Origin of the sequence: Mucilaginibacter myungsuensis (assembly GCF_015222005.1) — a bacterium.
Lineage (GTDB): Bacteria > Bacteroidota > Bacteroidia > Sphingobacteriales > Sphingobacteriaceae > Mucilaginibacter > Mucilaginibacter myungsuensis.
Map to the genome: position 1 here is coordinate 461,372 of NZ_JADFFL010000001.1, position 230,686 is coordinate 692,057.

180 protein-coding genes and 3 tRNA genes (2 of these 183 cut by a window edge) are annotated in these 230,686 nt (G+C 46.2%); 97 read left to right on the top strand and 86 right to left on the bottom strand.

What is annotated here, in order from left to right; genetic code table 11:
• Positions 1-1,546, bottom strand: partial view of a redoxin domain-containing protein gene (locus IRJ16_RS01985; protein ID WP_194109835.1) — the 5' portion only. Its footprint begins 764 nt before the window's first position; 1,546 of the gene's 2,310 nt are visible here — the first part of the coding sequence; it begins with the start codon at positions 1,544-1,546; its stop codon lies beyond the left edge, outside the window.
• A gap of 153 nt (positions 1,547-1,699) precedes the next feature.
• Between IRJ16_RS01985 and IRJ16_RS01990 the strand changes: the two genes are divergently transcribed.
• The 5 genes from IRJ16_RS01990 to IRJ16_RS02010 all read left to right on the top strand — a co-directional run bounded on the left by IRJ16_RS01990 (position 1,700) and on the right by IRJ16_RS02010 (position 11,336).
• Entirely contained in the window at positions 1,700-4,195 is a 2,496-nt protein-coding gene (locus IRJ16_RS01990; RefSeq protein WP_194109836.1) for a mechanosensitive ion channel family protein, read from the top strand.
• Between the two features lie 50 nt (positions 4,196-4,245).
• Positions 4,246-5,199, top strand: coding sequence for a hypothetical protein (locus IRJ16_RS01995; RefSeq protein WP_194109837.1), 954 nt, complete (start codon positions 4,246-4,248; stop codon positions 5,197-5,199).
• Between the two features lie 125 nt (positions 5,200-5,324).
• Entirely contained in the window at positions 5,325-8,054 is a 2,730-nt protein-coding gene (locus IRJ16_RS02000) for a carboxypeptidase regulatory-like domain-containing protein (protein ID WP_194109838.1), read from the top strand.
• An 83-nt stretch (positions 8,055-8,137) separates the two neighbouring features.
• A complete protein-coding gene (locus tag IRJ16_RS02005) occupies positions 8,138-8,743 on the top strand; it encodes a TetR/AcrR family transcriptional regulator (protein ID WP_194109839.1) in 606 nt (201 codons plus the stop codon).
• Positions 8,744-9,050: 307 nt separating this feature from the next.
• On the top strand, positions 9,051-11,336 hold the full coding sequence (locus IRJ16_RS02010; RefSeq protein WP_194109840.1) for a PAS domain-containing sensor histidine kinase: 2,286 nt from the start codon (positions 9,051-9,053) through the stop codon (positions 11,334-11,336).
• 51 nt (positions 11,337-11,387) lie between these two features.
• On the opposite strand, the gene IRJ16_RS02015 is transcribed toward IRJ16_RS02010, so the two are convergent.
• From IRJ16_RS02015 to IRJ16_RS02055, 9 genes are all read right to left on the bottom strand, one after another.
• Positions 11,388-12,698 carry a TolC family protein gene (locus IRJ16_RS02015; protein ID WP_194109841.1) on the bottom strand — a complete coding sequence of 437 codons (1,311 nt, stop codon included), beginning with the start codon at positions 12,696-12,698 and terminating at the stop codon, positions 11,388-11,390.
• A gap of 7 nt (positions 12,699-12,705) precedes the next feature.
• Positions 12,706-13,383, bottom strand: a complete 678-nt coding sequence (locus tag IRJ16_RS02020) for an ABC transporter ATP-binding protein (protein WP_194109842.1) — start codon at positions 13,381-13,383, stop codon at positions 12,706-12,708.
• Between the two features lie 315 nt (positions 13,384-13,698).
• Positions 13,699-16,110 carry an ABC transporter permease gene (locus IRJ16_RS02025; RefSeq protein ID WP_194109843.1) on the bottom strand — a complete coding sequence of 804 codons (2,412 nt, stop codon included), beginning with the start codon at positions 16,108-16,110 and terminating at the stop codon, positions 13,699-13,701.
• A gap of 56 nt (positions 16,111-16,166) precedes the next feature.
• Positions 16,167-18,578 (bottom strand): ABC transporter permease, encoded by a 2,412-nt coding sequence (locus tag IRJ16_RS02030; RefSeq protein ID WP_194109844.1) that lies wholly within the window; start codon positions 18,576-18,578, stop codon positions 16,167-16,169.
• Positions 18,579-18,666: 88 nt separating this feature from the next.
• A complete protein-coding gene (locus IRJ16_RS02035; protein ID WP_194109845.1) occupies positions 18,667-21,048 on the bottom strand; it encodes an ABC transporter permease in 2,382 nt (793 codons plus the stop codon).
• A gap of 98 nt (positions 21,049-21,146) precedes the next feature.
• The gene (locus tag IRJ16_RS02040; RefSeq protein ID WP_194109846.1) at positions 21,147-23,555 is read right to left on the bottom strand and encodes an ABC transporter permease; all 2,409 of its coding nucleotides are present in this window, start codon (positions 23,553-23,555) and stop codon (positions 21,147-21,149) included.
• A gap of 93 nt (positions 23,556-23,648) precedes the next feature.
• Positions 23,649-26,069: an ABC transporter permease gene (locus tag IRJ16_RS02045; RefSeq protein WP_194109847.1), complete on the bottom strand. Its 2,421-nt coding sequence runs from the start codon at positions 26,067-26,069 to the stop codon at positions 23,649-23,651.
• A 121-nt stretch (positions 26,070-26,190) separates the two neighbouring features.
• Positions 26,191-28,578 (bottom strand): ABC transporter permease, encoded by a 2,388-nt coding sequence (locus tag IRJ16_RS02050; RefSeq protein ID WP_194109848.1) that lies wholly within the window; start codon positions 28,576-28,578, stop codon positions 26,191-26,193.
• Between the two features lie 99 nt (positions 28,579-28,677).
• A complete protein-coding gene (locus IRJ16_RS02055; RefSeq protein WP_194109849.1) occupies positions 28,678-31,047 on the bottom strand; it encodes an ABC transporter permease in 2,370 nt (789 codons plus the stop codon).
• Positions 31,048-31,411: 364 nt separating this feature from the next.
• Between IRJ16_RS02055 and IRJ16_RS02060 the strand changes: the two genes are divergently transcribed.
• The gene (locus tag IRJ16_RS02060) at positions 31,412-31,816 is read left to right on the top strand and encodes a DUF1761 domain-containing protein (protein ID WP_194109850.1); all 405 of its coding nucleotides are present in this window, start codon (positions 31,412-31,414) and stop codon (positions 31,814-31,816) included.
• A gap of 67 nt (positions 31,817-31,883) precedes the next feature.
• Here the strand turns inward: IRJ16_RS02060 and IRJ16_RS02065 are convergent, their stop codons facing one another.
• From IRJ16_RS02065 to IRJ16_RS02075, 3 genes are all read right to left on the bottom strand, one after another.
• Entirely contained in the window at positions 31,884-32,600 is a 717-nt protein-coding gene (locus IRJ16_RS02065) for a head GIN domain-containing protein (RefSeq protein WP_194109851.1), read from the bottom strand.
• 144 nt (positions 32,601-32,744) lie between these two features.
• Positions 32,745-32,930 carry a hypothetical protein gene (locus IRJ16_RS02070; RefSeq protein ID WP_194109852.1) on the bottom strand — a complete coding sequence of 62 codons (186 nt, stop codon included), beginning with the start codon at positions 32,928-32,930 and terminating at the stop codon, positions 32,745-32,747.
• A 99-nt stretch (positions 32,931-33,029) separates the two neighbouring features.
• Positions 33,030-33,398: a DoxX family protein gene (locus IRJ16_RS02075; protein ID WP_194109853.1), complete on the bottom strand. Its 369-nt coding sequence runs from the start codon at positions 33,396-33,398 to the stop codon at positions 33,030-33,032.
• A 131-nt stretch (positions 33,399-33,529) separates the two neighbouring features.
• On the opposite strand from IRJ16_RS02075, the gene IRJ16_RS02080 reads away from it, so the two are divergent.
• Together IRJ16_RS02080 and IRJ16_RS02085 are read left to right on the top strand one after the other, a co-directional pair.
• Entirely contained in the window at positions 33,530-33,919 is a 390-nt protein-coding gene (locus tag IRJ16_RS02080) for a winged helix-turn-helix transcriptional regulator (RefSeq protein WP_194109854.1), read from the top strand.
• Between the two features lie 100 nt (positions 33,920-34,019).
• Positions 34,020-34,093, top strand: a tRNA-His gene (locus IRJ16_RS02085).
• Between the two features lie 41 nt (positions 34,094-34,134).
• Here IRJ16_RS02085 and bla read toward each other — a convergent pair.
• Complete coding sequence (gene bla / locus IRJ16_RS02090) at positions 34,135-35,016, bottom strand: subclass B3 metallo-beta-lactamase (protein ID WP_194109855.1); 882 nt, start codon at positions 35,014-35,016, stop codon at positions 34,135-34,137.
• A gap of 55 nt (positions 35,017-35,071) precedes the next feature.
• Complete coding sequence (locus IRJ16_RS02095) at positions 35,072-35,872, bottom strand: carbon-nitrogen hydrolase family protein (protein ID WP_194109856.1); 801 nt, start codon at positions 35,870-35,872, stop codon at positions 35,072-35,074.
• 111 nt (positions 35,873-35,983) lie between these two features.
• Between IRJ16_RS02095 and IRJ16_RS02100 the strand changes: the two genes are divergently transcribed.
• From IRJ16_RS02100 to IRJ16_RS02110, 3 genes are all read left to right on the top strand, one after another.
• Positions 35,984-37,453: a TlpA family protein disulfide reductase gene (locus tag IRJ16_RS02100; protein WP_194109857.1), complete on the top strand. Its 1,470-nt coding sequence runs from the start codon at positions 35,984-35,986 to the stop codon at positions 37,451-37,453.
• 85 nt (positions 37,454-37,538) lie between these two features.
• Positions 37,539-38,654, top strand: coding sequence for a serine hydrolase domain-containing protein (locus IRJ16_RS02105; RefSeq protein WP_228079746.1), 1,116 nt, complete (start codon positions 37,539-37,541; stop codon positions 38,652-38,654).
• On the top strand, positions 38,632-39,270 hold the full coding sequence (locus tag IRJ16_RS02110) for a class I SAM-dependent methyltransferase (RefSeq protein WP_194109859.1): 639 nt from the start codon (positions 38,632-38,634) through the stop codon (positions 39,268-39,270). The genes IRJ16_RS02105 and IRJ16_RS02110 overlap by 23 nt, the downstream gene beginning before the upstream one ends.
• Here IRJ16_RS02110 and IRJ16_RS02115 read toward each other — a convergent pair.
• The 13 genes from IRJ16_RS02115 to IRJ16_RS02175 form a co-directional block, all read right to left on the bottom strand.
• Positions 39,264-40,133: an SDR family oxidoreductase gene (locus tag IRJ16_RS02115; RefSeq protein ID WP_228079748.1), complete on the bottom strand. Its 870-nt coding sequence runs from the start codon at positions 40,131-40,133 to the stop codon at positions 39,264-39,266. The two genes, IRJ16_RS02110 and IRJ16_RS02115, sit on opposite strands and share 7 nt — an antisense overlap.
• Before the next feature lie 4 nt (positions 40,134-40,137).
• Positions 40,138-40,902 carry an enoyl-CoA hydratase/isomerase family protein gene (locus tag IRJ16_RS02120; RefSeq protein ID WP_194109860.1) on the bottom strand — a complete coding sequence of 255 codons (765 nt, stop codon included), beginning with the start codon at positions 40,900-40,902 and terminating at the stop codon, positions 40,138-40,140.
• On the bottom strand, positions 40,899-42,725 hold the full coding sequence (locus tag IRJ16_RS02125; protein ID WP_194109861.1) for an AMP-dependent synthetase/ligase: 1,827 nt from the start codon (positions 42,723-42,725) through the stop codon (positions 40,899-40,901). Before IRJ16_RS02125 ends, IRJ16_RS02120 begins: the two co-directional genes overlap by 4 nt.
• A gap of 97 nt (positions 42,726-42,822) precedes the next feature.
• Positions 42,823-43,998, bottom strand: coding sequence for an acetyl-CoA C-acyltransferase (locus IRJ16_RS02130; protein WP_194109862.1), 1,176 nt, complete (start codon positions 43,996-43,998; stop codon positions 42,823-42,825).
• Between the two features lie 206 nt (positions 43,999-44,204).
• Positions 44,205-46,583, bottom strand: a complete 2,379-nt coding sequence (locus IRJ16_RS02135; protein ID WP_194109863.1) for a 3-hydroxyacyl-CoA dehydrogenase/enoyl-CoA hydratase family protein — start codon at positions 46,581-46,583, stop codon at positions 44,205-44,207.
• Positions 46,584-46,705: 122 nt separating this feature from the next.
• Positions 46,706-47,155: a DUF2147 domain-containing protein gene (locus IRJ16_RS02140; protein ID WP_194109864.1), complete on the bottom strand. Its 450-nt coding sequence runs from the start codon at positions 47,153-47,155 to the stop codon at positions 46,706-46,708.
• A 217-nt stretch (positions 47,156-47,372) separates the two neighbouring features.
• Positions 47,373-47,642 (bottom strand): acyl-CoA-binding protein, encoded by a 270-nt coding sequence (locus tag IRJ16_RS02145; RefSeq protein ID WP_194109865.1) that lies wholly within the window; start codon positions 47,640-47,642, stop codon positions 47,373-47,375.
• Between the two features lie 24 nt (positions 47,643-47,666).
• A complete protein-coding gene (locus tag IRJ16_RS02150) occupies positions 47,667-48,119 on the bottom strand; it encodes an acyl-CoA thioesterase (RefSeq protein ID WP_194109866.1) in 453 nt (150 codons plus the stop codon).
• Between the two features lie 10 nt (positions 48,120-48,129).
• On the bottom strand, positions 48,130-49,107 hold the full coding sequence (locus tag IRJ16_RS02155) for an electron transfer flavoprotein subunit alpha/FixB family protein (RefSeq protein ID WP_194109867.1): 978 nt from the start codon (positions 49,105-49,107) through the stop codon (positions 48,130-48,132).
• A gap of 108 nt (positions 49,108-49,215) precedes the next feature.
• The gene (locus IRJ16_RS02160) at positions 49,216-49,959 is read right to left on the bottom strand and encodes an electron transfer flavoprotein subunit beta/FixA family protein (RefSeq protein WP_194109868.1); all 744 of its coding nucleotides are present in this window, start codon (positions 49,957-49,959) and stop codon (positions 49,216-49,218) included.
• A gap of 104 nt (positions 49,960-50,063) precedes the next feature.
• Entirely contained in the window at positions 50,064-51,860 is a 1,797-nt protein-coding gene (locus tag IRJ16_RS02165; protein ID WP_194109869.1) for an acyl-CoA dehydrogenase family protein, read from the bottom strand.
• Between the two features lie 305 nt (positions 51,861-52,165).
• Positions 52,166-52,729, bottom strand: coding sequence for a metallophosphoesterase (locus tag IRJ16_RS02170; protein WP_194109870.1), 564 nt, complete (start codon positions 52,727-52,729; stop codon positions 52,166-52,168).
• 13 nt (positions 52,730-52,742) lie between these two features.
• Positions 52,743-53,630 carry a helix-turn-helix domain-containing protein gene (locus IRJ16_RS02175; protein ID WP_194109871.1) on the bottom strand — a complete coding sequence of 296 codons (888 nt, stop codon included), beginning with the start codon at positions 53,628-53,630 and terminating at the stop codon, positions 52,743-52,745.
• 226 nt (positions 53,631-53,856) lie between these two features.
• Here IRJ16_RS02175 and IRJ16_RS02180 point away from each other — a divergent pair, with 226 nt between their 5' ends.
• The 4 genes from IRJ16_RS02180 to IRJ16_RS02195 all read left to right on the top strand — a co-directional run bounded on the left by IRJ16_RS02180 (position 53,857) and on the right by IRJ16_RS02195 (position 57,523).
• On the top strand, positions 53,857-55,080 hold the full coding sequence (locus IRJ16_RS02180; RefSeq protein WP_194109872.1) for an OmpP1/FadL family transporter: 1,224 nt from the start codon (positions 53,857-53,859) through the stop codon (positions 55,078-55,080).
• A gap of 20 nt (positions 55,081-55,100) precedes the next feature.
• Complete coding sequence (locus IRJ16_RS02185) at positions 55,101-56,435, top strand: SGNH/GDSL hydrolase family protein (protein ID WP_194109873.1); 1,335 nt, start codon at positions 55,101-55,103, stop codon at positions 56,433-56,435.
• A 363-nt stretch (positions 56,436-56,798) separates the two neighbouring features.
• A complete protein-coding gene (locus tag IRJ16_RS02190) occupies positions 56,799-57,206 on the top strand; it encodes a DUF5684 domain-containing protein (protein WP_194109874.1) in 408 nt (135 codons plus the stop codon).
• 8 nt (positions 57,207-57,214) lie between these two features.
• On the top strand, positions 57,215-57,523 hold the full coding sequence (locus IRJ16_RS02195) for a DUF2752 domain-containing protein (RefSeq protein ID WP_194109875.1): 309 nt from the start codon (positions 57,215-57,217) through the stop codon (positions 57,521-57,523).
• A gap of 1 nt (position 57,524) precedes the next feature.
• Here the strand turns inward: IRJ16_RS02195 and IRJ16_RS02200 are convergent, their stop codons facing one another.
• Positions 57,525-58,265, bottom strand: a complete 741-nt coding sequence (locus IRJ16_RS02200) for an RDD family protein (RefSeq protein WP_194109876.1) — start codon at positions 58,263-58,265, stop codon at positions 57,525-57,527.
• A gap of 91 nt (positions 58,266-58,356) precedes the next feature.
• Between IRJ16_RS02200 and IRJ16_RS02205 the strand changes: the two genes are divergently transcribed.
• Genes IRJ16_RS02205 through IRJ16_RS02230 form a run of 6 tightly spaced genes read left to right on the top strand, consistent with a single transcriptional unit; the run spans position 58,357 to position 64,456 of the window.
• A complete protein-coding gene (locus IRJ16_RS02205) occupies positions 58,357-59,328 on the top strand; it encodes a stage II sporulation protein M (RefSeq protein ID WP_194109877.1) in 972 nt (323 codons plus the stop codon).
• Positions 59,312-60,172 carry a hypothetical protein gene (locus IRJ16_RS02210; protein WP_194109878.1) on the top strand — a complete coding sequence of 287 codons (861 nt, stop codon included), beginning with the start codon at positions 59,312-59,314 and terminating at the stop codon, positions 60,170-60,172. The genes IRJ16_RS02205 and IRJ16_RS02210 overlap by 17 nt, the downstream gene beginning before the upstream one ends.
• 4 nt (positions 60,173-60,176) lie before the next feature.
• Positions 60,177-60,959 (top strand): DUF4129 domain-containing protein, encoded by a 783-nt coding sequence (locus IRJ16_RS02215; RefSeq protein ID WP_194109879.1) that lies wholly within the window; start codon positions 60,177-60,179, stop codon positions 60,957-60,959.
• Positions 60,956-62,128, top strand: coding sequence for a DUF4350 domain-containing protein (locus IRJ16_RS02220; protein ID WP_194109880.1), 1,173 nt, complete (start codon positions 60,956-60,958; stop codon positions 62,126-62,128). Before IRJ16_RS02215 ends, IRJ16_RS02220 begins: the two co-directional genes overlap by 4 nt.
• Positions 62,129-62,130: 2 nt before the next feature.
• Positions 62,131-63,108, top strand: a complete 978-nt coding sequence (locus IRJ16_RS02225; RefSeq protein WP_194109881.1) for an AAA family ATPase — start codon at positions 62,131-62,133, stop codon at positions 63,106-63,108.
• A 1-nt stretch (position 63,109) separates the two neighbouring features.
• A complete protein-coding gene (locus IRJ16_RS02230; RefSeq protein ID WP_194109882.1) occupies positions 63,110-64,456 on the top strand; it encodes a DUF58 domain-containing protein in 1,347 nt (448 codons plus the stop codon).
• Here the strand turns inward: IRJ16_RS02230 and pbpC are convergent.
• Positions 64,453-66,867, bottom strand: a complete 2,415-nt coding sequence (pbpC, locus tag IRJ16_RS02235; protein ID WP_194109883.1) for a penicillin-binding protein 1C — start codon at positions 66,865-66,867, stop codon at positions 64,453-64,455. The genes IRJ16_RS02230 and pbpC overlap by 4 nt on opposite strands.
• Before the next feature lie 149 nt (positions 66,868-67,016).
• A complete protein-coding gene (locus IRJ16_RS02240; protein ID WP_194109884.1) occupies positions 67,017-72,617 on the bottom strand; it encodes an alpha-2-macroglobulin family protein in 5,601 nt (1,866 codons plus the stop codon).
• A 300-nt stretch (positions 72,618-72,917) separates the two neighbouring features.
• Here IRJ16_RS02240 and IRJ16_RS02245 point away from each other — a divergent pair, with 300 nt between their 5' ends.
• The 3 genes from IRJ16_RS02245 (at position 72,918) to IRJ16_RS23100 (ending at position 78,248) form a co-directional block, all read left to right on the top strand.
• The gene (locus IRJ16_RS02245; protein ID WP_194109885.1) at positions 72,918-73,829 is read left to right on the top strand and encodes a helix-turn-helix domain-containing protein; all 912 of its coding nucleotides are present in this window, start codon (positions 72,918-72,920) and stop codon (positions 73,827-73,829) included.
• A 305-nt stretch (positions 73,830-74,134) separates the two neighbouring features.
• Entirely contained in the window at positions 74,135-75,292 is a 1,158-nt protein-coding gene (locus IRJ16_RS02250) for a 6-bladed beta-propeller (protein ID WP_194109886.1), read from the top strand.
• A gap of 46 nt (positions 75,293-75,338) precedes the next feature.
• On the top strand, positions 75,339-78,248 hold the full coding sequence (locus IRJ16_RS23100; protein WP_194109887.1) for an outer membrane beta-barrel protein: 2,910 nt from the start codon (positions 75,339-75,341) through the stop codon (positions 78,246-78,248).
• A gap of 84 nt (positions 78,249-78,332) precedes the next feature.
• On the opposite strand, the gene IRJ16_RS02260 is transcribed toward IRJ16_RS23100, so the two are convergent.
• On the bottom strand, positions 78,333-80,195 hold the full coding sequence (locus tag IRJ16_RS02260; RefSeq protein ID WP_194109888.1) for an MGH1-like glycoside hydrolase domain-containing protein: 1,863 nt from the start codon (positions 80,193-80,195) through the stop codon (positions 78,333-78,335).
• A gap of 281 nt (positions 80,196-80,476) precedes the next feature.
• On the opposite strand from IRJ16_RS02260, the gene IRJ16_RS02265 reads away from it, so the two are divergent.
• Positions 80,477-82,909: a penicillin acylase family protein gene (locus IRJ16_RS02265; protein WP_194109889.1), complete on the top strand. Its 2,433-nt coding sequence runs from the start codon at positions 80,477-80,479 to the stop codon at positions 82,907-82,909.
• A 1-nt stretch (position 82,910) separates the two neighbouring features.
• A complete protein-coding gene (locus IRJ16_RS02270) occupies positions 82,911-83,252 on the top strand; it encodes a hypothetical protein (RefSeq protein WP_194109890.1) in 342 nt (113 codons plus the stop codon).
• An 87-nt stretch (positions 83,253-83,339) separates the two neighbouring features.
• Here the strand turns inward: IRJ16_RS02270 and IRJ16_RS02275 are convergent, their stop codons facing one another.
• From IRJ16_RS02275 to IRJ16_RS02310, 8 genes are all read right to left on the bottom strand, one after another.
• Entirely contained in the window at positions 83,340-85,997 is a 2,658-nt protein-coding gene (locus tag IRJ16_RS02275) for a TonB-dependent receptor (RefSeq protein ID WP_194109891.1), read from the bottom strand.
• The gene (locus IRJ16_RS02280) at positions 85,994-87,010 is read right to left on the bottom strand and encodes a GLPGLI family protein (RefSeq protein WP_194109892.1); all 1,017 of its coding nucleotides are present in this window, start codon (positions 87,008-87,010) and stop codon (positions 85,994-85,996) included. The genes IRJ16_RS02275 and IRJ16_RS02280 overlap by 4 nt, the downstream gene beginning before the upstream one ends.
• 189 nt (positions 87,011-87,199) lie before the next feature.
• Positions 87,200-87,808, bottom strand: a complete 609-nt coding sequence (locus IRJ16_RS02285) for an RDD family protein (RefSeq protein WP_194109893.1) — start codon at positions 87,806-87,808, stop codon at positions 87,200-87,202.
• Between the two features lie 99 nt (positions 87,809-87,907).
• Positions 87,908-88,888 carry a LiaI-LiaF-like domain-containing protein gene (locus tag IRJ16_RS02290; protein ID WP_194109894.1) on the bottom strand — a complete coding sequence of 327 codons (981 nt, stop codon included), beginning with the start codon at positions 88,886-88,888 and terminating at the stop codon, positions 87,908-87,910.
• Between the two features lie 21 nt (positions 88,889-88,909).
• Positions 88,910-89,449 carry a PspC domain-containing protein gene (locus IRJ16_RS02295; protein WP_194109895.1) on the bottom strand — a complete coding sequence of 180 codons (540 nt, stop codon included), beginning with the start codon at positions 89,447-89,449 and terminating at the stop codon, positions 88,910-88,912.
• Between the two features lie 39 nt (positions 89,450-89,488).
• The gene (locus IRJ16_RS02300) at positions 89,489-90,193 is read right to left on the bottom strand and encodes an SDR family oxidoreductase (protein WP_194109896.1); all 705 of its coding nucleotides are present in this window, start codon (positions 90,191-90,193) and stop codon (positions 89,489-89,491) included.
• 31 nt (positions 90,194-90,224) lie between these two features.
• Positions 90,225-90,554, bottom strand: a complete 330-nt coding sequence (locus IRJ16_RS02305) for a type II toxin-antitoxin system PemK/MazF family toxin (protein WP_194109897.1) — start codon at positions 90,552-90,554, stop codon at positions 90,225-90,227.
• A complete protein-coding gene (locus tag IRJ16_RS02310; protein ID WP_194109898.1) occupies positions 90,539-90,757 on the bottom strand; it encodes a DUF2281 domain-containing protein in 219 nt (72 codons plus the stop codon). The genes IRJ16_RS02305 and IRJ16_RS02310 overlap by 16 nt, the downstream gene beginning before the upstream one ends.
• 194 nt (positions 90,758-90,951) lie before the next feature.
• On the opposite strand from IRJ16_RS02310, the gene IRJ16_RS02315 reads away from it, so the two are divergent.
• Positions 90,952-91,683, top strand: a complete 732-nt coding sequence (locus tag IRJ16_RS02315; protein WP_194109899.1) for an MlaE family ABC transporter permease — start codon at positions 90,952-90,954, stop codon at positions 91,681-91,683.
• Positions 91,680-92,432: an ABC transporter ATP-binding protein gene (locus IRJ16_RS02320; RefSeq protein ID WP_194109900.1), complete on the top strand. Its 753-nt coding sequence runs from the start codon at positions 91,680-91,682 to the stop codon at positions 92,430-92,432. The genes IRJ16_RS02315 and IRJ16_RS02320 overlap by 4 nt, the downstream gene beginning before the upstream one ends.
• A 51-nt stretch (positions 92,433-92,483) precedes the next feature.
• Here the strand turns inward: IRJ16_RS02320 and IRJ16_RS02325 are convergent, their stop codons facing one another.
• The gene (locus IRJ16_RS02325) at positions 92,484-93,314 is read right to left on the bottom strand and encodes a DOMON domain-containing protein (protein WP_194109901.1); all 831 of its coding nucleotides are present in this window, start codon (positions 93,312-93,314) and stop codon (positions 92,484-92,486) included.
• Positions 93,315-93,656: 342 nt separating this feature from the next.
• On the opposite strand from IRJ16_RS02325, the gene IRJ16_RS02330 reads away from it, so the two are divergent.
• Positions 93,657-94,541, top strand: a complete 885-nt coding sequence (locus IRJ16_RS02330; RefSeq protein ID WP_194109902.1) for a class I SAM-dependent methyltransferase — start codon at positions 93,657-93,659, stop codon at positions 94,539-94,541.
• A gap of 186 nt (positions 94,542-94,727) precedes the next feature.
• A complete protein-coding gene (locus IRJ16_RS02335) occupies positions 94,728-95,765 on the top strand; it encodes a hypothetical protein (protein WP_228079750.1) in 1,038 nt (345 codons plus the stop codon).
• Positions 95,766-95,858: 93 nt separating this feature from the next.
• Here the strand turns inward: IRJ16_RS02335 and IRJ16_RS02340 are convergent, their stop codons facing one another.
• Positions 95,859-97,997: a sensor histidine kinase gene (locus IRJ16_RS02340; protein ID WP_194109904.1), complete on the bottom strand. Its 2,139-nt coding sequence runs from the start codon at positions 97,995-97,997 to the stop codon at positions 95,859-95,861.
• Between the two features lie 120 nt (positions 97,998-98,117).
• Between IRJ16_RS02340 and IRJ16_RS02345 the strand changes: the two genes are divergently transcribed.
• From IRJ16_RS02345 to IRJ16_RS02360, 4 genes are all read left to right on the top strand, one after another.
• Positions 98,118-98,561, top strand: coding sequence for a response regulator (locus tag IRJ16_RS02345; protein ID WP_194109905.1), 444 nt, complete (start codon positions 98,118-98,120; stop codon positions 98,559-98,561).
• A gap of 95 nt (positions 98,562-98,656) precedes the next feature.
• Entirely contained in the window at positions 98,657-102,280 is a 3,624-nt protein-coding gene (locus tag IRJ16_RS02350) for a PKD domain-containing protein (protein ID WP_194109906.1), read from the top strand.
• Between the two features lie 235 nt (positions 102,281-102,515).
• Complete coding sequence (locus tag IRJ16_RS02355) at positions 102,516-103,532, top strand: PorP/SprF family type IX secretion system membrane protein (RefSeq protein WP_194109907.1); 1,017 nt, start codon at positions 102,516-102,518, stop codon at positions 103,530-103,532.
• 64 nt (positions 103,533-103,596) lie between these two features.
• A complete protein-coding gene (locus IRJ16_RS02360; protein WP_194109908.1) occupies positions 103,597-104,397 on the top strand; it encodes an endonuclease/exonuclease/phosphatase family protein in 801 nt (266 codons plus the stop codon).
• A gap of 48 nt (positions 104,398-104,445) precedes the next feature.
• On the opposite strand, the gene rpoN is transcribed toward IRJ16_RS02360, so the two are convergent.
• The gene (gene rpoN / locus IRJ16_RS02365; RefSeq protein ID WP_194109909.1) at positions 104,446-105,915 is read right to left on the bottom strand and encodes an RNA polymerase factor sigma-54; all 1,470 of its coding nucleotides are present in this window, start codon (positions 105,913-105,915) and stop codon (positions 104,446-104,448) included.
• Positions 105,916-106,078: 163 nt separating this feature from the next.
• Here rpoN and mscL point away from each other — a divergent pair, with 163 nt between their 5' ends.
• Positions 106,079-106,480, top strand: coding sequence for a large-conductance mechanosensitive channel protein MscL (gene mscL, locus IRJ16_RS02370; protein ID WP_228079752.1), 402 nt, complete (start codon positions 106,079-106,081; stop codon positions 106,478-106,480).
• Positions 106,481-106,602: 122 nt separating this feature from the next.
• Here the strand turns inward: mscL and IRJ16_RS02375 are convergent, their stop codons facing one another.
• Together IRJ16_RS02375 and IRJ16_RS02380 are read right to left on the bottom strand one after the other, a co-directional pair.
• Positions 106,603-107,385, bottom strand: coding sequence for a DUF4249 family protein (locus IRJ16_RS02375; RefSeq protein WP_194109910.1), 783 nt, complete (start codon positions 107,383-107,385; stop codon positions 106,603-106,605).
• Positions 107,386-107,387: 2 nt separating this feature from the next.
• Positions 107,388-109,745, bottom strand: coding sequence for a TonB-dependent receptor (locus IRJ16_RS02380; RefSeq protein WP_194109911.1), 2,358 nt, complete (start codon positions 109,743-109,745; stop codon positions 107,388-107,390).
• A 320-nt stretch (positions 109,746-110,065) separates the two neighbouring features.
• On the opposite strand from IRJ16_RS02380, the gene IRJ16_RS02385 reads away from it, so the two are divergent.
• From IRJ16_RS02385 to IRJ16_RS02405, 5 genes are all read left to right on the top strand, one after another.
• A complete protein-coding gene (locus IRJ16_RS02385) occupies positions 110,066-110,704 on the top strand; it encodes an NAD(P)-dependent oxidoreductase (protein WP_194109912.1) in 639 nt (212 codons plus the stop codon).
• A gap of 130 nt (positions 110,705-110,834) precedes the next feature.
• Positions 110,835-111,065: a hypothetical protein gene (locus tag IRJ16_RS02390; RefSeq protein WP_194109913.1), complete on the top strand. Its 231-nt coding sequence runs from the start codon at positions 110,835-110,837 to the stop codon at positions 111,063-111,065.
• A gap of 127 nt (positions 111,066-111,192) precedes the next feature.
• Entirely contained in the window at positions 111,193-111,597 is a 405-nt protein-coding gene (locus IRJ16_RS02395) for a VOC family protein (protein WP_194109914.1), read from the top strand.
• 129 nt (positions 111,598-111,726) lie between these two features.
• Positions 111,727-112,209, top strand: a complete 483-nt coding sequence (locus tag IRJ16_RS02400; protein ID WP_194109915.1) for a group II truncated hemoglobin — start codon at positions 111,727-111,729, stop codon at positions 112,207-112,209.
• Between the two features lie 124 nt (positions 112,210-112,333).
• Positions 112,334-113,191, top strand: coding sequence for a sigma-70 family RNA polymerase sigma factor (locus IRJ16_RS02405; RefSeq protein ID WP_194109916.1), 858 nt, complete (start codon positions 112,334-112,336; stop codon positions 113,189-113,191).
• Positions 113,192-113,555: 364 nt separating this feature from the next.
• On the opposite strand, the gene IRJ16_RS02410 is transcribed toward IRJ16_RS02405, so the two are convergent.
• On the bottom strand, positions 113,556-114,017 hold the full coding sequence (locus IRJ16_RS02410) for a PA2169 family four-helix-bundle protein (protein ID WP_194109917.1): 462 nt from the start codon (positions 114,015-114,017) through the stop codon (positions 113,556-113,558).
• 188 nt (positions 114,018-114,205) lie between these two features.
• Between IRJ16_RS02410 and IRJ16_RS02415 the strand changes: the two genes are divergently transcribed.
• From IRJ16_RS02415 to IRJ16_RS02445, 7 genes are all read left to right on the top strand, one after another.
• Positions 114,206-114,556 carry a hypothetical protein gene (locus tag IRJ16_RS02415; protein ID WP_194109918.1) on the top strand — a complete coding sequence of 117 codons (351 nt, stop codon included), beginning with the start codon at positions 114,206-114,208 and terminating at the stop codon, positions 114,554-114,556.
• A gap of 70 nt (positions 114,557-114,626) precedes the next feature.
• The gene (locus IRJ16_RS02420; protein WP_194109919.1) at positions 114,627-114,788 is read left to right on the top strand and encodes a DUF3606 domain-containing protein; all 162 of its coding nucleotides are present in this window, start codon (positions 114,627-114,629) and stop codon (positions 114,786-114,788) included.
• 47 nt (positions 114,789-114,835) lie between these two features.
• Positions 114,836-115,279: a hypothetical protein gene (locus IRJ16_RS02425; RefSeq protein WP_194109920.1), complete on the top strand. Its 444-nt coding sequence runs from the start codon at positions 114,836-114,838 to the stop codon at positions 115,277-115,279.
• 22 nt (positions 115,280-115,301) lie between these two features.
• Positions 115,302-115,493 (top strand): DUF2188 domain-containing protein, encoded by a 192-nt coding sequence (locus IRJ16_RS02430; RefSeq protein ID WP_194109921.1) that lies wholly within the window; start codon positions 115,302-115,304, stop codon positions 115,491-115,493.
• Positions 115,494-115,776: 283 nt separating this feature from the next.
• Positions 115,777-116,070 (top strand): hypothetical protein, encoded by a 294-nt coding sequence (locus tag IRJ16_RS02435; protein WP_194109922.1) that lies wholly within the window; start codon positions 115,777-115,779, stop codon positions 116,068-116,070.
• Between the two features lie 188 nt (positions 116,071-116,258).
• Positions 116,259-117,296 (top strand): DUF262 domain-containing protein, encoded by a 1,038-nt coding sequence (locus IRJ16_RS02440; protein ID WP_194109923.1) that lies wholly within the window; start codon positions 116,259-116,261, stop codon positions 117,294-117,296.
• A complete protein-coding gene (locus IRJ16_RS02445; RefSeq protein ID WP_194109924.1) occupies positions 117,296-117,922 on the top strand; it encodes a hypothetical protein in 627 nt (208 codons plus the stop codon). The genes IRJ16_RS02440 and IRJ16_RS02445 overlap by 1 nt, the downstream gene beginning before the upstream one ends.
• 5 nt (positions 117,923-117,927) lie before the next feature.
• On the opposite strand, the gene mce is transcribed toward IRJ16_RS02445, so the two are convergent.
• The gene (gene mce, locus IRJ16_RS02450) at positions 117,928-118,329 is read right to left on the bottom strand and encodes a methylmalonyl-CoA epimerase (RefSeq protein ID WP_194109925.1); all 402 of its coding nucleotides are present in this window, start codon (positions 118,327-118,329) and stop codon (positions 117,928-117,930) included.
• 91 nt (positions 118,330-118,420) lie between these two features.
• Between mce and IRJ16_RS02455 the strand changes: the two genes are divergently transcribed.
• The 3 genes from IRJ16_RS02455 (at position 118,421) to IRJ16_RS02465 (ending at position 120,620) form a co-directional block, all read left to right on the top strand.
• Positions 118,421-119,632 (top strand): IscS subfamily cysteine desulfurase, encoded by a 1,212-nt coding sequence (locus tag IRJ16_RS02455; protein ID WP_194109926.1) that lies wholly within the window; start codon positions 118,421-118,423, stop codon positions 119,630-119,632.
• A gap of 112 nt (positions 119,633-119,744) precedes the next feature.
• Positions 119,745-120,158 carry a Fe-S cluster assembly scaffold IscU gene (iscU, locus tag IRJ16_RS02460; RefSeq protein ID WP_194109927.1) on the top strand — a complete coding sequence of 138 codons (414 nt, stop codon included), beginning with the start codon at positions 119,745-119,747 and terminating at the stop codon, positions 120,156-120,158.
• Positions 120,159-120,293: 135 nt separating this feature from the next.
• Positions 120,294-120,620 carry a HesB/IscA family protein gene (locus IRJ16_RS02465; protein WP_194110200.1) on the top strand — a complete coding sequence of 109 codons (327 nt, stop codon included), beginning with the start codon at positions 120,294-120,296 and terminating at the stop codon, positions 120,618-120,620.
• 180 nt (positions 120,621-120,800) lie between these two features.
• On the opposite strand, the gene IRJ16_RS02470 is transcribed toward IRJ16_RS02465, so the two are convergent.
• On the bottom strand, positions 120,801-121,280 hold the full coding sequence (locus tag IRJ16_RS02470; RefSeq protein ID WP_194109928.1) for a Dps family protein: 480 nt from the start codon (positions 121,278-121,280) through the stop codon (positions 120,801-120,803).
• 113 nt (positions 121,281-121,393) lie between these two features.
• Here IRJ16_RS02470 and IRJ16_RS02475 point away from each other — a divergent pair, with 113 nt between their 5' ends.
• The 7 genes from IRJ16_RS02475 (at position 121,394) to IRJ16_RS02505 (ending at position 127,593) form a co-directional block, all read left to right on the top strand.
• Complete coding sequence (locus IRJ16_RS02475) at positions 121,394-122,158, top strand: DUF4905 domain-containing protein (protein WP_194109929.1); 765 nt, start codon at positions 121,394-121,396, stop codon at positions 122,156-122,158.
• A gap of 13 nt (positions 122,159-122,171) precedes the next feature.
• Positions 122,172-123,443: a LysM peptidoglycan-binding domain-containing protein gene (locus IRJ16_RS02480; RefSeq protein WP_194109930.1), complete on the top strand. Its 1,272-nt coding sequence runs from the start codon at positions 122,172-122,174 to the stop codon at positions 123,441-123,443.
• Positions 123,427-124,071: a uridine kinase family protein gene (locus IRJ16_RS02485; protein WP_194109931.1), complete on the top strand. Its 645-nt coding sequence runs from the start codon at positions 123,427-123,429 to the stop codon at positions 124,069-124,071. Before IRJ16_RS02480 ends, IRJ16_RS02485 begins: the two co-directional genes overlap by 17 nt.
• A 319-nt stretch (positions 124,072-124,390) precedes the next feature.
• A complete protein-coding gene (sucC, locus tag IRJ16_RS02490) occupies positions 124,391-125,584 on the top strand; it encodes an ADP-forming succinate--CoA ligase subunit beta (RefSeq protein ID WP_194109932.1) in 1,194 nt (397 codons plus the stop codon).
• Between the two features lie 301 nt (positions 125,585-125,885).
• The gene (locus IRJ16_RS02495) at positions 125,886-126,422 is read left to right on the top strand and encodes a YceI family protein (RefSeq protein ID WP_194109933.1); all 537 of its coding nucleotides are present in this window, start codon (positions 125,886-125,888) and stop codon (positions 126,420-126,422) included.
• A gap of 182 nt (positions 126,423-126,604) precedes the next feature.
• Positions 126,605-127,225, top strand: a complete 621-nt coding sequence (locus IRJ16_RS02500; RefSeq protein ID WP_194109934.1) for an L-threonylcarbamoyladenylate synthase — start codon at positions 126,605-126,607, stop codon at positions 127,223-127,225.
• A gap of 80 nt (positions 127,226-127,305) precedes the next feature.
• A complete protein-coding gene (locus IRJ16_RS02505) occupies positions 127,306-127,593 on the top strand; it encodes a DUF4342 domain-containing protein (protein WP_194109935.1) in 288 nt (95 codons plus the stop codon).
• 66 nt (positions 127,594-127,659) lie between these two features.
• Here the strand turns inward: IRJ16_RS02505 and trpA are convergent, their stop codons facing one another.
• From trpA to trpD, 4 genes are all read right to left on the bottom strand, one after another.
• Positions 127,660-128,433 (bottom strand): tryptophan synthase subunit alpha, encoded by a 774-nt coding sequence (gene trpA, locus IRJ16_RS02510; RefSeq protein WP_194109936.1) that lies wholly within the window; start codon positions 128,431-128,433, stop codon positions 127,660-127,662.
• Positions 128,434-128,526: 93 nt separating this feature from the next.
• Positions 128,527-129,708, bottom strand: coding sequence for a tryptophan synthase subunit beta (trpB, locus tag IRJ16_RS02515; protein ID WP_194109937.1), 1,182 nt, complete (start codon positions 129,706-129,708; stop codon positions 128,527-128,529).
• Between the two features lie 2 nt (positions 129,709-129,710).
• Complete coding sequence (locus IRJ16_RS02520; RefSeq protein WP_194109938.1) at positions 129,711-130,331, bottom strand: phosphoribosylanthranilate isomerase; 621 nt, start codon at positions 130,329-130,331, stop codon at positions 129,711-129,713.
• A complete protein-coding gene (trpD, locus tag IRJ16_RS02525) occupies positions 130,331-131,323 on the bottom strand; it encodes an anthranilate phosphoribosyltransferase (RefSeq protein ID WP_194109939.1) in 993 nt (330 codons plus the stop codon). Before trpD ends, IRJ16_RS02520 begins: the two co-directional genes overlap by 1 nt.
• A gap of 265 nt (positions 131,324-131,588) precedes the next feature.
• Between trpD and IRJ16_RS02530 the strand changes: the two genes are divergently transcribed.
• Positions 131,589-132,533, top strand: coding sequence for an ion channel (locus tag IRJ16_RS02530; protein WP_194109940.1), 945 nt, complete (start codon positions 131,589-131,591; stop codon positions 132,531-132,533).
• 25 nt (positions 132,534-132,558) lie between these two features.
• On the opposite strand, the gene IRJ16_RS02535 is transcribed toward IRJ16_RS02530, so the two are convergent.
• The 3 genes from IRJ16_RS02535 to recR form a co-directional block, all read right to left on the bottom strand.
• Positions 132,559-133,374 carry an SDR family oxidoreductase gene (locus IRJ16_RS02535; RefSeq protein WP_194109941.1) on the bottom strand — a complete coding sequence of 272 codons (816 nt, stop codon included), beginning with the start codon at positions 133,372-133,374 and terminating at the stop codon, positions 132,559-132,561.
• A complete protein-coding gene (locus IRJ16_RS02540; RefSeq protein ID WP_194109942.1) occupies positions 133,358-134,197 on the bottom strand; it encodes a glycosyltransferase in 840 nt (279 codons plus the stop codon). The genes IRJ16_RS02535 and IRJ16_RS02540 overlap by 17 nt, the downstream gene beginning before the upstream one ends.
• A gap of 212 nt (positions 134,198-134,409) precedes the next feature.
• Positions 134,410-135,027, bottom strand: coding sequence for a recombination mediator RecR (recR, locus tag IRJ16_RS02545; RefSeq protein ID WP_194109943.1), 618 nt, complete (start codon positions 135,025-135,027; stop codon positions 134,410-134,412).
• Between the two features lie 133 nt (positions 135,028-135,160).
• Between recR and IRJ16_RS02550 the strand changes: the two genes are divergently transcribed.
• The 4 genes from IRJ16_RS02550 to IRJ16_RS02565 all read left to right on the top strand — a co-directional run bounded on the left by IRJ16_RS02550 (position 135,161) and on the right by IRJ16_RS02565 (position 140,015).
• Positions 135,161-136,645, top strand: coding sequence for a sodium:solute symporter (locus IRJ16_RS02550; protein ID WP_194109944.1), 1,485 nt, complete (start codon positions 135,161-135,163; stop codon positions 136,643-136,645).
• A 39-nt stretch (positions 136,646-136,684) separates the two neighbouring features.
• The gene (locus IRJ16_RS02555) at positions 136,685-137,392 is read left to right on the top strand and encodes an LOG family protein (RefSeq protein ID WP_194109945.1); all 708 of its coding nucleotides are present in this window, start codon (positions 136,685-136,687) and stop codon (positions 137,390-137,392) included.
• Between the two features lie 139 nt (positions 137,393-137,531).
• Positions 137,532-138,770 carry a TCR/Tet family MFS transporter gene (locus IRJ16_RS02560; protein ID WP_194109946.1) on the top strand — a complete coding sequence of 413 codons (1,239 nt, stop codon included), beginning with the start codon at positions 137,532-137,534 and terminating at the stop codon, positions 138,768-138,770.
• A 9-nt stretch (positions 138,771-138,779) separates the two neighbouring features.
• Positions 138,780-140,015 carry a TCR/Tet family MFS transporter gene (locus IRJ16_RS02565; RefSeq protein ID WP_194109947.1) on the top strand — a complete coding sequence of 412 codons (1,236 nt, stop codon included), beginning with the start codon at positions 138,780-138,782 and terminating at the stop codon, positions 140,013-140,015.
• A 79-nt stretch (positions 140,016-140,094) separates the two neighbouring features.
• Here IRJ16_RS02565 and IRJ16_RS02570 read toward each other — a convergent pair whose 3' ends face one another.
• Together IRJ16_RS02570 and IRJ16_RS02575 are read right to left on the bottom strand one after the other, a co-directional pair.
• Positions 140,095-140,691 carry a DUF502 domain-containing protein gene (locus IRJ16_RS02570; RefSeq protein ID WP_194109948.1) on the bottom strand — a complete coding sequence of 199 codons (597 nt, stop codon included), beginning with the start codon at positions 140,689-140,691 and terminating at the stop codon, positions 140,095-140,097.
• 18 nt (positions 140,692-140,709) lie between these two features.
• Positions 140,710-143,169, bottom strand: coding sequence for a bifunctional UDP-N-acetylmuramoyl-tripeptide:D-alanyl-D-alanine ligase/alanine racemase (locus IRJ16_RS02575; protein ID WP_194109949.1), 2,460 nt, complete (start codon positions 143,167-143,169; stop codon positions 140,710-140,712).
• A gap of 58 nt (positions 143,170-143,227) precedes the next feature.
• Between IRJ16_RS02575 and IRJ16_RS02580 the strand changes: the two genes are divergently transcribed.
• The 7 genes from IRJ16_RS02580 to IRJ16_RS02610 all read left to right on the top strand — a co-directional run bounded on the left by IRJ16_RS02580 (position 143,228) and on the right by IRJ16_RS02610 (position 147,222).
• Positions 143,228-143,710 (top strand): regulatory protein RecX, encoded by a 483-nt coding sequence (locus IRJ16_RS02580; protein WP_194109950.1) that lies wholly within the window; start codon positions 143,228-143,230, stop codon positions 143,708-143,710.
• Between the two features lie 118 nt (positions 143,711-143,828).
• A tRNA-Gly gene (locus IRJ16_RS02585) sits at positions 143,829-143,904 on the top strand.
• 54 nt (positions 143,905-143,958) lie between these two features.
• Positions 143,959-144,043 (top strand) — tRNA-Leu (locus tag IRJ16_RS02590).
• 167 nt (positions 144,044-144,210) lie between these two features.
• Positions 144,211-144,948: a DUF72 domain-containing protein gene (locus tag IRJ16_RS02595; protein WP_194109951.1), complete on the top strand. Its 738-nt coding sequence runs from the start codon at positions 144,211-144,213 to the stop codon at positions 144,946-144,948.
• Positions 144,949-144,979: 31 nt separating this feature from the next.
• Positions 144,980-145,351 (top strand): response regulator transcription factor, encoded by a 372-nt coding sequence (locus IRJ16_RS02600; protein ID WP_194109952.1) that lies wholly within the window; start codon positions 144,980-144,982, stop codon positions 145,349-145,351.
• A gap of 61 nt (positions 145,352-145,412) precedes the next feature.
• Entirely contained in the window at positions 145,413-145,775 is a 363-nt protein-coding gene (locus IRJ16_RS02605; RefSeq protein ID WP_194109953.1) for a response regulator, read from the top strand.
• Positions 145,776-145,839: 64 nt separating this feature from the next.
• On the top strand, positions 145,840-147,222 hold the full coding sequence (locus IRJ16_RS02610) for a serine hydrolase (RefSeq protein WP_194109954.1): 1,383 nt from the start codon (positions 145,840-145,842) through the stop codon (positions 147,220-147,222).
• A gap of 382 nt (positions 147,223-147,604) precedes the next feature.
• On the opposite strand, the gene IRJ16_RS02615 is transcribed toward IRJ16_RS02610, so the two are convergent.
• Positions 147,605-148,783, bottom strand: a complete 1,179-nt coding sequence (locus IRJ16_RS02615) for a winged helix-turn-helix domain-containing protein (RefSeq protein ID WP_194109955.1) — start codon at positions 148,781-148,783, stop codon at positions 147,605-147,607.
• Positions 148,784-148,937: 154 nt separating this feature from the next.
• On the opposite strand from IRJ16_RS02615, the gene IRJ16_RS02620 reads away from it, so the two are divergent.
• Positions 148,938-150,785 (top strand): glycoside hydrolase family 2 protein, encoded by a 1,848-nt coding sequence (locus tag IRJ16_RS02620; protein WP_194109956.1) that lies wholly within the window; start codon positions 148,938-148,940, stop codon positions 150,783-150,785.
• A 264-nt stretch (positions 150,786-151,049) separates the two neighbouring features.
• On the opposite strand, the gene IRJ16_RS02625 is transcribed toward IRJ16_RS02620, so the two are convergent.
• The 8 genes from IRJ16_RS02625 to IRJ16_RS02660 form a co-directional block, all read right to left on the bottom strand.
• Positions 151,050-153,632 (bottom strand): glycoside hydrolase family 2 protein, encoded by a 2,583-nt coding sequence (locus IRJ16_RS02625; RefSeq protein WP_194109957.1) that lies wholly within the window; start codon positions 153,630-153,632, stop codon positions 151,050-151,052.
• Between the two features lie 191 nt (positions 153,633-153,823).
• Positions 153,824-155,179, bottom strand: coding sequence for an alkaline phosphatase family protein (locus IRJ16_RS02630; RefSeq protein ID WP_194109958.1), 1,356 nt, complete (start codon positions 155,177-155,179; stop codon positions 153,824-153,826).
• Positions 155,180-155,191: 12 nt separating this feature from the next.
• Positions 155,192-156,373: a metabolite traffic protein EboE gene (eboE, locus tag IRJ16_RS02635; protein ID WP_194109959.1), complete on the bottom strand. Its 1,182-nt coding sequence runs from the start codon at positions 156,371-156,373 to the stop codon at positions 155,192-155,194.
• A gap of 3 nt (positions 156,374-156,376) precedes the next feature.
• Positions 156,377-157,537, bottom strand: coding sequence for a 3-dehydroquinate synthase (locus IRJ16_RS02640; protein WP_194109960.1), 1,161 nt, complete (start codon positions 157,535-157,537; stop codon positions 156,377-156,379).
• Between the two features lie 25 nt (positions 157,538-157,562).
• Positions 157,563-158,459 (bottom strand): UbiA-like protein EboC, encoded by an 897-nt coding sequence (gene eboC / locus IRJ16_RS02645; protein ID WP_228079754.1) that lies wholly within the window; start codon positions 158,457-158,459, stop codon positions 157,563-157,565.
• Positions 158,460-158,462: 3 nt separating this feature from the next.
• On the bottom strand, positions 158,463-159,446 hold the full coding sequence (locus IRJ16_RS02650) for a TatD family hydrolase (RefSeq protein WP_194109961.1): 984 nt from the start codon (positions 159,444-159,446) through the stop codon (positions 158,463-158,465).
• Positions 159,447-159,475: 29 nt separating this feature from the next.
• Entirely contained in the window at positions 159,476-160,201 is a 726-nt protein-coding gene (locus IRJ16_RS02655) for an EboA domain-containing protein (RefSeq protein WP_194109962.1), read from the bottom strand.
• Positions 160,202-160,405: 204 nt separating this feature from the next.
• Complete coding sequence (locus IRJ16_RS02660; RefSeq protein ID WP_228079757.1) at positions 160,406-161,002, bottom strand: RNA polymerase sigma factor; 597 nt, start codon at positions 161,000-161,002, stop codon at positions 160,406-160,408.
• A 208-nt stretch (positions 161,003-161,210) separates the two neighbouring features.
• On the opposite strand from IRJ16_RS02660, the gene IRJ16_RS02665 reads away from it, so the two are divergent.
• From IRJ16_RS02665 to IRJ16_RS02685, 5 genes are all read left to right on the top strand, one after another.
• On the top strand, positions 161,211-162,374 hold the full coding sequence (locus tag IRJ16_RS02665; RefSeq protein ID WP_194109963.1) for a FecR family protein: 1,164 nt from the start codon (positions 161,211-161,213) through the stop codon (positions 162,372-162,374).
• A 232-nt stretch (positions 162,375-162,606) separates the two neighbouring features.
• Positions 162,607-166,044, top strand: coding sequence for a SusC/RagA family TonB-linked outer membrane protein (locus IRJ16_RS02670; RefSeq protein ID WP_394355211.1), 3,438 nt, complete (start codon positions 162,607-162,609; stop codon positions 166,042-166,044).
• A gap of 21 nt (positions 166,045-166,065) precedes the next feature.
• The gene (locus tag IRJ16_RS02675) at positions 166,066-167,499 is read left to right on the top strand and encodes a RagB/SusD family nutrient uptake outer membrane protein (protein WP_194109965.1); all 1,434 of its coding nucleotides are present in this window, start codon (positions 166,066-166,068) and stop codon (positions 167,497-167,499) included.
• Between the two features lie 139 nt (positions 167,500-167,638).
• Complete coding sequence (locus IRJ16_RS02680; protein WP_194109966.1) at positions 167,639-169,930, top strand: GH92 family glycosyl hydrolase; 2,292 nt, start codon at positions 167,639-167,641, stop codon at positions 169,928-169,930.
• 17 nt (positions 169,931-169,947) lie between these two features.
• Positions 169,948-173,154, top strand: coding sequence for a glycoside hydrolase family 2 TIM barrel-domain containing protein (locus IRJ16_RS02685; RefSeq protein WP_194109967.1), 3,207 nt, complete (start codon positions 169,948-169,950; stop codon positions 173,152-173,154).
• Between the two features lie 88 nt (positions 173,155-173,242).
• Here IRJ16_RS02685 and surE read toward each other — a convergent pair whose 3' ends face one another.
• Positions 173,243-173,989 carry a 5'/3'-nucleotidase SurE gene (surE, locus tag IRJ16_RS02690; RefSeq protein WP_194109968.1) on the bottom strand — a complete coding sequence of 249 codons (747 nt, stop codon included), beginning with the start codon at positions 173,987-173,989 and terminating at the stop codon, positions 173,243-173,245.
• A 70-nt stretch (positions 173,990-174,059) separates the two neighbouring features.
• Here surE and IRJ16_RS02695 point away from each other — a divergent pair, with 70 nt between their 5' ends.
• On the top strand, positions 174,060-174,950 hold the full coding sequence (locus tag IRJ16_RS02695) for a diacylglycerol/lipid kinase family protein (protein ID WP_194109969.1): 891 nt from the start codon (positions 174,060-174,062) through the stop codon (positions 174,948-174,950).
• A 9-nt stretch (positions 174,951-174,959) separates the two neighbouring features.
• Here the strand turns inward: IRJ16_RS02695 and IRJ16_RS02700 are convergent, their stop codons facing one another.
• Positions 174,960-176,330, bottom strand: coding sequence for a YeiH family protein (locus IRJ16_RS02700; protein ID WP_194109970.1), 1,371 nt, complete (start codon positions 176,328-176,330; stop codon positions 174,960-174,962).
• A 195-nt stretch (positions 176,331-176,525) separates the two neighbouring features.
• Positions 176,526-179,084 (bottom strand): TonB-dependent receptor, encoded by a 2,559-nt coding sequence (locus tag IRJ16_RS02705; RefSeq protein ID WP_194109971.1) that lies wholly within the window; start codon positions 179,082-179,084, stop codon positions 176,526-176,528.
• A gap of 512 nt (positions 179,085-179,596) precedes the next feature.
• On the opposite strand from IRJ16_RS02705, the gene IRJ16_RS02710 reads away from it, so the two are divergent.
• A complete protein-coding gene (locus tag IRJ16_RS02710) occupies positions 179,597-180,715 on the top strand; it encodes a Gfo/Idh/MocA family protein (RefSeq protein WP_194109972.1) in 1,119 nt (372 codons plus the stop codon).
• On the opposite strand, the gene IRJ16_RS02715 is transcribed toward IRJ16_RS02710, so the two are convergent.
• Both IRJ16_RS02715 and IRJ16_RS22815 read right to left on the bottom strand, forming a co-directional pair.
• On the bottom strand, positions 180,712-181,467 hold the full coding sequence (locus tag IRJ16_RS02715) for a hypothetical protein (protein WP_194109973.1): 756 nt from the start codon (positions 181,465-181,467) through the stop codon (positions 180,712-180,714). The genes IRJ16_RS02710 and IRJ16_RS02715 overlap by 4 nt on opposite strands.
• A 264-nt stretch (positions 181,468-181,731) precedes the next feature.
• Positions 181,732-182,025: an RNA polymerase sigma factor gene (locus IRJ16_RS22815; RefSeq protein WP_228079759.1), complete on the bottom strand. Its 294-nt coding sequence runs from the start codon at positions 182,023-182,025 to the stop codon at positions 181,732-181,734.
• 731 nt (positions 182,026-182,756) lie between these two features.
• Between IRJ16_RS22815 and IRJ16_RS02725 the strand changes: the two genes are divergently transcribed.
• The 4 genes from IRJ16_RS02725 (at position 182,757) to IRJ16_RS02740 (ending at position 189,343) form a co-directional block, all read left to right on the top strand.
• Positions 182,757-183,758: a hypothetical protein gene (locus IRJ16_RS02725; protein ID WP_194109974.1), complete on the top strand. Its 1,002-nt coding sequence runs from the start codon at positions 182,757-182,759 to the stop codon at positions 183,756-183,758.
• A 102-nt stretch (positions 183,759-183,860) separates the two neighbouring features.
• Positions 183,861-185,879, top strand: coding sequence for a DUF7849 domain-containing protein (locus tag IRJ16_RS02730; RefSeq protein ID WP_194109975.1), 2,019 nt, complete (start codon positions 183,861-183,863; stop codon positions 185,877-185,879).
• Positions 185,880-185,918: 39 nt separating this feature from the next.
• Positions 185,919-188,582 carry a CHAT domain-containing protein gene (locus IRJ16_RS02735; protein WP_194109976.1) on the top strand — a complete coding sequence of 888 codons (2,664 nt, stop codon included), beginning with the start codon at positions 185,919-185,921 and terminating at the stop codon, positions 188,580-188,582.
• A 44-nt stretch (positions 188,583-188,626) separates the two neighbouring features.
• Positions 188,627-189,343 (top strand): GntR family transcriptional regulator, encoded by a 717-nt coding sequence (locus IRJ16_RS02740; RefSeq protein ID WP_194109977.1) that lies wholly within the window; start codon positions 188,627-188,629, stop codon positions 189,341-189,343.
• 345 nt (positions 189,344-189,688) lie between these two features.
• Here the strand turns inward: IRJ16_RS02740 and IRJ16_RS02745 are convergent, their stop codons facing one another.
• From IRJ16_RS02745 to IRJ16_RS02760, 4 genes are read right to left on the bottom strand one after another with little or no spacing between them, the layout of a single operon-like run.
• Complete coding sequence (locus tag IRJ16_RS02745; protein ID WP_194109978.1) at positions 189,689-190,714, bottom strand: carbohydrate kinase family protein; 1,026 nt, start codon at positions 190,712-190,714, stop codon at positions 189,689-189,691.
• Position 190,715: 1 nt separating this feature from the next.
• The gene (locus IRJ16_RS02750; RefSeq protein ID WP_194109979.1) at positions 190,716-191,288 is read right to left on the bottom strand and encodes a D-lyxose/D-mannose family sugar isomerase; all 573 of its coding nucleotides are present in this window, start codon (positions 191,286-191,288) and stop codon (positions 190,716-190,718) included.
• A 40-nt stretch (positions 191,289-191,328) separates the two neighbouring features.
• Complete coding sequence (locus tag IRJ16_RS02755; RefSeq protein ID WP_194109980.1) at positions 191,329-192,459, bottom strand: Gfo/Idh/MocA family protein; 1,131 nt, start codon at positions 192,457-192,459, stop codon at positions 191,329-191,331.
• A 21-nt stretch (positions 192,460-192,480) separates the two neighbouring features.
• Positions 192,481-193,314, bottom strand: coding sequence for a class I fructose-bisphosphate aldolase (locus tag IRJ16_RS02760; protein WP_194109981.1), 834 nt, complete (start codon positions 193,312-193,314; stop codon positions 192,481-192,483).
• A 132-nt stretch (positions 193,315-193,446) separates the two neighbouring features.
• Here IRJ16_RS02760 and IRJ16_RS02765 point away from each other — a divergent pair, with 132 nt between their 5' ends.
• The 3 genes from IRJ16_RS02765 to IRJ16_RS02775 all read left to right on the top strand — a co-directional run bounded on the left by IRJ16_RS02765 (position 193,447) and on the right by IRJ16_RS02775 (position 198,466).
• Positions 193,447-195,648, top strand: coding sequence for a GH92 family glycosyl hydrolase (locus IRJ16_RS02765; protein ID WP_194109982.1), 2,202 nt, complete (start codon positions 193,447-193,449; stop codon positions 195,646-195,648).
• 7 nt (positions 195,649-195,655) lie between these two features.
• The gene (locus tag IRJ16_RS02770; RefSeq protein WP_194109983.1) at positions 195,656-197,896 is read left to right on the top strand and encodes a GH92 family glycosyl hydrolase; all 2,241 of its coding nucleotides are present in this window, start codon (positions 195,656-195,658) and stop codon (positions 197,894-197,896) included.
• Positions 197,897-198,043: 147 nt separating this feature from the next.
• Complete coding sequence (locus IRJ16_RS02775; protein ID WP_194109984.1) at positions 198,044-198,466, top strand: hypothetical protein; 423 nt, start codon at positions 198,044-198,046, stop codon at positions 198,464-198,466.
• Positions 198,467-198,480: 14 nt separating this feature from the next.
• On the opposite strand, the gene IRJ16_RS02780 is transcribed toward IRJ16_RS02775, so the two are convergent.
• The 4 genes from IRJ16_RS02780 to IRJ16_RS02795 form a co-directional block, all read right to left on the bottom strand.
• Positions 198,481-199,251 carry a L,D-transpeptidase family protein gene (locus IRJ16_RS02780; RefSeq protein ID WP_194109985.1) on the bottom strand — a complete coding sequence of 257 codons (771 nt, stop codon included), beginning with the start codon at positions 199,249-199,251 and terminating at the stop codon, positions 198,481-198,483.
• 11 nt (positions 199,252-199,262) lie between these two features.
• Complete coding sequence (locus tag IRJ16_RS02785; protein WP_194109986.1) at positions 199,263-200,984, bottom strand: trypsin-like peptidase domain-containing protein; 1,722 nt, start codon at positions 200,982-200,984, stop codon at positions 199,263-199,265.
• 65 nt (positions 200,985-201,049) lie between these two features.
• Positions 201,050-201,910 carry an O-fucosyltransferase family protein gene (locus IRJ16_RS02790; RefSeq protein WP_194109987.1) on the bottom strand — a complete coding sequence of 287 codons (861 nt, stop codon included), beginning with the start codon at positions 201,908-201,910 and terminating at the stop codon, positions 201,050-201,052.
• A gap of 363 nt (positions 201,911-202,273) precedes the next feature.
• Entirely contained in the window at positions 202,274-203,413 is a 1,140-nt protein-coding gene (locus tag IRJ16_RS02795) for a TlpA disulfide reductase family protein (RefSeq protein ID WP_194109988.1), read from the bottom strand.
• A 277-nt stretch (positions 203,414-203,690) separates the two neighbouring features.
• Between IRJ16_RS02795 and IRJ16_RS02800 the strand changes: the two genes are divergently transcribed.
• Positions 203,691-204,980: a glucosidase family protein gene (locus IRJ16_RS02800; RefSeq protein WP_194109989.1), complete on the top strand. Its 1,290-nt coding sequence runs from the start codon at positions 203,691-203,693 to the stop codon at positions 204,978-204,980.
• A gap of 86 nt (positions 204,981-205,066) precedes the next feature.
• Positions 205,067-208,243, top strand: coding sequence for a GH92 family glycosyl hydrolase (locus IRJ16_RS02805; RefSeq protein ID WP_194109990.1), 3,177 nt, complete (start codon positions 205,067-205,069; stop codon positions 208,241-208,243).
• An 18-nt stretch (positions 208,244-208,261) separates the two neighbouring features.
• On the opposite strand, the gene IRJ16_RS02810 is transcribed toward IRJ16_RS02805, so the two are convergent.
• From IRJ16_RS02810 to pxpB, 5 genes are read right to left on the bottom strand one after another with little or no spacing between them, the layout of a single operon-like run.
• The gene (locus IRJ16_RS02810; protein WP_194109991.1) at positions 208,262-210,811 is read right to left on the bottom strand and encodes a M1 family metallopeptidase; all 2,550 of its coding nucleotides are present in this window, start codon (positions 210,809-210,811) and stop codon (positions 208,262-208,264) included.
• A complete protein-coding gene (locus IRJ16_RS02815; protein WP_194109992.1) occupies positions 210,808-211,995 on the bottom strand; it encodes an NRAMP family divalent metal transporter in 1,188 nt (395 codons plus the stop codon). Before IRJ16_RS02815 ends, IRJ16_RS02810 begins: the two co-directional genes overlap by 4 nt.
• Entirely contained in the window at positions 211,992-212,756 is a 765-nt protein-coding gene (locus tag IRJ16_RS02820) for a LamB/YcsF family protein (RefSeq protein WP_194109993.1), read from the bottom strand. The genes IRJ16_RS02815 and IRJ16_RS02820 overlap by 4 nt, the downstream gene beginning before the upstream one ends.
• A gap of 6 nt (positions 212,757-212,762) precedes the next feature.
• The gene (locus IRJ16_RS02825; RefSeq protein ID WP_194109994.1) at positions 212,763-213,752 is read right to left on the bottom strand and encodes a 5-oxoprolinase subunit C family protein; all 990 of its coding nucleotides are present in this window, start codon (positions 213,750-213,752) and stop codon (positions 212,763-212,765) included.
• Positions 213,752-214,468: a 5-oxoprolinase subunit PxpB gene (gene pxpB / locus IRJ16_RS02830; RefSeq protein ID WP_194109995.1), complete on the bottom strand. Its 717-nt coding sequence runs from the start codon at positions 214,466-214,468 to the stop codon at positions 213,752-213,754. The genes IRJ16_RS02825 and pxpB overlap by 1 nt, the downstream gene beginning before the upstream one ends.
• Positions 214,469-214,710: 242 nt before the next feature.
• On the opposite strand from pxpB, the gene IRJ16_RS02835 reads away from it, so the two are divergent.
• The 7 genes from IRJ16_RS02835 (at position 214,711) to IRJ16_RS02865 (ending at position 223,327) form a co-directional block, all read left to right on the top strand.
• Positions 214,711-215,958 carry an efflux RND transporter periplasmic adaptor subunit gene (locus IRJ16_RS02835; protein ID WP_194109996.1) on the top strand — a complete coding sequence of 416 codons (1,248 nt, stop codon included), beginning with the start codon at positions 214,711-214,713 and terminating at the stop codon, positions 215,956-215,958.
• A 65-nt stretch (positions 215,959-216,023) separates the two neighbouring features.
• The gene (locus IRJ16_RS02840; RefSeq protein WP_194109997.1) at positions 216,024-217,436 is read left to right on the top strand and encodes a TolC family protein; all 1,413 of its coding nucleotides are present in this window, start codon (positions 216,024-216,026) and stop codon (positions 217,434-217,436) included.
• Between the two features lie 66 nt (positions 217,437-217,502).
• Positions 217,503-218,168 (top strand): ABC transporter ATP-binding protein, encoded by a 666-nt coding sequence (locus IRJ16_RS02845; protein ID WP_194109998.1) that lies wholly within the window; start codon positions 217,503-217,505, stop codon positions 218,166-218,168.
• A gap of 24 nt (positions 218,169-218,192) precedes the next feature.
• On the top strand, positions 218,193-219,425 hold the full coding sequence (locus tag IRJ16_RS02850) for an ABC transporter permease (RefSeq protein WP_194109999.1): 1,233 nt from the start codon (positions 218,193-218,195) through the stop codon (positions 219,423-219,425).
• Positions 219,426-219,459: 34 nt separating this feature from the next.
• A complete protein-coding gene (locus IRJ16_RS02855) occupies positions 219,460-220,644 on the top strand; it encodes an ABC transporter permease (RefSeq protein ID WP_194110000.1) in 1,185 nt (394 codons plus the stop codon).
• A 24-nt stretch (positions 220,645-220,668) separates the two neighbouring features.
• Positions 220,669-222,042, top strand: coding sequence for a sigma-54-dependent transcriptional regulator (locus IRJ16_RS02860; protein ID WP_194110001.1), 1,374 nt, complete (start codon positions 220,669-220,671; stop codon positions 222,040-222,042).
• Complete coding sequence (locus IRJ16_RS02865) at positions 222,026-223,327, top strand: sensor histidine kinase (protein WP_194110002.1); 1,302 nt, start codon at positions 222,026-222,028, stop codon at positions 223,325-223,327. Before IRJ16_RS02860 ends, IRJ16_RS02865 begins: the two co-directional genes overlap by 17 nt.
• 31 nt (positions 223,328-223,358) lie before the next feature.
• On the opposite strand, the gene IRJ16_RS02870 is transcribed toward IRJ16_RS02865, so the two are convergent.
• A complete protein-coding gene (locus IRJ16_RS02870; protein WP_194110003.1) occupies positions 223,359-224,462 on the bottom strand; it encodes an MraY family glycosyltransferase in 1,104 nt (367 codons plus the stop codon).
• A gap of 58 nt (positions 224,463-224,520) precedes the next feature.
• Positions 224,521-225,267, bottom strand: a complete 747-nt coding sequence (locus IRJ16_RS02875; protein ID WP_194110004.1) for a glycosyltransferase family 2 protein — start codon at positions 225,265-225,267, stop codon at positions 224,521-224,523.
• A 169-nt stretch (positions 225,268-225,436) separates the two neighbouring features.
• Here IRJ16_RS02875 and IRJ16_RS02880 point away from each other — a divergent pair, with 169 nt between their 5' ends.
• The 4 genes from IRJ16_RS02880 to asnB all read left to right on the top strand — a co-directional run.
• Positions 225,437-226,114, top strand: a complete 678-nt coding sequence (locus tag IRJ16_RS02880; RefSeq protein ID WP_194110005.1) for a polysaccharide biosynthesis/export family protein — start codon at positions 225,437-225,439, stop codon at positions 226,112-226,114.
• Positions 226,115-226,118: 4 nt separating this feature from the next.
• On the top strand, positions 226,119-228,542 hold the full coding sequence (locus IRJ16_RS02885) for a polysaccharide biosynthesis tyrosine autokinase (RefSeq protein WP_194110006.1): 2,424 nt from the start codon (positions 226,119-226,121) through the stop codon (positions 228,540-228,542).
• A gap of 6 nt (positions 228,543-228,548) precedes the next feature.
• Positions 228,549-229,064, top strand: coding sequence for a UpxY family transcription antiterminator (locus IRJ16_RS02890; RefSeq protein WP_194110007.1), 516 nt, complete (start codon positions 228,549-228,551; stop codon positions 229,062-229,064).
• Positions 229,065-229,173: 109 nt separating this feature from the next.
• Positions 229,174-230,686: the 5' portion of an asparagine synthase (glutamine-hydrolyzing) gene (gene asnB, locus IRJ16_RS02895; protein WP_194110008.1), read on the top strand. 1,418 nt of this gene lie beyond the right edge of the window; 1,513 of the gene's 2,931 nt are visible here — the first part of the coding sequence; its start codon is at positions 229,174-229,176; its stop codon lies off the right edge, out of view.

Below are 230,686 nucleotides of genomic sequence, written 5' to 3' on the forward strand. Positions count from 1 at the left end.
CATAGCGGCGGGTGTTGGTGGTGTCGTCGGCATAGCGTTGTAAGCGGGCTATCGTGTTGGCGAGATAGGCGTTAGATTTAGCGGTATCCGTTGTTTTTGCAAGCAATTGGTAAACCAACAAAGCGTACCGGCTACCATTACCTGCAAGTATCTCTTTGTCGGTCATCTTGGCAAACTCGTCGGCGGTCCTACTTAACAGAGCAGCGTCGTTACTTTGCTTTTTAGCCGTAGCCCATAACGATAATGGTCGGATCACTTCAGTATATTTTGGATCTTTGGTCGCCATACCTAAACGTAATAGCTCGTAATGGTCTTTTTTGCGTCGGTCATAAGCTACGCGGTCGTCGATATCTTCAGCATCCCAGTCGGTAAAACCTTGCGAAAAAGAATGATCCACCCAACTTTCAAAAGCTTCGGTCTTAGAAGCATGTAAAGTAGTTTGATAGGCATATTGCGGCCCTTTTTTTTCTAAAGCGCTACTTAATTTATTGTGCAGATGTATCCTGTCGCCTTCTATGAACTTATCCGGCGTATTTACCAGCAGGCTATCATAAACTTTATAACCGTGATTGCCCCTGATGCTTTGGACAGCCGACAGCACGGCCTTTACGTAATACGGATCATTAGCCAAACGCTGATCCATATTTTTGGCCATTTTATAAATCTTGGCAGAATCAGGTGCGGTGCCTTTCTTTAATGAATTACTCCACGAACTCATCCTGACCGCCATATTCATCCAGGCGGTATCGATCGGCCTACGTACTTTCGGCGCGCTAAGGGTTTGCGTGTTTTCCACCTGTATATCCATCACGTTACCTTTTACATTAGCTTCGGGGCCTACTTTGTATTTGGTGTCTTGCTTTTTAAGGGCGCTTTGCACCAGGCCGGTCTTTGCGTCAAGCACATAACGTTTAACAAATTTGGTGCTATCATTCTTTATGGTCGACTGCATGGTGACCGTATTAGCCGTGGTACTGATCTGCTTGAAAGGTGCATCAGTCGTTTTCGCTTCCGGACCTCGCTTTGGCGTAGCGGTCTTTGCATCCGACGAGCCGGTATAGAACATATCAGCTATCGTTTGCCTTAGGCCACTTTCCTGGTTGGCCAATTGTTGTTTAGTGATATCATCTTCCACATCCCAAGCCTTTAATCCGGCTTGTAAAGCTTCCTTAGCGCCGGTGATGCTAACCACCTCGCCTTTCGGGCTCATTGTCACGGTAAACGGTTTGTTCAGCATAGCTAAGGGACCAATAACGGCAGTGGTATAAAATCCGGTATTCTTGATAGAGTCAGTATTTAACAGGGTTTTCTTAGCATAAAAGTCGTAGATGCTTATGTTCACTAATTTCGCTTCAAGGATATTGTTTCCGGCTTTGTCTTTCCCTAAAGACTTAAAGGCGTAGGTGAATTTTTGGTCGTCTTTAAAGGTGCCACCTTGCTTGTTGTGCGTGGCTATTTCAAAAGTATGTCCGTTAGGGATATTCAGCTTTTGAGCTTTAGCGGCAAAAGGCAGGCAAAATAGTGTCAGGTAAATATAAGGTTTCATTGTGCGGTTTATTATTAAGATAAACATCGGTAAAAATTGTTACAGCAGGCATGTTTGTTAACAAACATTAACATAATTGATGAGGCGTTATAGTTAAAGAAATAGATTTTTTAAAACGATCTGCTATGTTTTCACGTTAAGCGGTTGACTATCATGATAAAGCTGCGCAGACCGATCTTTTACCTATTCCTCACGGCATTTTCGCTCATTACTTTTCATTATGATGCTAATGCGCAGGTCCGGTCAAAAAAAGCGACTTCGGTACGTGATTCATTACGAAAAAGTATCCTTAAGCGGGATTCTTTAATGCGTACACTAAAGCGTTCGGATACTTCGGTAAATAGTTTTTTACAAAAGGTAGAGTATTACAATACCAATTTTAGTAGGATAAAGAACGGGCTTACACGCGGCATAGATACCGCCGAGATAAGCCAGCTGCTCCCCCGCTTTGAGAAAAGACTGGTCACCATCAAGAAACTGATCGATAACGATAACTCCAGTAATTTACGTTACCTCTACACCATTCGCGATCTGCTTACCCGCAGCGATGATCAGCTGGACGAATGGCAGGACAAACTTTCGGAGATGAGCGCCAAGCTTATCCAATCCGAAAAAGAGTTACAGTTGATGCACAAAGATTCGTTGTTATCCGGTATACCTGCCGATAGTACATTATTGATCACACTACTGGCTCAAAAAGCTGCTATTGAGAGAAAATGGGAACAGTTAGATATACTGAACAAAAAATTGCTGATCAGAATTGGCTTACTGCAAAATAGGGTAGCCGTAGTTTATATCACCATACTGGACCATAAAGACCAGGTCAACACCAACATCCATAATTTTGGTATCAGGGCATTATCCCGCGAGGTTAGCTACATCTGGAACATGGGACCGGCACCGGGCATCACTTTCGCATCTGCAATGAATGCATCCATAGCAATGAACACCAAATTGCTCAACTTTATGGTTAACCGGGATACCCTGATACACCTTTGCAGCGTATTGTTGTTCGTTATCTTCTTTATCTGGATATATTTTAATCGCCGAAAGGTGATGTTGGTGCGGGGCTCCCCACGCGAAATATTGGCTCAGACAACCTATGCATCGCGTTATCCCCTTATGGCATCATTGCTGATAGCAACTGTTATCGCTCCGAATTTTTATGATCATCCGCCGGTGGTCTTTTTGGAGAGTATTTTTCTGGTAATGATGATGGCTACCCTTTTTCTGGTGAAAAAGACAGATCGTACGAGCATATTCAGTTTTTTGCACCCATTGTTTTGGATCACGGTGGCATTCAGTATAAGTAATTTATTTATACAAGTATCTAATACTGATAGGCTGGGTATTTTACTATTGTCCATTGGAGCTGTTTTAGTAGCGTTACGTTTTTTAAACATCGTAAAACAAACACCCGAGCAATACTTGCCATACACGCGCAATATCCTGCGAATTTTTATCGGCTTGCAGATAGCATCCATTATCTGTAACATTTTAGGCCGGTTCAGTCTGGCTAAGATCATCGGGATCGTATCGGTATACAATCTTTGGTTGGCCCTGGGGCTTTATTTGATGGTACAGATAATTATGGAAAGCCTTTTTCTGCAACTAGAGGCCAACAAAAAAAATAACGGCATCAGTTCGTATCTCGATTTTAAAATTCTACAAAAAAAACTGCGCAGTATCCTCAACCTCATTGCCGTGGTGCTTTGGGTGATCATGCTTACGCAAAATTTAAGCATCGAGGATCTGGCATTCGATTATATCAAAGATGTGCTTAATCGCTCGCACCAGATCGGGGGAACCGCGCTCACTATCGGAAGTATCATCATGTTCATTGCTGTACTTTGGCTGTCGTCGATAATAGCTAAAGTGATAACCTACCTCTACGATTTTGCCGGGCAACATCGCGAGGAAGGGGTATCTAAACGCAAAGCCCGTACATCTATGCTGCTTATTAAGATCGGTATATTTACCGCCGGTTTTGTGATCGCGGTTGCAGCATCTGGTGTGCCTATGGATAAGGTGACCATTATTATAAGTGCCCTTGGTGTGGGTATCGGTTTTGGTTTGCAGAACATCGTAAATAATTTGGTTTCGGGCTTGATACTCGCTTTTGAGAAACCGGTACAAGTAGGCGACCTCATCGAAGTGGATAAGCAGTCAGGCCGCATAACCGATATTGGGATAAGATCCAGCCGCATTGCCACCAGCGACGGCGCCGAAGTGATCATTCCTAACGGCGACCTCATATCCCGCCATGTTACTAACTGGACGCTTAGCAACGATAACCGCCGGGTAGAACTGATCATTGGTGTAGCCTATGGGTCGGACATTGCGAAAGTGAAGGAAATACTGACGGGATTGATCAGCAACCGCGATGATATCATGAAAGATCCGCCACCGCTGGTTTTTGTCCATAACCTTAACGAGAACTCGGTCGACTTTAGGATGCTGTTCTGGGCATCCGACATTGGTTTTTGGCTGCAATTAAAAAGCAGTGTACTTACCGATATTTATAATTCGCTTCACGAGGCCGGCATTGACATACCTTTCCCCCAGAAAGAGGTTTACTTACATCTCGCAGATAACGAACGGTTGAAAGTAGTGCAAGCCAAACCAACAGAAAAACCATCCGAAACTTAGAAACAGGAATTAAAAAAATGGGCGGTGTTTGCTATCTTCGGCCCAACACCATGAATTTTCAGCTGAATAGATATACATCCGTCATTTTACTGCTCACCTGCTTGCTGTTGGCCGCTTGCGACCAGCCAAAACCACCGCAGGAGCCGGTAGAAAAAAAGAAACCACAAGCATCACTTAAAAAGTATCAGAACATCCGCTACACCGAAGTTAGGCGATACTTCAATACCGGTTACTCGCTTACCGAGAAAGGCTATATGCTGGAACCCAACTGGCGACTATCTTTCGTGTCCGAAGATTCAGCCAATATCTATAACCCAAGGCGAAAGATGTTCGTGAATACCCCGCTTATTCATGATCATGATTCGGTCTTTAATATCGCCTGGGCTTATCTACGCTTAAAATATGCCAGTAAGGATAGCATAATTTTTCAGGTATTACGTACTGAGGGTAAGGTGGTACATAACGAAACATCTAATGTTTATATGATGCTTTACGCTGATGACTATATCCGGAATGTGTTGCATAAGGATCCGTTAAGCATGCAAGTGGCTACCCCGCGTGATTCGGCATTGGTGCGCAGGCTTACCGCCGAAGCAAGTAAAGATCCGTCGAAGGCGTTTGCCGCACGAAAGATGGTCAGCATTACCAGCAGATCGCCTATGGTGAAGGTGAAGCGCGTGTTAAACGATGACAGATCGACCGAAGAGAAGATGGTGAACGATTCGCCGCCGATAGATTATCTATCGCCGGAGTATGAGATAACGGTCAACAAAGCTTACGCTGATTTTTCTTATTACTTTACCATTTATGTGGATGCGAACGGAAAGATGATCTACGCCAAGTATATGGTACCGTTAGATCCGCCTTTCTCTGAAGATTATCCTTACATCATTAAAAAATTGATGGAAGGCTATATGAAGGCCTATCTTAACATTACGCCGGGCAGCACTTACGGCATTGCGCATACCAGCGAGGTGATCATCAGGTTATCGGGCAAAAAGTAGTATTAACCATATAAGGCCTACCCTTTAGGGATTTTTGTAAAAATTTGTTAAATAAACCCGCTTAATTTACGTTGTAGAACATATAACGCTATATTGAGCGACCCATATTCTGTTTTTATTGACCGATGACTTATAAAAGACTTTTACTTTCCATTTTCCTGACGCTGGTTACCGCCGTTTCAGCCTTAGCGCAACGCGATACCGTTTCATTAAATACCATCCTCACTAAATCGGTAAAGTTCTCTAACGATTACCCTTTAGAGAAAGTCCACGTTCATTTTGATAAGCCCTGCTATGTAGCTGGAGATACCGTTTGGCTAAAAGTTTACACCACGGTAGATATCCACATGCCCACCTTACTTAGCAAGGTGGTTTATGTAGATGTTTATAACGACAGGGATTCGTTAGTGAGCAACCTTAAATTGCCCTTGGTAAACAGTAGTGCTTCCGGCATGATCCCCTTAGACCCGAAAGTGCATAAGCAAGGCAATTATCGACTTAGAGCTTACACCAACTGGATGCTGAATTTTGATGCGGCGTATCTTTTCACCAAGGTACTTACCATAGGTAACCCCATCAATAACGATGTACTTACGTCAATAAAATTCAACACTGCTGCTACAGGTACACAACCGCCAATAGTTACAGCTAACATACTATTTAAAGACGCGTCTGGCGCTCCTTATATCAACAAAAAGGTTAACTGGCGCATGGAATTTAATCATGATGAGATAGCTAAAGGCAAAGGCACTACCGATGCCAAAGGCTACCTTACCGTTACCTTACCTCCTACTCCCTCCATTACATTAAGCGGGGCCACATTGTTTACCTCGTTAGATGTGCCTGAATTAAAAAACCCCAACGCTGCGTTCCCTTTAAAAAGTACAGCGCCAAATAAGGATGTACAGTTTTTTGCCGAAGGCGGTCAGTTACTTGCCGGCGTTGCCTGCAAGGTGGCTTTTAAAGCGATCAAGTCGGATGGTTTGGGTATCGACTTGAAAGGTACAATTACCGATAATGCGGGCCAAACCGTAGCCTCATTAGCTTCGCAGCACTTAGGCATGGGTGTGGTTGCTTTTACTCCTGAATTGGGCAAAACCTACAAAGCGGCTGTTACTTTTGCCGATGGTACTACAGGCAGTTACGATCTGCCGCGTGTACAAGGTAGCGGCATCGCATTAACAGTTTCGGCTAATAACGATGAGAACTTGAGCATCCGCGTTTTGTCGACGGATGCCTACTTAAAGGCTAATTCGGGCAAGACCTTTTATCTGGTGGCACAGGCAGGTGGCTTTGTGCGCTTTGCTGCGCAGACCGTTATTGATAAACCTGTTTACATTGCCAATATCCCTAAAAACAAATTTCAATCGGGCACGGTGCAACTGACCTTGTTCGGCCCTAACGGTTACCCGATCAGCGAGCGTATGGCTTTTGTTAAAGCTAAGGATATGATGGTCATTACCATGACCTCAGATAAACTTTTGTACAATCGTCGCCAGCCCGTAAAACTTACGCTTACCGCTAAGAGTGGCGGTGTGCCTACTGAAGCTAACCTATCTGTATCGGTAATAGATGAGAAGAAAGTACCTGTGGAAGATGACGCCGAGAACGGGATCCTTAGCAACCTGCTGTTAACATCAGATATTAAAGGCTACATAGAAAAACCCGGCTATTACATGGCCAAAAATGATGAGCCAACCAATGCCGACCTGGACGTGTTGATGATGACGCAAGGTTATCGCAAGTTCTCGTTCCGCGATGTTTTGGCTAACCGTAACCCTAAAGTGACCGTAATGCCAGAGGACGGTATTTCCGTTACAGGCACTTTGCGTAACCGTACCGGCCTGCCGGTGTTTAAAGGTAACGTACGCCTGCTTGTGCCCGAACGTAACATAGCGATGCAGGCGCTTACCAATTCCGACGGTCAATTCAGGTTCAGCAATATTATGGTAGGCGACTCTTTAAAAGCTACCGTTACCGCTAAGGATAACCCTAACCCAAATACGCTGATGGTGATGGTTGATCAGGTGATGTCGCCGGCGATTACGCGTATCAATACGCTGCCTGATGAAAAAATGAACATAGATAGCGCCATGCGCCCTTATCTGGACAACAATAAGCGTATATATGCCAATTCCCGCCAGTTGAGCGAGGTAACCATTAAAGCGTCCAATACGCCAAAGCAATTGGGGCACTTTAGCCATCCATCACTTACGGGCTTAAATCCGGTGCCTAATCATATTGTTGATGGCTCGCGTTTTCAAAAGTGCCCCAGCTTTATTAGCTGCCTGCAAAGCATGGCCTTGGGATTGACCTGGGTAGATCAAACCCTTTATCTTACCCGCGCTTTCAGTACCGGTAATAAACGACCTATGGACGCTTACGTTGACGGCTTGCAGATAGATATGAGCTACCTGGCCACTATGAGCGGCGATGACGTGGAGAACGTTGAGGTATTCTTTAATGACGGTACCAGCGGTATCAATCAACGTAACGGAACTCTTGGTATCATTGTGATTAACAAAAAGAAAAAACCGAAAGGACAAAAGATATCCCTGGCCGAACTTCAAAAGATGTTCCCGCAGCCTTACCAAACACTGATCGATCCGCACGGCTATTCAGAGAACAAAGAATTTTACTCGCCAAAGTATGATGTAACCAAACCCGCAACCGGCGGTGCAGATCTGCGTACTACTATTTACTGGAATCCTAAGGTAACCACCGATAAAGCGACCGGAGCAACTACACTTAATTTCTTTAACTCTGACGGTGTAGGATCTTACAGGGCAATTGTTGAAGGTATTGATAAGGACGGCAATATTGGCCGGTACATCTATCGGTACAAGGTTCAATAAACCAACGATATTATAGAAAAGGGAGCCGCTGGTTCCCTTTTTTGTTTCTGCAATATTTATATACTAAATGGTATATTTACATTATGGACAAGAAACTTTCTAAAGCCCAGCGTACCCGTCAATTCATTATCGAAACAACCGCGCCTATCTTTAATGTAAAGGGGTACGAAGGTACGTCCATGTCGGATATTACCGAAGCTACCGGATTGACCAAGGGGAGCATCTACGGAAATTTCGAGAACAAGGAGGAAGTTGCCCTTGCGGCCTTTGATCATAACTACGGCATCATTAAAAAAGCCATTACCGAAGAGATAGCCCGTTGCCGCAGTTATCAGGAAAAGCTGATGGTTTACGCTAACGTTTACCATAGTTTTAATGGCCACTCCGAATTTATTAAAGGTGGCTGCCCTATCCTGAACACCGCCGTTGAGGCCGACGATACTAACCCTCCCCTTCGCGGCAAAGCCGCAAGCGCCATACAAAGCTGGCGCAACGCGATCATGAACCTGATCAAAGCCGGGGCAGCTTCAGGAGAATTTAAAAGTGACATAGATCTTGAGCGGACCGCGCTATCGGTGATCGCCCTAATAGAAGGCGGCGTGATGCTGTCCAAAGTAACACACAACCATGCTAACCTGGATCAGGTATTAAAAACGGTAGCCATTATTATAAACGAGTTAAAAGCATAGCGGCCTTCGGCAAACTTCATCCTATATTCTTCGTTCATTTTGTTCATTATTGAAATATCGGCAATCGTAAGTGGTTAAGTAACGGCCAGATATCTACGCTAATTGTACTTTATTAAATGCAAACAACTATCTCGTAATCAACAATTTGACGAACCATTGTTTCTGTGCGTTTACCCTTACTCTCCATCCAAAACAAAAACCAATACGATCAGTTGTCCACTGTACTTAACTATTGAGCAATAGTAATTTGCAGGCCAATTTAAAATATTCTAATTTGGAATATTAACGACTTAAACAAGAGATCACGGTGACTTTAGGATCAGAGCTATATAACTTCTCTAACAACCATCTAAACGAAAAGATATCGCAACTGATCATCAATAGTATAGAGGACCATGCCATATTTGTACTGGACCCCAATGGCTTTATTATGACCTGGAACCCGGGAGCCGAGAACATTACCGGCTTTACCGCCGGCGAGGCCCTCGGTAAGCATTTTTCTGTTTTTTATACCGACGAGGATAAACACCACAACGTAGCAAATACTGACCTCACCCTGGCCCTGCGCAACAATAAATATGAGACCGAAGGTTGGCGTGTAAAAAAAGATGGCACCCGTTTTTGGGCCGATAACACCATTACTACCCTTTACAGCGAGAATGGCCGCTTATTGGGTTTCACAAAGGTTACCTGCGATGCCACGTACCGAAAATTGAGCGATGATCACAAATCGCGCATGTCGGCCGAGTTAGAGCGGCGCATTGTTAGTAAAGATAAAGCCGCTATATCCGAGCAGAGGAGGTTCCGTAAACTGATAGAGAATAGTTACGACGGGATATCTCTTTTTGATAAGGACCTGCAAGTATTTTACCGCAGCCGCTCGGCCGAGCGGATAGTGGGCTGGAATAATATGGAGCGCACCGAGCGCGAAATAGAAGACCTAATCCATCCTGAAGATATCGATATCGTTAACCAAACCTTTGCCGATGTTTTCGCGCATCCGGATAGGCCGGTCATCTCTCAATACCGTACTAAACACAAGCAAGGCCATTACATTTGGGTAGAATCGCTCATCAGCAATAAACTACAGGACGCGGACATTAATGCGATCGTTTGCAATTTCAGGGACGTGACCGAACGTGTACAAGCTGAAGCCCGCATTAGGGAGCGCAACCACCGCATAGACGAGATATTGGAGAGTATGACCGATGGCTTTATATCATTGGATAAAGACTTTAGATACACCTATGTTAACAGACAGATAGGCGAAATGATCGGCTACGACCAGCGTACACTTATCGGCAAAAACATTTGGAACGTATTTCCCGAGGCCGTCGGATCGGCCACCTTTGATGCTTTCCGGCAGGCCATGCTTACGCAACGATACACCTGGAACGAGGACTATTATGCTCCCCTGCAACTTTGGCAAGAGAACCATATCTATCCGTCTAAACATGGTCTATCAATATTTATACGCGACATAACCGAGCGTAAATTGGCCGAGGCATCCATGCTTCGGTCCGAATCTAATTTGAGATCGATATTTGAGAATACCGACCTGGCTATGATACTGTTCGATGCCGGTGCCAATGTGGTATCGTTCAATAACAACGCGGCCATATTATCTGAACGGCATTTTCACAAGACGCTTAAAGCTGGGATGCCCGCTATGCATTATGCATCGATCACGCGCAGGCAAAGTGTCGAAAATATATTTGATGAAATACGCACGCGGTCGCCTATCGTTTACGAGGTATCCTATCCCCTGCCTGATAATGTCACGGCTTGGTTTGAGGTGCGTTGGGTGAATGTAACTAACGAGGAGAACGCATCCATCGGCGTTTTACTATCCTTAAAGAACATTACCGATAAAAAACTGGCCGAGTTAGAGCGCGAACGCGTCACCAAAGACCTGATACAACGCAACAAAGACCTTGAGCAGTTCACTTACATCGTATCGCATAACCTGCGCGCGCCGGTTGCTAATATTAAGGGGCTTACTAACTTGTTAGATGGCTTACCTTGCAATGAAGAGACTGATGAGACCCTAAAACTGTTGTCGACCTCGATAACTCAACTGGATACCATTATTATGGATCTGAACAACATATTACAGGTAAGCAGCGAGGCTAATGATACGTTAGAAAAGGTGTCGCTAATATCGTTGGTAGAAAAGATAGAATCGGCAACTAGCTTGCTGATCAAAAAGAATAATGCCATTATCACCTACGATTTTAACGAGCTACCTACGCTGATGAGCATCAAAAGCTACCTATACAGCATCTTCCAAAATCTGGTGGTCAACAGCATCAAATTCCGCAAGGCGGATGTGGATCCCGTGATCAGTATCACCAGCAAGACCGACGGCACAAAGGCTATTATCTTTTTCGAGGACAATGGCAAAGGCATCGACCTGCAAAAACAACAGGCACACTTATTTGGACTTTACAAACGTTTTGACATGAGTGTTGGGGGGAAAGGCATGGGCCTGTTTATGGTAAAGATGCAGACCGAAAGGCTCGGTGGCAAGATCCATATCGAAAGCGAACCTGATAAGGGCACCACTTTTAAATTAGAGTTCCCTCTAAAATAACAACAGCCCATCGATCATTTTACAACGATCGATAGGCTGTTTAAAGATCTATCAAAAGGACATTTTACCCTGATAGTAGTCTAATATTTTGGTGCGGATAAAGTAATCGTAGCGGGCATTGATCAGATTTATTTTAGCACGGTCCATGTTTACTTTGGCATTCAGAAAATCTACCGAGTTTAATACTCCCTCGTTAAATTTCACGTCAGCTATACGGAAAGATTCGCTAAAGGCGGCCACTTGTTCGGCTGTGATCTGGTAACGCTCGTAAGCCATGGTCATTTGCACGTGGGCTTTTTCTATTTGTTGTTTTAGCGAAACTTTGGTGGCCTCGCTGGTGTACCTGGCATTTTGCAGGTCTATTTTGGCTAATGATACCTGGTTACGCTGCCTAAAATTACTTAGGATGGGAATACGCAGACCTAAACCTACACCTGTACCATAGTTATTTCGGATCTGGTTATCGTAACTACCGGCAGACCCGCTTGAATATTGGGTACTGATGCCCGCGTTAAAACCTAAACTGGGATACAGGTAACCTTTGGTAGCGGCCAACCCTTTTTCGGCACTTTTCACACGCAGGTCGGCAGCTTGGATCTGGGCAAATTGAGATATTGCGGCGTTATACACCTGGCTTGCCGTAAGATCGTAATTGCCGGGCAATTCATCAGCAGTTAAGCGTACCAGCGCTATCTCTTTATCAAAAGGCACATTCATGATCTGGAAAAGATCCAATTTGCTGGAATAAATGGCACTTCTGCTGGTCACCAGATTGATCTTACTGCCTGCGGTTTCGCCGCGCAGATCATACAGATCTTGCGGCTGCACGTTACCGTCTTTGTTCAAGATCTCGCGGCGCTCAAGCGTTTTTTGCGATACGGCCAACTGGTTTTGCGATTGCGTGTACTGATCTTGACTGTTCATTACCTGCAAATAGGTGGTAATAACATTAAGGCTGATATTATTTTTGGCCTGCTGATAATCTAATTTGCCGGCCTGGTAATCTAACGATGTTTGTTTGATGCTATTTATCAAAGCCAAACCATTAAATACAGTAACGTCGCTACCCAAGCTATAGCTACCATTAAATACCTGCCTGTTAACGTAGGTAAGATCGGCCGTTTGGCTACGCCCGCTATTGATAGAGTGGTTGGCATTGCCGCTTAAAGTAGGTAACAGGTTTTCGCGGGCTTGCTGATAATAGATCCGTCGACGCTCCATTTGCAACTCGCTTTGTCTAACATCAAGGTTATTCTTAATGGCAATATCGATGCACTGCTGTAGTGTGTAAACAGAGTCGGTCTGCGCCGTGGCCGTGGCAGAGCAAAAAATAAGTATCAGTAAAAATTTAAAGTAGCGCATTGCAAAATTAAAGTTTGGTAGACGAGTCTATCCTACCATCAAGCAGGTTGATGATACGTGACCCATAAGTAGCATTTTTTTCGGAGTGGGTTACTTGGACAATGGTAACACCATGGCTTTTATTAAGCGTTTGAAAAATCTCCATGATCTCTTCGCCTTGTTTAGAGTTCAGGTTACCTGTAGGCTCATCGGCCAATATCAGTTTAGGCTGAGCGATCAGCGCACGGGCTACGCCTACCAACTGTTGTTGACCGCCTGACAGTTGCGCCGGAAACAGGTCCTTTTTGCCTACGATCTGGAAACGGTCCAGCATATCAGCCACCAGCGCTTTACGCTCGGCACCTTTAATATCCTGGTAGATCAGCGGGGTCTCGATGTTCTCGTAAACGGTCAGTTCGTCGATCAGGTGGTACGCCTGGAACACAAAGCCGATATACTGCTTGTAAAGCGCCGACCGTTGTTTCTCTTTAAGATTATGTACCGGCTGCCCCATAAAGTAATGGAAACCCTCGTTAGGCTCATCAAGCATGCCTATGATGTTCAGCAAGGTAGACTTTCCCGAACCTGAAGGCCCCATGATGGATACAAACTCGCCTTCTTCTATATCAAGGCTAATGTCGTTCAGCACAAAGTTTTTGTTGCCGCCGTTCTGATAGAATTTAGATATGTGTTGTAGTGATAACATTAATGTGTTTGGTTTGAATTAATAATTGAACTGTTTATCGTTCTAAAATATCCCATATTCACCACTTCCCTATCATCAATAACGTACCAAACCAAATAACAACTGAATATCAACAAGTTAAAAAGGAAGTAACAGCCGTACACCGTACGCTAACGCAACAAAAGCGTTCGGTTATGATACAGGTTGGGGTGGGAAGTCCGGAGTCTGGAGTCTAAAGTCAAAAGTCTTAAGTACGAAGTCGAAAGAGTGCGAACAATTCGAACCTTAGGTTTCGGACCCTTGACTTAAGACTTCTGACTTTCGGCTTCAGACTTACTATTCGCTCCTCAAACTATTTACCGGGTTAGCCATAGCGGCTTTAACAGAACGGAAACTGAGCGTAACAAAGGCTATCAGCAAAGATATCCCCGCTGCTAATGCAAATATCCACCAGTTAATTTGAATGTGATAAGCAAAATCCTGCAACCATCTGTCCATCATGTACCATGCTATGGGCGACGCGATGACCATAGATATGATGACCAACTGCAGAAACTCGACAGACAGAAGTGCCGTTATATTAGCGACACTCGCGCCCAGCACTTTGCGGATACCGATCTCTTTAACGCGATTTTGTACGGTGAGCGATATCAGACCGAACAACCCTAAACATGCAATTACAATAGCCAGTACAGCGAACGTACCGAACATCTCTCCTACCTTTTTATCGGCTGAGTATAATTGTTGCAGCTTGTCGTCGACAAACTTAAAGTCGAAATTTTGCTCGGGATAGAACTGCGACCATTTCTTTTGAATAAAGGCAAGCGTTTGCTGCGTATTTTGGGGTGAAATGCGAATATACATTTGCCCGAATTCCTTATTGGCGCTGCAACGGATAACTACCGCAGGAATCTTTTCGTGCAGGTTCAATCCGTTAAAGTTTTGCACTTTCCCTATCACTGTGCCGTGTAGCGCGCCCTTTTTTATCTGCAAATTATCTTGATATTTAATACCCATCATGGCTAAGGCTTCCTCATTCAATATAATGGGCCGCCTAACCATAAATGCGCTATGATCAGCCTTACCGGCTGCCCTGGCTTTATCAAATAGCGAGTCGATATTAAGCACATCCGATTGTATGCTACGCGAAAAATCGCGCCCTTGCTGTACCTTAATACCCATCGTTTTGATAAAATCGGGATCCGCATCTACAAACTGGAATTTCCAGGTCTTAGTGGTATCCGTCTCGTTATTCATTGTTGCCCATGCACCAAAGTGGACACCGGTTTCCCAACTGGCAACGGTGATACCTTTAATGCCTTCATGCTGCTTCAATTCATTTTTAAAGGTAGCCACGTGGCTGTCCATCATGTAAAATGGCACAGCTATCAGGTTATCCTTATCAAACCCAAGTCTGGTATTATTCACAAATCTTAGTTGCTGATAGATCACTAATGTGCAAACGATGAGCACACCCGTGATCACAAATTGTACCGCCACCAATACCTTGCGCAAACTAACGTTGACGCCCAGCTTAACAGTGCCTTTAATTACACTGGCGGTTTTTATTTTTGACAATATGAACGACGGATACAAGCCTGATAAAAACCCGAACAGCAGAATAATGAACAACATGGCCAAAGCCGACCAACCATCAAATAAAGAGACTTCTTTTGCAGCCGGGCCAATCAATCCCGACAGCATGGGGAACGCTGCCTTAGCCAATATTGCACCCAGCAGCGAGCATACTACAAAAAACAGGAAAGACTCCGACAAAAACTGCATGATCAACTGTCGTTTAACCGCCCCTAATACTTTACGTACGCCGATCTCTCGCGCACGCTGGATAGAGCGGGCCGTGGTAAGATTGATATAGTTGATACAAGCCACAAACAGGATCAATAAAGCGATACTGGAGAAGATGTAAATGTATTTGATATCGCCGTTGGGCATCATTTCATCTTCGGTATGGGAGTACAAATGGATGGAAGTGACCGGTTGCAGGGCTATTTCAACCTCGGGCGGGAATCCATACTTTTTGTAGATGCTTTTAAACTGTTCTTGAACTACACTTGCCGTCGCCTTATTATTCAGCAATATGTATTGAGATACCGAACTATAAGCACGCCAATTTAACGGCTCGTTTAACGACCAGGAATAGATCACATCGGCTTTAAAGTGAGTATTGGCCGGGATGTCTGCTATCACACCAGATATCAGCAGATCGCGTTTACCCTGTATACTGTAAATGCTTTTACCCACCACATTTGGTACACCCGGAAAGTATTTTTCGGCTGTACTTTGGGTGATGACGACGTTGTGCCGTTCGGCCAAAGCTTTTTCCGGCGCCCCCTGTAAAAAGGTAAAATTGAAAAGTTTAAAAAAATCGGGCGATGCACTTATCTGGTCAAGTTCTACCATTTCGCCCTTGTGCTTGATCTTTAACTTGCCGTTGCTTACACTGCTATAAGCCGTAACAGCGGGGAATTCCTTTTTATAAACGTCAGCCAAACCACTCGGAAGGTCAAGGCGGGTCTCATCCTCGCCATTTTCTTTGGTCTGCATCGTCAGGCGGTAAACGTTGGGCGAATTGGAGTAACTCTTATCATACGATAGCTCGAACCTCACATAGGCCAAGATCATTAGCACGCTGGCTAAACCAACCGCCAGGCCAAGCAGGTTTATGAATGAGAAGGTCCTATCGCGCCACAGCGATCGCATCGCTATCTTAAAATAATTACGGAACATAGTGATCTGGTTAAGGATATAAATAATTAAAGTATCAAATTTTTTTTAAAATGGACTCATTCACTTCTCAAACTATCTACCGGGTTAGCCATAGCTGCCTTGATAGAGCGGAAACTTAAAGTTACAAATGCGATAAGAATAGTCACTGCACAAGCAACAGCAAATATCCACCACTCTATATTAATGCGATAGGCAAAATCCTGCAGCCACTTATCCATAAAATACCAGGCTATTGGCGATGATATAATAAACGACAACAACACCAGTTTAAGCAGGTCGGCAGAGATAAGGGCGGTAATACTTGCCACGCTGGCACCTAAAACTTTGCGGATACCGATTTCTTTTACACGGTTCTGCACGGTCAATGATATCAGACCGAACAATCCCAAACAAGCAATAACAATTGCCAATGACGAGAATATGGTGAACAGCGAACCTAGACGCACATCGGCAGTATAAAGTTCCTGCAATTTATCGTCGGCAAACTTAAGATCCAGTTTATAATCAGGATAAAACTTTTTCCATTGCGATCGGATGTAAGCTATAGTTTGATGCGTGTTTTTTGATGATATCTTTACAAATAGTGCCCCTTGAGCCAGATCCGGCCAGCTGTACAGAAAAACAGGCTCTATCTTATCGTGCATGGACATTCCGTTAAAATCATCGATCACACCAACAATGGTTCCCCTGTGCTTCGTGGTGATCACCTGTCCGATGACATCTCCTTTTAAACCCAGTAATTTTACCGCGGCTTGGTTCACAACCATAGGCATGCCGGAGCGATACAGGTCCTCTTCCTCATCGGGCATGTCTTTAGAAACGCGCCAGGCCGAATCGGGTGATATTTTATCAAGCCCGTAAGCGGGCGAGAAAAAGCGGCCGGCCACTAAGCGTATGTCTGTCGTTTTTAAAAAATCATACTCGACTTCGACGCTGCTGGTCCTGATCTGTTTAGTGGTATCAGACGGATCTTGCACCTTTTTATACCCCCCGTAGGTATGACCAATTACCCACGATGACACCGACGTGCTCAAAACATCCTTATTAAGTAACAATTGCTCTTTAAAAGCTTTCATTTTGGGCAACTGGTTGCCAACGCGTATCTCTAACAGGTTGTCCTTCTTAAATCCAAGATCGGCATTACGGATATAATTCAATTGCCGGGTAACCACTAATGTCCCGATGATGAGCACCCCTGATATTACGAACTGTACAACCACCAGACCCTTGCGTAAACTTATATTCAGCCCGAATTTGGCGATACCTTTTAAGACTTTAACAGGTTGTAACGACGACAGGAAAAATGCAGGATAGGCCCCGGCCACCAGTCCGCCAATAACCAATAGCACTAACAGCAAAATGATGCTCCCACTATCGAACAGCGGAATGGTAGTACTATACCCGGTAATACGTGCCGAGAAGGTGGGCCACAATGCATAAGCGATAACTACAGCAAGTAGCGTGCTGACCGCAAAGAACAAAAACGACTCGGTCAGGAACTGAGCGATCAGCTGCTTACGTAGTGCGCCCAATACTTTACGCAAGCCTATTTCGCGGGCACGGTGCATAGATCGGGCCGTGGTCAGGTTTACGTAATTGATACAGGCGATGCACAGGATCAGCAAAGCGATGGAAGAAAAGATATAGATATACTTAATATCGCTATTACCGGGCTGTTCGCCAAAGTAATGCGACCGCAAATGGATGTCGGTAACAGGCTGCAGGCGCACACCTGTGCCCGGCGGGAAGTTATATTTTTTGTAGACGGTGCTAAATTGAGCGTCGAGCTTTTTAGGATCGGCATTTTTGTTCAAAAGCACATATTGCACATTGGCCGAACCACCGTTAACATGGAACGCTTCGGTATCCTTCCAGTCCTGGCTAACCACAGCCTCGCCGCTGAGATGGGTATTGGCCGGTATATCTTTAATAACACCGGTAACGTGCCGTTTTTTCTTATCCTTATCAGTGATCACCTGCCCCATCGGGTCTTGCCCCGGGAAATATTTTGCGGCCAAGCTTTCGGTCAGCACAAGGCTACCAGGATCTTTTAGCGCCGATGCTGCATCGCCTTTCACAAACTCGTAATTAAACATCTTCAAGAGATCCGGGTCTCCGTCTATAGCGGTAAAACTTACAATATTACCCTTATACTTAAATTCGACCTCCGTTTTCCCTGAAGTAGAACAAGCCTCGATAGCCGGGAATTCTTTCTTCAATACTTCGGCCATGTGTACGCTAACGATGGGCGTAAGCTCATCAACAGACCCCGGCGGGTTTTCTTGCAACAAGCGATAAAGTCTGGTGTGATTACTATAAGACTTATCGTAAGACAACTCATACCGCACATACCCCAAGATCATAATCACACTGGCTAAACCTATGGCCAAGCCGAGGAGGTTAAGGATAGAAAACGACCTGTCACGCAACAGGTTTCGGAAAGCGATCTTTAAGTAATTCTTTAGCATAAGTGTTTGGGTTTGGTTAATATTTTGGTATCTCTATTCTCGAACTTTCCTTCTTTCGGTCCAGATAGTTATCGGGATCCGGACTTTTCTATTCGTTTCTCAAACTCTTCACCGGATCTGCCAATGCAGCCTTTACTGAATGATAACTGATAGCAACCAATGCCACTACAACAGCAACTAAACCAGCCGCAGCAAATACCCACCATTGTATAGTGATACGATACTGAAAGTTCTGCAGCCATTTATTCATAGCCCACCATGCTATTGGCGAGGCGATGACGATAGATAGCAGCACTAACTTTAAAAAATCGATAGAAAGCAATCCGTTGATCGATGCCAGCCCGGCACCTAAAACCTTGCGTATGCCTATCTCTTTGGTACGTTGTTCGATAGTGAATGCTGCCAACCCGAATAGACCTAAGGCTGCAAGAACGATCGTTACGACCATAAAATAGCTGAACAGATCGGACAGCCGCTCCTCGGCTTTGTACTGCTTATTATAAACATCATCCAAAAACTTGTAGTCGAACGGGCTCTCTTTATCGTATTGCTGGTAGACGTGTTTGATCTTGACCAGCATAGCCGACATATTTACATTTGGTTTCACTTTGATGTAGGCATAGCCTTCCGTATAGGCCATGTGCAAATTTTCGTCAGACATGACGATGATACACATCGGGCTGATGTCCCGAAGCAAATTCATGTTCAGGTCTTTGATCACACCCGCAATCTGGAACTTGCGGTTAGCATCCACTGTCTGCCCTATCGGGTTGCCCTTTATGTCGAGTTTGGCGGCGGCAGTTTCATTGATCACTATCCTATCCAGGGTGGAAATTGCATCCTGGTCGACTGGCGGTACTTTCCACTTGATGTTCAGTTGCGGGATGAATGCTTTATCGACCACCATAGAGAATAGTACAGTATTTCGGTTGTTATTTTTAGCGAATTGGATCCCGAACGAACTGTATAACGGGATACTGGCCGATGCCACACTACTCACACCTGCCAATGCCGACACCTCCTTTTTAAAACTTTGGTATTGAGGCGCCAAATTCTTTTTAACAGGTACTACTAACACATTTTCGCGATTAACTCCCGTATCCCTATTCTTAAAAAAGAAAAGCTGTCTATTAATAATGATCCCGCAAATGATCAAGCCGACCGAAGTAGCAAATTGTAATGTGGTGAACACCTTGCGTACCGTAATACCCTTGCTGCCTTGACCGCTGCCTTTTAAGGTGATAACGGGCTTAAATGATGATAGGACAATAGCGGGGTAGCTACCCGCTATCAATACCGTCAACGCTAAAAGAACGGCCATGATCAGGATGACCTTGGCGCTGTACAAGAATGATGTATCTATCTTAAGATCCAAAATGGCCATAAATTTATCCGCGACCAAATAGCAAAGCAGATAAGCCAACGCAAATGATATCAGGGCGTACAAAGCCGACTCGATATAGAACTGCAAAGCAATCGATGATCGCGCCGCGCCGTTAACCTTTCTTACCCCAACTTCTTTAGCCCTCACCGATGCGCGCGCCGTAGCCAAACTCATATAATTGACCAAGGCCAGCAACAGAACCAAAACCGCTACTAAAGGGAATATCTTTAAATATTTAATGTTAGCATGATCGCCGAATACCTCGTCCTGCACGTGTATGGCAGGTAGCTGCGTAAAGGTTATTTTATCATTTAACGAAGCCTGGTTTTGCTTAAGCACCGATGCCAGCGCATTCTTTACCGGAAGGGTATCGGTCGCCGCGTTCAATTGTAAATAGGTTTTAAAATCGCCGCTGCCCGGTAATACCTGCTTCAGTATATCCTTGGTCTGTACAATGTTTTTAAGCGCGGCGTTGGGAATAATTAAGCCGTAGTTAACGGTGGTGTTCGATGGCATGGTCTGCACCACGCCGGTCACCTCAAAGCGGTAGGTACTATCTAACCCAATGTTCAGCACCTTGCCGATCGGGTCGTCATCTCCAAAATACTTCCGGGCCATATCGGCCGATAGTACGATCCCGTTAGGTTTTGCCAGCACTTGCCGCGGGGCCCCGCTCAACAGTTTGAAATTAAAGAAGTCGAGAAAATTGTCATCGACCGATATCAGCCCTGCCTCGGCAAACTTATTCATTGGGTTTTGTGGTGTGGATATGATGGCCCCATCATCAAAATGATGGATCCGCATATACCCCTCTACCTTGGCACTGTTCTGCTTAGCCACTGGACCTGTACCAAAACTGGTATTGGCAAAGTTAACGTCGGCGCCGTTCCATGTACTACGGCCGGCTAACGCAAATATCCTATCACCCCCGTTATGGAAACTATCGTAACTATACTCGTGCGCTACGTAGAGCATCACCAGCATACAAACGCACAAGCCAACGGCCAGGCCGCCAATATTGATCAGGCTATAAAGCTTTTGTCTCAGTAGGCTTCGCCAGGCTATTTTAAGATAGTTTTTGAACATGGTAGTATTTTTAAGTCCGGAAGTCGGGAAGACCGAAAGTCCGAAAGATATAACTCATTTACTCCTACTTCCGGACTTTCCGTCTTCCGGACTTGTCACTATTCGTTCCTCAAATTCTTCACCGGATTTAACAGTGCCGCTTTGATGGATTGAATACCTACCGTTAAGAAGGCGATCAGTATCGCGGCAAAGCCAGCCACTACAAATACCCACCATTGGACGTTGATACGATAAGCAAAATTCTGCAACCAATTATCCATCACTATCCAAGCCAGCGGCGATGCGATCAGGACAGCGAAGAACACCAGTTTTAAAAAGTCGGACGATATCAGCTGAACGATGCTTACCACGCTCGCGCCCATCACTTTGCGGATGCTCACTTCTTTAAAACGTTGCTTAGTGGTAAATACCGCCAAACCGAACAGACCCAGGCAAGATATAAAAATGGTGACACCGGTAAACATGTTCAGGATACTTGCGGTACGGCTTTCAGCTTTGTACATGGCATCGAATTCGGCGTCAAGGAAATGATAGTCAAACGGCTTTCCGGGATAGAACTTTTTCCATTCGGTCTGTATTTCGGCAAGGGTATTGGCCGTGTTACCTGCGGATGTCTTGATCAGTATTTTGCCAAACCAGCTGTAGTCTGTAAAAACCACTATCGGACCGATCTGCTCGTGCAAGGAAACGAAGTTAAAATCCTTAGCTACGCCGGCAATGTTACCGACCCTTCCGTTCAGCGATATGCGTTTGCCTACAGCTATATCGGGTTTCCAGCCTAAGGCTTTGGCAGCGGTTTCGTTAATGATAAAGCCATGCGTTTTTTGTTTTTCATCCGCCACGGTCACCAGCTTCTCATCGGTAAGATTAAAACCACGGCCCTGAATGATCTTAATACCTACCGTTCTTGCAAAATCTTTTTCGACCGGGATAGCGGTGACCGACAGGTTAAAATTACCCGTTTTACCTTCAGCCTCGTTAATGCTGTATCCGCCGCTTACATTCACCGGAGAATCATACGATGCTGAAACACTCGCCACGCCCGATTGACCGGTTAAGGCTGCTTTAAACGGTTCGATCCGCGTGTACGGCATGCCGCCAATATCCAACACCAATACTTGCGAACGGTTAATACCCGTATCCATACTTTGGATATGATGCAACTGGCTGCCAACAACGATGGTACAGATCACAAAGAACACCGATACCGTGAATTGGAACACAACCAAACCTTTACGCAAACCACTCCCCTGCTTGTTGTTGCCTTTCCCTTTTAACGTTGACACCGGGTTAAAGGCGGATAAATACAGAGCCGGATAAGTGCCTGCTGTGAAAGTGACCACCACAAAAAGGACGGCAATAAAGCCTACCAACCACGAAGCATGCCAGGTCTCAAAACCCATTTTTTGCGCCGTGAATGTGCTGAAACTGCCAAAGCTTGCCCCCACTAATAACAAGCCAATAGCAAGCGAGAAAAAGGTGATCAGCCCAGCCTCGGTGATAAATTGAATGAACAACTGCTTACGCACCGCGCCCATCACTTTACGTACACCTATCTCGTGCGCGCGCTCAGCAGCTTTTGCGGTCACTAGGTTAAGGAAATTGATACAGGCCAAAACCAATAAAATAACCGCTACAGCACCAAGGATGTAAACATAATTGATATTGCCGGCCGCCTCCAACCCATCGCTTAATTTGGAATATAGGTGAACTGAAGTTAATCCCTCTAAAGTGAACCAAACTTTATCGTCCGATTTTGGGTCGATCTTAAGCAGGTTACTTAAATAAATGGACATTTTCTTCCCAAGCGCATCAGCATTGGCACCCGGTTTTAACAAGAAGTACGAAAAGTCGTTAGCCGAGTCCCAACGCAAATTCTTCGACCGTTCGGCAATTTGATAGTTACCCATCATATCGAACTTGATCTGCGAATAAGCCGGCACATCTTCTATTACACCGCCCACAACCATATTGATCTTGTTTACGATCAATACCTTACCCATCGGCTCATCATTGCCAAAATACTTTTTAGCGGCACTCGCGGTCAGTACAACCGAATTTGGTTCAGCCAGGGCTGTTTGCGCACGGCCTGCAATAAAATTGAAGGTGAATATCTTAAAGAAGCTATCATCTGCTAGCAGAATATTACGTTCGGACAGCACGTTCTCGCCGTATTTGATGGTCGCCGGGCTACCGCCTGAATAGTCGTAAACTCGCACACCGTCCTCAACTTCTGTAAATTCCTTTTTAAACACCGGAACTACAGCAGTAGGTGTGATGGCCATATCGTTAGATGCCGCGTCGTTAGCGTTCTGATAATGATAACCCACACGCACAATGCGATCCGCGTTAGCGTGGAACCTGTCGTATCGTAACTCGTTCAGCAAATAAGTAGCCAGTAATAAAAAGCAGCAAATGCCCACCGCTAATCCCGATACACTGATCAATGTAGTGACCTTGTTATTCAGCAAATAACGCCAGGCCGTTTTAAAGTATGTTTTGAACATGAACCCTCCTAAACTCCCCAAAGGGAGGAATTTAAATAATATTTATTTACGGTAACCTTATCGCTCCTCCCCTTCAGGGGAGGTTGGGGGGCTTTATTCCGATTTCAAACTTTTCACCGGATTGATCAACGCCGCCCTGATGGATTGGAAACTGATCGTAATGAATGCTATCGCAACGGCCATAACACCGGCGATCAGGAATACCCACCATTGGATATCGATACGATAGGCGTAACTCTCTAACCATTTATGCATCAGCCACCAGCCGATAGGGAATGATATTAAAGCCGCTAAACCTACCAGCTTCACAAAATCGGCCGATAGCAACAGCACAATATTCGTTACGCTTGATCCTAATACCTTGCGGATACCGATCTCTTTTGTGCGCTGCACCATGATCATAACGGATATGGCTACCAAGCCGATGCACGATATCAATATGGCGATTATCGCACTGGTGATAAAGATGGTCGCCAGGCGTTTTTCTTTACGGTATTGTTTCTCGGTGTTCTCGCTTAACCAACTACCCTTAAAATCGACTGTAGGGAAAGTAGCTTTCCATTTTTGGGTGATGTCATCCATTGACTGGATCAAACTGCCGGGTTTCACTTTGATCAGGATATAATTGATAGGATAGTTCTTGTCCAACACTAAAGTCAACGGTTCTATCTGCGTGCGTAACGATCGGAAGTTATAACTTTTAAACACCCCAATAACGCGGGAATGGATCTCATTCATGGGCAGCGATAGGTCAACCGCCTTTCCTGACGCGTTGATCTGACGGGCCATCTGCTCATTTATCACAACAGCATTGCTGTCGGTGGCAAATTCCCGCGAAAAGTCACGACCGTCGGTCAATTTAATATCCAGTGTTTTCAGGTAATCAAAATCAACCTTCTGTATGGTCGTGCGTACTTCGTGGCCCTTGTAAGTAAAACCCGTTACCGATGTACGCATAGAGCCATCGTTACCCATTCCAAGGTTATCGTAACAACCACTTAAGGCAATTACGTTAGGATCACCATTCAGCTGATGCCTAAACAATTGCAAAGCCTGGTTACCGTCTTGACCGCGAGCGATAGGTATACTCATCACCTCGGTCTTATTATAACCCAAAGGTTGCTTTTGCATGTAGTCGGTCTGTTGCCAGGTGATCAGTGTACAAACTATCAGCAGGGTAGATATCGAGAATTGCACTACCAGCAAAATATTCCGCACTTTGCCCGGCTTCACACTGTTCACTGTTCCTTTTAATACCTGCACCGTTTTAAACCTTTGCATCAGTAAGGCGGGGTAAAAACCTGCCACCAATGTGATCAGGATAAAGATGCCCAACATACCCGCCAACGGGCCGGGTTGCAACAGCATGCTTAGCGTAATGTTGGTTTTTAAACTGGCTTTAAAGCTTTCCAGCGTAAGTGTAGCTAAAACCAACCCCAATACCAGCGCAGCAAAACAAACCAATACGGTCTCTACCCAAAATTGGCTTACTAACTGCCATTTGCTTGCACCAAGCGTTTTGCGTACCCCTACTTCGCGGGCGCGGGTGAACGAACGGGCAACCGATAAATTAATAAAGTTGATACATGCGATCAGCAGGATAAATATACCTATCACCATCAGCGATATCACCGCCGACTTACTGGTCGATTGGCCTTCCAATCCGCCTAACTCGGTATTAAAATGCGTATCGCCAAACGGCAACAGATTCAGGCTCATGATATTGCCATCGACATCAGGGCGGGCGCCATCGCGTTTAACTTCTTTTATCTGCTCGGCGTAGTGTTTCTTTACAAATGCTTGCAAGCGTTTTTCAAAGTTGGCCCTGTCAACATTCGGGTTCAGTTTCATGTAAACCAAGTGGTTCTGGTTATTCCATTGGCTTAGCATGCCTTGGTAACCCGGCATGTTCTCCATGCGCAGCAACATATCAAATTGGATACTTGAATTTTGCGGAAAGTCTTTGGTCACGCCGGTAACCACAAATGTTTGCGGGGTGCCGGTCAGGTTCAATTCGATGGTCTTGCCAACAACATCTATCGAATTGAATATCGCCTTGGCCGAATACTCAGTGATCACCACATCGTTTAGGTTCTTTAACGGCGAAGCCTCATTGCCTTTGATGATCTGAAATGTAAATATTTTCAGGAAGTCGGGATCCACAAAATGGATACTCTGACCGATTTGCTTATCACCTACCCTCACTACCGAACCACCGTTACCCATACGGCTGATGTACTGGATGTCCTGATAGTCGGTCTTTAGTGCCGGACCAAGCGGCACAGGCATAGCGGTCCCTTTTTCGGCTTTCTCAGCACGGTTGACCGTGAAATATGTTTGATAAATGTCCGGCAAGTTCTTATGGAACCCGTCGAAAGAGAATTCAAAATAGATAGTCAAAAACAACAGCGTGCAGCAAGCAATGGCTACCGACAGGCCCACCAAATTCATCCCGTTAAATACGCGTCCTTTCCATAGGTTACGCATAGCTGTTTTTATGTAGTTCTTTATCATTTTGTAGTTTTTAGTCCGGAAGTCGGAAAGACCGAAAGTCCGGAAGCTGTTGTCTTATCTGTTTTACTTCCGGACTTTCCGTCCTGATAGCTATCGGGATGTCGGATTTCCGAACTTCTTTTTATTCACTCCTCAAACTCTTCACCGGGTTCACCACCGCCGAACGCACTGCCTCAATGCCAACGGTGATCAGCGCAATAATTAACGCTGCCGATGCTCCTACCGCGAATACCCACCAGGTGATATCGATGCGATAAGCAAAATCCTGCAACCATTTATCCATGGCCCACCAAGCTACCGGGAATGCCAGCACACTGGCAATGACCACCATCTTTACAAAATCGGTTGATAGTAAGGTGACGATATTGCTTACGCTTGCGCCCAATACTTTACGGATGCCGATCTCTTTTATCCTTTGTTGTGCCGCGAATGCCGCTAAGCCTAACAAGCCTAATGATGAAACCAAAATGGCGATGCCCGCAAACAGGGTGATCAGGGTAGATATCCGCTGGTCATCGCGATACAGGGCGTTATATTTATCATCGGTAAAACTGAAAACGAACGGTTCGTCACGCACATATTTCTCCCAAACAAGTTTTGCGGCTTCGAGCGCTTGCGGCGTGTTGCCGGCCCGGGTTTGGATGTAGAAGCTACCCTGGTTGCCTTTGTGACTGTCGATCATTACAGGTCCGATCTTATCGTGCAGGCTCAGGTAGTGAAAATCTTTTACCACACCTACCACTGTTCCGGTATCATCGCGGTTAACAAAACGCTGACCGATATATGGTTTGCGCAAGCCGAAGACCTGCGCGGCTGTTTCGTTAAGGATCACATTGTGTTGATCTGACTTGTTGAACCAACGGCCCTCTTTCATTTTCAACTTCATCATCGCGCTGAAATTCTCGTCGGCAGATAGTACTACCATCGGCGGCTCAAATTTAGGATCGCGGCCATCCCAGTCAAAACCTCCCGAGTTACCGCCGCGCATTTCTACAATGTTCTGGCTGGCTTGGGTCACATTAGCAATGCTGCTTTGCTGGTTCAACTCGTTACGCATGGCCGATAGCATGGTGGCGGTCTTTGCCCTATCAAAACCCATCACCTTCCAGGGCAGGGTAAATACAAATATGTGCGACTTGGTATATCCCAGATCGGTATTACTTAAAAAACGCATTTGCATGTAGATGACCAATGTAGATATGATGAGCACTACCGAAATAGAGAACTGGATAACCACCAAAGTTTTGCGGATACCCGCATCTTTGATATTCAGCAAACTCTTACCTCTGAACACATTCATCGGTTTGAACGACGACAGCATGAACGCCGGATACAGCCCGTTCAACGCCGTACATAAAAACAGTGCCGATGCCAAAATTATCCAAGCTATAGCACCCGCCAGCGGTTGGGTAAAATGCTTATCGGTGATCGAGTTGAAGGCAGGCATACTTAATTCTATCACAGCTACAGCGGCCACCAGGGCCAACGCCGTAACAATGAACGACTCGGCCATGAACTGGCCAAACAAATGTCCCTTACCCGCACCTACGATCTTGCGTACGCTTACTTCTTTAGATCGGATGCTTGCCCTCGCCGTGGTCAGGTTCACATAATTGATACAGGCGGTGACCATTAATAAAATGGCGAGGATAGCGAACACCTTCACCATCTTAGCGTTACCATGTTGCAACGATGAATTCTGTTGATCGCTCTCGAAATGGATATCCTTTAACCCTATCAAACTGTAGTTAGTACCAGTCGACTCTTGATTAGCTTTTTGAATACCGGTCAATTGCTTGCCCAGCTTTTTAAGATCGGTGCCCGGTTTCAGCTTCAGATAAGTTTGATAGGTATAGTTACCCCAGGACAGGTCGTTCTTTTTTTGCTTGGGGTCGGCTAACCTGGCCGCATTGGTCACCAGGATATTGAACTGGAAACTGGAGTTTGCGGGGTTATCTTTGATGATAGCTTCAACTTTGTAATTATTGCTATCTACCTTGAGTGTTTTTCCAAGCGCGTCTGCCTTACCGAAATACTTTTTGGCTGTCGATTCGGTCAAGATCATGCCGTAAGTATTCTTATTGAACGACGCAACGCTACCTTCTACAACATCATAGCTGAACATCTTGAACCACTGCTCATCCACATAAGCGCAATTCTCCTGCTTCAGTTTCTTACCGTCCATATCTATCAGCAAACCATCATAAGCGGTAGTCACCCGGGTTACCTGCTCTATCTCCGGGATCTGCTTTTTGGCAGTCTCTGACAAATTGAACGGCGAGGTTTCCCAAACCCAAGTCTCTTGCGGCGATAGTTTAAGCACGGCAGTAATACGGTGTATCCTGTCTGCATCCTTGTGGTAGCGGTCAAAACTATATTCGTTCTGCACCCACATGGCGATCAGTACCGATGCAGCAATACCAATGGTCAATCCCAGCAAATTAATGATGGTGGTCTTTGGATGTTTCCACAAACTCCGCCACGCGGTTTTAAAGTAGTTCTTTAACATCAATTTTTAATTTTAGTCCGGAAGTCGGAAAAACCGTACGTCCGGAAGATTTGTGCCATTTATTTTATACTTCCGGACTTTCCGACTTCCGGACTGTTCTTACTCACTCCTCAAACTCTTCACCGGGTTAGCCAATGCCGCCCTGATGGCCTGGAAGCTTACTGTGATCAGGGCGATCAAAGCCGTGATCGCTCCCGCTAAGGCAAGTATCCACCAGCTTAGGCTGATCCTATATTCGTATCCGTCCAGCCATTTTCCTAAAACGTAGATGGCCAACGGAACGGCCAGCACAATGGCTATTGCTACCAGTTTGATAAAATCTTTAGATAACAATGTCACTACATTGCCCACGCTGGCTCCCAACACTTTACGCACGCCTATCTCTTTAGTGCGTTGCTCGGCAGCGTAAGCCGCCAAGCCGAACAAGCCCAGGCAGGATATCACGATCGCCAGCCCACCGAAAAGGTTAGCTAAAGTCCCTAACAGTTGTTCAGCCTGGAATTTTTTGTCGAAATCGGCATCCACAAATTGTATTACCGGCGGATATGATGGGTTGATGGCTTTAAGTTCTTTCTCTATTGCCTCAAAATTTTGCTGTATGCTATTTTGGTTGTTCAACCTCAAGACTATCTCGCTGGCGGTGTACCCACTGCATGATGTGTACATTGGCCGAATTTTATCATATGGTGATCCCCAAACAAAATCCTTGTAAACACCAATGATAGTAGCATCGGCACCGCCCATCTTTATGACGGCACCTACCGGATCTTTCAGGTTCATCACTTTCACCGCAGCTTCATTTACCATCAGGTTAAAACCAGCGGTATCGGCAGGATAAGACTTAGAGAACTCGCGGCCTGCGATCAGCTTCATACCTGTAGTTTTGGTAAGGTCGAAACCACCATGAAATACGTCGAACAATATGCGCTCGTCCTCGCGTTTGCCCGGCCAGCTGATATTCCAGGTGTTGTTACCGCTGCTGGTCATGCTTTGTAATAGCGTGGTACCATGGGTGATAGCGCCTTTTGCTTTTAATTGCGCAAACAGTAACTCGGCTTTGTCTTTTAGTACACCTTCAGCCCTGATCTGTACAAGGTCTGCTTTATCATAGCCGATACTTTTATTTTGCACATACTTGATCTGACGATAGATGCAGATGGTAGCAGTTATCAAAAAAACCGCAGATACAAACTGCATCACTACCAACACCTTACGTACCGGCAAACCACTATTACCTGCTTTAAAGGTGCCTTTCAACACTTTTATCGGGTTGAATGATGACAGGTAGAATGCCGGGTAACTGCCCGCTGCCAAACCGGTCACAAGTGCTAACGTGATCAGCCCTATCCAAAACAGCGGGTCGGCATACGGAAATGATAACTTGATATTTAACAAGTTATTGAACCATGGAATGGTAGCCGATAGCAGGAACAAAGCAATGACCATAGAAAAGAGGCATAACATCACCGATTCTACTACAAATTGCCAGATAAGCATTTGCCTGCCCGAGCCGATGGCTTTACGGATGCCTACCTCTTTGGCGCGTTCCTCTGAACGGGCGGTAGATAAGTTCATAAAGTTAAAGCAGGCAATAAGCAGGATGACTAACGCCAACACCGCAAACATTTTCACCTGGTCTATCAATCCGCCAACGACTTTGCCATTTTTAAAATCGGAGTATAAGTGCAGTTTACCGTAGGGATAAAGCATGGCTACTGCTTTGTCGCCTTCATTGTTCTGAGCGATAAGTTTACGAACGACACCATCTGCCTGAGCGAAACCGGCTGCATCTTTTAATTTCACAAAAGTGCGGGCAAAATTACTGCCCCAACCCGAATTTTTTACCCAATCCTGCTCATTCTCAAATACTGCCCAAGGCAACAGATAATCGAACTTGTATGATGTATTGGGTTTTAAATTTTCGATAATGCCGGTAACGATCAGCTCGGTCTTGTCATTACGTTTGATGACTTTGGCTATCGGGTCGGCGTCACCAAAAAGTATCTTGGCCATGTCCTCCGTCAACACGATAGAATTGGGTTGGATCAGCGCTTTGCCGGCATCGCCTTTAACAAATCTGTAGTTAAAAATTTCAAAATAACTATTGTCTACAAAAGCACCATTCTTTTTAAACGCTTTGTCGTTATAAGTTATAAGCCCTTCGGCCGTGTAGCTACAAAAGCGCGCTACCGCCTCTACCCCCGGGGCCTGTGTTTTGATCGCCTGGGCCATAGGCCGAGGTGTGGAAGTAAAGGTATGTATCACGCCATCGCCGGGTTGATTATTCTGGATGATGTATATCCTGTCCAGATCGGCAAATTGCTTATCGTAATTGAGATGATAGCCGATATAAAGCAACAGCAGTAGGCAACTTGCCATCCCAAGCGACAATCCACCCGCGTTAAGCAGCGAAAACCCTTTGTGGCGTTTGATGTTCCTCCAGGCTATTTTAAAGTAGTTTTTGATCATATGTGATATGTTATTCCCGGACAGTGTCCGCTCGTTAGACTTAAGATGTACACGCGCATACTGAAAAACGTGTACCAAGTAATTATATAATTGATTTACAGATAGTTAAACAAAGTACTAATCCATTAGGATGTACGCATCTGTTACAGTAATTGTTCGGTTATGATACAGTTTGTTTTACCGAGGTTAGCTATCCATAATACGTGGAGAACGGAACGCTAAGCATTTTCCGGCGAGCTCTTTGTGACCTCTGAGGAAAATTATGTACTCCGTGGTTAAATGATCAGCTCCGCCACCAATGCTATTGCATTTAACCAACTCAACCACTTATATTTACGTCACACTCGCTAAAACAATTTAAACTATGAACCCTGAACTGATCAATTGGCCTGCCGTTGTGGTGGCCGCGCTGTCGGCCTTTATGCTTGGCGGTGTATGGTACGCACGCGGCGTATTTGGCAATGCCTGGATGGCCGCCAACAACCTTACCGACGAAGAGATCGCCAAAGGCAACAAAGGCAAGATCTTTGGTTTAACCGGCGTATTCTCGCTGCTGATGTCGGCCAACCTGGCCATCTTTTTAGCCACGCCCGCAACTACCGTTGCTTGGGGCGCACAAGCCGGTTTCCTTGCCGGGATATGGACATTTAGCGCCATAGCGATCCACAGTTTGTTTGAACTGAAGAGCTGGAAACTGATCTTTATTAATGGAGGATACAGCGTGGTATCGCTGATCATTATGGGCACCATATTGGGTGCGTGGCGGTAATACAAATATACAAAAACATCCGCTATTTTCATAGCGGACGTTCAATTTCTTATCGGTCTCGGGTAAATTAATTCACCTGCTTGATAGATGCCGCGCCTGTCTTTTTACTGTTAACGGTCGGCTGGCCTTTGTATTCTATCTCGCCTGCTCCGGTGGTGTGTACGTTCAACTCGTTCAATACATTGATCTTGCATTTGCTGGCACCGGTGGTCTCCAGATCGTAAGTGCCTACAACCAGGTCGAAGGCATCCAATTTACCTGCGCCGGTCAGTTCAACCATGTGGCGACTGGCCTGACCTATCAAAGTCAATTCGGTAGCACCCGAACCTTTAGTGGTCAATTGGGCAGCGCTGATATCGAGGTTGCCTTTGGTAGCGCCCGAGAAATTCAGGCTAAGATCTTTAACATTTAACTTACCCAGGGATGTCACCTCGATAGCGCCCGAGCTTTTTAATTCTTCAAGATCCTTCACCCCTATCACCACCTCTATCTGCTTGCGGCTGCAGATCTTGCGTGTAGTTTTTATGCGCAGTTCGTCGCCACTTACATCGGTCTTAATAAATTCCATCAAATTATCGTCTGCTGTTACGCTTACGCTAAAACTGCTGTCTTGTTTCAGGGTCACTTTATAATCGCCCGATACATTAATGTTGGTAAAAGCGGCAACTGTGCGATTGTCGGTAGCCATGTCTCCCGTGCCACGTTTGCAACGCATCCGGCAAGATTGAACGGTAGCAACAGATAGTAATGCCAGTAAAGCTATAGTAGTTTTAAGTGTCCTCATAGTATGTGTGAATGTGTTTGCGTTTTTGACGCCGCTTATGGCTGTGATGTTACATCAAAAATAATAAAATAACCGGCAAGGCCATATTAAAATAAGAACGCCCCCTTAAATAAGGAGGCGTATCTGCTTATGCATCATCAAGTTCTATTTGTCTTTTTTGTGCTGAGGCTGATGGGCACTATCTTTACTGGATGTTTGATCTGACCGCTGGCCGCCACCATTGCTGATACCTTTAGACTTCACTTCTTCGCGCTGGTTGGTAAAAGCCCTGTCGGCAGTTGATGTACCTTGCATGTTGCCGGTCTTGTTTGCATTGGGTTGATTTTTCATAACAGTTATGTTTGGTAAATGATATTGCCGGCATTACTACCGACGCTGTACATCTTGCAACAACCATACCGCAAATGCAGATCAGCACATTTTGACGGATCAACTCACCGCTGGCTTTAACTTATGGTAGGCTACGTATGAAGCGATGAGCAGGGCGAAAAATATCATTGGCATTACGCGGTTAGGCACAGGATCGCCAGATGCAATGTGCGCAATGGTAGCCGATATGAATACGATACCGAACCCTGCGTACGCCCACTCTTTAAAACGCGTAGCTACCGGGGCCAATAGTACAATGGCACCTAATATTTTAGCTACGGCCAACTCTATCCTAAAGTAGGAGGCAAAACCCATGTGTTTGAAACCGGCGTCGATGGCCGGGTCGGTAAGGTATTTGTAAGCCGAGAATACCATCATTAACGATACTATGGCGGTGGTTACCCAATAAGTGATCTTTGTTGCTTTCATTTTTTGTGTGTTTTAAATTATGAGGCAAACTTAGGACATACGAGTATCCAAAAGATACTACTATCCCAAAGGATACCGGTATCATTCAGGATAGTGCGTACATTTACGCCGTCAAAAGCGGTTATTGATATATGACATTTTCAAATCCCGATATCGACCATAACTCGGCTGCCTGTACAGCAAGCATTAACGCAGTGAAGGATGCCCTTTACGTGCTGAACGGCAAATGGAAACTCCCGCTCATCATTTCCCTGCTTAACGGACCGCGCCGTTTTAAGGAAGTACAGCGCGACCTGGGCAACATCACGCCCAAAATCCTATCCAAAGAATTGAAAGACCTCGAATTGAACGGATTTATTATCCGCCGGGTGTTCGATACTACACCGGTCACCGTCACCTATCAATTGACACCCTACAGCAAAACGCTGGACAATGTAATAGACGAACTGCGCAAATGGGGAATGCAGCACCGGGCGCATCTGGTAGCCTTAAGCAAGCAGGAATTGCTTGAAAAAGCCTAAAAACATCTTTTTTCATATTGATTTTCAGGCATTGAACGATATCTTTAAAAAAGTGTTTTGAAAATCCAACCCGTATTTCTACATTTGCACTCCCAACACGGTAGATGTAGCTCAGTTGGTTAGAGCATCGGTTTGTGGTACCGAGGGTCGTGGGTTCGAGCCCCATCATTTACCCGAAAGCCTCTCATGAAAATGGGAGGCTTTTGTTGTTTTAATTACTTTTTCTTCCCTACCATCTTATCAAATTCTGCCTGCAGATCGTTCAATGCTTTTTCATAACCAGCCTGGTCGACAAATTTAGCCGGATCATAAGCATCACCCGGTGTATGTTTTTGATGCAGACCGAACTGACTGGCGTGCGATGAAACCCAGATATCAAATTTCAAAGTCTTCATTTTTCTTAAGGTGGTAACATAGTCTTTCTCTACCGTTGGGTATGACGGCAACTGACCAAATGGCTTTTCAGTAACGATAGTAGGCATATTGGCGATCAGTACGCGGTAGGTTCTCTTTCCTTCGGATGTGGTCAGCATGTAACTGCATGAGCCTTGGGTATGGCCGGGGTGATCCAACATCGCCAATTTTGTTGCGCCTAAGGTGATCACATCTCCATCGTGCAGTAGCTTATCGGGAGTAACAGGCGTGTAGACAGGCTTTCCATTACCAAGCGCGTAATCGGATGCACCACCATCTTTCATTACTTGGGCATCCTTAGCGTTGACGTAAACTTTTGCACCTGTCAGCTTTTTAAGGGCTGCCATGGCACCCATATGATCAAAATGCGCTTGGGTGGTTAAGAGTATCTTAGTATCGGATAGTTTAAAACCAAGTGTGCGGATATTATTAGCGATGATCTTATCAGAATTTGCCAGCCCTGTATTGATAAGGATATTGCCTTTATCGGTCGTAATAAGAAAACAGCCCAGATCATATGTGCCCACGTAATAAAGGTTGCCTGCTATACGGAAAGGCTGGTACGGGCGCGACCATTCGGCAGGGTTGTTCTTAGGTTCGTTTACCGTTTGGGCAAATGAAATATTGGGCAGCGTGCAAGTACCGGTGATCAATATCGTAAATATGAAGGCTCTGAATGTCATGAAACAAAGATAACCATCAAACCCTTCAGTCCATTAATATCATTTTGAGAGAAGATCAAATCACCGCCCCGTTATACAACCGGTTTTTAAAACGCTTAGCTAAATAGCCGGTCGCTTTATCAGGGCCTATATCGGCTACGGTCACCCCGACTTCAGTGTAGGGTGCATGCGCCAAAACTTCACCATTAGGCGCTATAATAGAAGAGGCCGACTCCGGATACTTGGTGGCATAATTACAGCTGGCGAAGTAAATGGTATTTTCCAATGCGCGCATCATCATGGCTTTTTCGTAGTAAGGATTGTTCATACTCCCCCATTCGGTTGGCACTGTGCCCTCAATGTCACTACCAGCCAAATGCGGATGGAACACCAGATGTGCCCCTTGCTGTGCCGCCCAACGCACCGACTCGGGATAACGGAAACCTTCGTGGCAGATGGTCAAACCGAACTTTAACCCGTCGACCTCAAATAATTGACGCTTCGTTCCGGGCGACCAAATATCGTCTTCGGATGGGTCCAATTGATTTTTGGTTTGATAGCCTAACACCTCCCCTTCCTTACCGATCACCTGCGCCACATTATAGATCCTATCATCTTTGTAAAGATCCATCGGCATAATAATGGCGATAGAATTATCCTTAGCTATTTCGCATACCTTGTTTAAAGCATCTTGTAATTTCTCGGCCCCGGCTTCTTCGGGAACGAAACCAAGTCCGGGATAACCAGGCAAGTACGATTCGGGAAAGCAAACAATGACCGCACCTTGCAGCGCAGCGTCTTTAACAAGTTTTTCGATCCAGTATAAACCGTCAGCAATGCTCTTGGGATATGGCGGGGAAGCTAAAGCGATCTTCATGTGATAAAGTTAACACTTAGCCACTTTTTAGTGAGGAAAATTATTTCAGTATTTAAACTAAATCCTTCGTTATTGTTTTATACATTTGATAAACCCAACGTAACAACCGCCATGAAACCTTCAATAATTGCCTTTTTAACGCTCCTCGCCGGTACTGCATCAGCCCAAAATTTAAATCTATCAGGCACAATACCCGGTATCGCCGGCAAGAAACTGGAGATAAAACAACTGGACCATCTAAAAGCAGATATAAAGGTCGAAGCCGACGGTAAGTTCAGTACCAGCTTGACGTTAAAGCCCGGTTACTATGATCTTACCAATATTGATCAGCCTGTATTTCTTGAGCCGGGTATGACACTTGATATCGACAAGGGTACTGACCATACCGTATTTACCGGCAAGGGCAGTGCTGAGAACAAAGCGATACAGCAGATAACGCAACTGAAGCAAAAGTCATTCCCTCTAGCCTACAATAGATTTACCAATGAAATAAATATGGTAGAGCCGTCGGCCTTTTTTAGTTCGGTAGAGAAATTTAAAAAAACCGCAACGACGGTAGTTAATAAGACCACCGGTTCTGCCTATTTTAAAAAGTCACAAACAGATGACATCAAATTTGAGGAGCAAAAGCTTAAGATGGATTACCTGCCTAATTACGGTATAGATACAACGATGCAAAGGCAGCTTTCTATCATTCAGTTCGAATGGATAAAAAATCAACGCCTTGGTAAAGTTGATACCGCTTTGACTGCCCGCATGAAAAAGATGCAGAAGGACATGCATGTAAAAACCATGTCGGCCGCCGATAGCGCAAAATGTAACGTTTTGAACGATCTGAATTTGAACGATGCTTTTGCATATCAGAACTCGGCAAGTTACCGGGCTTTGTTTCAGCAATGCATCATCAACCTTAATAATGCCATGTGGGCTAAAGATAAGTCTGTTTCAGGAAAGGCATTTAACGACAAAATAAATGCTACCTACATTACAGACCCCATCATAAAAAAAGAGCTTGAATTTCAATATGTACTGGGCCAGTTCAGGATGAAAAGAGACATTGACAAGGCTTATCAGGAATATAGCAATTCTGACGCCGACAAAAATTACATTGCAGAAATTACGCGCATTTACAGAGGCAGTAAAACTTTAGAAGGTACTACGGCTCCTGATTTTACGTACGCAGATAAAAATGGTGATAAAATAAGCCTGAGCGACATGAAAGGCAATTACGTTTTCATTGATTTTTGGGCGACCTATTGCTTGCCATGCATTGGCCAGATACCGGCCATCAAGGATATGGAAAAAAGGTATGCAGGTAAGAATATCAAGTTTGTAAGCGTATCGGTAGACCCTAAAGAAGACGAGGCTAAGTGGAAAAAATTTATTGCCGAAAATAACATGGAAGGCATACAATTATCAGCTATTGGATCCGATGATAAATTCAAAAATTATTTCAATGTGTCGGGCATACCGCGTTTTATTTTGATCGATCCGGCCGGCAAGGTCGTGTCCGAAGATGCGCTAAAGCCTGCAGATCCGGAGTTACAAAAACAGATAGATGCGTTGGTAAGTAAAAATTAGTGCCGGCATAGCGGCGATAATGTTATCTTGATCTGTAATTTTGGTTATGCTCAAGATAACGTTAAGATCGATATTAATGCTTTTGATGACATTGATCATCTCATCTCGGATAACTTTAGCTCAAACCGCAAAGACCGAGACAGACATCGACGCCATCATCAAAAAATTCGACGCCGTAGGTTTGGCTGTAGCCGTAGTGAAGGATAATAAGCTCATATATACTCATTCGTTCGGATTGAAAGATATCGGGCAAAACGTGCCACTAAACAACACTGACATCTTCCGGATAGCTTCTATTTCCAAATCCTTTTCCGCCACAGGCATTATGCAGTTAGCCGAGGCGAAGAAACTATCCCTTGATGATGACTTTAGCAAACTGATCGGCTTTAAGATACGCAACCCTAAATATCCCGAAACCGTGATCACTTTACGAATGGTAATGTCGCATACATCGAGCATTAACGACAGCCAGGGTTATTTCAATTTAGATGTGATCAACCCCGATAAAAGCACAAACTGGGCTAAATGTTACAACGACTATGAGCCGGGCAAAGGCTATCAGTATTGTAACTTAAATTACAATATGGTAGGTACCGTGATCGAAAAAATATCCGGCGAACGTTTTGATCATTACATCAAGCACCATATTATTGAACCCCTTGGGCTATATGCAGGTTATGAGGTGAGCATGCTGGACAGCGCTCGTTTTGTTACCCTTTATGAGTATAATCGGAATACCAAAACATTCGTACCTGCCCCGTTGGCATACAACCCGCGACGCAACGAGATAGAAAACTACGTGATGGGCAGCAATACGCCGATCTTCTCGCCCACAGGGGGCATGAAGATATCAGCCACTGATCTGGCCCGTTACATGATGATGCACATGAACTACGGCAAAGCGCCGAAAGGTAAGCGCATCATATCAAAAGAGAGCGCTAAAACGATGCAGACACAAATTGCCGATAAGGACGGTTACGGACTGGCCATCCGCACGGTGACCGACCTGATCCCGGGGACAATTATGAAAGGCCATACAGGTTCAGCTTATGGGCTATACAGCGCCATGTTCTTTCAACCCGAACAAAAATTCGGTTTTGTAGTGATTACCAACGGGACCAGTTCAAATCCAAACATTGATATCACACCGATCTTACGCGAAACCATCAACAGCCTGTATGATAACCTGGTTAAAAAGTAAGATGGCGGCTAATGACTTGGTGAGGGATAGTTATGCAATTTCTTATTACCACCGGCAAATGATCAAACATTATGGCAAAGACAGCAGCTTTGCCTTAGGCTGGCGCGATGAGGAAAGCCAGTTGATCCGTTTTAAAGTTTTGGCGGGTATAGGCGATTTGAATGGCTGTACCGTATTAGATGCAGGATGTGGTTACGCGGATCTGTACCGTTACCTAACCGATCTGTATCCCGCGCTTCGATATTATTACGGCATAGAACAGATCCCCGAATTATATGACGAAGCAGTTAAACAATATAGCGATCTGAAAAATACATCTTTCATGTCGGGCAGTTTTATCAGCAAACAGCTACCTACAACCGATTATGTATTTGCGAGTGGCTCACTAAACTATGGTAGTCAAGATCCGGAATTCATTTTCAAAGCGATCACCAAACTTTATAATGACTGCACAATTGGCCTCGCCTTTAATTTTTTGCGGGAGATGCCGGTGAAAGGTCTATTGGTTGCTTACGACCGGGAAGTGATATTGAACCATTGCCGGACTTTAACCGATAAGATCACTATAACTGACGATTATGTAGATGAGGATATAACGATATACCTCTATCATTGAGCCGACCTCGTCGCTTTCTCTATGGCATCCCACATATCATCGGGCACCATTTCCAAAGCATTGAACTGACCTGCACCTTGCAGCCATTCGCCACCATCAATCGTGATCACCTCGCCATTGATATAGCCGGAAAAGTCGGATACCAAAAACGCAGATAAGTTAGCCAACTCCTGATGCTCCCCTACACGCTTTAAAGGAACACGGTTCTTAAAATCAAATTTCTCTGCCATTTCGCCAGGTAGGAGACGCTCCCATGCACCTTTGGTCGGGAACGGTCCGGGGGCTATAGCGTTGGTGCGGATACCTCTCCTGCCCCACTCGGCAGCTAATGAACGGGTCATAGCCAATACCCCGCCTTTGGCTGCTGCTGATGGAACAACATAAGCCGAACCGGTAAAAGCATAAGTAGTTACAATATTCAGGATATTACCGGGTAGTTTTTGGTTGATCCAATATTTACCTAAAGCCAACGAGCAGTTAGATGAGCCTTTAAGTACGATATCAATAACAGCCGAGAATGCATTGGCAGACAGTCGCTCCGTGGGTGATATGAAGTTACCTGCCGCATTATTGAGTAAGGCATCCACCTTACCGAATTTCTCGACCGACACTTTTAACATCTCTTCCACCTGGGCATATTCGCGAACATCGCATTTTACGGCTAAAACTTTGCCGCCTGTTTCTGCTTCCATTTCGGAGGCGGTCTTTTGCAACACGTCCAGTTTACGGCTGGTGATCACCAGGTTAGCGCCTAATTGCAAAAAATAAGTACCCATGGCTTTGCCCAAGCCCGTACCACCACCGGTAACGATGATGGTCTTACCTTTCAGCGCGTCGTCCTTTAACATTCCTGTAACTGCCATAGCTTTATTTTTTAGCGGTTAGCTGTTGTATCATCATTTCTAAACCTTTGCGGGTAGCTGGTGCCCACCATTGTTTAAGCATCACATCCAACGTGGCGCTTTGGTCGGCATTCAGTTTGTTTATCAGTTCGCGCCGTAAATTCAATTTGCTTTGGCTCCAGGTGAAATTGTTCAGTTTCATATAGGCGTGGGCTTTAGCTTCGGCCTGTGCCAATACATCCTGTGCCGGAACAACCTCATCAACCAAACCATTAGCCAAAGCATCGGCAGGAGAAAGTAATTTGCCCTCCATCAGGTATTGATAAGCCTTGTGTTGGTCCAACCAAAATGCGTATAAATTGAATACGCTATCCGGCACAATGATGCCTACAGGTATCTCGTTCAGGCCAATAATATACTGACCTTCGCCCATTACCCGATAGTCGCAACAGATAGCGATCACACATCCACCAGCGGGACTATGTCCGGTAATAGCTGCCACCAAAGGCTTAGAGAAAGATGCCAATGCGACCTGCATTTGCAAAAAGTCTACCCAAAAGGCGCGGATCTGTTCCTCATTGTAGCTATAAGCTTCTATCAGGTCGATACCCGATGAAAAAAAACCGTCTTTCCCGGTAATGACAACGGCACTAACTTCTTTATTATGCTCAAAGTCCTGGATACACGCAGTCAGGTCTTTTATTAACTGGTGGTTGATCGGGTTCGACCGTCCCCTGTCCAGCGTAACGGTAGCCAGGCCATCTACGATATTTAATTGTATAGTGCTCATACGTGCGCGGGGCTAACTTCAATACAGCCGGCAGCGATCTGTCCGTCAGCATATAAACGATTTATTTGCGTGTCGTATTTCTCTGTGATCACCTTACGTTTCATCTTTCCGGTCGGGGTTAACTCGCCACGCTCTACCGACCATTCGTCGGCCAGTAAAGCGATCTTTTTCACTTGCTCTACATGATTAAATTCGGCATTAAAACCGCCTACCGCTTTCTTGAACAGATCCAGGACCCGCGTATCTTTGATCAGCTCATGATGGTTGTCCACTGGGATATCATGCTCCTTGCACCAGGGCAACAGATTAGTATAAGACGGAACGATCAATGCCGCTACATATTTGCGGCCGGAGCCCACAACCATCATCTGCTCAATAAAATGATTCTCTTTCATTTTATTTTCGATAGGTAGCGGGGCAACGTATTTACCGCCTGATGTTTTGAAAATCTCTTTCTTTCGATCTGTGATCTTTAAAAATTTTCCGTCTTCTAATGTGCCGATATCCCCTGTATGGAACCATCCATCCTGCATTACCTCGGCGGTCATCTCCGGATTTTTGTAGTAACCGGCCATTACGTTATCGCCCTTGCAAAGGATCTCGCCATCGTCGGCTATCTTCACTTCAACATCTCCCAAAAGCGGACCTACAGTTCCAAATTTGCGCAGATGAGGATGGTATTGATTAACGGCAATAACCGGCGAGGTCTCGGTCAGGCCATAACCTTCCAAGATCACTATGTTAGCTGCCGTAAAGATCTTCTCTAATTTGATCGGCGTAGCCGAACTACCAACAACGATGGCTCTCACGTTACCGCCAATAGCCGCCCGCCATTTACTGTAAACCAATTTATCTGCGATAGCTAACTTCAATTTATACCAGGCACTGGTACCGGATATCTCGAACTGCTCAGCAACAGTTATTGACCATAAAAAGATCTTCTTTTTGATGCCGGTCAGCTTTTGCCCTTCGCCCATAATACGTTCAAAAACCTTTTCCAACAAGCGTGGAACAGCGGTAAAAATGTCCGGTTTCACCTCACGCAAGTTCGGGCCGATGGTTTCCATGCTTTCGGCATACGATATCGAGAAACCATTAAACAAGTAGATGTAGGTACACATTTTCTCAAAAATGTGATTCAACGGCAAAAAGCTCAATGCGCTTTTATTCGGTGCGGGTACCTGATCAAGAACCTTGCTCGAATCCAGCACGTTGGTCAGGATATTTTTATGCGTCAGCATTACGCCTTTGGGTCTGCCTGTAGTGCCAGAAGTATAGATGATCGTGGTGACATCCTCGGCACGCACCTTATTACTTTCCGCTTTGATCTTTTCTTCGTCGCCGCTCTTTAACGGGCCAAGTATCGTCGTCCAATGCAGACAACCCGCCACCTCGTCAAAAGCATATATCTCTCGCAACGATGGGATATGTTCCCTTACTTCGGTTATCTTACCACAAAGCTCGGCATTACTTACAAACACGTATCTGACCTCGGCCTCGTTCAGGATCTGCTCCAATTCTTTGGCGTTACTGTTAGGGTACAGCGGCACCAAAATAGCACCTATCTGCTGTACCGCAAGGTCCAGTATCACCCACTCCGGTCGACCATTACTGATCAGCGCGATCTTGTCCCTGCCCTCGGTAGTCGCGTCACCGGCCGATATACCAGCATTAAGCAAAGCCATGGACAACTGGTTGACCATGGTATGCACTTCGGCAGTACTATACGGCTTCCACTCGCCATTAACCTTAGCATTCAGCAGACCGCCCACCGGTGCTGCTGCCTGTACCGGCATACAATCAAATAATCTTGTGGCGTTCATTCTTCTCAGTAATTAGTGATCGGTTAACCGGTGATCAGTTTATTAGTTAACGGCAACCATCGACTGATCACTGATCACTAATTAACCGTTCACCGATCTATAACAACTCAAATATTCCCGCTGCTCCTTGTCCTGTGCCTACGCACATGGTCACCATGCCGTATTTTTTATCTCTTCGCCGTAATTCATTGAACAACTGTACAGACAACTTTGCCCCTGTACACCCCAACGGGTGACCCAAGGCGATAGCCCCGCCGTTAACATTCACAATATCCTGATCCAATTCCAAGCCCTTAATGATGGCCAGTGATTGCGACGCAAAAGCCTCATTCAGTTCGATAAGGTCGATATCCTGCTGTTTCATCCCGGCAGCTTTCAACACCTTAGGGATAGCCACCAGCGGACCGATACCCATTATCCTTGGCGGTACGCCGGCCACGGCATAGTTGACCATACGGGCGATCGGTGTCAGGTTATTGGCCTTTAAAAAGCGTTCTGATACTACCATCACAAATGCCGCGCCATCGCTGGTTTGCGATGAATTACCGGCGGTCACAACACCTTTGGCATCAAAAACAGGCTTCAGTTTGGCTAAAGCATCTAAAGAAGTATCGGCACGCGGGCCTTCGTCAGTATCAACGGTAAAGTCGCGTTTCTTTTTCTTGCCGCTTTCATCTACATAAACCTCGGTAATATTTACCGGGACTATCTCATCCTTAAATTTACCGTCTGAGATAGCCTTGATGGCCTTTTGATGCGAATTAAAAGCGAACTGATCCTGCTCCTCGCGACCAACATTGTACTCTTTAGCAACTGCCTCAGCCGTTAAGCCCATCCCCCAATAGTAATCGGGGTTTGTTAACGCAATATCCGTATTAGGCACGATACGCCAGCCGCCCATAGGCAGCAAACTCATGCTTTCTACGCCGCCGGCGATGATACAACCAGATATACCTGCCGATATTTTGGCTGATGCGATAGCGATCGTCTCCAATCCCGATGCGCAGTATCGGTTCACCGTCATGCCCGGCACTTTGTCGGTATCCAATGCCATCAGCGATATCAAGCGGGCAACGTTAAGGCCTTGCTCAGCCTCGGGCGTCGCATTACCTACGATCACGTCATCTATCTGATCCTTATCAACATTAGGCACCGATGCCATTAAATTTTTGATCACATCCGCCGCCAGTGTATCCGGCCTGGTGAACCTGAACCCACCTCTTGTGGCCTTACCAACTGCGCTGCGGCTTGCTGCTACTATGTATGCGTCCATGCTTATTTTTTTAGTAGAGTCAAGAATATAGAATCAAGAATTAAGACAATTACATCGTTCTTTACTTTGACCACTTTATCTTGGCTCTTGACTCTATATTCCTGATTCTTTCCTCAATTTCTATCTTGATTCTTTACTCTTGACTCCTGGCTCTCTTTTCCAGACTTCCGTCTTGTCTCTTGATTCTTTACTCTTGACTCTAATACCTAATTCCTCAGCACCTTCCCGCCCGTCACAATACTCTGTATCCGCTCTAAAGTTTTGCGCTCCATGCAGAGCTGCAAAAATGCTTCGCGCTCTAAATTGAGCAGATATTCTTCACTAACCGTGGTAGGTTGCGACAGGTCGCCACCACAGAGAACATAAGCTAACTTTTGCGATATTTTCACATCATGCTCGCTGATGTAATTGCCACTGTACATACTATTTGCACCTATGTAACCTAAGCCCAAAGCCTGCTTGCCTAATACACGAATATCTGTACGTGGTATCGGCTGCACATAACCTTCGTCTGCCATGGTCAAACATTGTTGCTTAGCTTCAGCTAACAAACGGTTACGTGATACGACCACGACATCGCGGCCTTTCTTTAAATGTCCTAATTCAAAGGCCTCATAAGCAGACGTCGAAACTTTGGCCTGGCCAATGGTCAAGAATCTGTCGCGGAAATTATTCATTTCGATATCGCCATCCTGCAGGTCATCTGATAAGCGTAAAGCGAACTCCTTGGTACCGCCGCCGCCCGGGATCAATCCTACCCCGAACTCAACCAAGCCCATATATAACTCGGCATGAGCTACTACCTTATCAGCATGCAGGCACATCTCGCATCCTCCGCCCAAGGCCATTTGATGCGGTGCGATCACTACCGGGATGGACGAATAACGTATCCGCATCATCGTATTCTGGAAGGCGCGGATAACCATACTCAGTTCATCAAACTCTTGCTCTACCGCCATCATAAAGATCATCCCAACATTGGCTCCTGCACTGAAGTTGACTCCTTCGTTAGAGATGACCAAACCTTTGTAAGATGCCTCGGCAAGGGTAATGGCTTTGTTGATACCCTCTATCACCTCGCCACCTATGGTATTCATCTTGGTATGGAATTCCAGGTTGATGATGCCGTCGCCAAGGTCGGTAATGGTGGTACCGCTATTCTTCCACAAGGTTTTGCTTGCGCGGATGTTATCCAGCAAGATGAACTGCTCGGTACCCGGGATAACTTTATACGACTTACTGGGGATATCGTAATATTTTTTATGACCGTCCTCTATTTTATAAAACGACGTCGCGCCGCTCTCCAGCATATCGTAAACCCATTGTGCAGGGTTATGGCCAATGGCCTCCATAGCTTTAACAGTATTCTCTACGCCCAAAGCATCCCACTTTTCGAATGGCCCCATATCCCAGCCGAAACCGGCGTTCATGGCAGCATCGATCTTAAATAATTCGTCGGCTATCTCCGGGATACGGTTGCTGGAATAAGCGAATAATTGATAGAACACTTCGCGGTAAAAGTCCCCGGCTTTGTCTTTAGCAGCAAAAAGGATCTTTAAACGCTCATTCATATTATCCACTGTCTTGGTGGTATCCAAAACTGGGAATTTAACTTTTTGCGATGGTTTGTATTCCAGGGTTTTCAGATCAAGCGCAAAGAATTCGCTTTTACCGTCCACCTTTTGTTTTTTATAGAACCCCTGTTCGGTTTTGCTGCCCAGCCATTTGTTCTCAGCCATTTTGCTGACAAATCCGGGAACACCGAATAGGGCATTAGCCTCATCGTCAGGCGCATTTTGTTTCAGTCCGTTGGCTACATGCACCATGGTATCCAAACCCACCACATCTGTAGTGCGGAATGTAGCCGATTTAGGGTGACCGATAACCGGACCGGTCAGTTTATCAACCTCTTCAACCGTCAAGCCTGACTTTTCTACATAATGCAAAATGCTCATGATGCTGAATACGCCGATACGGTTACCAATAAAGGCGGGGGTATCTTTTGCTAACACGGTGGTCTTACCTAAGAACTTTTCTCCAAAATGCATCAGAAAATCCACCACCTCAGGTAACGTATCTTTGGTCGGAATGACCTCTAACAGTTTCAGATAGCGCGGGGGGTTAAAGAAGTGGCTACCGCAGAAGTGTTTTTTAAAGTCCTCGCTCCTGCCTTCGGTCATCAAATGGATCGGTATACCCGAAGTATTTGAGGTGATCAGCGTACCCGGCTTGCGGAACTGCTCAACCTTTTCAAAAACCTGTTGCTTGATATCAAGGCGCTCTACCACAACCTCTATCACCCAATCGCAATCGGCAATTTTGGACATATCGTCATCAAAATTCCCGGTAGTGATCCGCTTGGCGAAAGACTTTAAATAGATAGGTGAAGGATTTGATTTTAGCGCAAAATTGAGCGCATCATCCACGATCTTATTGCGGCTCTTTTTATCAGCAGCGGCATCTTTTGGGACGATATCCAGTAGCAGCACCTGCACGCCAATGTTAGCGAAGTGGCAGGCGATCCTGCTCCCCATCACACCAGAGCCTAATACAGCTACTTTTTTAATTATACGTTTAGTGTTCATCTTGGATAGATGTAAAGTTTAACGTGCGGTATTTTAAAAGCACAAAGGGCAAAGTATAGGAAGCACAAGGGCACAAAGCCTAAATAGCTTTGCAAAACCTTTGTATTCGTCAGATCAATAGTTTAATCGGCCCTGGTAAAGGTAGTGGTGCGGCCTAATAACGAGATACCAATGTATCCGCGGATATCAAGCGAGTTACCTTTCAGGGTCATTTTGCAGGAATATGTTTTACCGTTTTGCGGATCGTAGATCGTTCCATCAACGTATTTGTTGTCACCGTCTTTAACAAACCCGTTCAGTACAGGTAATCCTAAACGCGGACGGGTGCGTAATTTCTCGTTGGTATTCATCTCGTCCAATTTTGGTTTGCCGTCTTTCAAAGGTTCTTTTAGCCAAACTACCTTACCATTAAACTTGCCTGAGGCATCTTTCTTGATCTCGACCTTGCCGGTCTTCTCGGCGTTGAACCATTGGCCCTCGATCTTGTCCTGCGCTTTAGCCGCAATGTTAACGCCAATAACCGCCAGCAAAATAAATGCGGTACGGATGAAATGTTTTTTGATCTCAGTCATCTTCTTTCAGGAATTAGGGCGACCATTCATTGGGATAGAACGACCTACCGGTTTTATAATTGGTTTGTGTAAGCAATTAACGCAATTAAGCGCGAATTGCAAAGGTTTATAAGGCGGAAAGATCTGTCAATTTTTCCACCCCTCCCAAACCCTCCCGAAGGGGAGGGCTTTAAAAGTAAAGGCTTATATTCCTCCCCTTCGGGGAGGCCGGGATGGGTCACTCCTTCGCCTTCAACCCTTTAAATATCTCGATATACTGGTTCATCGCATCTTCAGAGCTTAAACCGGCCTGACCTTTCCAGGCGGTGTATTTGGCAGCGGCGACAAAATCAAACATGCCGGGTTTTTCGGTATCGGCAGGCATATCGCCGTCAGTGGCTTGTTTGTACAGGCTGTACAGTTTTAGTAAAGTCTCGTTGTCCGGACGCTTGGTCAGTTGCTTGCTTTGGGCAACGGCATCGTCAAAAGTCGCTTTCAGATCGCTCATAGGTTGTGTTGTAGTTTAGTAAAATTATTCTTTTGCTTTCGGCACCTCTTCGGCATAGTCAGCCGACCGGGGCGCGTGTGCAAACATATCGCTTATTTGGGTTGGCAGTATAGCCAATTTGCGTTTTTCCATATCTATCCAGGATCCATCGGCAATAACCACGGCGGCCTTAACGCCATCGCCGCGATAAATCTCGTGTCTGATCGTCCACCGCGAACCATCTACACGTGAGCTAAGTACCTCGCACACAACAGTAATGGTATCACCAAGAGAAACCTCACGCAAGTATTTCAGTTCTTCACGAAACAATACCGGACCGATCTTAGCTTCCAGCAATGTCGTTGCCTTCATACCGATACTTTGGAGCATATTCAGCCTTGCCTGTGCGCAAACGTCGGCATAAGCCGAGTGGCGCATATGTTGATTAGCGTCTATCTGTGCCCAAAGCACCTGTCCCTGGTAAAACGCGTTCTCCATTTTTGGATACTTATTTATGGGTCTCTTTAAACTTTTTAACGGCGGCGGTTAGTCGAGGTAATATCTCTAAAGCATCACCTACCACGCCGTAGTTCCCTGCTTTAAAGAACGGTGCTTCGGGGTCTTTGTTTATCACCACAATGGTTTTTGACCCGTTAACACCTGCCAAATGCTGGATAGCACCGGATATACCTACCGCGATATACAAATTAGGACGGATGGTTCCCCCTGTTTGCCCCACATGCTCGTGATGAGGGCGCCAATGCGCATCTGCCACCGGGCGAGAGCAGGCTGTTGCCGCACCCAGCTCCTTAGCTAAGTCTTCGATCAGTCCCCAATTCTCAGGACCTTTCAGTCCACGACCACCGGATACTACCAATTCAGCCTCAGCCAATAGCACTTCGCCTTTCACTTTATTCACTTCTTTGACGGTGACGCCAAAGTCTTTTGGGCCAAAGCTGACTTGAAGTTGTTCTATCGTTGCTTTGCCATCGGCTTTACTTAATTGGAAAGTATTTGGCATAAGCGTAATTACCTTTACATCGCTGGTTACATTTACATAGGCGAACGCCTTGCCCGAGAATACAGCTTTTTTGATAGTAAAACCTTTTGCCTTATCCGGAAGTGATAACGCACCTGACACCAGACCGGCATTCAATTTTACAGCTACACGTGGTGCAACAGCACGACCGTTAACATCATGCATCATAATGATCACTTTGCTTCCCTCCTTTTGGGCAGCCGTTAAAATAGCGGTGGTGTAGGCACGGGCATGCAGATCATTCAACCGGGCATCACTTACCTGCAATACTTTTTGAGCGCCGTATTCGCCAAGGGCGCTTATCGCATCCTCACTAAGCGCCCCCAAGACCAAAGCAGCAACGCCCGATCCATCGGCTTTAGCTATTTCGGCAGCGTATTGCACTGCCTCGAAACTTTTCTTTTTGATATCTCCTTCGGTATGTTCTACCAATACTAATACAGACATGTTTTCTTTAGATTTGAGATGTTGAAATTAGATATGAGACGTGAGATATGAGATTTGAGACGTGTTGTACTTTTTGCCTCATATCTCACATCTCAATACTCATATCTTCTATAAAACTTTTGCCTCGCTGTGCAGTAACTCTACCAGCGCGTCCATATCGTCGGCACTTACCAATTTTATACCCGCTTTAGCAGGAGGCAATTCGTAAGATAGTATCTCGGTAACTGCCAATACCGCTGAAGGGGTAATTACCTTCAACGGTTTGGTACGTGCCGCCATGATACCGCGCATATTAGGGATACGAGCCTCTGCTACACCTTTTTGGCAGGCAATAACTACGGGTAAGTTTGCAGTATCGGTTTCTTCCCCGCCTTCTATTTCGCGGGTAACGGTCGCAGTGTTGCCATCAACCTGTACCTTGGTCGCAAAGCCGATAAAATCGGCGTCCAGCAGTTCGGCTATCATTACGCCGGTACTGCCGTTGTTGTAATCGATGGATTCTTTACCGACCAACACCAGGTCATAACCTCCGCTCTTGGCATATTCGGCAATGTATTGAGCCGTTTGCAAAGGGTCGTTGCTGTCAGCATCTATCCGAACGGCTTCTTCGCCACCTAAAGCCAAAGCTTTACGAATAACCGGCTCCACATCTGCCTTACCGACGGTCACCAAATGCACATCGCTTGCTACACCGGTCTCTTTTAATTCCAGCGCACGCACCAAGGCATACCATTCGTCATACGGATTGATCACCCAGGTCGTCCCAGCGCTGTTGATCGCTGTATCGTTATCCTTTAAAATAATTTTTGTACTCGTATCAGGCACCTGACTGATGCAGACCAATATTTTCATAGATGTTAGATTTATCGCCCCTCCAACCTCCCCAAAGGGGAGGCTTAAAAGAGTTTGTATGCTGTATATTTTTTTCTGCTCCCCTTTGGGTAGGCCGTGAGGGGTCAGAACGGATATTTATTTTCCTCAATAACTTTAGCAGCGATATTTCTTCGTGCAGCAGTCGTATTAATGTCCTCGGTCTTGGTGAAACGGCGTAGGCCCATCATCATCATCCGGCGTTCGTCGCCCTCGGCGAAGGAGTTCAAGGCCTCTTTACCGGCTTTATGGATCTTCTCGGCGGCATCATTAATGAATACGCGCATGATATCCAATTGTAAGGCACTTGCTTCCTCACCTTTCATAGCGACCAATTTCTCTACACGTAACTGCAACGACTCGGCAACGTACAATTGTATCAGCATATCAGCCAAATTCATCAGTACTTCCTGCTCTTTGCCTAATTGCATCATTAATTTTTGCACAGCCGCTCCAGCCACCATCAGGACGGCTTTTTTAAATCCGCTAATGTATTTTTTCTCTTTGCTGAATAAGGTTTCATCTTCACTTGCGCCAAAGTCAGGGATGCTCATCAACTCTTTGGCTACCTTTTCGGCAGGCCCCATCAGGTTCAGTTCACCTTTCATGGCGCGTTTCAGCATCATGTCTACGGTGAGCATGCGGTTGATCTCGTTAGTGCCTTCAAAGATCCTGTTGATACGCGAGTCACGATAAGCACGATCCATCGGCGCTTCGGCGCTGTAGCCCATACCGCCGTAGATCTGTACACCTTCGTCAACTACATAGTCTAATGTTTCAGAGGCGTCTACCTTGATAATAGCTGCCTCAATAGCATATTGCTCAGTGCCTTTCAGTTTAGCTTTGATCGGATCCATGCCTTCGGCTATCATGTGTTCGGTAGCTTCTTCCATGTTTTGGCTTGCGCGATAAATCGCCGATTCCGAGGCATAAACTTTGATCACCTGCTCGGCTAATTTGTAGCGGATAGCGCCGTATTTAGATATCGGCCTGCCAAATTGCTCGCGCTCGTTAGCGTAGTTTACCGAAAAGTTGATGATCTGTTTACCTGCTCCCAATGTAGCACCACCTAACTTGATACGACCCAGGTTAAGAATGTTAACCGCGATCTTGAAACCGTTACCACGTTCGGATAGCAAATTCTCGACCGGTACTTTGCAATCATTAAAGAATACCTGACGGGTAGAGCTACCCTTAATGCCCATTTTATGTTCTTCGGGATTAAGCGATAAGCCCTCAAAGCCTTTTTCTACGATGAACGCGCTCAGGTTCTCATCATCATCTATTTTAGCAAACACCGTAAACACATCAGCAAAACCCGCGTTAGTGATCCACATCTTTTGTCCGTTAATGATATAATGTTTGCCGTCTTCAGATAACTTGGCCCTCGACCTCCCAGAGTTAGCGTCAGAACCGGCACCGGGTTCGGTTAAACAATAGGCACCTTTCCATTCGCCGCTTGCTAATTTGGGGATGTATTTGGCTTTTTGCTCGTCGTTACCATAATATAAGATAGGTAATGTGCCGATGCCCGTATGCGCCGAAAACGCTACAGAGAACGAATTGCCAGCGCCTAACTTCTCGGCCACCAGCATGGATGTTTTAAAGTCTTTACCAAAGCCGCCATATTCCTCAGGAACTGATATCCCTAATAAACCTAACTCGCCGGCTTGTTCCATCAGGTGCTGCATCAGGCCTTCCTCCTGCTGATCAATGCGATCAAGAATTGGTGCCACGTTCTGCGCCAAAAACTCGGTACAGGTTTGCGCGATCATCAATTGTTCCTCGTTCCATTCCTCAGGAATAAAAATACTGTCGGCCGGCGTATCCCTGATCAGAAACTCACCGCCCTTAATGGCGCTTGCATTTTCGGTAGCGTTCATATCAATTGCTATTGGTTTAACAAGAAATTTACGGGACAAGCAGAACGGTCCCGTTTTGGTTTTATAATGTTTGGTAAAAGTAGACGGCAATGCCCCATCAAGAAAGGGCAAAATTGGGGGGATGTTGGTCAATATGTCGGTTAGTTTACCCTCTTTTCTTACCTGGCTTAATTCTGCGAATGAAGCTTTAGATAAAGACAAGTCTGTGACCTGTTGGCTTGAAATTACAGAATTCAACTTATCGATCAAGCTTCAGTCACAGACCGGAGCCAGCAGAAGAGAAAGGAAATAACTGACGATATTACTTAAAGATTAATACCCCTATCAGCCGTATTCCAAACCTTCCTGTTCATTATCAATTTTACTTCATCATAATCGATAGGATAAAAGTTATGGCTATCTACTCCGATATCAAAAGAGAACGAGGCCGAATCATCGGGTAACGTTCCGTGGGCGTGTCCATATAAATGATAGCTTTTGCGGAATTTATCATTCCATTGCCGCATGGCATAATGAAAGAGTACGATCTTTTGCTTTCCTGTCGGAATACTTTCATCCGGTACCTTCAGCTCATAATAATCTTTGATCCATTCAAATCTATTCTTGCATTTTAAAGCTGTATCATCATGGTTACCTTTTATTAAAAAGATATTTCCCTTTAACCTATTTAAGATCTCTTTGAGTTGATCTGGTTTATTCAGGCCTAAGTCACCTAAGTGATAAACGTTATCATGCTCCGCTACCCGTTCATTCCACTTTTGGATCAACATTTCATCCATTTCGTCCACACTGCCGAATGGGCGACCTACATGATCAATTATATTTCTGTGCCCGAAGTGATGGTCGGATGTAAACCAGATCTTATTCATGATCATAAAAATACTAATTCGCGCTCACCATCCTATAATCCGACGGTGACAACCCTGCATGTTTTTTAAAATACTTACCAAAGGTAGATTGATCCGGGAAATGTATCGCATCGGCTACTGCGGCTATGCTGATATCGTTATTGCGAAGTAGTACCTTGGCTTCTAAGATCACTGCATCGTCTATCCACTCGCCAGCTGTGCGGCCGGTAACGTCCTTTACGGTCTCGGTTAAATGCTTGGGTGATACAAATAGCGCGTCGGCATAATATTGTACGTTGCGGTGCTCTTTATAATGTTGAAATACCAGGTCCTGAAAGTTAAGGTTCAGTTCCTGCTTACGGGACTGTTTTCCTCTAATGATGACGTGTTGTTTCTCGTACACTGCTTGCAATTCGTATAACAGCGTCGCCAATATGCTGCGCGATATCTCCATTCTGTAAGGATGCTCCTGGCGGTCTATCTTTTGCTTAATCAACTGATAAACGTCCAATATCATTCGGGCATCGGCATTGTTAGGATAGATCACCGGGATAGACGTACTTTTAAAATAGCTAAAGGTCTCTAAAAAGTGGCTGTTCACACTGGTCTCGGACAGGAAAGCTTTAGAGAATACCAGGAAACGGCAAAGGAAATCGGGACTGGCGTTATATATCCTCAACACATGGAAAGGTGTAGCCAACAACATGGCATCCGGGCGGGCTTCGTACACCTGCAAGTTCACTTCTACCTCGGCTGTTCCGCGGGTGCAGATGCCGATAATGTAACCATCGGATCTGTAAGGAAACTCGCTTAAACTCAGTAGCTGCTTTTCGTCGGCTACAAAAAAATCGGTGCTTACAAAGTTATCTGCATACAGGTCGGCAAATTTGGATAGACTTAACTGCGCGATCTTTTTAGACATAGGTACAATTGGTTGAAGGATACGTGGCTAATTTAACCACATTTAGTAAACAACTATGGGTTTATATCCGTTCAACGAATAATTAAGCGGAAAGTTGTCCGACTTTTTGACTAACACATCCGCATTATAGCCCTTTTTTAGACTGTAACCTACTGTAAATTTATTTTTTTAAAAGATGTATGTTTGCACCCCAACGCAAACACGTTGTAAACCAATTATACTTATTATGAGAAAACTATTATTTACGCTTCTGGCATCGGTGCCGGCCATGGCATTTTCGCAGGGTTTCCAGGTTAACTTACACGGACAGAAGCAAATAGGCATGGGCCATACCGGCACAGGCCTGCTACAGGACGGCGCGTCGGTACTCTTCAACCCCGGAGCGGTGGCCATGTTGCCCGAAAATTATGTACAAGCAGGCGTTAGTCCGCTGTTGTTTAAATCTGCATTCAGTCCAACCGGATCTAACACTCAGTACGATGTTGCCAATAAGATAGCGACACCTTTCACGGCTTACGGCGTATGGGGTCCTAAGGGCTCAAACTTCAAATTTGGTTTAGGCGTTTACACGCCGTTCGGTGGTTTGACCGACTGGGGCAACACCTGGACCGGTAAATACACACTGACCAGCCTTGATCTTAAAGCGATCTTCTTCCAACCCACTATCAGCTATAAACTTACCGATCGTGTAAGCATCGGTGGTGGTTTTGTGTACAACCATGCCAGTGTGGTACTGAAAAGGGCTATCCCTTTGGCCAGTTCGACAGGTGCTGACGGCGAAGCTGAATTAAATGGCAAAGGCCATGGCTTTGGTTGGAATGCGGGTGTATTTGTTAAAGCGTCGGAGAAATTCACGGTGGGCGTGAACTACCGCTCGCAAGTGACCACCAAGGTTAAGAACGGCGACGCGATATTTAAAGTACCGGCATCTGTACAAGCCAATTTCCCTCAGCCAAATACATTTACGGCAAGCTTACCGTTGCCTTCCACAACATCTATCGGTATAGGTTATTATCCGCACAAGGATTGGACGATCGCGGTTGATGCCAGCTTTGTGAACTGGGCGGTTTACAAGTCGCTTGATTTTGATTATGCTAACAATACTGCCACATTGCAGGATACCCACTCGCCACGTAACTACAAAAATGGCTCGGTTTACCGTGTTGGTGCCGAATATAAAGCCAGCACTAAATGGGCATTACGCGCGGGCGGTGGCTACGCTTCTACCCCGGTTCAGGATGGTTATGTTACCCCTGAAGCTCCTGATGCTAACCGGCTGATCTTCACCGGCGGTTTAGGTTACAAGGCAACCAAAAATTTGAATATCGATGCATCGTTTATGTACGAGGATGTACTGTCGCGCACGCAAACCAACATCGAGACCAATTTGGCCGGTACTTTTAAAACCAATGTATTTATCCCGGGTATCTCTTTATCGTATCACTGGTAGTATTTTAATTGAAGCAAGACATGAAAAATTTAAAAACATACTCGTACATATTATTTGCCGGCATGGTTGGCCTGGCATCCTGCAAGCCTAATCTGGTGAGCAAGTCGGCAGTTTCGGCAGGCTCGTTAGACCTTACCCGTTACATAGCGGTAGGTAACTCGTTAACGGCAGGTTACGCGGATGGTGGTCTTTATCGCGAAGGTCAGCTGAATTCCTACCCTGCCATCATCGCTAAGCAAATGCAAAGTGTTGGTGGTGGTGCTTTCAATCAACCATTATTTACCGAGGCTCAGGCTAATGGTTCAGGCTATTTGAGGCTGACAGGCTTTAACCAAACCACAGGTGCACCTATTACCGCTCCGGTAACTACCGGCTTAGCTGTTACGGGCCAAACAACGGTCCCTACCGGGCCACTTACATCAACTACTGTTACAACTTATACCAAGTACACGGGCGATATCAATAACTTTGGTGTGCCGGGCATTAAGCTGGTACACGCTACCATAGCGTCTTACGGCAACCTGAATGGTTTTTACGAACGCTTGCTGCCGGGCGCAATACTAAGTCATAATACGGCCTATCTGGATTTTGTGACAGCTAAACCATTTACGTTTTTTACCAATTGGTTAGGTAATAACGACGCATTGAATTTTGCTACAACAGGTGGTGTTGATGCGTTGACAGATAAAGCGACCTTTACCGCTGCTTACACCAATGTTATTGCAAAACTAACCGCCACGGGCGCAAAAGGTGCTGTGGCGACTATTCCGGATGTGACCACTATCCCCTTCTTAAACACAGTAACACCGGCGGCGATACTGGCAGCGGCTAAAGCAGCTAACTCCCAAGTACAGGCTATCTATGTTAGTGGTTTGGTTAGCGGAACAAATTATCAGCCGCGTGTGGCTACTAATCAAGATCTGATCGTGCTTACTTTCCCAACCTCGCTTATCGGTTCAACTACGGCAGGTGCCGGGACTTATCCTTATGGTTTACACCCGTTAAACCCTATCGAAAACAAATACGTTTTAGATGCAGCCGAAGTATCGCTTGCCAAAGACTACGTAGTATCATACAATGCATCTATCAAAGCTGCGGCTGCTGCTAAAGGTTTAGCTGTATTTGATGCCAATACGTTCCTGACCAATCTGAAAGCGAAAGGTTTGGTGATCAATGGTGTTAGCCTGAATGCTAACTTCATCAGCGGCGGTATCTTCTCTTTAGATGGTGTGCATTTGACCCAGCGTGGTTACGCTATTGTGGCTAACGAGTTTATTAGCGCTATCAACGCGCAGTATAATTCAAGTATCCCTACTGCGGATGTGTCAAGCTTCCCGTCGGTTAAATTTCCGTGATAGATAGCTGATCACAGCAAATTATAAAGCGTTACAAGGCATCACCTAAAAGGTGGTGCCTTTTGCTTTTAGTAGGAACGCGAATTTATACGAACAACTGGATGATATAATCAGCGAGTGTTTCGGGGGCGATGAAATCCAGATCAAATTCATGATCGATCTGTGCTGTAAAGTCTGTTAATTCCTGGCTCATGACTAATTGTTTTAAACTTTGCTATGCAAACATAGCAAATCTATACCAAAAACCAAAACGGTATATGTTATTTTAACATTAAGAAATGCTGATCTTTAAAAGCCGATTTGTTTATTTAAGACATTTATTTAATTTGCGGTAAGAAAGAACAGACTTAAACATCACAAAAAATGACTTCAGTTGAAATTGCCCTAATTACCGTCGCCGTCTTTTTCACTATCTTTTTTTACCCGATAGTAGGCTGGCGTATATTTTCTAAAGCCGGGGAGCCGTGCTGGGCAGCTTTCATCCCGGTTTATAACCTCATTGTTTTTGTTAAAGTTATTGGGAAACCTGTTTGGTGGTTCATCTTACTGATCATCCCTTACGTTAGCTTAATTTTCTGGATATGGAGCGCTAACCGATTAAGCAAGAGTTTCGGTTATGGGGTTGGCTTTACATTAGGATTAATATTTCTTAACCCGATATTTTTACTTCTGCTGGCCTTCGGTAACGATCGTTACTTAGGGCCGGGTGGAGCAATACCAAATTATGGTGCGGCAGATTATGAACGTCCTTACGACATCAATCCCGCTTAATGATCGTCATGTCTACAGTGATCGGGCAATTACAAAACTATCTTCTCCCCTGCTATTTTAAACAATGGACCGGTTTTGATTGCCCCGGTTGCGGTTTCCAACGGTCCGTGATCGCGCTTGCGCGAGGAAATATTCTGCAAAGTTTCTCGCTTTATCCGGCAACCATACCAGTGTTGTTGGCAGTAGTGATCGCGGTGGTCGATACCTTTAAACCTCAACCGATCATCAAACAGATAAAAACACCATCCTATATTTTTGCAGCTTCGGTCATTATCATGAGCTACGCCATCAAGTTAGGCGGGCATTTGATATGGTAGATCAGGCCTCGTTACGGGCAGCGATCGCGTTGTAGTCGTTAACCACCAATTGTAAGAACTGATATTCGTTCACATTCAGATCGGGCGGGTACGTTATGTTCAGATGTTCTTTTATACGCACGGCCAACGTGTAGACCAACTTGCTGTTGCGGGTGTAATTAAAATTACGGATAACATCATATACCAAATTAATATCCTTATCGCTCAACTGAGTAACCTCGGGGAAAGTAGGTTTATAGTCGTCATCGGGTAAGCTATAAAACAGATCTTGATGCGGGTTAACCGGTTTGGTCTTCACTACAGTAGTGCCGGCAGAGATATCGCCAATACGTTGGCGTTTGTCTGAGAAAGCCACCGATAATACCGCTAACGAACCTAATGTAACCCCAAAATCCAATATCCTGAATAACCAGCGCATCACAAATTGGCCAACACTTGGGCGGCCGCCATCCAAACTGATCACGCGTATCTTAACGATACGTTTACCTATGCTTTGTCCGTTAAAAAACATCTCGGCCACCAGATCATAAAACAAAAAAAGCGATAGCCAAATAATACCGATAACCCATTGTGCGGTCTCTTGGATTTTAAACCCAGAAGCTGTTGTGGGGATGTAAACTACCAGTGTAGCACCTATAAAAAGCAGGTAATCTACCACCCGGGCAGCAATGCGTTCGCCAAGGCTGGCTACTGCGTAATCAATATCAACGTTTTGTGATGTGGTTATTTTAACGGTTTCCATTGGTAACAAATATAATTTTAACGTTGATATATTTTTTTATGCAGGTTGATCTTTTTTACTATTTTAACAAAAAAATCTTATCAGCTAACACATGCGTGAGGCATTATTTGTCAAACAGAACTCGGCCCGGTGGAAACGCTATGAAAATGAGCCGACTAAGGACCCGGACGAACTGGCCGAGCGTTTTATAGCCATTGCCGACGACCTGGCCTACGCAAAAACTTTTTATCCGCAATCAAAAACTACCGGCTATTTAAATACCCTGGCAAGCGGTTTCCACCAGTCTATCTATCGTAATAAAAAAGAAAAGACGGACAGGTTTGTAACCTATTGGAAGTATGAGTTGCCTATGCTATTTGCCACCTATAGGCGGCAGTTGCTATATGCTTTCGTCTTTTTTGTGACCTTCGCTTTTGTGGGGGCTATGTCGGCCAAATATGATCAGTCGTTCCTCCGTTTCTTTTTTGGTGACGACTATATCAACATGACCAATGCCAACATAGCCAAAGGCGACCCGTTCGGCGTTTACAAACAAACGGGCGAGTTAAAGATGTTTTACCATATTGCCGCTAACAACCTATATGTTACTGTGCTGCATTACCTGGCCGGTGTGATCACTACTATCGGTCCGCTGTGCTTGTTATTCAAGAACGGCGTGATGGTGGGCGCGTTCGAGTATTTCTTTTTCAGCAAGGGATTGGGCATCAATTCGATATTGGTGATATGGATACACGGTACTTTAGAGATATCGTCCATCATTATAGCGGGTGCCGCAGGATTGGTCTTCGGCAATAGTATCCTGTTCCCAAAAACCTATACCCGAATGGCCTCGTTTAAAAAGGGAGCCACGGATGGCATGAAGATCATTATCGGCATCCTTCCTATCATTGTGGTTGCCGCCTTTTTAGAAGGTTTTATTACCCGCCATACCGAAATGCCGGTTTGGCTAAGTGTGAGCATACTGGCCGTATCGGCCATTTTTATTATTTGGTACGTAATTATTTATCCCCTTATCCTAAGCAGAAAATTAACTCCTGAACCAACTCATGCAAGCCAAAGTTGAACTGAACCGCATACGCGACACCGGAAAGGTGATCGATGACAGCATACAATTTATTAAACAGAACCGCCGCGAATTGGTGCGGTCTTACTTTACCATCTGTGGCATTTTTTGGCTTACCGGGCTTATCGTATCCACCTATCAACAGTTGAATTATTTTGACAGACTGGGCCAGGGTATGAGCATGTTCGGCTGGCTTTATTTTGTTACCATCATCTTACAACTACTTGGTCAAGTGTTGATGTTTGTCTTCACTTACTCCTTTATGGCGGTTTATAAAGATAAGGGTAATGTTGCCCCCTCCGTTGTTGAAGTTTGGGGATATACAAAATATTATTTCCTTAGAGCGGCGGGCAGCTCTTTACTATTGGCTATTATGATCATGATAGGTTTCGTGCTCTGCTTTGTACCTGGTATTTACCTTACAGGGGTGTTCTCGCTGGTATTTCCGATCATGATATTTGAGAATGGTGGTTTTGGTTATTCATTTAATCGGGCATTTAAACTTATTAAAGAGCGCTGGTGGTCTACTTTTGGTGTGATATTTTTATCGACCTTGTTAATGTATGTTGCACTGATATTGGTAGGGATCCCGGCGACCATTATTTCCTATATCTACATTTTTGTTTCCGGTGCAGCATCATACAAGGCTTACATGATCACTTATAGTATTGCCACACATCTTGCTCAGATCCTTTATCTATTACCGTGTATCGCGATCGGTATCATGTATTTTAATCTGACAGAGCAAAAAGAGGATACCCACATCTTGCAACGCATAGCCAATTTAGGTAAAGACGACGAGAGCGACAGTCCTGCCGAGCCGCTGCACAAAGAAGAATATTGATAAGATGCGGTTACGGATAGCTTTTCTTTTACTGATACTCGCTTGCTGCTTTTGCGACTTGTATGCAACGCCTACATCTCAGCCCAAAAAGCCGGCGGTGAAAGCGGCGCCAGAGAAGCCGAAGAAAAAGGTTGTCCCGGCAAAAGTACGTTTGGATAGTTCGTCAGTAACCGTACACCGATTGGATCAGCAGGTACTGGATAGCCTTGCTGCCGACGAAGATTTTAAGTATTACACCAAAGACTATAAAAAAGAAGAGACCCTTTGGGATAAGTTTTGGAGATGGTTTTGGGATATGGTAGGCAAGCTGTTCCCTAACGTATCGGCAGGTTCAGCCTCCATCATTAAGTATATCTTGATAGGTGTAGCCGTCATCTGTGCCGTATTTTTGATCATTAAACTGGCGTCTTCTGACCTGAGCAATATCTTCCTTCGTACGCCTAAAGAGGCAGCCCTGCCCTACAGCGAATCGTTAGAGAACATCCACGAGATATCGTTTGACGAGGAGATAGAAGCTGCCCTTGCCGCCCGTAATTTTAAACTGGCGGTGCGCTTACTATACTTGGCCAGTCTGAAGCAATTAAGTGATGCCGGTTTGATCCATTGGGAATTAGGCAAAACTAATTCGGCGTACCTGGAAGAGTTGGGAGACACCGACCGCAGGCAAACTTTCGGAGTGCTGACCCGCCAGTTCGAATACATCTGGTACGGAAACTTCCCTGTGGATGCTACCTCGTTCAACAATATCCAAACCCTATTTGCTGACTTTAAAAAACTATTAGCATGAGAGGGTTGCGCGTATATCTGATCTTAGGGTCGCTACTACTGATCCTGTATATGGTGGCCCAATACAACCAGCCAAAACCAACGGATTGGCGCCCGGCCTATGGTAGTGAAGATAAGGTGCCGTTCGGTAGCTATATTTTGTACAACAGGTTGAACGATATTTTCCCGAAAGCTAAAGTGAGTTCGGTGCGTGCGCCGCTCTACGAGGTTATAGCCGAAGATGGCCTGAAGAATGCCAACATCCTGATCGTCTGCGATTTCCTGATCGTGGACGAATATGACCACGAGGAAATGATTGGATACATTAAAAAAGGCAATAATGTTTTTTTAGCGACTGATGGGATATGTGATCTGCTTGGTGATACATTGAACATAAACATCGGTTCAGAACTTAATGAGAATGGGCAAACCTATGTAAACTTTACCAGCAAGCATTTGGGCGATAGTACTTATCGGGTCGACCATAATTCGTCCAGCAATTATTTCAGTAAATTCGATACGCTGAAAACTGTGGTGTTGGGCCGAAATGGTTACGGCCATGCCACCCTTTTAAAAATGCCCATGGGCAAAGGTGCGCTTTATCTAAGTGCTAACCCGCAAATGTTCACTAACTACAGCCTGCTACAGCCCGAGGGAGCAAGCTATGCGGCAACTGCGTTGTCGTTCATGGACAATGGTAAAAACATCGTCTGGAACGACTATTATGCCAAAGGACAAGATGGCGACGAATCGACCATGCGGGTATTCCTAAGCCACCCTCCCCTGCGCTGGGCTTTTTATATAGTGGTAGCCAGTTTATTGCTGTTCACGATCTATCAATCCAAACGTCGCCAACGCATTATACCGATCATCCCGCCGGTCACTAATACCAGTGTAGATTTCGCGACTACCGTTGGGCAGGTTTACTACGAGCAACGGAACAATACCAATATCGCCCAAAAGAAACTGACCTACTTTTTAGAACACATCAGGCAACGCTATAACCTGCGGACCAACTTACTGAACAAAGAACTGGCTCAAGCACTGATCGACAAGACCGGTGCCGATACCGACCTGATACACGCGATATTAGGTCAGGCTGCTTTGATACAAAGCGGCATAGCTGTTAAGGACGATGAATTGCTGACCTTTAACCATAACATAGAACAATTTTATATTCAAGCCAGATAAAAATGGAGAACGAAAATTTTGAACAACGCACAGACATGACCCGGCTTAGCCAGGCCATTGAGCAAATAAAAGCCGCCATACACCACGTGGTAGTTGGCCAGCACGATACCATCGAATTGCTGATAGCCGGTATATTAGCCGATGGTCACCTACTGATAGAAGGTGTGCCGGGTGTAGCCAAAACCCTGACCGCCAAACTGATCGCGCAAAGCATTGATGCTAAGTTTTCGCGCATACAGTTTACTCCCGATCTGATGCCTTCGGATGTATTAGGCACATCCATATTCAACCCTAAGACCATCGAGTTTGAATTTAAACGCGGACCTATATTCGGCAATATCATCCTCATCGACGAGATCAACCGTGCACCGGCTAAAACGCAATCGGCCCTGTTCGAGGTGATGGAAGAACGCCAGGTAACCGCAGACGGGCAGACCTACAAAATGGAAGAGCCGTTCATCGTTATCGCCACGCAGAACCCCGTTGAACATGAAGGCACTTATCGTTTACCGGAAGCTCAATTAGATCGATTCCTATTCAAGGTCGAAGTGAAATACCCAAGTTTTGAGGACGAGATAGCGATCATCACCCAACAACATCAACACAAAACCGCCGAGCAGATCACCGAGATACACGCTGTACTTTCTGCCGATGATATCATAGCCGCACGTAAGCAGGTGCGCGAGTTTTATGTTGAACCAAAGCTGATCGAATTCGTTGCCAAGATCATTCACGAAACGCGTAATAGCAAATCTCTGTTCCTGGGCGGTTCGCCGCGTGCATCTTTAGCCATCATCAACAGCGCCAAAGCATTGGCCGCCATGAAAGGACGCGATTTTGTAACACCCGAGGACATCATTTGGGTAGCCCCTGCCGTTTTGCGTCATCGTATTATGCTTACGCCTGACAAAGAAATGGAAGGCGTAACGCCCGACGAAGTTGTAGCACAGATCATTCAAAAAATAGAGATACCAAGATAAATTGAAAGCGTTCTTCGCCAATTTTTACCGTAACCTTTTTCTCACCAACAGGTTGTTCGCAGCGCTGGGTGTGGTGGCTGTGCTGTTCCTGCTATCATTCTTTTTAAAATGGCTGGGCGATATCCCGCTCATTTGTTTTTGGGTGTTAGTAGTTGTAACGCTTGCCGATATATGGCTGCTGTATCGCTTAAAAAAAGGCGTGTACTGTAAACGCCTTGCACCCGAACGTCTAAGCAACGGCGATGATAACGAGGTCAACCTTTTTACAGAGAATCTGTACCCTTTCAATATTGATCTGGAATTGATAGACGAGATCCCTCATCAATTCCAAAAGCGCGATGTAAGCTTCGAGACCAAGCTATCATCGCGCCAACAGAAAATGATCAATTACCTTATTCGCCCTACTAAACGGGGCGAATATCATTTCGGGATGATCAGGGCTTATGTGAAGTCGCCGCTGGGATTGATCAGTCGCAGGTATAACTTCGAGCAAACCGATATCCTGCCCGTTTATCCCTCGTTTTTGCAAATGCGCAAGTACGAGTTAATGGCCATATCCAACCGCCTGAACGAGATCGGTATCAAAAAAATACGCCGCCTGGGCAACAGCATGGAGTTTGAGCAGATACGCAATTACGTAGCCGGCGATGACCTCCGTACCATGAACTGGAAAGCGACTGCCCGCCAGGGTGCGCTGATGGTGAACAATTACACCGACGAAAAGTCGCAGCATGTTTATTGCATCATCGATAAATCGCGGGTGATGAAAATGCCATTCGACGGGTTGAGTTTGCTTGACTACGCCATCAACGCCAGCCTGGTATTATCAAGCGTCGCGCTGATCAAACAGGACAAAGCCGGACTGATGACCATATCCGATAAAAAAGGTGCAACAGTAGCCGCCGACCGTCGGCCGACCCAACTGAACAAGATCTTAGAAGTACTTTACAAAGAAAAGACCAGCTACACCGAAACCAATATGGAGCTGCTGTTCAGCACTGTGCGTAAGGTGATGAACCAGCGCAGTTTGGTGATGTTCTTTACCAATTTTGAGAGCCTGAGCGCCTTACAACGCCAGCTCCCGTATCTCAAACGGATAGCCAAATACCATTTATTAGTTATCATCTTTTTTGAGAACACCGGACTGAAAGAACTAAGCGAACAAAGCGCCACCAATGTGGAGGGTGTTTATATCAAAACCATTGCCGAGAAATTTGTGTACGAGAAAAAATTGATCGTTAAGGAACTGGCCCGTCATGGTATCCAATCCATCCTGACCGCTCCGCAAAACCTGACGGTCAATACCATCAACCGTTACTTGGAACTAAAGGCTAAGCAAAAGATCTAAGGCTTGTCGCTGCCGCTTTTCTTTTCTTCTACTTTAAATCTGACCGTCAGCTCGTTACTGTTGGCGTCCACCAGTGTGATCACATGGTTGCCAGGTGCAGCCAGTATTTCCATTTGATGCCTGTCGGTAGTTTGGCCGATGTATTTTTCGTCAAGGTGCCAAAACACCTTCATACCCGCTTGCCTATGTGCCGCATTGCAGATCATACGCCCGCGCTGGCCGTCGGCTTCTAAAGGAATGTAAACACTTGCGCCATCACGGGGATAGATCAATTCCATCGTGTTACTATTACCCGGCACAGGGCAACCAGCCCTGAAAGGCGGCAAAGTTTTGTATTGATAGTTCTTAGTACGATAATAATACTCCGTAGAGGGTGGCAGCACGAACCAATTTTTAGTGACGATAGCCCCCACGTCTTCGCAATCTGCGTTCACCTGATATTTCTCCGTCCGATCCAAATGCACCAGTTGATGATACGGACAAACAGGCGACTTTAACCCAGCTTTCGGCACATACATATCGTCCGGGTTATCGCAATTCCCTCCAGCACGGAAACCGCTTTGGCGGCAAACCTTGATGTTAGCCATTGCAGAAACTGGCATCGGGAACCATTCCCGTGTTAAAGGTAATAACCTGAATATTTCGAACATGGCCGGGGCCGCCGTCTTGATACCGGTCAGATCGGGTCTCCCCTCTCCCGTTGTATTGCCTACCCAAACGCCTACCACATACTTCGGTGTGATGCCTATGGCCCATCCGTCACGAAAACCGAAACTTGTACCCGTCTTCCAGGCCACACGTTGTGTAGAAGCGAATTGCTGCCAAAGCATTTCCTCGCCCGGGCGCATCACCTCCTCCATGGCTTGCAGGGTATAATAGATGGCACTAGCGTTAAGCAAGCCATTCTTTTCCAACTGCGATTCAACTTTATCTGTCCGTTTTTGATAGACTGGCTGATGATAGTCCGCAGGATCATATTGTCCTTTGTACTTTGGGTGATGGTTAAGTACCCGGGCCATATTGGCGTAAGCACCGCTCAATTCCCAAAGCGTATTTTCGCCGCCACCTAAGATCAGAGAAAGGCCATAATGGTCGGCAGGTTTATTGAGCGTTGTCATACCCTCCTTTTTCAGAAAATCATAAAAACGCTCGTACTTAAACTTTTGCAACATTTTTACCGCAGGTACATTCAATGACCGGGACAGAGCTCTCGAAGCGGGTATCGCGCCGTCATAACCAAGATCAAAATTTTCGGGATGATAGCCTGCTATCTGGGTTGGGATATCGGGGATCAAGCTGTTCGGCAGTATCAAACCGTCGTGCATCATATTAGCATAAAGCAGAGGTTTTAGCGTGCTACCCGGGCTACGTGGTGCACCGATCACGTCTACATCACTCTCCAGCGCCGGATCTTCGGGGTGACTAATGTTACCCACATAAGCCAGCGTAGCGCCACTTTCAACATCGAGAACTACCGCTGCCATGTTGTTAATGCCGTTGGCTTTTAGCAATTGATGGTGACGCTCGACAATGTCCGACACCTGTTCCTGTAAACTTGCCTTTATGGTCGTTCGGGTCCGGGTATTATTACCCTTATCCGCCAAATGTTCTTTACGGAAACGTTGGAGTAAGTGTGGCGCCGAACGCGGTAAAGGCACGGGATTATCCGGCATAGGTTCCAGCTTGGCCAGATCAGCGGTAGTGCTATCAATAGTTCCGTTCCATACCAACCTATCCAACAACGAATTACGTTTCCTAAGTAAAGCTTTACGATTCTTTCCCGGATGCACCAAAGCCGGCGAATTCGGCAATACTGCCATGGCGGCCATCTCCCCCCAGGATAACTGATCAGGCGTGCGACCAAAATACCGCCAGCAGGCTGCTTCCAACCCTACCACATTGCTGCCGAATGGGGCATTACCCGCATACAATGTTAATATTTCTTCCTTACTATAGCCGACCTCTAATCTTACGGCCATCGCCATTTCCAACAATTTGTTCCACAGGTTGCGTTTATGTTTGGTGGCCAAACGTATGACCTGCATGGTGAGCGTACTACCTCCACTGGTTACGTGTTTAGCTTTAATATTTTGCCTAATTGCCCGCCCAAAAGCCAGCGGATCAACTCCGGGGTGGTACATAAAACGCTTATCCTCAAAAGCAATGATGCAGACTTTAAATTTCTCCGGCACTTTGCTATTGGCCGGAAAACGCCACTGCCCGTCTGTAGCGATAGTCGCGCCTAAGAGCTGGCCTTGTTCATCCTCGATAACATAAGACGTTGGGGTGTCGAACAGGGGTTTGGGTAAGCAAAACCAAAACGCGACGAGCAAACTCAATGTCACCACCGATATTACGGCGGGACGTTTGGTTTTAAAGACGTATAGGTAGCGTTTGGCAGGTGTTTTCAAATTACTAAGGGCGATCAAACTTCATGACTTATAGTTCAGACCAGGTCATGCTGAATTTGTTTCAGCACCCCACTTGCAAGGTAAACAGCATTACTTACCGTCCTTATGGGGTGCCGAAACAAGTTCGCTATGACTAAGGGTTTGGGTTCTTATTTCACCACCTCAACTTTACCCCCTTTAACAAACGCGTTAATAGACGCATCGTACATCGCCTCGCAATACGTCGACGGCAGGTTGTATTTACCCGTGTAGGCCGCGTTCAGCATCACAAAGTAGGTCACTTCTTTACCTTCGGGCAGGCTGAAGTAGGTGCTCACCCTATCGTCTTTAATATCACGATAGTCGGACGCTGATGAACGGAACGCCTCTTCGTTATTCATCATGCGGGTGTTCAATATCTCCCAACCCGATGGAAATATCTGCGTCAGCGCCAAATTATCGTATCTGCCACGCTTGCCCGGATTTTTTATATTGACCTGTGCCACAAAATCGGTGCCTTGTTTTATGCTGGCAACGTTCAGCGGCTTACCCGCTAAGGTGAAGTAGCCAACACGCATTTGCAACACATCCGGGTCTATCTTGGTCGGTAATAATTGCGTACCTGACGGCTGCCCGCGTTGGATGAGCCTGACGAACATATATGACCCACCGTTATTTTTCAAACTGAGCGAACCATTATCCGCCAACGATGCATTCTGCCATACATAAGATGCGGAATTGATATTACCATTCTGCTTACCAGCCGTGTAAGTGAACGCCATTTTATTGCCCGACTTTACCTCGCCGCAATACTTGGCTATCGCCATCAGCGAATAGGCAGTGGTTTGCGTACTATACCAATCATCACGTGATAATTTTTGGGCGATACCCCTTAACAAGCCCATTGCTTTGCCACGGTCGCCTAATAAGGTCAGCGTCTCTAAGATCATGGCCTGGTCACGTACATCCGAGCCATAAGTGCCATACATTTGGTTATACGGCTTGACGGTATATGGCAAGCCGGAGATCATCTTTTGGGCTACTTCTGTTTGTCCTGCCAATTTGTAGGCCGCAGCCAATCGCCATTTAGCGTCAGGGCTGATGTATTTAAATTCTTTCAGTCGATTCATCGCACCCAACTCCGGCGCTTTAGCCAAGGCTAACAGATATAAGCGATATGCCTGCGTCAGGTCGTCGCCATAAAAGCGGCGGCTGTCAGGTGCCCATGTCAAGGCTTTTTGCTTTTGGAATTTCTTCCATTGATCGATGAATCCGGCGGGTATGCTATAACCTTTGGCCTGGGCTTCCAAAATGAAATGCCCGGCGTAATTGCTGCCCCATTCGTCGGCATCACCTTCGCCCGGCCAGTAGCTTAGGCCGCCCCCCGGCACACGAAAACCATTCAGCCTGCTGATACCGGCTTTGATATTTCGGTCTATCTCAGCCTTTTTACGGGCATCAAGATCCATTAATCCGCTCAAATATAATTGCGGGAATACAGCCGACGTTGTTTGCTCTACACAACCATGAGGGTAGCCGATCAGATATTCTAAACGCTTTGCCAAGTTCAATGCAGGGATGGTTGACACTTCTAAAGAGGTTCTGTTGGTACCCGCCATACCTACCGCTACATAGGCGGTCTGCCAGTTCTCGCCCGGGCGCAATTCCTTCTCTATTACACGGGTGATCGGCGGGTTGGGGTTACGGATATTTAGTTTAACGTCGTATTCTGCCGTTTCGCCGCCACCACGGGCAATGATCTTCACGTCGCCGATGCCTACCATATTCTTCACATCCAGATCAAAGAACACGATCTGGTCGCCGGGCTTGCTGAATGTCACCGTTTTACGGTTATTACCGACGAGGTTACTGAAAGCATTCGACCGTATCTCCAGTTCGACAGTCTTGATATTGCTTTCCATTGCGAAGACATCAACCGGCAGCTGCACCTTCTCAGCCGGACCAAGTACACGCGGCAGCGTCGCCAGAATCATCAACGGTTTTTTAACGGCCACAGGCTTCTCGGCAAAGCCGTACTTACCATCGTAACCAGCTACCACCATAGCCCGCACCGAGCCAACGTATTGCGGCAGTTTAAAACTCTTGGTTTGCTTTTCACCTGCTCCCAAGCGGAAAGGACCAAGGAACTTCACTACAGGTTTAAAGCGGTTCACGGTAGCATTTCTATTATTCAGCCCTGTGCCATCACCGCCGATGCTGAGGATGCGCTCTAAGCCGTTGCCGAATGCACCCATTACATAGTCGTATAGATCCCAGGTCTTTACCCCTAAAGCCTCCCGAGCGTAAAATGCGGGGTGTGGGTCAGGGGTTTTAAAGTTGGTCAGATCCAGCAGGCCTTCGTCAACAATGGCAACGGTGTAAGCCATTGCTTTGCCTGATGCTTCTGATACCGTAATAGACGCGGTAGTTTCGGGCTTGATCTTATCCGGCATGCTGATTACCGGTTTCAATATCGTTTCAGGATCTTCTACCTCGATAGGTATCGCGCCGTACATTCTGATCGGCAGGTCATTTACAGTTTGATCGTGATGTTGCAGCAACGTCACCGTCATGAAAACGTTAGGTGCCATGCTTGGGTCAACCTTAAAATTGTAGCGGGTTTGGCCTTTGCGGGTGTCTATCCATTCGGTCTTCAATACCTTACTGCCATTCTCGTAACTTATCAGCGCGCGGCCATCAGCACCTGTCGGGATGGTGAGCGTACCGGTCTCTCCTACCTTATAACTTGGTTTGTTGGAAGTAAAAGACAACATGGTAGCCTCGGTAGAATTACCTTGTTGCATCCGCTCGGCCCAGTTTGGCCAATCGGCGTAGATCACTTTGCCTGCACTGTGACCGGTCATTGGGTCTTTCACACGGATGAGATAGCGGCCCCACTCATCGTTGGTCAGGCTTAAAGCCCATTTACCTTTGCCCTCAGTTAAGCGAACGGTCTCCGTACGTACTAATTTATTGTACTGATCTTGGGTAAAATTACTCAGCTCATCACCCGTGCGGTCCCACCACCAGCGCCATTGTATTTTGTATAGTTCCACTTCAACATCGCGGTCGCCTGCTTGCAACTGACCTTTGGTATCTACAGCGGCTATGTCGATATTGTGGTTGCTACCTGTGGTGAGCATGCCGCTTTGGGCGCTCCCTTTAGGCACGTTGATGCCAACGTAGCCCGGGTAAACGTTATAGGGCATGCTTTTTTGGTATACACTGAACGCCCCGCCAGGTTCAAAAACTTTCACTAAAAAGTTGGCTTTCAGCTGCCCTGGGGCTTGGTTATCGATGTTGATATTGGCATCGACAGGGGTCACGCCGTCGGCATCCAGCTTACCATCAAAAACCGTTTGCATTTGGGTATTGAAGGCTCGTGTAGGGTCATCGAACACATAGTCGGGGAAGTTTTTGAACGACGTTGTTTGCGGCGAAAAGTAAGCATCTACCTTAGCTTTAAGGTTTTGCGCCACGCCGCCGAATAACCATTGGGCGCTTAGCGTACCGCCGGTACTGCTGCCCCTGGTCAATTCGTCCTTATCTCCAAAGTTTAGGTTTATCTTTAAGCGGTTAGGCATAATGGTCTCTACCTTAACGGTTTTCTCAAACTTAGCTCCTCCTACTTTTACCTTGGCCAGCCAGTTACCTGTTGGCGATGTGGTGGTGGTGGCCGTATGGAAACTATAGATCCCGTCAACCGAACTATTACGTGTGATCCGACTCGCCAATTGACCTTGCGGGTTATAGAACTCGAACTCTACAGGATGGTCCGGCGGTAAGGTTCTCTGTTTATCCTCCAGCATAAAACTTAGGAAAACCGAATCGCCGGGGCGCCATACGCCGCGTTCGCCGTAGATGAAGCCTTTTAAACCTTTTTGCACCTGCTCGCCGCCTACGTTAAACTTGGTCAGCGGTAAAGAGTTACCGTCATCCAGTTTCAAATAGCCACGTTCTTTACCGTTCTTGGCGACCAGCAAATATGGCCTGCGTTTCAGGATAAAGTTGGCCATCCCGTCGCCATCTGACTTCGTTTTCAGGATCACTTGTTTTTGATAATCAAGCAATTCAATATCCACACCCGACATCGGCGCAGCATCAAGAATATTGGTAACGGCCACCGTCATACTGTTATCATTGCCACGTTTAGCGATCAGACCGATGTTGGACGCAATGACGTTGCGCATGGCCCATTTATCGCGGGTGTAGTACGAATCTTTGCAGGGATCATCCTTGTCCTTCCAACGGTAGCCTGATGGATAATAACTATCATAGCGCGACCAAAATTCATCGTCATCGTCGCCTACGCCGCCGTAACTGCCTTCATCATAGCCATATCCTTCGTCTTCATCATCATCCGCGCCATCGGCCGCGACACCGTTCTTAATATTCGGCGCGTTACAGTTAAAAAGCGAGTACCCCGCACGGAAGCCGATCACTACTCTATAGATCGCTCCCGGCTCGGTACGCACCAGATGGTCTATATCAAGCATAAAGCGGTTCTTTTTGGTCAGTACCAAGCTTTTATCCTCGTCTAACTGAATAGTCTTCTGCACCACCGGGATACCGACCTGCCGAAGCTGTTCGGCACCATCAAAGCCGTTATTCTGAAAATACTGCGGAACATTGTTCTCGTAAACTTTGATAATGCTCACATCCACCGCTTTAAGGTTCACAGCTTCGAAAGGCATCTTTAGCTTGCCCGAATTAGGCATGATCACGCCCTTGCCGGGGATGGTTACCGATGGCATGCGGTTCTCAAAATACAGGTTGGCGGTGTATGGCCTTAACACTTTTACCGCGTTAATGTCCTCTACCCCATCATTAACAAAAGCCATGTAATTGCCTTCTAATAAAGCATTTGCATACAGCTTTACGGTGCTGCCGTCTATGGTGTAAGCCACATCGGCCATGTTGTTGATCCCGGTCAAGCCGGCTAACTCTTGACCTACCATTATAGGGTTAGAGAAGTAGACCAACACATACTGCTCACCCTCGTTAACCACCTTCATATCCAGTACTTTAAATACGCCTTGTTTGGGCACATCAAAGGTTTGGGTGTCGCCGCCCTTAATATCTAAAGGTGTACCATTCCAGCTTAAGGTCAGCTTATTTTCCTCCTTCGTGCGCCGGATATCGGTGATGGTGAACTTATGCACCTTTCCCGTAACATCATGTGCCCAGTTAAAGGTGACCTTGCCGGGATATTGCGCGCTTACGATATTCTCTACCAAGGCATTATCCTCGGCATCAGCGGTGAGTACCGTGCCGTTCAGCTTCATTTTATCGGTAGATGTTTTGGTGGCGGAGCGCAGGGCCTCAAAGTCGATGGTATAGTCGGGCTTGATGGTCTCGAAGTCGAAATCGAACTTGGCGAACTTCTCCGGCACCTTTACCACTTTGCCCAGGTTAAATTCAACCTCGTATTTTTTGTTGGGCAATAGCTTCTCAGATGGCTTAAATTCAATGGTTTGCGCATCGACCCAATAGGCCGTCCCTTTTACTGATGGCGAGAAGTCAAACACCGAAGCATCTATCATCTCGTTCTTGGCGTGACCGGTCTGCACCTGGCTGGCCAACTTGATGCGAATGGCGCTTACTTTGGATATCACGCCGGAGGTGTACGACTCGATATAGGCACTGTAAGCGGGGTCGTAAACCTTCTTTTTGGAGCTTTTTTTTAGGTAAATACCTAAAGCTATGCAGCCTAAGATCAAGACTGCCCCGGCGGTGATCACCCACTTTTTATCGCGGAAAAGGTTGTTCATTTGGTAGTAGTTTGGGATGAAGTTAGACAGTAGTTATGATCAAAACAAGGACGGATAGGTATGTGCACATAAATTATTTTCGTCAAAAATTGCATGCGGTTTTCACGTCGTTTTTTGCCAAAAAAGATGCATTTTGTAGTGATATTTTCGGTTTTGTAAATTTTCCGCAAAAAGAGCAACCAATAGGTTGCGGGAATGTTTTATTGACCGCCATCGCCCGGCAAAATTTCCTGACATCGGGATCACCAAATTCCAATACACGATGTTGTATATTTGAATTTTGCAAATCAATATCCGATCATGGCTGCTATCACCATCGCCGATTTTTATAAAGACACTGCCGCCCTGCTGCCCGAAGGCATCAACAAAGAGATAGGTCATTTTAACGTTTTTAAGATAGCTGACATTAACGCAATCCAACGCAAACGACCAAATGCACCGATGCCGTACAACCGCCGGTCGTACTACAAGATCAGTTTGATCCGCGGCCACAACAAAGCCGAGTATGCTGACAAGGTGATCGACATTGATAAGCAGGCCCTCCTGTTCGCTACGCCTAAGATCCCTTATAACTACGTGCCACAAGATGGTGAGCAGGAAGGCTTCTTTTGCATCTTCACTGATGAGTTCCTGATCCAAAGCAAAAGCGGTGTGGTACTGGATGACCTGCCTATTTTTCAGCCGGGTGGCTACCCTATCTTTCAGCTTGGCGACGAGGACTTAATAGAGCTGGACCGCATTTTTGCAAAGATGTTCAAAGAGATATCGTCCGACTACGCTTTCAAATACGACCTGATCCGCAATTACATCCTGGAACTGATCCACTACGGGCAAAAATTGCAGCCCGCCACCGCCCTGTACCCATCGCACACGGCATCGGCAAGGGTTTCGTCATTGTTCATCGAGTTATTGGAGCGTCAGTTCCCTATCGAGTCGCCTAACCAAAAGGTGAGCTTGCGTACGGCCAAAGATTACGCCGACCGCCTGTCCGTCCACGTTAACCACCTCAATAAAGTTTTGAAGGAGAATACCGGCCGCACTACTACAGACATTATCACAAGCCGGATATTGCAAGAGGCTAAGATCCTGCTAAAACAGACCAACTGGAATGTCTCCGAGATAGCTTATTGCCTGGGTTTTGAGGAGGTGGCCCATTTCTCTAATTTCTTCCGCAAGCAGACGGAATTGACGCCGTTGGCGTTCAGATCATAAGGCCTCGAAGATAATCACGCGTGGCTCCGATGGAGCCATCTCTATGCTTTCGGGTCCCAGGCTATTAACACGTGATCACGCTGGGATCCAATGTCCGATGATATTTTAACGGCCCAATAAAAAACGCCTGATAATTTAGTTTTGGTTTGGTATTTTGAAATAGTTTCGTTATATTTACGTCAAACCAGCGATACCTTATTGTGAACCTAAAACTATTCCTACAAACCGTCTTTGCGACCTGTTTAGTTAGCTTTTTTTGTGTTTCGGCCAATGGCCAAAAGATAGTCCCCGTGGATGTTTCGCGCGTGGATACATTACGCATCGACCCGTCAAATTCTATGGGTGGCACCGTATCCGACTTTTTTACCGAGGTTGAATATATCCCGCTCGAAACCACTAAAGAAAGTCTATTCGGCAGCATCTCTAAATTAGAAATTACCGACGACCGTTACCTGGTATGGGAAAGCTCGCGCCGTTATATCCTGATATTCGACAAAAAGGGTAAATTCCTGAAAAAGATCGGGTCGGCAGGTGTCGGTATCGTGCATTTTTCGTTGAACCGGTGGACCAAGCAATTTATTGTGAACGAGCAGTATGCCCGCTATAAATACTATGATCTTGATGGAAACTTATTAAAAACCGTACCCGCTACTGCTGAAAAAGACAAGAACACATCTTTTATGCAGATGCATTTTTTAAGCGCCGACAAGGGCTTTGCTGACAATTACTATCAGGCCTCGGATACCACAGATAAATACTATAAAACCTTTAATGGATCGCTGATCACCTTTATGGGCGAGGACCACAAGGTTTACAGTAAAAGCCTGCAATTCCCTAAGAACCAGACCGGTTTAGAGACCATCTACTTTGGCAATTTTCAAAACATCACCCGGGGCGATGCCGATTCGGTATATTATTATTCTAAGGCTTTTGAATATTCGATCTATAGCATCAGCCCGGATAGGGTAAAACAAAGTTACCAAATGATGTTCCCACTGGTGAACTCGCTACCTCAGGGCTTCACCAGCGACACCACGTTAAGAAATAAACGTTGGGAGTGGTTTGATAAAAACCGAGAGGTGATCACCAACGTGACCGATTTTTACCGTATCGGGAATAATTTAATGTTTACGGCGGCGGCCTTTAGCCGTACTGATGAGGACGTATTATTTTACAACCTTAAAAGCGGCAGCCTGGTAGCCTTTAAACACATCGGCCGCGACGAGAGCAACAGCTTTTTGCCCATCTATTACTCACGTTACAACTATAGCAACACCACTATCTCAAATTGTTATCGGGGCAGCCTTTACGGCAGCATATCCTCATTAGATATGTTCAACGCCTTCGAGGAACATAAGGACCGTAAGATCACTTATCCGCCGCATTTGGCCGATTACTTTAAGAACCGCGACCGGAAAGATAACCCGGTGATCTTGAGGTTGAAACTTAAAGAGAATATATAACAACCTACCGATCTTTAACCATAATACCTACCCTACCTGCACAATTGTGAATATTAAACCCATTGTTCTGCTGATCGGCCTGTTAACGGGCTGCTCGCTTATAGCTTCGGCACAAAAAAAAGATACTACCGCCCTTAAGCAAGTAGATGTTAAGGGCGCCACAGCACCGCTACCTAAAAAACTGTCCGACAGTATTTTAGTTGGTACCGTAACGGGCACATTGAAAGACAGCCTGCACAACTATGTTCTGCGCTCGGCCACGGTAACTATTTACCGGGCGGCCGATAACGAGTTGGTAGGTTTTCAACTCACCAATAATTACGGCAAATTCACTTTTAAACAAGTACCGGTGGGTATCCCGTTAAAGATCATCGGGTCGCACGTTTCATATAAAGATTCTGAAAAGAAATTCTTGATACCTAAAAATACCAAAACTATCGAACTGGGCACGGTCACCATTGATCGTACCGACCGTGTGCTGAAAGAGGTGGCCATTAAAGCTTCAGTTCCGCCGATGCAAATGCGTGGCGATACACTGGAGTTTAACGCGGCTGCCTTTAAGTTGGATACCAATGCCGTAATAGACGACCTGTTGCGCAAACTAACAGGTGTGACCATTTGGGCCGATGGCAAGATCACCGTGAACGGCCGCCCCATAAGCCGCTTGTTGGTAGATGGTAAAGAGTTTTTTGGCGGGGCTAAGATCGCTTTACAAAACATCCCCAAAAATTCTGTTCAGAAGATACAAGTTTATCAGGTTGATAAAGAGAAAGACCCGGCCTACGCCCAGTCTGAGGTGAACGTAGTACTTAAAAAGGATAAAAAGAAAGGTACATTTGGAAAAATAGGCGTAGGCGGCGGCACAAGCAGGCATTATCAGGCTGATGGTATGATGGCCTATTTTTCGCCCCAAACGCAGGCCAGTGTGGTAGGCGCGTTCAACGATATCAATAAAACGGCTTCGTCCGTCTCCAGTATGATGGAGTTTAACTCGTTTAAAGGCGGTAGTAATATAAACGATGATAACCATAGCGATTTTAGGCGCGATGGCCGGAATATCTTCCGCGGCGGTGGCTTCACCATGTCGCACGATCTTAACCAGGAGACCGATACCCGCAAGCGTTCCAACCGGCAAAATATGTTACGGGGCGAGTTATTTTATAACAACAGCAGCAATACCATCATCAGCAACAGTAATACGCTTACATCTTTAGGCACGGCCGGCAATTTGAACCAGACCAGCAGCAACACCAGCGATAATACCAATTGGGGCTTACGCAGCAATGGATCATACAGCAAAAGCTATCTGCACGGGTCACTTTATGCCAGTTACAATTTTAGCAGCAGAGGTGCAAATTCAAAAGGCGAGCAGATGAGTAACTCTTTTAATGATGATACGCAACGGCAGACCGAGAACCGGTCCACCAATAACAATAGCAACGATGGGCGCAACTTTTCGCTTAGTTTAAGGGGCAATACCAATCGCTACTTTGAACCAAAGACCAATCGTTATAAGTCGGCCAACCTTAGTTTTGCCTACACCTTCGGGGCCGACGATAGCAACAGCGATACCCGCAGGCTTACCAGCTTTACATCTAACGTAGCATCCGAGAACCGCAACTTTGATCGTACCTATGCAAATCGATCTAACAGCACCCAACACACTTTAAATACCAATTTAGGCCAACTGCTGGATCTGCTGATACACCGCAACCGCATTAGGTGGGATATCAGCGTTGGCAACACCCTTAATGTGAGTAACCGTGCCGAGCGCAACGATGTTAACGATCTGATCACCGGCACTGTGGGCCAATATCAGCCTAACACGGGCTTGACCAATAACAGCACATTGACCACGGTGAACGAGCGCCCAAGCATCACATTTAGCCGTTCGTTCAGTAAGTCGTTCGAGAATAGGTTCTATAAGTCGTTAAGTTTTTACATCAATGCGCAGGCCGAAGCCTTTAGTCAGCGCAATACCGCGTTGCAGTCCGTACAAAACATCCAACGCTCGTATTTTAATTTTGTCCCTTCGGCAACGGTTAGGCACAGCAATGATCAGTATGGTAATTACCGGGCCGAATACAGCCTTAACTACAGTACCTCGGTAAATTATCCAAGCATCTTTCAAATAGCGCCGCTGGCAGATAACTCTGATCTGAATTCGATCCCGCTGGTCAACTTAAAACTTAAGCCAACTTACAGGCACGGTTTAAATTTTAGTTACGACTACAACAGCCAGGTACCCAAAAACGACTTTAACGCCGAATTAAGATTATCGGCAGCGCAGATCGAACGTAATATAACCGACAGCGTTTTTTACGATGCGCTTAACCGTACCGTACGCAAATATGTGAACGGAAAGACCAACCGCAACTTCAGGTATGAGGGCAACCTGAACAGGACCATCAAAATAAAGAACCACCAGTTTGAGGGCTCGTTCGAGTCGGGTGCCGGGTACGATCTTTTTAACAGCTTTGTGAACGGGCAGGACTATGATACCCGGCAGGCATCATGGAATACGGCCGCCCGGGTGATCTATTATCTCAGCTCTACGTGGTCGGGCGGTGTGGGTGAATATTACTCGGGCAACAAAACCTTCCAGGGCGATCTGAGCCAATTGACCTCTTACACATGGACAACCAATTTCGGTTTCGCCTTCGCGTTCCCGGGTAGTTTTTTTTGCAATACCAAGGTCAACTTTAATAACACCAAATCATCGGCACAGGCAGATAATATTTACTACACCATTTGGAACGCCGACTTTGGTTACCGCTTTTTTAAAAATGCCAGCGGCGAGATCAAACTATCTGCCCTCGATATCCTGCACCAAAATCGTGGCCTGCAAAACTACGTAAGCAATAACACTATCACCCAACGCACCAGCAACGTTTTGACCCAGTACTTTATGCTGACCTTTGCCTATTACCCAAGAGGCTTTGGGCCGAGGAAGTAGTTGGGAGGAGAAGGAAGTAAAAATTAAAAACCCATGTTATCCTATTACAAACATAGGATAACATGGGTTTTGATTTCCTTCACTCTACTTCTTCAACAACACTCGCAACGCCTTATTCAACTCGGCTTGTTGGGCTACCAGTTTGCCATCTACCCAAACACATAGCCTGCTTTGTTTACCAGCTACATTGGGTTGCCAGTCGGCTTTGTAAACGATGTCAACATCGTGGCCGTGGTAGCGCAGGTTGCCCAGGTAAAAATGGTCCCAAGTGTTTTCGGGTAGCAGCGGGTTGATGGTGAATTCATCATCAAGCGATGACTTAAAACCTAAAAGGTCCTCGATGATGATATCCGGGAAGGTAGAGTGGAAATAGTCCTGCTCGCCGCCAAAGGTTTTGCCATCGCTTGGGATATACCATTCGCCAATGTTCAGTTCTTTTTGGCCGTGCAGGTTAGCCAGTTTTTGGATATAATCATACAGCAATTGCTTTTCGGCAAGGGTGCTGGTCTTTTTATAATTACGCAGGTAATTGGCGTAACCCTTAAACACCACCGAATTCTCGAAAGGCCAACCGCGACCATTCCAGGCATAAGCGCGTTCGTTGTAGTATGGATGTTGTTGCTCGGCGGTGGTCATGCCCGATATATTATAGAAACCCTTGCGTGATTTGAACATATCCCAGGCCTTGCCGTATTCGGCGTATTTATCGGCAGGTATGGCATTAAAATACCAGGGTGTGTAACCAACGGATTCACGCACGCGGGCTTCATAGTCGCGAACGCCAAATTCGTTATCACCTGCGGTGTACGAGTTAAAGAATTGGTCTTCTTTATTCCATAGTACGTTCAGCATTTTTTCTTGCAGGACAGCTGCCCTCCTACCGTATTGGGCAGAGCGGCTGTATTTGTAAATGGCCTTCTTCCCTGCCTCATCGATCCTTAACAGATCGGACAGGGCCCTTAAATTGCCGTACATATAACTATTTAAAGACGGCCGGGCCAGGTAAAGATCAGGGTACCCACCACGGAAAGCCTTAGGATACTCCTTAGCCTGTGCCGAATTAGCGGCAACGCCGGTAGTATTCCAGCCCAAATAATATTGGCGCCAGTTATCGGCCGTATAGAGTGAATAAGCGCCTTCGCTTTTGATCAGCCCCAGAACTGCTGATAGGCTGAACTCCATGCCATCGTACAGATCCAGTACCCTGTACATGCCCTGCGTTTTGCTGTTCGGCGTTTTAATGGCGAACAAGCTATCCCAGATCTGCTGATGTTTTTCCATAGCGGGAAGCATGCCATGCAACCACGCCTTATCGGGGTGTATCTTGTAAAACGCCTTGGTGCCGTCTATCATCCAACTGGTAAAATGCACGCTTTCGGGACGGCTAAGGTAGGTTAGGAAATTAGCGTTCTCGCGTTGGTTAAGTTTGCCTGCGGATCCGCGCATCATATATTCGGCATACGACTTCAGGTACTTATCATCGCGCAGCCAACGCACATCATAAAACTGTTGGCCGGCCGGGCAAGTGATCGCGCCGCTCAGGGTTGCCCAGGGCTTCACCCCGAAGAACTCGGTCACCACCCAGTAGTTCTTATTATCGTAGGGGTCTTTATATTCTTTCAGGTGCTTACTCATCATCCACCAGCGGTAGTTGTAAACCTTGCTAATGGTATCGTCAGAGCTGATAAATAGCGGCGCATTCTGCAACAAAAACTGTTTATTGTTGGTAGCATTGTAAGGCCCGTCGGATGCAGGGCGGTTCTTGTAGGTATTGAACTCGTCGACATTGGCACCGAGTTTATCCAAGGCTTCTTTTTTTAGACGGCTTAGTTCGGCATTGTAATTTGGCTTGGTCTGCGCCAGCGCTGGTGTTTGCGGCGCGGCCAGTAAGCTAACAAGCATAATGATGCCCGCGCTTTTGCCCAATACTTTCAAAGGATTATTCATGTGGTAAATAAATAGTTGTTGAGGTTGGGAGCCAAAATTAGGAAATTATGCGAGGAATGCGTTAGTGGGCCAACATGTTAACCACACCGATCTACCCCTTATCAAAGTTGCTACCAAAGCACTGTCTGTGGTTTTCCCCTATTTAGGGGAAGGCAGCGGCCCTGCAATTGCACTCGTTTACACAAGGGGTATTGTACGATAAATGATCACCCGACCTGTTACATTTTACATTCCGCCCTGCAATAACTAACTTGCTGCTTTCAACCATACGCTTAAGATACATGAGGGCTACCAAAGCTATAATATCCGTATTGGCTACCGCGGCGCTGATCGTTGGGCTGGAGGTAAAATGGAGCGCGGACATACCGGCCATTGCACCTTTCCTAAATCCCGCCAACGGTTTTTGGCAAAATGGCGACAGCAAACACATCATCAAACAACGCGAACTGAAGCTGGACGGGCTGCAGGGCAAAGTGATCATCCGTTACGATGAGCACATGATCCCCCACATTTTTGCCGGTAACGATCACGACCTATATTACGCCCAAGGCTACGTGACCGCCACCGACCGCCTGTGGCAGATGGACATCCAAACCCGCAGCGCATCAGGCCGTTTAGCTGAAGTTGTTGGCCCGAAAGCTTTGGGTATCGACCGTCACCACCGCCGGATGGGGATGGTTTACGGGGCCGAAAAGTCGATCAATGAGATGATGAAGGATCCGAAGCTAGAGGTGATGATCCAAGCATATACCGATGGTATCAACGCCTACATCCATTCCCTTTGGCCGCGCGACTATCCGCTGGAATTTAAACTACTCGGTTACAAGCCCGAAGCGTGGAAACCGATAGATTGCGCCTTCCTGCTCAAACAAATGACCGAGACCCTGGCCGGCGGGACGCAGTCGCCGGAGATGACCAACGTGCTAAGGAAATTTGGCCCTGACACCACCAAGGACCTGTTCCCCGACTACCCATTCCGCGAGGACCCGATCATCCCTGAGGATACCAAATGGGATTTTCAGGCCCTACCCTTGCCCAAAGCATCTGCTGATCTGCTGACCACTTTGGTATCGCCCATCGACCCTCAACCCAAAGTTGAAGGCCTGGGCAGTAATAACTGGGCCATTGCCGGCAGCAAGACCAAAAGCGGCTACCCTATTTTAGCTAATGATCCGCATTTGAATTTAACCTTGCCGTCGATATGGTTCCAGGTACAACTGCATGCGCCGGGCATTAACGTAAATGGCGTATCCATCCCTGGCGCGCCGGGTGTTATCATTGGTTATAACGATAAAGTTAGCTGGGGTGTCACCAACGTAGATGCCGATGTGCTGGATTACTATCAGATAAAATTCCGCGATAGCAGCCGTAACGAGTATTGGTACAAAAACAAATGGAACAATACCACCAAACGCGTGGAACGCATAGATGTACGTAACGCTGAGACCTTGTTCGATACCGTTGTGTACACCCACCACGGCCCGGTGGTTTACGAGACACTTGCCCAACGCCCGGAGTTTAAAAACAACGTGCCGGTGGCTTGCGCCGTACGTTGGATAGCGCATGAGCGGTCTAAAGACCTGCTGGCCTTTTATCTGCTTAACCGCGCCCAAAACTATGATGATTACCGCACGGCCTTAAGCCAATACTCCGGCCCGGCGCAGAACTTTATTTTCGCTTCGGCTGATAAAGATATCGCCATTACGGTCAACGGTAAATTCCCGTTAAAGTATAAAGATCAGGGTAAATTTATTTTAGACGGCAGCAACCCTAACGATGACTGGCACGGCTGGATACCCTTTGAACAAAACCCGACGGCTAAGAACCCGGCGCGTGGTTTCCTGAGTTCGGCTAATCAGTCGTCTACCGATACAAAATATCCTTACTATCTCAACTGGAGCTTTGTTCCTTACGAGCGTGGCAAACGCATTAACGAACGCCTTAGGGTTATGACCGATGCTACGGTAGACAGCATGCGATCTATCCAAAACGATAATTACAGCATTATGGCGCAGGACGCCTTACCAATGATGCTGGACCTTCTCGGCAAGACTAATTTAAATGCAGATCAGCAGATCGTGCTTAACCATCTTAAAAAATGGAATAAGTATTACGATGCCAATTCGTTAGGGGCAAGCATCTTTGATACCTGGTGGCACAAATTTTACGGCATGATTTGGGATGACGAATTCGGTGGCGACGGACTTGTACCGCCATCACGCGACAGGACGGTGAAATTGCTTTTAGGCGAACATTCATCTAAATGGATCGACAATATCAAAACGCCTGAAAGGGAAACCCTGCCGATGCTTATCGTCAACTCTTACAAAGCCGCAGTAGATCAACTTTATAAAAACCACGGCAAACCCGGCGAAGCCTGGGAATGGGGCCGCGTAAAGTCTACCTATATCAACCATCTGGGCAACGTGCCGGGCATGGGATTAGGTAACTTCATTGCAGGCGGCTACGGCTCATCAGTAAACGCGCTGATAGACGGTCATGGCCCATCGTGGCGCATGGTGGTGCAAATGGGGCCGACGGTGCAAGGCTACGGTATTTTACCGGGCGGGCAATCGGGCAATCCCGGCAGTGTTTATTTTAACGATATGCTGCCTACCTGGCAAGCAGGGCAATTACAGCCGTTGGTATTCCTGCATTCGGCTACCGAATCGTCTAAACGTATCGTATCAACTTTAACCCTTAGCAGCAAGTAATATGTTATTTATTATTGTACTGATATTGACCCTGATAGCTGGCTTTGTTGCCCCGTGGTGGGTGGCGGCTATCATTGCTTTTGTGGCGGCCTACTTTACCGGTCGCCGCCCGGGGACATCATTTGTGGCCGGCTTTTTTGCCGTGCTGATTACCTGGGTAGTGCTCATTTTGGTAAAAACCATTCCTAACGATCACGTTTTAGCCAGTCGCATAGCCGTCTTGCTACATCTACCGGGTTGGACCATGTTGTTGATCGTGACCGCCATTATGGGCGGCATTGTGGGCGGCATGTCAGCCATGTCGGGGGTGTTGGTGAAGCAGGCTGTTAAGGGCGATAAATAAAGCCTCCCCTTCCAACAAAAAGATCGCGCCTCAAAAGTTTCTGCTTAGGCAAGCGAGAAACTTTTAAGGCGTGATAAAGACTTCGTTTTATAAGGTGAACATCACCTTACCTAAAATGATCCTGCCCGGGATACGGTAGGTGCTTGACGTGTAAACGTTGGCCGATAGATAGACCGCGCTGTAGGTTTTGGTATCTAACAAATTCTGCGCCGTCAGTTCCAGATCTATTTTGGCTTTCTTGAATTTGTATCTTAACGATGCATCGGCAAAGGTATAGTTCAGATCGTTTGCGCCCGGCTGGTGGGTGTAATAATGATCGCCCGACAGACTGGTAAAAAAGTTATCCAGCGGGTTGTAATTAATGGTTGCCGATTGCTGCAAACGCTCAAAACTGGCGGTATTGGCAATAGCCGATGATCTGCTGTTGGTACGCGTATAACTGCCGCGATAAGCAAAGTTCACCCTGTCAGCGATCTTGGTATCGGTACCAAAGCCTGCCGTTTGTGATATGGTGGTGAAAGGCAATGTCACACCATTTTGTAACTGGTTAAGCTTGCTGGTAGTGTAGCCTAAACTGGCGCTGAAAGTGGTACGCAGCCCAAAAGAATACTTGCTGATGTTACCACCAAAATTCCAGGCATCCATTTTATTGTCGAAAGGCAGTACCACACGTTGCGATATATCATTGCTTAAAACAGTAGAGCTTATCGTATTAGCATACTGATGGTTATACGATGCCGTCAGCCCGAAAAAGAACAGCGTGATAGCTTTGCGATAATTGAAAGATAAAGCAGCTGTCTGGCTTTGGCGTTCGGTCAGGTCGGCGTTGTTGGCGCTTAAATTACGGTAGTTGCTTAAGATAGTACCACGGTAAATATCCTGCATGCCGCCTATCGAGTTACGGAAATTATAGCTGGCGGTAATGTAATTTTCGATACCGCTTTGGAATTTAACGTATGCCTGCGGATCAAAATACAAGCGCGTCAGTTCCTTCTTCAATTGATATTGCAGATCGCTATACCGGGTCTCCATCAGCGTCAACGGTAAGGATACGTTCACTTTCCACTTTTGGCCCGGGTAATCAAAGTTAGCCGAGGTGTAAACCCTGTCACGGCGCCAATCAACATTATTAACAGACGACATAGAGAACGGGTTGGCGCTGCCGTCCAATTGCGTAACGGTCAGATCCGATGTCAGGTTCTGCTTGATCGCGCCAAAGCCTGCACGGTAACTTTGTGTGATGCCGCCATTGTTAGGAATGCGGTAAGACACATAATTATTGGTAGACCAGTTGGGGATGTTCAACCTTTGCGCAAGCGAGCGGTAAGGCAAGCTATCATTAAATACCCCAGGGTTATGGTTAGGGTCTATCAGCAAACGCTCAGGTTCGTTAGAGTGATTGAGCGTGCTGTACAATTCCCAAATGCTACCATTTTTCAAGGTGTTCATCATATTGAACGTGTTGGTCAGGTTCAACTGGTTATCGGTAAAATTTTGATTCACCGGTCGGTTGTTCGCTACCAATCCAGAGAGTGCCGAATTACGGATATAGTCGGCGCTGAAACTATTGTTCAGATAATATTTGGCGCTGTTCACGTTGATCAAAAACTGGCTGCGCAGGGCATCCAGGCGACGGTTGTTACGCTGCGTCTCAGAGAAATTGATGATGCTATCCCTGTCTATGGTCTGATTCTCTTTACTGTAATCCTGGCGCTGATCATCTCGCAGGTAGGATATGTTGGCCCGCAACTGCACGTCCTTTTTAAGGTTGAACAGGTTATTCAGATTGGCCAAACCCGACTTATTGAACAGGTAACGGTTACGCGGCAGATCAGGGTCGCCGGCCGTACCTAAAGATAAAAGCGTGCTCGGCGCATCGGCACCGGCCGAGAAGTTGTGCGATATCAGGTCGCTGCTAATGTCATTACCTACGTTATTACCTTTAAGGTAATTGATGGCCTTGTATTTATCTTTAAATGCCATGGCATTTAGTTCGCCGTAGTAGTTGCCGGGCAAACCAGCGCCGACGGTCTCCTGCCCTATCAGTTGCACTTTGGCATCCTTTTTCATGGTCAGGTTAATGGCGACGTCCTCACTTACCACCTTATCCTTCAGCATTTTGATGGGCTGATGATTTTCCATCACCTGCACCTGATCTACCACGCCATTGGGGATACTACTGGTCGCGATGTTATACTTGTCATCCAGCAGGTTATCGCCGCCGATGTATAGGTTTGATATCGACTTACCGTTGTAGCTGATCTTGCCGTTCTTATCTACATCGATACCCGGCAGTTTCTTGATCACATCGCCGATCACCCTATCCTGCGGACTGCTGAACTCGGATACCTTGTAACTAATGGTATCGCCGCTTACACGCAAACGCGGGTTCTTATCTTTAATGGTGACCGTTTTTAATTGGTTTGATGCGCTGCCCAGTTTAAAAATATACGGCGTAGTAAGACTGGTGACGGCACGTACCTCTTTTTTAAAGCCGATGCTGCTCACTTCTAACTGCAACTTGCTCTGATCCGCGTCAGCCGGGACTGCAAGCGTGAAAGCGCCCTTATCGCCGCTTGTGGTATAGGCTATGATCAGGTTGCCGCTTTTCAGGTTTACGCTGGCAAAGGTGACTGGCTTACCCAGGCTATCCAAAATATTGCCTTTGATGCTTTGCGCATGGCAAAACCCAGCCATTAGCACCCATACAATAGATGCTATGGCCGATCTTAAAAGGTGCCTCATTTTTTCTCGGGCAGTTCTAACGGATTGTTGATCTCGGAAGCGCCGCCCGCACCCGGGCCTGCACTAAAGCTCACGCTACGTACCGAGCCGCCACCGCCGCCTGCCGAGCTGCCCGAAACAAAGTTGGTGGTACCGCCGCCGCCCGATGGCGCTACCTGCATACCTGCCGCCGCCATTTGCGACTTGGCAAAACCCTGCGGGTCTTTTTTACGGGCCTCTTCCAGGTTGGCAAACTCTTTAGGGCTGGCACGCACGCCCTCTTTGGGCAAAGCGATCAAGTTTGGATCCGCATTAGGGTCGTCGCCACCAATAGTGAACATCCTCACTCCTCCCTGTCCCATGCCCGGGGCCGGAGCGGCTGCCTCGGTGGTTGCCGGTTTCTCACTTGGCTTAACTTCTTCTAAACTTTCAAACTTAAATTCTACTTCTTTTTTGCTGTCGTAAGCCTCCACGATCAATCCCGGCAAACCGTTCAGTTTCCACGGACCTGCGTGGAAAGGTACATCCGGGCAGAACCATGCCGTATAGTCTCGGCCTTTAAAACGACCGGTGGCTTTTTGGCAATGTAACGATCCAAAGCTGGCGGTATCCGCAGTGATCTTCCAATTGATCTTCGGCATATCTTCTTCGATCAGATAGGTCGTCATGATCACCGGCTCTTTACGCACCATCTTGTTTTTAGCGGCGAACTGGAATATCTCTGACCGGGTAAGCGGGCGGGTGCTGCTGCCTTTAATGTTGATCTGGCTATTGCCACGTTGCTCGGCCAATTGCTGCTCCATCTGTTTACGCATCAACGCATCCTGCAACTTCTTATCGTAGCTGCGGTACACGCTTGATGTTTGGCCTAAGAACAGCACCATCGCCTCGGTATAAGGCTTATCTTTTTGAGTTGTATCGCGCAGGTGGGTGAATTTGTAGTTCACTACGGCTTGCGCCATCTCTGCGTCTTGCGCCTTTGCCGACAGTGCAGCCAGCGACGCGAATGCTAAAGTGAGTAAAGTATTTTTCATGAATATTTTAGTTTGTGTTGGGTATTTGGTTAACCGTTTAAATTATAATTCAAATATACGAACGGTTCGTAAGTCTACGAATTAGTCGTAGACATTTTAACATCTTTTAACAATTGGAGGATTTGTCTATTGTTGAATTATTGGATGGTCAACTTACTGAAACGGTGAGCATTGGATAGCGTCAAGGTACTAATCCAGCCTGTCTTTGATCACCAAGGTTTCGGCGACCATATCGTGCAGGCATTGGCGTTTCTTATTCAAAAAAAGTAAGATATAGCCGATGGGAAATGTTAACACCGACAACAGCTTTGCCAGGTTACGGGCAAAGGCTTTTGCTTTATCGATAGGTTCGCCGTTGGTATCGCTAACCCTTATTTTGAGGATCTGCTTACCATAAGTCCCCTGCTTTGCCGAGCCTTCCATCACCACATGGTAAATAAAGTAGGCCAACGGGATAAATACCAATAAACTAACCGGCAGGATGAGCCTGACCATCTTATTCTCGATAAAAAGTATTGCCACAAAAGCCGGCACCACGAACCAGGCCATCACGATGAGCCAATCTATCACGCTGGCCAGCATCCGCTGATCAAAGCCACCAAAGTACTGCGGCAAAACGATCTGCTTACGGAAACCGAACAGTTGGCGCAATTCGGCCACTTCGTGCGCTTCTTTGTAATCGGACATGCCGTCGGTACGTACAAAATCAGTTGGCCTGATACCACGCTGTTTAAGCTCGTCCATATCGAACGGGCCTTCGGGTTTACCATTAATTACCAGCAGGTATTTGTTATCCATCGCACCGCTAAATTACAAAAAAGGCCTGCAAGACCTAAGTCTGCAGACCTCACTATTTTTTTACTTTTTACTTTTAACTTCTGACTTAAGACTCCCGACTTAATACCTGGTCACTTTAAATTCCGACACCCCGCCATCAAAACTAATGATGATCTTCTTTTTAGCGGCGGCATAACCTTCACTCTCGTAGTGGTTATCGTCTATTTTATGGAAGCCTTTAAAGTCTTTTGATGACAGACCTGTATTAGTGGTGATCTTGCAAGCCGCATCCATTGGCACGCTGATACGTACGCTGGCTGCGCCGGTGTTCACATCAATACGGGTAGTATCCAAAGGCTGGCCTAATTTCAGTTTGAAAGATGCTGCACCACCGTTAAGGTCAAGGTTGCGCACTTTAAATTTGGTCAGGTCAAAGTTCATTTCGGCTGCACCGGCTTGTACGTCCACGTCCCAGATCGGTGTAGTGTTCAGTTTGATGTCTACCGAGTTAGCCTTGTTTTTACCAAAATTGAATTTGGTGTTTTTATTGGTGCTGAATTTGAGGTTATAAACCGAATCCAGAGAGTTAGAGGTGAAGAAATAACCACCGGTGTACTCTTTGGTATCAGCCTGGAACAATTGAGCCGTGCTATCGGCAATGGTATATCCGGCCGCGCCGCCTTTCACGCTCAGCTTAACTATCTTGGCATCAGCATGGAACGGCTCTATAAAGCTGTTCAGCTTGGCTGCTTTGCCGTCGCTGTCGTTATCGTCAAAATCAAATTCGAAACCGTCGTTATCATTATCGTCGCTTTTGAAATTAAAGTGCGGTACGTTGTTGCGCCATCCCTGGCGGTCGTTCTCGAAACGGCCAAATACCAATACGAACAAGCCCAACACAACCACACCGATCTTAAGGGCACTCGCCCAACCAGAGCGATTGTTAGCGAAGATAAGGTTGATACCGGCAATGACCACAAACACCGGCCATAACCTCAAAATGCTCCAAAAATGCAGGTGGATAACACCAAAACTACTTAGTAAAAATATGACGCCCAGGCAGATCAGTATGGTACCGGGGACTAATTTATCGTGTCTCATGATGAATGATATGCTAAGGGGTTAAACAGTTGGGTTAGTATCGTCGGTTTTAGGGGCTTCGGGCTCGTCGGCTTTAAAGCTATCTTTAAAAGTATCCTTTTTTTCCCAGTCCTTTTGCTCCCAAGGTTGTTCTTTTTTACCGCTGAACAGTACGGCTACACCGACACCGATCAAAATAACCGGCCAAACGTAACGGAAATCAATATCAGGGATGATGTCGAAATTATCGAACAAAAATCCCAGACCGATAACCACCAGGATAGCACCTACGATAACCGATGCTGAAGAGGTTTTTTTAGGCTGATTGAATACCGGCGGAATAGGCTCGGCACCGAACGGCGGAACGGTATAATCTACATTGATATTGGGGATACCGTAAGGTTTTTTAGGCAACACCGCCCAAAGCACCAGGTATAGCACTACGCCTGTACCTTTTAAAATTAAAGCTAATAAGAACAATACCCTCATTACGGATACGTCGATACCAAAATATTCGGCTAAGCCGGCGCAAACACCACCCAATGTTTTGTGGAGGTCGTCGCGATATAATTTCTTTTCCATGATCGTTTTTAAAAATTGAGTTAAAGTTTTGCTTTGTACTTATAACTGGCCGAACACAGGTTTTATAGTGATCTGATCAACATTTGCTCCCGGGCTCATGCGATAGGCATTGACAATTGCCGATGCGATATCGTTGGGCATGATGAACTTCGCGCCATCCACCGCTACCCCGTCCCAGGATGATGTCAGTGTCGACCCCGGGATCACCGCGGTCACTTTAACACCATATTGCTGTAATTCTAACCTCATTACGTTATTAAGACCCAGCAACCCAAACTTTGTTACACTATACATACCGGCATTTGTTACAACATCTATCGATGCCGACGAACAGATATTAAAAATGTGCCCTTTGCGCTCCCTGATCAGGCTTTTACCGAAGTACCGATAAAGCTCGTAAGCAGGCAGCAGATTGGTATTCAGTAGTTTCTGAAAAACATCATCATCGTCATCTAAAATACTGGTAGGCTGATAGATACCGGCGTTATTGACGACCACATCGATAAAGCCCAACGTTTCTTCAGCCGCTTTAGCAAAGGCTTGAATGTCTTCCTTTTTACTTACATCGGCCTTAACAGTCACGATGTTAGCATTGGCATTTATTCCTAAAAGTTCTGTTTTAAAAGTATCCAGTTCAGCTTCGTTCCGGCTGCAAATAGCCAGGTTAAAACCTTCTTTTGCGAATGTTATGGCGATAGCGCGACCCATACCACGGGTAGCGCCGGTTATTAATGCGTTTTTCATGAATAAAAAGGTTGCTGTTCGATATTCCCACTTAGGAGAACAAATTAACAAGAGTTTTTGTAACGGCAGCTATTACACCAGAATTTGCTGTGGCGGCTTTGCGGATGATCATCTTTTTATCGGCCGTAAATATCCTTGATGGCCGGATATTAGACGCAACGGGAAGCGTACCGTTTACAAGTTCAGCGGCAGTTAAACCTATCGCATAAGCATCTGAACTTTGTTGACTGGTGATCTGGCATAGGATAATATCATCCCCTGGAAGGTCCTTCAAAACGAACGCTGGGCGACGTTTACTGCCCGAAAGATCAGAAAAAGGAAATGGGATAACAACGATATCGCCTTTTACAAATCCTGCCATGCCGCGTCCTCTTCTTTAGTTAACCACTCTTTAGCTAAAACTTGTTCAGTTGCGAAATGCGTGAACGGCAGATCATCAGCAGGTTTGACACGCAAAGGCTCATCAATAGCGAACGCTATCACTTCCACGTCTTTACCTATCAATTCTTCAGGGACATCAATTGATATCTTGCTGCTACTTGGCTTAACTATCGTACGTACCATAAACAAATATACTAAAAGCTCAGGATATGTTTTGACCTGGTGTTTACGATAATTTAGTTGCCTCCGAAAACAATTAGGAGCAAACATCAATTATGTATGCGATAAGCAATACCCGATTATTATAAAAATAACGTTATTTTGGTCGTCTTAAGGTTTATCTTTAAAGCTGAAATTATTCAACAACTATACACTACATGTTCACAGCCCTTGGCAAATACATACTTCTGCTTCGCCTAAGCTTTAAAAAGCCCGAAAAGTTCAGCGTTTACTGGAACGAGGTAATGCGCGAAATGGTCTCTATCGGGGTCGGTTCTTTAGGCATCATCTGCATCATCTCCGTATTTATCGGCGCGGTAGCTACTATCCAGGTAGCATTCCAATTGGCCAGTCCGCTGGTACCTAAAAGTATCGCCGGTAGTATCTCGCGAGATTCGACAATATTAGAATTCAGTCCAACTATTTCAGCGCTGGTCTTGGCCGGCCGTGTCGGATCCAGCATCGCGTCAGAGATAGGCACCATGCGGGTTACCGAACAGATAGACGCGCTGGAGATCATGGGGGTTAACGCGCCCGGTTTCCTGATCGCACCTAAGATCATTGCCGGTATATCCATGATCCCTTTACTGGTGATCATATCGGTTATATTGGGTTTAAGCGGCGGTTACATCGCTTGTTTAGTGACCGGCAGCATTGCCCCGGTAGAATATATCACCGGTCTGCAAGATGGTTTCGACCCGATCATTGTTACCGTTTGCGCCGTTAAATCGGTAGTTTACGGTTTCCTGATCACGTCTATCTGTGCTTACAACGGTTTCTATACCGAAGGCGGTGCTTTAGAAGTTGGCCAGTCTGCCACTCAGGGCGTTGTTTATAGCTGTGTTATGGTTTTATTTGCCGATTTAATGGTCTCAAGCTTGTTATTATGATCGAGATCAAAGACATTTTTAAAACCTTCGGCGAGAACGAGGTATTGAAAGGCATTAGCGCCCAATTTAAACCGGGAAAGAACAACCTGATCATTGGCGGATCCGGTTCAGGTAAAACCACATTGCTGAAATGCATCGTAGGGCTTCACGAACCGACCAAAGGAACAGTATCTTTTGACGGGCAAGAATTTACGTCGATGAACTTCACCGAGCGCGTACCCATACGCAAAGAGATAGGTATGCTGTTTCAAAACTCGGCCCTATTTGATTCGATGACGGTTGAAGAGAATATTATGTTCGGCCTGAATTTGTTTACTGATCAAAGCCGGTCAGAGAAACTCGATCGTGCCAATTTTTGCTTGGATCGTGTTAACCTGAAAGATCGTAATAAACTTTATCCTTCAGAATTATCAGGCGGTATGAAAAAACGTGTGGGTATTGCCCGTGCGATAGCCATGCAGCCTAAATATCTATTTGTGGATGAGCCGAACTCGGGCCTTGACCCTAAAACCTCTATCCTGATAGATGAGCTGATCAAAGAGTTGACCGAAGAATACAACATCACCACCGTAGTAGTTACCCACGATATGAACTCGGTAATGGGTATCGGCGACCACATCCTGTTCCTGCACCAGGGCCAAAAATGGTGGGAAGGGACCAATAAAGAGATAGCCCATACCGACAATAAAGAATTGAACGACTTTGTATTTGCCAGCAAGTTTATGCAGGCGGCTAAAGAGAAGTTGTAAGGTCGATAAAACAAATAAGGTGATCCATTGGATCACCTTATTTGTTTACACTTATTTTTCTAAGGTATATTCTCCCCAAAGATCGGTAGCCGCATACATCACCGCGTTGGCTTTGTCGTATGCTTCCTGCATCAATTTATATCGGTTAAGATCGGCAATAGTGGCATTACTTGCCGGTGCATCAAATTTAAAATAATATCCCTCGTACCTATTAGGGCCAACATTTAAAGCGATCTGATAACTGAACTTTTTAGCATCAGCCGTGGTCATCTCTAAGGCTTTTAAAGGCACGGCTATTTCGCATGTATAAACTCCTTTTGTATTGAACAATTGAGCTGCTTTAACACCCAGTTCGTTATCCAAAGGGACCTCGTCGGCCATATTTTTCAACCCAACAAGCCTTATCGAATTTGCTTGCGCATTTATTTCAATATTGTTCTGCTGCATAGCAGAATCAGCTTGTGTTGCACTTAACATAGGTTTTGGCCGAGCCTTTTTGCTGCTCTGTAACATAGGGTGATGCTCTTTATATACCGGATAGTTGATGACCATAGCACCATTGCTCACCTTCGCGCCCGACTTTTGAATGGTAAATGAGATACCGCCACCCATTATTTTATTGACAGTAGTCAGATCAACGGTTTGTAGGACAAGATAAAGGTTGTCGTTATCGTTACTAATGGTGTACACAAAGTTTGCAGATGTATCGCGCGATCTTAGTCTCCCCTCCCATTCATTCGGCTTGCCGTCTATTTTTAAGTTAGCCGGTGCGCGCAATGGTTTCTGCTGAACGTTCGGTAACTTTTGGGCGCTGGTAGTCTTTATCATGCCCATAATTAACGCGATGGATAGAGCTGCGGTAGTTGTCAATAGATGCTTCATAAGGGTCTGGCTTGGGTTTATAACTATAAAATTAGGTATAGCCAGCCTAACATCCAAATTAATATCGAAAAATTATCCGCAAGCCTGAATGGATACACTTAATATGATCAGTATCAGCCAGCAGACCGTATGAGTTATGATGTGTTTACTTCGTTCGGCCATGTTGATCGGGATTGATGGCACTATAACTTTTGTATCGAAAGCCTATTACTTTTTAGGGCCGCTTTTAACATTCCTTAACAATTTAAGTGACCGTTGATCAGTGACCAGAGATCTGTTGTTTATTGTATATTTGCACAAAAATTTGACCGAGCACTGGTTAACTGATCACTGATCTCTGACATGATACAACTCCTTACCCCCACGCACTGGAAAGATTACGAACTGATAGATTGCGGCGATTTTGAAAAGCTGGAACGCTTTGGCAACGTCATCCTGATCCGTCCTGAGCCGCAAGCTGTGTGGGCTAAAAAACTGCCCGCATCCGAGTGGCAAAAGCTGCACCATATCAAATTTAAAGGCCGTTCGGCAACATCGGGCGAGTGGGTGAAGAAGAACGCCAACATCCCCGACCGTTGGCATATCGAATATAAAAATAACGACGCGGCAATCAAGTTCCGCCTGGCTATGACCTCGTTCAAGCACGTGGGTATCTTCCCCGAGCAGGCCGTTAACTGGGACTACATCTCGCAGAACGTAAAGCGCTTTAAAACACCCGAGCCTAAGGTATTGAACCTGTTCGCTTACACTGGTGGCGCATCGCTAATCGCCCGTGGCGCCGGCGCCGATACAACCCACGTAGACTCTATTAAACAGGTAGTTACCTGGGCTAACGAGAACCAGGAACTGTCCGAACTGACCAACATCCGCTGGGTGGTGGAGGATGCCCTGAAGTTTGTAAAACGCGAACTAAAACGCGGCAAGAAATACAACGGTATCATCCTCGATCCCCCTGCCTATGGCCATGGCCCTAACGGCGAAAAGTGGAAATTGGAAGATCACATTCTGGAAATGATGACCGACGTGGTACAACTGCTCGACCCTAAAGAACATTTCCTGATCCTGAATACTTACTCTTTAGGTTTTTCATCAGTGATCGTTGAGAATTTGATCCGTGGGGCATTCCCTCAGGTAGAGAACCTGGAGATCGGCGAACTGTATCTGCAAGCCACATCGGGTATAAAACTACCTTTGGGTGTATTTGGTAAGTTCTGCAAAACAATATAAGCCATATTGATATTAACACCCATATCATTCAAACATTTACCATTTCAGCACTAAACGACCATCGCTTTAACAATAAGTTAATTGTTGATAACTTTAAGCACAATTAATTATAAATGGTGCTAATTTGCGAGGGATGGGCTATCACAAACCCGATAATATTTAAATATGAAATTCAATAATACATCTATGTTAGCACCCCTATTGCTGGCATCGTTATCTCTGTTCACACACTGTAGCGAAGGCCCAAAAAAAAGTGATAAACCCACCGTATCGGGCACCCCGGCCGAAGCTGCGGCAGCTGCTCCGGCTGATACGATATCTAAAAAGACAGACTTCCCACCTATCGATAAAAAGTTATACGATTCTATCAATGTGCGCCATGCTAACGGCGATACATCGGGCAAGTGGCCGGTCAAAAAAGGGCCTTACCCACTGCCGGGCGCGGTGTTACCATTTAAACGTGTAATAGCTTATTATGGCAACCTATACTCTAAGAAAATGGGCATCCTTGGCGAATTGCCGCCTAACGAGATGTTGGCCAAGTTGAAAGGCGAAGTTAAACACTGGGAAAAAGCCGACCCTAAAACCCCTGTACAGCCTGCGCTTCACTACATCTGTGTAGTAGCCCAAGGTGATGCAGGTAAAGATGGTAAGTACCGCTACCGAATGCCGTTCAAACAGATAGACAGCGTACTAACTATCGCTAAAAAGATTAACGCGTTAGTGTTTTTAGACGTGCAAGTGGCCTTGAGCAACATCCAGACCGAGTTGCCACTGCTGGAAAAATACTTGTCGATGCCGCATGTGCATTTTGGTATGGACCCTGAGTTTTCTATGAAAGATGGTTCTAAACCGGGCAAAAAGATAGGCACTTATGATGCTGCCGACATCAACTACGTTTCAGGTTATTTAGCCGGCTTGGTTAAAAAGAATGGCTTGCCACCAAAAATGCTTGTTGTACACCGTTTTACTAAAAAGATGGTGACCAACACCCCGGGCATCAAACTACGCCCTGAAGTACAAGTGATCATGGACATGGATGGCTGGGGCGAACCTGAATTGAAAGCAGGTACCTGGAGGTACTTCATTAAGAACGAGCCGGTACAGTTCACCGGCTACAAATTGTTCTACAAGAACGATATCAAGAAAGCACCGCACCATATGTTAACGCCTGAGGAAGTCCTTAAATACAAACCGCAACCCAACTATATCCAGTACCAATAACGATATAGAAAATATACGAAAAAGCGCCAAATTTTGGCGCTTTTTCTGTTTTAAAACCACTTTTTGTTTGATGTTGCAAAACGCGCAACCATTCTATTGCAGATCTTTGGGCAACTTGATCACCATGGTGGTCCCCTGATCTGGTGCCGACTTGATCTTGATCGTTCCGCGGTGCTGCTCAATGATGCCGAACACGATGGACATCCCCAGGCCTGTACCCTCGCCAATATCTTTGGTGGTGAAGAAGGGATCGAAGATGTGCTGTTTTACCTCGTCGGTCATTCCCACTCCGGTATCTGTTATCTCTATGCAGATATGATCGGCCTCGTCCTTGGTGGCAATGATCAGGTGCTCGTTATGATGGACGGGCTTGGCCTTGATCGCCTGTATTCCATTATTGATCAGGTTGACCAGCACCTGATTAATCTTACCCGGGTAACAATTCAGCAAGGGTAGTTTATCCAATACAGGCTGTATCTCTATCTCGTACGGGATGGTACTGCGCAACAACACCAGTGTATTCAGGATAGCGCGGTTGATGTCGGTCGCCTTCAGCACCGGCTGATCGCTGCGGCTAAAGGTGCGCAAACTCTCTACGATCTCGGTAGTGCGGCTGGCGCCTTCCTCTATTCCATCTAACAGGGTGCTGATCTCGGTCTTTACAAAATCAAGATCTATCTTTTTAGCAAAGTCTTTGGCTTGCCTTTGCAGGTCGGTATTACCGGGATCATTGGCCAACTGTTCATGAATGGATATCAGTTCAAAAACTTCCTGTATATCCATCCGCAGCGGTTTAACATTGGCACTTACAAAGTTGATCGGGTTATTTATTTCGTGCGCTATGCCAGCCGTGAGCTGCCCTAACGATGCCATCTTTTCCGTATCCACCAGTTTGATCTGGGCGGCTTTAAGGTCCTCTATCGTTACCGACAGGTGCTTGTTACTGGCAATAAGTTCTTGCGTACGTTCTTTTACTTCGTTCTCCAATAAAAAATTTTGGTTGGTTATCAGGCGTTCGTTCTCGCGTGCAATAGCTAATGCCATTGTCTGCGATTCGGCATTTTGCTTACGATAAAAATTTATCCTGTCGGCCAGCGCTATCGAAAACATCACCAACTCAAATGCCGAACTATACAATATTACGTTGGCCGTTACATCGTTATACTGTATCAGGCCTTTATTACGGGCCAGGGTGATCAATACCGTAACAAAGAACACGCCCCAACCCAGCATAAAAAACTTGGCAGGCTTAAAACCTTTTAAATACAGGCGTATGCCAATATAAAGCAACACTACCGAATTGATGAGCGCCGCTGCTGTGATCAAGCTGTACGCCAAAGTGGTCTGTTTAAATATCACAGCAATAAGCGGCAAAGTGATGAAAGCGAACAGCAAATTGTAGTAACGGCTTTGCTTTTTAAGCATATTGCGTTTCATCTGTAAAAACTCTTGCACAAAAGCCAGGATAGCGTACCACAACAATATGCGCGATATCGGCACCAGATAAGCGTTGTAAGTAACTTTATTAACCGATATAAACGCAAGCCCCAACCCCCGCGTAAGCCATTGCGTAGCACCCAGAAAAACGATGTAGAACACGTAGTACAAATAGCTTTTATCCTTTACGATCACAAAAAGCATCAGGTTGTAAAAGGCCATAATGGCCACCATCCCTATAAAAAAACCAATGATCAAAGTATCGTTCTGGGCGTTCTCCTGATATAGACCGGCGCTGGTGACCGTAATGGGCATGGCCATAGAATCATCCGACCGTACGCGCAGGTAAACCACGGCTACCGAGTCGGGCAGAATAGGGCAATTGATCACCCGGCTAATATGCCCGTTGGTATTTTGTTTATCCTGCGTAAGGGATGTTAAATGGGTTATCGGCCCACCCTCGGCGCCGATGCTGTAGATCTCGAATCCGTCTATAACGCCCGAATTGATAGAAATTGGCAGATATGGCTCGCTGGTTCGGTTACGTAACGTAAATTTTATCCACAGCACCGAATCGGTATAATGGATAAATGGCAACGTAGTGCGGCTCTGATGAAAATCGGTACTAAAAAGTACGTCGTTGACAGACCTGTTGCCGTCAACATCTTCAAATTGAGTAAAATAACGTTTATCTAACCTTATTGCCTGGTTGTCGTAAACCGTTAGCGTGTCTGTTGCGTATGCACAGTATAAGTTAAAAAGTAGCGATACAGCAAGCAGGAGCAGTTTTTTCATTTATATGTAAAATGCCTTTAACAGCAATAATTTTACATATTTTTTTTAGGATTTATAACTTCTGATACACTAATTTCGTTATAACTATTGTTTTAGGCCTTATTTTCAAGAGACGAATAGATGCAAGTAGGAATTTTATATGTGGACGACGAGGTGAATAACCTTAATAGTTTTAAAGCAGCTTTTAGGCGCTATTTCAATATTTTCACTGCGCAGAGCGCGCGCGAGGGCCGTAAGATACTCGAAGCTGAAGAGATAGGTGTGATCATCACCGATCAGCGGATGCCCGGCGAGACCGGTATCGAATTTTTAGAGTCGATATTACCTATTTATCCGGATACCATCAGGATATTGCTGACCGGTTTTTCTGACATTAATGCCGTTATGGGTGCTATTAACCGCGGTCAGGTTTACAAGTATTTGGTTAAGCCATGGCAGGACGATGAGCTGAAAATGTACATTGAGAATGCCCTGGAGCTATATAATCTGCGGAAAGACAACAAGGACCTTGCCCACAAGCTAATGGTGGCTAATATGGAGCTGAGCAACCTTACAAAAAAATAGTTACCGCATTTCTTTTTATTTCAAGTCTTTACGTATTTTTGAAGGTACCTGCGTTGCTCCTAACCTCGCCGGGCTTACCCAATTAAACTATTGACGTGTTAAAAGAGATACTGCGCGTACTTTTATTTTTGACATTGGGCTTGCTGAACTGGACGGGTTTGGCGGCACAATCCACATCGAGCAAGGGCACCGAGTTTTGGACCTGCTACATGCAACATATTGCCGGGACCACCGGTAACAGTGGTAGCTCTATGATCTTGTACATCACGTCAGACGTGGCTACATCAGGCAAGGTAGAGTTTGCCGATGGTACGGCTGCACAGTCTTTCAATGTCGTCCCTAACACGGTAACCTTCGTTACCATCCCTGCAAATCAATTTTTAAGCGGCGAGCTTAAAGCTAAAAAAGGCATCCATATCACCGCGTTAAAACCTATTGCGGTTTACGCGCATATCTATGCATCATCAGTGTCGGGCGCTACGCTATTGCTTCCGGTGAATACAATGGGCAAAAGCTACCTGTCGCTAAATTATACCCAACTGTCCAACTCGGGCAATGGCAACCCATCCTACTCTATATTTGATGTGATAGGTACCGAAGATGATACCGAAGTAGAGATAACCCCCATTGCCGACCTTACCAGCGGCAAAAAAGCCGGCGTGCCATTCGTCATCACCCTTGCCAAGGGCGAACTTTTTCAGGGTCTTTCTGCCACCGATCTAACAGGGACCAAGATCAGGTCTATATCTACCAACAACGGCATCTGTAAAAAAATAGCGGTCTTTTCGGGCAGTAGCAAGATCGGCATAGGTTGCTATAATTCAACCCTGAGCACTAATATGCAAAGCCTCTCGTCCGATAACCTTTTTCAGCAGGTATACCCGACATCGACCTGGGGCAAAAACTATATCACCGTAGCCTTAAAAGACCGTAACTACGATATCTACCGCATCGTACTAAGCGAGCCGGACACTAAAGTGACCTTGAACGGTGTCGCCTTAACAAAAGCGCAATTTGTTAAGAACCTATATCACGAATTTAGCACCATAGGCGCTGTCACCAATGTAATATCGGCTGATAAACCTATACAGGTGGTGCAATACACGCCTACGCAAAATCAAAACAATTGCGTTACTAAGAATGAGGCAGCCGGGGATCCCGAAATGATCTACCTTTCGCCTATCGAGCAGGGGCTTGATCACGTTACGCTTTATTCTACCGGCTATCATAAGATCCTGGCCAGTTATATTAACGTTGTATTGCCGACCGATGCCGTGGCGACATTTACATTGGATGGGGCCGACTACAGCTCTCTATTCAGACCTGTAGCTAACAACCCTGCCTTCTCCTACGCGCAGATCCCTGTATCATCAGGGCCGCAGACCACCAATACGGTAAACACATCATCTGGTACGCACAACATCAAAGCATCTAAACCTTTTAATGCCATAGCTTATGGCTTTGGTTCTGCTGAAAGCTACGGCTATGCCGCAGGTACCAACCTGGTGAATTTAAATGAATTCGTCGCACTTAAAAACTCAGATGGCACCGTTGATGACGATAACACCGTAAATGGTTGCATTAACGTCCCTTATAAATTACAGTTGACGCTGCCTTACCGCACCACCAATATAAAATGGGACTTTAAAGACAACAAACAGCCGATAGTTGATGCCGCGCCTGTGCCTAAACGCACGGTAGTAAAAGGTTCGGAAACACTTTATGTTTACGAATATTCGGGCGTGGTATCATACCCGATCGCGGGCGACTATACTGTAGTTGCCACCGTTTTTAATCCTTTTGATGACGACTGCGGATCCAGTAAGGAAATTCAGTTCGATTTTAATATTGCCGAGCTGCCGGTGGCCGCTTTTGAAAAAACGGATAACTGCGTGGGCAACGAAAATACGTTTACCGATAACAGCAACCTAAAAAATTCTATAGCCAAAGCCTGGATATGGGATTTTGGCGACGGTACCAAAGGTAATACCGCCAACCCTAAGCATACCTATGCAAAACCGGGCAATTACGATGTTACCCTTACCATTGTTAACGAGAATGGCTGCCAAAACACATCGGTCAAACAAACGGTACATATATGGGGATTACCAAAACCTGTATTCGAGGCAGATAAGGCAGTATGTGTGACCAAGCCTGTGACGTTCACGGACAGGTCTACATCAGAGAACAGCAATATTGTTAGTTGGGTTTGGGACTTTGGCGATGGCAGCGCGCTTGTAACTCGCACAGCCGCCGATCCGCTTACGCATACTTATAATAAAACCGGCACTTATCACATCACCCTTACGCTGGTGAATGCCGGCGGCTGTACCGGAACCATTACGCAAAGCATTACCGTAAACCAAATGCCGGTGGTAGATTTTGTGATGCCCGATGCCTGCCTGAGCGATAACCCGCAATTTAAGGATGCCAGCAGCATACCCGATAACAGCAATTATCCATTCACTTACCTTTGGGATTTTGGCGACCCAAAAGCAACGGCCGCAAACCCAAATACATCAACAGAGCGTAACCCTTTCCATAAGTACACCGAGGCGCGAGATGCAAGCAACCCTTACAAAATCACGCTGACGGTCACTACCAAAAATGGCTGCTCGTTCTCGGTCACCAAGTCGTTCGTAGTTAATGGCGATCAGCCTAAGGCGTTGTTTAGGCCAAATGCATCAAATACTTATTGCAGTACCCAGGATGTGCTTTTTGATAACTTGTCTACCGTCAACTTTGGTAAGATCACCAAAGTGATCTGGTATTTTGATGTAGCCAACCACCCTAACGATCGCGAAGTTTACACTGCCGATCAGTTCCCGGCCGGTAACATATTTAAACATAACTATGGCAGCTTTGATGCCCCGGCCACTAAGCGATATACCGTGCGAATGGAAGCTTATTCGGGCGAGAGTTGCGTCAGCCAAAGTTCTGCCGAAGTGATCACCGTTAAGGCCAATCCGTCGGCAACGTTATCGCAAATTGGCGGAATCTGCGTCGAGACCTTGCCTGTGAAGATCTTACCGACCGTGAAGTACGGCATAACAGGTACGCACTCTTTCACCGGACCAGGCATAAGCCAGGATGGCACCTTTGACCCCAGCAAGACCGGCCCGGGCACCTTTACCATAAATTATAATTTTAAAGCCAACAACGGTTGCGACTACACCGAGCCCCAGCGCATCACCGTTTACCCTACCCCTACCGTAAACGCGGGCAGCAATTTCACCATGCTGGAGGGTGCAAGCGTTACAATGAAGGCCACCGCCGGCTCCGATGTAGTAAGTTATCGGTGGAACATGGCCAATGGTGGCAAAGCTGTTGGTTTGGATCGGGATAACGTACTTAACCCTGTAGCATCGCCGATAGAGAACTCTACTTATGTGCTTACTGTTACCACGGCTAACGGTTGCAGCGCATCGTCTAAGATCGATATCACCGTTTTAAAGTTACCTGTTGTACCTAATACCTTCACCCCTAATAACGACGGTATTAACGATACCTGGCAAATAAAATACCTGAACACGTATGAAAATGCCACGGTTACCGTATTCGACCGGTCGGGTACGCAGGTTTACTTTAGCAAGGGTTATGGCTTACCGTGGGACGGAACTTTTAAAGGGGCGGCGCTACCGCTTGGTACGTATTATTATATCATTGATCCGGGTAAATTGCGCAAGCAATTATCAGGCAGTGTTACTATTTTAAGATAAGCTAACCGACAGGCAATAACTGGCCGCACAACTACGTTATCGCCCTAAGCACCAGAAAACATTATTTTTATTCGTGTTCACTTGATACAATGGATCGGGGGAAAACCTATATTCGTACATTGGTTAACCTGAACCAGGTAAACTGCCTTGAAAAGCGTAATGACCGATAGCGCCTTTTATAAACTAACATATGGAATGCCACCCGAACGGAGGCAAAAACAGACAGGTTATTTGAATGAAAAGACTTTTACTTTTTTGTGTACTTGCATTGGCTTTTGGGCAGATATCTGTTGCCCAACAGAAGCCACAATATACCCAATACGTTTTTAACACTTTTTTGCTTAACCCGGCGGTAAGCGGTATAGAGAATTATGCCGATATGAAAGCCGGTTATCGCAGCCAGTGGACCGGTCTGCAAGGTGCACCGGTAACCAGTTACGTTACTGTACACACCCCTATTGGCAGTAATTACATTTACGGCGATGCCAACGCGGCCCCGGGCGGCGGCGGGACCGATCCCTACAGCCGTTCTTACTTGCAAGACTACCAGGCAGCCGAACCGCACCACGGTATCGGTTTTATGCTGGTATCAGACAAGGCGGGGCCTATATCGCAAACCAATCTTAACTTTACTTATGCCTACCATTTGGGCTTGACAGATAAACTGAACCTATCGGTAGGTGTATCGGCAGGTATGAACAATATTAGCCTGAATACCAGCCAGATCACTTTGGAGAACGAGTTTGACCCGGCCATATCTAACGGTAACAACAACCAATGGAAACCTGATGTAGGTGTTGGCGTTTGGGCTTACTCGGGTAGTTATTTTGTGGGTGCATCGGTTCAGCAATTGTTGAAACAAGACCTTTATTTTAACACCAACTCCAACCTTACCAAAAGCCAGACCGTTCCGCATTACTTGTTGACTGCCGGCCTTAAATTGCCTGTTAGCGACGAGTTGACGCTGATGCCATCGGTATTGGTTAAAGTGATAGATCCCGTACCGACAACGTTTGACGTAAACATGAAAATGGCTTTCCGCGATATTTTCTGGTTGGGCGGATCTTACCGTAAAGACGACTCATTCGGCGCGTTGTTGGGCCTAAACTTGAATTCGTCCATCAACATTGGCTACTCTTATGATTTTACTACCTCGGCCCTGCGTACCGTTAGTAACGGATCGCACGAAATAGTGATCGGTATTTTACTAAATAACAGGTATAAGGTGCGTAGCCCGCAGCACGGTTTTTAATAATCCAGATCAATAGATGTTTTCCGGTCCGATCCTGCATTGTCTGCCCAAGAGCGTTGTCAACATGCTGCTCTTTTGTTGCTTATTGCTGATCAGTTCATGTGCACTCGGACCAGTGCCGATCAGGAACAAAGTATCGCCGGGAGCGGTTATGTTAAAGGTGATCACCTATAACATCCATCATGCTAACCCGCCATCAAAAGCTAAAGAAGGTAAAATTGATATTGATGCGATAGCCCACGCCATCAAAAAACAAAACCCGGATATTGTTGGCCTGCAAGAGGTGGATAAGAACACTAAGCGTTCGGGTAATATTGACGAAGCCGCGATCATCGCCGGCAAGGCCGGCCTACACTACCAATTTTTTAAAGCGATAGACCATGATGGCGGCGAATATGGCCTGGCCATCCTGAGCCGCTACCCTATCAAAACTACCGAGCTGCACCGCTTACCGCAAGCGATCAAAGCTGAAGAGCGCATACTGTCGCTGGCTACTATCGACATGCCCGGCAAGGGCAGCCTTACTTTCGCTAACACACACCTGGATGCCACCCGCCCTGACAGTAACCGTGTGGTACAAATGAAAGAGATACTGCGGATATTGGGCGATCGCAAAGGCCCTGTAATGCTTATGGGTGACCTGAATGCAGAACCGACCAAAGAAACGATCCGCTTATTAGACCAAAGCTTTAAACGCAGTTGTACCCAAAATTGCGGCTTTACCATTCCTGAAAAGATCCCCACCAAAACCATCGACTACGTTGCCGTAAAAAACGCCGATTGGCGGGCAATGGCACACAGAGTCGTGCCTGAAACCTATGCATCAGACCATAGACCGGTGTTCGTGGCTTACGAGGTTAAGTAGATATTATTGTGGCTTCTCTCTTCGTGGCCTTTGTGGTAAGAAATAAAATTACAACTCCTTACGCAACCTTGCTACCGGGATATTCATTTGCTCGCGGTATTTGGCTACGGTGCGGCGGGCAATGTTGTAGCCGGCGTCTTTAAGTATGTCGGTCAGTTTTTCATCAGCCAGCGGATGGCGTTTATCTTCACGACCGATGTGGTCTTCCAGTATCTTCTTAACCTCTTTGTTTGATACTTCCTCGCCGCTTTCGGTCTGGATAGCTTCAGAGAAGAATGATTTAAGCAGGAAAGTACCGTGTTCGGTCTGCACGTATTTAGAGTTAGCCACGCGCGATACGGTAGAGATATCCATCATGATCTTATCAGCGATATCTTTTAGGATCATTGGCCTTAAGTTACGCTCATCACCCGTCAAAAAGAAATCGTACTGGTAATGCATAATGGCGTTCATCGTCTTCAGCAGAGTTTGCTGGCGTTGCTTGATCGCATCAATGAACCATTTAGCCGAGTCCAGTTTTTGCTTCACAAATTGCACGGCCTCTTTCAGCTTTTTATCTTTTTGCGATGCCTTATCATAATGCTCGAACATATCCTGATAAGAGCGGCTTACGCGCAGCTCGGGGGCGTTCTTAGAATTAAGTGTCAAGATCAGCACACCATCATTATTGGCGATATGGAAATCCGGGATCACCTGCATTTGTTTGGTGTTCACCTCGTTGCTGTCGCCCGGTTTAGGGTTCAACTTCAATATCTCACCGACCACGGCACGCAACTCTTCCGAATTCATATTCAGCGAGCGCTCCAGTTTATCGTAATGCTTGCGGGTGAACTCATCAAGGTAATGTTCAACCACATTCATCGCTTTTTTGATGATCGGGTCGGCCTCTTTTTTGCGGAGCTGGATCAGCAGGCACTCCTGTAAGGTACGCGCGCCAACACCGGCGGGGTCGAAAGTTTGGATCACCTTTAGCATATCCTCGACCTCTTCGTCCTCGGCCATCACGTTCTGCGAGAACGCAAGGTCGTCGGTAAGGGAAGTTAGCGGGCGGCGTAAGTAACCATCGTCATCTAAACTGCCGATGATCTGCTGACCGATCTTAAAGTCCTTATCCGACAGCGGCAACAGATCCAGCTGTGATTGCAGGTTCTCGAAGAAAGATGACTGGATAGCGATCGGCATCTCCTTGCGTTCCTCTTCATCGTCGCCGTTCTGATCATATTTAGAACCATAGTCGGCTACGCTGTCATCCTGCAAATAATCATCTATGTTGAATTCGTCGCCACTCTGGTCGTCGTCGCTGTTGTAGTTATCCTCGTCCGGGTCACGGTCGGGGTATAGCTCGTCAGGCTCGGACATGTTGGTCAGGCTCATATCTTCAAGCGCTGGGTTCTCCTCCAATTCCTCCTTTATCCTTGTATCCAGCGACACAGTAGGCACCTGCAGCAGCTTGATAAATTGTATCTGCTGCGGCGATAACTTTTGTAATAGTTTCTGTTGAAGATTCTGTTTTAACATATACGGATGTAGCGCAAAATTACATCAATTAACTTGAACATAAAAATGGCCGGATAATTGTTGAAAAGGCACAGATCGATATTTTGTTTGCCATTTTTATAAATTATCCCGTAACTTCATTCGTAGTAAAGATTTTTTCCTCACATTAAATATTTTAGCCGTTATGGGTATCATTAAAGAATTCAAGGAGTTTGCGGTAAAGGGCAATGTAGTAGACCTGGCGGTCGGTGTGATCATTGGCGCAGCATTTGGCAAGATCGTAACATCTCTTGTTAATGACGTTATCATGCCACCGATCGGTCTGCTTACCGGCGGTTTGGATTTTAGTAAACAAAAATGGGTATTGAAGGTAGCAGAAGGAGATAAACCAGAAACTGCTTTAGCTTACGGCTCATTTGTAAATAATGTGCTGGATTTTATTATCGTCGCTTTTGTGATATTCCTTTTGATCAAGGGTATCAACTCGCTGAAGCGTAAAGAAGAAGCCGAACCTTCCGCTCCACCCGCTCCTACTAAAGAAGAGATCCTACTAACAGAGATCCGCGACCTGCTGGCGAGGAAATAGTTCATAGTTCATAGTTCATAGTTCATAGTTCATAGTTCATAGTTCATAGTTGGAATTGTATTAGGGTACTTTGTTTTGTATCGAAATAACTTTTTCTGAACATGAACCATGAACTTCCCAACCTATAAAATAACGATACTTTTCCGTTGGATGGTATGGGCGCTGAAGTAGCCTAAGGCCCCGCCTTTTATGTTGGTGATCGGGTTCGATGGCGTTGCCGGGCTGTTAGGGGTATTTCCGCCTTGACGGCTCAGGCTGTACCAGTAGTTATACACGCCGGCATCTACGCATTGCATCTCTACATCTATTTTATCGCCGGTCTTAAGGGTGATGTCGGTTTGATAAAGTAAACTGTTAATGGTTTTTCCGTTAGAGTTATTATCGTCGGCAGTGAATATCTGTTTTACCTGTGTGCCGTTCACGTACATAATAAAGCGGTATTGGTTCACAAAATCTACCGCATCCCGATAGTAGACCGATACAGTCTTCACCTCCCTTGTACCAATGGTGACCAGGTTCACCCCCAACGAGTCGAGCGCAACCTGGACCGGCACGGTAGATTGTGCCGTGTAGGTCTTCCCGTCAAGCACGATCTTTAACGTATTATCCTGGTTCTGTCGCGCGCGGATAGTGGAGTTAACATACTGGCCCGGCGATGTTTCCCTGAAAGTATATGTAGCAACAGAATTGGCCACAGTGACGGTAGCCCCCGAAACGGGTGGATAAACGTTGGTCTGCGCATAATCTATCGTACGAGTGATCGATATGACCTGCTGACCGGCGATGTTATTCACGTTTCCCTCTATCACCAATTGGGTATTATTGGCCTTAATGTCCACATTGATAACCTTCTGGCAAGCTGTTAACCCAAGGGCGCAGATCAATATGGCGAGGTACTTGTGCATGCTTAAAACTTAAAATTCCAGGTCACCGATGGGATGATACCGAACAAACTGGTAGCAACGGCCTCGGTGCGGGGCGGGTTATCGTTAGTATCCTTAAACACTACGCTGTACGGGTTTTTACGGTTGTACAGGTTATAGATACCAAAGGTCCAGCTGGATCGTAAGCGGTTACGGTTCTTACCATCAAGCGTCACCCCAATATCCATACGGTGATTTGCCGGCAAACGGTAGCTATTACGTGCCGAATAATAATACGTCGTCACCCCGCCAACCCGGTATTTACCGTCGGGGAAGGTTACCGAGTTGCCAGTACCATAAACAAATACGGCTGAGAACGTCAGCCGCTCTTTGATCTTGTATACGCCCACAACCGACAGATCATGCGTACGATCTTGCCTTGCCGGAAAATAAGCGCCATTGTTCACCTCATTAAAACGGCGTTCTACGCGGGATAGTGCGTAGCCGATCCAGCCATTCAATCTGCCATATTTCTTTTTGGCGAACAGCTCTACACCATAAGCGCGGCCTACACCATAGATCAGGTCGGCCTCGATGTTGTTGTTGATCAAAAGCTGGGCATTGTCCTTATAATCTATTTGGTTACTCAGCCGCTTGTAATAAACCTCGGCGGATAGTTCATACCTGTTCTTCTTCAGGTTGCGGTAGTAGCCCAGGGCCAATTGCTCACCAATGCCGGGCTTGATGTTGTTGCTGCTCAACACATAAATATCGCTCGGCAGGGCAGCTGTGGAGTTAGACAGCAGGTGTATATTTTGCGAGTTACGGTTAAAAGACAGTTTAACAGCATTTTGCGCGTTGATTGTATAGCCCGCCGTTAAACGCGGCTCAACTGTCAGATAGTCCTTCACGGTCGTGCCGTCGCTGTAGGTTTTAGGGATTCCTATCCTGTTGTTAGCGCTGTAGTCATAAAACGTACCCGGCCCGCGCAGGCTGAACCAATTGAGCCTGGCACCGTAAGTGATATCCAGTTTTTCGCCGATCTTCCACTCGTCAGACACGTAGACCGCTGCCTCATAGGCTTTACGTTGTTCGGCTTTGGTAACAGAGCTGTTCGCCGAATCTGCCCTGGTATCATCGGGGCTGATCTGGTGTTGGGTGATATCAAGGCCAAAGTTCACCCGGTGGGTATCGCCCGCAAACCAGGTCATATCCTCCTTGAAACTCATATCGCGTATCCTGGACGAAACATCAAGGGTACTCCCCTGCTCCAGGTCCTTAACTTTGTAATTGTAGTTGCTGTAAATGAGCGACGTATTGCCGAACAGCTTACTTCCGTAAATATGGTTCCACCGCAGGGATGCCATAGCGTTACCCCAATTGGTATTAAAATTATCCTTCAGGCCAATGTTGTCCTTACCATAATAGCCTGATAGGTACACCCTGTCCTTTTCGCCAAGCTGATAGTTCACTTTGGCGTTGATATCGTAAAAATACAAACTACTGCCTTCCAGCACACTATCGCCGGATAGCTTTAAAAAAGCATCAGCATAAGTACGCCTCGCGCTGATCATGAACGAACTCTTGTTTTTTACCAAAGGCCCTTCGGCCTTCAATCGAGACGATATCAGCCCGATACCACCCTGCATCCCAAATTTTTGATCGTTACCCTCGTCCATCTTAATATCCAGTACCGATGATATCCTCCCGCCGTATGCAGCAGGCATACCGCCTTTATACAGACTAACATCCTTAATAGCATCCGAATTAAAAATGGAGAAGAAACCGAAAAGGTGCGTTGCATTATAAACCTGCGCCCCATCCAGCAGCACCAAGTTCTGATCGGCACTGCCACCGCGGATGTAGATGCCTGAATTAGCCTCTCCGGTTGATTTTACGCCGGGGAGCAGTTGGATGGTCTTTAGGATGTCTTTCTCGCCCAGCAGCACAGGGATGTTACTGATCTGATCCGGTTCCAGCTTATTAAGGCCCATTTGGGGGTTGCTGATGTTATCGTTAACAACCACCTTTTCAGCCGATATTGTCACCTCCTGCAATTCAGCATCGGGGTTGAGGGACGCCTTGATGACCATATTCTTTTGCAAGTCGACCATTATTTCTGTCGCCCGGTACCCAACGTAGCTGATCAGCAGTGTGTATTTTCCGCTCGGCAGGCTAAGCGAGTAAAAGCCGTAACCATTACTGGCCACTCCTTTTTGCTTTTGCTCGGCCGTGGTGATGGTAGCCCCGATCAACGTCTCGCCCGACTGTGCATCCTTCACCGTACCACTAATAGTGAATTTACTTTGCGCATTGGCGGCGGTCATTGTCAGCAGCATACAGATGGCCAAAACCAACATGCGACTGCTATTTAAAATTAGATCGACCGGCTTATCAGACATTGGTGTTAACTACGCCATTTTCATGGCAGTGGGTTTAAATATGCAGTTTTTATTTTGAAGGTTGCAACATTCAAGCATCATATTTACAGTGTTGTTGAACGACAGTGATCTGCCGCCAACGACCCAAAGTGGCGGATCGCGACAAATTAAATATCGGGTATCGAAAAATTTGCGATTCCCAATATTTTTAGCTACATTTGTTTCATTAGGTCTGCTCAATAGATATCTCTAAAAAGCAGCGACCATCCAGGCCGCTGATCTTATGGCGTTTTACACGCTCATCAAAGTTTTCTTTTTTATTTATTTTATCACGATCTTAAATGAACGCTACTTCTAACGTCGCCCTTATTGGCGGCACCGGCAGAGCCGGCAAATACGTACTTAATAATTTATTAGCCAAAAACATACCTGTTAAACTACTTTATCGTAATGCTGATACGTTAACCATCAGCCATCCGTTGCTTCAAGTGATCAAAGGCAATGCCCGCGATGCCGATAGCATTTTACAATTGTTGCAAGGATGTTCGGCGGTAATTAGTTGTTTGGGACAACCCGCCGGCGAGCCGCCAATAACGGACCTGACTACCGGCCACATTTTAAGCGCGATGCAGGGTATCGGCATAAAACGCTACATCGTACTCGCCGGTTTAAATGTTGATGTAAGTAACGACAAAAAAAGCTTGCTGAACCAAAGGTCCACACAATGGATGGAAGAGCATTATCCTGAAAGTTGCGCGGCAAGGCGAAAAGAGTACCAGCTTTTAAACCAAAGTAACGCGGATTGGTCTATAGTCCGCATACCTATGTTAATTCAAACTGATGAACTCGCTGAGGTGACGGTGAGCACGACAGACTGCCCGGGGCAGCAGATCAGCAGCTCGTCGCTGGCCGAGTTTATGGCTGATCTATTGTTCAGCAGCCAATACATTAAACAGGCCCCTTTTATAGCTAATAGCTAATAAACTTTAAAATACAGGCGGGCGGATGCCTGCCTGTATTTTAATTATATATATTTAAACCTTAACCCGAACCAAACCAATTACATGTTATTAAACCTACCCTGTAAAACAATTTTTTACGCTGACCCTGGTGTGCTTTTGCGGCTTTGCCGGCATTGCGCAAACCGCTGGAACTATAGATAGCGCCAAGGTGCGCGAGTTGCGCATTAACCCAGCAGCAGCGCTTGGCGATGTCATTTCGCCTGCTGATATTTTCGATTCGATAGCTTACGTCCCTTTAGAGACCACCCGAAAGGCGCTATTTGGAAAGATAGACCAGATGCAGGTGTTTCGTAAGGGAGCAGGTTTGTTAGTTGCATAAGCGCAAAGGTAGTGGTGAGTTTGGTTGAGTGAAACCCGAAAGTTGCGATATAATAGCTATTGCATTAGATCCGCATTAATGTTTATCTTGACCATCAATATAAAAACTCAACAACACCTTTATAAATATGAAAAAAGTGACCGGTCTTGGCGGTATCTTCTTTAAATCCGATGACCCTAAAGCGATGAACGAATGGTACGCTGAAAATCTTGGTTTGCCGACCAGCCCATACGGAACTGCATTTGAATGGCTCGATAAAGACGACCCGACAATTAAAGGCTCTACCGTTTGGTCTACTTTCCCTACTACCAGCAAATACTTCGACCCGTCTACCAAGCCATTCATGATCAATTATCGTGTGGCTGATCTGGTGGCGTTGGTAGAGGAATTAAAAGCCGCCAACGTGACCATCATTGATGAGATAGCCACTTACGATTACGGCAAATTCGTCCACATCCTGGATCCGGAAGGCAACGCTATCGAGCTTTGGGAACCGGCTGTAGAGAAGGATGAACAGCAGACAGCTGAGTAGGTTGTAGGTGTATACAGCGTGGGTGTATACACCATATACACTTGATCAATACTGATTATCAGTCCATTAAATTTTATCAACTAATTAAACTTACTCGTAACCCGCATCGTCTTAGTCCCTCGTCAATCAATGGAAGAAACCACAAAACCCATCCCCTCCCTCTACGAATGGGCCGGCGGTATGCCTGCCTTCGAAGTGCTTTTTACCAAGTTCTACGATAAGGTATTGCAAGACCCTTTGTTAGAACCCGTCTTTAAACACATGTCGCCCGAGCATCGCCAACATGTGGCTCATTTTGTGGCCGAGGTTTTGGGTGGACCAACACTATATAGCGACACAGATGACGGCAGTCATTTCAAAATGATCAGCAAGCACCTGTCTAAGCATCTAACGCAGGAACATCGCAAACGCTGGGTGGAGTTACTACTGGAGACCGCCGATGAGATCAGCTTACCTGATGACCCTGAATTTCGGTCAGCATTTGTGGCGTACCTGGAATGGGGTACGCGGATAGCTGTTATTAATTCTCAGTTGGACAATGTAAATATCGACGATCAGGAACCGATGCCAAATTGGGGCTGGGGCGTGCCGGGTGGCCCATACATGGGTTAACAAAGCCTTAACAATAGCTTATTATAGCCCAATTGAATAAAAACAGCCGTTTTTATCAAAATAACCGTATGCCTGACAGATATTTACGTTCAGTCCACAATTAAAAGGGTATCTTTGCCCCCACATGAGGCAACTAAAGATCACCCAATCGATAACCAACCGAGAATCACAGTCACTTGATAAATACTTAACAGAGATCGCCAAGGTCGACCTGATCACCGCCGAAGAGGAAGTGATCCTGACCCAAAAGATCCGCGAAGGCGACCAGGTAGCTTTAGAACGTTTGGCCAAGGCCAACCTGCGTTTTGTGGTATCTGTAGCCAAACAATATCAAAATCAGGGCCTTACCCTGGGCGATCTGATCAATGAAGGTAACTTAGGATTGATCAAAGCCGCCGGCCGTTTTGATGAGACCAAAGGTTTCAAATTCATATCGTACGCTGTATGGTGGATCCGTCAGGCTATCCTGACCGCTGTGGCCGAGCAGTCGCGCATTGTGCGTTTACCGCTTAACCAGGTAGGGTCGCTGAACAAGATCAGGAACGCGTCGTCTAAACTGGAGCAAAACCTGGAGCGTGCACCTACGCCCGAAGAAGTTGCCGAAGATCTGGAACTGAGCGTTGACAAGATCACCGATTCGATGTCTAACGCAGGTCGCCATATCTCTATGGACGCGCCGTTCATCCAGGGCGAGGATAACACCTTACTTGACGTTTTGCAAAACAGCGATGCCGCTACCGATAACGAACTGATCAACGAGTCTTTAGGTCAGGAGATCCGTCGCTCGTTAAGTTCATTGGCAGATCGCGAAAGAGAGATATTAGTATTGCTATACGGCCTTAACGGCATGGCACCACACTCGTTAGAAGAGATTGGCGAAAAATACGAACTGACCCGCGAACGCGTCCGTCAGATCAAAGACAAAGCGCTGATCCGCCTGCGTCAGGGCAACAGATCAAGATCTTTGCAGTCTTATTTGTAAGCTTCGATAGCGCTGAGTTAAGCTTATATTATAAAAGCGTCCACATCTACGTTGTTCATCAACGTAAGTATGGACGCTTTCTTTTTTGGGGGGCTGAATTAGAAAGATGTTATTTGATCAGCCAACTGCCCAGACGAACCATTTAATAACTTTCCTAAATCCGGCATTGGGAATTTCCGGTAGCTACCGTCCCTGCCCAAGCACTGACCGATCGTAGGAAAGTCCCACCAGCCGGGAGTTTTTCTTTGGTTACTTTCTTTTTGCGGGAAAAAGAAAGTGACATCCACTGACATTCATAACGCACACTGCCTGTCCTAATGAAATGCAGGTTGAACGTCTGGCACTGGCTTTAGAAGCAAGATGTTTACCCCACCTGCTGCAACCGCTTATCCACAGCTTCATTAGCCTCCCTCACCCCCTGCTCCTGCTCTTTGATCGCATTAACTATCTCATCAGGCAAACCTTGAATGTGGCCTAAGGCATTTTGATAAGCCTCTAAACTTTGCTCGCCGTTGTGTTTGCATTCGTTCAGTACTTCACGGATATTGGTATCAGTAGTGAACGAGTTTTTGACGTTCATCCAGGCGCGGCGCAGGTCACTGCCCATGCTTGCCTCGTACGGTGGGTCGCCGCCGGCGGCGCGGACCATCTCTTCTAACTTGGTGGCATATTGGTGGCGCTCGATAGACATGCCGTTAAAGATGGCTACATCATTCTCGCCCAAGGCCGCAAGGTCGGCGCTGACCTTACTCAAGGCCTTTGCGTGGTCAAAATTCATTTCGATCAGCTCGTTGATCGGTTCTAAAGCTTTTTTATCGGTTTCCATAGGTAGATATATTCTTGCCTATATAAAGTGATAAGAAAATTTATTGTTTGACAGGAAACATCATTAACATGAACTGATAAGAGGAGATCGTCTTGACCGACCGGCCGATCAAGACAAATTGGAGTAAACACCTGAAGCCAAAATATCCGTCATGGAATGAAACTTGCATCGGTAACAAAAACATCACTATGAATACCAATATCATATCTCCCAAACAACATTCGCTGATAGACTATGCGTTGACCGGCGGACTGCTGATCCTGCCATCCTTGTTAAAAATGAACAAGCAGGCCAAGGTGATCTACGCGATCGAGGCCGCCATCTTGCTGCCCTACGTGGCGCTCACCAAACAACCCGTCGCAGTTAAAGGCCTGATCCCACTCAAGGTGCATCAAAAGATAGACCCGTTCAACATCGCGCAGTTCGCGGCGCAAAGTCTGCTGCCTGCCTTCAGGAAGAACCGTAAGGAGCTGATATTCAACATTGCCTTTACCGCGGTAGCCGGGCTGACCGTTTTGCTGACCGACTGGAAAAAGTAAGTCAGTTTGCTGAAAACCTTTGGTTGTACAACTTGTTAATATTTTTAACTAAAACTAAACATCAAACACCATGGCAACCAAAGGAACAAAAGTAGAGCGGGCATCGGTATCCGATCAGCCGCACGAGTTAGCTTACGAAGCAAAGAAAACAGGCACCAGCAAGGAAACCGTAAAGGACGCAAAAGCGACCACGGGCAACCAGCGTAAGGCTATCGAAAAGAAAGTAAAATAACCGGCAGCCCCCCGAACATACGGGGGCTGTTTTGATAAACACATCCCATGAAAAATTTGACCAGCAACATCATTGGCGGTATAGCCGGTGCCATAGCGCTTAACGTATTGCACCAGGTGGTGAAACAATTTGTCCACGAGGCGCCCCGGGTAGACCTGGTGGGCGAGGAAGCCCTAAGCAAAGGCCTGGAAAAGGTTGGCATTGAGCCACCTACCGGCAACGCGCTGTTCACCGCTACCATGGCGGCCGACCTGGTGAGCAACGCGGTTTACTACGCCACGATCGGTATGGGTAAAAAAAAGAAGAACCTGGTATACCACGGCGCTGCCTACGGGATCACCGCCGGCATTGGCGCACTAACGCTGACCGAGCCGATGGGCCTGAACGACGCACCCGTTAACCGTACCGATGCGACTAAGGTAATGACCGTGGCCTGGTACACCATTGGCGGGATAGTAGCCGGCGCGGTGATCAAAGCGCTGCGGAAATAGTAATGCATTAATACTAAATGAGATGCCCTGGTACAACGGAGACTATCCCCCATCTTACAAGAACCAGCCGCCCAAGCTGCGCGACAAAGCGGTTGAGATAGCTAACGAGATCATTAAAGAGACCGGCGACGAAGGCCTTGCCATTGCCACCGGCCTCAAAAAGGCACGCGAATATTTTAAGGATCATCAGGACGAAGCGGATGCAGAAGAGTGATTTGGGCATCTTAATCAACAATTTTTTTTGCTAACAAATTTGGCATTTATAAAATAATTGCCTATATTTGTTAGACAGCCGGAAGTAGGACCGGCAACCTTCCAAACCTAAACCCTTATCAACATGAACCGAACAATTTCCGATAATAGCACAGACCACATCCCTGACCCGCCAGATGTTGATTTTATTGTAGGATCGTCTATACTAAAAACCAAGACACTGCTAACATCAGCATTGCTATCAATAACTATAAGAAGTTTCAAACCTTTCAAACAATTACAATATGAGTAAAGAAGAGGACCAAAATCGTCATGAACAACTTATCGACTTCTTAAATGAATTCAATCTTTATAACGGTGCTTTAAAGAAAGTGGACAAAAAATTAACTTCGAATCAATTCCAATCAATAAAAACCAACAATATCAATCAAGCTGTCAAGGTTTTAACCGATGTGCTTAACTTATCAGGAGGTTCAGTCAGCGATGTAGATTTCTATGAATTATTGCAAGCTTATTTTCAAGTGCCCTCTTACCGGGAAAAATTTAACACCCTTGTTAAGGAAGCTAAATATCATTAAAATATTACTACCCCCGCCGTGTAAAATCCGCCGGCACACATTTGTAACTTTTAATCGAACTAACTTGAGCGCCTCGCTTAAGTTCCTAACCGAGTATTAATTTAAGGGAGACGCCTTAATTGGAATACATCCAAACCATAGGCTTGAACGGGCGAGGATGTTTTCTATATTTACGTAAATTTAGTTGAATGAAAAACTTTATATTCTCAATTAGGAATTACACGATAGATGACATAAGAAGGTTAATAACTTCTAAAGAAATTGCCATACAGCCGAAGTTCCAACGTAGAAGAAGATCATGGCCACTAACAGCAAAAACGTGGCTGATTGATAGTATTATAAACAATTTTCCAATACCGGTAATTTACACAAGGGAGTTTTATGATGAATCTAATCAAAGGGTAAGGGAGATAATTGATGGCCAGCAACGTATCACTACAATCATAGAGTTTCTCAATAACGAATGGGTTTTATCTAATAATATTTCTGATGACTCATTAGTAGGTGCAACTTTCAGCCAACTGCCATTAGAAAACCAACAACGAATACTAAGTTATGAACTTGTAATACAAGCGCTTCGGGATGTAACCGACCCTGACGTTATTGCCATTTTCTCAAGAATAAACTCATTCAGCCAACCACTCAATAAACAGGAACGTAGAAATGCGGAATTTTCGGGTGAATTCAAACAGCTTGTTTATAGTTTATCAGCGAACTACTATATTTTTTGGATAAAAAATAAAATTTTCAACGATACACAAATTGGAAAAATGGACGAGGCTCTATTTGTGTCAGAAGTGTTAACAACATTTAGATATGGTTTAAAATTACTAAGTCCAATCAAAGTCGACCAAGCTTATAAATCATATACAGAGAGATACAATGAAGCGGAGCAAGATGAATCAAACTTCCACAAACTTATTAGCTGCATTTCTGCGTTGTTTCAATATCCCATTATTAAAGAAAGATTTTCCAAGCAGGTTTTCTTTTTTTCGTTATTTTTTGTTCTTGCAGAGGAACTCTTTAACGTCAACGTGCTTGAAAAGCAACCTGAAAAGAACTTCGACATCGACGTAATTAGTTTGAAGTTAACGGCTTTTATAGAGAACTACAACCACGACGTTGACAAAAACACGGGGCTCAAACAACTTTTTACGCAAGGAACTGGTAGCACCACCAGCAGAGTAACAAGACATCAGGTTTTATCAAAATACCTACGAACATAATGCCGCTCCCCCTTAAACCTTTATCATTGAAATTTCGCTCTGAAGTTGGTCAAGCCAAAAACATATTTGACAGAGAAGTACTAAATGCGAAGTCTTTTGAAAGAGACCTACTTATCGAAGCCTGTTTTTTAAAATGTGTTATAATTTGGGAAGAATTTATAGAAAATTACACGTTAACATGTTTATGCGAGGGAGAAATCCGACCAGGGGTTGTTATCAAACCAAAGAGAGGCCACCCAATATCCGTTAGTCTATTAGATGCATTTAAATCATTAAAATCGAGCCGCCCAGATTGGTCTACCCATTATTACGATTGGTTAAAACCATCTTCCTTAGAAGAAAAAATCTTGACAAGATTTGATTCGAGATCAAGACTTCAATCTATCTATTTAGACACAATTAAACATGACAGAATGATTACTGTCAGGAATGCTATTGCCCATTCTTCCAGAAAGACCATAAAATTATTGGAGACACTTTACATTAACCTAAATGGTGCCCTTCCTTATAGCGCGACAGGAGTAAGACCCGCAGATTTTTTAATTGATTTGGACGCGCATGGAAAATCATATTTTCATGTGTTATTAGACTTTTATCTTTATTTAGAAATGAAGCTTATGAGATAAATTTATCACCCCACCTCCTGACACAACTCCACCAAAACCCCGTTCGTCCCTTTCGGATGCACAAAGCAAACCAGCTTATTATCGGCGCCGCGTTTAGGGGTGTCGTTTAGTAAAATAAAACCCTCGTTCTTAAGGCGTTCCATTTCTGCAATGATGTCGGTCACTAAAAAGGCGATGTGATGGATGCCCTCCCCTTTTTTGGCTATGAATTTGGCTATTGGGCTATCGGGGTCGGTGGCTTGCAGTAGTTCTATTTTGTTGGGGCCGGTCTGTAAAAACGCGGTCAGAACATGTTCTGAGGCAACCTCTTCGGTCATGTAAACGTTAGTGTTAAGCAGCTTTTGATAGATGGTTTGCGCTTGCTCGATGCTGTTAACGGCGATGCCGATATGCTCTACCTTGTTCATAGTGTAATATTGCAAATTAATGACCCCTAACAACAGCAATGGTAAATAAAAATTAAAACTTTGCGTATCTTTGTATCGATAATTTTCAGCTATGGACTTTCCTATTTATTTAGATAATAACGCTACTACGCCATTGGACCCAAGGGTGCTTGAAGCGATGCTGCCTTATTTTAACAGCAAGTTTGGTAACGCGGCAAGCCGTAACCATGCTTTTGGCTGGGCGGCCGAAGAGGGCGTTGACTATGCCCGCGAGCAAGTGGCCAAGCTTATTGGTGCTAACGAGAAAGAGATCATCTTTACCTCGGGCGCTACCGAAAGCGACAACCTTGCCATTAAGGGTGTTTTTGAAATGTACAAAGACAAGGGTAACCACGTGATCACTACGATCACCGAGCACAAAGCTGTGTTGGATACCTGCAAGCATATTGAGAAGTTAGGTGCGCGCGTTACTTACTTAGGCGTTAAAGAAGATGGCTTGGTTGACCTTGCCGAACTGGAAGCTGCTATGACGCCGGAGACCATCCTGGTATCGATCATGTATGGTAATAACGAGATAGGCGTTATCCAGCCGATCAAAGAAATTTCGGCCATTGCGCACAAACACGGTGCCCTGTTCATGACAGATGCTACCCAGGCTGTTGGTAAGATCCCTGTTGACGTTAACGCTGACGGTATTGACCTGTTGGCCATGACGGCTCATAAAATGTACGGCCCTAAAGGTGTCGGCGCGTTATATGTTCGCCGTAAAGGACCAAGGGTTAAAGTTACTGCCCAAATGGACGGTGGCGGTCACGAGCGCGGTATGCGTTCGGGCACGTTGAACGTTCCGGGTATTGTTGGTTTTGGTAAAGCTTGCGAGCTTTGCTACAACGAGATGGAAAGCGAAGCGGCACGTTTATCGGCCATGCGCGACCGTCTGCAACGCGAACTGACCGTGTTGGAAGAAAGCTATGTGAACGGTAACGTTGAACACCGCTTGCCGCACGTAGCCAACATCAGCTTTAAATACGTTGAGGGCGAAGGTTTGATGATGGCGATGAAAGACCTGGCGGTATCATCAGGTTCGGCCTGTACTTCAGCATCGTTAGAGCCATCGTATGTACTGAAAAGCTTAGGCTTGTCAGACGACCTGGCACACTCGTCTATCCGTTTCGGTTTAGGCCGTTTCACAACGGATGAAGAGATCGACCACGCTATCGCGGTAACTAAGCATTCGGTAACCCACCTACGCGAACTTTCACCACTATGGGAAATGTTCAAAGAAGGTATCGATCTTGACTCGATCGAGTGGGCGGAACATTAAGCAGAAAGTCCGGGGTCTTAAGTCGGAAGTCTTAAGTCTTTGGAATATTAAAAATATATAATTAACAGGGTCAGACTTTTGACTCAGAACTTACGACTTAAGACTTAAAAAAATGGCTTATTCAGATAAAGTAATTGACCACTACACCAATCCACGTAACGTGGGTACTTTGGACAAAAGCAGTCACAAAGTAGGTACCGGCCTGGTGGGTGCCCCTGAGTGCGGCGACGTTATGCGCCTGCAGATAGAGGTTGACGATAATAATGTGATCACCGATGCTAAATTCAAAACCTTCGGTTGCGGTTCGGCTATCGCGTCGTCATCATTGGCTACCGAATGGTTAAAAGGCAAAAGCATCGACGATGCTATGGCTATCGACAACATGGATATCGTAGAAGAATTAGCTTTACCGCCGGTAAAGATCCACTGCTCGGTATTAGCTGAGGACGCTATTAAAGCGGCCATCAACGATTACCGCGTAAAGAACGGCTTAGCACCGATCGAGACCGAGAAATCGCACCACTAATTAAAGTACTAAGTACATCGTATCAGGTATCAAGATATTATGTACTTATTTTTTAACCATAACGGTAGACTTAGTCTAATAAGTATCAGGTATGGCTTGGTACTTGATACTAACTACCTGATACTACCTACTAAAATGGTAACTATAACTGATAAAGCAAAAGGCAAGATAGACCACCTGATGACAGATGCAGGGCTTGATGCGTCGTATTTTTTACGGGTATCGGTTCAGGGCGGTGGCTGTTCGGGTTTATCTTACAACATGGATTTTGATAACGAGGAGAAAAAAGGCGATCAGTTTTTTGAGGACCGCGGTATCCGCATTGCCTTGGACATGAAATCGTTCCTATACCTTGCCGGCACCGAGCTTGATTTCTCGGACGGATTGAATGGTAAAGGTTTCGCCTTTAACAACCCTAACGCAAGCAGAACTTGCGGTTGCGGGGAAAGTTTTTCGGTTTAAGACACCGAGTGCTTATGATATACGAAATGCCGTATCGTTTTGCGATACGGCATTTCTTGTTTTATGTTCTGACCCCTCCTCGGGGAGGGGCGCATTGGCCAAGAGCGTTAGCAGGGAGGGGTTAGTCAGATATGCATAAACGCTAACCCCTCCCTACCCTCCCAGGGGAAGGACTAAAAATTAATCTTCATTAATAAAAGACCTCAGCATCCAGGTGTTCTTTTCTTTAAACTGCATAAAGCGGTTCACCATATCGTTGGTGCCATCGTCGCCGGCATCAGCTGTGATATCTAAGATGTTGCGTTCTAAGCCGATCAGCGTCGCCATATCCTCGATCAGCACGCGGACCATGTCGGTATCTTTCATGCCAATGGTCTGCACTTCTTTTAACTCAGATGTGCCAATGTAATCGGCAAAAGTGCTGTACGGTGGTTTGCCTAAGGTGAGGATACGCTCGGCAAGCTCGTCGATGGTAAGCAACGCCTGGTTGTACAATTCTTCAAACTTAACGTGCAGGGTAAAAAAGCTTGGGCCTTTCACGTTCCAGTGGCAACCACGTAGTTTTTGGTAATGGATATGATAGTTAGCTAAAAGATCGTTCAAATGATCTACTACAGGTTTTACTGCCTTTTCGGTAAGGCTAATTTCTTTTGCGTCCATGGTATCTTGTGATGTAATGTTGATATACAAACTTAGGTATTCGGAATTTGTTTACGTCATTTTTGGTACACCGTAAAGTAAAATATCCATATTTTGCCGCCTCAAAAACAGGTATGGAACTTAAGCCTTATATCAAGCTGCAATTAGACGGTATCGTGTGGCGGATGGAGATCGACCCTGTCTCCTCTACCCTCTGTTTAGAGGTACGCCGCGAGCAGGATAAACAGGTAAGTTTCACCGCTGCCGATCTGATATCAGGCAAGATCAACTTCACCGGACTAACGGTAGACGAACGCTGGCTGACCGGCATAGAATCAGCTTATGATGGCGTACTATTATTACATGGCTATGCATCCGAAGGTAGCCCAACGCATAAAGGTTTAACTGCTTTGGACGGCACAACAGGCGAGATCTTATGGCAAGACTATAACCGCACTTTCGATCACCTGAGTACCCGGGGACCGGTTTGTTACGATACGCGTTTTCAGCCGAGAAAGTTATCTTTTGTCGACATTAAAACAGGGACGATATCAGGCACTTATGATGGGGTTTTGGATCAGGACATCGAGAGCAGGATCATTGTCCCGGATATGGTTACGGCCAACGAAACTGAGCACACTATGCTGCCCCAACAGCCTTTTGCAAATATCCTGCACAAGCTTTATCATAACAGTTATAGAATTGTATCTTTGCACGCACAAAAAACGGATGCACTGCATCAGTTACTGTATATTTATAAGGATGGTAACTTGGTTTTTACCGATCTTTTAAACTCTGATATACAAAAACTGCAGCCCGAGGCGTTTGTATTGCACGACCAGCATTTGATCTACCTGAAAAACAGAATGGAATTAAATGTGATCAAATTAGAATACTGACTAAGTAAACAACATGAGGTTAAAGGTTTTGTTATTAATATGCCCGTTCGCGGCCGCCGTAAATATCGCCATGGCTAAGCCGGTGAAGGATTCGGTAGGTGTAGAGAATGTGAGCGGCAAAAAAGTGGTCCTACATAAAGTTGAACCCAAAGAAACTTATTTTGCCGTTGGCCGCAGGTACAACGTTAAACCCAACCTGATCATTCAATACAACAACAATATCGTTTTGCAACCCGGCGCGACCATTAAGATACCGACCGAGTTACCTTTTGCAGAGCCTGTTAAGGCTGCTCCGGCCCAAATGGCATCAGCTAAACCCGAAGTAAAACAGACCATCCAACAGTTCCGAGTATCGGCAGGTGAGACCTTGTATTCTATTGCACGTCGTTTTAATACCACGGTAGATGAGATCAAAGCGTTGAATAGTTTAACGTCAGATGTACTGTCACCGGGTCAGACTTTGAACATCAAGTCGAGCGGGACTTCTGCAACGACCGAGCATACAGCTAACGTTGCAAGACCAGCCGCGACCGAAAATAGCAACACTACTTTAGCACAAGCATTGCAATCAGCCAAGTCGCAGATACAAGGCGGTCAAACTACCCAAACACAGCAGCAGGTACAATCTCCGGTCAAACAGGAGCAAACCCAGGTCACTGTCCCTGCGCCGCAAATACAAACACCTGCCCCGCAAAACAACGCACCGGTAAGTACAGCAAATACCCAACAGTACAAAGTATCTAATGGTGAGACCCTATATACCATCGCCAAAAGATTTAATACATCGGTAGAGGATATCATCGCGCTGAATAAGATCGAGAATAACACGATCACTCCCGGCCAATTGCTGACGGTACGCTCAGGTATGCCGCCTGCGGCTAAACCGGCACAACAACAGACGCAAGCTGTAGTTGCCAAACGCGATTCCACAAACCCTACGTTAGTGGACAGCCTGGGCGATAAGCATATCAATACCACCCGCTATGGCTTGTTCGAAAAGAATGAGAAAGGCGCTGCCACCTGGATGGAAGATGCTGATATCGACCCTAAAAAACAATTGGTATTGCACCGCACCGCACCTATCGGCACGGTTTTACGCATTACTAACCCAATGACCAACCGCACGGTGTTTGCCAAAGTAGTAGGTCGTTTTGCTGATAATGAATCTAACAAAGACGCTATTTTAGTGGTAACCAAAGGTGTTGCCGAGTCTTTAGGCGCAATGGATAAACGTTTCCGTGTTAATGTAAGCTACGGGGTACCGGCTAATGAGCAACAACAATAAACCGTATATTATCGGGATCGCCGGGGGCAGCGGATCCGGTAAAACCTTCTTTTTAAAATGTTTCCTAACGCATTTTACCGATGCGGAAGTTTGTCTGGTGTCGCAGGATGATTATTACATCCCGGTAGCGCATGATATGACGCCGGAAGAGAACAAGTTATATAACTTTGACCTGCCGACGACCATCGACCGTGAGCACTTTTTTAATGATATCACCAATCTGCGTAATGGCGAGACCATTATTAAGCACGAGTACACCTTCAATAACCCTAACGCCGTACCAAAGGTGTTAGAGATCAAATCGGCACCGATCATCATTGTAGAAGGTCTGTTCATTATGCACTTCAGCGAGATAGCCGATGTGCTGGACATGAAGATCTTTATCGAAGCTGAAGATGATATCGCCTTAGCGCGTCGCCTTAAACGTGATCTGTTAGAGCGTGGCTATTCGCACGATGATGTAATGTATAAATGGCATAACCACGTGGTGCCGTCGTACCAGGAATTTTTATTGCCTTACCGCGAGGTTTGTAATACGATCATCGTTAACAATACTAACGTTGGGGATGATATCATTGCGATCACGGATAAGATATCGTACGAATTGCGGGAGAAAGTGTTGAGTTAGATCTTGATATTTTATAACATATATTGATGCCCCGTTTAGGGGCATTTTTTGTTTGGCTTTCTTGTTATCGATGGGAAAGAATGTGAATTATTTTTTATTTCGCGGGTGAAGGGTAGCCTCGCTCCGGGGGCATTTTACATTTGCCTATTTATGCTATAAACAGGTAGTCCGCGCTGCGGGCAAGAAGCTTTTGTAGTGCACATTTTTCTCGTTCAAACAATTCCCGACACCTTAGTCATTTTTACCTGTGTTAACTTATCCTCCGCCCTTTTATCTACCATAAAAAATTGTAGATTTACCGCAAATTCTACAACGTATTATGAACATTCACGAATACCAGGGTAAACAGATACTTAAAAGTTTTGGCGTAAGGGTTCAGGAAGGCATTGTTGCCGATACTCCCGAAGAAGCTGTTGAGGCTGCTAAAAAAATGAAAGCCGATTACGGCAGTGATTGGGTTGTTATTAAAGCACAGATCCACGCTGGTGGTCGCGGTAAAGGTGGTGGCGTTAAGCTTGCCAAAAACCTTGACGAGGTTAAAGAACGCGCTACCAACATCATTGGTATGCAGTTGGTTACCCCGCAAACCGGTCCGGAAGGCAAATTGGTTAGTAAGGTATTAGTTGCTCAGGATGTTTACTATCCGGGCGAAAGTGAAGTAAAAGAATTTTATGTGAGCGTATTGCTTGATCGTGCTACTGGCCGTAACATCGTTATGTACAGCACCGAAGGTGGTATGGACATTGAAGAAGTTGCACACAGCACACCTCACCTGATCTTTAAAGAAGAGATCGACCCTAAAGTTGGTCTGCAAGCTTTCCAGGCACGTAAGATCGCCTTTAACTTAGGTGTATCGGGCGATGCTTTTAAAGAGATGGTGAAATTTATCACCGCTCTATACAAAGCTTACGATGCTACCGATTCTTCTCAGTTCGAGATCAACCCGGTATTAAAAACATCTGATAACAAGATCTTAGCTGTTGACGCTAAAGTTAACATCGACGATAACGCATTATACCGTCACCCGGATTACGCGGCGATGCGCGACGAAGCCGAAGAGGACCCTACTGAGGTAGAAGCAGGCAGATCCAACCTGAACTATGTGAAGCTTGACGGTAACGTGGGCTGTATGGTTAACGGTGCAGGTTTAGCAATGGCTACTATGGATATCATCAAGATCGCCGGTGGCGAGCCTGCTAACTTTTTGGATGTGGGTGGTACTGCTAACGCGCAAACTGTTAAGGCTGGGTTCAATATCATCCTGTCTGACCCTAACGTTAAAGCTATCCTGATCAACATCTTCGGCGGTATCGTTCGTTGTGACCGTGTCGCGCAGGGTGTTATTGATGCCTACCATGAAATTGGCAACATCCCTGTACCTATCATTGTTCGTTTGCAAGGCACCAACGCTGCCGAAGCTAAAGAACTGATCGATAACTCAGGCCTGAAAGTTTTCTCGGCTATCTTGTTAAAAGAAGCTGCTGAGCGCGTTAAGGAAGTTTTAGCACTGTAATTAGAGCTAAGAGGTTAGTTAATTAGAATTTAGTTAGCTATACACATATAGAACGGGGAGCAATTGCTCCCCGTTTTTGTTTTACACGCTTTTTCAAACGGGTCTCCCTGACCACTATCCTCTGGGATATCTTCTATCTAATTTAAAATAAGCTTAACTTTTATCTAAAATATATGTTGTAACTTGTACCGAAAGCGATACAAGATCGTAAGCCAATTGTAAACTTAGAAAATTAGATGTTTAAACATCTAATTTTAATATATCTTTGCTTCATCATTTAACAAAAACAATTATCAATATCATGGCAACAGCAACAAAATGGGTTTTAGACCCAATGCACTCAGAAGTACAATTCAAAGTAAAACACTTAGTTATCTCCACTGTGACCGGTTTCTTTAAAAGCTTCGAAGGTAGCTTTGAGACCGAAAGCGAAGATTTCAGCGACGCAAAGATCCAGTTCAGCTTGGATGTAGATAGCATCGATACCAATCAGGAAGCACGTGATGGTCACTTGAAATCAGCAGAATTTTTCGACGCTGAGCAGTTCCCAAAGATCAGTTTCGTATCAACTTCATTTACTAAAACAGGTGAAGATACTTACGCCCTTGCAGGCGACCTGACCATTAAAGACGTTACCAAACCGGTTACCTTGGCCGTTGAGCACGGTGGTGTAGCAGGCGACTTTTATGGTAACACAAAAGCAGGTTTCGAGATCACCGGTAAAGTTAACCGTAAAGAGTTCGGCTTGACTTGGGACGGCGTTACCGAAGCAGGTTCTGTAGTAGTTGGCGAGGATATCAAGTTGATCATCAACGTACAATTTGCTAAACAAGCTTAAATAAAATTCAAATTTCGAAATGCCAATTTCGAAATGATATATTCTACATCCCGGTTTGGGCGTTTTATTTGAGGAGAAAAACTATTTCCGTTTTTTGACCTTATATTTAGAACATCGAAACCGGGATATTTTTTTGCGACCATTTCGCATTTGACATTCCGCCTTTCGCATTCCTTAAGAACATGCTGATCAAGATCTACCCCGAAAACCCTAACGAGAAAACCATACAACAGGTAGTGGATGTACTGCGCAAAGGCGGCATCATCATCTACCCTACAGATACGGTTTACGGATTGGGTTGCGATATTACCAATCACCGCGCTATCGAAGCTATTTGTAAGATAAGACATATAAAGCCGGAGAAAGCTAATTTCTCTTTCATCTGCTACGATCTTAGCCACATATCCGATTATACCAAACCGATCGATACGACTGTTTACCGGGTATTGAAAAAGGCTTTACCGGGGCCGTTCACCTTCATTTTTAACGCAAGCAATAATGTACCCAAGCTGTTAAGTTCAAATAAAAAAACGGTCGGTATTCGTGTGCCTGATAATAACATCGCACGTTGCATTGTAAAGGAGTTGGGTAACCCGATCCTTTCTACATCAATTAAAGACGATGACGAGATCATCGAATATTCTACCGATCCCGAACTGATCTACGAGAAATACCAGGACCAGGTAGATCTGGTGATCGATGGCGGATACGGCGGCAATATCGCATCTACCGTGGTCGATTGTACCAGCGGCGATTTCGAGATCATTCGTGAAGGTAAAGGCGAGTTAGATCTTTATTTGTAAGATATTCTTTTACGATGAGTTGTAACAATCGGCAAGGCTAAGCATCATAATGTAAATACAAAACCTTAAAAATTAAGATCATGCCTATTAAAGAGTCCTTTAACATCAGTGGCGAATCGTTACTGAAAAAGATAAAAGAAATTATTGCCGACGGCAATGCAACCAAGATCACCATCAGCGACAAGTCGGGCAAAGAACTGATCAGCTTCCCGCTGACCTATGGCTTAGTTGGCGTGCTACTTGCACCGGTATTGGCTGCGGTTGGCGCTTTAGCTGCTTTGGTTGTAGAAGTGGTTGTTACGGTAGAGCGACCTGACAAAGCTGAGCCGGAATTTAAAAGCGAAGAGGTAAAAGCCGAAGAGATATAAGCAAGCCACTTAAAAGCACAAAGGCTTCGGTGATCACCGAAGCCTTTGTTATATATACAGATAGCGTTATCCTTTAATACCCTGGATGAACTCTCCTATCCCCTCCAGATAGTCCGCTCGTGAACCTAAATATTTCACAAAAGCACTACCGACGATAGCGCCATTAGCATATTCGCAAGCTTTGCTGAACGTCTTATTATCACTGATACCGAAACCTATGATCAGCGGATTGTTCAATTCCATCGTTTTTACACGTTGATAATAACCTTCTACCGCGTCGGATACATTAAGACTGCCCCCCGTAATTGATGATGATGACAACAAATAGATAAAGCTGTTACTCAAACCATCTATCTTGCGTATACGCTCTTCGGACGTTTGAGGCGTCACCAAAAAGATATTACTCAGGCCGTATTTGGCAAAGGTGTCTTTATACAGATTCTCATACTCGTACATCGGCAGATCGGGAACGATCACGCCATCCACGCCAACCTCGGCAGCGGTTTTGCAGAAACGCTCAACACCATACTGCACCATCGGGTTGCAATAGCCCATTAGGATAATCGGAATAGTTACAAGCTTGCGTAGTTCTTTCAGCTCTTCAAAAAGAACGTTTAGTGTCATACCGTTCTCCAAGGCTTGCTGCGAGCTATCTTGAATGGTCGGACCATCAGCCACGGGATCAGAATATGGAAAGCCGACCTCCAGAAAATCTGCACCTGCTTTTTCCAATGCCTCAGCAATGTCTACAGTAGTATTTAATGAAGGATATCCAGCCGTGAAATAGATCGACAGCAGGTTCTCCTTTTTTGTTTGAAATAGTTGGTTTAAACGATTCATGTTCAGTCAGTCGATGGTCCATGGTCGATAGACCATAGCAAAAAGTAAACTTAAATTTTACCATGGACTATCGGCCATGGTCTATGGACTATCTTAGTAGCCGAAATATTTAATATAAGTATCCAGATCCTTGTCGCCCCTGCCCGATAGGCAAATCACTACGTTATCATCTTTTTGGAATTGCATTTTCTCCAGGTAAGCTAACGCGTGTGCGCTTTCGATGGCAGGTATAATACCTTCGGTTTGCGAAAGTAGTAAACCCGCCTGCAGAGATTCCTCGTCGGTAATGCTTACATACTTCGCCCGGTTTATCTTGTGCAAATGCGCGTGCTGCGGACCTATACCCGGATAATCCAGACCTGCACTGATAGAGTATGGCTCAACTACTTGGCCATCCTCGGTCTGCATTAAAATGGTACGGCTGCCGTGTAGTACGCCTTCTTTACCAAGTGCCGTAGTAGCCGCCGAATGGCCGCTGTCCACGCCTTTACCGGCTGCTTCAACCGCGATGAGTTTTACGCCTTCGTCATCTAAAAAATGATAGAACATACCCATGGCGTTACTGCCACCACCTACGCAGGCCATTACGTATTCTGGTAGTTCTTTACCGGTATGCGCTAACAATTGCTTTTTGGTCTCTTGCGAAATGATAGACTGGAACTGCGCCACCATCTCGGGATATGGATACGGGCCAACTACCGAGCCGATGATATAATGCGTGTCGACAGGATTGGCGATCCAATCGCGCATGGCCTCGTTGGTAGCATCTTTAAGCGTTTTGCTACCCGACGTTGCGGGAACAACAGTTGCGCCGAGCATTTTCATACGGGCAACATTAGGGGCCTGGCGCTGAATATCGATCTCGCCCATGTAAACTACACACTCAATTCCTTTTAAAGCACATACCGTAGCGGTAGCCACACCATGCTGACCGGCACCTGTCTCGGCTATGATACGTTTTTTGCCTAAACGCTCGGCCAACAAGATCTGCCCGATCGCGTTATTGATCTTGTGTGATCCGGTATGGTTCAGGTCCTCACGTTTAAGGAAAATGTTACAGCCGTACTTTTCAGAGTATCGTTTAGCATGATACAATGGCGAAGGGCGACCAACATAATCTTTTAGTAACTGATTGAACTCGGCTTTAAAATCAGCATCATTAATAATGTTCAGGTACTGCTGACGTAATTCTTCTACGTTGGGATAAAGCATCTCGGGGATGTAAGCCCCGCCAAAATCGCCGTAATAACCCTGTTCGTTAACTCCGTATTTCATTTTTATATGTTATTAAGCAACGCGAAAGCTTGCTTTAATTTATCAATGTCTTTTAGTCCGGGTTCTATCTCGAACTTACTGTTCAGGTCAACACCGTAAAAGGCCGGGTGTTTGATGTTTTTTACTTCGGCGATGTTGTCTAAACTTAGTCCGCCACTTAAAAAGAATGGCACATCTAATTTGTAGTTATCTAAGACGCTCCAATCAAAACTTTGTCCTGATCCTCCATGTGCTGCCGTTTTGGTATCGAACAAAAAGTAGTCAACGTGATCAGCGTACTTGTCTAATTGTTCAAAGTCGAACTCCTCGTCAACACCAAAGGCTTTTAGTACTTCTACCCTACCTTTAAATTGAGCGCAAAACTCCGGGCTTTCGTTACCATGCAATTGGATAGCTTCAAAATTGTATTTGCCGATCAACTCCTCCATCACAGACGGATCCTCATTTACAAATACACCGGTCTTTTTTATCGTCGACGGCAACTGAATTAAGGTCTCCTCAGGCAGTTCGTCAACAAATCTCGGTGATCGCTCATATCGGATAAAGCCCACATAGTCCGGCTGTAAACCGGCTACCGTTGCTATATTATCAGTATACTTCAATCCGCAAACTTTGATCCTCATCAGTTCTTGTTGATCAGTTTGTTAAAGCTATTTAGGGCTTGCTTATTCATCAAAGCGGTTTCGGCTTCGTAAAAGCAATCGCCAAAGGTAGCCTGAGGTTTGATGGTACGAATAGCGATCGCAGCATTGCAAAGCACCACATTATTTTGGGCTGATGTTCCTTTGCCATGCAATACATCGCTGAAGATCTTTGCTGAATCAGCAACGCTATGGCCACCAACTATTTCGGATGGATCAAGTTTCTCGAAACCTAAACTTTCGATGGTGTTTATCTTTTCACCCTCGGTACTGAAGGTTTTAAAATCGCAGGTCATTGATACTTCATCATAGCCTTCTAAAGCGTTCAAGATAGTATATTTAACATCCGACTTTTGGTATAGATATGCATACAAACGGGCTAATTCCAAATTATATACACCGGCTAACTGATTATTCGGTCGTGCAGGGTTAACCAGCGGACCAAGCATATTAAAGAAGGTCTTAATGCCTAACTCCTTACGGATCGGCGCTACGGTCTTCATAGCCGGGTGGAACAGTGGTGCATGCAAGAAGCAAATGTTTGACTCATCCATATTACGGTGTAGCGTATCCATATCGTTAGTGAACTGGTAGCCCAGATACTCCATCACGTTAGATGATCCACAGCCCGAGGAAACACCATAGTTACCATGCTTAGCTACTTTATACCCTGCGCCGGCCACTACAAATGAGGCAAGTGTAGATATATTGAAGGTATCCTTGCCATCGCCACCTGTGCCACAAAGGTCGATGATATCATCAGCCTCTAATTTTACTGGAACGCATAGTTCCAGCATAGCATCACGGAAACCTTCTAACTCGTCAACAGTGATGCTGCGCATGCAATAGGCCGTCATAAATGCCGCCATTTGCGAGTTGTTGTATTTGCCCAGCGCAATATTGGTCAGTATCTCTTTAGACTGCTCGTGACTGAATGTTTTATGTTCGAATAAATGGTTTAATATCGCTTTCATAGCCCCCTATCCCCCTAAAGGGAGAATTATCTATCGTTAATTTAATATCCCGGCACTTTGCTCCCCCTTTAGGGGGCCGGGGGGTGGTAACAAAAAAAGGGTTACCTATCGGCAACCCTTATATAGCTATTTAACAAACATGGGATCGCCTTACGAATTCTCGTTAAGCCACCACCAATTGTTGTTTAATGTTATCATTGTTTGTTGTGCAGCAAATATGTAAATAGTTTTTACTAAAAGCAAACTTATCAATTATTTTTACTGCATGGCGTTTAAGCACAGTAAAAGTATCGACCCTACAGATGACCTTGGTTTTGGATCTCAGCCCGTTATCCGTAACCAGCCCCTGCTTAACCGCGATGGTACGGTAAACGTAAGGCGCAAAGGTGTCTCGCTACTTAACACAGCCGACTATTACCACAACTTGATCCAAATGAGCTGGGGTAAATTTTGGGTAGTGATATTATCGGGCTACATGGTCGTAAACCTGATCTTCGCCGGAGTTTATACACTGGTAGGTCACGATAGCCTTTACGGCGCGGACGGCAGCACCGACACCGACCACTTTTTAAATGCCTTCTTTTTTTCAGCGCAAACCATGTCGACGGTCGGTTATGGCCACATCAGTCCAAAAGGTACTTTGGCAAACACCATTGCCGCGCTGGAATCCATGTTGGGTTTATTGGCCTTTGCTTTAGCCACCGGTCTGTTGTATGGCCGTTTCTCGCGGCCTTCGGCTAAGATCAGTTACAGTAAAAATATCTTAGTATCGCCTTATAGGGACAACGGCAAAGGCCTGATGTTCCGCTTGGCTAATCTCCGCAAAAATGTATTGATCGACCTGAATATTGAAGTTATATTCTCTTATAACGAAGATGTGGATGGGAAGCCTGTACGTAGATTTTTCCCTTTAGAGTTGGAACGCCGACAAGTTACCTTACTTACGCTAAGCTGGACGGTCGTTCATCCCTTAGATGGTAACAGTCCACTACGAGATATGACGCTTGCTGAACTAGAGAGAACAGGCGCGAGTTTCAGTATCCTATTGAAAGCCTTTGACGATACCTTCTCGCAAACCGTACATTCGCGAGCGGCTTATTATCATAACGATATTGTTTGGGATGCTAAGTTTAAACAAGCCTTCGACCGTGACGAGGACGGCACGATCGTATTAGATCTGTCAGGAATAGATAGGTATGAGTTGGTTTGATCACTTCATCCACATCAAAATAAGCCTACTTCAACAAAGGATCTTTCTCTTTAGTGAATTTATTGTAGACCAAGCCATCCAACACACCCGGCAATAATTTATTCATCAGAACGGCCAATTTGCCCTCGCCCGTCATCACCAATGTGCGGGCGCGGTTCTCTACCCCGTCGGCAATACGTTTTGCTACTTCGTTAGATGTCATCATTTTTTGCTCGTTAAGGCTACTTTCTCCTTGTGAGACACCTTCTTTATTTAAAGCCGTGTTGCGGATGTTAGATGTGGTGAAACCGGGGCAGGCAGTCATTACATGCACACCTGTTTTAAGGTTCTCCACTCTTAACGAGTCCAGGAATCCATTCATCGCGAATTTAGATGCAGAGTAACCTGTGCGACCGGGCAAGCCTTTATATCCGGCTATTGAGGATACTCCTACTATGCTCCCTTTGGTTTTCAATATCTCCGGTAAAGCATATTTGGTGCAATAGACCGTCCCCCAAAAGTTAACGTCCATTAACTCTTTGATGACTTTAAGATCTAAGTCATTAAATAAAGCGCGCATCGAGATACCCGCATTGTTGATCAGGACATCTATCTTGCCGAAAGTAATAATTGCTTGTTTGATCAGTAAGGCGCAATCCTCTTCTACACTCACATCGCACTGAGTGGCGACCGCTTTTACAGGGAACCTGCCCATAATATCCTCTGATATTTGGCAAAGGCTAACATATTGGCGGGCACCTAATACCAGGTTAGCGCCGCGGGCAGCAAATTCGTAAGCTAATGACTTGCCGATGCCTGATGATGCGCCGGTGATTACGACCACTTTATCTTTCAACTTCATAGGAAGGCTTCAGTATCGGCCCAGCCTCTTTTAGTTTGAATTGCAGGCGGGGCAGTTTAAAAATATATTTGCCCGCGAAGATAAGCATCGCCCCATAATAATTTTTGATGAAGTCCCAGCTAAATTTGTAGCTGCGATCTTTAAAGCTGATCGCGTAGATCTTAGCAAAATAGTAATTTTTGAAGCCGGCCAAACGGATACGGTACGATAGATCTACATTATGACCGTAAGTGGTAAAACGTTCGTCCATAAAGCCCGTCTCTAACAAAACCTTCCGTCGTAACAACATAAAAGACGGGTTGATGATATCGATTTCGGTATTCTCAAATTCATCTATCCAAAACTCGTGGTGGCGGTCATACAGTCGAGATCTTGATAACATTTTGGATAGACCTGTCAATTTAAAAAAGGTTACCCAGCCCGGCATTAGACCGCGCTGAGATTCTTTTAAAAAGTTACCCATCGGGTCGGTCAGTCTAACGGTGGTGCCACCCGCTGTAGGATGCTGATCCATAAACTCGATCGCTTTTGCGATCGTATGTTTTTTTGTAATAGTGTCCGGATCTAAGATCAGTGTATATTCCCCTCTCGCGATATTAAGTGCCTGATTTGCGGCCTTTGAAACGCCGAGGTCTTTATCATTGACGATCAGTTTGACCTGAGGGAAATGTTGCTCTACCATGCTCACCGAATTATCGTCGGACGCGTTATCTATCACAAAAAACTCGTGATCGATATCTTCGCAAGATCTGTTAATTGCGAACAAAGCCTGTTTAAGACGGGCGCAGTCATTTTGGTTCACAATTAGTACAGATAATTTCATATGGTAGTTTTTGGTAGAATACGCTAAAAAATGCGCGGTTGTTACAACCGTTACCAAATAATACCAAAGCCTATGCCATAAACTGACATTTAAGATCTTAACTGAAAATAAAATTGAGGTTGATCAAATGTCTGGTATCCAAGACCTTTATTTCAATCAAAAAAGGCGAATATAATAACAGAAATGCACGTAACTATCCGCCTCTGCAAGCCCTATCGCGACAAAGAATTTTCGTACGGGACCCTGGTTGCGATAGAGCGACCTAACGTTATTTCGTCAACATACTCTAATTCGCCGCCGAAGGCTATACCGCGGGCAATAGTGCTAATTATCACTACCGCATCTTTCAATCGTTTGTGCAGATAAAATATAGTGGTGTCGCCCTCCATGGTGGCGCTTAATGCAAAGACCACTTCGTTAACCTCACCAGTTTTGATACGCTCTACCAGCGAGTCGATCGCCAGATCGGCCGGACCAACGCCGTCCATCGGCGATATCAATCCACCTAATACATGATATACGCCGTTGTATTGGTTGGTGTTCTCTATCGCCATAACGTCGCGGGTATCCTCAACAACGCAGATCAGGCCATGGTCGCGTTTGTGCGATGCGCATATCTCGCATACGGCGCTGTCGGATATATTATGACAAGTGCCGCAATGCTGTATCTCGGTACGGAGTTTCACCATCGCGCTGCTGAAACGCTGCACATCGCCGGTATCCTGCTTTAATAAATGCAGCACCAACCGCAAGGCGGTTTTTTGCCCTACCCCCGGCAGTCTCGAAAACTCATAGACCGCATTCTCTAATAACTTCGACGAAAAGTTCATTGATGCGAAGATAGTCAGAAAGTCGGGAAGACGGAAAGTCCGAAAGAAAGATCGCGCTCTGACAAAATCATATCAATAATTTCTAAATTGCCACCTGATACACTTCCGGATATTCCGGATCAAACCAAAACTCATGAGTCCTGGAATACTACTTTCTTTCATTATCGGTTACTTCTTAGTATTGATCGCGATATCGTATCTAACGTCGCGCAAGTCGTCGGATAACGATACTTTCTTCGTCGCCAACCGTAATTCAAAATGGTATCTGGTGGCCTTTGGGATGATAGGTACAGCTTTAAGTGGCGTTACCTTTATATCCGTTCCCGGCAAAGTAGGGATAGATCAATTCGGATATTTTCAATTTGTATTGGGTAACGCAGCCGGTTTTATCATTATAGCTACGGTGCTTCTGCCCTTATATTATCGCCTCAAATTAACTTCCATCTATAGTTATATAGAAAGTGCGTTAGGCACCTGGAGCTATAAAACAGCGGCAGGGATCTTCTTGATCAGCCGTACCATAGGCTCGTCGTTTCGTTTGTACTTGGTGGTTATCGTACTACAAAAATTTATCTTTGACAGCTATGGCGTGCCATTCGCGGTCACGGTGCTGATCTGTTTGGCGTTGATCTGGTCTTACACTTTCAAAGGTGGTTTAAAGACCATCATTATTACCGACAGCTTGCAGACATTCTTTTTGGTGACCTCGGTGTTCCTATCCATCTATTTCATTTGCCAGAGTTTAGATATGAGTATTTTCCAGGCAGCCGAGAACATTAAGAACAGCAGCTACTCTAAGATCTTTTATTTTGATGATATCCTAAGCAGCAAATTGCACCTTACTAAACAATTTCTTGGCGGTGTGTTCATCACCATTGGCATGACTGGTTTGGATCAGGATCTGATGCAAAAGAACCTGAGTTTAAAGAACATCAAAGAGGCGCAAAAGAATATGTTCAGCTTCACCGCCGTGTTTGTGGTGATCAATATTTTCTTTTTAAGTGTTGGCGCTATGCTTTATATGTACGCGGCTAAGAATGGCATCACTGTAGCCAAGACCGATTACCTATACCCCACCATTGCCCTGCAATACCTGGGCATAGTGCCGGCTATAGTTTTTATGCTCGGGTTGACCGCTGCAACTTTCGCTACAACCGACTCTGCATTAACAGCTTTAACCACCTCTTTTTGTGTCGACTTCCTGAACTTTGGTAAACGGAAAGACATCAACAGCAAAGCAGCTGTGACCACCCGCCATATCGTGCATATCGGTCTATCGGTACTGATGCTGGTCACTATCATATTATTCAACGCCGTTAATAATGATGCGGTGGTTGGGGCGATATTTAAAGTAGCATCCTACACCTACGGACCTTTACTTGGTCTATACTCTTTCGGTCTGTTCATGAGTAGCAGACAAGTGCGCGATAAATTGACCCCCTTTATTTGTCTGATATCACCGGCTATCTGCTATTTCCTCAGCATGCACAGTAAAGACTGGCTCGGGGGATACGTTTTTGATAACGAACTGATAATTGTGAACGGTTTAATTACATTTGTTTCCTTACTAATTTTTTCGACCAGCAAATCGAAACAACATCGAACCAATTTAGCTTAATATAAGCTGATCATTATTTACCCCAAATAGAATCCCCCCATGACAGGAGACGATAAAATAAGAAGAGCATTTGAAAATAAGGATTGGCACGAGATCAAAGTATCCGACTCGTGGCAGATATTCAAGATCATGGCCGAGTTTGTGGACGGCTTTGAGAAACTGGCTAAGATAGGTCCGTGCGTATCTATATTTGGTTCGGCACGTACCAAGAACGAGAACCCGTACTATAAATTGGCCGAAGATTGTGCCCGGTTACTTTCAGAGCGTGGCTACGGTGTAATATCAGGCGGTGGCCCAGGCATTATGGAGGCAGCTAACAAAGGCGCTTACGAGGCCGGCGGTAAATCGGTTGGATTAAACATCGAGTTGCCTTTTGAACAATTCCACAATAAATACATCGACAGGGATAAACTACTGGAGTTCGATTACTTCTTTATCCGCAAGGTGATGTTTATGAAGTATTCGCAGGGATACATTGTTTTGCCGGGTGGCTTCGGTACGCTCGACGAGGCTTTTGAAGCCATCACCCTGATCCAGACCGGGAAGATAGCGCGCTTCCCTATCGTTTTTGTTGGCGTAGATTACTGGAAAGGCCTTTTTGAGTGGGTAGAGCAAACCATGCTGGGCAAAGAGAAAAATATTAGTCCGGATGATATGAATTTATTCCGTTTGGTAGATACGCCTGAAGAAGCTTGCGAGCATATTTTCCGTTTCTACGAGAAGTATGTGCTGAAACCGAACTTTTAGTGAGTGGTGAAATTATCTAAAGGATGGCTTTGTTAGAGGTCATGCTTTTTATTGTACATTTCTTATTTGAATATCTGTACATTGATGGCATCTGCATATTTACTATCCCCACATCAAAATATTTGTCTAATTTGCGCCGATGGAACAACCTGCTAAACCTAAGCGCCAGGCTGCCCTTGGATTTATCTTCGCTACGCTATTGATAGACGTAATGGGATTAGGAATTATTATTCCGGTGATTCCTGGTCTGATCGAGAAACTGATACATGGCGATGTTAGTCAAGCTTCTTTTTACGCAGGTTGGCTTACAGCTGCTTATGCTACCATGCAGTTCGTGTTCTCTCCCATTATTGGCAGTTTGAGCGATAAATATGGCCGCAGGCCTGTTCTGCTTTGCTCGCTATTGGGTTTCAGTTTCGATTATTTCTTTTCAGCTTTCGCTCCCACTATTGGCTGGTTATTTGTTGGCCGTATCGTTGCCGGTATCACCGGGGCAAGTTTTACTACGGCATCTGCCTATATTTCTGACGTTAGTACGCCGGAGAAAAAAGCGGCCAATTTTGGGATGATCGGTGTAGCTTTCGGCGTCGGCTTTATTATCGGTCCATTGATCGGCGGTTTCCTTGGTAAAATGGATATCCACTACCCTTTTTTAGCTGCGGGTGGATTGGCTTTGCTTAATGCCATCTACGGTTTTTTTGTGCTGCCCGAATCGTTAGATAAACAACACCGCCGCGAGTTTGATATTAAACGTGCCAATCCTATAGGTACGCTCAAACAGTTGGCGAAGTATGAAAACGTGATCGGATTGGCGGTATCGCTCTTCCTGATCTACTTTGCAGCACAAGCCGTGCAAACTGTATGGACCTTCTACACCATAAAAAAATTCAACTGGGATTATAGGATGCAGGGCATTTCGCTGGCTTGTGTTGGGGTATTAGTTGCCTTGGTACAGGGCGGATTGATCAGATTGACTCTACCTAAATTAGGTTACGAAAAAAGCATTTGGATCGGTCTATTGTTGTATGCCGTTGGCTTAGCATTGTTCGCCTTTGCCACCGAGGGATGGATGATGTTCGCCTTTTTGGTACCCTATTGTTTAGGTGGTATAGCCGGGCCTGCCTTGCAAGGATACATCAGTAATGCAGTACCTGCTAACGCACAAGGCGAATTACAAGGCGGCCTGACAAGCTTAATGAGTCTGGCCAGTATCTTTGGGCCGTTATTAATGACAGACATTTTCTATTTCTTTACCCGTAAAGGTGCGCCTTTTCAGTTCCCTGGAGCGCCTTACGTGTTCGGGGCGATACTGATGCTGGTGAGCGCATTATTGGCCATGCGCAATTTTAAGAAACAACTTAACGCCAAAGCGGTTTAATTGATCGATATGCCGAACACCGATATCAAACAAGTTAACCCGACCAAAGCGCTTAGCTTTATATTCGTCACGATATTCATTGATATACTTGGCTTAGGTATCATCATTCCGGTAGTGCCTAAATTACTGGAAGAACTGGGTCATGTTGATGTATCATCAGCGTCCGAGATCAATGGGTGGCTTACCTTCACCTATGCCTTTATGCAGGTGCTTTTCTCGCCTATTATGGGCAACCTGAGCGATCGCTTTGGCCGCCGCCCTATCCTGCTGATATCGCTGTTTGGCTTTAGTATCGATTACGCCTTAATGGCTTTTGCGCCTTCCGTTTTCTGGTTATTTATAGGGCGGGTGATCGCTGGTATCACTGGTGCTACCATGGCGACTGCGACGGCTTATATTGCAGATGTAAGTACCGGCGATAAACGGGCATCCAACTTTGGCGTAGTAGGCGCCGCGTCGGGATTAGGGTTCATTATCGGCATCTCATCGGGTGCGTTCTTAGGCGATATTAACCTAAAGTTCCCATTTATAGCAGCAGCGGCAGCGGCCTTATTTAATGCGCTCTATGGTTATTTCGTACTACCCGAATCGCTTGACAAAGAGCACCGACGTGAGTTCAGTTGGGCACGGGCAAATCCTATCGGCTCGTTCTTGCAATTGGGTAAATACAAAGCCTTGATCGGCCTGGCATCAGCTTTCACTTTGGTGTACATCGCGCAAAAAGCCGTGGAATACCAGCTATCATTTTACGTCTACGAAAAATTTGGCTGGAGCATGACCCAGGTAGGTATCCTCGGTATTTTCATTGGGGTGTTGCTTATAGGGATCCAAGGCGGGTTGATCCGTTATCTGATCCCGATGTGGGGACTAAAAAAGAATATCATTATCGGGTTGATCAGCTACGGGATCGGCTTAACACTGATCGCATTTGCCAACAAAAGCTGGATGCTTTACGCATTTATGATACCGTATTGTTTTGGTGGGATATCCGGCCCGGCATTGCAAGGCCTGATCACCAGTAAGTTCCCTAAGAATGAGCAGGGTGAATTACAGGGCGGCCTGACCCTACTATCCAGTATCAGCCTGATCATCGGTCCGCTGGTAATGGGCTACAGCTTTAAATTCTTTTCGTATAAAGATTCGGTAGTGTACTTTCCCGGTGCACCGTATATATTAGGAGCACTGCTAATGCTGATCAGTATCATCTTAGTGATCAGAAGTTTAAAGAAAGAAGTGGGAATATAAAACCAGGAAACTTACCTTCCGAATACCATTTACTTGTCACCGGTTAACCGATCACCGGTCACTGATGATCACCGAGCAACTATTTCACCCCACTCACCCCGCCCGATATCACAAACTTCATAGCATCTGCAGCAGGCATATTTAAAGCTTTAACTTTATCGCTATCGACGATGATCACCTGCCCTGCGAACGAATAAGAATAAGGGAAATAAACGGCAACTTGCCCCGACAACCCTATTGCCGAAAGGTCTTTCTGAGTGAGGAAACCGATCTTCTTAACGCCGTTACTGCTTACATCGACCAGCACAGGCTCGTTAAACTTTTTCTCATCGCCCACAAAAGCTTCAGTAAGGTCCCGGACGGAATAGTAAAGAAATTTGAACAGCGGAAGCCTGTCTAACCAACGATAGAACCAGCGTTTAATGGGGTCGGTTATGACGTTAGTTACCAGTATCCCTGCAAGCATGATAAGGACAGTTACGCTTAAAATACCAGCCCCGGGTATGGACATGGGCTTTTTGGTATTAGGATCTGTCCATATCTGGTCGCTCAGGTTAAGGGCGCTATCTACGCCAGACACTGCCCAATAGATCAGCATCACCGCTACCCCTAACGGCACGACAACCAACATTCCCTTGATAAAATAATTTAACAGGGCGCGGAAGATCTTATTCATGGTTGGGGCAGTTTGAAATTACTCGTAAAAGTACACTCTTTTTACCCTTTGCGAAATATTTGTTAATATCTCGTACGGGATGGTGCCTATCTGTTTGGCCAGTTCTTCGATGCCTTGTTGGTCGTTAAAAACGATCACCTCATCGCCTTCTTTTGCATCTACGCCGGTTACATCAAGCATACACATGTCCATGGCGATGTTGCCTACGGTACGTACCAATTTGCCTTTTACCAGCATGCTACCCACACCGTTGCCAAAGGCTCTTAGATATCCGTCGGCATAACCGATACGCACCGTGGCTATGCGACCATCTTTAGCAAGACTGCCGTTCCGGTTGTAACCTACGGTCTCCCCTGCTTTGATGTTTTTAATTTGCGAAATACTGGTCTTTAACGATGCAATGGGTTGCAACGCGGCAGGATCGGTGACGGCTGCATCAACACCGTACAGGCCGATCCCAAGTCGCACCATATCATAATGAGCCACGCCCCAACGGGTAATGCCCGAAGTATTATTGATATGTTTAATAAACTCATAACCAATAGCTTCTTGGATCTGTTTAAATGCTTGCTCGAACTTCAGGATCTGTGTTAAAGTAAAGTCATCGTGCACCGACGAATCACTCGAAACCAAATGTGAGAAAACCGAACGTACTTTGAATGATGCATTTTGAACCAATAGTTTACAAAGTTCAGCTATTTCCCCGGCTTCAAAGCCCAAGCGATGCATGCCGGTATCTATCTTAAGATGTACCGGATAATTAATGATGTCATTGTCCTGAAGATATTGGCTCAATTCATCAAACAAATGAAAGCTGTAAACCTCTGGTTCCAAATTATAGTTGACCAGTTTATCGAAGGCGTTTGGTTCAGGATTCAGCACCATAATGGGCAGCGTGATACCGGCCGTCCGCAGAGCTACTCCTTCATCAATGTAGGCCACCGCCAGATAGTCAACCTTGTGGTATTGCAATAAATTAGCTATCTCAAAGGTGCCGCTGCCGTAAGAAAAGGCTTTAACCATAGCCATTACCTTAACACCCGGCGCCAGTTTGGAACGGTAAAAATTCAGATTATTGACCAGCGCGTTCAAGTTTATCTCCATCACCGTCTCGTGCGCCTTTTGCACCAACGCCCTACTGATCCTCTCGAACTCGAAGCTACGGGCTCCTTTTAACAGGATGGTCTCATCTCTAAAATTAAGCCGCTGTATATCGCTCAGCAGTTCCGACGTATCGTTATAGAAGTATTTGTTATCGATCAGCACTAAGTCGCTATGTCGTTTCAAGGCCTCACCCACCCCTATAAATTTATTAAGTCCAACATCAGTTAGCATCGCGGCCACCCGACGATATAATTCATCTTCATCCAATCCCGACTGATAAATATCTGATAGAATGAGCGTTTTTATAGGATGCTGGTTTTGTTGTTTTAAAAAATTGAGTGCTATCTCTAACGACTGGATATCCGAATTGTAAGAGTCATCGATAATAGAGCAATCGTTTACCCCATTCTTCAATTCCAAACGCATACTTACCGGTGTAAGCCGCTCCATGCGTTCGCTAATAACTTCGGGCTGATAACCCAGAGCCAACAACGTAGACCAACAAGTAATGGCATTCTCTACCGAGGCTTGATCTGTAAAAGGGATATGACACTCTATTTCCTGTTGGTGATAGATGGCCCGCAAATAAAGGTCTTTCTTTTTGGTATCCTCACCGATCACATATAAGTCGGCTTGGTCATATCGACGGCTCCAGCAGAAAAATTTGGTCGACGTGTTTCTATCTTTATAGCTAAGCAACTCTTCGTACTGACCGACCAGTAATTTAGAATCCTTGAACAATAGCATCTTTTCGTTCAGCTTTTGTTCGCGGTCGGTAAAGCCTTCATCATGGGCAGCGCCAAGGTGTGTCAACACCCCTATTTCAGGCTGAATAACGGCTTCTAAACGCCTCATTTCACCAATAGCAGAAATACCTGCTTCAAATAAGGCAACGTCATTAACGGGCTTTATATTCCATACCGAGAGTGGCACCCCTATTTGTGAGTTATAGCTTTTAGGCGACCTAACGATGTTTTGATCAGGCATCAGCAATTGGTATAGCCACTCCTTAACTATGGTTTTACCGTTACTGCCCGTAATGCCTACAACTCTCAGGTCAAATTGCCGGCGATGATGCGCAGCGAGTGCTTGTAAGGCTTGCAGTACGTCGGGCACGATCAAATAGTTGGCATCTGTCAGCACCTCGTTAGGTCGCTTGCTTACCACAAAGGTACGCACGCCAGCTTTGTAAACATCGGTAATGAACTGATGGCCATCTCGTCTGTTACTCAAAGCGAAAAACAGTGCCTCCGGGGCATTAGATATACGTCTGCTATCGGTAAGCAATGTAGTTAACGGGCCGTCATTCATCATAATAGCTTTTGCACCTATAATATTTGCAACCGAACCGACCGTATATTCCGCGTGGACCATGTGGCGAATTTGCTGATAATTTACGCTAATAAAATAAATTTTAACACTTTTGATCCGGATGGAAGCCCCGAAGCCCAAAAAGATAAACGACCCTAATGTAGCTTTGGCCAAGGCCGAACACTACTGCGGCTACCAGGAACGTTCGCAGCAAGAGGTGCGGGATAAGCTATACGAGTGGGGTTTATGGCCCGAGGCTGTCGAAAATACAATCACCAAACTCATCGACGGAAATTTCATTAACGAGCAGCGCTTTGCGTTCGCCTACGCGCGGGGCAAGTTCAATCAAAAAGGCTGGGGCAAGATCAAGATCAAACAAGGATTGAAATTTAAACGAGTGTCGGACGCCCTGATCAAAAAAGCACTTGGACAGATAGACCTATCAGATTACATCACTACGCTAAAAACCGTATTGGATAAAAAAGCCGCCCTGTTAAAAGAAAAGGACGAGCGTAAACGCCATTACAAACTAAAACAATACGCTATGGGGCGCGGCTTCGAAAGCGAGACCATCTCTGAAGTTTTGAAAGACAACGACTTATAAAAAACTTTAAAATATTTGCAGAAATAACTTGCACAATGTGCATTTCTGCCTATATTTGCACTCCACAAACGCAAGGGGGTTTCAGCAAGTGAAACACAGTGTTTGGAAGATAAAAAATGCGAAAGTAGCTCAGTTGGTAGAGCACGACCTTGCCAAGGTCGGGGTCGCGAGTTCGAATCTCGTCTTTCGCTCCATTATCCCTTCCTACCAGGAGGGATAATTTTTTGAAAGGCTTTACAGCCGATCATGCTCAGATGGTGGAACTGGTAGACACGCAGGACTTAAAATCCTGTGCCCTCAACAGGCGTGCGGGTTCGATTCCCGCTCTGAGTACAGAAATTAAGGCGATCAGTTGAAAAACTTGATCGCCTTTTTTGTTTGGGTCACACATAGGTCACACACATGCATCGATCACAAATTAAGTGGTGTTGTAACTACATCTCCTATCGTACCACAGTATCCGACGAAAACCTCCAACCGAATACCGTGTTATCCAAATTATGTTTAAGACCACATTTTTTGCCGGGACCAGCGGCTTGTTAACAAGCCTGCCTAAGCGAGATTTCCCAAAAGAATATCAGGATAGGTCGCGGCTCGGATTTTACGCCTTGCAAGAAAACAGCATCGAGATCAATAGCACCTTTTACAAGCTACCTCAGGCTAAAACCATTTCCCGTTGGGTGACCGAAGTGCCGGATGATTTTCGTTTCACATTCAAGTTGTGGAAAGAAGTAACGCATCAAAAGCATTTAGGCTTTAGACAAGAAGACATAGAGGCCTTTTTTCATTCGATCAGCGGCGCTGCCGACCATCGCGGCTGCCTGTTGGTTCAGTTCCCACCGAGTTTAAAAGTAGATTCTTTACCGCAGTTTAAGGCATTATTGCCGCTACTTACTGCAAGTAAATGGAAAGTAGCCGTAGAATTTAGGCATGCCTCATGGTATCAGGACCAGATCTACGAATACCTGAACGCTCAAAATGCTGCTCTGGTGATACAAGATATGCCTAAGTCGGCTACGCCTTTAGAACTCACGACCGATGATCTTGTATATTTACGTTTTCACGGCCCGGGTGGTAGTTACAAAGGCAGTTATAGCAACGAAATATTGACTGAATATGCTGAATACATAAATGAGTGGCAAGAAGAAGGACGAACGGTATATGTTTATTTTAACAACACCGCCGGGGCGGCATTAAATAACTTACAAACGCTTAAAAGTATATTAAGAAACCATTAGATCTTGGAACGATAGTTGGCTTATCATTCGCATGCAGCAAAAACCCCTTAAAATATTATTGGTCGAAGACGACATTGGCATCCGTGATGTCATGTCTTTAGTGCTTTCATTGGAGGGATTTGAGGTGATCAGTCTGCCTGATGGACGTGATGTATTTGGGCAAGTGGGAACAGAACACCCTGACCTGGTACTATTGGATGTAATGTTAGGGGACCTTGACGGAAGAGTTATTTGCGAGGCCTTAAAATCTGACCCGACGACTGAACAGATCCCAGTCATGATAGTTTCTGCCAGTCATGGTTACGTACATGACCACTTACAAACCTGCCGCGCCAATGATTTTTTATCTAAACCTTTTGACATTAATGAACTGATAGCCAAAGTAAAACGCCTGGCCGCTTAAATGGCGTAAACAAATAGCAAACCTTAGTGCCCAAGCATGGTTATTGCTATCGCATACCGCTATGAATACGAAACATTTACTCGTGATTGAGGACGACCAGGACATTAAGGATATTTTAGAGACCATACTGACCATGGAGGGGCACACGGTTACAACCATCAGCGAAACTCCAAACATTATCCAAACTGTACTGGAAACTAAACCCGACCTGATCATCACCGATTATATTTTGCAAGGTATTAACGGCGGCGAATACTGTAGCCAAATTAAACAGCATCCGGAAACCGCTCATATCCCCGTGATCATTTTATCAGCTTATGATAAAGTATTAGGTTCACTTGGCCATTACAAAGCTGACCTTATCATCCATAAACCATTCGATAACGACAACCTTTGTCAAAACGTAGCTGAGTTATTGACGTAAGTAAAGACTAAGGAGAACTGGGAAAAACCGGTAACCTTTTCAGATAGCCGCCGTCTTTAACGGCATGACACTTAAACTACCCCAAAGACTGATCATATGCCTGATCGCCTTATTGCCGATAACGGTGAATGCCCAAAAACAGCTTGACTCCATTATGCAACTGGCGCACAAGCGGGGAATATTTAACGGCAATTTACTGATCGCACAACACGGTCGCATTATTTATGAGCGTTCTTTTGGATATGCTGATGGCACACGCACTCGGCCACTGACCGGTGATCTTAAATTTGACATCGGTTCGGTTAGCAAAGAATTTAACGGAGCGTCTATTCTGTTATTGACCCAACGCGGCTTACTGGGCCTGGATGACCCTATCGCCAAATATTTGCCCGAACTACCCAAGTGGGCGCAACAAGTGCAAATAAAACACCTGATCAGTTATACCAGCGGGATACCGGTAGCCGACGTGTTATCGGCAGAAACCGACAGCACCATCCGCAAGAGTCTGCTCCAGCTCAAAGAGCTAAAGTTCCAACCCGGTACCGCCTATATTTATAACCACTATAATGTGTACCTGCAAATGCGTTTGATCGAAAAGGTTAGCGGGATGGCCTATGCTGACTTTCTGCGTAAAAATATCTTCTTGCCTTGCAAAATGTCAGGTGCAGCGGTAGATATGCCGGTCAGTGACCCTAAAATGGCTAAGGCTTTTGATCTGGATGGCCGCAACACGCTATACGCGCAAAGTATGAGCGGCTGGGTGCGACTTACCGCCCGCGATCTTTATCGATGGTCTGAAGCGCTTCAGCAGAATAAGCTACTGACCAAAGCGTCCTTTAAACAACTTGCTGCAAATTTCCCTAACGGAGAAAGCAGTATCGGAACCACAGGTTTCGCGGGAGACAGTTTACTATGGCACCGACATCAGGGTTCAAACAGTAACTATGAAGCCTTGCTTTACAGCGACCTTAAACGCGGATTGACGGTAGTGTTGATGACCAACAATCAACAAATGAAAGTGGATGGCATCAAGAATGCGCTCTTTGCCGCGATTAGCGGTCAACCGATCAATGTGCCAAAACGGTCGGTGTATTTAGCTATAAGGGAGCGGACTCTTGCGAATGTTGATAGCGGATTGCATTACTACCGTCAGATCAGATCGCAGCAACAGGACATCTTTGAGCTTAGTTTTGAGGCAGGCGACCTGATCAGTACCGGCAAGTACTTGTTGCGCCGAAACAAATTTGATGATGCCATTCGTATTTTTGCCGAGGCCAGTCCCCTATGCGCAAAAGCAGGCGACCGCTCTTACGCCTATGAACTTACTGCAGAAAGTCACCTTAAAAAAGGTGACCGCCAGCAAGCACGGTCATGGTACGAACAAGCAATGACGGCCGACCCTGCAAATCAGAACGCTAAGGGTATGTTAGCCCAACTTAAAGAATAGGCCGCTCATTACCAATGGCCCAATCCCCTATCCATCAAAAACGGCCCTACAAATGTGCAGGGCCGTTATCGACAATAGTTGTGGGATAGATCCCTTACTTACTACTGCTTATTCCAGAAGGTTAATTCGGACATATTGCTGTAGTTACCATCTCCGGTGGTTACGTGTTTTATCCTGATACGGATATATCTTACCGGTGGCGGGCTATCTATCAGGTCAACTTATAAGCTTTTTGACCATCGTCCGTACGGGTAACCGATCAAAAATGGTATAGATGGCTATTATATTTTCTTAATACTTATTCTACACTAATATCAAAATGTGTAATCTTACATATTGTTTCGGGCATCTGCCGACCGATTGCTGTAAGCCTGCCGAAGCCTCACATTGCCGCTAAAAGCTGATCCAGAAATAATTGCGAATTTGAACGCGTAAAAACAACATCGTTACAGTTATTGAATAACACGAATGCCTTTATTGCATCAGCCAACTTAGCTAAGGTAGTCTGATCTATATCAACTGCTTCAAAGTGGATATTATGCACGATCAGTATCTGTTTCTTGCGGTCAGCTTTGGCATCCATGCGGGCAATAAACTTGTCACCGGCTAATATCGGCAACGAAAAGTAACCATACTGCCGTTTGTCTGCCGGAACGAAGCATTCGATCTGATAATCAAAGTCGAAAAATTGCTTTAAGCGATGCCTGAAAACGTTCAGGATATCGAAGGGTGAAAGGATAAAGACCTCTCCGGCCAACGGTTTGATCTGCTGATCCGGCAACATATAAAGCGGGCCTTTAATATCATCTACAACAACTACCTGCACTTCACCGGTCTCAACCATCGACTGCAGCACCGGTTTAACCAAATTATTTTTGACCCGTCGGGCACGCCAGTTGATCTCTTTGACCGAGGAGATACCCAAAGCACCTAACGTTCGGCGGATCACATAGTGGGCATATTCATCCGGAGTGGGAATCGTCTGATCCATAGCAGGCGGCAGATCATAAACCTTATGGAAACTTTTGTTACGACTAACCACCAGATCACCTTGCAGATAAAGGCGCTCCAACGCAACTTTAGCGGGCCGCCAATCCCACCAGCCATTACTGGCTTCTACACGGTCGTTCTCTATATCACCAAGCATTAGCTGACCTTCACGTTCTACACGATCCATGATCTGCTGCATCACCCGTAATTGTTGCCTATCGGGAGTTTTGATCTGGGCCTTAAATGCCGCTTTGACCGGCAACGAATAGTGAAAATCATTCATGGGGATAAACCCTGCGTCCGAAGTAAAGTACTCGAAAATGCGACCATCCTCAACCAGTTCCGCAAGCCATTCGGTGCGGTAATCAGGTATACGTGCAGCCATTACATGATGGTGCGCTCGTTCTACCACATAGTTTGTATCCAACTGCACAAAACCTAAATGATCAATGACCTTGTAAACAGCTTCGATGCCTGTCCCGAACTGACCATGGTGCGCAAGCCCGGCTGCATTTAAGATGATGTTCCTCGCTTGGCTTTTTGTAAGATCAATAAATGCTTTGGGCTGCATGTCACGAATATAATGTGTTTACGTTCTGAAAAGAAAGCCGAAAAGCGCTCCTAACTGACTTTAAATGCGTACTAATTCCAATAAAATTATATTTTTACGGTAGCATCTCCCCTGCCAACTAATTAACCGACGCTAAACAACATTTTATTACTTCATGAAAAGAACCACGTCCTTTGTTTTGAGCGGCTTAGTGCTCATCAGCGCCTTAACAGCACAGGCCCAAAACACCCAATGGAAATTATTGACCGACAAAATAACCACCCCATGGGCCGAGAAAGTTGACCCTAAAGCCCCCCTACCCGAATACCCTCGCCCGCAAATGGTACGTGGCAACTGGCAAAACCTGAACGGGCTATGGAACTATGCTATTATAGGTAAAGCCGAGGCCGAGCCGAAAGCGTATCAGGGCAAAATATTGGTACCATTCGCGGTGGAATCTGCCATATCAGGCGTAGGCAAAACCGTTGGCAAGGACAGCCTACTGTGGTATAAGACCAGCATCACCATCAATAAGAACCTGACAGGCAAACGTACCCTCTTACATTTTGGCGCGGTAGATTGGCGTACCGAAGTTTTTGTGAACGGCAAAAGCGTAGGTACGCATGAGGGTGGCTTCGACCCGTTCTCGTTCGATATCACTACAGCTTTGAAAGGCAGCGGTCACCAAGAGATCAAATTGTCTGTCTGGGACCCGACCGATGACGGCCCTCAGCCACGCGGTAAACAGGTTAAAAAACCTAACGGCATCTGGTACACACCGGTGACCGGTATATGGCAAACCGTTTGGCTGGAAGCGGTCGGTAATACCTACATCGCTTCTACTAAACAAACGCCGGATATCGATGCCAAAACGTTAACGGTATCAGCCAACATTACAGGTGCGCAGGCCGGTGATCAGCTAAAGATCAGTGCCTGGGATGGCAGCAATAAGGTAGCCGAAAAAACGATCAACACAGGTGAAACCGCTACGCTGAATATCACCGATCAAAAACTTTGGTCGCCTGAGAGTCCGTTCCTTTACGACCTGCAAGTGGCTGTGATCCGTGGCGGTAAACCAGTAGACGAAGTTAAAAGCTATTTCGCCATGCGCAAAATATCGCGCGGTGCTGATGCCAATGGTATCCAGCGTATGCTGCTGAACAACAAATTTGTTTTCCAGTACGGTCCATTGGATCAGGGTTGGTGGCCGGATGGCTTATACACCCCTCCAACCGAGGAAGCTTTGAAGTTTGATGTGGATGAATTGAAGAAAATGGGTTTCAATATGATCCGAAAGCACATTAAGGTTGAGCCTGCCCGTTACTACACCTATTGCGACAAAGTAGGTATGCTGTTATGGCAGGACATGCCAAGCGGCGACCTGGGCAACCGTTGGGAGAACCGCCCCGGTGTATTGGATAAAGGTACCGAGCAGAACCGCACCGCTGAATCCGAAGGTTACTACCGCAAAGAGTGGGATGCTATCATGAACACCTTACATAATTTCCCATGCATTGTGGTTTGGACACCTTTTAACGAGGCCTGGGGCCAGTTCAAAACTGTTGAGATAACAGAATGGACCATGAAAAAAGATCCATCACGCTTGGTGAACAGCGCCAGCGGCGGTAACTACTTTGATACCGGTGATATGGTAGATCTACACAATTATCCGCAGCCCGCCATGCCGCGCCCTGAGATATTTGGCAAGACCAAATTAGTTGTGCTGGGTGAGTTTGGCGGCTTGGGCTGGACCGTCCCTGATCATACATGGGTCATCAAACGCACCTGGGGCTATCAAACCTTTAAAAATGGCGACGAGCTATTCGCCAGGTACGCAACCTTCACTGATCGTTTGCAGGAGCTGATCAAACTTGGGCTTTCGGCCGCGGTGTACACTCAAACCACCGACGTTGAAGGCGAAGTGAACGGCTTTTTAACTTACGATCGCAAAGTATTTAAAATGCCGGTAGCGGAATTGTTTAAAGTGCACAAGAAACTTTACGACCCGTCGTTGGTAAAATAGGACCGATAGGATAATAAGATGCCTGCTGTAGATCACAGCAGGCATTTTTTTTGGTAAGCTGATCATCGTAACGGTATAGCGAAAGTTTACAAAGGTTAACATTTTTCAATTCGAATAATATACAAGTAACTGAATATCAGTATATTAATAAAAAGAGTATTAATCATATGCAGGTCCACTGCTATGTTACGGATCCTTCGCTACCCTCCAGGATGACAAATTCCTTAAGTTAACGGCTATGGCTACAAGCTTGGCCGGGCAGGATCATTGAGTGACAATTACCGTTTGCACCCGGCCCCGGTGATCTTCTGAACGGATGTTCGGCATAGGCTCTCCAACTTTAGGGTTGTAGTCTATCGTAATGATCTTGGTAGTACCCGGCTCAACTGAAAAGTAATTATCCTGATAAAACACCGGTAAAATGCGTTGCAGGGTTTTGCCATTTAATAATGACACCCGGTTAAAAAAACTAACAGCAGCCCCACTTGGGTTAGTAAAGGTAACGCGGATCTGGCCAGACTTGATCTTTTTAGCCTTGATGCTAAGCCGACTTTCCGGAAGTTCGTTCAATCCTGTGTACATGCCCTGCTCATCAGGCAACCAGTAAAAATTGTGGCTCAGCAATTTCTTCTTCCCATCTAAAAGTTGCAGGGATAAGAACGAGCCTTTTTTAGCGCTCAACTCGGCTACCTTCTGTTTTATATTGGTGATAGTTGCGTGGCTGGTCTCGGCGACATCACAGGCTTGCTCTAACAATGTGGTCGACTTACCTTGCATATCAAAGCTCTTTACGACCAAATTAAGTCCTTGCTTTGCTGAGAAACCATTGTTCACCAACATTACCGCGCCGTTACCTGCATTATACATGACATGCAAAGGCTCGCTGCCGGAGCGCAAACCGAACAGGCAGGCGTTGGGGTCCAGGTAATAGTCGTACATCTGTCCACGCAAAGCGGTCCACGGATTTTGGGTTTTCCAAATGATCACGCCGGTGTACCAATCCCACATGTGCGAACTATAGCCTTCCATCAATCCACGGTATTGATCGTAGTTAACCAGTTGGGCCTTCTTAGTAAAGTCGGCCAGATCTGCTGATTTTCCGTAGGCATCTACAAAGCGATCGTAGGCGATGTAGTGATGATAGTCCCATACCGAATCCGGCTTACGCTGCGGAACGACCAGGTTAGCCTCAGGAATAAATCTTCTTAACGACTCCATATCCCCCGTCCCTACCGAACCAACCTCAGAATTGAAAGGATAATCGCGCTTATCCCAAAAGGTAGCCAAGGGTTGTATGCCGTAAGGTCCATCGCCGTTGATGCCTTTCTCATTCTTTGACATTTCTAACGAGTTAGAAAAATCAACGAACCAGCGGGTACCATCCAAAGCCGGTAATATCGTATCGCGTAATGGCTTCAAAATATCGTCAGGAGGCGTGATCTCGTTCCCGCCGCACCAAATAGCCAACGAGGGATGGTTACGCACCATCTTGATCATATCAGCTGCCGAGGCCAGCCATAACTGATGGTCATCGGGATACTTGCGCCGTTGCTCTTTGCTTTCCAGTTTTTTAGGATCATCCCATCTGCCGTTGCAATCGCCGGACATCCACAGATCCTGAAAAACCAACATCCCGTACTTATCGCAAGCCTGGTAAAACTCGGGTCGCTCCACCAACGCGCCACCCCAAACACGGATCAGGTTCAGGTTCATGTCCCGATGATATCTTACCTCGGCATCGTAACGCGCGTTGCTAAAACGCAACATCGCGTCAGAAATGATCCAGTTACCGCCTTTGATAAAGATCTTTTTACCGTTCACATAAACTTCGCGACTATTGGTGGTCGCATTCCATTTTGTATCGATCTGTCTTATGCCTACTTTGATAGTTTGGCTATCCGACACACCCTGATGACTGAAGCTGACCTTGAGCGGATACAAAGACTGATCGCCATAACCTGCCGGCCACCATAATTTAGGATCTTTCAGCAAAAGATCAGGCAATTTAAGTTCTGTCGACTGATTAGATGCTAACAAAACCTCCTTACTGACCTTTCGTCCGGCTATCGTGTAGCTTAGTATCCCATTAATGGAACGACTGCTTGTATTTTGCAGGTCTGCCGAAACTTTTACGGTCGCTGTATTACCGTTCACTAAAGTCACCACATGCGGGTCGGTCAAATGCACGTCTTGTGTGCGGGTGATGTAAACCTTGTCCCATATACCAGTATTGCGGTCCCTAATGGGACGTATCCAATCCCAACCTGCCGTGTATTGCGTGCCCACATTTTTTGCGATAGTGCCGTCGCCGCCCTGCCCACCGTTAGGGTTGCCCACGGGATCGGGCGGATGAACGATCACCGCCAAACGGTTGCGTCCGGTTTTTGACAATAACGCCGTAATGTTAAACTCCTTACGCATGAACATTCCCTGATAAGGCGAAGAATTCACCTGCTTCCCGTTCAAAAAGATATCGCAACTATAATTTATACCCCGGAATTTTAGCCAGACCTGTTTACCTGATGGTTTTTCGATGAAGTCCTTAACGAACCAATAGGTGTAGTACTCGCGGCCAACATCATAGATATCGGGGATGCGTTTATTGTTCATCCCGTAAAAAGGATCAGGTATGTCGCCGTTCTCCAACATCGTGGTCAGGACCGTTCCCGGCACCCGGGCCTTTTTCCAATCATTGAGCGGATATGAGGTTGACGACAGCGCCTGCCCGCCAGCACTTACTTGCGATCTGGGTTTGCATAACCAGCCGGAGTTTAACTCGTATTGGTCTTGCGCAAAACCTGTCAAACTAAGTAATATACAGCAAACCAACAGTAAACGTTTTTTCATGATGTAGAATTGGATCAGCCTAATTTACTGATACGATCGCAAAGATCGGTCATTTTCTCATCCCGACATTTTGAAAATAATGATCGGGTGTCGATGAAGAAAAACAAAGAGAAGTTGAATAGCAGTGTGCCGAAACGCAACAGGCCGGTATCGATCAGATGCCGGCCTGTTAATTCATTTATCAGAGACGATTATTTCTCCGTCAACGCTTTCCACATCACATCGTAAACATCAACAGCGGTAACGGTCTTATGATCGATCTTTTCAGACGTCACCAACATGGCTTTATATTTATCTTCGATATTCACCCTACCATGCGAGCCTTTGATCAGCGTCGCATCCAGCGGGATCACATCCATTACGTAACGGAAGCCTAATTTTTTACGCAGCAGCTTATAAGCCGCACGGCCTTTTGATGTCATGAACATCTCCACCGGGTCATAACCCGGCTTTTTGTGTATGTCTACCATGCGGGCATAATCGGGGGCTACGGCATCGTCCAGCCAAAAATAGTAGGTGAACCAACTGTCTTTATCGGCCATTATTACCAGGTCGCCGGCGCGTTCATGGTCAATGTTGTATTTCTTTTGATCGGTACGATCAAGCACCAGCTCTACTCCTTTTACACCTTTGATCAGGCTCTTCAGCTTTTCGGTTACAGATGGATCATTGATATAGATATGCGCGATCTGATGATCGGCCACAGCAAATGCTTTTGATGCACCGGGGTCCAGCAACTCCAAACCATTCTCTACGCGGATACCCAACATATCATTCTGACGCAGCAGGCGGTTCAAATGTATCGGGTTGTTCACCGGGGCAATACCATATTCGGATAGCAGGATGATCTTGGCGCCTTTTCGCTCGTAGAAGGTCACCAGGTCTTTTACTACCTCGTCTATCTCCTTCAGTTCAGGCGCGATCTTGGTCAGATCCGGACCGAACTTTTGCAGGCAGTAATCCAGATGCGGCAGGTAGATCAGCGTTAACGTTGGATTATGTTGATCATCAGTATGCATCGCCGCGTCAGCTATCCAACGGGTCGACTTGATATTAGCACCCGGTCCCCAAAATTGGAACAGCGGAAATTGGCCTAATTTATTTTGCAACTCATCGCGCAATTCAGGCGGTTGCGAATAGCAATCGGGTTGTTTACGGCCATCGGCCAAGTATTGCGGGCGTGGCGTTACCGAATAGTCGGCAGTAGAATACATGTTATACCACCAGAACATTTTTGACGTAGTGAACGACGGATCCAGCGCTTTGGCTTTGTCCCATATCTTATCGCCCTGTACCAGTTTGTTAGATTGTTTCCAGAACTTGATCTCGCTATCCGCGCGGTCATACCAACCATTGCCAACGATGCCGTTCTCTGACGGCCACTTACCTGTTACATAGGTAGACTGTACCGATGTGGTCACCGCAGGTAATACCGGTTCAATAACGTTCAGGTTATTTTTAGCGATGTACGCGCTTAAAAAAGGAGTATGCTCGCCGATCACCGAGGTGGACAGGCCAACAATATCAATAACGACCGTTCTATTCATAGGTAGTGGATTTTACAGGTTAAGCTGACCGATCACCCAGTTCAACTCGCGACTGATGGAGTTGGCCATCGGGATCTTCAGTTCTGCAGGTAATACGCCCCAGGTATAGGTCTCCGCTTCTAAATGGTTGGTAAAAGGTTGCTCTTTCCATATCGCCAATACCTCGCGGATATCGCTTTGGGTTGAATTAAGCAGCCCGAAACTTTCTAAAAATATCGGTACATGGAAATGGGCGCGCCATTCTAAAGCGTCGTCTTTTAACAACAGTGCATCGGGCAGATCCGGATAACGGGCTAATTGACCGTCAGGCAACCTCGCGATCACCTGGTGTAGATAGGTCGGCTCGTCAAACTTAGCAAACTCCTCCAGTATGGCTTGCTTATTATCAGCTTCAAAAGAAGCTTTTAAGGCCGCGCTGATCTGGATTTTGCCTGTCCTAATACCTTTCGCAGCTAATTCGGCTACCACTTCTTTATGTGGTTCGTAACCGATGGCGAAATGGCAAACATCATAACATAACTGGATATGGCGTTTGATGATAGCCTCTGCCTCGTCGCCAAAATGCTCGGCGCCCAAAGGCAACAACACCTGCTCATACCAATCAATAAACTCGCGGCAGGTCTCTAATACACCATCCGGTTCCGGTTCGATATCGAGGTGCAGCAGGATGCCGCTCTTATCGTAAATACTATTTAATTGCTCGGCTATCGTCAGGATGTTTTTAGTAGCGGCGATGGTAGCCTCCTGCATTTCATCCGCAGTAGCGAACCAGTGTTTATAGCTTAACGGCGACGTGGATATACCGCCCTCCATCCCTTCGGGAAGCAATGCCGCCAATATGCCAAAGATGCGTTGCGTGTAAGCCACGCGGTCGACCGTGGTCCAGTCAGGCGCGTGCACCTGATCTTTTACAACCGTATCATGAAAGCCTCCGTACGGGAAACCATTCATGGTAAAAACGTAAGCATCGTTATCACCCAGCCACTGTTTAAACTCCTGCAGGTTATCGCCCAGTAATATCTCAATACTTGCCTGGTTAGACAAACGCAGACCGATACCCATAGCAGCATCAGGAGAAACTTCAGCTTTAACTTGCGGGAAGTTTTGTTTCAACGACTCAAAGTGGGCTGCCCAGCTCTCACCAGGGTGGATATTGGTGCAGTAACTTAGATGTGCGTTATGAAGGATTTGCATAGGCTATTGTATTTGCTGATGCGTTGTGTTAGCTAAAATATGGCCTGCCTCTTCTAATAAAGCAGCATCCATCTCGTGGACCTCTTCGCCATTACCGATGGCGCTCAACAACATAATGGTCAGTTGCCCGCCCAGATGTTCACGAAACTCCTCTAATCCGGCAAGTAAGGGGCTTTTACCTTCGTTTACCTGCATCAATGGATGCGTCACCTCAAAACCTAAAGTGATCAGAACATCGATCACACGCTGACTATCAGCCTGTGTTAAACGTCCGGACAGTTGGGAATAAACCGTATCCAAAGCGATACCCATAGCAACAGCCTCGCCATGGCGAACCTCAAAGTTGCTCAGGTATTCCAATTTGTGGGCGCTCCAGTGGCCAAAATCCAAAGGACGGGAAGAACCACTTTCAAATGGATCGGCACCGGCAATGTGCTCCATGTGCAGTTTAGCGCAACGCCAGATCAACTCGGCCATTGCCATCATATCACGTTGTGCTAAAGCGGGCGCATGCTTTTCGATCCAGTTAAAAAAGTCGGTATCCTTGATCAGGGCCACTTTAATAGCTTCGGATATGCCCGAACGCCAATCGCGCTCGTTCAGCGTATGTAGGAACAACTCGTCGTTAAACACCGCTACCGGTGGCGCGAAGGTCCCCAGGAAATTCTTTTTGTTGAAATAGTTAATACCGTTCTTAACGCCGATGCCTGAATCATTTTGCGATAGTACCGTTGTAGGGATACGGATATGCTTGATACCACGATGCGATACCGCAGCTGCATAACCTACCATATCCAGCACCGAGCCACCGCCAATGGCGGCAATGTAAGAGTGTCGGTCAATACCGTAGGTATTCACGGCTTCGACTGCCTGATCAAAATACTGGGTATCGTTCTTTACCTGTTCACCACCGGCAACGATCAATACATCAGGCACCAGCTTTACTGCTGTATGGGTGGCAAAGTACATTTTAATATGCGACACCAATTGCGGGTGCGCCTCAGCTACGCCGGCATCTATCACAAAAAAGATCTTACGCTGGGCGGCACTTTTGGCCTGCGATAAAAAATTGGCCAGTATATTATTGCCCACCTCGAAAAGGCCGGCCGTGAAAAACACGTTATATTCAAATTTTACAGTGAACGACTGTTGTAAATGCTCCATGACGGGGTATTATAAAATTAAAAGATCAGGTAACCGCAAATATACGCGACAACCACATGGATATAGGTAATAAACAGGCTATTACCAGCGCCACGGAAATGGTACTGAAGGTAGCCGCCCAAGCTGCGTCCATCAATATCAATGATATTACACCTGCCTTTACCGCTCCGCCGATGTTCCTACCGATGGGCTCTTTAATGGCTTTTAATAGAGGGGTGAATATCATGTACAAGAACGGGATAACGAATAACGCCGTCAACAACAAAGTATGATTGCGCGAACCAAAGTATATGATGGTGCCTGCAACAATAGCGTACAAACCTGCACCGATATACAGGTTACGCTTGCTACCACCGTGCACCTCCCCCCTGCTGATCATAGTGATACAGAAGATATAGATGATCGGCACGATAGCCAACGGATACCAGGTAGATAATAGCGACGGGATGATACTAATACCCAGCATCAAATTTAAGCCCCGGCAAAAGCCCATATTTAAAGGGCCAAGGAATGGATGATGCTTGCTGCTTTTGTTATACAGTAAGGCAAAGAACGCGATTGCCGCAGCGATGATCTCTGAAAAACTATTACAAAAGAACGCCGAAACGATACCTGCCAACAAAAGCACCGTCCCCAAAGTTGAGGCTTGCTTAACCGTGATAATACCGCTTGGAATTGCCCGTTCGGGGCGCTCTATTTTATCCAGGTCCGCATCAAAAACGTCGTTATAAACAATGCCGCCGCCATATAAGCAAGCGGTAGAAAAGCACAGCAACAAGATCTGCGGTAAATAACCTTGCATGCTCAGGGCACCGGGTTGTGTGAACACCCCGGCTATAGCGATACCCGCCAGTACATCCGCTACCGAGGTAACGATATTGGCCGGGCGCATCATACGTAAATAATATATCGTCTTCCCCAAAACTTAGCTGATGATGATGGACGACTTATCTATACGAGGCTGCTGACCACCACGCAAAATACTGTTACCTGCAAACTTGGCGCTTTGATCGATATTGACACCAAAATCAGCCTCGTCTATTTGCCCGCTTTGTGCAAAGGCAGTGATAGCGTTGCGGTAGGTCACCAATTCGATATCCTGCAAGCTAATACCTTGTTGCTGCATCAATGCCGCGGTTTTAGGTACTGCCAGCGGATCACTGATACCCCAATCGGCAGCAGAGTTGATCATGATACGCTCTGAACCATATTGCTTTACGATCTCGACCATACGTTGATTACCCATCTTAGTGAACGGATAAATGGTGAACGCCGCCCAAAAGCCACGGTCAAGCACTTCCTTAACCGTCTCCTCGTTGTTATGATCAATGATCACCGAGTATGGGTCAAGACCTTGTTCTATGGCGATGTCCATACTGCGTTGGGTACCACGTTTTTTATCGCGATGCGGGGTGTGCACCTGTACGGGCAATCCGGCCTCTTTAGCCAGATCTAATTGCGCACGGTAATATTTCTCTTCGGCAGCGGTCTGATCATCAAAGCCGATCTCGCCTACGCCTACTACACCTTCTTTGTAAACAAATAGCGGCAATAGTTCCATCACCTGCTCGGCCAAAGCTTCGTTATTAGCCTCACGCGAGTTCAGTCCGATAGTGCAATAATGTTTGATACCAAATTGCGACGAACGGAAACGCTCCCAACCGATCAGGCTGCTGTAATAATCACGAAAACTATCCAGACCCGTACGCGGCTGACCTAACCAAAAGGCGGGCTCGATCAAAGCAACCACGCCGGCATCGGCCATGGCCTGGTAATCATCCGTTGTGCGCGATGTCATGTGCACATGCGGGTCAAAAAACTTCATGCCTTTTACGGCGCTGATATCAAAGGTCTCCGGCTTGGCGTCGGATGGGTAAGGCGGGTTCTCAAAAGAATGGCTGCAGCACATATCGTTCGGTTTTAAGAATTATCTCGGTTCTAATTTAAGCTATATTGTTGTTTCAGGTCGGCAATGGCGGCGGCGCCAACTATCGGTTCAGACAGTTGCCAAAGCTCGGGCACCACGGTGCGCCCGGCAGCACCACGTTCACGGGCATGGTCAAGCAGAATGCGCACCAACTCAGGATTGTTACGCTCTTGCAAGCCGGTGATCTGTCCAAGGTCTTTCTCAGTAAAGATCGCTTTCATCACTAATTGATTCCAGGCATCTTCAGATAGGTGTTCGCTTGGATATGGATTGTGGTACATGATGGCCTCTAACACAATGCCGATATTACTGCGAATACCTTCGGCACAACGTTTGATCCATGATTCAGGATAAGCCAATACGGGCAATGCGGAATATAAGGCTACCAGCTCTTTCATCTCGCCCGCCAGAAACAGGTTCTCTATCGTTTTAATATAATGCTCCTGATATTTTGCATCGGCTTGGATAAAAAGGAATACCCTGCCTAAGCGCTCTGCCGTCCAACCAGCGATATTAAAACCCGGGCGAATGGTATTTAATTGAGCTTTTTGTTCAGACGTTATCGACACAACAACCTTACCCGTTTTACGAGGCATCATTACAAAGGCAGCGTTGAAGGCCGCCACGTTATTAATATCGCCCTGCTTGCTTAACCAAGTCCAGGCATCGGCTGTATTATTTTGTTGTAAGATAGCACTCAGCAATTTCCTCAGCGCCTGTACATCGTATCCGAACATGTTATACCTAATGGTTTATTATCATCTACCGCACTATGCTCCTACACAGTATAGCGGCCGTAAATGTAAACAATGCATCTAATTATAGGCAAATCGCAACAGGGAAATTACCGTGATAGTGGTCACTATTAGATTTTCTTGCGATCGATCAACAAAAGTAAGGGTGTTAATTGGCAGATCCTGCAATCGATCGCAGGACCACCATTACTTAAAAAAACAACTAAAGAGGATGATCACCTTTAACGAGGTGCGCAAATGTTTCAACGCAATGGTAAGTTGATTTTCTACCGTCCGTTTGGAGATATCCAGCCGCTCGGCAATTTCGGTTATCGACAAGTTATCACGCCGGCTCATATAATAGATCTCGCGGCAACGTTTAGGCAATTCGGTAAGGAGATGGTTTACAGTGTCGTTGATCTCGCGCTCATCGATATTGACCTCGCCCTGATTATGCTCGTGACGACCTGAGATGGCGTAAGCAGCATCCTCGGTGTATTCATAGTCATCTACATACTGCACAGGGATGGCTTTTGCTGTTTGCCTTTTGCGGATGGCGTGATAACTGGCGGCCGTGATCACATAACTTTTAAAAGAATTTATCTTTAACTCCTGCCGTTTATTCCAAATATTCAGGAAAATATCATGGGCTATCTCTAATGCCAATTCCTCGTCGCGTACATATTTATGGGCCACAGTGTACACTTTCAACCAGTGGCGTTCAAACAGTTGGTTGAAAGCCTGCTCGTTATCAAGTAAAATAGCCTCAAATAGTTCAGCGTCTGTCAAATTGGTGATCGGCATATAATTGGGTCGGTAAAGCTATGCATTATCATATCTTAATAACAAATTTTCGCCTATATAATTTGTCTATACATCTAAAACATCCGGTACACTAAGCTAAAATGTACAGTACGCTAAAAAATTTTTATTTTTTTATGTGTGTTGTAACGCTATTCTGTATCTATACCTATGTAAACCCAATTATAACGTACAGCATTACAGCCATTCTATGACACAGGAACAGTATCTTGCCCTTTGCGCGAAATTTTTACGCGGTGAGCATACCCCGGCAGAAGAGGCCCTGATAAAGCAATATCAGGACACTGATGGGCTGCACAACGAACACTTAGCACCATTAAGTCAAGCTGAACAGGAACGCCTGCACGATATACTATTTAATAAGCTACAGGCAAGTATGCAGGTTAATGAAGCACCTGTACGCAAGATGTTCGGATGGAAATATGCGGCCGCCGCTGCGGTATTGATCTTTGCATCGGCAGGGGTTTATTTTTTGAATAAGGATAATGCCGCCACCATCGCTCCTGCAACACCAAAGGTTGCTGTGGTAAAAAAACATATCATCCAACCCGGGTCTAACAAAGCCATCCTTACGTTGGCCAATGGGCAAACCATCTCTTTAGATGATACTCAAAAAGGCAATGTTAACAAACAGGGTAATCTGGCTATATCCCGTTCGGGCAATGGCATAGTGATCAACCACGATGGCGATAAAGAAACAGAAGCTGCTGCACTTGCATTAAATACCATCAGCATCCCGCGTGGTGGCAAATACAACATCACCCTGCCTGATGGTACGCAAGTTTGGCTGAACTCGGCATCGTCACTTACCTTCCCTACTGCTTTTATAGGAAACGAGCGTAAGGTTACCCTGACCGGCGAAGCTTATTTTGAAGTGGCTAAGAATAAAGCCAAACCATTTAAGATAGACGTGAACGGCAAACAGACCGTAGAGGTATTGGGCACGCATTTCAATATCAATGCCTATAGCGATGAGCGATCTATCCGAACCACACTTATCGAAGGCTCGGTAAAGGTTAACCATGGTTCAGGTTCTACGCTGATCAAACCCGGACAAATGGCCGTTAACAACTTGAAAGATCGGGTTACTGTCAGAGAAGCCGATGTTGACGAAGTGATGGCCTGGAAAAATGACAACTTCATATTCAATAACGAAAATATCACATCGATCATGAAAAAAGTATCGCGCTGGTACGATGTGGACGTGATGTACAAAGGCGATATGAGCGACGTGAATTTTGATGGCAATTACCAGCGATCCAAAGGTTTGGATGACCTGCTGACCAATATAGAATTAGTGAACAAGGTACGCTTTGTTACCGAAGGAAGGAGGATAACGGTTATAGCTAAATAATTACCTATTTCCCCATATCCAAAAAAAACCGAGAGTGTTGAGACCACCCCCGGCTTTAGTTCGGTCTTAGAGATCGAGCAGGATACCAATTTTCAGATCGTTAAACCAATTATTAGATCCTAAGCAAATGTATAAAATTTTTACTGCACAACAGTGCAGGGAGATGCATCGTCGTATCCCTAAATTACTATTGATAATGAAACTTACCGTCATAATTATTATGGCCACCTTAATGCAGGTGAGTGCTGCCACGTTTGCGCAGCGCGTGAGTATCAATGTTAAGAATACTTCTGTTAAAGAGGTACTTAACCAACTGACCAAGCAAACCGGCTACAATTTTATTTGTGATGCCGACGTAATAAGTTTTACCGACCCGGTTACCATTAACGCTAAAAATACCACTTTAAAAAAGGTGATAGATGAGTGTTTTGACGGCCAACCTGTCGATATCATTTTTGGAAATAACAATACGGTGGTGATCCGTAAAAAAGAGATAGCGGTGGCAGAAAAAACCGTAGCGCCGGCTGTTATCACCATAACGGGTAGGGTGACCGATAAAAAAGGTGAGACCTTGCCCGGCGTTAGTATCCTGCTAAAAGGTACCAAAACAGGTGCGCTTACCGACATGAACGGTAGCTACAGCATCAAGGTACCTAACGGACAGAGTGTACTGGTTTTCTCGTTCGTGGGAATGGTGGCCCAAGAGATAACTGTAGGCACACAAACCGTTATAGACGTGGTACTTGCCGATGCTACTAACACGCTGAATGACGTGGTGGTAGTTGGTTATGGTGTACAATCGCGTGCTACGGTAACTGCCGCCATTGCCAAAGTAGATGGCAAAAACATTGGCAACCAACCGGTAAGTACCCCGGGCGAAGCCTTAGCAGGTTTGGCTGCCGGTGTGCAGGTAACATCAGATCAGGGTGCCAAGCCAGGTGCGGCCCCTACTATCCGCGTACGTGGTGTTAGCTCGTTAAGCTCGTCTAACGATCCGCTGTATGTAGTGGACGGTTACCCATTGCAAAACCCGGCCAACTTTACGCTGATCAACCCTAACGATATCGAATCGATGGAGATCTTAAAGGATGCAGCTTCGGCAGCTATCTATGGATCACGCGCGGCTAACGGTGTGGTTATTGTGACCACTAAACGTGGTAAAGCAGGTAAAACGGTTTTTTCGGCTACGGCTTATACCGGCATCCAAACTGTCGACAGATTTATCAGCGTGTTAAAGAAAGATCAGTATGTACAACAGGTTAAAGATATTAGCCGCATACGCGGGTTAGCATACCCTACCCTGCTGGACGGCGACATATCCAACCTGCCCGATACCGACTGGCAAAAAGCGATATTCCGCTCGGCCCCTATCAGCAACTTTGAGCTGAATGCATCGGGCGGTAGCGAAAAAGTACGCTTTAATGCCTCAGCAGGTTTCTTTAAACAACAAGGTGTTTTGATAGGTACCGACTATAGCCGTTACAGCACCCGATTGAACTTAGATGCCGACCTTGTTAAAGGTTTAAAATATGGCTTCTCGGTATCTCCGTCTTATTCAGAGCAATTCCGCCAGCCATCATCTGGTCAAGCCAGTGGCGCGGGCGCAAACCCTGCCGATTTCCTGATCGGTGTGCCGGGGTTGGTTGCCGATCTTAACTTACCAAGTCCGCTTAACCAGGCATTGACCTTCCAGCCTATCGTTCCGGTTTACACCGCCAATGGCGATTTCCAACAACCTTACGATCGTGCTTTAGGTTTAAACCTATCGCCTACTGCGGTGTTCTCGGCAAGTAACTTTTACAATCCGGTAGGTATCTTAAGCCAGTCTATCAACCGTTCAAGGGCTTTCCGTACGCTAAGTAATATGTTCTTAGAGTACAGCCCTTTAGCCGACCTGAAATTTAAGACCTATTTAGGTGCTACTTTAGAGAACGAGCAGGTGCATGCTTACGTTCCGGGTACTATGGCTTACAGCTCTGCCCCAAGTGCGTCTATGACCAATCCTTTATTAACAGGTATTTACGCATCAGATAACTCACGCACCAGCTTTGATTGGGTTTGGGAAAATACTGCTACTTATGATAAGCAGATAGATAAGCACCACTTTAACGTGTTAGGTCTATTTTCGGCACAAAAATATAACTCTCAGATCTATTATACTGCCGGTGTCCCGGGTACCTTTGTTACCACTGCAGTACAAAGCCCGCTGGCATCGCCAAACACAGTTGGTGTAGAGGCTTTTGATGCTAATACATTTGTTTCTTATGCAGGTCGTTTAACTTATGATTATGCTAAGAAATACCTTTTAACAGCCGCTGTACGTCAGGATGGTTCATCACGTTTTGGTCCAAACAACCGTTACGCGCTGTTCCCATCATTCTCTTTAGGCTGGCGGTTAGGTCAGGAAGACTTCATCAAACCTACTTTAGAAAAACTGAAGATCAACGAGTTGAAGATCCGCGGTGGTTATGGCCGTACAGGTAACGCCAACATTGGTAGCTTTACTTATGTTAACCAGATCGCCCTGAACAGGAACTATGCATCGGGCAGCAACCGCATCTTCGGTACACAGCAATTAGGCTTTGCAAATCCTGATCTTACTTGGGAGAAGAATGATCAGACCAGCGTTGGTATCGACCTAAGTTTCCTGAACAGCGATATCGTGTTCACGGCAGATTATTTCGACCGTACATCTGACGGTATGTTGTTAGCTAAAGCTTTACCATTGACGGTTGGTTATGCAACCACAGTTGCATCAGGCGTATATTCTACCGCATATCAGGCCAACTTAGGTAAACTTAGTAACAAGGGTTTTGAGTTTAACTTAAACACTAACTTTAACCTTGGCGCGGTACGCTGGAGTGCAAATGCTAACTTATCGACCTACCGTACTAAAGTATTGGATCTTGGCGGACCTTCTGCCCTGCCTGCTGTAGCAGCCATGAACGGCTGGAACAACGTTTACCAGGTGCAAGTTGGCCAACCTTTAGGTTTAATGTATGGTTACGAGGTAGTAGGCGTATTTAAGAATGCAGCCGACCTGGCTAACAACCCTAAGGCAAGATCTGGCAACGTAGTAGGTGACTGGATGGTTAAAGATCAGAACGGCGACGGCGTGATCGATGTAGCTGACCGCACCGTTTTAGGTAAGGGCTTACCAGACTTTACATATGGTTTCACTAACAGTTTCGCTTATAAAAATTATGATCTGAGTATTTTGATGCAAGGCGTACAAGGCGTTAAGGTAATTAACGGTAACGATCGCCAAACCATCACCGGTAACCACAACCAAAACTCACTGACGGAGTACTATCAAAATTATTTTGATCCGGCTAACCCAACCAAGGACGTTAAGTACCCTATCCCGGCATCGGGCGGTTTTGTAAACCCGGGTAATAATTTAACCAACTACAGTGTAGAGAACGGCTCATACTTACGGGTACGTAACATCACTTTAGGTTACCGCGTGCCGGAAACGGCTTTGAAAAGGCTGTTCGTGAAGTCGGCAAGGTTATATGCTACGGCACAAAACCCGTTCCTGATCACCAAGTATTCGGGCTACAATCCCGAGGCTAACATTATGGGCAGCAACCCGATCACGCCGGGTGTAGATCAGGGTACATACCCTACCGCGCGTACGTTCATAGTTGGTGTAAATTTTGGTTTTTAATGTATTTAAAACTCAAGGATCATGAAAATTAACAAACTCATTATAAGCAGCTTCGCGATATTCGCGACAATGGCCGTGCTGCCGGCCTGCAAAAAGTCCTTCGTTAACTTAACGCCTCAGGGCATTATCCCGGTAAGTACGTCATATACCACCGAGATCGATATCCGTAACGCGTTGACCGGTACATACAGTAGCTTACGCCCGATATATAACGAGCAATACGGCTTTGGCGAAATACCATCAGACAACGCCGAAACTTATGGCGAAAGCGAAGCACTTTACGGCGAGCAGGACAAACTTACCTGGGCGCCAACATCAACCAACCTGCAAAATGCCTGGGCCAGATATTATGCAACTATTGCCTACGCTAATATTGTATTAGGCCATGCGGATACTCCGCCAATGAGTGATGCTAACCGTAACAGCTACAAAGCGCAGGCAAAATTTCTGCGCGCGTTGATGTACTTTAACCTGGTGCGTATGTTTGGTGGTGTACCATTGATCTTAAAAGAATTGGTTACCGAAGAGGAGGCTTACACTTACCTTCGCGCTACCCCTGCCGAAGTTTATGCACAGATAGAGAAAGATCTTACTGAGGCAGCCGCGGTATTACCTGTATCGTACACCGGGACCGATATAGGACGTGCTACCAGTATTGCTGCCAATGGTTTATTGGGTAAGGTGCTGATGTTCCAGAACAAATACACCCAGGCTGAGCCGGTATTGGCTGCCGTTGCTGCTACGTCAGGTACGTTGCTGCCTTTTGATCAGGTGTTCGGGTTAGGTAAGGATAATAGCCGCGAGTTCATCTTCTCTGTTCAATACCTGTCTGGTGGTTACAGCGAGGGCAACACCTTTGCAAGGAGCTTTGTTCCGCAGCCATCAGGTACTACCATTACCACCTTCGTTACCGGTAATAGCAATAACTCAGGTACGCGTAACTTGTACAATGCATTCGAGACGGGCGATAACCGCTTAACCACATCGATAGGTACATACGCTTCGGGCACGCTGAACTATTATTACGCTAAAAAATTCGTTTACTCAAGCGTTATTGGTACCAGCGAAGGTGATAACGACTGGCCGGTATTGCGTTACGGCGATGTGATCTTACTATATGCAGAAGCATTGAATGAGAACGGTAAAACCACCGAAGCATTGACTCAACTTAACCTGGTACGCACACGTGCAGGTTTGGTTGGCCGCACCGGTTTATTACAAGCCGCAGCCCGCACTGCCATCCGTAACGAAAGACGCATCGAACTGGCTTTTGAAGCAGAACGCTGGTTCGATCTGATACGTTGGAATACTTATGTAGAGGTAATGACGGCTTTTAAAGCCGGTGGATCTGCCAACGGTACTATCGGTGCTATCACCACCACGCTCAACTTGTTCCCGATCCCATTGCGTGAAAGGCAGTTGAACCCAAGATTGACACAAAACCCGGGTTATTAATTTCCGGGAACCGGTAGCCATCACTTTAATGGCTACCGGTTAAGAATTTGGTTTATAAAGGTTGCCACCGGGGCTGCGGGCGAGCTGCGGCCCCCATGTGGTTTTCTTTTTACACCGCTCATTTTAAATACCGAACGATATGACCGTATCTAAAACCATAGCGCGACTAACGGTCGGCTTTGCTACCCTATTTTATTTTTCAGCGGCAAACGCCCAGTTCACAAAGTATGTACAGCCTATGGCCGGTACTGGCATAGCCACTACTGCTTCGGCTACTAAACACGGGGAAAACGCGGATACGCGCTTCGCTAACACCATCCCTGCAGTGACCCTACCCTTTGCCATGACGCAATGGGCACCGCAGACCCAGGCAGGAGAGACCAAGTGTGTCCCCCCCTATTATTATAAGGACAATAGGTTCGGTGGCATCCGCGGATCGCATTGGTTAAGCGGATCTTGCACGCAGGATTACGGCAGCTTTACCATTATGCCCATCAGCGGCAAACTTAAAACAGCAAATTACCACGCTACCTTTAGTCACACTGATGAAGTAGCTACACCATACAAATACACCATTGATCTTAAACAGTATCAATTACAGGCATCGGTAACATCCACCTTGCGCAGCGGTATGATGCAATTCACAATGGATAAGGCTGACAGTCTTTACTTGCTCGTCAGCGCCAACAGCAATTATCAGGAAGGCTTTGTAAAGGTCGACGCGCAGAGAGGCGAGATCAGCGGATACAATCCCGCACACCGCATCTATCAAGGCTGGGGCAAAAGCGCGGGGTTTAGCGGTTACTTTGTGATCAGGTTTGAAAGACAATTGACAAGCACCGGGACATTTTCAAACGATAAGATCTTCAAACTCGACAGCATTAAGAACGAAAAAGGCAACGGCGTTTACGCAGGATTTAAACTGAACAAAGGCGAAAAGCTGACCATCCGCATGGGTACATCATTTACCGGTTTGGATGGTGCACGCAAAAATCTGCAAGCCGAAATGCCGGGCTTCAATTTCGACCAGGCGGTTGCTAACAGCAAAGCTGTTTGGGAAAAAGCGCTGGGGCAGATCAATGTACAAACTGTCGACGAACGCGATAAACGCATCTTTTATACCTCTTACTACCACGCCATGCAACACCCGCGCTTATTTAGCGATGTGGATGGCAAATACCCGCGCTTTGCAGGTAATTATCAGAACGAGCAATTAGCTAAGGGCCAGCATTATTACGACGATTTTTCGATGTGGGATATCTACCGTGCGCAGATACCACTGTTCGAGATATTGGACCCGCCGATGATCGGTAGTTTTGTTAACTCCCTACTGCTAAAAGGCCAGCAAGGTGGTTGGATGCCGATATTCCCCTGTTGGAATAGTTATACTTCTGAAATGATCGGCGACCATACCACGTCGGTCATCAGCTCGGCTTACTTGAAAGGCATCCGTGGTTATAATGTAGACCAGGCTTACCAAATATTACGTCATAACGCTTTCGATATTAACACCAACCGTGCCGATTACGTGGAAGGCAAAGGCCGCCGCGCTTTAGATAGCCATTTAAAATACGGCTACATCCCGGTTGAGGATAGTGTGCTAGATGCTTTCCACAAAATGGAGCAGGTAAGCCGTACCATGGAATATGCTTATGACGACTACGCCCTTGCACAATTTGCCAAAGGCATTAACAAAACCGCCGACCATAACACCCTGATGAAACGTGCGGGTTATTACAAAAACATATTCGACACATCGACCGGCTTTGTACGTGGCCGCCATGCTGACGGTAGTTGGGTAAGCCCCTTCGATCCTGATAAAAAAGCCACCTTTATTACCGAGGGTACGGCACGGCAGTACACCTTCTATGTCCCGCATGATGTAGCTGGTTTGAGCAAATTGATGGGCGGCAGCAAAAAGTTAGAGACCGCCTTAGATGACCTTTTCAGCAAGGGCGAGTACTGGCACGGGAATGAGCCGGGGCACCAGATCCCTTTCATGTATAACTATACCTCGTCGCCATGGAAGACCCAGGCAGCGGTAAGGCAGATATTGGCCGATGAATACAGCGACGGCCCCGGCGGCTTGGGCGGTAACGATGATGCGGGACAAATGTCGGCGTGGTATATGTTCGCCTCTTTAGGATTTTACCCGGTCAACCCGGTTTCGGGTGAATATCTGTTGTGTGCGCCGCTTTTTGATAAGGCAATCATTAAATTGAAGAATAGCAAAGCGTTCCAACTAATCGCCCATAAAAAAAGTAAAACAGCCCAATATATCTACGCTGTAAAGCTGAATGGCAAAGTGATGCCAAATAGTTATATCCGCTATAAAGATATCATTGTAGGTGCCAAACTGGAAGTCTTCTTACAAGACACGCCGGCCGCCAATTGGGCCAATAAATCACAGTATCAGCCAAAAGGCATGTAATTATATCAGCTACCCGTATGAAGATCGTCACCTTAATTATAGCATTTACATTATCGGCAACGGTGGCTTTTGCTACTCAAACAGCAAACGTCGATACCAACTATCGCAAAGATGTTCCGCCCGAGATAGAGAACCCTGAAATATCGGGCATTAACAAACAGCCGGCCCATGCCATGTTAATGCCTTATGCTAATTTGCAGCAGGCATTGGCAGGTAACAGGCACGCGTCTACCCTATCGCGCAGCCTTAACGGCAATTGGAAATTCAATTGGGTGGCCTGGCCTATTGATCGACCCGTTGATTTTTATAAGCCTGCTTACGATGTATCTAAATGGAAAGACATCGCGGTGCCATCTAACTGGGAGATCAAAGGTTTTGGTACGCCATTTTATCGCAACATCAGTTACACGTTTCAAAAGGATTTCCCGCGGGTGATGAGTATGCCATCCGAAAAATATACCGCTTTTAAAGAGCGTAACCCGGTAGGTAGTTACCGCCGCGATTTTGATGTACCGGCCAACTGGAACGGCGGGCGCATCTTCGTCACATTTGATGGTGTCGATTCTGGCTTCTTCTTATGGATCAATGGCAAAAAGGTAGGCTACAGCACCAACAGCCGTAACGCCGCCGAATTTGATATAACCGAATTTGTAAGACCGGGCAAAAATATGATCGCTGCCGAAGTTTATCAATATAATTCGGGCAGCTACCTGGAAGATCAGGATATGTGGCGCTTGCATGGAATTTTCCGCAACGTTACGCTTTGGACGGCTCCAAATATTCATATTCGAGACTTTTCTATCAAGACCGACCTGGATGCGCAATATCGAAACGCAACAGCTGACGTATTGGTAAAGATCAAAAATTTCGGCAGCAAAGTATCGTCCGCACAACGGGCTGTGGTCGATATCTATAATGGCGCAAAGATCATTGCATCCGGCAATGCTAACGTTCCGCCAATGCAAGCAGGTCAGGAAACCGCTGTCAGTTTAAAGCTCAAGGTGAACAACCCGCTAAAATGGACGGCCGAAACGCCTAACCTTTACACAACGATCATCCGTTTAAAAAAAGAGTATCAAACTATAGAGACGATCTCGACTAAAACGGGCTTTCGCGAAATAGAGATCAAAGGGCGGGTCTTCATGGTGAATGGTGTGCCCATCAAACTGAAAGGCGTTAACCGACACGAAAATTGGCCCGAGGTTGGTCACGCTGTTACCGAAGCCCAAATGCGCCGCGACCTGGAAGTGATAAAGCAAGGCAATTGTAACCACATCCGCACCAGCCATTATTCTAATGATCCGCGCTGGTACGAGTTATGCGACGAGTACGGCATTTATTTGGTGGCCGAAGCTAATGTAGAAGCCCACGGACTGATGAATAAATTGAACGATGAGCCACGCATTAAAGCCGCCATTGTAGACCGTAATGTGGCCAACGTGGAGAGCTTTAAGAACCATGCCTCGGTGATCATTTGGTCTCTAGGTAACGAGTTCGGAACGGGTGGTACCAATTTCAGGGCAGCTTTAGATGCAGTTAAAAACATCGATACCACCCGCCCTACCCATTACGAGGGCTTTGGCGTAGGCGAAAAAAATCCGGCAGGCATCGATAGCAAAATGTACGCGCCGATCATCCCATATGCCGACTCTGCCAACGTCAAAAAGAAACTACTGTCATCAGTAGAACGGGCGGCATTGGATAGAACCCTGACCAAGCCCTTCTATCTATGCGAGTTCGCGCACGCCATGTTCAACTCCATGGGGTCGTTGAAAGAATACGGCGACCTTTTCGATAAATACCCGACATTGTTAGGTGGTGCTATCTGGGAGTTTCAGGACCAGGGTATCTGGAACCGTCGCGACCCGCAGCATCCCATATTGGCTTACGGTGGTGGTTTTGGCGAGTTTCCTAACGATCATTACTTTATTCATAAGGGTGTGGTAGCATCGGACCGGTCACCAAAACCTCATTATCCGGAGATGAAACGGGTTTTCCAATGGATCAGCGTAGATAGCGTCGACTTGGAAAAAGGTTTGATCAGTATCCGTAATAAATATCAATTCATTAACCTTTCGGGCTTCAACGCCAAATGGGTGATCAGCAAAAATGGTGTAACAGAAAGTTCGGGGATTATCAACATAAGCAATATCGCGCCACTGAGAAGTAAGCAGGTGAGCATCCCATACGTAGCCAAAAATGCAGAGCCTGATGCGGTGTATCATTTACGGATATCGTTCACAACGGTCAAAAATCAGCTTTGGGCAAAAAAAGGCTACGAGATAGCGGCCGAACAGTTGCAACTTCCCAACAAAAGTACCCGGCCATATCTTACGTCAAAGCAACTGTCGCCATTAAATATGGTGCAAACTGATAGTTCAATCCTCATCAAAGGCAAAAACTTCGAGGTCGGCTTTAGTAAAATTACAGGCACGATATCGGCTATGCAAACCAGTTCAGGTAATATCCTTTTACCTAACGGCGGACCGATGCTGCACCTGTGGCGCGCACCGCATCAACAAGACGATCTGTATGCCGATAAGGATTGGGAGGACCATGGCCTTAAACAACTGGCATGGACTGTGGATAACGTTAGGGTCGAAACTGATCCGACTTTGGCATCGCAAATTATTGTCAAAGCCAACCTTTCGGCAACAGGTAAAAAGGGTTTTTGGATAAAGCACCAGGTAGTGTATCAAATTAGTGGCGATGGCAGCATTACCGTCAGCAATAACGTGAACAGCAGTGAGCCCAAGCTGATCATTGCACGCATGGGCGTGCGCATGATGCTGGATAAAAACTATCAACAGTTCAGCTATTTTGGTCGCGGACCGATGGAGAATTACTCGGATCGTAAAACAGGGTCGGATATCGGTATCTACAATAGCACTGTCGCCCAACAGCTTACCCCTTACGAAAAACCGATGGAGGCCGGCAATCACGAGGATGTACGCTGGGCAAAACTAATTAACAGCAATGGTAAAGTATTTGAAGTCCTCGGCAGTAAAAGCGTGCTGCAAGTTGCGGCTCTCCCCTACAGCGACGAGGAATTGGCCGTACCCGAATATAAGATCGACCTGCCGAAAAGCAATAAGACCGTATTATGCATCGGTTACAAAACTTTGGGCGTTGGATCCAACAGTTGCGGCCCGACACCAATGCCGGAGTACACCGTTTACGCCGCACCAACCAGATTTGAATATACTTTAAAGCTGATAAACTAAACTATCAACTATAAGCGGGCATCAGCACCACGATGACCGTAACCGAGCCCAGACGCTTATTGCGCCGGGCTTTGGTTTTTATGTGTCGTTACGACTGTAATATCGGTTGCTCGCTTTGCAATTTGGCCAGCATATTTTCGGCCGTCAGGTCCAGTCGTAACGGAGTTATCGAAACGTTGCCGTTCTCTACAGCCCAGCGGTCGGTGCCTTCTTCCGCGGCCTCCAGCGGCTTAACGGTCGACCAGTACAACTTACGACCCATCGGGTCGGTGGTCGGCACGATCACACCATCGTATAATCTTACTGATTGGCGTGTCCAAAGAATATCTTGGGGATCTTCGGGAAAGTTCACGTTGAAAAGCGATAGTTCTTCTATCGGTAATAACAACTCTAAGGCACGCTCTACAAAAGGTGCGAGTTTTTTAAAGTCAGGTTCTGTTTTGCCGACCGGCGTGCTCAATGCAATACCTTTGATACCCAATAGCACAGCCTGCTTAGCCCCGGCCAATGTGCCGGAGTGCCACATGGAGTTACCCAGATTTGGTCCCATATTGATGCCAGATAATACCACGTCGGTATCCGTCCACAGATGCGTGCCTATCGCCACGCAATCTGCCGGTGTGCCGTTAACACGGTGTGCTGACTCGATACCGGTAAAAGTTATTGGCGAACTTTTAACGCTTAATGGACGCGAGTGTGTTACCGCATGGCCCATTGATGATTGCTCCACATCGGGGGCCACTATTCTTACCTCGCCAAAGCGCGAAGCTATCTCTGCCAGCGCGGCTATTCCCGGACTGTAAATACCGTCGTCGTTGGTGATCAATATCCTCATAACCTGTCGTTAATTTATTGTCAATATTTATTCAACCAAAAGGAAAGTTTTATGTTTTAGAATAAACAACATGAGCAACTTACCCACAGTAACCTTATTGCATAACCCCAGCGCCGGCGACGAAGACCATGCTGGTGAACACCTGACAGCGAAGATCAATGCTGCAGGTTATGATTGCCGCTATTTATCTACTAAAGAAAAAGGCTGGAAAAAATTTGATGCGGGATCTGCGCTTATTGTTGTTGCCGGCGGAGACGGTACAATAAAAAAAGCTGTAAAAGCTTTACTGAAACGAGACCTCAGAATAGATATCGGCTTGCTGCCATCGGGCACTGCTAATAACATCGCCCGTTCGCTTGGTTTAACAAAAGATCAGGAACAGAACATATCGGGCTGGAAAAAACAACAGGTAAAACAGGTTGATATAGGCACGATTAGCGGCCTCCACGATAAAGATTTCTTTTTAGAAAGCGTCGGTTGCGGCATACTCCCCGCTTTAATGAAAGAGATGAAACATGCCGATAAAAAACTTAGCGACGAACCCGCAAAAAGACTTGAGGCTGCCCGCAAGATATTTGTAGATCTTACCCACAACTACAAACCCAAAAGCTGCAAGCTAATTATTGATGGCAAAGACCACTCCGGTGACTATATCCTTATAGAGATATTGAATATGCCCTACGTAGGACCTAACCTGCGGTTGTCGCCTACTGCTGATGCCGGTGACGGTAATTTTGACATCGTATTGGTATCGGCCGACGCGCGGGAAATTCTTGCCAACCTGTTAGACGGCGAAGCGAGTGTACCTACGCTTACGGATGCTTATCAGGTAATTCGCGGACGACAAATAGCATTAGAATGGCCAAACAACGATGTCCACTTTGATGACGGACGCGTTGAGGCCAAAAAGCAACTTATAAAGATCGGTATCCGCGATAAGCAATTTCAGTTCCTGATATAAAGTGATCTGCTATTTAAAATCAGGGATCGGGAATATGTAGCCACCGAACAGGATGTACGCCCAAAGCAAGGTCCACAGGATGTTAAAGATCTGTGCGCCCACAAAAGTGTAAGCCGGTCTACCGCTATCGAGTTTGACCAGATCGCTAAATTTGGCTTCCATACCGATACAAACAAAGGCTAACCCGAACCAAATGGCGCGCAAGCCATCCAGCGTTGGCTTCATACTTTTAACCGCTGCCCCGTCAAGCGCGAATGAGAATATAAGCGATGCCGCGATAAAGCCAAGCACGAATTTTGGGAAACGCTCCCAAACAATACCCAAGCCTGGTTTACCTACATTCAGGTTCAAGCCGCCCTCTTTTGGCTCACCTTTAGGTTTACGATAAGCCCACCAAATAGCGATCAGGAAAGCAGCTACACCGATGAATACGTTTTGCGAGAATTTAGCGATCACCCCTGCTTTCACAGCCGCCGGGCCAACAATGGCACCAGCTGCGGTCACTGTGGCCGTTGTATCTAAAGTGCCGCCTAACCAGGCGCCGCCAACTATCTCGGGGATGTGTAATACACGCACCAGCCATGGCTGAATTATCATCATTGGGATGGCCATTAACAATACCAAAGTTGTTACGTAGGACAATTTACGCTTATCGCCATTGATCGCTCCCGCCGCTACAATAGCGGCTGATACGCCGCAGATAGATACGGCCGATGCCAGGATGATACCGAACTCGTCATCGACCTTTAGTCGGCGGCCGAGCCACAACGAGAAGAACCAAACGGCACTGACTACGATCACCGCCTGTATGATACCCGGCAAGCCGGCTGCAACAAGATCGGAAGATAAGATGCCTGTTCCTAAGATCACCAAGCCTGTCTTAATAAAAAACTCAGACCGTACAGCTTCTTTCAGCCAGGCGGGTATCGCCATAAAATTGCCGATCAGCAAGCCAATAAGCAGCGCGAAAACCACATATTCTAACCCGTAATAAGCGATGCTTTTATTACCGCCAATGATGAAAGCCACATTAGCCAGCAGAAAAATAAATATAAAGCCGATGATGTAGCGGCCGATGTTACCGCCTGATAAAGCGATCGAAATTACTGTCAGCAATAAAAATACGCCGCCGGTTTTAGCGATCAGCAATAAGTTTTTGGCTGATAGTATCTTGCCGTATAACTCCTCAGATCCGCTCCATTTATAGACAGGTAGTTTAATATCGATGCCGTTCTGTTTGAACAGGACGATAGCCGCGATCAGGATACCGCCCAGGATAACCGCCCACCAATCTTCATTTAGATATTTCAGGTACTGTTTTTTTGCGGGTACAGCTTGGTTAGGGGCAATGGGCGCGGTAGCGTCTATATTCTCAGGCATTATAGGTATATTTTTAGGAATTGGTTTAATAGTTCGGTGCGGCCGGTGGCCGCTAAACAAACATAAGTTTTTAAAATTCATCTACAAAACCGATAGACTATATTGTTACATCTGTGGGTTTTGCCATTTGCAAAACAAGGCTGCCCGATGAACGGGCAACCTTGTAGTATATTCATAGGTAAATGTAGGTACGAATTATAAGGCGTAACGCAGAGTCAGGCCGAAAGTGCGCTGATCGCCAAGTACCGCGGCATAGTGACCGGCGTTACCACCGGCAGGCAGCAATTGCTCAAAATAATTTTGGTTGAACAAGTTACGGGTCCAGATGAATGCTGAGAAACCTTCGGTGGCTTTGAAACCAACACGACCGTTAACCAAATAATATCCTTGAATGTTCAGGTAAGCCGATGGTGATGGGCTTGACGAGAACGACGAACGGAAATACTGATCTGCCGCGATAAAGAATTTAGAACCCTGGTTAAAGAATTTGGCTGGGGTAGCAAATTCGCCACCGTAAGATCCAGCCCATTTAGATACACCCGGTAAGCGCCCGCCCGAGATATCTTTGAAAGCAACCTGCTGGCCGCCAACGGTCAGGCCGGTCTCCTCTAAAGGCAACGGCGCGTTGGTGAACTTTACGTATTTAGCATCGGTGTAAGCCGCTGCCGCATAGAAAGAGAAATGCTGATCTAACTGGAAGCTACCGTCAAATTCAAAACCTTTAACGTTAACCTCGTCGGCATTGGCAATGTAACCACGGTTAACACCTAACTCAGGCGATTGCACGTTGGTCTGGTAATCCCTGATGTCCGAGTTATGATAGTTCAAATTCAGGGTAAGATTTTTTAACGGGGTGGTCTTCACACCAATTTCGTAGTGGCGGGTCTTTTCAGGCTTAATTACAGCCAGATCAAGCGCCGGTTGGCCACTTACCGTTGGTAAACCTGCCACGTTAACACCAACCGGTTTGTAACTGGTTGAGTAAGTAGCAAAAACATTTAAGCGCCTATTGGGGCGGTAAGCCGCGGTTATCTGGTACGTAAAATTCTTTTCATCTGCTTGCGACTCGTAGAACTGGCTGCTATACACACCATTCTTCAGGGCCAGCAGGGCCGGATCGGTAGTTTGCAGGCCGCCACGGGCTACACGGTTGTAGTACACCACTTTTTTATCGTAGTTGATCCTTGCACCCGGCAAAATGTGGAAGCCTTCGGCAAACTCCCAATCGATGCTACCAAAGGCGGCAGCACTTTTAGACTTGATAGATGCATCGGTATAAATACCATAGCCCTCAAACAAACCCGGCGTTTTCCATTGGGCAGTATTGGTGGTGCTTTGCGAGAAACGCCATTGCGCCGAGCCTGACTCCTCGGTACCGGTGATCTTTACTTCCTGATCCAGGAAGAACACACCCACTACCCCACTCAGGTTTTTGCTGAACTCACCAGCATAACGGATCTCCTGGCTCCAGTTTTTGTGCTTAGCGGGGTTTTGCGATTTAGCTAAAGCCTGCAAGCCGGTAAAGTCGCGGTCGTTAGATGGGTCCCAGTTCCAATAGCGCCATGCAGTTGTCGAGGTCAATGTTCCCGGGCCTATCTTTTGGTCAAGGTTCAATGATACACCGCCCAATTGGTTGCCCGAACGCCATGGCGTGTCATGATCGATCACCCGGTCAAATGCATTAGTGCTTGGTAAAGTATAACCAAGATCACTAATAATAGCATTGAATTGACGATAAGCGGGGCGTAAAGTTGGCGCCACGCCGGCCACCACTTGCGCGTATCCATCAGGTTTTTGGTCCGACGCATCGCCGGCAAGGGTGATGGATGTATTCTCGCTCGGTTTGAATAATAATTGACCACGGAAGCCTAAGTTGTTAACGTCGTTAGTGGCACGACCCGTGCGGATATTCTGTACAAGACCGTCGCGTTGTGTGCCCGAGAATGACAAACGTCCCGCCAAATTTTTTGCCAGCGGACCGGTCACCGATGCCTTAGCCTGGATGTAACCGTAGTTACCAAAGCTGCTCTCGAAATTTACACCCGGTGTAAAACTTGGCTTGCGGGTGGTGATATTGAAGGCACCTGCGGCGGTGTTCTTACCAAATAAAGTTCCTTGCGGTCCACGTAATACTTCGATGCTTTCCACGTCTATAAAGTCCAGCGTAGCGGCAGCGGGGCGGGCATAATAAACACCATCCACGTAGAAACCAACACCCGGATCAAGACCATCATTGGTCAAGCCGAATGGTGAACCGATACCGCGGATATTGATACCCGTATTCCGTGGGTTAGAAGTGTAAAGCTGCACAGATGGGATCAACTCTTTCACACGGTTCACGTTGAACGCGCCCGACTGATCGATCTGTGTACCCCCTACTACCGATACAGGTATAGGTACATCCTGCAATAATTCCTTACGGCGGCGTGATGTTACCACGATCTCGCTCAGCTGGTCGTCCTCAACCAAAACAAGTTCTAATGGGTTACCGTCCAGTTTCAACACCTGAAAATCCTGTGCTTTAAAACCTACCGAACGTATGCGGATGTAAAATGGCGGCTGTTGTTTTGGCGTGATGGTGAATTCGCCGTTATCGTCGGCGCTAACGCCGGTGGCTGTCCCCCTGATGATCAGCGTAGCGCGGGGGATGGGGATGCCCGTAACGCTTTTAACGCTGCCTTTGAGCGGGGTTTGGGCAAAGGCCGTACCTGCCCATAGTAAAACCAAAAATTGAATGAATAAACTCTTTTTCATGATGATGAGGAATTGATCGTTATGGTGGTTGTAAAATGTAATTGACTGATATATTGACGCTTGCTGAATAGCTGACTCGTAGCGTCAAGCGTGTAAATTCCCTACGCCGATAAATGACCGGGCAGCAGATACGTCTTTAAATTTGACCTATGGGTTAGCTTGATTCAGCGATGGCTGAAAGGGTATGCTGATCAGCAGCAACAGCAACAACATTTATCTGCATGCAGGGGCCTTGCATTTAGCGATAAACCGGTGTTATTTTTTAGTGAAGGATACTGTTCCGTTTTCATTAAGCCTGTTGACTGAGATAGCTATTTTTCTGTTTTGATGATGCAAACATAAAACATCTTTTTGTAAAAACCTATAAAGTCTACAGAAATAGTAGAATATTTTTAAAATCATTCGATCCACTGTTTATAAGGCACTATTTTGTGGGAAACGGTTCTGTGAAAAATATCCCCAAACAAAACATTTATCCTGTAACTTAGCATTATAAACCAATTACCTACCCTATGAGTACCCGCAGAAACTTTTTACAAAAGATGGGACTTGGTGCCCTCGCCTTGCAACTGGCATCAGTGAAAACCTTTGCTACCGACGTACCTGTCGACGATATACCTTACGAGGGACAGACCCTACGTGTAGCGATAATGGGCTTAGGTGGATACGGTACACGGGTAGCACAATCGATGCAAAACTGCAGCCGTGCCAAGTTGGTCGGAGTGATCAGCGGGACACCGTCTAAAGTCACCAAATGGCAGGCCGACTTCGGCATCCCCGAAAAGAACTGCTATAACTACGACAATTTCGACGCGGTAAAGAACAATCCCGATATCAATGCTATTTACGTTTGTACCCCCAACGCCCAGCATCACGGGCAGGTGATCCGCATAGCCAAAGCAGGCAAGCACGCCATTTGCGAAAAGCCAATGGCCGTAAGCGCCAAGGAGGCTCGAGAAATGATAGACGCTTGCGATAAAGCCAAAGTAAAACTGCTGATAGGGTATCGCATGCACTTTGAACCACACACCTTAGAAGTTATCCGCATGCGCAAAGCAGGCGAGTTCGGGCAGATCCGTTTCTTTCAAGGCTTATGCGGTTTTAAGACCGGTGACCCAAAACAATGGCGATTGAATAAAGCGCTATCAGGTGGCGGATCCATGATGGATATCGGCATATACGCACTCAACGGCGCAAGATATATGGTGGGCGAAGAACCAATATGGGTGACCGCCCAGGAAACCAAAACCGACACCGTAAAATTTAAAGACGGCATCGACGAGACCATCCAGTTTCAACTGGGTTTCCCGAGCGGAGCGGTGGCATCGTGCCTGTCTACTTACAACGTTAACAATCTGGATCGTTTCTTTTTAGATGGAGATAAAGGCTTTGCCGAAATGTTGCCATCAACCAATTACGGGCCCATCAACGGTCGTACCCACAAAGGGCCGATCAACCAACCCTATACCACGCACCAAACGGTACAGATGGATGAATTCGCGGCGATCATATTCGACGGTAAGCAACCCGTCATCCCGGTCGACGGGCACGAAGGCTTAAGGGATATGAAGATCATCGAAGCCATCTATCAAGCCTGTAAAACCGGCAAGAAAGTTACGCTATTAGCTTAAAGTTTAGCGGCCAATTCTTGCGCTTTAGCATAGTTGGCCATTCCTTTTGGGATCAGCTTTAGCCATGGTTTAGCTTCGGCTTTGCGTTTTTGCTTCACATAGCTTAAAGCCATGTAATAGGCTGCGTCGTATTTAAAGGCCGACTCACCTTTGTAAAGCGAGGTCAGTATGCTGCGTGCCTTATCTTCTTGTTTATCCTGTATCAGTGTGACCGCGTAATAGAATGCGGCCAGACTGTTAGTTGTATCGGCTGTAAATGTTTTGGCCAATAGCGGTTCAGCCTTAGTAAATTCTTTTTTATTGTAAAAAGCTGCCGCTTTTTCCAGATCGGTCTGCGGGCCAACGCCGCGCTCGGTAACCGACATAGTGGTAGCCGTGCTATACCTGTCGTACAGCGTTTTGCGCCATGGGTTAAACACCAGCAAACCAATAATAAGCACCGCCGCAATGCCCGACGCCCATTTGGTGTACATCCTTATCGAGCTATCTTTCACCTCGGGGCGCATCGAAACCACCTTGGCTTCGGGTTTAAAGTGTTCGGCATTTAGCGTGTTAAGCGTCTCTCTCAGGCGCAAAATATCATTATCGGCAGCAAAATGACTTTTTAGGGCAACACAGGCCTGTTGGTATTGCTCAACATAAGCGCGCAATTCGGCATCCGTAGCCAGGCTACGCTCAAACTCCAGCCGCTCCTGCTCGTCCATTTCGCCATCTACGTAGCGCGATGCCTGATATATGTTGTCCTTTTCCATTGCCTTAAAATCCTACTAATTTAATTAAAGATGCCATACATTCCGATTTCTTTTTGCGCAAATATCCGTACGTCACACCCAGGGTTTCGGCTATCTTTTCCTGCGCCTCGCCCTCCATGCTCCAACGGATGATCTCTTTACACCGCTCTCCCAGTTTTTCGTAAGCAGTTATAAAACGTTGGTTCTGTTCGTTCTGCTCCTCTAACTCGTCGGCCAGGGCAAAAGTATCTTCGCTGCTATCTAATACAGCGTCGGTGTTATTTGTTACCGGGCTAACAGATCTTTTTTCAACTCGTTAAACCATTTGCGTTTGCACACTAAAAAAAGGAAGGCGTTAAAAGGGCAGGTCAGCTCCAACCCCTTGTATTTGGCCTGGTTGTAAATATCTATCAAAGCCTCCTGAAAAATATCAGCAGCATCATCTTCGGTACCATTATTAAAGCAAATGTAAGATCGCACCTGTCGGGCACAGCTTTTATACACCTCGCCAATAAGCGCGGTATCATTATTAAGCAGGGCGGTAACGTACCGCTGGTCAGGGTGAGGGGTTTTGGGCATAATTGGTTCGGTTAAAACTAATTAAAAAATTCTGAACCGCTAAAATTTTTGATTTCTCTGATACCGCTGAAGGGAGCAATTTTTAAATTATTTTGAAAAGCAATGTTCGTGCTATTATCAATGTTTGTTCCTGCTCTCCGTTCCAACTCCTCGCCTGCCCTACGCACTCGCCACCCCGGCTACGGGGTTTCCTCTTTGATCAGGTTTAGGGTGAACGGTTGTATGAATTTGCTGAGCTGATTGATGTTATTGCATGGATAAAGCTTCGATCCATTAACACGTGGCACCTCCGGAGCCAATTGACAATGTCAGCGCGTCGCTATTAACACGTGATCCCGGCGGGATCGGGTTGCCGTGGCAATTTGATATTCATGACCTCTCGATCCCGGCGGGATCACGTGTTAATAGCCGTACAAAACCTAACGGTAAGGATCCGGAGGTGCCCCCTATCCCGACAAAGAAAAGCATAACAAATCCTCTAATAACGGCTTCTCCGCCATGCCGTTGTGCTCTTTGTTGAAACCTCTGTGCCCTTTGTGGTTAAAAATAAACAGAATATTCACCTGATTTACAATTACTTAAAAATAAATAAAATTATTTTCAAAAATTTCTCCCGACGGGGGGTAACAAACTTTTGCTGCTGCTGATATAGATGCAAACAACGATAAAAAACGGCCGACGCTGAAAAGCCAAAACAGAGTAAGCAATAAAAACATTAAAAACCAAGTATCATGAAAAAGCTAAATTTAACCTCAGTAGCAGTAGCAGCATTAATTGCATTATCAGTAGTAGCATGCCGTAAAGATCGCGGTAACCAACCAAGCGTGATCATTAACCCGGATGCTACCCCACAAGAATTTGTTGCTAATAACGGCCCTAAAGTACAGGCCAAACAGATCAACGCGTCAAGCTTGCCACAAACCGTAACATTGGCCGGCGGCACCAAGATCACCTTCCCTGCCGGATCTTTAAACATTAGCGGCGCACCTGCAACAGGCACCGCCACCGTGAACGTGATCGAAGTATTGAAACGCAGTGATGTGATCAAGTTCGGCAGCAATACCAACCACATCAGCGGCGCTCCGCTACAGTCGGACGGTTTTATCTATGTAGATGTTAAAGTGAATGGTGTAAGCGTAGATCGTAACTTGGCCGCCCCAATGCGAATAGAGATCCCGGCTAAACGTGCAGGTTTCACCAACATTTGGGAAGGCGTAAACCAGGGTGGCGCACCGCTGCAACCCGGTGCCGACGCTCAAATGGCTTGGGCTGCCCCACGCCAGGCTAACGGACAAGGTGGTGGTAAAGAAGTACCTCCGGTGGGTGGTTTCTACAGCTTCGACTTTGGTACTACAGGTTGGGTCAACACTGATATCTTTTACAGCTATAACAACCCTAAAACTACTGTTCGTGTAGATCTGATCAACAATCCTGGCGGCCTGTCTTCCTTTCACTCATATAGCGGCGAAACCTATGTATTCTTTTGTGCCAAAGGCGCCAATGTAGTATCGCAACTGTACACTGTAGACGGTCCCAACCGTGTAAAAAGCTACGACAACGTAATGCCGGTAGGTGTTGAAGGCAAGTTGCTGTCATTCTCTATCAAAGACGGTAAATATTATTTAGCCGTGCAAGAGACCACCATCACTGCCAACCAGGTAGCATCACTTACCCTGGCCCAAGTTACTCAAGCCGATGTGCAAGCCGCCATCAGCAGCTTGGACAACTACTAAACAATATCCCAAAGATCAACGTAAAAATAGAGCGGCCCCGGCAACGGGCCGCTTATTATAGTTTAAAGCGCTATATTAGTTTACCAATTTATACCTTCCTGCATGAGAAAGCTGTTGCTGCCCGCCTTACTGTGCGCCTGTGCATCTGCCTTGGCACAAGTGAAACCCATAGCCAAACCAATGGTGAACCCGGCCGATACCGTCCCCGCCATTATAGAACATACCGCCAATGGCAACTCAGTAAAGTTCGGCTCTAAACTAAGGGAACTACGCGGCGTGGCCGGCGCACCTGCGCCGTTCTTCACTTACTTTTGGGAGTTTGGTGATGGCACTTTCAGCTTTGAGAAGGAACCTTTGCACTTGTATCCGGACACCGGAAAATTCGACGTGAGGTTATTTGCCACCAACAATTACGACGATGGCAAACGCCCGCCCACCCGTCCAAAAAAAGTGGTGGTGAAGTCGTCAAAAACATTGTTGGCCGCTACGCCTGTACCTGGCTTTTTTAAAATGGGCGGTAGTGTAAGCCTAAAAAACGATTGTATGCCCAAACCCGGCGACGATATGATGATGGTGATGGGCTACCGCAATAAGACCGAGAACCTGAGGGCCAACATATCGGGCACTATTGTAATGCTGTATAACGACAAAGAATTCGCGGCAGATAACTTTGAACTGGCAGAGTCGCGGGCTTATCATCAAGAGGCCGTTACCGATCTTAAAGCGCAGACCGCCGCGCTGGCCGCTAACCCGGTCATCAAAAGGAAGCAGGATATTTACTTTGCATCCATAAATCCGGGCATCACCCGCGCCCAGATCGATGAGATGTTAGCTGCCGAAAATCTGGCCGTGCGCGAACAGATGGCCAATTTTAAAAGCAGCAAAGCCTGGCATTTCGAGAACGTTAAACAAGGCGAAGAGCGTTACCTCTTCCTGCATTTTAAGACCACACCCGAAATGATCAAGGATACCAACGCAACCGTTAGATTAAGCGGCGTGTTCTTGCCCGATGACCCGGCGTTGGAGAAAGAGACCTTTACCATGGAGCTACAGATCGTAGCATCGCACGATCCTAATAAAATGTCCATCAAAAAGTCGCGCATGAATTATCGTTTGACAGGCAAGCACCGCGAGCTGACCTATAAGGTTCGCTTTCAAAATACAGGCAAAGGCCCGGCAAAAAAAGTGGATGTAGGCGTAAGCATCTCCCCTGTCTTCGACCCAACGACCATCAAGGTCAGCAAAACTAAACCCGAAGTCCCCGTAGGTAAGGCCGGTTATGCCGGGCAAAGTTTTATGGATACTATTATGCGCAAGGATAGCATCCATTTTGTATTCAACAATATCTACCTGCCCGGCACCCAGCAGGAAGGCGTTGCCGATGCTGATTCGACACAGGGTTTTGTAGAGTATCAGATCAAGTTTAAAGAGAAACCTCCAAAATTGCCGATCAAGACCGGAGCAGCCATCGTGTTCGATAAGAACGAACCGATCTATACCAACCGTGCTACAGGTCGTTTTAAAATGGGGCTATCTCCCGCCATAATTGCGGGTTTTGGTTTCCCCTTATCGGCCAAGGAAAGCAACTTCCTTACTCAACGTAATATAACTATAGGTGCCAGTATAGCGCCTTACGCGCCGCACGGTAGATACCTGCAAGCCGAGATCTACCTAAGCGATTTTCAGGAAGTGACCGAGACCCGCTCGACGGGTAACATCCGCAAGGATACCACGATCGAAAAGTTTACTTACATCATCACCAAACGCACACAGACTACATCAACAAAAGTCACCACCATCAACGTGGTGCCGGTATCACTAAGGTACAACCTTAACGCCTGGGTAGGCGGCGGCGTTGGCGCATTGGTATCTGTAGACCTGAACAACCGTTTTAAAAACAACATTAATTACGATCTGACCGGTACCAACGGAACATCCAACACCAATTTTGAGGCCCTGGCGGCGACGGCAAAAAAGACCTTCTCGGATATGCGGGCATCCCTTTTTGCTGATGTGGTTGTTGGGCGCGTTCGGGTTGGACCATCTTTAGGCTTCCGGTATTTTTATGACCCGAAGTCGAAAGTATCACGCACGACCACGTACCTGACCTGGAAATTTTAACCCGAAATACGCTACATTAGCAGGAACATCCACTGGCCTATGTTCCTCAAACATGCGTTTTACTGTTTGCTTTGCTTCCTGTTTTTGGGAAGCCTGCACAGTTACGCGCAAGATGTTAAGGCGAACGACCAACTAAAGCAACTCAGACAAAAAAACGACCTTGCCGAGTGGATCTACACCGGCATTGACCAGGCCGTTGCAGATAGTAAGCATACTGAGGACCTTTATCGCATCCAAAAACAAGCCTGGCGGCAACCTAAAAACATGGATGAGCATGTAGCCTGGCTCACGCTGACGAGTACCCAGGGTTACGAGCGTTTGCAGGCAGGCGATATTTTAGCATCGATCAATTATTACGAGGATGCCTACAAGTATTTTAAAAAGCACCAAGCCTTTGAATTTGATATAGCCTCCTACGTACTGAAGCCCTTAGGCAACAACTACACCCGCCTAGGCGACTACGAGCGGGCCATCTTTATCCAGCAAAAAGTGATCAGCAGTTTGGATGCTAAAGAACAGACCGACGAAATAGCAACCCAGTATAGCAATATCGCCATCTCCTACTACAACATGGGCAACTTTATGGCTGCCCGCCAAAGCGTTGACAAAGGCCTTAAATTGACCAAAGATCCGCAGGTTTTAACAGGGCTGAACAATACACTGGCCGACATCCTTTTTCAGCAAGATAGCTTAGCACGCGCCGAATGGGTGATCATCAGGAATATCGCATCGCAAAACAAAGTCGATCAGCAAACCGCCTTTCGCTTGATGAGCAGCTATACCTCATTAGGCAATATCCGTTTTAAGTTGGGGCAGATATCAGCGGCCGAACAAAGTTACCGCTCGGCCCTGCGCCTGATAAATACCTACTACGCCGACGAACGCCAACGCGAAAAAGCCTTTGTTACTACCCAATTAGGCAAGATAGCTAACACCCAAGGCCAATGGCAACAAGCCATAAAACTGTTGAACACCTCGCTACGGATACTGCGCATCAACGACGACCGCGACCTGACCGACCCCGCCAAGATCTACGGCGAGAACAAACTGGTAGAAGTTTTTCGGGAGAAAGCATCGGTCTACCTGAAATTAGATCGACCGGAAAATGCATTCGAGCAACTCCGCTTTGCCCTATCTGCTAACGATAAGATCCGCGCCGAATTTGCCGACGACCGCACCAAAGAACGGCTTCAGCAAGAAAATAAAGAACTGGCCGGCGAGGCGATCGACCTGGCTTACGCGCTTAGCCAAGGTCCGCAGGGAAAAAAATATCTGCCCCTGATCCTTGAGATATCCGAACAATGCCGCTCCCGGACTTTGGCCGATCAGGTACAGCGAAATAACCGTAAGATAAAAGCGTCGGGCAATGATACGCTGCAGAAAAAACGGGCTAATATAGAACAAGGGATCACCTACAACCAGCGGCTATCGCTTACCGGCAAAGACACCGCATTGTACCAAAAAAAGATAGCCGCCCTGAAATTCGATCTGGCTTTGTTGGATAAAGATAACCACCGCGCCGATGCTGCCAAAATACTATCGCCAGATGCCTTATTGAAAGCCTTGTCTGCCGGGGTGCGTTACATCGAGTATTTCATAGGCGAACGCACGGCCTATGCTATCAATATTAAAGACCAAAAAGTTGAGCGAGTGATCAAACTATCTCCCGCCGATACGGTACGCAAACAGGTGGCCCGACTGGTAAATACCTATTACCGTAAAGGTCCGGATGCCGCTTTGAATGCGCCAAAGTCTTTTTATCAATTATCAAATGCCGTGTACTCGACTTTGTTGGGCGATATCAACATCCGCGATAATGAGCGCGTTTGCATCATCCCCGACGATGTTTTGGGTTACCTTTCCTTCGACGGACTTATCACTGGTAAAAAATTCGATCCGGCAATTTCGCAGTGGCCATTTCTGATCAGGAAGGCTACGATCACCTATGCTTTCTCGCTGAACACGATCGCTATCAACAGCTACCGGCACAATACCAATAGCGGCTTCAGCGGACTATTTATCACGCATGAAAAAGCTAACGACAAACCCATCCTTGCAGTAAAAACGGAAGCCGACGCGATAAATAAACTGGTAGGCGGCAAAATGTTGTATGATGACGATGTGAACAGCGCGTCTTTTTTTAAAGCGTTCGGCAACTCCTCGGCATTGCACATTAGTACCCATGCCTACCTTTCGGGCAGCAATAATGAACCGACGATCGACCTGGGTCAGCAAAAACTCTTCCTTTTCGAGTTACAGGCCACACCTAATAAACCGCAATTAGTGGTTTTAAGCGCCTGCCGCACCGGCGACGGTATGCTGGCCAACGGTGAGGGTATCATCAGCTTTTCGCGCGGGTTTAGCGCCATCGGTACACCGGCTACCATTGCTGGCTTATGGAACGTGAACGACGATGCCGCCGCCATCATCACTGCCAAAACTTATAAAGGCATGCTCATCGGTTTAAGCACCGGCGAAGCCCTGCATCAAGCTAAACTTGAATGGCTTAACAGCGACCGCCCGGCTGATGCTATGTACCTACCCTACTACTGGGACAGCCTGATCCTGATGGGTGCTGATGAGCACGTAAACCTGCATTCAGGGAGCCGCGATGTTTGGATGTTCGCTATAGCCGGTGTGCTACTGATGATAATCAGCTTGCTGACTTTGAGCAAAATAAGGCAAAAAAGACGGCGCAGGTAAAACAGGGATCGCTATATTTGCACCCGCAGCAGCTAACCCTATCTATGGCAAAAAAAGAAGTTACCCACCTATATAAAAAGATATTTGACGACCTGAAAGCCCTGATCGAAGAGGGCCGTTACAAGAAGGGCGATCTGCTGCCATCAGAGAACGAACTTTGCCGCGAATACAGCACTACACGCGTAACTATCCGTCAAGCGCTATCGGCCTTGGCCAATATGGGTTACATTATTCGCAAGCATGGCAAAGGCAGCATCGTAGCCGAACCGAAGAGCGGTTTGGGCATCCTATCTTTAAATGGCGTTACCGCTGGTGTAGGCACACAGAACTTGACCACTTCCATCTTGCAAAAACCGGTAAGGCAAGCCTGGCCTGTAGACTTTTTCTTTGAATTAGAACCTGAAGAAACCAACTCTGGTTGCTTGTACTTCGCCCGTTTACGCTCGATAGACGACGTACCTGTGTTGTACGAGGAAACCTTCATCGCCAATATCGACTTGCCTAAATTCACCTCGAAGAACTTGGAGAATAAGTCGCTCTTTAAGATCCTTAAAGAGAAGTACAACGTTGAGGTTACCGAAGGCGAGCAAAAGATCTGGGCCGTCCATGGCGATAAAAATATCAGCAAGATATTGGGTTTAAAAACCACCCACCCTATCCTACACATGAAACGCCGCATGCATACCAACGTGAAGGGTTTACGCATTTACTCTTCGCTTTATTGCAACACCGAGGAGCATTTTTTGCAGGATAGTTTTTAAGCACTCCACACGTCATCGTAAGGAGCTTCTATCAGCGACGTGACGATTCCCGATGGGAAGAGCAAGAATACCGTGATGAACCGAACGACGCCTTAGTTCTCCGGCATTGGGAATCGCCGGGAACCACCGTCCCTGCCCAGGCACAAACCACTAATAGGCGATTCACACGGCCGGGAGTTTTTCTTTGGTTACTTTCTTTTTGCGGAAAAAAGAAAGTGACATCCACTGACGTACACAATGCACACCGCCTGTCCTAATGAAATGTTGACCGAACGACCGAAGAACCTACGCTATTCTTCTCATCGGGGATCACTACACTACGCTCACGATGACGGGGAGGGAATATCACTTCACTTTCAACTTCTTCTTAAACCCATAAGCCTCACCTAACTTCAAACAATCCTCAGCAGGCAATATCCCTTCAGATGATGTCGGCTCAGACAGGCTCGCAGCAGCCGCGCATACGCCCAATTGCAAAGAACGTTCCATATCCCAACCGTTGTGGATACCCAATAGCGTCCCACCCGCAAAGGCGTCGCCCGCTCCCGAGCAACCCGCGATCTTATCTTCGGGCACAATTACGCTTGGCTGATAAACTTCTTGTCCGTCTTTACTGATGGCAATGACCCCTTCGGGAAAATGTAAGATCACCCATTTATTGACACCAAGGCTCAATATTTTTCGCGCCGCGTGATAGCAATCGCCTACATGAAGCCGTCCCCTCCAATCTACTGTAGCGTATTGAGCGATCATGGCCGCTTCAAACTCATTCACGAATAGGTAGTCGATATAAGGCAGCGCCGGTATCACCACATCATGGAACCGGTCCGACCGTTCGCTCACGATATCTACCGAGGTTTGGATGCCCTGCTCCCTTGCTGCTTTTAATAACTTAGCCGCACGTGTCATTCCATCCGGTTCGATGATATCCAGCTTATCAAGCAATAACAGATAGCCCAAATGCATGAGTTTAGCATCCGACTTTGACAAGTCAAAATGTTCAATATCCAGAAAAGCATTTGCTCCCCGTTGATGAAAAAAAGTACGACGACCGGTCTTGCGGACGCTCATCACGTCGGTATAGCTGGTACTTGCCTTATCGGTCTTTTGGACCTGATCGGTATTGACTCCGTGGTTTTTAAGGTCGATGATTACCTTGTCGCCGCCTTCGTCCTCGCCCACCAAGCCTACACCACTTATAGGGAAGTCAGCCTTCAATTTGGCCAAGGCTTTTGTAACGTTGTATGCTGAGCCGCCGTTGCAACTACTCTCGCTCAGGATATTAGCCAATTTATCCTGATCGGGGTACACATCCACCACTTTCACGTGGTCAACTATCCAATTGCCGCCTATCAATATGCCTTGCCTCATATTATTTATCGCTAAGCAGTTTAACAATTGGGGCTTCGTCCTCGTCTATCTCAGCATAACGGCCAATATCGGGGTTGGAGAAAAAGTTATCATTCAGATCATCATTGGCGGTAGATACCTCGCCGATGATGCACTCATCCGATGCTGGATAAAACTCATGCCACACGCCCGATTCGATAGTCACACGCTCACCTGCAAGCAGGCTGACTTCCGTGCCCGACGTAATGTCAGTGTACTTTCCGTTGATCTTTAACTTGATGATATCAGTGCTCTCTACTTTTGCAGGATCCTCAGCCCAAAGTTTTATTTGGAGGATACCCGTACGGCAAATGATATCCTCTTTCTTTTTTTTGTGCGTGTGCGACGGGGTGGTTTGCCCTTTAGCAGCGTACATCAGTTTTTCGCAATATTCAGGCTCTTCGGCCAGGTTGATCAGGATCAGCCCGGTCTTTTTAAAGTCGCCTAAGCCAAAGTCGGTCACGTCCCATTTGGGTTCCGGCGGCAGGGCCCATCCATGCTGCTCGAAAAACGCTCTCGACGCGATGATCGCATTGTTAATTTCAGATCTTCTCATGATCGGTCTATAATTTAGCGTGGTTTATTTATCTCATTGATCAGCTATAAGTGATCGGCTCGACACTACTGTTTTTGTGCGATCTCAACGCCGCATCGAACGCATACTGACTTGCGACAGCTTCCTCAGGCGTTACACAACCAAAGCGTCCATTCAGGAAGCCTTCCCTTTCGGCAATGTAACCGGCCAGCATCTGCATAAAGCAATCAGCAAAGCCCGGCTCAAATATCCCGCCCGTAATGGTCGGGAAAGGTACACCTTTAAAGCCCAGATCGGTGCGTTGCCAAAACTGCTCTTCGCCCCGGGCAAAGGTCCATAGTGCTTTGGTATCCTTGGTGCTGTATTTCACGCCGCCCTCGGTGCCGTAAACTTCTATATACCAGGTGTTGGTCTCACCAGGCGATAAGCGTTTCATCTCCAAAAGCATCGGCACGGTCGCACCGTCTATATCTACCTGGGTATTCAGCGTGGCGTTATTCCAGGTATCGCAATCGGCCATGCCGCCCTTCCCATCGGGGCGTTGTTCGATTATTTTTTGCAAATACGCGTAAACCGCCTTTGGTTTCCAACCCAAACGCAGCGGAACATGCAGCGCGTGCATGCCCAGATCGCCCATCACCCCTATCTCACCACAAAACTGCGATTGCCGTTTCCAATTGATCGGCTTGTTAGGGTCAAGGTCGCTTGAGTGCAGAAACCCTGCCTTGATCTCGATGATCTTACCTAATCTGCCCGACCTCACCTCCTGTATCACCCGCTGCGGACCGGGTAAAAATGGCATTTCAGAACTGCATCTCACAAATCTTCCGCTCTTTTCGCCGGCTTCCTTTATCGCCAAAGCAGCTTCCAGGTCTATCCCAAAAGGTTTCTCGGCTAACAGGTCTTTGCCTGCTGCTAATACTTCCAAATAGAAGTCCTTATGCAGGTTATGTGGTAAGGCTACGTAAACAACGTCCAGGTCGCTTTGCAATAATTCTTTATAGTCCGTGGTAACCAAAGTGACGGTCGGCAGGGCTGTATACCAATCCAGCACCTTCTCATTCAGGTCGCAAACAGCGGTAAGCGCCACCTGTGCAGGGAAATCATTCAGCGCGAACCAGCGGCCGAAAGCGCTGGCGGCTTCCTTGCCCATCAAGCCGCCGCCAATTATCCCGATCTTTATCGTTTTCATGTTAGTGTAGCTGTATTTAGGTTATTTCTTAAGCAGATGCATCACATCCTCAGGTCGCGCACCTTCGTGCACTAAGGCCATCAGGGCTTTGGTCATGCCGGCCGGGTTCTCATGCTGGATAACGTTACGCCCGTAAACTATTCCCTTAACACCCTGCTGCATCAGTCCGTAGGTGCGTTTCATAATATCCTCATCGCTGGCTTTGCCGCCGCCACGTACCAGAACGGGAATGTTGCCTGCTATCTCTACAATGCGGTGGTATTGGTTCACGTCGTCGGTCGGATCTGCTTTAATGATATCGGCACCAAGCTCCACACCCTGACGAACCAGCGGAATGATCTTTTCGGGATCACCGTTTACCATGTAGCCACCAGCCTCGGCATTCGGGCGGAATACTAAGGGTTCGATCATCAGTGGCATGGCATATTTATCGCACAGCGGTTTTATTTTAAGGATATTGTTAATGCACTGATCCATCACTTCCGGCTCGCCGGGAATACTGAACAAGTTAACAACTACGCAGGTAGCGTCCAACCGTAAAGCCTGCTCCACGGGATCCTCTATCATACGGCTAAATAGCGACCTCGGTAACTCTTTGCCATATACGTTGGCCACATCCGTACGCAGCACCAGCGAGGGCTTTTCCCTGCCGGGGATGGATTGCAGATACTGGGCCTGGCCAACGGTCAGTTGGATAGCATCGGGGGCAGCGTCAACCAAGGTCTCAACCGCTTTTTGGATATTTTCGATACCGTTCAGGAAACTGTATTCGTTAAAAAACCCATGATCTATAGCAACATCAAAGCAATTGCCCGACTTGCTGTTGAATAATCTGTTTAATTTATATTGTTTCATAGATCCCAAATATATACGGCCAAAGTTGTATATACAAGTTATTTGTTTTTATATTTAGGCCGACCAATTTTAGTCTGATGTTGCCCCTAACACAGCACTAAGCCAATATAACTGAATAAAGACGATATGCCAATGAAAACCTGTAAAGCGCTTTTTGCTGCCTTAGTTTTACTTGCCTGCACGGCCGACGCCCAAAAACGCCCGTCTAACTTGCAATATGTAGATCCAAGCATTGGCAGCGTGGGACTGATACTGGAACCAACAAGACCGACCATACATCTCCCCAACCAAATGATACGGGTAGCGCCTAACCGTAAGGATGCATTGGACGACCAGATATCGCACTTCCCGCTTTGCATCGCCTCGCACCGCATCGTGTCTTTATTTAATTTGATGCCTGTAAGCGGACCGAATATGAAAACGCTGTGGAACGAACGTGAAGTTTATAACCACGAGATTTTGACACCCTATTATTATAAGTCCGAGTTAGGCGATGCCGGGAACCTGCTGGAGTTCTCGCCATCGGTAAAAAGCGGTTTCTTTAAGATCGCCTTTAAAGGCAATAACAATAATTATGTCCGCATCGGGCTATCCAATGCCGGCGGTAATTTAAGTATCGACAGCAAGCGCAGCATCAGCGGCACTGAAGAACTTAACGGGATGAAAGCCTACCTATACGCCGAGACCGACGGCGATATCGCACAAGCCGCTGCAAATGGTAAAACCTTAATGATCAGCACGCCAAAGAACATCGGGTTTAAATATGCCATATCCTATATCAGTATCGAACAAGCTAAACAGAACCTGCAGCGCGACATCCTTGCCTGGGACTTTGCCGCGGTAAAAAGCACAGCTTACAGAGCATGGGACAAAGTAATGTCTCAGATACAGGTCGATGGCGGCACTTTGGCACAGAAACGGGTCTTCTATACCTCGCTTTACCGTTGTTATGAGCGTATGGTGGACATCAACGAGGGTGGCAAATACTACAGCAATTACGACCATCAAATACATCAAAGCACTAAACCCTTTTTTGTAGATAACTGGATATGGGACACTTACATCGCCCTTGGTCCGCTGCACATGATATTGGACCCGGATAAAGAGTTGGATAAGATCAACTCCTATGTAGATATGTACAAGCAGGGTGGCTGGATGCCATCGTTCGCGCTCATTTTTGGTGATTGGCCTGCTATGACGGGAAACCACGCCGCCACCTGGATGGCCGACGCCTGGTTTAAAGGTATCCGCAATTTTGACCTTAAAACGGCCTATCAAGGTTTGCGCAAGAACTCGGTAGAAGCTACCCTCCTGCCCTGGAACAACGGCGCACCCACCAAACTGGACAGCTTTTACAACGCCAAAGGTTACATGCCCGGCCTGCATTACGGCGAACCGGAGACCGAGCCGCGTGTTGAACCCAGTTGGGAAAAGCGCCAATCTGTATCCGTTACTTTAGAGAACAGTTATAGCGACTGGAACATTGCCCGTTTGGCTAACGAATTGAACTTTTCGGACCATAAGGATCTATTTATGAAACGTTCTAAATTCTATCAGAACGTTTATCGCAAAGACCGCGGCTTTATGTGGGCCAAGGATAAGGACGGCAAATGGATAGATAACATGGATCCTAAAGCCGCAGGCAGGGAGTTTTTCACCGAGAACAATGCCTACACCTATAATTGGGTGATTAAGCACGACTTTAGAGGACTGTTCGATATGATGGGCGGCACCAAACAAGCCGAGAACAAACTGGATCAACTCTTCCGCGAGGATCTGGGCACTGCCAAATTCATATTTTGGAAAACGCAGCCCGACGCATCCGGACTGGTGGGCCAATTTGTGATGGGTAACGAGCCGAGCTTCCATATCCCCTACCTGTATAACTACATGGGCGCACCGTGGAAGACCCAAAAACGCATCCGCATGCTGCTGGATACCTGGTATACCGATAACCTGTTCGGGATCCCGGGTGATGAGGATGGCGGCGGGATGACCTCGTTCGTCGTGTTCAGCATGATGGGTTTCTTCCCGGTGACGGCGGGTGTACCTGTGTATAATGTAGGTAGTCCGGTTTTCACCAAGGTAGTGATCGATTTGCCTAATGGTAAAAAATTCACGATAAATGCGCCGCAAAGCACCGGCGAGAACAAATACATCCAAAGCGCGACTCTGAATGGCGCACCGCTGAACAGACCCTGGTTCACTCACAAAGACCTGATCGATGGCGGCACTATTAACCTGCAAATGGGCAACCGCCCAAATAGATCATGGGGAGCGGCATCAAACGACGCGCCACCATCGGACGGGGATCAATTGTACAATAAATGGTAAGCGATATATGAGAACATTAAACAAACTTACCACCGTCATACTGCTGTTAGCGGCTATCAGCAGCAAAAGCATCGCGCAGCAAAAAACAATGCAGGCTGTAGACTATGTAGATCCGAATATTGGCGGTTCGGGCATTGTGCTGCAACCTACACGTCCATTGGTGCACCTGCCTAATTCGATGATGCGGGTGTTCCCCATGAAACAGGACCAGTTGGATGACCAGATCATGTTCTTCCCGCTTTGTGTGGTATCGCACAGGATCGAGTACGCATTCTCTTTTCTGCCACTTAAAGGCGTACCTGACAATACTGCCTGGGGTAAACGTTTCACCGTGCTGGAAGAAACGACCACGCCCTATTTTTACAGCGCCGAGGATGAAGAGACCGGCATCACCGTTGGTCTTACTGCTTCGTCAAAAAGCGCCATCTTTGAAGTTGATTTTAAAAACCCTAACAATAATTATTTCCGCATCGGGCTTAACGGTGGCAACGGAAATGTAGAGCAGACCGGCAAGCACAGCTTTGCAGGTACAGAAGAAGTTACAGGCTTAAAGACCTATTTTTACGCCGAGACCGATGAGGATATCGCGCAGGTAAACTATCAGGGGACAGATAAGAAACGTCTGTTGGCCAAGTTCAATGCGGTCAAGGTCAAATTCAAATACGGGTTTTCTTACATCAGTATCGAACAAGCCAAAGCCAACCTTTACAAAGAGATACCAGCTTGGGACTTCGACTCCGTTAAACGTTCGGCTAAGACCATTTGGAACAACAAGCTTGGGCAGATCACTATTAAAGGCGGCACGCTTGGACAGAAACGCACTTTCTACGCATCGCTTTACCGCACTTACGAGCGGATGGTCGACATTAACGAGTACGGCCAATACTTTAGCGCTTACGATCAAAAAGTGCATCAAAGCAAGGAGCCATTCTTTGTAGATAACTGGATCTGGGATATGTACATCGCCGCCGAGCCGCTCCATACCATCCTTGATCCCCGGAAAGAACAACAAAAGATCAGCTCCTATATCGAAATGTATAAACAAGGCGGCTGGATGCCCGCCTTTGCCTTAGCGACCGGCGATTGGCCTGCCATGACGGGCAACCACGCCGCATCATGGATGGCAGATGCCTGGGCTAAAGGTATTCGCGGGTTTGATGTGAAGACAGCTTACGAAGGCTTGAAAAAGAACTCTTTAGAAGGCACGCTCCTGCCTTGGCGTAATGGCCCCGCTACGGCTATAGACTCCTTTTACAACACCCATGGCTACCTCTACTCCACCCGCCCTGAAGAACGCGGCAGCAAGGACGGTGTAGAGATGGACAAATGGTGGGAAGGCCGCGGCAACGAGGGCGTATCCATCACCTTAGAATGGAGCATTTGCGATTGGGCCATTGCACAATTGGCTAAACCAGCGGGTTATGCTCAGGACAAACCGCTATTCTTGAAACGGGCGGGCTGGTATGGCAACGTTTACAATGCAGAAGAAGGTTTTGTATGGCCTAAAGATAAGAATGGCAACTGGATAAAACCTTACAATACCAAGCTGTTAGGTCGCGAATACGTGACCGAGAACAACTCTTACACCTACAATTGGACGCCTAAACACGACCTGACGGGGCTGTTCGCCAAAATGGGCGGCAAGGAAAAAGCTGAAGCTAAGTTGGATCAACTGTTCCGCGAGGACCTTGGGCTGCCCAAATTTCATTTTTGGCTGAACCAGCCCGATGCATCGGGCATGGTGGGGCAATTTGTTATGGGTAACGAGCCAAGCTACCATATCCCCTACCTGTATAATTACCTGGGCGCACCGTGGAAGACCCAAAAACGCATCCGCATGCTGATAGATACCTGGTTTCCCGATAACGTTTTCGGCATACCCGGCGATGAGGATGGCGGCGGAACGACCGGTTTTGTGGTACTATCTATGATGGGTTTCTTTCCCGTTACGCCTGGTGTCCCGGTGTATACGATCGGTAGCCCGAGCTTTGGCGAGGCGAGCGTTAAGCTGCCATCAGGCAAAACTTTCACGGTTAAAGCGATCAATAATTCAAAGAACAATGTGTACATCCAAAAAGCGATGCTGAACGGGAAGGTGTTAGATAAACCATGGTTCACACACACAGATCTGTTGAAAGGCGGCACGCTAACCCTGACCATGGGCGACAGACCTAATAAAGCCTGGAGTAGTAAAGCCGGTAGTGCGCCGCCATCTGGGATAGATATAGATCCGGAGGTGTACAGATAATTGCATTTTTCTGTAGAGACACGATACCTCGTGTTTCCCGTTTGCAAAGTCTGAACCGTTATCTGGAATAGCGCTCAGACCTGCATTGTGCGAGACGCGAGATATCGCGTTTCTACGGATACATAAAATTTTACGTAACTTTAATTAATGAAAAACCTTATCCTGCAATTATTTCTGTTAGCTTCATCAATACCGGCCTTCTCTCAAGCCCCGCCCAACGATCCGTATTTTAAATTCATCAACTACAAGTTTTGCGAAAAACAATGGGTGGTGAGGAATAGCCACAAACGGGCCGATTACTACCAGTTCGGTTTTATGTATGTAGACAAGGCCAAGGGCTTTGTTTTTCAGCAGAGCGGCGTTTTCTTCGTCGATAAGGATGGCCGCTATGTGGTCAATAAGAGATCTCTAAAACAAAAGCACACGCGTGATGAAATAGACGTTCTACAGCGAAAATGGGCAGCAGCGTTTCCTTACGAGTGGACCTTCTCACCCATCCCTCCTGAGCGATTCAACGACCTTAAGATAAAGCAAGCGGTGCCCGATTGGGTGAAAAAGTACTACAATTGACAGAGTATTCCTCCTCACTTATAAATAGATATCGGCGTACCCGGTATCACGTATTTAAATAAACTATCCATCCCCGCATTTGCAATAGCGACACAGCCATTGGTCCAGTCCCTTTTATTTTTGCGGCTGTCGCTTGTACCGTGCACCATGATCTGATCCCCGGGCAGCACACCTTTTCTTCGCGCTGCCTCTTTATGTACCGAATCGGGGTACGATATCAAATAAGCTTTGTAGTATTTTACCTGCGTAGTTTTGCCGGTCAATCTATAATGGCCTTCGGGTGTTTTGCGGTCGCCGGCCTTTTCTTTGTCGCCAATGGGAACCTGACCAAGATTGCATCGATAGGTTAAAAACGGTTTGTTATTTCTAAAGAACATCAGCCGCCTTTTGCTTTTTAACACGACAATACTATCTGCCGAGGACAGCACCGCGTAAGTAGCTGCCAACCTTTGCTGAAAATTTTCTGCATCAAGCAAAGCAGCTTTGTCATCTGCGTTTCTTTTGCGGAAAACCGCCAAAAATCTTCCCTGTAAATTTGTATTAAAAAAAGCCTCCCCTTCAAGCAGCAATTTAAAATATTGGTGAAATTTTAGCGAATTATGATATTGATCTTGATAGATGCGGAATGTATCGATCACAGGCGGGATCTTTTTTAATAGCGCTTGATAGTCGGGCTCGGTGTTTCGGACGGCCTTATTAGTTTCGGTTTTACTATGCGCATTGTAAAACAAGCCGGGCGCGGTTGACATGAGCAGCACACATACCAATAATTTAACTTTTGTCATCGCCTAAAATATTACTTGGTCAGGTTATCAATCACAAACTTCCTCAATGCCGCCGCCGGTACCACCACCGTACTCGTCCGGCTCAACCTTGCGATATTGATCCCCATAAAATTGCCCTTAAGATCAAACACCGGGCTGCCGCATTGTTCGGGTTTGATGATGGCATCCTGAATGAATACATCTTTGAAGCCATCCCTGCGGATGCTTTTGCCACCGGCAAAATGTTCGGCCGGGTGGTTGCTTTTGCGTTGGGGAGGGTATTTTAAAATTACGGTACGTTGTACAGGTTTACCATCGGCAATAGTATTAATGGTCACAGTATCGCCGGCCATTTTGCCCGTCAAAGCCTTTACAAAGTCCAGTTCGTCTTCGGGTTTTGTGTTGCCTATCTGCACAACCGCGTCGCCCACTTTTATACCCGCATCGGCGGCAGCGCTATTGGGCTGTACGATAGTGAAAACCAATTTATCACCCTTTAAGCCTGTAGCCGCGCCGATGTAGCCATAGCTACTTTTAGGTGGCAGCGTAATATACTGACTGCCCAGTGCGCCCCAAACCGCAGTACCATTAACCTGTGATAACAGCAAAGTCCCCAATTCCAAAGGGGCGATGCTGTCAGCCTTTGCATGTTTCAACGAAACAGCTTCCTCACCCATCCGGGCAGAAAGCTTCAGCAATACCAGATCATGCTTTTTATCGCGGGCTATCACTTGCAAACCGGGGCGCTTCAGCCCAAATTCTTGCCAACCGCCTTTGGCGAGCGAAATTTCCGCATCCGTTCCCACCATCGAGTTCTTGCTGATAATTAAAGTTGACTTGGGATCCTTTTTGCCAGGCAAGCCATCTTGTGCGATCAACGTACCGATCACGGTTTGCATCCGGCCGTCAAGTGTACTGCTAATGGTAACGCAAGTGCGGATGGTATTGCGGTCTGCTTTGCCAAATTGTTTGACCTCATCCTTTTTTAAAGCGATGCCCGGACCGCTCTTGCTGTTTGCTAACGCATCTAACAATATGCTATCTTTTGGTAACGAAGTATAGTCGGCCGGTTTGGTAAGTGCATTCCAAAATTTACGGTAAGTATCCACAGGCACTTCATAATTCACCTGCTCCGACTCTCGGATACCACTGTGGATACCGATCACCTTACCATCCAGATCAAACAGTGGGCCACCCGAATCACCGGGTTCCATCAAACAGCTCGACTCGATAAAGCCGTACTCGTTCTTCAGCACTTTTATTTCGCCCAGTCGCACGTTAGGTTTGCGTTGCTCTACCGTTTCGGGATAAGCAATGCTGATGCAAGGCTGACCGACCAGCAAACCATATGAACTCCCCATTGGCGCAAAAGGCCAGGGACCATCACCATTCAGCTTCAGCATAGCGGCATCCGGCACCATATTATCGGGCGGGAAAGCGATACGGCCTAAGCCCTTAGCCGTGGCTACTTTGCCATCCGGGAACATGACCTGATAGCTATGATCATTCCGTACCACGTGGGCGGCGCTCAGTACGAAGCCTTCCTTGGTGACCACTACCCCGCTAAATTGCGCACTCATGCGGTTGCCGGTAGCGGCATCTATCTCCCACATCAACACCGATGCCGGGTAGGCTTTTGCGATAGCTTGTTTGACCAGACCTTCAAAAGCGTTGGCTGGTTTGGCGGACTTTTGGGCGAAGGTTGTGATAGATAGGAATGCCGAGAGGAATAGTATGATCAGGTTTTTACACATAATGGTTTAGGCTATTGTTATAGTTTCTCTTGTCTGTCAGCTAATGGTCGGGGCATCGCTAACTGTTATTTAACCATTTGCGCTGATACGTCATCATTTTCAAACGGATACCAGGATGCTTTTTGCATACTCACAAACCGGTCTGTTGGCATCGCCATGCCCAAAAACAGTCCGGGATTAGTTGTAAATGTGCTTATCGCCAGTTCAGATCTTCGCATAATTTCTACAGACGCAAATAATTTAACCAGGCCAGCTTTCCTTTCTTCCGGGGATCGCCGAATGAATTCAGCATGCACATAGCCTCTTTCGTTAGGTTTAACTAAAAAATAAAAATTGAATTGTTCAAACTCTCTCCGCAGATCGTCAACAACACGGTGATCGTCGGTCAAGATAAAGACATCTTTAACTTCGCTTAATTCAATAAGTTTCCTCATATAGCTGCTTGCGGATACAAACTCGAACTCCGTGTCCTTATCACCTCTTCTCACATGGATCGACACATATCTCGAGGGCAAATTTAACTGCTCAATGATCGAATCTATTTCACGTTTTGTTGGCTCATTGAAACGGTAGATCATTTCCACGATGCCGCGCGAAACATCCCGCAAATTTCCTCTCAGATCTAATTCTGGGAAGTCGAAATGCTCTTTTTCGAAATCTTTATTAAAAAACCGATCAAACAGTTCATACGTGAGCTTTGTGTTTTTATTGAAAAGCTTAAATAATAACCTGCGCGGATAATGCCTTAACTTGGATCTTGGCGCGACCATTCTTTTATTAAAACGTTTATGAAATGCAGAATCTACCGTTTCTACAAAAGGTTCGAAAAGATCGTTCCAGCCGTTTTGTATCGTAAATTTCGAATCGCCGGTATATAGGATAAATCGATGGTGGTACTTTAAACAATAAATTATCCCGAACACCATATTGTTGAACTCCGAATAAAAGCCACCTTCAGATCCAAAATTGAAAACGTATTTATTAGAGAAAGACCTATTTATTTTGTTATAGTCGGTCAAAGACACCATCTGCAGTCATTTATTTTGTAGTGTGAAAATACGCCAAAATTATCAATAAAGTCCGTTAACTAAGCTCAAAACAACAAATTGGTACGAGATCTTCTGTCCATGAAGATCTTCAATAAAATGAGACGCTAAGGAAACTTTCCAAATATCGACCAGTTTGTCTACTTACAAAGCCCTTGATACTTGGTTATCCACAGATCTTCTAAGCGAAATATTAAGCAGCCGCCCCCTGGACAGGAAACCCCGATCGTTCGCCCAAAACTTCTAATTCTTAAATATCTCCGCCAATTTAGCGTTCAAGCTCTCATCGCGCAACGTGTTGCCGATCACTTTCCCGTCCTTATCCAGCAAAAAGCTGGCAGGTACAGCGCGGACACCATACAGGCGGGCAACGTCATTATTCCAATATTTCAGGTCGGACACGTGCAGCCATGGCAGGCCATCCTTCTTAATAGCATCGACCCAGGCTTGTTTGTTATTGTCAAGCGATACCGACAGTATCTCGAAACCTTTGTCCTTGTACAATTTGTACTGCTCTACCAGGTTAGGATTACCGGCGCGACAAGGGCCGCACCAGCTGGCCCAAAATTCTACCAACACATATTTACCTTTCAGGCTGGCCAACGATAGCGGTTTGCCGTTAACATCATTTTGAGTGAACTGCGGAGCTTGCTGACCTACAGCCGTTATAGTAGTGGCGGTAATGCGCATAGCCAGTTCTTTGCCCATATCGGTATTACGCAGGTCGGCATTAAGCGCTTTGTAGACCGGCTCTACCCTGGCAACATCCACCTTGGTACCGGCCGACTCTGACAAAGCCACCAGTGCGAAGTATGAATTAGGATTAGCCTTAGCAAATTCAAATTGCTTTTCCTCCCTGCGTTTGATATTACGAAGGAAACGGGCATCCACCGCTTTCTGGAAAGTGGTATCCTTTTGCATCTCAGGACTTGCACTTTGGAATTCCTGGTTTACCGCCTTAGTGAGCGCCATAATAGTGCCGCCGATCTGGGCATTGTAGGCCTGAAACTCGTTATAAATCTTAGAACCCAGCACCTGCGCGTTAGCCAGCGAGTCTTTAGAGATAAAGCTCACGTTCTCTTTACCAAAATAGATGTAAACCACGTCGGCGTTAGGCGCATAGATAGAATGCGGCTTACCCTTACCCTGATGATCAAAAGACATGCGCGAGGTGGTCACCCCGCTCACATTACCTTTAAAGGTGAATTTACCGTCGACCACCACGCACGAATCCTCGTGATTTTTGCCATTGTCCGAATAATCGATATAGACCTTGGCGGGTTGACCTATTTTACCGATCTGGCCGGTGATAGAAAAGTTTGAAGTTTGAGCCATGGCAAACGCCGGCAACAAAAATGCGATAGCAGCGAAACGGAATTTCATGATAGAGATCTTGATGTTTTTTTGAGAGAGAGCAATACGCCGACACATGGCATCGGCATCATTACAAATATACAAATTTCAAAACAAAAAAAAGAAGCTATTTTGGCATTTCAAACATCAAAATAAGCATAAAAAACGGCCTTATTTCAAACACGTTTTCGCTTGGTTTGAACTTAGGTCGCGAGCCGATCTGCAAATAATTTCGCAATTAAAGTATGTACATACATATCGATTTACGATCGGGTTCTCTATCTTGCAGGCCACACCAATTACCATCATGAAACAGCTTTTAAGATCGGGTTTATTAATAGCCGCCGCCTGCCTGGTTACCAGTCACGCTATTGCGCAAACATCCAAAAAAGAACTGGCTAAACAGATACTGGCCGACAGGGATATGGACACTGTGCAAGCCAGAGCGTTACGCTTACTGACGGGCTTTACAGCCGGTACATCCTACGGCGAGATCTGGATACGCGACTTCAATACGTTCATCAAAGGTTCGTTAAAGGCCCGTAGCCAGCAGGATGTTAAAGACGCTCTGCTACTGTTCTTTAAGATACAGGGAGCCGATGGTAACATCCCCGACGGGGCTATCCCTAAAGAGAAAGCTAACGTAGGCTACAAATACCTGTACTCGGACCTGGCGCCGGGCTGGGCCATCCATAAAAACACGGTAGAGACCGATCAGGAATCATCTCTGATACAGGCGGTTAAAAAGTATGTGGATGCTACCGGAGATAGAACCATTCTACAGGAAAAGATCGGCGACCGCACCGTTGCCGAAAGGTTGGAAAGCGCACTGAAATACGTGCGCAAAGAGCGATGGTCGGATAAGTACGGACTGGTGACCGGTGCCACCACCATTGACTGGGGCGATGTGCAGGCCGAGACCGGCTGGGGCGTGGCCATAAACGACAAAACTAAGTGGGCGATAGATATTTACGACAATGCCATGTTTCTATCAGCCGTACAGGACTATCTGGCCATGACCAAAGACTATCGCATGTGGGAGATCGAAGCCAAGCTGCTGAAAAAGAACATCCGAAAGCATCTTTGGGACGCCAAGGCCAAGAAATACATCCCGCATATCTACCTGAACGGCAGCCCCTTCCCGGACACGTTTAAGGAGCGGGAGATACTTTATCAGGGCGGATCTACCTGTGCTATATTGGCCGGTCTACACAAAAAGAAAGAGATCAAGGCCATCAACCAACAGATGCTGGATATGGTAGCCAAAGAGCAGCATGCTACCATTGGCATGACCGTGTACCCACCCTACCCTGCTGAGCAGTTCCCCAATATGGCACCTTATAACTATCAAAACGGCGGCGACTGGACCTGGTTCGGCGGGCGCATGATACAGGCACTGATACAGAACAACTTACCTAACGAGGCTTACACCGAAATGCAACCGATGATAGCCCGCGTGATCAAGAACAAAGGCTTTTACGAGTGGTACGATGTACGCAATGGCGCCCCCAAAGGCTCGGGCGATTTTCGTGGCGAAGCCGGTGTGCTTTATGACGCAATAACGCAGCTACGGGCGTGGGCGCTGGAGAATAAATAGATCTATAAGTTTAATATGTATGTACATTTGTACATATTGATTTTATTAGTAAGTTTGGTTACCAATATTAGCCCTGATACATCAGCATGAAGAAATTGATCATGATCGCCGGCCTGCTTGCAGGTGGCACACTGCCCTCCTATTCGCAAAGCACCGTTTGGAGCGTCGGTAAAGCCGACGGCTCGGCCAACGAGTTCGCCCTTGCACCTAACGGTTACAAGAAGTTCGTAGCCAGCGACTTTGGGTACGAGGACAAGTTCTTCCTGATCGGACATTCGGATCTTAAAAAAGACTTCCCCTACGTGCTGCCTGGTCCGGCGGATACTTGGGGAGGTACCTGGCCAACGTCGGGATGGCGGATCAGTCAGCAAAGTATCTTGTTCGATGTTAAGGAGTTAGCCGCCAATGGCGACTACAAACTGGTGATCAAACTGGCCGACCATGCTAAGAAATTCTTACCGCTATTAAAGGTTAGCATCAACGGTCAGGACGAAAAGATCCAGCTTGATGCACAAGGCTACGACCTTGCTAAACAGCCACATCCGCGCACTAACGAGCCAACCATCGATTCGGCAGCCTTAAAAGGCGACCTAAGCAGATCCACAGCTAAAACACTGACCATCAATATCAATAAAGGCATTATCCGCAAAGGCGGCAATACAGTAAGCATTACGGTATTGCAAGGATCATGGATCATGTTTGATGAGGTTAGCCTACAGGGAAATGCTACGCTGGCTACGCAAGCGGGGCAATTGTTTGTGCGTGATATTAAACCTGCTGATTATGAGTTACTAAATAATGGCATCCGCACACAACCGTTACTTATTAATACAGAACATGTTAAAGGCAAACCGACCATCAGTGTTGAGTTGGATGGCAAGATCATATTTAAAAACGCAGTAGAAAAAGGCAATTACGACTTCGAGGCACCGATGCCGGCCGTAGCAACCACAAAAACAAGCCGTTACCGGATATTAGAGAACGGCAAACCCATTACCGAAGGTACAGTTGAACGCGGCAAACAAAAGTTGCAAACCCTTGCTAATTACGTAGATACCCGCATCGGTACAGGTCACTCCCGCTGGATGATAGCACCGGGGCCGTGGATGCCTTTTAGTATGGTAAAGATGAGTCCGGACAACCAGAACCCAGGCTGGCAAGCAGGTTACGAACCATCTTTTGAGAGTGTTGGCACCTTCAGCCATATCCACGAGTGGACCATGGGTGGATTAGGGATATTCGCATCCAACGGTAAGCTAAAGGCCAATATTGGCGACGAATTAAAGCCGGGATCAGGCTATCGTTCGACTATCGACAAAAAGACCGAGGAAGCCCCTATAGGAGCCTACAAAGTACAACTGACCGATTACGATATTAAGGCTGAAGTGACGGCCACAACGCGTTGTGGTTTTGAGCGTTTCACTTTCCCAAAAGACCGCGACAGCGCCCGTGTATTAGTGGACCTGCACATACCCGCCGAATATGATTACAACCTAAAAGAGATCAAACTAAAAAAGGTAAGCGATTACCGTATAGAGGGTTATACGCACCAATTCTCGGGCGGGATATGGAGTAATGATGCCGATCAGGACTATCATTTGTACTTTGTGATAGAGGTGGATAAACCGATCAAAAGCATTGGCGGATGGATCAATAATAAGTTGGTTGATGGCGACACTTATGAGGCTAAAGACATCCGCAACGCGGGTGTATATCTCAATTTCGACGCGAAGCAAAATCCTGTAGTTCAGGTACGTTCGGGCATCTCATTTGTAAGTTTAGCCAATGCCGACCTGAATTTGAAGACCGAGATCAGCACACCGTTCGGTTGGAGTTTTGAGAAGATCCAACAGAACCAGGTGAACGCCTGGAATGAGATATTCAACCGAGTTAAGATCACATCCAATAACCGACTGGAAAAGCGCCGTTTCTATAATGCGATGTACCGCGCCAGTAGCCGAAACACCTTCAGTGATGTGAACGGCCAATGGGTCGGCACCGATGGCAAGACCCAACAACTGGCCGGCAAAGATGACCTTGCCCTTGGTTGCGATGCCTTTTGGAACACTTTCTGGAACCTGAACCAGGTTTGGAATTTGGTTACCCCAGAGTGGAGCCAACGATGGGTAAACTCGCAATTGGCTATGTATAAAGCTTATGGCTGGCTGGCCAAAGGCCCTGCCGGGATGAACTATGTACCCGTAATGGTGGCCGAGCACGAGATACCGCAAATGGTATCAGCTTATCAAATGGGTATCAGGGGGTTCGATGCTAATTTAGTGTTGGAAGCCGCACAAAAAATGCAGACCACCCCTGCCCAAAAAGTATTTAAAGGATTTGCAGGTAACCGTGATCTGAAACAGTATCTTAAACATCACTATGTACCGTCGGACAGCGGTCGTTTCTCTAACTCGATGGAGTATTCGTACGATGACTGGACGGTAGGACAATTGGCTAAATCGCTGGGAAAGACCGACGTTTACAATAAATACAACGACCGTGGTTACTGGTGGAAGAATGCGATAGACACGGCAGGGTACAGCCACATGAAATTAAGCAACGGCGAATGGGTGAAGAATTTTGACCCGTTCCGTAGCGGGGCTAACGAGCATTATGTAGAAGGCAACGCCTGGCAACTGACCTTTTTTGTACCGCAGGATGTGCCATCACTGATCAGGATGATCGGCAAGAAAAAGTTCACTGACAGGTTGGAATGGGGATTTTCTCAAAGTGAACCTTGGCGTTATAATGGTATGAATGATCAGTACTGGGATTACCCCGTAGTTCAGGGTAACCAGCAGAGTATGCACTTCGCCTTCCTGTTCAATTGGGCCGGTAAGCCATGGTCTACCCAAAAATGGAGCCGCTCCATTATCGAGCGTTTTTACGGCTTCGGCGTATCCAATGCCTGGCTTGGCGACGAAGACCAAGGCCAAATGAGCGCATGGCTGGTCATGGCGGCTTTAGGCCTTTTCCAGACCGATGGCGGCACAAGTGCCAACCCCGTTTACGAGATAGCAAGCCCGTTGTACCAAAAAATAGAGATAGACCTTGGCCAGCGTTTTGGTCGTGGTAAAAAATTCACGATCGAGGCTAAGGACGCATCGCGGAACAATATGTATGTACAAAGCGCTATGCTTAATGGTAAACCATTAAATTCGTTCAAGTTCCGGGCATCAGAATTACTGAAAGGCGGCTCGCTGATCTTGCAAATGGGGCCAACACCAAACCAAAAATGGGGCATAGCAGGCAGCACTGAATAGACCAGCGCTACCTGCCCGTTACTTGCCAGTTAATTTGCTTGCACGATATAGGTTATCCGTGGTCTGCAATATCTTATCCTTCAGTTTGGGGTTGTATTGGGGGTGTGCTTTTAAAAATTCTGTAACCACCTTGTAGTTAGTTACATTTTGATAATTGCCAAATATCGCTGCCAACCACGATTGGGGGAAAAAGATATCGCCGGTGCGTTGTATCTCTTCTACCATTGCCAAACTTTCGGTCAGGTGTTTACGGGCTGAGGCTTGTCTCAATGGATGGTTGGTGTAGCTTAAACCGGTAGATACCCAAGCCTCCTTTTCGCGGTTCTTGCGTTCTTTCAAGCTGATAAAGAACTTGTCGCGCTCAGCAGGATCGTTAGATAAGGCGGGCATCAAAAAGTCCAAACGTGCTTTGCGTTCAGGGTTGCTGATACGGGCTTGCTGTTGTTTGATAACTGAGGTTACGGAATCACTTTTTAGAGCGATGGTCAGCGCAATCCCTGTATAATCGTCTTCGAAAAGCTTGATGCCTTCAGGTGCTTTTTGGTCTTTCCAGATGGTGTAGATGCGTTTACCTGCCTCAGGTGTTCCGTAAATGTTCTGATAAGTGTTAAACAAGATCTTTTTAGTATTGGCGGTTGTTTGTACAGACATCGCGTCCCAAACCATTTGCTCCAAGCCGGCGACCGTCTCTTTACGTTGGGCCGTAGGGATAAACTGCCAATAGATATTGGATAAATAGCCCGCTATCAACCTCAAATTCAATTCATTTTGCTCGGTACGTAGCCCTACGCTGAAGAGAGCCAGCAACTCGGTCGGTTTAAAATAGCGACCAGCTAACATGTTCTCGTACATATTGATATAGGCCGACGCGCGTTGGAGCGGGTCGCTCAATTTCAGCACGGTTTTCAGGTCTTTTGTATCAGCGGGAAATAGTCCGTAACCCATCTCGTCCGAATTGAATAAGATACTAACAGGCACGGCTTTACCTACGGCAGCTGTCAGTTTTAAACTCGCCGTCTTTATGTCTGCGCTGATGTTCTCGTTATGATCGGCATAGATCAGCGTAACGGCGAATTTTTGGGGCCATAGGCGCGGCAGGCCTCGTTCGGCCCGTTGGGTGATGGTCAGGTCGGTTATCTTGCCGTTGCTGTAGGCCATTTTATAGTCGAACACCGGTCTGCCGGGTTGGTTCACCCAGACTTTGTTCCAGGTATTCAGGTCTTTAGTGGTATGCTTGCCAAGGATGGTTATCAGATCATTCCAGGTAGCGTTGCTGTACGAGTATTTTTTAAGATACTCACGCACACCGGTTTGGAAATTATCCTTGCCCATCAGCAACTCCAACTGACGCATCATGATCGGTGCTTTGTGGTAAATGATATTCCCATACATCGACCCGGCGTCCTGCAAATTGTCCAATTGTTGACGGATGGGATTAGCGCCTGCTGTACGATCCACGCCATAAGCGGCCGGGTAATGATCGATCAGGAATTTGAGTTTAAAGGTCTCTGCTCCCATTACTTTTTCGGTCACCTTATCGGCCATAAAATTGGCAAAGACCTCTTTCATCCACACGTCGTTAAACCATTTCATCGTCACCAGATCACCGAACCACATGTGGGCCGTCTCGTGGGATATCAGGTTAGCTCGCGCGATCAGCTGATCTTTTGTAGCACCGGCATCCAAAAACAACGACGATGCCTTGTAATGCACTACACCAGGGTGCTCCATCCCACCGAACTGAAAGTCAGGTATAGACACAAAACCTATCTTTTGGAATGGGAAAGGGATGCCCGTCCAATCCTCCAAAAACTTTACCGCATCGTTGTGAGCACGGAATATTGAATCGACGCTTAGACGGATCTTTTCAGCATCCGTTTCCCGGTACAAAAACTCAGCTTGTTTGCCCGCAACGTCTTTGGCAACAGAAGTGTATTTGCCCGCGGTGAACGAGAAAAGATAAGTAGGGAGTTTATCCGACTTATTAAAAACATATAGATCATCGCCTACCGATTCTTTCAGGGTGCCATTTGCTAATGCTTTCCAGCCCTTCGGGACTTGCACACTTAATAAAAATTTGGCTTTTAGGTCTGGCTGATCAAAGCATGGGAAGACGGTACGCGCCCGATCAGGTACAAAAAGCGCGTATAGGTATTCCGCGTTGCGATTTAGAGATGCGTTTCCCGGAGTAAAACGAATCACGATCTCGTTATCTCCCTTTTGCAGGAAACGCGTATCGATCACTAAGTGCTCATTCTTAAGCACAACCGGTACTTTATAACGATTAGCCGTAATAACTTCAACATTCCCGGCGCCTTGCTTAAAATCTAATTGCAAAGGCTGGTCTACATCGTTCAGCTTAAAGGCGATATTCTCGATGCCGGTGATCTTGGCCTCCTTACTTGCCGGGACCACCAGATCAAGCGTATACTGGATATCGCTAATGTTGGCGTGCCGATATTTGGCCAACTCTAACGATACACCGGGCACAACAGGTATCCGTTTTTGCTGCCCGACCACTGTTGCGGCGGTCAATAATAAAAAAACACAGGTATTGAATATCTTCATAGAACAGGACTCAACATTTGAATAATAACCCCCACACTCATCCAGGCCATAGTAACAACAACGGCTACGCCCAGCAAGGTGAGCCATAAAGGTTGTTTGTATGATGCAATGATCTTAACCCTATAGGCACCGATCAGCATTACCCCAAGGGCTATCGGTAATATAAAACCATTGATAGCGCCAACGGCCAGTAAGATCTTCACCGGTTTACCGATAGCCAAAAATATAGCACAGGATACCAGGATAAACCCAACAATAACCTCGCGGTTAAAACGCTGGATAAAAGGATGGAATGTGCGGATAAAAGATATGGACGTGTACGCCGAACCAACTACCGAGGATATCCCCGCTGCCCAAATGATCACCCCGAATAACTTATATCCTACCTGCCCGGCCGCTAATTGAAATACCGATGCGGCGGGGTTGGCCGGATCTAACTTGCCAAAGTTGGTAATGACACCCAAGGCCGCTAAGAATAACAGCAAACGCATTACCGACGCTAAACCTATCGCACTCAGTGCGCCCTGGTTAACAACGGGCAGGTTCTGCTCCCCAACTATCCTTGCATCCAGCAAACGGTGCGCCCCCGCAAAAGTGATGTAACCACCGACCGTACCACCGACAATAGTCAGCACCGCCGTAAAACTGAACTGACTTGGGTTAACGGACCGCAAAGCCGCCTCAGCCATAGGCGGCGCACTGATGTAGGCCACATAGCAGGCCAAAAATATTTTGAGGCATCCCATTACCTTGGCGAACATGTCCATCGCCTTGCCAGATTCTTTGTAGATAAAGATCCCAATAGCCACTACCGAACTGATCATAGCCCCCTGCCCTACACTGATGCCTAACAGCACATTGAGGCCAAGCCCCGCACCGGCAATGTTGCCGATATTAAAAGCCATCCCACCAAGAAAGACCAGGAAAGAAATGAAGTAACCAAGTCCCGGAAAAACGGCGTTAGCGATATCTTGCGCAGGTTTATCGGCAACGGTAATGATCCGCCAAACGTTCAGTTGCGCAATCGCGTCCAACACTATCGAAAGCAGTATCACAAAGCCAAAGCTTGCACCTAACTGCTCGGTAAAAACTGCGGTTTGTGTGAGAAAGCCCGGACCGATCGCTGACGATGCCATCAGGAAAGCCGCCCCGATCAATACGCTCCAATTTTGTTTTTTGGTCATGGGTTACCGGGAGCTTTAATGATGATACCCTCGCTTTTTAGTTTTTTTCTAATAAGGGCGGCAAATTCAACAGCCTGTGCGCCATCGCCATGCAAGCAAAGTGTTTCTGCAGTGAGCGGAACGGTTTTGTTATTGGTCGATATTACCTGTTGCTGTTTGACCATCATCAGTACTTGCTTTAGCGATACAGCCTCATCCGTGATCAGGGCATTGGCTTGTTTGCGGGGAGTTAGCGAGCCATCGTCCTGATAGGTGCGGTCGGCAAAAACTTCGGATGCGGTCTTCAAGCCAAGTTGTTTGGCCCAGGTGATCATTTCGCTGTTGGCCAAGCCATATAGGACCAGCGATGGGTCAAAGTCGTGTACGGCTTCGGCAATGGCTTTAGCTAAACCGACATCTTTAGCCGCCATATTATACAAGGCGCCATGCGGCTTCACGTGAGCTAATTTGCCATGAGCCGCATTTACGAAGCCACTTAAAGCACCTATTTGATAAAGAGTGATCTGATATGCTTCTTTAGCACCGATCTTCATTTCTCGCCGGCCAAAACCTTGCAGATCGGGCAGACCTGGATGAGCGCCGATGGCCACGCCTTTTTTAACGGCCATAGCCACCGTACGCTGCATCACATCAGGATCCCCGGCATGGAAACCGCAGGCAATATTGGCCGATGTAATATGATCCATCAGTAACTCATCATTAGGCATTGGGTAATTGCCAAAGGCCTCGCCCATGTCGCAATTCAGATCGATGCTTTGCATAATGTATTATAAAAATTTAGCCCGCACAGATGCGGCGATCTCTTTTAACAGGTATTCCCGTTCAATATACAGCATTTCAGCCTCTATACGACTAATCGCTTCAAAATATACCGCATCGCCGGGTTTTAACTGGGAGCATAAAGGCAGATCTACCGCAGCAACCTGGGCAATACGGGGATACCCACCTGTGGTTTGGCAGTCGGCCATCAGTAAGATCATGCTGCCGTTACCGGTCACCTGAATAGTCCCGGGCGCAACGGCTGTCGACAACAATTCGTCATGTCTGACGCGTTGAATTTTCCTCCCTTCCATATGATAACCCATGCGGTCGCTTTCCAATCCGATAGTGAATGGTTCGGTTAGCAGATCAGCTATGGAACTGCCGCTGAACCATCTAAATTCGGCAGCGGGCATAATGCGGATCACGCTGCGTTGTGCTTTAGAAAGGAGTCCTTTTCCAACCAGCCAAGGCTGATGGTGAACTTTGCTTGATACTAAACTCTCAAATATCTTCAAATTCAATTCTGAAGGTTCACAGGCATTCAACACATCACCCGCGTGAATAGCCCGCCCCTGCAAACCACCAAATGCGGCAGGCAGATAAGTACTGCGACTACCAAGCACTTCTGGCACATCCCAACCGCCGGCAACAGCTAAGTAAGTCCTGATACCTAAAGCATTCCCCGTTGACTTGACCACTGAGTTTTGCGGGATAAATACCGGCCTGTCTGATGGTAATATTTTATTGTTGATGCTTAAGCAAGCGCCCTCGCCTGAATAGGCGATCAGCATATCATCGTCGGCACGAAATGTCGCACCGGAATAAGTAAACTCAAGCACAGCGGCATTCTCGTCATTGCCGATCGCGATATTTGCCAATCGGGCAGATAACGTATCCATTACGCCCGAAACAGGCACTGCTTGTGATAAATACCCATGCCGCCCAAGATCCTGAACGGTGGTCAACAAACCCGGCTTAATAAAAGTTATCCGCATCAATTGCCGCCCTTCAGTTGGTTAAATTCTTCTATCGATACCGACTTGAATTGCACCCTATCCCCCGCTTTTAATAAAGATGGTTGCTTGCGCGATGCATCGAACATTTTCAGCGGTGTTTGCCCGATCAGCTGCCAACCGCCGGGTGTTTGCAGTGGATAAATGCCGGTCTGTTCGCCGGCTATGCCTACCGCCCCTGCCGGTACGGCTTTACGTGGTGTACTTTTACGCGGCGATGCCAGGCGTTTGTTCATGCCACCCATGTAGGCAAAGCCCGGCACAAAACCGATCATGTAAACGGTGCAGATAGCTTGGGTGTGAAGTTTGATCACCTCGTAGGTACTCAGATCATGCAACATCGCGACATCGTTCAGGTCAGGGCCAAGGTCGCCGCCATAGCATACGGGTATGGTGATGATATCGCTTTTGCTACCAGAGGCCGTGTTGTTATCGATCTTAATAGCCGAAAGATATTGTTGGACCCGCTCGAATGCATCGACCCCTACCAGATCACTTTCGATCACTTTCAGGGGATCATAAAACACACTGAGGCTGGCATAAGCGGGTACAGTAGCGGTCATCCCCTGGAACGGTTTGGCGTTCAAATATTGGTCGTAAGCGGTCACGACGGCCAGGATATCCTCGCTGATGATATCACCGAATTTGATGGTAACAGCGCTTTCGTTAAGGGAGTAAATATGGAGCGGGGATAACATATTTTATAGATCGTCGCCCCATCGGCGACTGTAAGATCTTGTGATCTTTTGGATAGGCAATATAGCAATTCTTTCCACTAAACATTGCGCAGGCCAAGGGCGCGAACTTCCCCAGATCAGGCGATATCGGATATTTTGTCCGATATCGATCATATTTCAAAAAGAAAAATATTACAAATATCTAATTATCAATATCTTAACTTTGGCACAGCGCTTGCAAAAGGATATGCAAAATTACTTGCATGGATAAAGCTATACCCCAAGAGGTCATCCTTCAGAAAAAGAAGAAGAATATATACATCATCATAGTCGCAGTTATAGTACTGGCGGCCCTGATCTGGGCCTTACGCGTTTGGCTAAACCCATCTGTTAGCCGCGCTGATATTACCACCGCTACCGTTACTACAGGCAATATAGAGAACACCCTTAATGCATCGGGCGAGGTGCTGCCCGAGTTTGAGGAGATACTGACCAGCCCCATCAACGCGTCTATCAAAAGCGCGCTGATGGATGCCGGCAGTAACGTTAAACCGGGCCAATCTATCATCACACTGGACAAGGCCGCTACCGAGACGGAATACGAGAAGTTGAAGTTCCAACTGGAAACCAAGGAGAATGAGATAGCGAAACTAAAACTGGACGTTAATAAAAGTTTCTATGATATCAAATCTAACAATGACATCAAACAGCTCCGCATCAGCAGCCTGGCCGACGCCGTGGAGAATGCTAAGCGCCTCTTCAAAGCCGGCGGTGGTACCCGCGAGGGCATCGAACAAGCCGAACTGAACTTGAAAGTAGCCCAACTGGAAAAGAAACAGTTAGAGAACGAGATCAAAAGCAAGCAACAGACCATGCAGATAGAGATCCACGAGGCCGAAATTGCCGCCAAGATCCAACGCAGCGACCTGAACGAACTTAAACGCAAACTTGATCTGGCCAGCATAGTAGCCACCCGCAATGGTGTGATCACCTACGTGAACAAGAATATCGGCGCACCTATCACCGTGGGGCAAACACTGGCCCGAATTGCCGATCTGGGCAGTTTTAAAGTGGCTGGAACGATGTCTGATGAATATGCTGATCAATTACATAGCAGCCTGCCGGTGATCGTACGCATTGGCGATACCATTATGCGGGGGCATGTGGCCAACGTATCTCCATCGGTACAAAACGGAATAGTTTCATTTGATATCCAGCTGGATATCCGCAATAATAAAGCACTGCGCCCCAATATGAAGGTGGATGTTTACGTGGTAACAGCATCGCACAACAAAGTGACCGTTGTAGCTAACGGACCCGCATTTAAGGGCCCGGCAACCCAGGATGTTTTTGTAGTTAACAAAGACAAGGCAGAGCGCCGTACCGTCCACATCGGGCTGACCAATTTTGATAACGTCGAGATACTGGACGGCCTGAAACCCGGCGATGTAGTGATCACCACCAATATGTCTGAATACAAGAACTCCAAACAATTAAGCATCAAGGACTAATGAGGGCGGGGATAAAAATATCGATCAAATTAAGTTTGCTTATAGCGACATTGGGTGGTATATCAATGCCCGCCCTTGCACAGACTGACAGCATTAAACTGAGCCTGCTACAAGCTGTGGAGTTGGCCAAGCAAAACTCCATTGCCGAAAAGCAAGCGGTCACTACACGCGAAACCAAATACTGGGAATGGCGTACCTTTAAATCCAACTATCAACCACAATTGGCGTTGAGCGGCATTTTGCCGGGTTATAGCAAGACCTACTCGCAGGTCATGCAGCCCAACGGTACTATCCTGTTCCAGCCGATACACAACGATAACTCATCATTGGAGTTGAATTTTAGTCAGAGTATCAGCGCTACCGGCGGTACCATCTACGGTAATTCGCAGTTGCAACGGTTCAGCGATTTTGACCGTAATAATGTGCTTTATAATGGCCAGCCTTATAGCATTGGATTTAGTCAGCCGCTGTTCCAGTACAATCAATTGAAATGGGATAAAAAGATAGAGCCACTGAAGTATAAAGAAAGTACGCAGGCTTTTATCGAGGCTCAGGAAAAGATCGCCATCAACGTGACCGGGTACTTTTTTGATCTGCTGTTAGCTCAGGTCAACCATAAAATAGCACAGACCAATTTGAATAACACCCAACGTATTATGGGTATTGCCAAACTTAAATTTGAGTTAGGCAAGGTATCTAAAAATGAGATATTGCAACTGGAACTTGAAGAATTGAACTCGCGCAAAGCATTAGGGACGGCATTGAGAGATATGGAGATAGCCACCCTTACCCTCCGTAGCTATGTTGGTATGGAAGGCGCGGACAGGATCGTGTTAGATGTACCGGCGGGTGTGAACGAGATGACCATCTCATCAGACAAAGTACTGAGCGAAGCCTTAGAGAACCGATCGCAAGCCACAGCATTTATACGCCGAGTTGCCGAGGCAAAGCGTGATGTAGCCAAAGCTAAAGGCCAGAGCGGCTTAGTGGCCGCCTTACAGGCCAACCTGGGCTTTAGCAACACGGCTACCAATATTCCGGACATATACCGGTCGCCGCAACAGCAACAGTTGGTGCAGTTGCAGTTCTCGATACCTGTGTTGGATTGGGGCCGATCTAAATCGCGCACCAAAACGGCCGAGGCTAATGAGCAATTTGTGAACTATGCTGTAGAGCAGGACAAACAGATATTTCAGCAAGAGATAGTTACACAAGTAACACTATTCAATATGATGCGGGGCCAATTGTCGCTCACGGGTAAGGCCGACGAGATCGCGTCCGAAAAATATAAGATAGCCAAAGAGCGCTACATTTTAGGCGACCTTAGTATCACCGACCTCAGCATCGCCTTCACCCAGAACGACCAGGCCAAGCGTGACCATATCTCATCCTTACGCGACCTGTGGGGCGCTTACTATCAGCTGCGTTATCTATCCCTTTACGATTTTGAAAAGAAAGAAAAGATCAATTATAAATAGCTATCCAAAAATTTAATAACCAACAATAACGCATTTTAAAACACTGACTTACAACACTTACCGACAATGATAAAATTACAAAACATCCAAAAAGTTTACCGTACCAGCACCGTAGAAACGCTGGCGCTCAATAGCATTAACCTTGACGTTGCCAAAGGCGAATTCCTGTCGATCATGGGTCCATCAGGTTGCGGCAAAAGTACCTTGCTAAATATCATGGGCCTGCTGGATAACCCTAGCGGCGGCACGATCAATATTGCCGATCAAACTATCGACAAATTCAGCGACAAGCAGTTGGCGCAATTCCGCAATAGCAAGTTGGGCTTTATCTTCCAAAGCTATCACCTCATCAATGATCTGCAGGTGCTGGACAATGTAGAGTTGCCCCTCCTCTATCGTGATTCGACGGCCAAAGAGCGCAAAGCATTGGCCAGCGAGGCCCTGGAAAAAGTAGGTCTGAGTAATCGGATGAAACACTTCCCAACTCAATTATCGGGCGGTCAGCGCCAAAGGGTAGCTATTGCGCGGGCTATTGTAGGTAACCCGTCCATCATTTTGGCCGATGAGCCTACCGGTAATTTGGATAGCGCCATGGGTAATGAGGTAATGGACATCCTGATCAACCTGAACCGTAACGAGGGAACAACCATTGTGATGGTTACGCACGATGAGAATATGGCCCACAAAACGCATCGGTTGGTAAGGTTATTCGATGGATCGCAGGTTCAATAATTCATTAACCTAAAACTATAAAACATGTTAAAGAACTACTTTAAAATAGCCATAGCAGTACTGAAAAGGCGTAAATTCTTTACGTTCATCAGTCTGTTCGGAATCAGCTTCACGCTGACGATATTGCTGGTACTGGCCGCCTTTATTGATAAGGCCGTGAATGATACTTACCCCGACCGTAAACGCAACCGCTCGCTTTATGCCAACAAGCTGGAGTTGCGCGGTAAAGAGTCGATGAACTCGAGCAGCTTAAGCTATTACTTTATCAACGAATATGTAAGCAAGTTAAAAACGCCTGTCAATATCGGTATATCAACCCGTTACGAATCAACAAATACTTATGTGAACAACCGTAAGGTTGTCATAGATTATAAATACACCAACGCTGCATTTTGGGATATCTTGGAGTTTGAATTTATTGAAGGTAAAGCCATAACCAAACAACAGGTGGACAATGCCGAACACGTTGCCGTGATAACCGAAGCGTTAAAGAAAGAATATTTTGGCGATGGTAATAGTCCCGTTATTGGCAAATACATCGAAGCCGATAACGTGAAGTATCGCGTATGTGGCGTAGTAAAAGACCTGCCGGTGATCTCCTATTTATTTTACTCGAACATTTACCTGCCTATCACTACATCTAAAACAAAGTTTAATACCAATAAAGATTGGTACATGGGTAACTTTAATGCCATCCTATTGGCTAAGGATGCTGCCGATGTGCCTAAAATGCAAAAAGAGTATGCCGATATGATAGCCAAATTAACGATGCCCGATAAGCAATTTGATCGCATTAATGGTCACGCCGATACCTACCTGCAAGGTTATGTACGCAGCGGCAACGAAGAAAGGTCGGGTATGCTATACGCCATACTTACCGTTACCCTGTTCGCGTTATTTGTGATGTTGCTGCCTACTCTTAATCTGGTAAATATCAATGTCACACGCATTATGGAGCGCTCGTCAGAGATAGGTGTGCGTAAGGCGTTCGGTGCTTCATCAAAAACCTTGGTGTACCAATTCATTGTCGAAAATCTTATCCTAACTTTCTTCGGCGGGGCAATAGGTATCGTGTTAACTGTGCTGGTGCTATACTACATCAATTCGGCTAATTTTATAGCAAATCTTGATCTTACCGTCAACTTTACGGTGTTGGGTTATGCCATGTTGGCTTGCCTGGTCTTCGGGCTGGTATCGGGTGTTTACCCGGCCTGGCGGATGTCCAAACTCAATATTGTAAAGGCTTTAAAAGCTTAACAACAACTCTATTCATCACTAAGATAAACTCATCATGATAAAGCATATATTTAAAATGATCTGGAACAAAAAGAAGCAAAATTCCCTGCTGATAGTAGAGATATTGCTGTCGTTCATGGTCATCTTTGGGGTATTCAGTTACGGGCTGAATGCTTACAGCAACTACGCAACGCCCATGGGCATAAACTATAAGCAGGTTTGGGCTATAAGCTATAACCACACCCTTGATACCAAGAGCGCCGACTCGGTAACAATGGTGTATGAGAACCTGCTCAATAACATTAAAGCCATGCCCCAGGTGATCGATGCCGGCTACCATAGCAACAATATCCCATTTAGCACCAACCACATGAGCGGGGGATTAAAATATAAGGACGAAGTGATCTATTACATTAATGGTTACGATGTTGACCAAAACTTTTTAAAAGTTACAGGCGCTACTATGGCTTCGGGCCGCTGGTATAACAAAGCCGATGCTGCGCAGCGAGGGAAGATAGTGGTGATCAATCAATTCCTCAAAGAAAAGATGTTCGGTAAGGAGGATGCTATAGGCAAAACATTTGGTAATGCCGAAGGCAAAGACCCGGTCAAGATCATTGGCGTAGTAAACAGCATTAAACAAGAAGGCGATTATCAAAAGTTATCTTACGGTAGATATAACCTGCACGATACCGCTGCTTACAAATGGATGGGCAAAATATTGGTAAAAGTAGCCCCCGGCAGTGGTGCTGATTTTGAGGGCAAATTGTATAAGTTAATGGCCAATACGCTCCGCAAGTCTAACATTGAGATAGAGCATTTGGATAACAAACTGACGGCGTACAACAAATTTACCGTGGTTCCGCTGATCATCATGTCTATTGTAGCCGGCTTCCTGATCATTAATGTGGCTTTAGGTATATTTGGCGTACTTTGGTACAATATTAATAAGCGACGCGGCGAGATAGGTCTGCGCCGGGCCGTGGGAGCTACCGGCAATGGAGTGTCTCAACAATTGGTATATGAGGCTTTGGTACTGACCACGCTCTCGCTCGTTGTCGGGACATTTTTTGCAGTGCAATTTCCGTTGCTGCATGTGTTCGATCTGCCGGCGATCGTGTATGTAAAGGCGATGTTATCTGCCATCGTTTTTATTTACCTACTGGTATTGGTATGCTCCCTATATCCGGGCAAGCAAGCGGCGGCAGTTTACCCAGCCGTGGCCTTACATGAAGAATAATTTACGATCTTGCCAACAAAATAAATGATACTGATCATAGACGACGATATTGCTGTACGTACCTCGCTGGTGCTGTTATTGGAAAGCGAGGGATACCAGGTCTCCGCCGCCGCCTCGCCTGCCGAGGCGGTCGGCGTTATGAAAAAAGCCGTGCCTGATCTGGTCATATTGGATCTAAATTTCTCTAACGATACCTCCGGTCAGGAAGGGCTAGAACTATTGGGTAAGATCAGGGAAAACCATTCTTCGGTGCCGGTGATATTAATCACAGGCTGGGGCAGCATCCAACTGGCCGTACAAGGTATGAAAGCCGGTGCAAACGATTTTATCAATAAGCCCTGGGATAACGGCTATGTGCTAAGTACCGTAAAAACCCTGCTGGACCTTAACGGCAATAAGGCTGCCCACCAAACGCGTAAACAGCTGGATAAAACCTACAATTTTCAACACATCATAGGCGAAGACCCCAAGATGCTGGATATTTTAGAGACCATTGGCCGCGTTGCTGCCACCGACGCATCTATCCTGATCATGGGCGAAAGCGGTACGGGTAAAGAGCTGATCGCTGAGGCTATCCATCAGAACAGTAACCGCCGGAATAAACCATTTATCAAGGTTAATTTGGGCGGGATCAGCACTTCATTGTTCGAGAGCGAGATGTTCGGGCACATGCGGGGGGCGTTCACTGATGCAAGGTTCGACCGTGTGGGCCGCTTTGAGATGGCCAATAAAGGGACGATATTTTTAGATGAGATAGGCGAACTGGATGCCGGCAGTCAGGTTAAGTTGTTAAGGGTTTTGCAAGACCGGACTTACGAGGTATTGGGCAGCAGCAGGACCAAAACAGTTGATACACGCGTGGTTTCCGCCACCAATAAAAATTTGAATGAGATGGTGAACCGCAGTACTTTTCGCGAGGATCTGCTGTACCGTATCAATCTCATCACCATTCATCTGCCTGCTTTGAGGGAACGGCCTAAGGATATCCCCCTGTTGGTTAACTTTTTTATCAATAACCTGAAAGAGATCTATAACCGGCCAAAGTTATCGGTAAGCGTTTCGGCTATGAAATGGCTGACGCAATTGCCTTTGCCGGGTAATATCCGCCAGTTGAAAAACTTGGTAGAGCGTTCTATCTTAGTAAGTAAAAATGATGAACTGACCATCGATGACTTTAGCATCCAGCTTGACCTTTCACCTGTAAAAACGGGGGCCATGCAATTACCCGGTGTAGGTACACTAACTTTGGAGCAGGTAGAGATAGAGATGATCAAACGGGCCATGGAATTCCATAAAAACCGGATATCCAAAGCATCGGCATCTTTAGGATTGACCCGCAGCGCTTTGTATCGCCGCTTAGAAAAATACCAGATCCCTTACGATGAGACTGAGGACTAAGTATATTCTTTTTGTTTCGGTGCTGCATTTGGCAGCCCTGGTGCTTAGTTACTATATCTTCGAGGATAAAAAAGAGTATTTCATTCTTTCAGAGGCGTTTATCTTATTATCGGCCATTATTGCCATTCGTTTGCATTTGCAAATGATCAAACCGATCAACTCGTTGATGCAAGGCATCGAGGCGATAAAGGACAAGGATTTTAATGTTAAATTTTTAAAGACAGGTAGCGTCGAAGTAGACCAACTGATCCATGTTTATAACGATATGATGGACGAACTACGCACCGAGCGTACCCGGCAAGAGCAGCAGCATTTTTTTCTGGAGCAAATGATCAACTCCTCGCCTACCGGTATTGTGATATTGGATTTTGACGGGCGGGTACACGATGCAAATCCAAAAGCGTTAAGCATGTTAGGGGCAACCATCGGGCAGCTAAAAGGCATCACGACCGCTGATCTGAAACATCCGCTGTTCAGCCATATCACTGCGTTAAAGTCGGGTGACGCGCAAACGGTTATCCTGGACGGTGTCGATACGCTTAAGATACAAAAATCGCACTTTATCGACCGTGGTTTTGCCCGTCAATTTGTGATGATAGAAGACCTGACGGCGGAGCTATTACAGGCCGAAAAGAAGGTTTACAGCAAGATCATCCGCATGATGGCGCACGAGGTGAATAACACGATCGGGCCGGTAAATTCCATCATGGGTTCGGCACTGAACACCAACCGTCTTTGGGATGGTCATCAAAGTGATAACCTGAAAGATGCTTTACAAGTGGCGATCGATAGGAATCAGAACCTCAATTCATTCATGCGCGGCCTGGCCGACTTGGTGAAGTTACCGCCGGCCAATAAACAACCATTAGACGTGAACAAACTGATCCGGAATGTATCGGCCTTGATGAACTTAAAAGCCAGCGAAAAACAGATAACTTTCGAATACGAATTGCCTCACGATGAATTTATGATACAAGCTGATGAACAGCAACTGGAGCAGGCGCTGATCAACATTGTAAAGAACGCTATAGAAGCGATAGAAGGCATCGGCAGCATCAAATTCAACTTAGACACCTCAAGTCGCGAATTGCTCATTACAGACAGCGGGAAGGGCCTTACGACCGAGGAAAGCGAACAAATGTTCTCGCCATTTTTCAGTACCAAAAAAGATGGGCAGGGTATTGGGCTGACACTGGTAAGGGAGATATTACTTGGTCACGATCTTTCATTCTCGTTAAAGACAATTGCACCTGGACAGACGGAGTTCAGGATAAATTTTAGTTGAAAGAACCTACTCAGCTGATGATCAAGAAGCCTTATCCAAAGAGGTAACTAACAGATACCACTCCCCTCTCTTTGCATCTGATAGCAAAGGTGATACCCCAGTTAAACAACAAAGATAATACACAGATGATCACGATCAGTAAGGTGCTGCCCAGATCATGGAATAGCAATGCGAGGGCTATACTAATAACATTTACACCCGCCAGTATCATGGTGGTTTGCAGGTGATTGAAACCTAATCGCAATATACGGTGATGGACGTGGGTCCTGTCGGCCTTAAAGGGAGACTTTTTATTTAAGATACGCAGCGAGAAGACCCTGAAGGTATCAAATATCGGCCCGATCAATATCGCTATAGCCAAAGCCGGGATGGCATGGATATGCGGAAGTCCGGAATCGTAAGAGTTGGCTACCTCTATAAATTTAATAGCCATTACTACCGAAACCAGCCCCAATAACATTGAACCTGTATCGCCCATAAATATCTTGGCAGGGGTTAAATTGTAGCGTAAAAAGCCGACCAGTGCCCCCACCATAGCCAGGCAAACGCTGGCCAGTTCATATTGATGGATATAGATAAATAGTGCCGCGAACGCGCCATTAACGATCACACCGGTAGTGCCTGCCAAGCCATCGATCCCGTCTATCAAATTAAACGCGTTCACAATTAGGATAATGGTGAGGATAGTGAAACATACGCTTGGCAGGTAGCCCAATGTGTGGATCCCCAACACACCGTACATACTTGTAAGGCGGATATTACCTGGGATCACCAGGATGGCACTCACCACAAATTGCATAAAAAATTTGGTGCTTGGGTTCACCCCGCTCAGATCGTCCTTTAAACCTACGGCAAATAATATAACGCACGATGCCAGTATGTAATTGAGCGGCAACTGCTGCCCAGTAACACAAAATAACAGTAGCGTGATAATAAAGCTTACAAAAATGGCCACACCGCCCAAACGGGGAATACCATGATCATGCTCTTTACGGAAGTGGCCCAGATCATCATACAAATGCCGCATGCGGGCAACGTGCAATATAGACGGTATCGATTGCAGCGTTATCAGGATAGACAATACTAATATCAGGGTATAGTACAGAAACTGGTGGTCATGTAAAAACTCGGGCATTAATAGTCAGGATAACGTTGGTAACAGCTTTACCGCATCAAATATAGCGATTAGACAGTTAGATATATTGAAATATCTTACGTAATGGTTTAAAAAATATGCACAACAGTGGCATCGAGATATCATTTGCCGCCATTGCCCGTTTATCGTTTTGCCACGCTTTAAAGCGGTTTTGTACACTATTGTTGCTAACGCCACCTATCAACATATTCACCATCAACCTTTTAACATAAGCAACACTTAGTTTATGGCGGTGTATAAAGCGTAACATCAGTTCGTAGTCGGCCGCACTGCCGTAGCTAAGATCATAGTTACCATAATGTTCAAAACATTTGCGTTTGGCGTAAAAAGCAGGATGCGGCGGCATCCACCCCAAGTTAAAACTACCCCGGCGATACTCTCCCGAGCGCCATTTACGGAATACCTTATTTTGCTTATTAATATAATCTATGTCGCCGTAAATAATATCAGTTCCATAGCGATCAAAAGTTTCGGCAACGGCATCCAATATATCGTTAGCAGCAAACCGATCATCTGCGTTAAGGATGCCTATAACCTCACTGGTGGCCATAGCTATACCTTTATTCATTGCATCGTAGATACCTTTATCAGGCTCGGACACCAGAATGCTGATATGTTGCTTATACTTATCAATGATAGCAAGCGTACCGTCGGTCGACCCCCCGTCAACAATAATGTATTGCAGGTTAAGATATCCCTGCGCGATCACCGAACGGATGCAGGTTTCTATAGTGTCAGCGGCATTGTAAGTAACCGTAATTAACGAAATGGATAGCTTGCTCACTGTTTAATTTAATACCCTGTATAATGCAAAAATATACTATTTTTGAATTTCGGTGCTGTGTTAATTCCCTGCACCGTTCTTATATTAACTTATGCGCTATATAACACACTGTCTGTTAGCCTTAATAAGCTTGTTGTGCTTTTCATGTTCGTTAAAACAACAGCACGTATTGTTCGAACAAAAGAATTACTCCCGTGCCGACAGTAGCATAAAACAAGCCCAGCAATATAAATACCTCATCAAACCGGATGATATTTTACAGGTCCGCAACCTGCAAGACCGTAAATTTTTGAGTAACGAAAGCACAGCTACCGGTGGCGGAACGCAAACCGGCGGGCAAACTTTTCAAGTTGATGAAGAGGGCCTGGTTACCCTCCCTGTAGTAGGCCGGGTAAATGTTGCAGGCCTTACCAGGCAGCAAGCCGAAAAAAAAATGCAGAAACTTTACACCGATTCGCTTTTTAAAAATGCCATCATCGAGTTAAAAATAACTAACTTACAGGTACGGGTTTTTGGCGAAGTGGGCGCACAAGGGAACTATCCGCTGCTAAAAGAAAAGACCTCGCTGATAGATGTACTTGGCCAGGCCGGCGGGTTGAATAAGACAGCCGATGAAAAGACGGTCAGGATAATCAGAGGAGCCGGTCATGAAGAGATCATGTTTGATCTTAGTAATAAAAATACTTTATCAGACCCGCGGTTAACCTTACAAAACGACGATATTATTGTGATAGCACAGAATAAACGGGCGGTGCGTGATGATAAGGTTCAAAGTTTTTCGACCGTTGCGCAACCATCGTTGTTATTGTTGAACACGGCGTTGATCATACTATCGCTTTTCAGGTAAATAAATGCAAGAGACCAACAAGTTTCAACGGAAGCTACCTAATCAGGAGATCGACTATTTCAAGATAGGCAAGATCCTGTTAAGCAGATGGTATTGGATAGCGGCCACCTTGCTGATCAGCATTGGTGTATCCAAAGTTTACCTGTGGTATACACCCAAAGTTTATGCTACAGGGGCCACTATAAAATTTGAGGATAAACGATCCGAGTTGAATGATATGGCAGGCGCCTACGCTGCGTCGGCAACCATGGCCGCCCGTATGCAAAGCGAACTGGTGGTATTGCAAAGTAGTCCCGTATTATTAAGAGCAATTAAAAGTATTGACCATCGCGTAAGTTTTTATTTGAACGGGCGTGTACGTGTTACCGATATCTATCCGCAAAAATTACTGGACATACAGTTTATCACACTGGATTCGGTCATTTTTTTCAGAGAACAACTTGAGTTCAGACCTAAGAACAAGGATCAATTCACGCTTACGTACGCCAGAGGTAAGAAAGAAACTAAACAGACCTATAGTTACGATGCACCAATAACCTTAGACCATACTGTTTTTACCATAAAGCATCAGGAAAGCCTGCCGTCCAACACGGTGGTGCTGTTTAAGTTTAACGCGCCCGAAGATCTTTTAGGCCGGGTAAGAGGAGGCTTGCATCCCGGCGAGATCAGCAGGAACTCCAACATCGTAGCTATACAGCAAACCGACGTAAACCCTGTATTTGCTGCAGATATACTCAACGCAATTTTGGTAGAATATCTTAAATATGATAAGGAACAGCGTACAAAATCTGCCCGTCAAACTATCGAATTTATAGATACCAAACTTGGTTTACTATCCGGCAAAGTAAGCACATCCGGTAACGAATTGGAGCAGTTTAAACAACGGCGCAAAATGGTAGATATCAGCACTACTTCTGCGGCGTTGGTTGGCCAGTCAAAAGAGATCGAAGCACAGATATCGATCCTGAATATGCAGGTGACGGCTATAGACGACCTTAAAAATAAGTTGATCGCGCAGCAAAGTGCCGCCAACATCAATTTTAATATTTCGGGGTCGGTAGACCCATTTTTAGGCCCGCTGATCACATCTTATAACGCTTTACTTGCCAACAGGACAGAGTTACTTAAGGACTACAATCTAAACTCGCCACCTATAAAAGACATTGATAGGCAGATCGCGACGATAAAAACATCGGCCCTGGCAAACGTTAACTCTACCCGCGACGAAACGCAGAAAAAACTAAATTATCTTAACAGCCAAAAAAGAGGTATCGACCAGCAAATAGGTACGATCCCCGCTGCCGAAAATGACCTGTTCAAACTTAAACGCTCTTTTGAGATCAATGATAAAGTTTACGGCCTGCTCGAAGAGAAACGGCTGGATGCCGAGATAAGCAGCTCGGCCATATTGCCGGGTGCCTCTATTGTGGACCGTGCGTACCCTAGTCTTAACCCTATATCACCTGATGCAGGTGCTGTTAACCGCAAAGCCATAATTATTGGCATAATTTCGGGCTTGGGTATCATTATCCTTATCCGGATGTTAAACCCATACATTTACGATAAGGAAACTATTGAAAGCCTTACCACAGTACCGATAATTGGTGTGATACGCAAATTCCCTGGGTCTTTGGATGAAGATAGTTCGCAACTTTTAGCGCTCACCAAACCCCGGTCTATTTTTGCCGAATCGGTACGGTCCGTGCGTACAAATCTTAATTTCCTGGCATCAGATAAAAAGAATAAGGTGATCTGCATCACATCTGAAGTTGCGGGCGAAGGTAAGTCTTTCGTTTCGGTCAACCTGTCCAGTACTTTAGCGCTCATTAACAAACGGGTGATACTGATCGGTGCCGACCTTAGGCGTTCGCGCATACATAAAACCTTTAACGTGCCTAATGATCTGGGGCTAAGCAACTATCTGGCAAACCAGGCTACGCCACAGGATATCATCAAACATTCGGAAGTTGGTTCGCTTGATTTTATTACCTCGGGGCCGGTCCCTCCCAACCCGTCAGAGTTGCTGCACTCTTCACGCATGGCCGAACTGGTAGAAGAGTTGAAAGGTTATTACGACTTTATCATTATAGATACCGCCCCGGTAGGTTTGGTGTCCGACTCTATACCGCTTATCCGCGCAAGTGATGTCAATGTTTTTGTGATACGATCTGGCAAGTCTAAATACTATGCAGCTACCGTGCCGCAGCGCATCGCCACAGAATACAATTTGGATAATTCGGTGATCGTGTTGAACGCGTTCGAAGAGGATCTTTTACACTCAAGATATTACACTACACGTATCACCGGCGAGAATTATGGCAACCGGTACTATTATTATTCAGATTACTCGGGCTATGCCAGTTCGGGCTATTACTTGGACGATGATAAGCGCAAGTGGTGGGATATAAAACGTTGGTTAAAATTCTAAGTTGATATGACCGCAGGGGTAGATGTAGCTGCAACCAGGTGGTATCCGGTTTACACCGATGCACGCGCCGAAAAAAAGGCGTATCAGGCCCTGGTCGATAAAGGGGTAACGGCTTATTTGCCGCTCCGCAAAACATTAAAACAATGGGCAGATCGAAAAAAATGGGTAGAAGAACCGCTGATCAGATCGTACCTTTTTGTAAATATAAAAGCCGGCCAGCAGGCTGATGTTTTAATGACCAGGGGCATTGCCCGGTTCATTTATTTTTCGGGCAAGGTTGCCGCCATGCCCGATCGCCAAATAGAAGCCCTTAAGTTGGTTTTGGCCGGCGATACGGATGTAGAGGTGACTGAAGAAGAATTAAAACCCGGCGAGAAGGTACGCATAAAGGCCGGGCCACTTAAAGATATGGAAGCCGAAGTGGTTGAATACCGGTCGCAAAAACGGCTGGCTCTCCGCTTCGAACATTTAGGATGTTCTGTGATCATACACACAGCAGTATCGTTGATACAGAGGGTCTGATATTGAAGAAGACCACAAAACGAGGGACAACACAAAGCTCTCAAAAATAACAAGTTACAAAACAAATCTGTAACTGACCGGGCGAAGCTACGTCCGCCCGCCAACTGATATGTGCCGTATAGCTGGTATTATTTCTACCAACACCCCCACCCGCGAACTGCTTGAAAAAGTAAGCATTATGTGCCAAACCCTGGCTCATGGCGGCCCTGATGACCAGGGTTTGTACCGGTCTGACGAGCATGGGTTGGTACTCGGTCATCGTAGGTTGGCAATTATAGATCTGAGTGCCAAAGGTCATCAACCTATGCCGGATGCCACGGGTAAGATCTGGATAAGTTTTAATGGCGAAATATACAATTACCCCGAGCTTAAGCTTGAACTGCAGGGTTTGGGTATTATATTTAATTCTGATACAGATACCGAGGTCCTTATTCAGGCTTACAAATATTGGGGCACCGGATCATTTGGGAAATTACGCGGGATGTTCGCCTTTGCACTTTTTGATAGCGAGCAAGCGCTTACCCATTTGGTAAGGGATAGTTCGGGTATAAAACCGCTTTACTACCACATAGACAACGGGAAGCTAAGTTTTGCATCCGAGGTGAGGGCTTTTAAAGATGCTGGCATCGTTACTGATGGTGATGAAGATTGGCCTATACGTTTTTTAGCATTCGGGCATATACCGGAGCCATATACTACTTTGAAAAATGTTAGGAGCTTACCTAAAGGGCATTATTTAAGCTGGCATCATTACGACTATCGCCACCAATTGACCCGCTATAATATTGATAGGCCCGAAATAGCCGCGATCAATAACATCGATACCGCACGTCGGCACTTGTGTCAAAACCTTCATCAAACTGTTAAAAGGCAAATGTTGGCAGATGCGCCGTTGGGTGTCTTTTTAAGCGGTGGCGTAGACTCGAGTTTGTTAACGCTATTAGCAGATCAGTACAAAAAAGATCAGTTAAAAACTGTATCTATCTTTTTTGACGAGGATGCTTTTAACGAACGGCACTATCAGGACATTATATCAGAACGTACCGACGGACAGAACTTTGCCCACTTGGTAACGCAGCACGATCTGGAGGATGCGCTCCCCCAGATCATAGCCGATATGGATATGCCCACTACCGATGGCATCAACAGTTGGTTCATTAGTAAATACGCCCGCCTGGACGGGCTTAAAGCAGTATTATCTGGATTAGGGGCCGACGAACTATTTGGTGGGTATCCGTCATTTAGGCGGATAAAATATCTTAGATATTTAAAGTGGATACCTTCGCCGGCTTTACGTGCTATCGCCAACTTGAGCAAGGGCCGTTTAAAACGGTTAACACTTTTGGCCCGCAAGCACCCATTTGCCGATTACCTTTTTTTGCGGGGACTATTTAGTCCGGCTGATATAGCTGCTATCCTTAACGTCTCAACTAAAGAGATCGACGAAGTATTATTCGGCGACCCATTAGATCTTGGTGATCTGAACGACAAGGAACGAGCATCGTGGTTGGAGACCAATCTGTATATGCAAAACCAGTTGCTGCGCGATACGGACGTAATGAGTATGGCCCACGGATTAGAGGTAAGGGTCCCGTTTTTAGATGAAGACCTGGTGCATTTAG

Excerpts from the sequence above, each read along its gene's own strand:
- IRJ16_RS02335 (WP_228079750.1), top strand. The coding sequence starts at position 94,728 with ATGTTAGCACCCCTATTGCTGGCATCGTTATCTCTGTTCACACACTGT.
- IRJ16_RS02030 (WP_194109844.1), bottom strand. The coding sequence starts at position 18,578 with ATGCTAAAGAATTACTTAAAGATCGCTTTCCGAAACCTGTTGCGTGAC.
- IRJ16_RS02535 (WP_194109941.1), bottom strand. The coding sequence starts at position 133,374 with ATGAAGTTGAAAGATAAAGTGGTCGTAATCACCGGCGCATCATCAGGC.
- IRJ16_RS02745 (WP_194109978.1), bottom strand. The coding sequence starts at position 190,714 with ATGAGGCAAGGCATATTGATAGGCGGCAATTGGATAGTTGACCACGTG.
- IRJ16_RS02615 (WP_194109955.1), bottom strand. The coding sequence starts at position 148,783 with ATGCAGCCCAAAGCATTTATTGATCTTACAAAAAGCCAAGCGAGGAAC.
- IRJ16_RS02835 (WP_194109996.1), top strand. The coding sequence starts at position 214,711 with ATGGATAAAGCTATACCCCAAGAGGTCATCCTTCAGAAAAAGAAGAAG.
- IRJ16_RS02180 (WP_194109872.1), top strand. The coding sequence starts at position 53,857 with ATGAGAAAACTATTATTTACGCTTCTGGCATCGGTGCCGGCCATGGCA.
- IRJ16_RS02055 (WP_194109849.1), bottom strand. The coding sequence starts at position 31,047 with ATGATCAAAAACTACTTTAAAATAGCCTGGAGGAACATCAAACGCCAC.
- IRJ16_RS02725 (WP_194109974.1), top strand. The coding sequence starts at position 182,757 with ATGAAAAAGCTAAATTTAACCTCAGTAGCAGTAGCAGCATTAATTGCA.
- IRJ16_RS02555 (WP_194109945.1), top strand. The coding sequence starts at position 136,685 with ATGACAGGAGACGATAAAATAAGAAGAGCATTTGAAAATAAGGATTGG.
- IRJ16_RS02290 (WP_194109894.1), bottom strand. The coding sequence starts at position 88,888 with ATGAGACACGATAAATTAGTCCCCGGTACCATACTGATCTGCCTGGGC.
- IRJ16_RS02325 (WP_194109901.1), bottom strand. The coding sequence starts at position 93,314 with ATGAAGCATCTATTGACAACTACCGCAGCTCTATCCATCGCGTTAATT.
- IRJ16_RS02060 (WP_194109850.1), top strand. The coding sequence starts at position 31,412 with ATGAACCCTGAACTGATCAATTGGCCTGCCGTTGTGGTGGCCGCGCTG.
- trpD (WP_194109939.1), bottom strand. The coding sequence starts at position 131,323 with ATGAAAGCGATATTAAACCATTTATTCGAACATAAAACATTCAGTCAC.
- IRJ16_RS02540 (WP_194109942.1), bottom strand. The coding sequence starts at position 134,197 with ATGAAATTATCTGTACTAATTGTGAACCAAAATGACTGCGCCCGTCTT.
- IRJ16_RS02110 (WP_194109859.1), top strand. The coding sequence starts at position 38,632 with ATGATAACCTGGTTAAAAAGTAAGATGGCGGCTAATGACTTGGTGAGG.
- IRJ16_RS02065 (WP_194109851.1), bottom strand. The coding sequence starts at position 32,600 with ATGAGGACACTTAAAACTACTATAGCTTTACTGGCATTACTATCTGTT.
- IRJ16_RS02845 (WP_194109998.1), top strand. The coding sequence starts at position 217,503 with ATGATAAAATTACAAAACATCCAAAAAGTTTACCGTACCAGCACCGTA.
- IRJ16_RS02760 (WP_194109981.1), bottom strand. The coding sequence starts at position 193,314 with ATGAAACAATATAAATTAAACAGATTATTCAACAGCAAGTCGGGCAAT.
- IRJ16_RS02215 (WP_194109879.1), top strand. The coding sequence starts at position 60,177 with ATGCGGTTACGGATAGCTTTTCTTTTACTGATACTCGCTTGCTGCTTT.
- IRJ16_RS02580 (WP_194109950.1), top strand. The coding sequence starts at position 143,228 with ATGGAAGCCCCGAAGCCCAAAAAGATAAACGACCCTAATGTAGCTTTG.
- IRJ16_RS02470 (WP_194109928.1), bottom strand. The coding sequence starts at position 121,280 with ATGGACGCAAAAGAAATTAGCCTTACCGAAAAGGCAGTAAAACCTGTA.
- IRJ16_RS02070 (WP_194109852.1), bottom strand. The coding sequence starts at position 32,930 with ATGAAAAATCAACCCAATGCAAACAAGACCGGCAACATGCAAGGTACA.
- mscL (WP_228079752.1), top strand. The coding sequence starts at position 106,079 with ATGGGTATCATTAAAGAATTCAAGGAGTTTGCGGTAAAGGGCAATGTA.
- IRJ16_RS02015 (WP_194109841.1), bottom strand. The coding sequence starts at position 12,698 with ATGCGCTACTTTAAATTTTTACTGATACTTATTTTTTGCTCTGCCACG.
- IRJ16_RS02435 (WP_194109922.1), top strand. The coding sequence starts at position 115,777 with ATGAGTAAAGAAGAGGACCAAAATCGTCATGAACAACTTATCGACTTC.
- IRJ16_RS02225 (WP_194109881.1), top strand. The coding sequence starts at position 62,131 with ATGGAGAACGAAAATTTTGAACAACGCACAGACATGACCCGGCTTAGC.
- IRJ16_RS02865 (WP_194110002.1), top strand. The coding sequence starts at position 222,026 with ATGAGACTGAGGACTAAGTATATTCTTTTTGTTTCGGTGCTGCATTTG.
- IRJ16_RS02785 (WP_194109986.1), bottom strand. The coding sequence starts at position 200,984 with ATGTGTAAAAACCTGATCATACTATTCCTCTCGGCATTCCTATCTATC.
- IRJ16_RS02210 (WP_194109878.1), top strand. The coding sequence starts at position 59,312 with ATGCAAGCCAAAGTTGAACTGAACCGCATACGCGACACCGGAAAGGTG.
- IRJ16_RS02150 (WP_194109866.1), bottom strand. The coding sequence starts at position 48,119 with ATGGAGAACGCGTTTTACCAGGGACAGGTGCTTTGGGCACAGATAGAC.
- IRJ16_RS02475 (WP_194109929.1), top strand. The coding sequence starts at position 121,394 with ATGGAACTTAAGCCTTATATCAAGCTGCAATTAGACGGTATCGTGTGG.
- IRJ16_RS02710 (WP_194109972.1), top strand. The coding sequence starts at position 179,597 with ATGAGTACCCGCAGAAACTTTTTACAAAAGATGGGACTTGGTGCCCTC.
- IRJ16_RS02605 (WP_194109953.1), top strand. The coding sequence starts at position 145,413 with ATGAATACGAAACATTTACTCGTGATTGAGGACGACCAGGACATTAAG.
- IRJ16_RS02155 (WP_194109867.1), bottom strand. The coding sequence starts at position 49,107 with ATGTCTGTATTAGTATTGGTAGAACATACCGAAGGAGATATCAAAAAG.
- IRJ16_RS02550 (WP_194109944.1), top strand. The coding sequence starts at position 135,161 with ATGAGTCCTGGAATACTACTTTCTTTCATTATCGGTTACTTCTTAGTA.
- IRJ16_RS02100 (WP_194109857.1), top strand. The coding sequence starts at position 35,984 with ATGAAACCTTCAATAATTGCCTTTTTAACGCTCCTCGCCGGTACTGCA.
- IRJ16_RS02185 (WP_194109873.1), top strand. The coding sequence starts at position 55,101 with ATGAAAAATTTAAAAACATACTCGTACATATTATTTGCCGGCATGGTT.
- IRJ16_RS02750 (WP_194109979.1), bottom strand. The coding sequence starts at position 191,288 with ATGAGAAGATCTGAAATTAACAATGCGATCATCGCGTCGAGAGCGTTT.
- IRJ16_RS02135 (WP_194109863.1), bottom strand. The coding sequence starts at position 46,583 with ATGAACACTAAACGTATAATTAAAAAAGTAGCTGTATTAGGCTCTGGT.
- IRJ16_RS02735 (WP_194109976.1), top strand. The coding sequence starts at position 185,919 with ATGTTCCTCAAACATGCGTTTTACTGTTTGCTTTGCTTCCTGTTTTTG.
- IRJ16_RS02440 (WP_194109923.1), top strand. The coding sequence starts at position 116,259 with ATGAAAAACTTTATATTCTCAATTAGGAATTACACGATAGATGACATA.
- IRJ16_RS02595 (WP_194109951.1), top strand. The coding sequence starts at position 144,211 with ATGTTTAAGACCACATTTTTTGCCGGGACCAGCGGCTTGTTAACAAGC.
- IRJ16_RS02820 (WP_194109993.1), bottom strand. The coding sequence starts at position 212,756 with ATGCAAAGCATCGATCTGAATTGCGACATGGGCGAGGCCTTTGGCAAT.
- rpoN (WP_194109909.1), bottom strand. The coding sequence starts at position 105,915 with ATGTTAAAACAGAATCTTCAACAGAAACTATTACAAAAGTTATCGCCG.
- IRJ16_RS02505 (WP_194109935.1), top strand. The coding sequence starts at position 127,306 with ATGCCTATTAAAGAGTCCTTTAACATCAGTGGCGAATCGTTACTGAAA.
- IRJ16_RS02425 (WP_194109920.1), top strand. The coding sequence starts at position 114,836 with ATGAAAAATTTGACCAGCAACATCATTGGCGGTATAGCCGGTGCCATA.
- IRJ16_RS02345 (WP_194109905.1), top strand. The coding sequence starts at position 98,118 with ATGCAAGTAGGAATTTTATATGTGGACGACGAGGTGAATAACCTTAAT.
- IRJ16_RS02600 (WP_194109952.1), top strand. The coding sequence starts at position 144,980 with ATGCAGCAAAAACCCCTTAAAATATTATTGGTCGAAGACGACATTGGC.
- IRJ16_RS02400 (WP_194109915.1), top strand. The coding sequence starts at position 111,727 with ATGGAAGAAACCACAAAACCCATCCCCTCCCTCTACGAATGGGCCGGC.
- IRJ16_RS22815 (WP_228079759.1), bottom strand. The coding sequence starts at position 182,025 with ATGCCCAAAACCCCTCACCCTGACCAGCGGTACGTTACCGCCCTGCTT.
- IRJ16_RS02395 (WP_194109914.1), top strand. The coding sequence starts at position 111,193 with ATGAAAAAAGTGACCGGTCTTGGCGGTATCTTCTTTAAATCCGATGAC.
- IRJ16_RS02360 (WP_194109908.1), top strand. The coding sequence starts at position 103,597 with ATGCTGCTCTTTTGTTGCTTATTGCTGATCAGTTCATGTGCACTCGGA.
- IRJ16_RS02485 (WP_194109931.1), top strand. The coding sequence starts at position 123,427 with ATGAGCAACAACAATAAACCGTATATTATCGGGATCGCCGGGGGCAGC.
- IRJ16_RS02280 (WP_194109892.1), bottom strand. The coding sequence starts at position 87,010 with ATGAAAAATACTTTACTCACTTTAGCATTCGCGTCGCTGGCTGCACTG.
- IRJ16_RS02075 (WP_194109853.1), bottom strand. The coding sequence starts at position 33,398 with ATGAAAGCAACAAAGATCACTTATTGGGTAACCACCGCCATAGTATCG.
- IRJ16_RS02715 (WP_194109973.1), bottom strand. The coding sequence starts at position 181,467 with ATGGAAAAGGACAACATATATCAGGCATCGCGCTACGTAGATGGCGAA.
- IRJ16_RS02680 (WP_194109966.1), top strand. The coding sequence starts at position 167,639 with ATGACCGTATCTAAAACCATAGCGCGACTAACGGTCGGCTTTGCTACC.
- IRJ16_RS02375 (WP_194109910.1), bottom strand. The coding sequence starts at position 107,385 with ATGCACAAGTACCTCGCCATATTGATCTGCGCCCTTGGGTTAACAGCT.
- IRJ16_RS02795 (WP_194109988.1), bottom strand. The coding sequence starts at position 203,413 with ATGAAATTCCGTTTCGCTGCTATCGCATTTTTGTTGCCGGCGTTTGCC.
- IRJ16_RS02195 (WP_194109875.1), top strand. The coding sequence starts at position 57,215 with ATGTCTACAGTGATCGGGCAATTACAAAACTATCTTCTCCCCTGCTAT.
- IRJ16_RS02270 (WP_194109890.1), top strand. The coding sequence starts at position 82,911 with ATGTTATTTATTATTGTACTGATATTGACCCTGATAGCTGGCTTTGTT.
- IRJ16_RS02025 (WP_194109843.1), bottom strand. The coding sequence starts at position 16,110 with ATGTTCCGTAATTATTTTAAGATAGCGATGCGATCGCTGTGGCGCGAT.
- IRJ16_RS02800 (WP_194109989.1), top strand. The coding sequence starts at position 203,691 with ATGAAACAGCTTTTAAGATCGGGTTTATTAATAGCCGCCGCCTGCCTG.
- IRJ16_RS02040 (WP_194109846.1), bottom strand. The coding sequence starts at position 23,555 with ATGTTCAAAACATACTTTAAAACGGCCTGGCGTTATTTGCTGAATAAC.
- IRJ16_RS02340 (WP_194109904.1), bottom strand. The coding sequence starts at position 97,997 with ATGAAAAAACTGCTCCTGCTTGCTGTATCGCTACTTTTTAACTTATAC.
- IRJ16_RS02175 (WP_194109871.1), bottom strand. The coding sequence starts at position 53,630 with ATGTCTAAAAAGATCGCGCAGTTAAGTCTATCCAAATTTGCCGACCTG.
- IRJ16_RS02455 (WP_194109926.1), top strand. The coding sequence starts at position 118,421 with ATGGACTTTCCTATTTATTTAGATAATAACGCTACTACGCCATTGGAC.
- IRJ16_RS02790 (WP_194109987.1), bottom strand. The coding sequence starts at position 201,910 with ATGGTGTTCGGGATAATTTATTGTTTAAAGTACCACCATCGATTTATC.
- iscU (WP_194109927.1), top strand. The coding sequence starts at position 119,745 with ATGGCTTATTCAGATAAAGTAATTGACCACTACACCAATCCACGTAAC.
- IRJ16_RS02610 (WP_194109954.1), top strand. The coding sequence starts at position 145,840 with ATGACACTTAAACTACCCCAAAGACTGATCATATGCCTGATCGCCTTA.
- IRJ16_RS02840 (WP_194109997.1), top strand. The coding sequence starts at position 216,024 with ATGCCCGCCCTTGCACAGACTGACAGCATTAAACTGAGCCTGCTACAA.
- IRJ16_RS02050 (WP_194109848.1), bottom strand. The coding sequence starts at position 28,578 with ATGTTAAAGAACTACTTTAAAACCGCGTGGCGGAGTTTGTGGAAACAT.
- IRJ16_RS02640 (WP_194109960.1), bottom strand. The coding sequence starts at position 157,537 with ATGGAGCATTTACAACAGTCGTTCACTGTAAAATTTGAATATAACGTG.
- IRJ16_RS02145 (WP_194109865.1), bottom strand. The coding sequence starts at position 47,642 with ATGAGCGATCTGAAAGCGACTTTTGACGATGCCGTTGCCCAAAGCAAG.
- IRJ16_RS02020 (WP_194109842.1), bottom strand. The coding sequence starts at position 13,383 with ATGTTATCACTACAACACATATCTAAATTCTATCAGAACGGCGGCAAC.
- IRJ16_RS02115 (WP_228079748.1), bottom strand. The coding sequence starts at position 40,133 with ATGGCAGTTACAGGAATGTTAAAGGACGACGCGCTGAAAGGTAAGACC.
- IRJ16_RS02415 (WP_194109918.1), top strand. The coding sequence starts at position 114,206 with ATGAATACCAATATCATATCTCCCAAACAACATTCGCTGATAGACTAT.
- IRJ16_RS02560 (WP_194109946.1), top strand. The coding sequence starts at position 137,532 with ATGGAACAACCTGCTAAACCTAAGCGCCAGGCTGCCCTTGGATTTATC.
- IRJ16_RS02035 (WP_194109845.1), bottom strand. The coding sequence starts at position 21,048 with ATGTTCAAAAACTATCTTAAAATAGCCTGGCGAAGCCTACTGAGACAA.
- IRJ16_RS02120 (WP_194109860.1), bottom strand. The coding sequence starts at position 40,902 with ATGAGCACTATACAATTAAATATCGTAGATGGCCTGGCTACCGTTACG.
- IRJ16_RS02420 (WP_194109919.1), top strand. The coding sequence starts at position 114,627 with ATGGCAACCAAAGGAACAAAAGTAGAGCGGGCATCGGTATCCGATCAG.
- IRJ16_RS02765 (WP_194109982.1), top strand. The coding sequence starts at position 193,447 with ATGAAAACCTGTAAAGCGCTTTTTGCTGCCTTAGTTTTACTTGCCTGC.
- IRJ16_RS02825 (WP_194109994.1), bottom strand. The coding sequence starts at position 213,752 with ATGCGGATAACTTTTATTAAGCCGGGTTTGTTGACCACCGTTCAGGAT.
- IRJ16_RS02620 (WP_194109956.1), top strand. The coding sequence starts at position 148,938 with ATGAAAAGAACCACGTCCTTTGTTTTGAGCGGCTTAGTGCTCATCAGC.
- IRJ16_RS02430 (WP_194109921.1), top strand. The coding sequence starts at position 115,302 with ATGCCCTGGTACAACGGAGACTATCCCCCATCTTACAAGAACCAGCCG.
- IRJ16_RS02740 (WP_194109977.1), top strand. The coding sequence starts at position 188,627 with ATGGCAAAAAAAGAAGTTACCCACCTATATAAAAAGATATTTGACGAC.
- IRJ16_RS02520 (WP_194109938.1), bottom strand. The coding sequence starts at position 130,331 with ATGAGGATCAAAGTTTGCGGATTGAAGTATACTGATAATATAGCAACG.
- eboE (WP_194109959.1), bottom strand. The coding sequence starts at position 156,373 with ATGCAAATCCTTCATAACGCACATCTAAGTTACTGCACCAATATCCAC.
- IRJ16_RS02850 (WP_194109999.1), top strand. The coding sequence starts at position 218,193 with ATGTTAAAGAACTACTTTAAAATAGCCATAGCAGTACTGAAAAGGCGT.
- IRJ16_RS02205 (WP_194109877.1), top strand. The coding sequence starts at position 58,357 with ATGCGTGAGGCATTATTTGTCAAACAGAACTCGGCCCGGTGGAAACGC.
- sucC (WP_194109932.1), top strand. The coding sequence starts at position 124,391 with ATGAACATTCACGAATACCAGGGTAAACAGATACTTAAAAGTTTTGGC.
- IRJ16_RS02870 (WP_194110003.1), bottom strand. The coding sequence starts at position 224,462 with ATGCCCGAGTTTTTACATGACCACCAGTTTCTGTACTATACCCTGATA.
- IRJ16_RS02080 (WP_194109854.1), top strand. The coding sequence starts at position 33,530 with ATGACATTTTCAAATCCCGATATCGACCATAACTCGGCTGCCTGTACA.
- trpB (WP_194109937.1), bottom strand. The coding sequence starts at position 129,708 with ATGAAATACGGAGTTAACGAACAGGGTTATTACGGCGATTTTGGCGGG.
- IRJ16_RS02240 (WP_194109884.1), bottom strand. The coding sequence starts at position 72,617 with ATGAACAACCTTTTCCGCGATAAAAAGTGGGTGATCACCGCCGGGGCA.
- IRJ16_RS02165 (WP_194109869.1), bottom strand. The coding sequence starts at position 51,860 with ATGAACGCTACCGAAAATGCAAGCGCCATTAAGGGCGGTGAGTTTCTG.
- IRJ16_RS02285 (WP_194109893.1), bottom strand. The coding sequence starts at position 87,808 with ATGGATAACAAATACCTGCTGGTAATTAATGGTAAACCCGAAGGCCCG.
- IRJ16_RS02000 (WP_194109838.1), top strand. The coding sequence starts at position 5,325 with ATGACTTATAAAAGACTTTTACTTTCCATTTTCCTGACGCTGGTTACC.
- IRJ16_RS01990 (WP_194109836.1), top strand. The coding sequence starts at position 1,700 with ATGATAAAGCTGCGCAGACCGATCTTTTACCTATTCCTCACGGCATTT.
- IRJ16_RS02700 (WP_194109970.1), bottom strand. The coding sequence starts at position 176,330 with ATGCCTGAGAATATAGACGCTACCGCGCCCATTGCCCCTAACCAAGCT.
- IRJ16_RS02565 (WP_194109947.1), top strand. The coding sequence starts at position 138,780 with ATGCCGAACACCGATATCAAACAAGTTAACCCGACCAAAGCGCTTAGC.
- bla (WP_194109855.1), bottom strand. The coding sequence starts at position 35,016 with ATGACATTCAGAGCCTTCATATTTACGATATTGATCACCGGTACTTGC.
- IRJ16_RS02495 (WP_194109933.1), top strand. The coding sequence starts at position 125,886 with ATGGCAACAGCAACAAAATGGGTTTTAGACCCAATGCACTCAGAAGTA.
- IRJ16_RS02780 (WP_194109985.1), bottom strand. The coding sequence starts at position 199,251 with ATGACAAAAGTTAAATTATTGGTATGTGTGCTGCTCATGTCAACCGCG.
- IRJ16_RS02315 (WP_194109899.1), top strand. The coding sequence starts at position 90,952 with ATGTTCACAGCCCTTGGCAAATACATACTTCTGCTTCGCCTAAGCTTT.
- IRJ16_RS02815 (WP_194109992.1), bottom strand. The coding sequence starts at position 211,995 with ATGACCAAAAAACAAAATTGGAGCGTATTGATCGGGGCGGCTTTCCTG.
- IRJ16_RS02670 (WP_394355211.1), top strand. The coding sequence starts at position 162,607 with ATGCAGGTGAGTGCTGCCACGTTTGCGCAGCGCGTGAGTATCAATGTT.
- IRJ16_RS02630 (WP_194109958.1), bottom strand. The coding sequence starts at position 155,179 with ATGAATAGAACGGTCGTTATTGATATTGTTGGCCTGTCCACCTCGGTG.
- IRJ16_RS02675 (WP_194109965.1), top strand. The coding sequence starts at position 166,066 with ATGAAAATTAACAAACTCATTATAAGCAGCTTCGCGATATTCGCGACA.
- recR (WP_194109943.1), bottom strand. The coding sequence starts at position 135,027 with ATGAACTTTTCGTCGAAGTTATTAGAGAATGCGGTCTATGAGTTTTCG.
- IRJ16_RS02625 (WP_194109957.1), bottom strand. The coding sequence starts at position 153,632 with ATGAAAAAACGTTTACTGTTGGTTTGCTGTATATTACTTAGTTTGACA.
- IRJ16_RS02855 (WP_194110000.1), top strand. The coding sequence starts at position 219,460 with ATGATAAAGCATATATTTAAAATGATCTGGAACAAAAAGAAGCAAAAT.
- IRJ16_RS02310 (WP_194109898.1), bottom strand. The coding sequence starts at position 90,757 with ATGGTACGTACGATAGTTAAGCCAAGTAGCAGCAAGATATCAATTGAT.
- IRJ16_RS02530 (WP_194109940.1), top strand. The coding sequence starts at position 131,589 with ATGGCGTTTAAGCACAGTAAAAGTATCGACCCTACAGATGACCTTGGT.
- IRJ16_RS02385 (WP_194109912.1), top strand. The coding sequence starts at position 110,066 with ATGAACGCTACTTCTAACGTCGCCCTTATTGGCGGCACCGGCAGAGCC.
- IRJ16_RS02775 (WP_194109984.1), top strand. The coding sequence starts at position 198,044 with ATGAAAAACCTTATCCTGCAATTATTTCTGTTAGCTTCATCAATACCG.
- mce (WP_194109925.1), bottom strand. The coding sequence starts at position 118,329 with ATGAACAAGGTAGAGCATATCGGCATCGCCGTTAACAGCATCGAGCAA.
- IRJ16_RS02300 (WP_194109896.1), bottom strand. The coding sequence starts at position 90,193 with ATGAAAAACGCATTAATAACCGGCGCTACCCGTGGTATGGGTCGCGCT.
- IRJ16_RS02890 (WP_194110007.1), top strand. The coding sequence starts at position 228,549 with ATGACCGCAGGGGTAGATGTAGCTGCAACCAGGTGGTATCCGGTTTAC.
- IRJ16_RS02320 (WP_194109900.1), top strand. The coding sequence starts at position 91,680 with ATGATCGAGATCAAAGACATTTTTAAAACCTTCGGCGAGAACGAGGTA.
- IRJ16_RS02265 (WP_194109889.1), top strand. The coding sequence starts at position 80,477 with ATGAGGGCTACCAAAGCTATAATATCCGTATTGGCTACCGCGGCGCTG.
- IRJ16_RS02810 (WP_194109991.1), bottom strand. The coding sequence starts at position 210,811 with ATGAAGATATTCAATACCTGTGTTTTTTTATTATTGACCGCCGCAACA.
- IRJ16_RS02245 (WP_194109885.1), top strand. The coding sequence starts at position 72,918 with ATGGCTGCTATCACCATCGCCGATTTTTATAAAGACACTGCCGCCCTG.
- IRJ16_RS02355 (WP_194109907.1), top strand. The coding sequence starts at position 102,516 with ATGAAAAGACTTTTACTTTTTTGTGTACTTGCATTGGCTTTTGGGCAG.
- IRJ16_RS02650 (WP_194109961.1), bottom strand. The coding sequence starts at position 159,446 with ATGTGCTGCAGCCATTCTTTTGAGAACCCGCCTTACCCATCCGACGCC.
- IRJ16_RS02330 (WP_194109902.1), top strand. The coding sequence starts at position 93,657 with ATGATACAACTCCTTACCCCCACGCACTGGAAAGATTACGAACTGATA.
- IRJ16_RS02380 (WP_194109911.1), bottom strand. The coding sequence starts at position 109,745 with ATGTCTGATAAGCCGGTCGATCTAATTTTAAATAGCAGTCGCATGTTG.
- IRJ16_RS02770 (WP_194109983.1), top strand. The coding sequence starts at position 195,656 with ATGAGAACATTAAACAAACTTACCACCGTCATACTGCTGTTAGCGGCT.
- IRJ16_RS02755 (WP_194109980.1), bottom strand. The coding sequence starts at position 192,459 with ATGAAAACGATAAAGATCGGGATAATTGGCGGCGGCTTGATGGGCAAG.
- IRJ16_RS02260 (WP_194109888.1), bottom strand. The coding sequence starts at position 80,195 with ATGAATAATCCTTTGAAAGTATTGGGCAAAAGCGCGGGCATCATTATG.
- IRJ16_RS02305 (WP_194109897.1), bottom strand. The coding sequence starts at position 90,554 with ATGGCAGGATTTGTAAAAGGCGATATCGTTGTTATCCCATTTCCTTTT.
- IRJ16_RS02660 (WP_228079757.1), bottom strand. The coding sequence starts at position 161,002 with ATGCCGATCACCAATTTGACAGACGCTGAACTATTTGAGGCTATTTTA.
- trpA (WP_194109936.1), bottom strand. The coding sequence starts at position 128,433 with ATGAATCGTTTAAACCAACTATTTCAAACAAAAAAGGAGAACCTGCTG.
- IRJ16_RS02105 (WP_228079746.1), top strand. The coding sequence starts at position 37,539 with ATGACATTGATCATCTCATCTCGGATAACTTTAGCTCAAACCGCAAAG.
- pxpB (WP_194109995.1), bottom strand. The coding sequence starts at position 214,468 with ATGTTATCCCCGCTCCATATTTACTCCCTTAACGAAAGCGCTGTTACC.
- IRJ16_RS02885 (WP_194110006.1), top strand. The coding sequence starts at position 226,119 with ATGCAAGAGACCAACAAGTTTCAACGGAAGCTACCTAATCAGGAGATC.
- IRJ16_RS02500 (WP_194109934.1), top strand. The coding sequence starts at position 126,605 with ATGCTGATCAAGATCTACCCCGAAAACCCTAACGAGAAAACCATACAA.
- IRJ16_RS02220 (WP_194109880.1), top strand. The coding sequence starts at position 60,956 with ATGAGAGGGTTGCGCGTATATCTGATCTTAGGGTCGCTACTACTGATC.
- IRJ16_RS02130 (WP_194109862.1), bottom strand. The coding sequence starts at position 43,998 with ATGGACGCATACATAGTAGCAGCAAGCCGCAGCGCAGTTGGTAAGGCC.
- IRJ16_RS02705 (WP_194109971.1), bottom strand. The coding sequence starts at position 179,084 with ATGAAAAAGAGTTTATTCATTCAATTTTTGGTTTTACTATGGGCAGGT.
- IRJ16_RS02140 (WP_194109864.1), bottom strand. The coding sequence starts at position 47,155 with ATGACTGAGATCAAAAAACATTTCATCCGTACCGCATTTATTTTGCTG.
- IRJ16_RS02170 (WP_194109870.1), bottom strand. The coding sequence starts at position 52,729 with ATGAATAAGATCTGGTTTACATCCGACCATCACTTCGGGCACAGAAAT.
- IRJ16_RS02465 (WP_194110200.1), top strand. The coding sequence starts at position 120,294 with ATGGTAACTATAACTGATAAAGCAAAAGGCAAGATAGACCACCTGATG.
- IRJ16_RS02200 (WP_194109876.1), bottom strand. The coding sequence starts at position 58,265 with ATGGAAACCGTTAAAATAACCACATCACAAAACGTTGATATTGATTAC.
- IRJ16_RS02405 (WP_194109916.1), top strand. The coding sequence starts at position 112,334 with ATGAGGCAACTAAAGATCACCCAATCGATAACCAACCGAGAATCACAG.
- IRJ16_RS02445 (WP_194109924.1), top strand. The coding sequence starts at position 117,296 with ATGCCGCTCCCCCTTAAACCTTTATCATTGAAATTTCGCTCTGAAGTT.
- IRJ16_RS02480 (WP_194109930.1), top strand. The coding sequence starts at position 122,172 with ATGAGGTTAAAGGTTTTGTTATTAATATGCCCGTTCGCGGCCGCCGTA.
- IRJ16_RS01995 (WP_194109837.1), top strand. The coding sequence starts at position 4,246 with ATGAATTTTCAGCTGAATAGATATACATCCGTCATTTTACTGCTCACC.
- IRJ16_RS02095 (WP_194109856.1), bottom strand. The coding sequence starts at position 35,872 with ATGAAGATCGCTTTAGCTTCCCCGCCATATCCCAAGAGCATTGCTGAC.
- IRJ16_RS02730 (WP_194109975.1), top strand. The coding sequence starts at position 183,861 with ATGAGAAAGCTGTTGCTGCCCGCCTTACTGTGCGCCTGTGCATCTGCC.
- IRJ16_RS02190 (WP_194109874.1), top strand. The coding sequence starts at position 56,799 with ATGACTTCAGTTGAAATTGCCCTAATTACCGTCGCCGTCTTTTTCACT.
- IRJ16_RS02805 (WP_194109990.1), top strand. The coding sequence starts at position 205,067 with ATGAAGAAATTGATCATGATCGCCGGCCTGCTTGCAGGTGGCACACTG.
- IRJ16_RS02275 (WP_194109891.1), bottom strand. The coding sequence starts at position 85,997 with ATGAGGCACCTTTTAAGATCGGCCATAGCATCTATTGTATGGGTGCTA.
- IRJ16_RS02655 (WP_194109962.1), bottom strand. The coding sequence starts at position 160,201 with ATGTTCGGATACGATGTACAGGCGCTGAGGAAATTGCTGAGTGCTATC.
- IRJ16_RS02160 (WP_194109868.1), bottom strand. The coding sequence starts at position 49,959 with ATGAAAATATTGGTCTGCATCAGTCAGGTGCCTGATACGAGTACAAAA.
- IRJ16_RS02045 (WP_194109847.1), bottom strand. The coding sequence starts at position 26,069 with ATGATAAAGAACTACATAAAAACAGCTATGCGTAACCTATGGAAAGGA.
- IRJ16_RS02665 (WP_194109963.1), top strand. The coding sequence starts at position 161,211 with ATGACACAGGAACAGTATCTTGCCCTTTGCGCGAAATTTTTACGCGGT.
- IRJ16_RS02570 (WP_194109948.1), bottom strand. The coding sequence starts at position 140,691 with ATGAATAAGATCTTCCGCGCCCTGTTAAATTATTTTATCAAGGGAATG.
- IRJ16_RS02685 (WP_194109967.1), top strand. The coding sequence starts at position 169,948 with ATGAAGATCGTCACCTTAATTATAGCATTTACATTATCGGCAACGGTG.
- surE (WP_194109968.1), bottom strand. The coding sequence starts at position 173,989 with ATGAGGATATTGATCACCAACGACGACGGTATTTACAGTCCGGGAATA.
- IRJ16_RS02860 (WP_194110001.1), top strand. The coding sequence starts at position 220,669 with ATGATACTGATCATAGACGACGATATTGCTGTACGTACCTCGCTGGTG.
- IRJ16_RS02695 (WP_194109969.1), top strand. The coding sequence starts at position 174,060 with ATGAGCAACTTACCCACAGTAACCTTATTGCATAACCCCAGCGCCGGC.
- IRJ16_RS02125 (WP_194109861.1), bottom strand. The coding sequence starts at position 42,725 with ATGAACGCCACAAGATTATTTGATTGTATGCCGGTACAGGCAGCAGCA.
- IRJ16_RS02575 (WP_194109949.1), bottom strand. The coding sequence starts at position 143,169 with ATGGTCCACGCGGAATATACGGTCGGTTCGGTTGCAAATATTATAGGT.
- IRJ16_RS02005 (WP_194109839.1), top strand. The coding sequence starts at position 8,138 with ATGGACAAGAAACTTTCTAAAGCCCAGCGTACCCGTCAATTCATTATC.
- IRJ16_RS02295 (WP_194109895.1), bottom strand. The coding sequence starts at position 89,449 with ATGGAAAAGAAATTATATCGCGACGACCTCCACAAAACATTGGGTGGT.
- IRJ16_RS02410 (WP_194109917.1), bottom strand. The coding sequence starts at position 114,017 with ATGGAAACCGATAAAAAAGCTTTAGAACCGATCAACGAGCTGATCGAA.